This window comes from Emticicia sp. 17c (assembly GCF_037153985.1).
Taxonomy (GTDB): Bacteria; Bacteroidota; Bacteroidia; order Cytophagales; family Spirosomataceae; genus Emticicia.
This window is the reverse complement of sequence record NZ_JBBAYI010000001.1, coordinates 346,030-576,715: the sequence shown is the minus strand read 5'-3', so window position 1 is coordinate 576,715 and position 230,686 is coordinate 346,030. Positions and strand designations below refer to the sequence as shown.

Here is a 230,686-nt window from a genome sequence, read left to right as displayed (position 1 = left end):
GTGCCAAGCATTTATTTGGCAGAAAAAACTGACAGATTGACAGGGAATGAGTAAGAAATAATATACCGATTAAGCGTTTTTGACTTATTTAGACAAATACTTTTTTAGAAGAAGTACATATTGTCAATAAAGGCTAATTGCTACAACCGCCTATTTGTATTTTAAAGACACTACCAGCCTGAACCTGAAAACCCGGCTGTAATGTGACTGACTGCCCTGCCTGATAATTAACCTTTGCCTGATTAGAAATAGCGTTTGAAGCACTAATTGTACTAGATGCCTTAAAACTCAGATTAATCGACGGTAGTTCGTAATTATCTGCCGGATTAGTTAAGGTGTAGGCATTCTGGCAGTCGGGTATTACTTTTACTGAAACAAAAGCAGTGTTACTGGTACAGTCGCCAATAGTACAAGTAGCATTGTAAGTGGTAGTTGTGGTAGGGCTTACGTTTATAGAAATACCTGTCTGGCCTGTACTCCAAAGAACAGTGCCACCCGGGCAATCTGCTTGTAATATAGTGCTTTGCCCTATATTAATGGTATTAGGGGTAGCACCGAGCATTAAGTCGGGCAAGGTAATAATTTCAGCAACATTGCTCAGGGTAGACTCATTGCCTGAATAATCTTTGGCCGAAACCCGTGCGGTATAATAAAAAAGAGGTTCGAGCCCTTTTATCCGGTAGCTTGTTGCAGATGCACTTACGGAGTCTATTTTGATGTCGTTCAGATAAATTATGTATTTTTCAACCTCCATGTTGTCGGTAGAGGCCGACCAGCTTATGGTAGCACAATTCTGGCTTACCAGACTTTCACTTAAATTTTGTGGTTGGGTTGGTTTTTGAGTATCAACACAATGCAGGCGAGCACCGGCCCAGTCTGTGTGGTCATAATTAAAATTATCAGGCCCATAATTGGTGATGAGCTTTAGTTCCTGTACCCCACGCACATCGATATTTAATTTTATTGTAGCACTACTGTTATTTAAAAGTGGGCTTTCGTAACGGAGGGCATTATCGGCGTAAACCCTGAAATAAGCCGACCCATTTACGGGTGGGGCAGGGCCTACTTCATCGTCAAGGCCAATATCTGTAATAAAACGGCCAAAACTACCATTTAATTTGTAAGAAATTTCCGAATTAGCATGGCAGCCTATCCCTTTAGCATACGTTACGCCCTTTAGTTTAATAGGAGCACCATCATTACTTTTGTCGTATTTAATAGCACCTAAGCCGTTAATAGCCGTACACGCACCCATATCGGATAAATAAGTTATTCCGTTACAAGCTATTGCTCCTAAACAACCGCACGTAACAGGTTGAGTAAAAGTGATATTACCGTTAGCATCTTTTAAATAACAACGATACGTGCCACTTACCCTGCTTATTAATCTTGTAGTAGCCTCTTCGGGGTCCTGATAATCGGTATTTCCGGCATCTAATCTTACCCACTTGTATTCGCTATAACCATCAGGAGCTAGTAATTGTGACTCAGAATTTATCTGAGTAACTGTTACAACCGGAAGCGATTTAGCAGGAATAGGCGTAGCAAAATTAAAGAAGGTATCATCAAGCGAACTATTCCAGTAATTAGCTAATTCAATAACTCCCTGACTATTAAAATGTACATCATCAAGTCTGTAACCAGAACCAAGTAAGTCGGTATCAGGGCCAGGGAAAATCTTGTTAGCGTTGTCGCTACCCAAAATTTGTTGGGCAATTCTTATATCTGCCTGTGTATCATCATAATGAAAAAGCGTTGCTTTTGATATTACCCACGGAACGGTACTGCCAAAGTCAGCGCGACTTTTATTGATAACATAGTTGATATTGTTTTGATAAGTGCTTCCCGATAGATTTATGAAATTGTCGGATTCTCCCTGATGCCACAAGACTGCCCTTACACCAAATAAAGAAGCATAATAATTTAATATGATTTTTAGCCCACTGTAAGGTACTCCCACCTGATTACAGAAAGTCAACTGGCTACCATTATAGTGGTTGGGCGTAGGTATATTGTCTGAGCTTTCTTTCCAGTTAACACTTGAGGTTGAAGTAGCTCCCGCATTAAAAAAAGCAACAGGTACATTTAAGCGGCTTGTGAGCAAATCGCCAAGCCTGCCGTAACACCAGCTACTAAAACCTGTTTTTGATATAGGCCCATTAAGTTGCCCTAAAGAAGGATAATTCGGGAATTTTTTATCACATTGCCCTGCTCCACTGTCGTACCATGTAAGTTCGTTGTGTGTAATAACTCTTTCATCTTCAGCACCGTTACCAATATTTTCAAGACCCTGTGCATTTGATTGTCCTGCAATTAAAAACACTTCGCCCACCCCCACACGGTTCAAAGTAGCCGTGCCATTAATACTTCCACCTAAATAACTTCTTAATTCGAGCCTGTACCAGCCACCGGGCACATTTACAAGTGTACCGTTAAAAACACCACCTGTCGGATTGCTCTGAATGGTAGTCCAATCCATCACAACATTTTCATTGGCAGGGTTAATAAGACGTGCCTTAATTAAATCAATACTGATGTTGATGGCATAATTTCCAGCGATTGATAGATTGGCCTGATTATTCTGGTTTCTCTGAAAAACGGCCTTTTCCATAGGAAAAGTAATATTAATCTGTCCGTAGGAATATACAGAAAAAAGCAGAAAAATCAACAGCCAGATGCGAAGTCTCATAGTTATGGTCTTTTATTTTAGCCACTGCTTAAGTACTGAATAACAGCAGCCAGAGCCATAATTCAGACTAGGATAAATTATAATATCAGAATCACTCAATATTTTAATAATCAGGTTTTTAGCCTGATAGAATCACTTAAGCAGTTGTCGTTGTGGTTTATTTTTAAATAACTTATAATTCACTTTTTAGAATGAGGGTGTAAAGGTATTAAAAAACAAAAAGCCAAACCAAAAAAAGCAACCATAATTGATTTTATGGTAAACTTTTTTACGGTTTGGCTCTGAGTATATATAATTAATATTATTTGCCGCCAAATAAGCCGCCAAGCATACCGCCTAAGCCGCCGCCGCCTTGCTTATTGCCACCCATAAGGCCACCTGCAATATTTACAAGGTCGTTCATGTCAAGTTTGCCATCAGCTAAGGCACCAGCCCCCTGACTTAAAATGCTGCTGAAGTCTATACCTGATGTTTTACCACCCGATAATACATCCATTACACTACCTGTATTAACTGAGTCGTCGTCAGGGTCATTAACTTTGCTAATCAGGCTACCTAGTACTGACGGAATCATGCCAGTTACTACACTTGCTGCTGCCGAGTTTGACAAACCAAATTTCTCCATTAAATTGCCGATCACATTCTGAGCAATGCCGCCCACAATAGGATTTGACATCAGACCTTGATTATTACCTGAATTACCTCCAAGTAAGCCTAATAAACTACCAAGCCCGCCTTGTGTATGAGCCTGATTACTTAAGCCACCTAGAAGACCATTCATTACCTCGCTCTTAACATCTTCATTATGCTGATTTGGGACAGCAGGATTATCAACAACAGCACTCTGACCGTATTGCTGAATAAGCCCTTGCAAAACTTCTAACATGTTCTTATTTTTTAATGGTTGTTAATGGGTACAATATTATTATTTTTTTCTTACATTTAAACCAGAATCAGTTTAAATATACGTTATTTAGACCTTTAATTTATAGAAAGTAACAAGATGGACACAAAAAAAAATGTGACTGAGGTAGAATCTTCAAAAGAAGAAGGCATTACTCAAAAATCAGTTGTTGATTTACTTAAAGAAAATGTTGTTGATTTATTGTATCCGAGCGAATCTGATGAAAAATTAAAGGTTATTGACTGGCAGGCTGACCATCCGGCTCCTTTTAGCCCTATTCTTTTCAGAAAGTATATTGGGCTAACTCCCAGCGATAGGGTAGAGTCTTTACCGTGGGAAAAATTCTTTGACGTTGTATTGAACAAACAAGATTGGTGGACAGACTATGAGACTGAAAGAGCTGAGAAATTTGCCAGAATTAAAACTATTATGCAGGAAAATCTGACAGAATTAGAATATTTCAGGGCAGGAAGAGTAGAAATTGAAGCCTACCTGATTGGCAAAGATGCTGAAGGCAAATGGAAAGGGCTTAAAACCCTGATAATTGAAAGCTAGAAGCAGAAAAGGGGTATCAACCTGATTGATACCCCTTTTCATGTAATTGCTATGCTTATTTTACTTTCTCAACTACCGCTCTGAACGCCTCTGGGTGGTTCATTGCTAAGTCGGCCAATACTTTTCTGTTTAATTCAATACCAGCTTTGTTTAGTTTGTCGATTAAAACAGAATATGACAATCCTAACGGACGAACCCCTGCATTAATACGTACAATCCATAAACGGCGATAACTTCTTTTCTTTTGCTTACGACCAGCATAAGCATATACTAAACCTTTTTCAACGGCGTTTTTAGCAACCGTCCAAACGTTCTTACGACGTCCGTAATAGCCTTTGGCTAATTTTAAAACTTTTTTACGTCTTGCTCTTGAGGCAACGTGATTTACACTTCTAGGCATTTTAATTTTTAGTTTTTTGACTTTGGCGGTTTAGTTTATAAACCAAACTCTTTGGTGCCATTCATCGGGTGAAACAACTGAACCAATGTAAGAGTCCTGAGACTACTATTACATATTAAGTAAAGCCTCAATGCGGTTAGCATCAGATGGGCTTACCAACGTAGCCGAAACAAGATTTCTTTTACGTTTATTTGATTTTTTAGTCAGGATATGGCTATGGAAAGCGTGTTTACGCTTGATTTTGCCAGTACCTGTAATTTTGAAGCGTTTTTTAGCTCCAGAATTGGTTTTTTGTTTTGGCATTGTACTGAAACTTTTAGTATTGAATAAAAAGTAAATTGGGGTGCAAAAATACAATTTATTTATTGTTTTTCCAAGTTTGTGTTCAAAATCTTATCTAAACGCACAACAGATTGCACCATCGAACGCACATCATGGTAATTAATTTTCCACGAATGGCTCATGTGTTTCCAGATTGGCTCGCCTTGGCGCGTCATTAAAGGCCACCACTCACCCAATTCATGGTTAATCATTTTGTCGAATACAAACCTGTGTACATTTACATAAGCATTCCAGTATTTTTCATCTTTCAGGTATCTGAAAGCATCCAGCATTCCTATCAGCATTTCGGCTTGTTGCCAGAACTCTTTTTCACGGTCATATACTTCTCCGGCGTGCGAGCCTTCTACATAAACGCCACCATACTCCCAGTCAACACCATATTCAACCGAATGGCTGAACGATTTTTGAATTTGTTCACGATGAGTATCATAAGGCAGACCAAGAATATCAAGGGCGTGCATTAGTAACCACGCAAATTCCGAATTATGGCCGTAACTGGTGTTATCTTCGGCGGCGGCTTTTTGCCCATCTTCTGTAAATCTGTCCCATCCCCATACTATATCAAACTTAATTTGGGGTGCAACGCTCCAGTCAGCCCAGAATTGCGGAATTCCGGTTCCGTATACCGGATGCATAATTTTCTTGGTCAGAAGCTCAATTATTTCGAGCAATTTCCGGCGATGCACCTGTTGGCCTGTGCATTCATAAAGGGTAGTAAAGGCTTCCATCAAGTGCATGTGCGCATCAAGTGTTTTTCTATCGCCCCCGGCAGCCCCCGGCCCTTTTAAGTCCCAGTTTCTTAAAAACATTTCCCAGTAACCGCCGTAATTTGTATCAACAGCATACTTTTGAAGTAAATCAAAAACTTTTTCGGCATATTCTTGTCCGCGGGGGTCACCAGTGGCTAAAGTATATTCGCTTAGGCTATAAATGGCAAAACTATGGCCATAAACTATTTTTTCATCAATAGTTACTTCTCCCTTGCGGTTTACCATCCAGTAAAAGCCACCATGTTCTTTGTCCCACATTTTGTCAAGCAAAAAATCAACACCATGGCGTGCCATTTCAGCAAGTTTACCACCACCATAGCCAGCCCTGTGTGCCGAAGAGTAAGTGAATACAGACCTACTTTGGGCAATTAAAGATTTTTCGTCTTCGCCAGAGTCATTGCCAAACTGGTCGAAATGAGTAATAAACCCACCGTACTGATTATCAACGGTTCGGGTTATCCAGAAAGGAAGCAGGCCAGAGTTCAGGTAATCTTTTATTTCATCCCGAAGTTGAATAGCCGTGTCTTTTGAGTACATAGGTATGATATAATATTTAAGAGTTGAATGTTGCTTGGTAGATATGTAAAATTTCGTCGGGACTAGCTGTTCCGGTCTGGCGGAGTTTCTGCACTGTTACGGCCGCAGCCAGATTAGCAATTTGTAAAGACTGCCTGATAGATGCCCCAGTACCTCTGCTTGCTGAAAAAGCGGCAACAACGGTATCGCCTGCCCCTACGGTGTCAATCTCTTGCCTGATTGGAACCGCTTTTACATTTTGTGTTTCTTCTTTATCGAGATACAGAATCCCATGTTCACCTCTGGTCACTATCAAAGAATCTCCAATTTGTGTTTGCAGATTCTTGCCATGTTCTATGCAGGCATTTTCATCTGCTTCATCTATATTGCTTATGCCTAATAGCCTTGCCATTTCCTCTGTATTGACCTTTAGGATAGTATTTTTTATGCAATATCCATAGGCACGTAAATCAGAAACAAACAAGCAGGCAGATGATTTTGAAATGAGTTGATTCAGTTGTTCGATTCTCTGCGGGTTTAAAAGCGGATTCGGAAATTGCTGATTAATTATCAGTACGTCAAGAGTATCAATAGCGTTCCCCAGCGAATCAAGCAAGTCTCCGAAAACGGTTTCATCAAGCTGGTTATGTGTGCCAAAATCTATTCTGTTAGCTTCGCCTTCGTCCGACATCGGCTTGGTATAGGTACAGGTATCCCAATTGTTGTTCAGAATTTTCAGGTTTTGTGTATTTACCCCAATTTTATGAAAGAGGCTCATCATTTCACGGCCATAAATATCATTACCCACACAGCCAAATACCTGTATTTGCTCAATTCCTAGTGCTTTCAGGTTATTAACAACGTTTCCGGCCGCTCCAAGTGAAGAATGAGGCTTGCTAGCCCAGAAAACCTCTTTGCCGGTTTCTACCGAAAACTCCTGACTTTTATAATGAATATCATAATAGAAATCGACCGCGAAATCACCAATAACTCCAACACGTAAAGTACTTATTTTTCTAAATATCTCTTCAATTTCACTTCTTGTAATAGGCATCAGATAAAGTATTAAATTCTTTCAAAATTTTATTGCAATAATGCAAATAAGATGGACGTGGTAAAATTGCTAAAAAAATGCTAAATGTAAATTAAAAACCAGCAAAACTTCTTTATCGAAAAATCAGCCTCTTTATTAAACTGAAAAAATCATAAAAACGACTACTGATAACCAATCATTTATATCATTATTAAAAAATAATACGTTTTAAGCATGATTTTTTTATTAATTTAGTGGTACAGAAATCTCAGAATATTCAGATATGCAATTTTCGCACTTACATAATCACACGCAATTTTCGTTGCTCGATGGAGCCTCTGATATAAAAAAATTATTTGCAAAAGCACAGGCTGACAATATGCCCGCCATGGCCATTACCGACCACGGTAATATGTTCGGGGTGTTCGATTTCGTAGCTACTGCCAATAAATATAATGTGAAGCCCATTGTTGGCTGTGAGTTTTATGTGGTAGAAGACCACACCCGCAAGCAATTTACCAAAGAACAAAAAGACCAGCGTTTTCATCAACTTTTACTGGCTAAAAATGCAACCGGTTATAAAAACCTCACAAAACTATGTTCCTTAGGGTATATCGAAGGGCTTTACGGTAAATACCCGCGTATTACTAAAGCCCTGATTGAACAATACAAGGAAGGGCTTATTGCCACCACCTGTTGCATAGGGGCAATGGTACCTAAAACGATTCTCAGAAAAGGAGAGGAGGAAGGCGAAAAAGAATTTAAATGGTGGTTGGATAGATTCGGAGAGGATTATTATGTCGAAATACAAAGGCATGATATTCCTGAGCAGATAAAAGCAAACGAGGTGTTGATAAAATTCGCCAAGAAATATGGTGTAAAAATTATTGCTTCCAATGATAGCCATTATGTTGACCAGCAAGACTGGGTAGCCCATGATATTCTGTTATGTGTAAATACCAACGAAAAACTATCGACCCCATCGGCCAAAGAGTTTAATGACGATGATTCCGTTTCGAGAGATACACGTTTTGCATTTTATAACGACCAGTTTTATTTCAAAACTACACAGGAAATGAGTACGCTTTTTAGCGACTTGCCTGCGTCTATTGACAACACAAATGAAATCGTTGATAAGGTAGAAACACTGAAGCTCAAGCGTGACATTATGCTTCCGAATTTCCCGATTCCTGAGGCGTTCAGGATACACTCCGACGATGTAATGAATCAGTGGGAGTACCTGAAACACCTTACTTACGAAGGGGCAAAACAGCGTTATGGTGAAATATCGGTGGAAACACAAGAACGGCTTGATTTTGAGTTGTTTACCATCAAATCAATGGGGTTTGCCGGATATTTCCTTATTGTATCGGACTTCATCAAAGCAGGCCGCGACTTAGGTGTCATGATTGGCCCTGGCCGTGGTAGTGCGGCAGGGAGTGCAGTGGCTTATTGTATAGGTATTACAAACATCGACCCTATTAAATACAACCTGCTATTTGAGCGTTTTCTGAATCCTGACCGTAAGTCGATGCCCGATATTGATACGGATTTTGATGATGAAGGTCGACAGAAAGTAATTGATTATGTGGTAAAAAAATATACAAAGAATCAGGTAGCGCAGATTATCACCTATGGTACTATGGCCACCAAATCGTCGATAAAAGACGTGGCTCGTGTCATGGAACTACCTCTGGCAGATGCTAACTACATTGCGAAACTCATTCCTGATAAACCCACTTATGGAATTGATTTTGAAAAGCTGATTCATTATCCGTTAGATGGGCCAAAGAGTTTGTCTGAAATTGGTTTGCAGCCCGACGAAATCGAGAATGTGAAAAAAGTACGTGCTATGTATAATGGCACCGACCTGACAGCGAAGGTTTTACAACAAGCTGAAAAACTCGAAGGTACAGTCCGAAATACAGGTATTCATGCGGCGGGTATCATTATCGCCCCTGAAGACCTGTACAACATTCTTCCTGTTTCTACCTCAAAAGATTCTGAACTGCTGATAACACAGTATGAAGGAAAAATCATTGAAGATGCAGGGGTAATCAAGATGGACTTTTTGGGACTGCGAAACTTGACTATCATCAAGGATTGTCTGCGTATGGTTAAAGAAAATCATGGGGTAGAGATTGACATCGACAATATTCCGCTCGATGATACAAAAACTTATGAGTTGTTTCAAAGGGGCGAAACCAATGCTGTGTTCCAGTTCGAGTCTGACGGCATGAAGAAGTACATGAAAGACCTCAAACCCGACCGTCTCGATGATTTAATTGCTATGAATGCCCTGTACCGTCCGGGGCCGATTGCATACATCCCTAACTTTATTAACCGGAAGCATGGCCGTGAAGAAGTAACCTACGACTTGCCCGATATGGAGGAATATCTGGGAGAAACCTACGGCATTACGGTGTATCAGGAGCAGGTAATGCTTCTTTCGCAGAAACTGGCAGGTTTTTCAAAGGGTGATGCCGACGTTTTGCGAAAAGCTATGGGGAAAAAAGACCGTAAAACGCTTGATAAACTAAAGCCCCAATTTTTGGAAGGTGCAAAGGCAAAAGGGCATCCTGAGAAAACCCTTGAAAAAATCTGGACAGACTGGGAAGCCTTTGCTTCGTACGCTTTCAATAAGTCACATTCTACCTGCTACGCCTTTGTGGCTTATCAGACAGCCTATTTAAAGGCTCATTATCCATCCGAATATATGGCGGCCGTCTTGACCTCTCAATTAGGCAATATCGATAAAATTACATTCTTCATGGAAGAATGTAAGGCTATTGGTTTACCTGTATTGGGGCCAGATGTGAACGAGTCGCAGAAGCAATTTAGTGTAAACAAAAAAGGCGAAATCCGTTTTGGTATGGGTGGAATTAAAGGCTCTGGCGATGCAGCCGTTGATGCCGTAATTGAAGAACGTGATAAAAATGGGCCTTTCAAAGATATTTTCGACTTTATTACCAGAGTGAACCTTCGTACGGTAAACAAAAAAACGCTTGAGTCGTTTGCCTATGCCGGAGCTTTCGATTGCTTTCCAGATTTGCATAGAGCGCAATATTTTGATGATAGCGACGGAAGCACATTGATTGAGAAACTTATCAGATATGCCAACAAACACCACGAAAATGCGTCGGCAGGGCAGAATTCCTTGTTTGGCTCTCTAGGAGGGAGTGGCTTTGATATTGCCAAGCCAAAAGTGAATCATACCGAGCAATGGGGTGATATTCAGAAACTTAAATTTGAAAAAGAAGTAGTAGGGTTTTACATATCGGGCCACCCGCTTGATGAGTTTTCGTTAGAAATGAAACGGTGCGTACCGCTCGACCAGATTTTTGAGCCGCATAACCAGAACAAAGAAATAAATATCGGTGGAGTGGTGTCGATGGTGCAACACAAGCAGTCGAAGAACGGAAATCCATTCGGTATTCTGAAAATTGAGGACTATAACTCAAGCATGGAAATGATGCTTTTCGGGCAAGATTATGTTAATTTCTCGAAATTTCTGAATATAGGGCTATTTTTGTTTATTCGTGGTAAAGTTCAAACCAGATGGGGCCGTGAGGGTGAATGGGACTTTAAACCTCTTGGAATGGAATTGCTGAGCGAACTGCGCAACAAAATGTTTAAAGAAGTGAAAATTATTATAGGTTTGCAGCAGATAAATGCCCAGTTAATTGAAGAAATTAATACAACTGCAACCCGCTACCCGGGTACATTCGATTTTAAGTTATCGGTACATGATGCAGAAGAAAGGCTTGATGTTTTGCTGCTTTCAAGGAAAGCAAAAGTGGCTTCAACGAACGATTTTGTTAAAGAACTAAAGCAATTAGTAGGAGACGAAAATGTTGTTTTTGCTTGATGGAACTTTTCTTAAATACTGTTTTGTTAGTCATGTAACAAACAAAATAATAACAAAAAAACCTTAATTCCAAAAGAGAAAAAAAGGTACTAAATCATTATAAAATGGATCATAAAGCAATTAAAGTCACGGACGCAAACTTTGCAGAACTGATTATGTCTGACAAACCCGTATTAGTAGATTTTTGGGCAGAATGGTGTGGACCTTGTAAAATGATAGGCCCATTAGTTGAAGAAATGGCTAATGATTATGAAGGTAAAGCAATTATTGGCAAAATGGATGTTGACGCAAATGCACAGGTTCCTATGAACTTCGGTATTCGTTCAATTCCTACGCTAATGATTTTCAAAAATGGTCAGTTAGTTGATAAAATTGTTGGCGCAGTTCCAAAACACGTGCTTACTTCAAAATTAGAAGCGCAATTGAACTAATATATATCAATACGAATTTAAAAAGCCTGATTATGCACGCATAGTCAGGCTTTTTTATGAAATTTAGCTTTGCTATGTTTAGTTGGTAAGGCTCAGGGCTTTTTCAAAATCTACTGCCGAATCGTCGATTTTTACTTCTTTTAACAACTCTCTGACGGGCTTTTCGAGTGCATGGTTATCAGCAATATTTGAAAAATATACCAATAAGAATTTTTGGTGCGGCGCCATGTTTACCACGTTACTAAAACCGCACGTGCTACCAGTATGGTACAGTTCAATATGAGAGGTGTTGTCATAGCCATTAAACCATCCTAAGGCATAGTTAATACCCTTTGTACCTGCAATTGGCTTATTAATTTTTTTAAGCTCAAAGTCGAGATTAAACAATTGGTGTGTAAGTATGGCCTGATACCACTTCTGATAGTCATCCAGCGATGTATAAACACAGCCATCGCCTTTGGTAGCACTAGTAATACTCTGGTCCGAAAAAACAAGTTGCCCTTCTTTGTTTCTGGCATAGCCCATAGCTCTGTTTTTTATGGGTTTTCCTGTTTCATAGATAAGGGTGTTTTTCATACGCAGTGGCTCAAATATATTTGCTTTGATGAAGGCCGAAAAACTTTGCCCTGAAACCTTTTCTACAATTTGTTCTAATAAACAAAATCCTGAGTTACTGTAACGAAACTGGCTACCAACCGCAAAATATGTTTGCTCTTGTGGTTTCAGTAATTCCAGAACATCCGCATCTGAAATTTGCTCTTTCTGATTATCTGAAATTAGTTCTTCATAATCTTTGATGCCTGATGTATGTGTTAGCAAATGTTTGATTTGAATAACTGAACCAACTTGTTTATTAAAATCAGGAAAAAACTTTAGGAGGTTGTCTTCATAACTCAATAACTTACGATTCTCGAGCAAGATAATACAAGCTGCTGTAAATTGTTTTGAAACAGAGGCCATTCTGAAATTAGTTGAAGCCGTAACAGATGTTTTGGTTTCAATATTAGCTAGCCCGAACCCTTTTTTATAAATAGTTTTTCCGTCTTTGATGAGTAACAAGGCTGCACCTGCATTGTCAGGGCTGATATTTGCTCTAAACAGAGAGTCGAGTTTCTGGGTTAAACCCTGTGCAAACGAAAGATGAGCCATTAACAGAAAAATAATGGTTTTTTTCATAAAGCTATTTTGATTGTAAACAGACCTATAACCCTGTTATGCGTACTCCCGAATGAGCAATTGAGCCAACTGTGGTACACCAACCGTGGCGGTTTCGGTTATAAAGCTAATATTATTATGATTAGAAGAGGCTTCAGGAATATAAGGGTCAACAAGAAATTTAGCTGCATGTGAGCCTACATAGTGAATCAATCCGGCAGCAGGGTATACCTGTAATGAAGTGCCTACAACCACAAAAACATCTGCATCAGCAGCTATTTTGGCTGCGGGCTCAATCATGGGTACCATTTCGCCAAACCAGACAATGTGTGGCCGAAGCTGATGTCCATCTTCTCCTAAATCGCCCCAGTAAATAGCATCACCACCAATATCTTTAATTAATTTTTCATTTTTAATACTCCTTACTTTACTTAATTCGCCATGTAAATGCAATACCTGCGTAGAACCTGCTTTTTCATGCAGGTTATCGACATTCTGGGTAATAATATTTACATCGAAATACTTTTCAAGTTCGGCTAAAGCCTGATGCCCTGCATTAGGTTGAGCTTCAAAAGCTTTTGCACGGCGTTCATTATAAAACTGTAAAACCAGTTCAGGATTTTTGTGCCAACCCTCAGGTGTAGCAACATCTTCTATCTTATGGTTTTCCCATAGGCCGTCGCTATCCCTGAAAGTTTTCAGGCCACTTTCTGCACTAATACCAGCACCTGTTAATACAACCAGTTTTTTCATAGAAATAGTATTTCAGGGTTTACCCATTGGCTAGTTTCAGGCAATCTTCTAATGTTAAAGTAGCGGGGTCGGTGCCCTTAGGTATTTTAACATTGCGTTTGCCCACCTTAATATATGGCCCGTATTGCCCGTTTAAAACCTGAACAGTCGGGTTCTCAGGAAACTCTCTGATAATTTTATTGCTTTCAGCGGCTTTTTTAGCCTTAATAATTTCTACGGCTTTGTCAAAGTTTACCTCAGCTGCGTTAGTGCCTTTATCGATATTGTAATATTTGTCGCCGTGTTTTACGTAAAAGCCAAAACGACCTTTCCCGATATTAACAGCCAGACCTTCAAAAATACCCAAGTCTTTTGGTTGTGACAAATCGCCACTATTGCGTTTAGCTTCAATTACTTCAATGGCTCGCTCTGCAGTTATCAGATATGGATCATCGGCTTTGTCGAGATTATAGAACTTTTCGTCATGTTTGATATATGGCCCGAACTTACCAGCCGCAACTAACAGGGGTTTATCTTCATAAAAGCCAACTTCGCGCGGTAGTTTAGGCATATCAAATAAAGCCAGTGCATCTTCTAACGTGATGGTATCAACCAGTTGATTTTTCATCAGACTGGCAAAAACAGGTTTCTCTTCGTCATTGATTTCCCCAATCTGAACATAAGGGCCAAACTTGCCAATTTTTACCGAAACCTTTTTACCAGTTTTTGGGTCAATTCCAAGCTCACGGGCACCTTTAGTTGCTTTTACACCGTCGGCTTGTTCCACTTTTTTATGGAAATCCTTGTAAAAATCGGCAATCATTTTTTGCCATTCTACTTTGCCGTCTGCTACTTTATCAAAATCTTTTTCAACATTGGCTGTGAAACTATAATCGATAATGTCGTCGAAGTTCTCTACCAGAAAATCGTTTACAACCATACCAATATTGGTCGGAAATAACTTGGCTTTTTCAGTACCGTAGGTTTCTTTACCTATTTTCTCGGAGATAATATCACCTTTCAATGAAAACTCCTTGAAATTTCTTTCCTTACCCGGGCGGTCTTCTTTTACAACATAATTTCTTTTAATAATGGTAGAAATTGTTGGCGCATACGTAGAAGGACGGCCAATGCCCATTTCTTCCAGTTTTTTTACCAGACTTGCCTCGGTGTAACGTGGGGCTGGTTTGGTAAAGCGTTCGGTAGCTTTCATTTCAGACAGGTTCAGTTCCTGCCCGATTGCAAGTGGTGGAAGCATACCTTTGTTTTCTTCGTCCTCATCGTCGTTCGACTCAAGATATACTTTCAGGAAACCGTCAAACTTAATTACTTCTCCGGTAGCTATTAATTCTTCGGGTGTGCTCGAAATCCCAATTGTGGCAATGGTTCTTTCGAGTTCTGCATCAGCCATCTGTGATGCTATTGAACGTTTCCAGATTAACTCATAAAGACGTTGTTCGCTTCTGTCGCCATCTATCTTTTCAACGCTAAAATCGGTAGGTCTGATAGCTTCGTGTGCTTCTTGTGCCGACTCACTTTTGGTTTTATACTGTCTGACTTTTACATATTTTTCTCCATAAGCGTTTTCAATCTGGATTTTTGCCTTTTCGATGGCTTCTCCTGAAAGATTGGTTGAGTCGGTACGCATATAAGAAATCTTACCCGATTCGTATAATTTCTGCGCAACAGTCATGGTTTGTAATACCGAAAAACCTAATTTTCTTGAGGCTTCCTGTTGCAAAGTTGAAGTAGTAAAAGGGGCTGCCGGCGATTTTTTGGCAGGTTTTACTTCCAGATTTTTGATGGTAAAAATAGCTCCACGACATTTCTCTAAAAATGTTTTTGCCTGTTGTTCGGTTTCAAAATTTTTAGGGAGTTCGGCATTAAGTATTTTACCTTTATCAACCAGAAACTGTGCTACTACTTTAAACGATGATTTTGAGTTGTGCCCATCAATTTCTCTTTCTCGCTCAACAATGAGCCTCACTGCTACCGATTGTACCCGCCCTGCCGATAAATTAGTGCGCTCACCGGTTCTGATTTTTTGCCAAAGTACTGGCGAAAGCTCAAAACCAACCAGACGGTCAAGAATCCGGCGGGCCTGTTGAGCATTCACAAGGTCCATGTCAATCGTACGTGGATTCTGAATAGCAGTAGTAATGGCCTTTTTTGTGATTTCTCTGAAAACAATACGCGGGGTCGAATCTTTCAGCCCTAATGATTCTTTCAGATGCCATGAGATGGCTTCTCCCTCACGGTCGTCGTCAGTAGCGAGCCATACTGTTTCCGACTCTTTGGCAAGTTTTTTAAGCTCGTTAATAACTTTTGTTTTGTCAGAAGAAACAGCATATTTAGGAGTGAAATTTTTATTAATATCAATTCCCAGTTCCTTGTCAGGTAGGTCTCTTATATGTCCAAAACTAGATTTAACTGTAAAATCTTTCCCAAGATACCCTTCAATGGTTTTTGCTTTTGCTGGTGACTCAACTATAACTAAGTTCTTCGACATTCTTTGGCCTTTATTTGAATTTTTGTGCGATATTAAGATAATAATGCAAAAGACTGCACAAAAGTTTTAGAAAAATTATTAAAAAAATATGAAAACGAAAATATTTGAACAAAAATGCACCGTTTTTGAGTTATTTCATCAGGGGTATATTTCATGAAAATCATGTTTATACGTAATTTAATGCTTATTTTTCGCAATATTTGAAAAATTACTATTCAAAATTTGACGATGTTTTGTAATTTTGGCGCAATCCTTCATCTATCAATCCGGATTTGAGTTTTTAACATTTAAAATTTTCTTTAACAAATGGCAGTTTTTGATTTAGATATGATTAAGAGCGTTTACGCTCGAATGCCCGAAAGAGTAGAGGCCGCTCGCAAATTAGTAGGCAGACCTCTGACTTTGGCGGAAAAAATACTTTATTCTCATTTGTGGGAAGGTGTTCCTGCAAAAACGTATGGTAGAGGAGTGGACTATGTTGATTTTGCCCCTGACCGCGTTGCTATGCAAGATGCAACCGCGCAGATGGCATTGTTACAATTCATGACTACCGGCCGTCCAAAAGTTGCTGTTCCTTCTACTGTTCATTGTGACCACTTGATTCAGGCAAAGGTAGGTGCTGCTGAAGATTTGAAAGTTGCTAACGAAAAAAATAAAGAAGTTTACGATTTCCTTTCATCAGTATCTAATAAATACGGTATAGGTTTCTGGAAAGCAGGAGCGGGTATTATTCACCAAGTAGTTATTGAAAACTATGCTTTTCCGGGTGGAATGATGATAGGTACTGACTCACACACACCTAATGCAGGTGGTTTAGGTATGGTGGCGATTGGTGTAGGTGGTGCTGATGCTTGCGACGTAATGTCGGGCCTTGCATGGGAACTGAAAATGCCTAAACTTATTGGTGTAAAACTATCAGGTAAATTAAAAGGATGGGCTTCTGCAAAAGATGTTATTCTGGAAGTAGCAGGCCGCCTGACAGTAAAAGGAGGAACCGGATACATTGTTGAATATATTGGTAAAGGTGCAGATAGCCTTTCGGCTACCGGTAAAGGTACCATCTGTAATATGGGTGCCGAAATTGGTGCTACTACCTCATTGTTTGGTTATGACCGTAAAATGGCGGCTTACCTTAAAGCAACTGGCCGTGCCAAAGTAGCTTCTTTGGCTAATGGTATCAAAGATTTGCTTCGCCCTGACCAAGAGTGTATCGATAACCCTGAACAATACTACGACCAAGTTATTGAAATTAACCTTTCAAGACTTGAGCCACGTATCAATGGACCATTCACTCCAGATTTGGCATGGCCGCTTTCTAAATTTGCCAAAGCTGTAAAGAAAAACAAATGGCCAGAAAAACTTGATGTAGGTCTGATTGGTTCATGTACTAACTCATCTTACGAAGACATGACACGCGCGGCTTCTGTTGCTGCACAGGCCGCTGCTAAACATATTGTAGCAAAATCGGAGTTTACAATTACTCCGGGGTCTGAACAAGTACGTTATACAGCCGAAAGAGATGGTATTCTGAATACTTTCAGTTCGATAGGGGGTGTAGTACTTGCCAATGCCTGTGGGCCTTGTATTGGGCAATGGGCCAGACATGGTGCCGAAAAAGGGGAGAAAAACTCAATCATTACTTCGTTTAACAGAAACTTTGCTAAACGTGCCGATGGTAACCCTAATACACACGCATTTGTGGCATCGCCTGAAATCGTAACTGCATTTGCCATTGCCGGTAGCCTTACATTTAACCCTGCAAAAGATACTATTACTAACGAAAAAGGCGAACAGGTAAAACTAGACCCACCTCAGGGTGTTGAGTTACCTCCACTTGGCTTCGATGTAAAAGATGCTGGTTATCAAAAACCTAAAAAAGATGGTAGCAAGGTAAAAGTGGCGGTGAGTCCTAAATCGGACCGCTTACAATTGCTTGAGCCATTCAAGGCATGGGAGGGAACAGACCTTACCGGCTTGAAATTGTTGATTAAAGCAAAAGGTAAATGTACAACCGACCATATCTCGATGGCTGGCCCGTGGTTAAAATATCGCGGACACCTTGATAATATCTCAAACAACCTTTTAATTGGTGCAATTAACTTTGCTAATGGTACTGCCAACAAAGTTAAAAACCAAATTACTGGCGAATATGGCGAAGTACCAGCCGTGCAACGTGCTTACAAAGCTGCCGGAATCGGAAGTATAGTGGTAGGTGACGAAAACTATGGTGAGGGTTCATCACGTGAGCACGCAGCTATGGAGCCACGTCATTTAGGTGTTCGTGCCATTGTTGTTCGTTCGTTTGCTCGTATCCACGAAACCAACCTGAAAAAACAAGGTATGTTGGCATTAACGTTTGCTGACCCTGCCGATTATGATAAAATTCAGGAAAACGATACTTTCGATATTTTAGGCTTAACTACCTTTGCGGAAGGAGTACCATTAACATTGGTAGCGCACCACGCAGATGGCTCGAAAGATGAAATCAAATTGAACCATACTTATAATACAAGCCAGATTGGCTGGTTTAAAGCTGGTTCGGCGTTGAATCTGATTGCGGCTGAAGTATAAAAATAGAATCAAACGATTGATTGATAAATGAAAAATCCCGTGGAAACACGGGATTTTTTTATGGAAGTAGCTTATGGCTTTGGAAAATTCTTTGAAGCATCGTCAAGAACAAGAACCCAGTCTTGTCCATAGCCCGAGCGTGGAGGATTAAATTTATGAGTACCATTATTGTTTATTTTCCCTATTTCTTCTACTTTTCCATTTCGGGGGTCATACCAGTAAGCAGTTAATTGTGTTCCCGAAATTTTTCCGGTATTTACCGTAAAAGGTTTACCGGTAGAAGTATAGATAAAAGCGTAGTCGTTGCCTCTGGTAGCTTGAATGCGTTCACTGGCCGGAAGGTTATCTTCTACAATTAAAGATTGGTCAGGAACTCTGTCAAGAAATGGCCTTGATTCGATTAAACGGCGTACAAGTTTCATTTGTTTAGCCCCTGGTAAGTCGAGGGCCTGTTGCCAGTAAAAGTGAGGCCCGTTCACGGCTTCACGGTTAGGAGAATACATTTGCCAGATGTCATGACACCCATACGTATGCCCGAATGCTCCAGCAAATATATCCAGATACGCGTATTTTCGTACATCATAGGCACTAGAAGTTCCTAATTCGTGGGCATTAAAACAAACAGGGTGGTCTTCATAAATAGGTTCGCCATCAATAACAGGCTTAGTAGGGTTTCTGTCATAAGAGCCTTTAATGTTATCATAAATTGGGGTATCGCGGCAATGGCCGTTCTGAAACATATTGAAATCGAACCAATCATCATGATGAAACCATTGGCTTGCACCTTCGCGGTTGGGTTGAGGATGAAAAGTAATAAGGGCGTTGTCGTTTCCGCCAACACCTTCCACAATACCCGCAGCCATGGCTCTCCATACTTCAACATCGTTAGTACCTTCACGTGGGGTTCTGTCACCACCTAAAATCCAGATAATATTCTTTCGGTTTTTATAACGGGTAGCTAGCCATTTGCCATAAATACGCGCATTATTGGTATTAAAAACCTCAGGTCCCTTGCCCCATGTTGATTTATAGAGTTTATCACCCCATGTTGGTAAAAAACCAATTGTTAACCCATATTCAGCCGCTTTGTCAATAATGTAATCTACGTGTTTGAAATACGCCTCATTGGGTTTGGTAGGGTCATTATTAATTAAAGGTAAGTCGCCGTAAGGATTAGGAACATTCAGCCCATCAAATTCGGCAAGTGCTACGGCTTGTATAACTGTATAGTTCTGAGAAGCTCTTTTTTGTAGATAATAATCGGCATCTTCTCTGTCAAGTCGATGAAATAACTCCCACGCAGTATCGCCAAGCCAGAAAAAGGGCTTGCCATCTTTCAGTAAGAAACGTTTATTAGGGCTTACGCTGAAAGTCTGAGCAAAAACACTCAGGCACATTAAAAACAAGAGTAGGGTCGAATAGAATGATTTCGATTGCATATTTTGTTAGGTTAATTGAAAACAATAGTCTCATTCTTCGAAGAAAGCACAACTTCCGCCCACCCAGTCAAAATTTTTATTAAAGTTTACGCCAATCATTTCACCACGGCTCAAACGCGCCAGATTCGTCACTAATGCTGGTCGTTTGGCGTTATCGGCCCACGCAAATAGCATTCTTATTTCTGTCTTGATTAAATCACCTTGTAGGTCTTCAATTATAGGCTCATATTTCACTTTACGCTGAATCAGAAAGTTTTCTTTGTCAGTGATAGCGTCCAAATCATCTTTCGTAAAGTTTAGCTTTACGCCACTTCCAGCAAACGAAAACAAAGGTTTTAATACATAGTTCTCTAAATCGGCAGGATATTCTTTTAATTCCGATAAATAATAACTCTTAGGTACATAAGGGCTGTTGAGTAGCGGAAGCGTAAACTTGCTAATACGAAAAAACCAGTTAGGGTGAGTAACCCATGTTACATCAACATCATCGGTTAATTTAAACTCCGTTTCCAGATTCGGATAATTCTGTAATAAGTCGTCAAAAATCAGTCGGTTGTAAATTCTCTTGATGTCAATTCGCTTGCCATCTTTTTCATAATAGAGTTGCCTGCCGTCTTTTTTTATTTTAGTATAACATACTGGTTCAATACCCCAAAGTTGTTTTGTTATTTCAAAATCAAGCCTTGTTTTTTGTTTTTCGGGATAAATTTCGAGCAATATTACATTTTCGGCTTTTTCTTCTCCAAGAAAAACCTTTTTCATTTCGTCAACATACGAAGCCATACTTAGCCGATTAAAATATTGGCTAAAGTTTTTAGGGCTATAAAAGAACTTTTTATATTTCTGGCCGATATACCATTGATACCCGAACAATGATGGAAAGCCCTGTAATTCAATTAATTGTGGAGTAAGTTCGCCGTTTTCGCCCCGACAAACAGCGAAGTCAATGGCTAAAAAATGTGTATGGCTGTTTTCGTTAGGTACAAACTGATTTACCGGAATAGCTCGTTCAGTTTTAGCTTTAAAATCATCTTTCATCAGGGTATCGATAATGTCGTTACATGCCTGAAGAGTTTTTATTTTGAGTGCCTGTGGCACAAAAACGGGAGTTTCTGCTACACGGAAGTCTAATTGCTTGGGAAAATCCTTTTCAATTTCAGCTATGAGTGCCTCATATTTTTCTTGCGAAAAACTAGCATTAAACTGATGACGTATTTCGGGTATCATAAATTTAATTTATCGGAATGAATACTAATAATGGAAGAAAAAGGTATATCCACTTTTGCAGATATACCTTTAAAAGTCTTAGGCTAATTCTAATATGCTTTCGGCAGCATTTCTTAAAAAAGTCGGAATAATTACCGATTCGGTGAGCATAATTTTGTCTGGGTCATCAAGCCTGTCAATCATTTCCTCGTATTTTTCTGACCCATATTCTTTAATTACAGCCAGCATTTTTTCTTCTTGTTTGAAATAGTGCATCATTCCTTCAGAATCGGCTTCGGGGTGAAACTGCGTACCAAAAACCTCGTCCGAAAACCTTATAGCCATAATGGCTCTTTCTAAAGGCACATGAGGGCGCACTTTTTCCAGACATAAAACTTTGGCTCCAAATTCATTGATTTTTTCCCAGTTTGGTTGAATCAACTGATAATCTCTTGAATCAACTGCATAGAAAACATCAGGAAGTTTTTCAAACAGGGGCTCGTGTTCGCCATCTTCTGTCCGATGAATAGGCATTACTCCAAACGAAGTTGATTTTCTTTTACAAACCTCGCCAAAGCCTAGATGATAGCTTGCTATCTGGAAAGAATGGCAAATCAGAAAAAGATATTTTTTATCTTCATTCTGACTGTTATATTTAAAAATCTGGTCGATAAAATCAAAATATTTTTGTTCCCACAAATGACCTTCTGGTAACGGATTACCCGGCCCACCTGTGGATATAAATATCTGATAATCATTCAATGAAGGAATTTCATTTTTTTGTCGAACATCAAAAACATCATAATGCCCCGCGGTATCTTCCTGTGACAAAAATTGTTCGCACAACATTTTTATACAACGCATACCTTCATTGGGCTTGCCATCGTATAGGTCTAAAATTGCAATATTCATAACATAAAACAAACTCCCGATTGCTGTGAGGGAGGTCTAAATTAGTAAAAAGCAAATACAAACTTAAGCAAAAAACTGTTAAATAGCATTTGCTACGTCTTTATAAAATCCTGCAAGTGTTTTACTTGCAAGGTTTTATCCTAAGAATAGTACAACAAATTTATTTGGCCGATTTGTTCAGCTTACAGACCAATTTTTGTTTCTGATACAATGTAGTCAACTACTTTTTCAAGGCTTTGAGTTTCTTCAAAGACTTTCAACTGGCGGTCGGCACCGCTACCCATTTTCAGTATCTGATGAATATATTCTACTTCTTTTCGGCTGCCCAGTTCATCAAGTACGTCATCAACAAACTCCATTAGTTCTTCAGCAAGATGCGAATAGGGCACTTCTGTTTCCTTGCCGAAATCAATCAGGTTACCTTGAATGCCATATCTGGCGGCTCGCCATTTATTTTCGCTGATTAGCATTCGGTGGTATGTACGGAAGCTCAGATTTTGTTTATGCAACTTATGAATCTTTGCAATGATGGCTTGCATCAATGCCGCTAAGCAGATAGTTTCATCAACACGCATCGGAATATCACAGATTCTGAATTCAACTGTTGGGTAAAAAGGATGTAGGCGGATATCCCACCATATTTTTTTGCCGTTATCAATACAGTTGGTTTTTATCAGCAGATTTACGTAGTTGTCGTATTCAGCCACGCTCGAGAAATAGTCAGGAATACCTGTTCTCGGAAATTTATCGAATACTTTTGAACGATACGATTTAAAACCTGTATTACGCCCACACCAGAATGGCGAATTGGTCGACAACGCATAAATATGGGGCAGAAAATAACGGGCAGTGTTCAGAATCTGCATACCCTCTTCACGGTTAGGAATGCCCACGTGTACGTGTAAACCAAAAATCAGGTTCGAGCGTGCCACGTCGCGCATATCATCAATTAGTTTTTCGTATCTTTCGTTTGGCGTAATGAGTTGCCTTTGCCAGTCAGAAAAAGGGTGCGTGCCAGCAGCAGCAATATGAAGATTCTGCTTGGCGGCTAAATCAAACAGCATACGACGCAAATACGTAACTTCTTCACGGGCTTGTTGTATATTTTCACATACGCTTGAAATCATCTCCACAACGGCCTGGTGCATTTCTTGTTTGATTCGTTCCTGCAAAATTACCTGACCACCTTCAACTATTTTAGACATGTGTGAACGAAGCTCCCTTGTTACGGGGTCGATAGTCTGAAACTCTTCTTCAATACCTAATGTAAATTGTGACATAATTTTCTTAGTTCAGGGTGTTAAAGTGGGAGACGATAAGTATTGCAACCGATAAAGGGCATATTTATCGGTTGCAAAGGCGTGTTATTTTTTCTTGGCAGGAGTAACTTTTTTAGCAGGTTCTGCTTTTGGTGTTGCAGTTGCTTTTTTAGGTGCTTCAGCTTTCGGTGCAACTTCGGCTTTTTTCGGGCTTACCTTTTTCTCGGCGGCTGGTTCCTGTGTGCCAGTTATCAAAAAGTTTTCGCCTTCACCTAAAACCGATGCTTTTGTGAAAGTACCCCATGTACAATTGTTTTTACCATCTTTTTGCTCAATTGCTCTTTCAATGGCCATTTTGGCAGCATTAGCCACAATCCATTCAAAGTTTCCTTGTCCTACCGAGTTCACATCGGCATCAGGGGCCGGATTACAGAAGTCGATAGCATACGGAATACCATCACGCACAGCAAACTCAACAGTATTGAAGTCGTAGCCTAGTGCTTTATTCAGGCGAAGCACGTAGTCTGTAATGGTAGCCATTAGTTTTTTATGCTCTTCGCCTTGAGTTTTAGGCTGCGTGGCATAGCGTAAATGGTGCGGATTACGAGGCTCATAAGGCATAATATGAACATATTTGCCATTTAGGCAGTAACAACGGTAATAATCTGTAAACTGGATTTCTTCCTGTAAAAGCATTACCAATTGGCCGGTTTCTTCGTGTTTTTGCCAAAGGTCGTTCGAGTCATATACCTTGTAGACGCTTTTCCAGCCACCACCAGCATGAGGTTTCATATAGGCCGGAAAACCAATCTGACCAAACATATATTCCCAATCCATCGGGAATTTCAGGTTTCTGAATGATTTCTCTGTGGTATCTGTTGGTCTTTCTTTCGACGGAAGTAATACCGTTTTAGGTACCGGAACCCCTAATTTAACAGCAAGACAGTTGTTAAAAAACTTTTCGTCGGCACTCCACCAGAAAGGGTTATTAATAACGGCTGTTCCACAAAGAGCGGCATTTTTAAGGTAAGCTCTGTAAAAGGGCACATCCTGAGAAATTCTGTCGATAATAACGGCGTAATCAGTAGCTACGCCTTGTTCTACTTTATCAATCGAAACAGGCTCGGCAATAATACCAGCAGGAGCCGTTTTATTTACCTCGTCAATAAATGCCCATGGAAAAGTATCTTCCATTCCGAAAAGAATTCCTATTTTTTTCATAAATGAGTCTAAATTAAATTGTTTGTTTTATTGTTGTTGATAGAGGTTTGTCGAAAATACAATATCTTCAACTTAACTATTAAAATTAAAATTGGTTCTTAATATTATAATTGTCCGTCAAGCATTTTTCCTACATATTCTGGAAACATCATGCGCCAGAGTGGCCAATCGTGCGAAGCCCATTTTTTCTCATCGTACCAGTGGTTAATACCTCTCTCGGCCAGAATCCTCGACATATTCACGTTGTCATCCTTACAAATATCCCAGTCTGAAGTACCCAATACAATTTTCATGTGGTTGTATTTCCATCCGTCCTGATTTTTCATATAATCAACCGGATTATTGAAATAAACATTATCGTCAAAATAGCCTTTCATGAAATTTTTAATATCAAAGGCTCCACTCATACTAAAGCAGTAGTCAACTACATCAGGATATTTAAAAGCAAAGTTAGTGCAATGGTAACCCCCGAAGCTACAACCAGCTACCCCAATTCTGTGTACGCTGCATTCACGTTGTATGGCAGGTACTAATTCTTCTCTGATGAAACGGGTATATAAATTGTAATTGAAAATCTTGACATTCGGAGACATCCCCTGTGCATAAAAACTTTGGAAATCTATGCTGTCGACATTATAGAGTTTTATTTTGCCATCATTAACCAGATTCGCAACAGAGTTGTTCAGCCCGAAGTCTCTGTTTTGCAGGTAATTACCCATAGAGGTCGGAAACATCAGAATTGGGTACCCCCAATGGCCACTAATTAGTAAATCTATGTCTCTGCCCAGAAAATGAGAAAAGAACTTGATGTGTTTTTCATTCATACAGCTTATAGTACTTTAAGGTATTTTTTGATAGCAGTTTATTGAATTTGTAAAAGATTTTTCTGCAAAAATCGCGGAATATTTCTTGGTGTGGAAATTTTTTACCAAATAAAGTTTTGCAAATAAATCTTTTTGAAAAAATGTTCTTTGGTTAAATTTTGTAAAATAACTTACTTGTAAAATAAAATATTGTTTTGTTGTGTTTTGGTGTTTTGGTGTAATGAATTTGTATTTTTGTCGAAATAAAACAATTAATTGAAATATTAGTCGATTTTAATCAATCAAACAAATGATTTTTAAAAATTTTATTGTACTGATACGGCTAATGCTCTTTTTATTGTTGTTTTTACCAACCAAAATTTATTCGCAAGTGCATTCAGTTAACGTTCAGAAAAACTTCATCATTCATTCAACATACCTGAATCGGGACGTCGCTTATGACATCATTCTTCCCCCTGATTTTAGTATTCATGCAAAAAACAATAAAGTCCTGTTCATGAACGACGGCCAGGACCTCGAAGCATTATCAATGCCGGTTATACTTCAAAAACTATACGATACCCATGCAATAAAACCTTTTGTGCTTGTAGCAGTTCATACCAATGAAAGGCGTATTCAGGAGTATGGAACAGCTTCAACACCCGACTATAAAAATCGTGGTAGTCTGGCAGATAAATACACAGGTTTTGTACTGAAAGAATTATTGCCTTGTATTCAGAGTAATTACGGAACCTCTCTGGCAAAAGAGGATAATTTCTTTTGCGGGTTTTCGCTAGGCGGCTTATCAGCCATTGATATAGTATGGGCAAATCCTGACATATTTTCAAAAGTAGGTGTATTCAGTGGGTCTTTCTGGTGGCGAAAAAAAGCTTATGAAGAAGGTTATGACGATGAAAAAGACCGCATTATGCACACTATTGTGAAAGAAGGCAAATACCATGAGGGGCAGAAGTTCTGGTTTGAATGTGGTACTAACGACGAAAAGGACGACCGTAACAATAACGGAATTATAGATTCTATTGAAGATACACTCGATTTAATTACTGAACTCGAAAACCATGGCTACCAGAAAGAAGTTGATATAATTTATTACGAAGTACTTGGAGGCGAGCATAACCCAAAAACATGGAGCGAAGCCATGCCTGTATTTTTAAAATGGCTTGTAGGTAACTAGCAAGCCGCTGGTATTATATAAACCCACATTCGAGACTTTTATGCAAAAACTACTAAGTACCTGTTTTTTATTGTTTTTATATATACAACTATATGCAGGCGGCATAAAGGGAAAAATTACTGATATAAAAGGGGAGAAACTGCCTTTTACTTCGGTAATTATTAAGGGGCAGCATACTGGCACAATGGCCAATGCAGAAGGCGAGTATCTCATGAACCTAAAAGCAGGAACTTATGAAGTGAGTTTTCATTTTTTGGGTTATAAACCAACTACAAAACGAGTTATTGTTGACAAGGATTTTATTGAACTGAACATCAAACTAGAAGAGCAGACAGTTGCCTTAAAAGAAGTGAGTATCAGTTCAAAAGAAGAAGACCCTGCTTATACAATTATGCGAAAGGCCATTGCTAAAAGCAAAATCCACCAAAAACAGGTGGTAAGTTTTGATGCAAAAGCCTATGTGAAAAATTCAATTGTGTTGAATAAAATACCGTTGGTGCTTAGAAAAGACTTGCTGAAACAGAATATTAAGGAAAATATCCCTTTTCTGTCGGAGTCTGTAATGGAAATTAACTACCAGCAGCCTAATAATAAACTTATCAAGATTCTGGGGCAGAAAAGTACATTTGACCAGATTTCCATCGCAGATGGCTTCTACCTGTTCGATTTTTACGCTCCGGGTACTAACCAGATTTCACCATTATCGCCTATCGCCTTTAAATATTATAAATTTGAATATGAAGGTTTTTTTGAAGACAGGGGGCTTATTGTTAACAAAATCAGGATTATACCTAAATCGTATGGCGACGGGGTTTGGCAGGGCAGCATTTATATTATAGACGACTACTGGAATATTCATAGCATAAACGTTGAAACACTTGATAATGGCTTGAGCCTTAAATTAAGCCAATACTACGGCCCAATCGAAAAGGTTTGGGTACCTATTAATCAGAATCTTGATTTTTCTGGAAAACTTTTTGGTTTCGACTTTGAGATAAAAGCCCTTGTCAATGCCGACTATCATACAATAACAACAAATCCGGCATTTGTAGAAGAAATAAAACTCGTGGATGAAACCAAAGAAGGGAAGTTTCAGGATGAACTTTCAAAAAAAGCATTAAAAAACTCGAAAACCGAGCAATTACTGAAAGACCAAAAGGAGTTTTCTGTAAAAAATATGCAGAAAATAATGAAAGAGTATGAGCGAGAAGAAAAAGAAAGACGCAAAGCCAAAGGAGAAGACATTGCAGTTATCAGTAACGATGTAGTAATGATTGACCCCGAAGCCAAAAAACGTGATTCAACTTATTGGAACAATGTTCGGAATATTCCGCTAACCACAGAAGAAAAAAAGAGTTATGACTTTGGTGATAGCATTAAAGTTGCTTTGGTTGTAAAACGCGATAGCTTGGTGAAAGACTCACTAAAAAAAGCATGGCGGTATTTTCTGCTCAACTATGATTTCAAATTAAAGAATAATAATTACCTGCATTTCGAACCACCCTATATGCCTTTTGTAGGTTTAAATTATAACTCTGTCGAAGGGATTGTTTCTGATTTAGGATTAGGTTATAAAAACTATACGCTTTTCAACGCTAACCAGAGGTTTAGGTACAATTTTTTCGGAAACATTCGATACGCTTTTCAGGAAAAGGCTTTACGGGGGCGTATTGGTATAGAGTTAGAGAGAGGTACTTCAAAACTAACTATGGGTGTAGGAAAATATATTGCCCAGTTCGACCCCAATAGCTTTATATTTGAGTGGATGAATACTGCCACTACATTGTTTAATGAACAGAATTTTCTGAAAATATACGACAAAAAATATTTCAATATTGGCTATACTTTTGAGAAGGATGCCCGTTTTTTGTTAACTACAAATATTGAATTGGCTGAACGTTCGCCACTCGAAAACCTCAATAAAATATATGTAATTAAAGATTTTCCAAGAAATGCTTTTTCTCCGAACAACCCTCCGGTAATTGAGCTGGGCAATACCAGTTTTACGCAACATAAAGCCCTTATATGGCAAAGCCAGATAAGGTGGAGCCCGTCAACAAAAGTAATGATACGTAACGGTAAAAAAAGATATTTAACCGGAAACTCACCCGCAATTATGCTCAGCTACAAGAAAGGTATGATGGATGTAGATTTTGATTACCTTAGCCTGAGTGTGAAACAAAATATCAGGATGAGTTATTTAGGAAAACTCGACTATATGTTTGAAGTAGGCGATTTCCTGAACGATAAACGCATATATCTGATGGATATGAAGCACATTAACAATAACTACCTGAATGCATTACAAACAGGTCTTTTTGCTCGTTATCGTTTATTAGATACCCGTACGCCCATTGCAGGAGAAGAAAATGTTTCTTACACGAACCTATACAAATTCAGTACAAAAGGGTTATATTTACAAGCACACGTAATTAATGAGTTTAAAAAGTTGTTATTTTCACAACTAACTCTGGTAAGAATGTATGGCTTAAAAGAGGATATTTTTGTTAATTACCTGAATTCGCCGGTACTAAAAAATTATGTTGAAATAGGGTATGGTATTGATGGTATTTTAAAAGCAGCCCGTATTGAGGTAGTGAGTAGTTTTGAGCAGGGTAAATACCAACGTTGGGGACTTAAATTGGGTGTTACCATGTAAAATAAATTATATAATGAAATTTCTGATTTTAACTTTTCTGTGCTTGATGTCATTTATAAGTCCTCCTGATTTTCTTTCAAAACAACTACAATCGCCAAGAGTAGCGAAAGCAAATCAAGAAAAAGGAAAAAAAGTAGATAAACTGCTGACCTCGAAAAAAATTGACAAAACCCATTTTAACCTTTTTCTGAGAGCGTTCAAAAAAGAGGAAAAACTTGAAGTGTGGGCGAAAAATCTGGATGCGTCAAATTATACCTTAATTAAAACCTATGATTTTTGTACATCATCAGGGAAATTAGGGCCTAAACGTCGCTCCGGTGACTTGCAAATTCCTGAAGGTTTTTACAAGGTAACAACCTTTAATCCGCTAAGTACCTATCATTTATCGTTCAAGATAAACTATCCTAATAAGTCCGATTTACATTTTGCCGATAAGAAAAACCCGGGCAATGATATTTATATTCATGGCGAATGTGTTACTATTGGCTGTATTCCGCTGGGCAATCCAAATATTGAAGAATTGTATTTGCTTGCTATCAGGGCTCATAATACAGGAGGTTCAATAAATGTGCATATTTTTCCGGCTTCTTTAGAAGAAAAATCATATCAGAATTTAAAAGAATCCTTTAAGAACGAACCAGACCTTTTAAAATTCTGGGCAAACCTCAAGCCCGTTTATAACTATTTCGAAAATAAGAAGACTTTACCTGAAATAGGAGTAGATAGCAAAGGGTTTTATACAGTCAAATAAGCCAATAAGGCTTTCAAAATCTATATAAATTCACTAAATACATATTAAAGTAGTGCTTTTCTTACGAACAATACTATTAATCTGTTTGTGTTTTTCATTTCAAATTAGCTGGGCGCAGGTGAACTTTACAAAATTCCCACTTAATAACCAGATTTTGCAACGAGATGAAAGAGATGAAGCCACCATTACCGTACAGGCTAATGTTGAGACATTTGTAAGAGGTAAAATTACGCTCAGAATATGGCAGGAGCAAAGCCTGTTCTGGTCTCAGGATGTAATATTGGAAGGACAAACACATGTGAGTTTTTCTCCAAAAATTAAAGCTGGCGAACATAATTACTATGTAAAGGCATATTTGAATGATAACGAAATCAAAAAAGCTGATAGAGTAGTTGCGGGTGACGTTTATTTGTTCTACGGGCAGTCCAATGCTTTAGGGTACAGTGGTATCAATGAATATGTTCCGCTCAGAAATGTATTTTTGAGGTATTACGTCATGTACCATTATGAAAACAAAGACGGTGAATGGCTGGTGCCTTCTGAATCAATTCAGTGGCCTGGAACTGGCCTTTTTCCACTTGAGTTGGAACGAATGCTATATCAGGAACATCGCTACCCAATAGGAGTTGTAGTGGGTGCAGTTGGCGGAGCCGACATAGCTACCCTCAGTAACCGAAATCCGGCCAATCCTACTGATATACATACCGAATATGGCAAACTGCTAACCATGACCAGCACTAGTGGTTTGAGAGACCAAATAAAATACCTTGTTTTCAGGCATGGAGAAAGCGACGCTACCTTTCAGGGCTTTTCTGAGGCATACCCGCAACAGTTTACAAAACTATTCAACTATATTAAAACCGATTTTCCTGCTTTAAAAAAGGTCTATAATTTTCAGGCAAATTTACTGACGGACTATAATCCGAAGGCGGGTTTTTTAAGAGAGTTTCAGCGAAATGTCAGAAATAATTCGCCTTTAATTACCAATCTCAGTACTGTTGGAACACAAGGCTATGATGGTTTGCATTATAATACAGCGGGGTATCGGCAAACTGCCACCGAATTAGCCAGAGTAATCAGTAAAGAAATTTATGGGGTAGGTACATCGCCTGAAATTTATTCGCCTAATTTAAAAGAAGCCTACTGGGAGCAGAACAAACTTGTACTAGCCTTCGATGATAATATGAAGATGGTGTATCCTAAAGATACAGTTGTACACGATTATCTGTGGCGAATGAAAGATTATATCTACATCAACGGCAAAGCCGGAAGTGTTGACTCAGGCTATGCAGTCGGAAACAAAATATATTTAATTACCAATACCAGAGGTACAAAAGTTTCGTATCTACCTCCTTTTTATAATTCATTTTCTCATTTTGCTTTTTATAATGGTACCCATATTACCAATAGTCTGGGTATGAGGGCCTTTAGCTTTGATAACGTAACTACTAAAAATAACACCATCGAAGTTGATTCTAAAATTGGCCCTGTGGCATTGCGTATTGATACAAACAAAATATGTGTAGGGGCTGAGGTTTCTGTATTTTTTACCAATACTCAAACGGCAACTAGTAACGATTTCCAAGTGCAGTTATCTGACGCCAAAGGTAATTTTGCTTCTGGGCCTATTATTGGAGAGGGAGACGCTTCGCCCATTAATATCAGGCTACCCGATGACATACCAGCAGGGGCAGGTTATAAAATAAGGCTTATTCAGGAAAACAAAACAAATGCTCTTACAACCAATGCGTTTGAGATACAAATAAGACCCACTGCTGTTATATCAACAACCACACCCCGAATTAGCGTTGAAGAGGATGCAGCTATCCACCTTGAATTTGAAGGCTTACCTCCAATCGATTTTATTCTTTCGGATTCATCCAAACATCGGGCTTCAGGAAATAAAATTGATTTACTAGTAAAACCAGAAGATTCGTTTGCTTATACGGTACTAGAAGTAAAAAATGCCTGTGGCATAGGGAAAACCGATGGAACTGCCAACATTGAAGTATTGAAAGGTTTGCTTGCCCATGAGCCCGAGGTCGACACTGCCATATTAGTATACCCCAATCCAGCAACTGAATATGTATATATCAGGAATGCAACAAAATTACCTTTTGAAATAAAACTTTTTGATACCAAAGGAAAGTTAGTTGAACAAAAATATTTTCAGGAGTCTGGAAATTTCTCTACACATCATTTAAGCAAAGGAATATATTTCTACCGTATTAAAAGTGGTAAACTAACCAAATCAGGAAAAATATTAATACAATAGCTTTAATAGTAGTATGAAACGTTAAGTTAACAGCCATATACAAAGTTTGGCACGTTTTTTTCTTATTTCTAAATAAGGTTTATTATTTCTAAATAAGGCTTTTATTAAACTAATGTTGCTAGTGCGTAAGATTACAGTTTTTAATACAATCCCTCGCTTTTTAACTGCATTTCTACCAATATTTTTTGTTTGGTATGCTGCTTCGGCACAAATAGCTTATCAGAAATTTCCGCAGAATAACCAGATTTTTCAGCGGAACGACCAGAATGAAGCCGAAGTTTCAGTAAAAGGATTCCTGAACGAAAATGGTCATTCTTCTATCACTTTAAAAATATTTCAGGACGACAACCTCGTTTACGAAAATACGCTTTCAGTAGCAGGAACGATGCCGTTTGAATTTTCGCCCACTATTAGGGCCGGTAAATACAATTATGCAGTTAAACTATACCTCGACGGAAATGAGGTAAAGTCAGCTTCAAAAGTGGCTGTTGGTGATGTTTTCCTGATTTACGGGCAGTCGAATGCACTTGGTTATGGCGGTATAAACGAATATCGTCCCGCGCGTGACCCTTTCCTGAGGTATTATGTAATGTACGATTTTAATAATGGTAATGGCGAATGGCTAGTGCCTTTTGAAACCTCACAATGGCCCGGTACAGGTTTAATAGCGTTAGAATTGCAACGGATGCTAAGCGAAAAATACAATTATCCGATAGGTGTAATAGTAGGAGCAGTAGGAGGGGCAGCTATTAGAGGTCTTAATGACAGAGACGCACAGAATCCTGCAAACCCGGGTACTAATTACGGCAAGCTAATTACACAAACTAATGCCACAGGCTTGAGAGAACAAATCAAGTACCTGATTTTCAGGCATGGTGAAAGTGACGGGTTTTATTTTGGTGATTCAGAAGCCTACCCTGAACAATTTACCAAACTATATAATTATCTTATTGCAGATTTACCCAATTTACGGCGTTTCTACAACACACAAGCAAATATACTTACAGAAGCCAATCAGAAAGCTGGTTTTTTAAGAGATTTTCAACGGCGGTCAAAATACCTGTATCCTAAAATAAGTACCCTTAGTACCGTAGGTACAAGTGGTTATGATGGTTTGCACTACAACTTTGGCGGATATCAGCAAACCTCTCTTGAGTTGTCGAGAATCATAGGCAGAGAGGTTTACGGAAATTATGAATCTCCAGAAGTTTATTCGCCCGACATTCAGAAAATATTCTGGGAGGGTAATCGCCTTGTATTGGAGTTTGAACAGGGAATGCAAATGACATATCCTCAGGACTTAACGGTTAATGGCGTAGTCAGGAGTATGAAAGATTATATTTATATTGATGGCCGTAACGACGTAGTACAATCAGGGGAAGGAGTAGGCAACAAAATATATTTAACACTGGCTAATATCAGCAACCCAAAATTTGTTTCTTACCTGCCATCGTGGTTTGCCGATAACAGTAGCCCGTTTTATAATGGCGTTCATCTGAAAAACAGCTATGGTATGAGGGCTTTCAGTTTCGACAATGTAGAAATTGGCGGGCAAGCTCCACAAATACCCACAACCCCTGTTATAAATAATCCTGAGCCTAAACCAGATAACCCCGTTGTTTCAGCCAATATCGATTTAACAATAACCGTAACCGATGAAATGATGGTTAAACTTACTTGGAATGGAAACCCTCAAACCAAGTACCGTATTCAGAAAGGGACCGGAACATCAGCCAGTATGTTTGAAGTAGGAACCATCTATGGAGATAATTACTACGATACTCAGGTTGAGCAAAATGCACATTATTTTTATAAGGTTATAGCAGATACCCCACAAGCAGAACAATCAACAATTAAAGATGTTTGGCTGAAATGTCTGGATAGCGTTATGGTAAAAACCTTGACAGCCCTAAATTATATAGGAGCTAATACTTCAATTACAGCAATGGTTGCTTTAAATAGCGCAAAACAACTAACTTTGGAGGCTAATAAATTTATCGACCTGACTCCCGGCTTCGATGCAGTGCATGGAAGTTACTTTTCAGCTCAGATAGGTGGCTGCAAGAACGATTAGTTGTTAATCATTATCCAAATTATGCTTCTTTTTTTTCAACCAGATATTGCTCAGTCTTCTTTTCTTGATGTGGATGACTCTCGTCATTGTATAAAAGTTCTCAGGAAAACAGTAAAAGATGTTATTCACGTGGTTGATGGTCAGGGCGGGTTATTTGCCTGCGAAATAACAAAGGCTAACGACAAAAAATGTGAATTCAAAATCCTGACAGAACAAAGAAATTATCAACAAAAAGACTATTATGTGCATATAGCCATTGCTCCTACAAAAAATTCTGACAGATTAGAATGGTTTATTGAGAAAAGTGTTGAAATAGGAATCGATGAAATTTCGTTAATACAAACAAGGCACTCGGAAAGGAAAAACCAGAAAATCGATAGGCTCGAAAAAATTGCTGTTTCTGCCATGAAACAATCTCTTAAAGCGTATTTGCCTAAAATAAATGAATTGATACCACTTGAGAAATTTTTAACTACGGTAGCACAGGAACAAAAATTTCTGGCACATCTGGCCGACGATGCCAAACCCCTAAGCAGGTGTCTAAAACCTCAAACGTCGTATTGTATTCTGATTGGGCCAGAAGGAGATTTCGCTGAAGAAGAAATTCAACAGGCAAGAGCAGCAAGTTTTGAGGTGGTTACTTTAGGAAATGCCAGACTTAGAACCGAAACAGCAGGCATGGTAGCTTGCACAATTATTAATAATTTTATAGCTTTATAGTTATCACTACCATTGGTTTATGAAAAAAGGTATTCAAATAACAGGTCTGGGTCTGTTTATAAGTTTTTTGTTTGTAATGAGCGTATTGGCTCAACAGCCTACTTTAAAAATTGCAAAATTACGTTACGGCGGTGGTGGAGACTGGTATGCCAATAAAACTTCTTTGCCTAATCTGATTCGGTTTTGTAACCAGAATCTTAAAATGAATTTGTATCCTGAAGAAGACATTGTCGAGGTTGGTAGTGGTGATATTTTTCAGTACCCTTTTGTACACATGACGGGGCACGGAAATGTTGTCTTTACCGATGCCGAAGTTCAGAATTTACGTAAGTATCTGATTTCGGGTGGTTTTTTACATATCGATGATAACTATGGATTAAACAAATTTATCCGCCGAGAAATGAAAAAAGTTTTTCCTGAACTTGAATTCATTGAGCTGCCTTTTTCTCACCCTATTTACCAACAGAAATATAAATTTCCGAATGGTTTGCCTAAAGTGCATGAGCATGATAATATGCCTCCGCAAGGATTTGGTTTAATTTGGCAGGGAAAACTAGTATGTTTTTTTAGCTATGAGTGTGATTTAGGCAATGGCTGGGAAGACCAAAGTGTGTATCATGACCCTGAAGAATTACGCCTGAAAGCCTTGCAAATGGGAGCTAACCTTGTGCAATATGCTTTTACTAACTACTAGCATAATTGTACGATTCTTAGCCAGAAACTTGGATATTTTAAAGAACTTTAGCTTTTTATTTGCAACATAGTAACATTATTCTTTGTTTTATGGTTTAGCCAGTATATTTGTATTTTAATTTTATTTCCAAACACAAAAAATGGTTGCTGCATTATCTTTTTTTTTCGGCCATTGGTATTTATCATTATTTAGCCAAACATTCTTCTTACATCGTTATTCGGCCCACAAAATGTTCACAATGAATAAATTCTGGGAGAGGTTTTTTTATTTTCTTACTTACATTACGCAGGGGTCTTCGTATTTGAATCCGCGCTCGTATGCTATTTTGCATCGTATGCACCATGCTTACAGCGATACTGAGAGAGACCCGCACTCGCCGCATCATACTGAAAACGTATTTACTATGATGTGGAAAACCAAAGAGATTTATAATGCTTTATTGACTTATAAATACAAAATTGAAGAACGTTTTGAAAAAGACTTGCCTGAATGGCATATTATCGATAAAATCGGTGATAACTGGATTTCCAGAATTGCATGGGGGGTAAGTTACATTGTATTTTATGTAGTAGGTTTTTTCTACTTTAACATTCATTGGGGATTCTTCTTTTTATTACCCATTCACTTCCTGATGGGGCCAATCCACGGGGCCATTGTTAACTGGAGTGGGCATAAATACGGTTATCAGAATTTCGATAATAAAGATGAGTCTAAAAATTCATTGTTTTTTGATTTTCTGATGTTAGGCGAATTATTCCAGAATAATCACCACAAACACCCGATGTCAATCAATTTCGGAAAAAGATGGTTTGAAATAGACCCGACTTATCCGATAATTAAATTCCTGACTTGGACCAAGATTATTAAGCCAAAAAGATCCTGAAAAGAGGTATAAATAAAAAAGGTTTGACAACTTCAACAAAACAATGTAGAGGTTGTCAAACCTTTTTTATAGGGGGGTATTATTGAGGATTATTCTTCAATTCTTCTTCCAGATGTCTCTTTAAACTTCTGCAAGTGCTTTCCAGAATTTCAATCATTTTTTTATCTCCGGTAGAATCAGCAACCATTTGAGCCACATTGCCAACAATATCTATGGCAAAGTGTTTCATTTCATCAGAGGGCATATCTTTGGTCCAAAGATTAATACCTAATAGCCCTTTGTGGTAGTGGTCCCAAACGCTGATTGAAATAGCCTTGCTTTCGTTGATGCCTTCGTTAGGGTTTTCAGTAGCATCCCAGAAAATTTTCTCAGGAATTCTGTTGTCGTCAAGTTCGACGGTAAAGTTAATTTCTGATTTCTTCATTCAAATAAATTAGATAAGATAATAGTTTTAAAATTATTTTTTGGCTTAGAAAGTTCAAATTGTCAATAAATTTATCCTTGTGTACCGATAGTTTTTTAGCCCCTGAACCATTAAATGTAATTTTTCGATGAAAAAATTTCATTAACATGAGAGTACAGGAGAGGAAAATTGCGGATAAGCAGTATATTTGATACAATGAAACACACCCCAATAGCCCTAATGCTTCTTAGTCGTTTGGTAAAAGTTTGTTTTTTAATTGTTTATCCTTGTATGGTCTTTGCTCAGAAGATTGACCGTCAGGCTCTAGTAAGCAGGCACAAGGTAGAAGTAAAAAGCATAGATACGTTATCGTCCCTGACAGTCGGAAACGGAAGTTTTGCCTTTACGGTTGATGCCACAGGACTCCAGACTTTTCCTGATTATTATGCCAATGGTATTCCGCTCGGTACCCAATCAGAGTGGGGGTGGCATAGTTTCCCAAACACACAAAAGTATACCATTGAGGAGAGCTTTAAAGAAATTGAAAGCCACGGACGAAAAGTGGTATACACTCCACAACTTGCTGAACCTAAGCGAAAAAAGGATGCTATCAATTTTTTGAGGCAGAATCCGCATCGCCTGCAATTAGGTAACATCGGCTTTGAACTATACAAAAAAGACGGTACAAAAGCTCAACTAAGCGATATTACTGATATTACGCAGACACTCGATGTCTGGACAGGCATCATTAGCAGTCATTTTGTTTTTGATGGGCAAGAAGTAGATGTTAAAACAGTAGGGCATCAGCAGAAAGATATAGTAGCGGTTTCGGTCAAATCATCTCTTTTGAAAAGTAACCAGTTAAATATTCGTATCAGATTGCCATACCCGACCGATAAGTTTATCGATAACGGTAATAACTGGGCAAGTGTTGAAAACCATAACTCAGTAATTACTAAAGTAAATGATAAAAAAATAAGTGTTCGCCACAAAATTGACGACTTGACTTATTACGTTACTTTAAACTCGAATGTTAACGTAAAATCGAGAAGTAACCAACAGCATTACTTTTTGATTCAACCTGTGGCAACTGACACATGGAGCTTTGCTTGTGAGTTTTCAGAAAAAAATACTTCAAATACAAGCGTATTATTTGCAGAAGTAGAACAGAATAGCACTGATACTTGGAGAGATTTCTGGCTGTCTGGCGGGGCAATTGATTTATCTGGTAGTACCGATACCCGTGCATTTGAACTTGAACGACGCATTGTTTTGTCGCAATATCTTACCAAAGTACAAGGCACAACTGCAACCCCTCCGCAAGAAACAGGCCTGACCTATAATAGTTGGTTCGGTAAGCCGCATCTGGAAATGCACTGGTGGCATAGCGTACATTTTGCACTGTGGGGCCGTATTGAACTACTCGAAAAAAGTTTACAGTGGTACGAGAAGGCATTACCAACAGCACAAAAAATAGCCCAAAGGCAGGGCTTCAAAGGAGCAAGATGGCAAAAAATGACAGATAATGTGGGAGGCGAAACGCCTTCTTCGGTAGGAACGTATCTTATCTGGCAACAACCGCATATTATCACTTTTGCCGAGTTGTGTTATCGGGAAAAACCTAACAGACAAACACTTGAAAAATATAAAAAACTTATTTTTGAAACAGCCGATTTTATGGCTTCTTATGCCTACTTCGACACCCAAAAGAATAAATATATATTAGGCAAGGGGCTGATTCCGGCACAGGAAAGATTTAAGCCGGAAGATACCTATAACCCAACTTATGAATTAAACTATTGGTATTGGGCCTTATCTATCGCGCAGGAATGGCGTAAGCGGCTAGGCATGAAACCCGATGAATCGTGGCAGGAAGTAATCGATAAATTATCGCCGTTGCCCGTAAAAGATAGCATTTATCTGGCAACTGAAAGCGCACCTGATTCGTACACAAATCCATATTTATTAACCGACCACCCTTCGGTGCTTGCAACCTTCGGTATGTTGCCTGAAACACCCATGCTTGATAAAGGCATCATGAAAAATACCTTTGAAAAAGTATGGCAAGCATGGAACTGGCAAGATACATGGGGCTGGGATTTCCCGATGGTAGCCATGAGTGCTACCCGTTTGGGAATGCCTGCTTTTGCCGTAGATGGCTTGCTAATGAATATAAGAACTAATACTTATCTGAATAACGGGCATAATTATCAGGACACACGCCTACGGCTATATATGCCCGGTAACGGTGGTTTATTGGCTGCCGCCGCACTGATGTGTGCAGGCTTTGAAGGCAGCACAGACGATACCCCGGGTTTTCCGAAAGATGGAAGCTGGGTTGTAAAATGGGAAGGTTTAAAAAAGTTTTTCTGAAATATAGGTATGCAAAGGGTAGCACTAAAAATGAAATTACATGCTGGGCAGGCAGAAGAATACAAACGACGCCATGATGAACTGTGGCCAGAAATGAAAGCCTTGCTTAAAGGCATTGGTGTGGAAGATTATGCCATCTTTTTAGATGATGAAACAAACATTTTGTTTGCATCGCTTAAAATTGATGACACTAGCCTTTTAGATACGCTGCCTGAGCATCCTGATGTGAAACGCTGGTGGGCTTACATGGCCGACATCATGGATACTAATGCCGACAATTCGCCTGTTTCTATCCCTCTAAAAGAAGTTTTTTACTTACCCTAACTAAATTTAAATATGAATGCAATTCTTGGTATTATTTTCCATTTTATTGGTGGCTTTGCTTCGGGCAGCTTCTACATTCCATATAAAAATATAAAAAAATGGTCGTGGGAAAGCGGCTGGATTGTAGGAGGTGTAGCTTCATGGATTATTGCTCCGTGGTTGTTTGCTTTTATCACAGTCGAAGATTTAATACCAAGTATCAGGTCAGCTAGTATCCAAACCCTCTCTTTAACGGTTATGTTTGGTATTCTGTGGGGCTTTGGGGGGCTAACTTATGGGCTAACCATGCGTTATCTTGGGGTATCGTTAGGGGTAGCTGTTGCTCTTGGTTTTTGTGCGGCATTTGGTACACTTATACCACCCATTTATGAAGGCAAGTTTTTTGAGTTACTGTCAACCCGTTCGGGCTTCGTTACACTCGTAGGTGTATTTCTTTGCGTTGTTGGTATTTTTGTTTGTGGCAAAGCAGGGATGTTAAAAGAAAAAGAACTGGATAGTGCCAGCAAGCAAGAAACAATCAAAGAATTTAACCTGAAAAAAGGTTTATTGGTGGGTACTTTCTGTGGCATTATGAGTGCGTGTTTTGCTTTTGGGCTTGCAGCCGGAAAGCCTATTGCAGCCAATGCCGAAGCAAGTGGTACAAATCCTTTATTTAAGAATAATGCTATCCTGCCTGTGTTGCTCATTGGGGGCTTCGTTACTAACTTCGTCTGGTGTATGATTCTGAACAGCAGAAACAAATCTTTTAGTGATTATACCAATGCAAGTACTCCGCTCAAAAATAACTATATGTGGGCTTTAATGGCTGGTATTACTTGGTATTTTCAGTTCTTCTTTTACGGAATGGGGGAATCAAAATTAGGAGATTCGCTCAACTTTGCCTCATGGACATTGCACATGGCGTTTATTATTCTTGTAGGCACACTCTGGGGCTTATTCTATAAAGAATGGAGAGGAGCTAGCAAGTCAACAATGGGAGTATTGTATTTTGGTCTTTTACTTATTATTCTGTCCTCGGCTTTTATTGGTATGGGGAGCTATTTTGTAAAATAAACTATTTCAGCTATGGTTAAAATTATACAGTTGATTGCATTAAGTTTTGCAATCGGGTGGTCTGGTTATGCCCAACAGCAGGCACCGGCATCAACCTTGCATTCAGATGCCTTGCATACAGCAAAGCCCGATTACCCCACTTTATACGGAACTACTAAACCCGACGACGTCATAAAAGTATTAAATCGGGTAAGAACATACCTTGAAGCAGCAACTCCCTTGAAAGTAGTTGATAAAACCACAAATGCAGTAATTACAGATTATTCTAAGATAAACCCCAATGCTGTTGTTTACAAAGGTGATTTTAGTTTGACAAGCTATGAATGGGGCGTTACTTATGAAGCTATGCTATTGGCAGGAGAAGTAACAGGCGATACCGCCTTTACACATTACACTACCCGCAGGTTTGAATTTCTGGCAGAAACGTTGCCTTATTTTAAAGAAATTTATAAGACTAACCCTCAAACTTCTTTGCGCCAGATAATTGCTCCGCACGCATTAGATGATTGTGGAGCCATGTGCGCAGCCATGATTAGAGCAACCAAAACTGGGAAAACCAATACAAATTTGCGCCCTATAATTGATAACTATATCAATTATATCTTTACTAAAGAGTTTCGGCTGAAAGATGGAACTCTAGCCAGAAACAGACCTCTGCCAAACACATTATGGCTCGACGATTTGTTTATGGGTGTGCCAGCTATGGCTCAGATGGGTAGTTTGACTGGTGATAAAAAATATTTTGATGATGCCGTCAGGCAGGTATCACAGTTTTCAAACCGAATGTTTAATAAGGACTTAGGTTTATATATGCACGGTTGGGTACAAGAAATGGAAACTCACCCTGAATTTCATTGGGCAAGAGCAAATGGGTGGGCATTGCTAACAATGGTTGAACTATTGGAGGTATTGCCAGAAAACTATACAGGTAGAGCCGAAATTCTTCAACAATTTAAGGCACATGCCAAAGGAATAGCTGCTCAGCAATCAGGAACGGGCTTTTGGCACCAGTTACTCGACCGCCACGATTCTTATCTTGAAACTTCGGCTACTGCTATTTATGCACATTGCATAGCCAAAGGAATTAACAGAGGCTGGCTTGATGCTACTACCTATGGGCCAATGGCTTTATTGGCGTGGAATGCGGTAGCATCGAAAGTAAATGAAAAAGGACAAGTGGAAGGTACTTGTGTAGGTACAGGAATGGGATTTGACCCCGCATTTTATTATTATCGGCCTGTAAATGTTTATGCAGCCCACGGCTATGGCCCTGTGATACTGGCAGGTGCAGAAATGATTAAATTATTGAAAAATAAAAAATTCGATTTGAACGATAGCGCGGTTATGTTCAATAAATAAAAAGGCACTTAGGTGCCTTTTTATTTATTGAAGAAGAATATTTTAAATTGAACCAAAAACCTTTTTTAATAAATCGGTAGTTCTGGCCCACGGATTTTCTCTTATTTTCGCCTCTTCGTTCTCAACAAGAATGAACAGTCCATCAATGGCTTTTTGCGTAGCATAACCTTTTAAATCGGGGTTCACCTTTTGAACAAACGGAAGTTTGTTATAAGTAGTGGCAAGGTCGGTATAATATTTTGAAGCCTGTGTTTTTTGAAGAGCCTTTTCAACAATTGGCGAAAAAGCCGCAATTAGCTGTTCAGAGGTAGTTCTTTTCAGATACATCGTTGCCGCATTTTTTTCACCTTTCAGAATACTGATAGCATCTGTAAAGGTCATGCTCATAATAGCTTTAATAAAAATCGGCTTGGCTTCTTTGGCTGCATCTTCTGCACCGCGATTAAGAGCCATTACGAATTTGTCAACTTCAGGTCCTAAACCTATTTTTCTTAAAGATGTTTCCACTCGCTGAACATCAGGAGGAAAAGGAATCTTGATAACAGGATTCAAATAAAAACCGTTGAGTTTCGAAGCACTATCGGCACCCTTATTAATTCCAACCTGAAGAGCTTCTTTAAGGCCGGAAACAATTTCATCGTTGGTTAGGCCACCTTGTGTTTTTTCAACAATTCCACCCAGAACTTTGCCTATGTTTAATTTTTGTCCAGCGCAACTCTGTATGCCCAGAATACCAACAATTAACGAAAGAAGAAGTAATCTTTTCATTTACTAAGAATTAAAATTGTTTTTTTTAGAATTAATAATTGTCTTACTAACGAATGAATACCGAAAATTGTATTTTTGTGCAAATTAAGTTTTAATTCAGACTTTTTGAAATCAGTATAGTCAAACGTATATATAATGAGACCTATTTTAGCTGAAGTAGTAACAATTGGAGACGAAATTTTGTATGGACAAATAACCGACACCAATACGCAATGGATGAGTACCGAGCTTGACAAAATTGGAATTAAGACCGTTCGGAAATCGTCAGTAGGAGATCAGGAAGATAAAATTTTGCAGATTCTGGAGGAAGCCGAAGGCAGAGCCGATATTATTTTGCTAACTGGTGGCTTAGGACCAACCAAAGATGATATAACCAAGAAAACTCTCTGTAAATACTTCGATGATGAACTGATTATTAATGAAGATGCCCTTGCTTTCATTACTGATTTTTTCACGAAAAGAGGCCGCCCTATGACCGAGTTGAACCGTCAGCAGGCTATGGTTCCTAAAAAATGCACCTATCTGGCTAACAAAACAGGAACAGCCCCGGGGATGTGGTTTGAAAAAAATAGCGATGGTAGTAAAGGAAAAATATTTGTTTCGATGCCGGGGGTACCGCATGAAATGAAATACCTGATGGCCAACGAAGTTATACCACGGCTTCAGAAATACTTTGAAACACCAATAATATATCATAAAATGATTCGTACCATTGGTGTAGGGGAGTCTTTTCTGGCTGAAAAAATTGAACAGTGGGAAGATGCCCTGCCATCACATATTAAACTGGCTTATTTACCAAGTTTTGGTCAGGTAAGGCTACGCTTAACCGGAGTCGGAACTGACGAGGAAACTATTAAACGTGAAGTACAACAAGAGGTAGATAAAGTTTTACCGATGATACAGTCGTTTGTTTTTGGCTTTGATAACGACGACCTTGAGGTTGCTTTAGGAAAATTACTCAAAAGCAAAGAAAAAACTGTGTCGGTGGCTGAAAGTTGTACAGGTGGTTTTATTTCACATTTATTTACCAAAGTACCCGGAAGCTCAGCTTATTTTATGGGAAGTGTGGTAAGTTACGATAACTCTGTCAAGATGAATGTTTTAGGTGTAAAACCTGAAACCCTTGAAATACACGGAGCCGTAAGTGAAGAAACCGTAATACAAATGGCTGAAGGTGTAAGGGTACTAATGAAAACCGATTTTGCCATTGCTACAAGCGGTGTAGCTGGCCCTGACGGTGGTACGCCAGAAAAACCAGTGGGAACGCTCTGGATAGCCTGTGCAATGGAAGGCAGAACCATTGCAAGAAAAGTTCAGATGTCTAACCAACGTGACACCAACATTAACTATGGCAGCGTGGTAGCAATGAACCTCCTGAGAAAAATGCTCAACGGCGATTATGAATCTTAAAAATGACATCAACAAAATCTAAAAAATAAATATGGCTCTTGTAGAAATGATAATGCCTAAAATGGGTGAAAGTATCTTTGAATGTACTGTCCTGAACTGGTTGAAAAATGTAGGCGATAGGGTAGAAGTAGACGATATGATTCTGGAAGTAGCTACCGACAAAATTGATACAGAGATAGGCTCATCGCATAGTGGTATTTTAAAAGAAGTACTAGTAACTAAAGGTGAAATAGCTACTATTGGCAAACCAATATGTATTATTGAAACAGACCTTGAAAACGCGGTAGCGGAGAAAAAAACTGAAGCTAAGGCTTTAGAAGAAGACAAAACAGTTGAAGAAACTGCAAATGAACTCGAAAAGCAGTCAGACCTTACATCTTTATTGGTAGACACTTCAGAGCCTAAAGTAAATTCATTGTCAGGTCGTTTTTACTCTCCTTTGGTACAGAATATAGCCAAAGAAGAAAATATTTCGAGTGAAGAACTCGAAAGTATTAAAGGTACCGGCCTTGAAAACCGAGTAACCAAAGATGATATTCTGACTTACGTAAAACTGAAAAAAGAGAAAGATGCCGTGCCTGTAAGCGCGGTTATGCCAACCAGCCAGCCTGTAACTCAGGTAATATCTGGTAGCGACCAGATTATCGAGATGGATAGAATGCGGAAAATGATTGCTGAACGTATGCTTGAGTCAAAACGGATTTCGGCACACGTTACTTCATTTGTCGAAACCGATATGACCGCTATCAGTCTATGGAGAGATAAAATAAAAGGAAAATTTCAGCAAGAAACAGGAGAGAATATCACTTTTACGCCTTTATTGATTGAAGCAGTTGTAAAGGCTATCAAAGATTTTCCGATGATTAATATTCAGGTGGAGGCCGATAAAATTATTCGGAAAGGTAAAATTAATATTGGCATGGCCGTAGCTTTGCCTTCTGGTAACCTCATTGTTCCGGTAGTACATGAGGCCGACTCATACAGTTTAATCGGTCTTACCAAAAAAGTGAATGATTTGGCCAACCGCGCCAGAAATAACAAACTTAAAGCCGACGATTTGGCGGATGGTACCCTGACAGTTTCAAATATTGGTTCATTTGGTAATATAGCCGGTACGCCAATCATTATGCAGCCACAAGTGTCAATTCTGGCTTTTGGAGTTATCCAGAAAAAAGTTTCGGTCATTGAAACACCACAAGGCGATACCATCGGAATTCGTCAGAAAATGATTATCTCTCATTCGTATGACCACAGAGTGGTTGATGGGTCTCTGGGTGGGCAGTTTGTCAAACGGGTTTCCGATTATCTTGAAAACTTCGATATAAACAGAAAATTATTCTAATCATAAAAAAGACCTGACCAACCTCAGGTCTTTTTTATTTTTATTCCAACCTTTTAATGCCTAAATCAGTCTCTTCAAAAATAATCTGCAATGAAAAGACTATTATTATTTTTTTCTCTGATATGCAATGTTGGTTGGGCGCAAGTGTATTCTCCTGACCCGAATTTTTGCTTTTCACCTGTTAGTAAAATATTTGATGGCAACCTTGTTCCAGATGATGATTACCTAGTGCCTCATCAGGACGGCGGTTACATATTTAATGCCAGATTCAATATCATTAACGGGCAAAGAGTCAATGACCTTATTCCTGACCTTAACGTTAAAGAGTATTACAAGTTTGACAAAACCGGAAAACTGGTGCCTGATTATCATTTCCTGATTCCTGATAAATATGTGTCTAAGGGAATTGTTTTGAAGTCAGGTAAAACACTTTGGCAGGAAAGTAATTTTTCTGTAACCACTGCCAGACTCATTCGTCTTAACGAAGATGGCAGTATCGATAAAACATTTAATTATGATGGCTTTGAGAGCTTTATTTATAAAAAATACGTGCTAAGTTCTGGTAAAATCATTGTTTCTACTGATAACGTCCAACATAAAATTATCAATGAAGACGGAAGCAAAGCTAAAGATTTAAAAATAGTTTTTCAAAAAGATACATATCCCATAAGTAACTGCACCGACGGTACTAATGATTATCTGTTGGTTGGTGGGCCGGAGAATATGTGTAAGTTAATGAAAATCAATGCCGATTTTACTTTAAAAGAGATATACAGCAAGAATCTGAATAATACAAGTTGGTTATCATACTCAAAAATATATATAGATAACAAAGGCCGAATTAACCTTCTTTTGTTCAACGATTCTGACTCAAATTATTGTATCATAATACGTTTAAATCAGGATGGTACGCCCGACCGGAACTTCACCACAATAAATGTTCCCCGAAATAAAAGTCTAGACCCACATACCGTTAAACTAAATTTTACAAATGATGGTAAAATTATCTTTAATCGAGTGAGCCAGATTGTAAGGTTTAATGAAAATGGCACTTTAGACTCAACTTTTAACTTTTCTATGTTTGATGAAAACAGGGTAATCTATCATGTTAATGAGCAGGGAGAAGTGCTTTTATATGATAAACAGAATGGACTCAGAAAAGTAGACGTTAACGCTAAAACTATACCTTTCGAGTTGAAACTGGAATTAGACAAACCAATCAGTTTTACAGATATTATCAGTACCAACAAACATAAGTTTTTTGCAATTGGTACCAATTATGTTGGGAGATTTGATGGGAGCGGAAAAGTTGAAGATGAATTGTTTTCTAAAGATACCGTACTGGTTGTAAAACCATACTTTGATAAAAAATTACTTGTACAGCAAGCAGGAAACAAATATCTGTTTTCAGAAAATGAATTAAAAGAAGCCAATGTGCCTGATATTTATTGGAGTGGCTCGATTGATTACAAAAACAGAAAAGTGTATCGTGTTGAAGGGCAAAATATTGCCAGATATACTGAGCAAGGAACAGAAGAATTGAGGTTCGTACATAATGCTTCACTGGTCAGGCAATTATATGTGCTTGCAAACGGGCAATTAATTGCCATTGTAAGGCTCACTAATGAAACTGCATTAACTGTATTACGGTTTAATGTAGATGGAAGTCTCGATAAAACTTTCCAATCGATAAAACTAGGCTCTGAAGGCTATTTTACACCCAATTATGAAGTTATTGAACTAACTAACGGAAACCTGTGTGTGAAAGAGACATATCGTGGTGAAGGATTTAAAGTAAATTTGAAATTATACGATACCCAAGGGAATGAATTAGTCAATGGTCCACCTTCGATGGGTTACTATTTATCATTTTTTGGACCTAAAGCGGGCTATAACGGCACCTATCTGTTTTCAAGTTATGTAAATGACATGAATAAACTGATGTTAAACCGCTGGACCTCACAGGTAATTGCTGATAATTCGTTTTCAATAAATGGTACAGCTACCGTAACAGCTTTTGACGTGGTTGATGAAAATACCATACTGGCCGCTAATAATAATACGATTGTCCGCTTATCATCACAAAACAAGCGTTTTATTACCTTGCAGGTGCCACCTTATATTGATGTCGAAGAAAAGCCGATTGTTATTAAAGCCAAAGCGAGCGATGGTTCTCCAGTTAAAATATCTCTGTCAGGAAACGGAATTCTGAAAGACTCAATTTTAACATGGAATAATATTGGTGTTGGTACCATTAATGCCAAATTCGTTGATAACGACTGTTATGTGGTTTCGCAGAACTTTAATGTGGGTATCAATACACCGTTAATATTTAAAACTATTCCTACACTCACCACTGATAGTGCTTCATTCCCCATTGAGTTTTTGTATCCTGTCGATACCTCTCTGGTAAGTGTTGAAGTTAGTGGTGATGCCTACATTCTTAATAACAGAGTTTACCTGAAAGGGACCCCCGGTACGGTATGTTTAAAAGGAACAAAACGAAATACTTATAACGACTTTATACAAACAACCGTGAAATGCTTTGATGTAATAAAGAAAACCAATCAAAATATTGTTTCTGGTGTTGAAGAACAAAAAAATGTTATTGCTGATTATCTGCCTTTTCCTAATCCGAGTACCGACGGATTTTATTTATTTATAGAGAACACCCAATCTGATACGGCCAATTTATTCAGCCTTTTTAATACTAATGGCACACAAATACCCATTGAGGTATCTCAAACAAATTCACACTTTTTTTATGTGAAACCAATCGAAAAACAACATACAGGTATCTATCTTATCAGGTTTACTATCAAGGGTAAAAGCCATGCCCGTAGGGTTATATTTGAATAAGTCATAAATATTGGTATCAATTTTCGGAATTTATTTTAAAATTTAATATTAAAGCAAGAACTTTGAGGTTCAAACATTGAACACCTTTACTGATGCTCTTTAATTCACTCGAGTTTTTAATATTTTTTCCGATAGTTACACTACTTTATTTTGCTCTGCCGCATAAATACCGTTGGTTCCATTTATTAATAGCGAGTTGTATCTTTTATAGTTTCTTCATTCCGTATTATATTCTGATACTCTTTTTTACAATCATTATCGATTATTTCGCTGGTATCTGGATTGAAAAATCACATGGGAAACATAGAAAATGGGCTTTAATCATGAGTCTGGTGGCTAATATTGGTGTATTAGCTGTTTTTAAATACTACAACTTTTTTATTGACAACTTTAATACTGTTCTATATAAGATTAACCCTGAAAAACTCCTGCCTTATTGGGACATCATCCTTCCTATTGGCTTGTCGTTTCACACATTTCAGGCCATGAGTTATACCATTGAAGTATACAGGGGGAATCAGAAAGCAGAAAGGCACTTCGGAATTTATGCCCTTTATGTAATGTTTTACCCGCAATTAGTGGCAGGCCCTATCGAACGCCCACAAAATGTGCTTTATCAATTCTACGAAAAACATAATTTTGATTATAAGTTAGTTGTAAGCGGTTTACGCCTCATGTTATGGGGAATGTTCAAGAAGGTAGTAATAGCCGACAGGCTAGCGAAGTTTGTTAATATGGTATACAACAACCCAACCGACTATCATGGGCTACCTCTAATAATTGCAACGATTTTCTTTACATTTCAGATATATTGTGATTTCTCGGGCTATTCTGATATTGCTCTAGGGTCGGCACGGGTAATGGGTTTTAAATTAATGAAAAACTTCGACCGCCCTTATCTATCTAAATCTATCTCCGAATTCTGGCGACGCTGGCATATTTCGCTTTCAACATGGTTCCGTGATTATCTGTATATTCCATTGGGTGGAAACAGGGTTTCACGTATTCGTCAGTATTTCAACCGTTTTATTGTTTTTATGGTCAGTGGCCTTTGGCATGGAGCCAACTGGCATTATGTTATTTGGGGCGCACTCCATGGTTTTTACCTCATTATAGGGCAGATAACCGAAAAATTCCAGAAGAAAATTACAGGTATTGGTAATGGCTCGTTAAGTCATGCTAAATTCTGGCAAAAGGTAATACATGGCACCATAACGTTTGTGCTGGTAGCTTTTGCTTGGATATTTTTCAGAGCTAATACCAATGCCGATGCTATTTATATTACACGCAATATTTTTAAACCTGCTTCTCATTCTTTAGACCAGATTATTTACATGATTGGTAAAAATGATTTATATTTAATTATCATTTCATTTATTATCATGGAAGTTGTGCAGTGGCTTCAGAGAGGTAAAAATCTTTCGGCTTGGATTGATGCCAAGCCACGTTGGCAAAGGTGGGGAGCTTACTACCTGATATTATTTTTAATTTTATGTTATGGTGTTTATAACAATTCACAATTTATTTATTTTCAGTTTTAATTTATGAAAAACGCAGGATTCGACCCTAAAGAAATAGCCCAATTAAAAGAAGAGTGTAAACAAGAAGGGCAAAATTATGTATTGTTCGATGATGAAGATGGTATGGGCGATTCTGGCGAGTTTGCTCATTTTCAGTTCGTGGGTAAATACAATGGCAATGAGGTTATCTATGATGCCATTATGAGTACCCTTCGCCTGACACACAGTAGTCTTGTGTTTGAAGAGGCCGAAAAGCGTATGAAAAAATCGTACCCTAACTATGTTGAGGTTGAAAAACGTAAACCTAACTACAAAGTAGATGAGGATATGGAATTAATGATGGAAGAAATTATTGAAGAACTGGAAGAGGAAGAAATGATTCAGGTAGCTGAATATATCGAAATTGATGAAGATTTTGAGTATGGTATCGGACTTGACGTTGCCCTGAACGTAGAAGAAATTGAGGATGAAATTATTACAAAGTTCGTTAATGATTTTAATGCAGGTACGCTTCAGCTTGACAAAACCCTTTACAGTTTTACGAGCGAAGAAGAATAAACAATGAACTTTGGTTATGGCAGGAAATTTTGATAATAATAATAGCTTTTCTGGAACGTCGGCTTATGTAGCTACGCGTGAATTGCAAACGGCTGTAAATGCTGCTATTGCCCTTCAAAGACCTTTGCTAATTAAAGGCGAACCCGGTACCGGTAAAACTTTGCTCGCTTTTGAAGTAGCAAGAGCTTTAGGTAAAGAGCTTTTTACATGGCACATAAAATCAACCACAACAGCCCAACAAGGTTTGTATGAGTATGATGCCGTTTCTCGCTTGCGTGATTCACAGTTAGGCGACGATAAAGTAAACCAGATTGAAAACTATATTAAGAAAGGGAAAATCTGGGAAGCTTTTGAAACCGACACACAAAGCGTTTTGCTGATAGATGAAATTGATAAAGCTGATATTGAATTTCCGAACGATTTATTGCAGGAACTCGATAGAATGGAATTCTACTGCTATGAGCTTAAACGAACCATTAAAGCAAAAAATCGACCTATTATCATTATTACATCAAACAACGAAAAAGAGTTGCCTGATGCCTTCTTGCGGCGTTGTTTCTTCCATTTTATCCGATTCCCTGACAAAGATACGATGCAACAGATAGTTGATGTGCATTATCCAAACCTTGAAGAGAACCTTCTGGCTAATGCCCTAAAGACTTTTTTTGGTATCAGAGATATTAAAAATCTGAAAAAACGACCCTCAACCAGTGAACTAATTGACTGGCTCAAATTATTGCTTGTCGGAAAAGTATCGGCCGAAGATTTAGCTGATTTAAGTAAATTAAACGAAGTTCCTCCGTTTTTAGGAGCTTTGCTAAAAAACGAATCAGATTATGATTTGTTCAAGGCCCTGCGCGAAAAAGGAATAAAATAACAATATAGCTTAGTTTAATATTTTCGGAGTGTGCTATTATCATTCTTCTATCATTTAAAGAGCAATCAATTGCCTGTTTCATTAAGAGAGCATCTGACTCTGTTAGAAGCCCTCGATAAAGAAGTTATCGCTTATAATGTAGAAGATTTTTATTTTCTGAGTAGAGCAATTTTTGTTAAGCACGAACAAAACCTTGATTTATTTGATAAACTTTTCGGGCAGTTTTTTGGTAATATTGAAAGCATTCCTGTCGAGAAAATACTAGCTGATATTGATGAAAACTGGCTTAAAACGAATCTTGTCCGTAAACTGACAGACGAAGAAAAATCAGCCATTGAAGCAATAGGTGGGCTGGAAAAACTACTGGAACGATTCCGCAATTTGTTAGATGAGCAAAAAGAAAGACACGAAGGCGGCAGTAAATGGATTGGAACAGGAGGAACATCGCCTTTAGGAAATTCAGGACATAACCCTGCTGGAGTCAGAATCGGAGGGAAGGGAGGGGGGCGAAATGCTGTAAAAGTCTGGGATAAGCGTGAATTTAAAAATTACGATGATAACCTCGAGTTAAATACACGTAATACAAAAATGGCTTTAAGAAGGCTCAGGATTCTGACCAGAGAAGGTGCAGCAAATGAGTTAAATCTGGATGAAACAATTGATAAAACCTGCCAGAATGCCGGTATGCTTGATATACAAATGCAGGCTTCTAAGCAGAATAGGGTCAAGGTGTTATTATTGTTAGATGTTGGTGGCTCAATGGATGATTTCATTGAAGAATGCTCAATGTTGTTTTCGTCTGCAAAATACCAGTTTAAACATCTCGAATACTATTATTTTCATAACTGTGTATATGAAACCCTATGGAAAGATAATGCTCGCCGTTATGAGGATAAAATAGCCACTTGGGAGGTACTCAATAAATACAATAAAGATTATAAAGTAATATTCGTTGGCGATGCCTCAATGTCTCCGTGGGAATTAACAGAAGCGCGAGGTAGTGTTGAACATTATAATGAAGAATCGGGCTTAACGTGGCTACGCAGATTCAGTGAAAAATTCCCGAATATGGTTTGGTTAAACCCGATTAATGATGGTTATTGGCAATATACCAATTCTATTAAGCTCATAAGAGATTGGGCAGATGAACGTATGTTTCCACTTACTATTAGCGGAATCGAAAAAGCCATGAAGTGCCTCAAAAACCGTAAACTTAAATACTCTTCAGAAACCCGATAGTATTAACTCCATCGGCAAAGTCGTTTAAACGTGGCGATTGCGCTTCTCCAAAGTCAAAACTATTGGCCTGCTTATGGTTTTTAGAAACAACGCACTGTATTTTATCGGTATTTGTTTCAAATAATGTTTGTAGATGCTCCTCATTTGTATAGTATTCAAAATGGCATACTGAAATGGCCGATACAAGGGCCGTATCTTCTTTCAGTAATAAAAAGCCATTGTCAAAATGAGGCGTTTTATTAACCAGTAGCACCGACTTATTGTAATCATAATTATTATTATATTTATGATGCAGCCTGATGGTACTCCAATATTCGATAGATTCAAAGAACTTATCGAAATTGTAATTTTCAGGCACAAATAACTTTGATACATTGCGGCATCCTAAGCCAAAATACAGAAAAATATCATTTCCCAGATTCGCTAAATCAGTTCTGGACTCTTGACCGTCTATTACAGCTACCGATGTGCGGTTCTTACGAATAATATGCGGAATTTTAGAAAAATAATATTCAAAATGCTTTGCCGTGTTATCGCTTCCTGTTGCAATCATTGCTTCTGCTGCATTGAGTTTATCAGCAATTTGAATGAATTCTTTAATAGCCGGATTAAGCTCAAAAAGTTTATGTATAAGAAAACGCATCAGCACAGAATCACTCGAGCTCAATTTCACTAAAGCGATGTTGCCTGTTAAAACAACACACAGCAAGTCGTGGAAACCGACAACAGGGATATTGCCAGCCATAACAATACCAACTTTTTTTGGATTAATATTTGCCTGTATATCATTAGCTTGTGCAAATTCTTCTAGTGCTTGTTTATTGAGGTAATAACGGGCTGTATTTTGCAGTGCAAGCCTAACGTTGTCTTCTGTAAACCAGGCGTTTTCGTTGCGAGCCACAGCAGACCAGTGTTTGAGGGTATCAGTGTTATTTTCGTCCTGTATAAAATCACCAAGTTGCGAAAATGTAAGAATAAAGTCTTTTAATTGCATTATTTTTAGAAAAAATGATTTATTATTTAAAATCATGCAAAAATACGACTAAATTGAAACTTTGAAGGCGTATATTTGTTGAATATTTTGAAAACTACTAAAAATATAGAGAGAGTATGGCAATAATGATTACAGACGAATGTATCAATTGTGGTGCATGCGAACCAGAGTGCCCTAATACGGCAATCTATGAAGGTGGAGTTGAATGGACTTGGGGAGGAGGAACAAAATTAACACAAGTAGAATTAGGAGATGGAACCATTATAGGAGGTAAAGACCCTATGGCGCCAATATCTGATGAGTTTTATTATATAGTAACAGATAAATGTACCGAATGCCATGGTTTTCATGAGGAACCACAATGTGCAGCTGTTTGTCCTGTTGATTGTTGTGTGCCAGACCCCGATAACGTAGAAGATGACGAAACGCTTGAAGCCAAAAAAGTATGGCTTCATGCTGAAGCATAAAACTAAGGTAGTTATTCATTTAACTCTCCATATTCTGAGCCTGCCAGTTTTTCTGGCAGGCTTTTTTTTTGTTTAAATCTTCTAATTGTACATATTTAAGAAATAATTGTACTTCGGAATAATATATTGTGATTGTTGGAAAAATCAGTATAAAATTTGTTTGATATATAAATTGTATTTTTTCTATATTTAATTTATATTAACATATATAAATCCTAAAAAAATAATTTTTTTCAGAAAAAATCATTTTTTTTAAACTTAAAATTTGGAATTAAAATAATTTTACCAAACATTTGTACTGAAATTTAATTTCAATCAATTGCCACTTAAACCAAAGATTATTATGAAAAAATTGATTTTTACAGTATTATCGTTGCTTTCAGTCGCAACGCTAAAAGCACAAGAAAGTACAACAACCACAGAAGAGAAAAAGAACCCACTCACATTTTCAGGCTACGTTGATACTTACTTCTTCGGCAATCTAAATAATCCAAAATCAAGGTCAAATCTAGGTGTTTCAGGTTTTGAACGCATTTTTGACCAAAAACCAGGGCAGTTTCAAGTAGGGCTTGCTCAAACGAAACTATCTTACTCTACTGATAAGGTTGATGCTGTTATTGACCTTGTATTCGGAAACCACGCTGACCTCGGAAACTACGCAAACATTATTAGTCCGGTAGCAGGAGCAACCAGCACAGCATTAGCTATCAAACAAGCTTATGTTACATGGAAAGTATCCGATAAATTCTCAATTACTGGAGGCCAGTTCGGTACACACATCGGCTACGAAGTAATTGATGCTCCAGTAAACTTTAACTACTCACTTTCAAACCTTTTTGGTAATGGTCCTTTCTACCACACTGGTTTAAAAGCAACTGTTGCCACTTCTTCAAAATCGTCATTAATGTTCGGTCTTGTTAATGGTATTGACAGTAAAGATGATAACAACGATAAATTAGGTATTATCGGACAGTTCTATGTTTCACCTGCTGAAGGCTGGAATTTATACCTGAACTGGATTGGTAGTGATGAAGGTGTTGATAAAAAATCATATTATTCATTATTTGATATCACAACTTCATACCAAATCACTGATAAATTCTTATTAGGCTTAAATGCTGCTTACGGTACACAAGAGAAAAAATCATGGGGTGGTGCAGCTTTATATGCGCAAGTAGCCTTTACAGATAAGTTTGCTCTTGGAGCTCGTTATGAGTATTTCGATAACACAAGCGGTATTCGTGGTTTGAAAAACCCTTCAAGACCTAACGAAGGAACAACCGTTAATTCATTCACTTTAACAGGAAACGTTACTATTTCTGAAAACCTTTTATTCAAACCTGAGTTCCGCCTTGATAGCTATGCTAAAGGAGCTGCTGGTATGCAACAATTTGAAGATAGCGATGGTAACTTCACCAAAAGTTCACAATCTACCATTGGTGGTGCTTTAATCTTCAAATTCTAATATTTAACCTTCGTCAATAAACTAAACTAAATAATACTTGATTTTGTACAACACTTAAACCCCAAACACATTATGCGTAAAAATCCTCTCCCTCTGATTATCTTGCTTGCCATAGCAATAGCAGGAGTATTTATGCCCGCTGTGCCTTCAACAATTGTAAGCGAAGGTATCAATGGTGCTGACACTGCATGGATGCTTGTAAGTACAGCTTTGGTTCTCATCATGACCCCGGGATTAGCTTATTTCTACGGCGGTATGGTGAACACGAAAAACGTTATTTCTACCATGTTGCAAAGTTTTATTGCCATGGGGGTAATCTCAATACTTTGGGTTACAGTTGGTTTTAGCCTTGCATTCGGAGATTCAATTGGTGGTTTCGTTGGAGACCCTAGAACGTTCTTCATGTTCAAAGGTGTTTTAGAAAGCAAACCATGGTCATTAGCACCAACTATTCCTTTAGTAGTATTTGCTTTCTTCCAATTAAAATTTGCCGTTATTACTCCAGCACTAGTTACAGGTTCATTAGCAGAACGTATCAATTTCAAATCGTACGTACTATTTATTATCCTTTTCAGTTTGTTTATCTATGCTCCTTTAGCACACTGGACATGGCATCCACAAGGTTTCTTGTTTAACCTAGGTGTTCTTGACTTTGCTGGTGGTACTGTTGTACACATGTCGGCAGGTTGGGCAGCATTAGCTGGTGCTATTTATTTGAGACGCCGCCGTGCACACGTAGATGGTAGTTTCTTGCCTCCGGCCAATATTCCTTACGTATTATTAGGCACAGGTTTACTTTGGTTCGGTTGGTTCGGTTTTAATGCTGGTTCAGCATTAAGCGCAGGAACGTTAGCGGCTTCTGCTTTTGCAACTACTAATACTGCTGCTGCTGCTGCTGGTTTAGCATGGGTATTGTTCGATGCTGCTCGTGGTAAAAAAGTATCTGCTCTAGGTTTCTGTATTGGTGTAGTAGTAGGTTTGGTAGCTATTACTCCTGCCGCTGGTTTTGTTACTATCCCTCATTCGATTTTCATTGGTGCCATTGCCTCAATTATTTCGAACTACTTAGCTCACTTAAAAACCAAAACAGCTTTGGACGATACACTTGATGTATTCCCTTGCCATGGTGTAGGTGGTATGGTTGGTATGGTAATGACTGGTATTTTTGCTAGCAAAGGTGTTAACTCTGCCGTAGTTGACGAAGGGTTATTCTTTGGTGTATCGAAATTATTCGTGAACCATATGATAGCTTTAGTTGTTGTTTCGGTGTTCGCATTTGCTATGTCGTTTGTTCTTTTGAAAATTACTGACTTAATTCTTCCACTACGTGTTAGCGCAGCTGACGAAAAAGCTGGTCTTGATATTAGCCAACACGATGAGTCACTGGTTGAAGCCGGTGCAGTTGAGGAGTTAGCATAAAAGATATTCTCTATGTAACAAAATCACAATTGCGGGTTAAACCGTACTTTTATTGTGGTTTTGTTGTACTCCATAAGTTAAAATGCCTGCTACTTTAGCGGGCATTTTCTTGTTTATGGCTATCAGCAAATTAAACCAAATCAATTCAGAATGAAATTAGGCTTCTTTTATGCTCATCATAAAAAACGGTTGTGTGTACAAAGCCACACAACCGTTTTTATATATTTTACTTTACAAGCAAACTATTTACAATAATTTAATAAATCATTTCTTTTTTCTGGCATATTTACTTCTGGGGCCAATATCACATGCTTCAATAACTAAAGTATCTGCTTCTAATCTGTTAATTTGCCACGTTGTGCAATTGGCACAACGCACTTGGGGGCAACTCTTGAATTCTGTAAAGAAAATAGTATTATCAGAAACTGTAAAGCGATTACCCGCATAGCAACAATCGGCTCCTTCTTTGCCTTCTCTTAAAAATCTTCCATCGGCTGTAAACTCAATAGAGGGCAATGCTGCAAATGTACTAATGGTTGTCCAGGGGCCCCAAGTACCGTCGGTTGTTCTCTCCTGAATCTGGTATGTAGGATTCCATTCGCCAATCAACTTAGCAGGTACGATAGCTTTAGGTTGGCAGGCCGTCAAAAACAGACTTCCGGCCAGAATAAAAAGTATTAATCTCATAAAAATAGTTTTTATCTTAATGATACATTCTATGTCTGAAAAGTTGGAACATAAAAATAATTTTGGCAAGAGAGAAATTTATGATTACAAAAAAGGCGTAGTGCACCACTACGCCTGACATTATAATTTGATTTTATTCTCCGGCGTTTCTTAAGCCAACTCTCGGTAATACCGGAAGACTTTCATTACCCTCTTCACTGACCGCCTGAACAGCAAAGAAGTAATTATCTTTCGAGTAGGGGAGTGTAATTTTCAGGTCAGTCGTAAAAAATTTCTTTTGCCAATATGGCATGGCAGTTTCACGCATCAATATATAGTAGCCTTTTACTTTTCCACTTTTAGAGGCTTTCCAGCGAAGACTGGTCGAGTTGCCCAAGCCCCTTACATCAAGAATAACATCTTCAGGCATTGACGGAGATTTAGCCAGATTCGCTAAGGTTGCCAGATTGATGCAAGTATTTTTTCGTAAGTATTCAAAATCCATAAACTTGGCATAATCGCCATATTCCACACCTTTTTCAATGCGTAAGTCCTGATGTTGGTGCAAGAAGTTCTCGTTCATTTCTGATAACCTGACAGCCGCAAAACCTTTATTCACGAAAGGGGTATGGTCTCCGCCACGTAAGAAACGGTCATTTCTGTAAATCATTACTACTTCCAGATTATCGACGTAGCGTTCACCAACCTCTTTTAGATAACGTGCAAGCTGGCGCGCTTTCCCATCATTTTCAACACCATATTGTCGGATGGCACTCACTTTTTTATCCATTTCAAAAGCAGGTAAGCCCTCGCTGAATACCCTTAAACGGGTATTGTCAATAATATTGGTTTCATTGCTATGGTTAGAGCCAACTATGTCATTATTTAGCATAGCTTCAAGATTCCAGTTTTCTGTTGCAGCTTTATCTGCCAGATGATTCGCTCCTAATAAACCTTGTTCTTCGCCACTTACTGTTACAAAAATAACCGTAGCCGGAAATTTAGATTTTGACATAACTCTAGCCAACTCAATTACCGCTACCGTACCGCTGCCATCGTCATTAGCTCCGGGGGCATCGGCCTCTCTGTTCATTACATCTGTTACGCGGCTATCAATATGCCCACTAACCAAGAATATACGGTTGTCGTTAGGGTCAGTACCTTTTAGAGTTGCCATTACGTTGGCAATTTCAATGGTTTTATCAACACGTTTACCGTCTGGTTGGAGTGTCCATGTATCCAGATAAGCAGTCATTCTACCTTCTGATTGTTTAGCAAACTCCTGAAATTTACTTAAAACCCATTGACGTGCAGCACCAATCCCTTTTTTGCTATCGGTTGTGGTAGAAAGCGTGCTTCTTGTACCAAAGCTCACCAGTTTGTCGATATATGCTCTTAGGCTATCGCTTGATACCTGATTAATAAGGGCTTCAATTTGGGGGTCACGATTGATAATTTTTTGTGCCGGAGCAGCTAAAGAAATGCTGATAAAGCTAAAAAAAAGTATGGTTTTTCTCATGGATGAAGATTTAGATAGATGTTTTAACAAAAATACAAAACAATTTCAAGAAGGGCATACAGCCCAACTGATATTTACTAACAAATGAGACGGTTTTAGCCTTATTTAATAACACTAAGACTTATGTGTAGATGAATTGAATCAATACCAGAATTGTATCAATAAATTGTGCTTGGTGGTTAGGAAATAATATAACTGTCTAGAATAGTTGTGTAGAGGCTAAAGACAAAGAATAAATAGTATCAGGATAGTTTTCAGTTATCCTGATACATAATTAATGATAAGCAAAAGCAGGCTCAGCCTCATGAGCTTCATCAACTTCAACTAACATATTTTCGTTAATCGAGATGAGGCTTACTTTTTTTGTTTCATTAATAAGTAATGGGTCATATTTGGCTACTACCCTTACATAGTTTTCGGTAAAACCTTGCATAAGTCCATCTTCGACATCTTCTTCAAACAACACGGAGAAGTTTTTACCTAGTTGCTGTTCATAGAAAAAACGTCTTTTTTTATCAGATAAGATGTGTAACATTTTAGAACGTTCGTTGCGTTTATTTGCAGGCACAACAGGTTTAATGCTAAGTGCGTGCGTATTAGCACGCTCAGAGTATGTAAACACGTGTAAATAGCTTATATCAAGCTCATTCAGGAAATTATATGTTTCCAGAAATTCTTCATCCGTTTCGCCCGGATGCCCCACTATTACATCAACACCGATACAACAATCGGGCATCAGTTTTTTAATTTGTGCTACGCGGTCAGTGTATAGTTCTCGTTTATAGCGGCGGCGCATCAGGCCAAGCACTTTATTAGAGCCAGATTGTAACGGAATATGAAAATGTGGCACAAAACGCTTTGAACTAGCCACAAAAGCGATAATCTCGTCTGTTAATAGATTTGGCTCAATACTTGAGATTCTGAAACGCTCAATACCTTCTACTTCGTCAAGCGCTTTAATGAGTTCAAAAAAGGTTTCTTTGCGTTCGTCATTCTGCAAACCAAAATCGCCAATATTTACGCCTGTCAATACAATTTCTTTAACACCACTTTCTGCAATTTTGTAGGCTGCATTTACAACGTTTTCAATGGTATCAGAGCGGCTTTTGCCTCTGGCCAACGGAATGGTACAATAAGAACAGGGGTAGTCGCAGCCATCCTGAACTTTCAGAAAGGTACGTGTACGGTCGTTTAAGGAATAGGATGTATGGTACTCGACGGCTTCTTCAATTCCTGAATTAAAAACTTTGGCACTTGTTTTAATTTCTTTAGGCTCTTTTACAAAATCGCCCAGAATATCAACCAGCCTGAATTTCTCGGCAGCTCCTAATACTGCATCAACTCCTTCAATTTCGGCTATTTCTTTTGGTTTTAGCTGAGCATAGCAACCAATAATGGCAACGTATCCATCAGGATTTATCTTGTTTGCTTCTTTCACAATTTTTTTGCATTTTTTGTCTGCATTTTCTGTGACCGAACAAGTATTTATAATGAAAATATCAGGTTGCTGATTAAATTCAACTTTCTTGTATCCACGTTCCTCAAACATACGGCCTATGGTCGAGGTTTCGGAGTAATTGAGTTTGCAACCCAACGTATAAAAGGCAACTTTTTTCATAAGACAAATTTCAAGGCACAAATTTAACTAAAATTGGTAGATTTACCGCTCTTAAAGCTAAACAAACACCTATTTCACTATTTAATAAATAAAATATGATACTGAAAAGTTCAAGATTAACGCTGTCAAAAATAAAAGAATCATCAATTCATAAATTTGATGAGGTTAATTTCAGTTACAATGTAATGAAATACATCACAGGGCATGCACTTACTAAAGAAGAGGCCATTGAACGCTACCTGAGATTCACTCATGAGCCTTATTATGGAAATTATTTTGTGCAAGACACCGAAACTCGCGAAATAGTTGGATTAGCCAAATTAACGCAAGAGGGGGAGGGTATTGTTGAAATAGGGTATAGCTTGTTTGAGAAACATTGGGGTAAAGGTTATGCCACAGAAATAGCCCAGACACTCATTGATTTTGCCATAACGGCTCTAAAGCCTAATAAAATTATGGGCATTGTTGATAGCCGAAATCCGGCATCGATACACGTTTTGGAAAAAGTTGGCCTCCAAAAAGAAGGCGAAGCAACAGAGGAAACAGGTGTTAGGGTTTATATGTTTGCCAGATATGTAGTTTATTAAAAACAAAAACCTCATAACATTGTCATGAGGCTTTGTAAACAAAATATTATTCGAAAAAATTTTAAACCTGAGCTGTTTTTACGGTTTTGATGATACGTGCAGCTACTTTGTATGGGTCTGCCGCAGAGTTTGGACGACGGTCTTCTAACCAACCTTTCCAACCTTTCTGAACCGCTGCAATCGGAATACGAATTGATGCACCACGGTCAGAAACACCGTAAGAGAATTTGTCGATTGATTGTGTTTCGTGCTTACCAGTTAAACGTAAGTGGTTGTCAGCACCGTAAACAGCAATGTGTTCTTTCACGAATGGCGCAAATGCCTGACAGATAATATCGTAAGTTTCTTTTTTACCTGCAGTTCTCAAAATAGTGTTCGAGAAGTTTGCGTGCATACCTGAACCATTCCAGTCGGTATCGCCTAGCGGTTTGCAATGCCAGTTGATAGCAACATTATATTTTTCACCTAATCTTTCCAATAAATAACGAGCAATCCAAGTTTCGTCACCTGCTTGTTTAGCTCCTTTAGCAAATACTTGGAACTCCCATTGGCCAGCAGCAACCTCAGCGTTGATACCTTCAACGTTCAAACCAGCTTGTAAGCATAGTTCAAGGTGCTCTTCAATAATTTCACGACCAAACGCATTGTTTGCACCTACCGAGCAATAATACTGTCCTTGTGGAGCAGGATACCCGTTAGCAGGGAAACCAAGTGGTTTGTTTGTTTCAGGATTCCATAAGAAATATTCTTGTTCAAAACCAAACCAGAAATCATTGTCATCATCTTCGATAGTTGCACGGCCGTTTGATTCATGTGGAGTACCATCTGCATTTAATACCTCACACATTACTAAATAGCCAGTGCCTAAACGAGCAGGGTCAGGACAAATGAAAACAGGCTTAAGCAAGCAGTCAGAAGAACCACCCGGCGCTTGTTGAGTAGACGAGCCATCGAATGACCACATATCACAATCTTCCAGTTTGCCGCTGAAATTTTTTTCTATTTTGGTTTTGCTGCGAAGGCTTTGTGTTGGTTTGTAACCATCAAGCCAAATGTACTCTAATTTAGCTACTGCCATTGTTGTAATTTTTTAAGATGTTTCGGTTATTAATCAAAGAATATGATACAAATATATATGCAAAAAACAATATAAGATTCTTTGATAAGCAAAAATTTTAGTTAAAAATTTTATTTTCTTTAAAAAATGCAATTAATTATAGAAATATTAAGATAAGCCCTCAATTTGTACATTATCCTCAATCCTATTTTGATATAAAACTACAAAAAAAATATAGTTTGCTTGCTTTTTAAAACATGTTTTTTTGAAAAAATGAAAAAATACTACTCAATTGATAGAAAATTGCACTTATAATTACAAGAATTGTATTTTATTATGATTTGATTTTTCTAAGAAGTTCTAACCATTACTCAAATACATCTTTTGAGTAATAATACTTAAATAAATTCGGCATTAATGAACTCATTCGTGTTGGTAAATTTGAACGGCTAGCTCACAATGTATTATAATTTGTAGGGCTAAAAATATTTTTGGCATTGATGAAATGCCGGAGCATCTATGTAGCAGTTTCAGGACTACCAGCCCTATATATTGTTATAATTAACTTATCAATTTATAAAGAGATAAGAAAATGCCCAATTGAGTATGTTATATAGGCTTTACTATTTAGACCTGTTCCAAATAATGTTGTTTTTAATTTGGATTTATTCTAAACAAGCTATACTTTTGTAGTGTCAATAAATTACAAGAGGTTAATTAAAATGCAGAATACGATTGGAATAACACCTTCAATGGTTGAATTATATAAAACAAGCAAAGGGTTGGTTTATCAATGTAATCTGACAAACAGGGTTTTTCTTGAGTTCGGAGGTATTGTAACATCATTTAAAGTTCATAATTTCATTAACTTTAAAAGATTAATTGACAGCATTAATATTATTGATAAACTCTACGACTTATCTGACGAAGCCGATTTCGATATCGTCAAAGCTCCTAATTCTAATCAGGTTTTTACACTGCATCTTTGTGAGGTTATCCATTTAAGAGAACTTTTGTCAGGCGCAAGATTCGCGCTTTATGTAAACTCATTCCTTAACGAAGTATTGGGCGAATACGAAGTTATTTAACGGAACTTAATATTTAGAATTTCTCTAAATTTGGCTACAAAAGCATATATAACGAACAATTTGCGTTGATAGGTTGTAATATTAGTATACATTTGAAAAAAATAATAATACTATATGAAAGACCTAGTTAGACTTCGCACCTCTTTAAAAGAAGAAATAGAAACGGCTTTAAATTCGCAAATAAAAATGGAAGCGGAGGCTTCGGCCAAATACCTTGCAATGGCATCATGGTGTGAACGCAATGGCTATCTGAAAAGTGCTGAATATCTGTACAAACAATCAGATGAAGAACGTGGCCACATGCTAAAAATATTTCACTATGTTGCATCAGTTGGAGGTACAGCCGTTAGCCCAGAAGTACCCTCACCACAGCTAGAATGGGGAACTTTCCAGAGTGTATTTGAAACTGCTTTGCAAAGTGAAATTAACGTAACCCATGCCATTAACAAATTGGTTACCAAATGCCGCAATGCAGAAGATTATGCCACTGAAAATTTCTTGCAATGGTTTGTAAAAGAACAAATCGAAGAAGAAGCCAATGCACGCAGAGCTTTAGAGCTATTTGATGTAATTGGAGAAGACGGAACTGGCCGCTTCACTATTGATAAAGAAATCGGGAAAATAGGAAGTACTGAAGAATAAAATAATGGTTTACAACCATTGCGCTATGATTAATAAACTTAGTCAAAAATTATGAATCAGGCATAAAATATCAGCAAATTGGGCTACATTCATGGCTGAAATAATGGGCAGGTAAATATTTTATCTGCCCATTATTCTTCTAAAATATACTTATCAAAAAACTTCTCAGCTTTTTTTTCGGTCATTTCGCCATGCCAGACGTTTTCAGGTTGAAAACTCACCACAGGGGCATAATCGCAATTGTCTGAGCAATCCATTTTTACTAACAATACCTCATCTTTTAAGCCATTTTCTTTAATTTTTGCCTTAAATACCTTCCTGATTTCCTTGCTATATTTGCCACATTTACTGCCGTCACACACAAAAATGGTGTGAGCAGGCGCATCTATTTTGCTCATAGGCTATTTGTCTAAATAATCCTGAAACATCCGTTGCATGAGTGCTTTGCCTAAGTCAACATCATGCGAGCCGAACGACCCATTTAATTGAATCATTTTTTTACCAACATTATCAAACACAATTTCTTTTTTGGGTTGAATAAACCCAAAACCATTGTTAAAAGCAAAAAAAGCCCATTGTTTTGTTTTGGGGTCAAAAATATTTTTACTCCAGTTGTAGGAATAGGCATTTAAGCCAATTTGCCTTAACAATGTTGCCGAAATATCAATCTGTGAAACAATGTTGTTTATTTCAATACCTGTTTTGATTAAAGCACCACCAAGCCATAGCATCGGAATTTTAAAATCATCAACCTTTTTTCCGGTTTCAGGAATCCGATGTCCATGGTCTGCAACAATAACTACCAGTGTATTTTGCCACCACGGTTGTTGCTTAGCCGACTCAATAAAATTACCTAAAGACTGGTCGGCATAGTACATGGCATTCATAAATTTCGACTCTTCGTCGTCGCCCGTAAACTTTGTCTGCATAGGTACCTCAAATGGTTCATGACTGCTCAAGGTAAGAATGGTAGAAAAGAAAGGTTGGTTAACCGCCGAATGGTCTGTCAGAAATTTTTGAAAAACAATTTCATCATGAGCACCCCACTTTGAATTCCAGTATTTGGAGTCAAAATCCTGTTTGCTCACAATTTTCTGAAAATCAGCCGAATACAGATAAGATTTAATATTGGCAAATTCTATTTCACCTCCATAATAAAAATCAGTTGAGTAGCCAATACCTTCAAAATCTTTGCTTAGTACCGGTAGTTTGGCTGATTTATTTGGCTCCGTAATAATTGAGGTAGTCGGTTGCGCCGGATAACCACTTAAAATAGCCGGAATACCCTTATCAGTTCTATCTCCGCTGGCATACATATTTGAGAAATAAACACCATCTTTTTTTAATTGATTAAAACGTGGAGTTACTTCTGCATTATTAATAATAGTTTGTGTAGCTTTTTTGGTAAAGCTCTCCCAAATAATAATTAATACATTTGGTTTTTTAAGGTCACTTCTGATAAACGGTGTGGTGGTATTTGAATTGGTGTATAATTCACTGATATTATTACTTAGTTCTTCCTTAGGTAAATAAGTGTAAGGGTTAACTTTATCGTAAGAGCCATTTACCAAAGAACTGAAAAAATTCCATGTAGGATTTACGGCAGCAATGTTTGCAAAATTATTAGTTGAAAAATAAACCGTACTCTGATTCATTGGAGAAATGCCGAGGCTTCCCCTGATTGGAATAATTAAAGCAATCGTTAGCAAGAGCGAAACCGGAATAAAAGGCAGATTGTCAATATAATTCCAGTTGTCAATATTCTTGGTAATAATTCTATACACAATATAAGAAGCAAGAATCAGTAAAAGTAAAAAACTGATAAATAACTGAATTAAAGGCGAAGAACTAACAGAAGCCCATGCTTCACGAGGAGTTTTGAGGTATCGTAGAGGGGTGGCATCAAGATGATACCCCCAAGTATTAAATACCTGTAAATCAATAACAATAATGAGGTTAATAATTAGCACCATCAGAAAAGTATAGCTGAAAATCCAGTTTTCGAGCCTGCTTTTCTTAATAAAATTCGATAAAGAAACCAGTAAAAAAGGAATGACAGAAAGATACCCCGCCATCGAAAAGTCCATACGTATGCCATTCCAGAAAATACCCCATATAGTCTGGAGCGTCAGTAATTTAGTATCTTCAATGTGATACCCCAGAAAAATAACTCGGGCTACCAGAAAAAAAATTACCCAAAAGCCATAATAAATTAACAAAAATTGTAAGCGTTCTTTCATTGAATCAGTTTTGTAAAAGTGTCAGTTCAGGTTAAGCCGTCAGTACTTTCATAAAGTTGCATGAGCTTCCGGTTTTATTCTGGCAATGTGCCATTTTATTATTTATCTAAAGCCCTAAATGTTTTTTTTATCAAGGTTCTTTCTCTATTTTTAACCCCAAATATAGGACATCTCAACAAAACTACTAATAAAAAATGGCAAGATTAAGATTTAAGGCGGTAGATGAAGCTCAAACCCGCCGGACAGTTAAAGTTGATATCCCTTCAGGTAAAGTAACAGAATATTACGGTGCAAATATTTTTAATGATGACGTAATGCGTGCTATGCTTTCTCCTGAGGCGTATATGAAAGTAACAACGGCTATTAAAAGCGGTGAGAAAATTGACCGCGAAATTGCTGACGAGGTTGCCTCAGCTATGAAATCATGGGCCGTATCAAAAGGAGCTACGCACTACACGCACTGGTTCCAGCCTTTAACCGGAGGTTCAGCCGAAAAACATGATGCTTTTTTCGACATAACCATTGATGGTAAAGCCCTTGAGAAATTCAAAGGAAGCTCGTTAGTGCAACAAGAGCCTGATGCCTCTTCGTTTCCAAGTGGTGGTATCAGAGCTACTTTTGAAGCACGCGGATACACCGCATGGGACCCAACCTCACCTGCGTTTATTATTTATAATGAAGCAGGTACAGGCACACTTTGCGTACCATCCATCTTTGTTTCTTACACAGGCGAATTGCTAGACTCAAAATCGCCGTTGCTGAAGTCTTTACATGCGTTAGATAAAGCGGCAACTGAAGTTGCAATAATTTTTGACCGCCATGTTGAAAAAGTATCGGCTACACTCGGAGCAGAGCAAGAGTATTTTCTGGTCGACAAAGCCTTGTTTAATGCACGCCCTGACCTGATGATGGCTGGCAGAACAGTTTTTGGGCATCCTCCAGCTAAAGGGCAACAACTCGAAGACCATTATTTTGGCACAATTGCACCGCGTGTAAACGCTTTTATGGTCGATTTCGAGTTTGAATGTCTTAAATTGGGTATTCCTGTCAGAACCCGCCATAACGAAGTTGCACCTGCGCAGTTTGAAGTGGCTCCAACTTTTGAAGAGGTAAACCTTGCTTGCGACCATAACATTCTGTTGATGGATGTTATGCGCAAAGTAGCCAAAAAGCATGACTTTGAAGTGTTGTTTCATGAAAAACCATTTGCAGGTATTAATGGTAGTGGTAAGCACAATAACTGGTCGATGGGTACTGATACCGGTGTAAACCTGCTAGGCCCAAGCACAAAGCCCAAAGAAAGCCTGCGTTTTGTAACTTTTCTTGTGAATGTTATCAAGGCAGTACATGATAACGCCGATTTACTAAGAGCAAGTATTGCTACCGCAGGTAACGAACACCGTTTAGGTGCAAACGAAGCTCCACCAGCTATTGTATCAATCTTCTTGGGGTCTCAGATGATTAAAGTACTTGAAGACATCGAAAACAAGGAAATTGTATCAATCGAAAAAGGTGAAAATGCCTATATCAAACTAGGCTTAAACAGAATACCGTCTATTTTGTTAGATAATACCGACCGTAACCGTACTTCACCTTTTGCCTTTACAGGCAATAAGTTTGAGTATCGTGCCGTAGGTAGTTCGGCTAACTCAGCACAGCCTATGATGGTACTTAATACCATTGTAGCAAATCAGCTTATTAAATTCAGAGCCGATTTTGATGCCGAAATGACCGAACACGAAGGCAAAAAAGAAGAAGTAATTGTGAAAATTCTGAAAGGTTACATCAAAGAATCTAAAAAGATTTTATTTGAAGGAAATGGCTATTCAGATGAATGGAAAGAAGAAGCGGCCAAAAGAGGGCTTTCAAATATTGCAAGCGCACCTGAGGCTTTAAAAGCGTATCTTCGCCCAGAATTTATTGAGGTATTTGAGAAACTAGGTGTACTGACCGAGCGCGAAATTCATGCCCGTTATGAAATTGAGCTCGAAAACTATATCAAGAAAATCCAGATAGAGTCGCGTCTGATTGGAGACCTTGCCATGAACCATGTAGTGTCAACGGCTATTAACTATCAGGCAAAATTAGTACAAACAGCCAAGTCGCTCAAAGACATGGATATGCATCAGGAAGCCGAACCAGTTTTGAATATTATAAGAGAAATATCGGCGCGGGTGTCAGAAATTTCAAGAAAAGTTGAAGCCATGACAGAAGCACGTAAGCATGCCAATGCCGTTGAAGACCTTGAATTGAGAGCAAAACTTTACGGAAATGACATCAAGAATTTCTTTGATGAAATCAGATATCCTGTTGATAAGCTGGAGTTACTGATAGATGACGAAGATTGGCCACTTGTAAAATATAGAGAATTGTTGTACATTCGTTAAATATTAGGTGATACAATATTTAATGAATAATCAGACTTTTTACATAATCAGACAAAGGTTTGCCCAAGTTTTTGTAACTGGGCAAACCTTTTTGCTTTTCATCGTTTTTTTTCTTTTTATTGCCAATGCTGCTATGGCGCAAGCGGTTATCTTTGATGAATTTCCGATTACTGCGCAAATCTATCAGCGAGATAAACTTAACAGAGGATTGGTGACCATCAAGGGTCGTCTTTACACAGAAGGCTACACAGATGTTTCTATTCTGGTAAAGAAAGACCAGAAAAACTTTTACTGGAAGAAGCAAAAACTTGCTTTTCAGTCAGGCGAACTCCTCAATGCCCCCTTTTCATTTCAGCCATTTATTACTGCCGGTCTTGTTGAATATGATATTTACTTTTATGCTTTCAGAGGTGCCGATTCGGTTTTGGTGAAAGAGGCTACGCAAGTATTGTGCGGGGATAATATTGTTATATATGGGCAATCAAATGCGGAAGCAAATGATTCTAACGAGTTGGCAAAGTTTAAAGATGAATTTAAATACGGGCGGACTACCTTTGCCAATTTTCAGACCAACGATTATTCGTGGTTTCCTACCATGAAATGGAATTACTATATGTCTGGTTTAGTTGGCCTTGAAATTCAAAGGCAACTAATTGATAAATACAAAGTACCCATTGGTATTATTAATGGAGCCGTAGGAAACAAAAGTATTGATGATTTAATGAAACGTGATGAAAAAAATCATGAAAATCTTGATTTCTACTATGGGCAACTTGTTAAAAAAGCAAATAAGGTAGGCTTGAGCAAAACAGCAAAGATATTTATATGGCGACAAGGCGAAAGTGAAGCCTTTGATTCGACAAGAATAGATGCTTATCCAGCCAAATTTGACCAATTAAGAAAACAAATTCTTGAAGACTTCCCTGCTATCGAAAAAATTTATGTTTATCAGAATAATATTTATTGGGTTGAAAATAAAAAAGCAGGCGATTTAAGAGAGTTCCAACGTAAATTAAGTCAGTTATATCCTGACTGTGAAAGTATATCAACCGTTGGTACTCCGGGTTTTGATGGTGTTCATTACAATATTCAAGGGTATCAAGCCAATGGTCTTGAGGTATCAAGGCTCATAGCCAAAAATTTTTACCTAAGTGCTGATACCCTCGGAATCCATACTCCAAATATTACAAAAGCCTATTTTAATGCACGCCGCGATAGCCTAACCCTTGAATTTGATAAAAATCAGCAAATGAAATACCCCGATTATTCAATAAATAAAAATTTCGGAGGCTTAGCTTTTATAAAGGATTACTTTTATCTGGATGGCCTAGCTGGCCAAGTTTCAGGCGGTAAAGCAGAGGGTAACAAAATAATTTTATTTTTAAAGGCTCCCTCTGATGCAAAAAAAATTACTTATTGTCCTGATTATTTTAATCTTTCTTCTGAATCAACAGAAGGTATACCTTATCTGACTAACACCAGAGGTATGAGGGCTTTTACTTTTAAAAACTTTGCTATTACATCGCGTATTAAAATAAATAAGCCAGTTCTGACGGCTAAGCTAGGTTCGGGCCTTGTAAAAAGAGTAACGCTCGACTGGACCTTGCAAACTTCTTTAACCTATTCAGTTGAAAAATCGGTAGGTACACCCGACAATTTTACCAAAGTAGTTACCCTAACACAAAATCAGTTTGTTGATACAAAACTTAAAAAGGGCGTAAAATATTATTACAGAATTAATGTAGAAGACGAAGTATATAGCAATATTGTCGAGGTCACTATTCCGTTGGAAACACTTGGTTTGGAAACCGACGCTGAATTATTGGTTTACCCGAATCCTGTCCAGCAAGGTGCTGAGCTGAGAATTAATCTGAATGGCTTAGCCAGCGAACTTGTTTTAACTAATACTCAGGGAACAATAATTGAAAGAATTCAATTTAAAGATAAGAGCGCAAGTATTCAGACACAGAAATTGAATCCGGGAGTGTATTTTCTTGAAGCTATTCATCAGGACAATAGTAAATGGATAAAAAAAGTTATAGTAAATTAATAAGGTTTGATTTTTAAATTTTGAGTGTTAATGTTTGGTCGTTTTTTAAAGAAGTTACTTGTTTTTTTATCACCTGTAATTTTATTAGGTATCGGGTATTTTATTTTTGACCCATTCCATATTTTACACGTCTACGAGTCATACCCCGATAATTATGCCAAGAGCTTAAACCGTGACAGAGTAAGTACACAGGTGTTTTTGAATAACAATAACAAGTACGATTACAAATCATTTATTTTTGGTAGTTCGCGTTCGAGCGTATTTTATGCTAGAGATTGGGGAAAATATATTCATGACGAAACCCCATATCATTTCGATGCCTCTTGCGAGACAATATCGGGTATTGCATCAAAACTAGAATTTATTGAGACAAATAAAAATAAAATTGATAATGTACTTTTTGTTTGGGACCGAAGCATTTTTGAATACGAACAAGATACACTAGGTTGTGTTTTTATACAAGATTATCGTGTTAGCAAGTTGCCTTGGCTAAAATATCATACAATTTTTCTAAATTCATACTTCTCACAAGGTTTCTTTACGGCATTCTATGACTACATGATTTTCAAGAAATTCCGTAATTATATGAAAACCTATCTCGAATATCGTAAAATCAATTATACACCAGTAGTGAATGATTTTATTTTTACGAGTTATATAGAAGAAATTAAACGAGACTCAGTAAAGTATTATACGCAGCCTAATTTTTTCTACGAACGAAACCCCGAAAAACAGTTACCTGCTAAAGTGATTAAGCCTTATCAGTTGCAATATTTAAAACATATAAAAGAGATTTTGCAACGTAACAATACCAAATTCAAAATTGTATTAGGGCCTACTTATGACCAGAAATATTTTAATAAAGAAGACCTGAATGTGCTTGAATCTTATTTTGGTAAAGACAATATCTACGATTTTTCAGGGCAAAACGAATATACCAACAATAAAACCAATTACTACGAGATATATCACTACAAGCCTAATGTAGCTAGAGACATTATGCGCCGGATATACCAATAAAATTACAACGATATTTCAGCAGAGAACTTGACCCCAAATTTTCTTATATCTGGTTTTTCAAGATAAGTAAGCCTGTGCATAGCTTCAACCCGGAGGAATTTAAAGATATTACTAATACCGTAGCCGAGTTCAATGTATGGTCTTTTGTCAAGCCCCGAAAAATTTCTGAAATTATTTTCGGTTCTTTCTGGTGTTATATCATAATTTTTGTCGGTTAAAGTACCAACCAGAAACTTACCTGTGGTAAAGGTTCGCCACTTGAGTTTTTTTATCAGAGGGAAACGATTAAAAAGCAGCCCTTCAAAATCGTGTGTGTATCTAAAAGAAAAATATCTGTCGCTAATAAACTCGAAGTTATTCATTAAATTGAATGAATTGCCGATAATAAAGATGGTTTCATTGCCCAGATGGCTTTTTAGAAGCGGATATGGAACGGTGCCTAAAATTGCACCTGCTTCGGCCCTATAATAGGTTTTACCAAAGTACCCTAAATTAAGTGTGTGGCTATATTTAGCCATAAGGTTATGGTAGGTGAAATCGCTATTTAAGAGGTTTTTAGCCCCTAAAATATATCTAAATGTTATGGTTGGTGATTTTATAGTGCCAAAACTTAATCGCTCATTGTCATTGATTACGGCAAGTTCGTCACGAGCTAACGTAATTTCGGATAAAAACTCAGAAGTCTGAAAACGAGTTGTTAGCGGAGACGATTCGCCCAGAGCAGGTTGCAGGCGGTATTCGAACGGATAAAGAGGGTCGAAACTTCTGGTTCTGAAACCGAATGAAGTAAAAACACCTTTTGATACTTCTCGTTGAAACTGAATTTTATTTTCATTCTCATAATAAGGACGCATTAATGTGAAAAAGCGCATATATGCCGAATAAATAGCCCCTAAACCGAGGTCTTCTTTCCGTAAACCTACCTGTTCAATATCGTGCGTTAGTTTCAGACTGAGAGTTGTCCAAGGCTTGCGCGAAAATATTTTAGTAATCTCTGCTCCCCATTTAACTTCATCATCTTTCGTTCCGTAAGCCAGATACCCTTCCAAAACCCATTTTTTACTGAACTCATAGTTTGTTCTAAGTCCTAGCCTCATTCGTACCCCTTCAATATTATTATATGCTCCTGAATATACGAGTGGGCCTAATTCAATTCCGGTAAATAATCTTGTATAACCACTCGACAATATCTTGGCTATTTCTGTATAAGTTTTAATTGTGGGAATATTCTTAATGGTATCAATCATGGTATAAGCCATTTGCTCACTTTCTGTAAAGGGTTCAGGTCGTACCGATTGCCAATATTTCTTGTCGTTTTCACGATAGTCGAGGGCAATTTCTATGCCTCGGTCATAGAATTTCACATCCTTAGGCTTATTGATAACAATATCCTCATTATAGTTGGTAAATTTCAGAAGCATTCCTGCCGACCCCTTAGTTATTTCGGCTACATCGACCAGAATTCGGTTTTTAACCGGAATCCATATTTTGTCAACAGGCTCTGCTTCCTGCTGAATTTTTATACGCTCAACAAAGTTAAGATTAGCATCTTTTGTTATAGCGGCATCAATCTGGGCAATAGCCCATGAGTCCTTTGTAATCCAGATTGAACCTGCAAAGGCTAAATCTTGTTTGCGTTTGGGCGTAAACTCAATTTTGTAGCAAAAATCATCTCCAAAAAAGGTACTATCTGCCAGATAATAGTCATAGATAAGCCGCCAGTCATCGGCAATAGGAGACGCAAAATTTTTGCTGAGAACCTCTACCTGATTCACATAAAAATTGTATTGCTGAAACGTTGAGCCTATTAGCTGTGCCGTCAGGCTTCCGTCGGTTACACCAATTCCTTTAATATTGGTTTTTTCAATGATTTCTTTTGAAAGACGAGGGTCGTTACGGAAATAGTAATGAGAAACTGATTCTGAGATAAAAGTTGGCACAAGGGCTTTGCCTTCTTCGTCGGTTAAAGTGCCTATTTTTTCAATTGCTTTATCAACCTTCTGGGCTATTTTCCTTTTTCGGAGTTTGTCGGTAATGTTATTAATATCAACTTCAATTTTATTGTAGCTTTTATAATCGAACGCGCTTATTTTTTTATAATTGTTCTCGGATTTTGCCGCTACTGCTTTTCTGATAATAGCCCAAGCCGGATTTTCACCTGCATATACTTTTACTTCGTGCAGCAGTATTTCTGACGGTTTTAGCTGTACGTTTATAGTTTGGGTAAGCGAATCTCTCCTGATAAAAACTGTTTTATTGGTATAACCCATGCAGGAAATTAGCAACGAGTCAGAAGCGAGGCTTGATAGTTGAAGAATGAAGTTACCCTCAAAATCGGTGTTTTTGCCGAGTGTTGTATTTTTTAGGCTCACTGCCGCAAACGGAATAGGGTCATGTGTTACGGCGTCGGTTACTTTTCCTTTAATGGTAAAAGTATTTTGAGCAAAAATAATGGTGGATGATAGATAAAAAATCAGAAAGTATATGTACTTCATTTTACATTGTGCAATTCATTAGTCGATACTGATAAAACGTTTACGACCCTATAATGGTTGCTTCTTTTCTTGAAATACGTAGTATTTTACTACTTATTGTTTATAAAATACAAAAAAATAGTTGGCAGTATATACTGTCAACTTGATACTTTGAGAGCAAGAAAATAAACAGAAGACTGAAACTAACAAATATGCTTATTTATGATACTCATTAATGAAGTCACCTTTAGGCATAAATTCAAGGTCTTCAACCGATTGATTGAAATAATAAACCCAAGCTGTATAAGTTTGTCCGTCGTTTTTAAGAATTACTTGTGCTTGTTTACGCACATATTCAGAATGGGCGGGGTCCATTGGGTTATATTCTTCATACTTATCAAGCATAGAAAATAATTTGTCAGGTTCTTTTAATTTATATAACTCACCTTTGACAAAGTATTTTTCACCTGAGGGGCATGGTACAATACCTGGGTAATAATCGACCATGTACATTTTGCCTTCCATCATAGCTTTCCCTATAAATTCTGCATACTTGTTTATCCAGTCGTGCGATTCAATGTCGCCATATTCACTCAAAAGAGTACCATAGACGAACAGATACTGATTCTCATTCATTGTGTAAGTTAACTTGATGCCTTTTGTATATTACTATAAAAAAGGGTTTGTAATAAAATATTTGACTGATTATCTCCGAGGCTTGCGGCTATTCTGAAACGTTGTTTTGCACTTTCAAAGTTAGCATTTCTGAATTCAAGTTTACCAATAAGTCTTAAAATTTCAGGGTTTTTATCCTGATACATCTCCGAAGCACGTTTGAGTTCAACAAGGGCTACATGATATTCTTCGAGATGATAATGGCAAAGTCCTCTCCAATAGACTGGTTCTGCCAGAGAGCTATCTAGCATAACTGATGTATGGAAATCGCCTAAGGCTGCTTCCCAGTTTTCAAAATGATAATGGCATTTGCCTCGATACAGATAAGCTACCGATGATTTAGGATATTCTTTGATTTCTCTATCGAAATACCGGAATGCTTTTACAAAGTCATGAGCATTATAATACTTAATGCCTTCTTTAAAAACAATTTCTTCATATTCCTGAGGCGAAATATCACTACCTAGCCTGATTCTCAGATAAAAATACACTAAAAATGGTATGCTAATCAGTAAAGCCTCCATAGTTTTATAGTTTATTGAGTTCTTCTCGTAGTTTTTTTGTCAAACTTTTTACAACTAATTCGTACGACTCACTAATCCATTCTTTCAGTATTACATCTTTCACAGTGCCATTAATAAAAACAGTGTTCCAGTGTTGTTTATTCAGGTGATAACCGCCAACAACACAACTGTATTCTGCTCTTAATTCTTCATTTTTTTCAGGAAGATTTTTCAGACTGATACTCAGAGGTTCGTCGAAACCTGTAAGGGCAAACATTTTGCCCATTACTTTATACACTAAGGTGTCAGGTCCAAAGGGTAATTCCTCGGTAACACCTTTCTTGGATAAACAAAATTCTCTGAACGACTCTAAATTCATAACGAGGACTTATCTGGTAGCACAGCGAGTAACCATAATAATAACACAAATCAAAAACATGATAATCGAAATTTTATTGATTCCGTGCATCATTTTCAGGTTAAAACTATGCGGATATTTACCTTCTTTATCTTTGCGGAATACCCTCACAAAATAAGCAAAAACAGGACCTATTGCTAAATAATGTTTGATTTTTTCTAACATATTACAAATGCTTTATTAGTCATTGAGTAGCTCCATCTCCAAAACTTCTGGTTCTAGCCAACGACCATCTTCTTTGATTAATTCGATTAACTCATTCACTGCGTTGTCGGCATGAACCGACTTCTTTACTACATTCTGCCCACGATAAAGGGCAATTTTATCTTTTCCAATACCCACATAGCCGTAGTCGGCATCGGCCATTTCGCCAGGGCCATTCACAATACAGCCCATAATACCAATTTTTACACCTTTCAGGTGGTCGGTGTGTTTCCGAATCATGGCTGTGGTTTCCTGTAAATCAAACAAGGTTCTGCCGCAGGAAGGGCAACTGATATATTCAGTTTTGCTCATTCTGGTACGTGCAGCCTGTAAAATTCCGAACGAAGTACTATTTGCTATGGCATGATTTTCAAAGGCTAGCATAAGCCCGTCGCCAAAGCCATCTACCAGCAAGCCTCCACAATCAGTAGCAGCATATAACTGTCCGTTGTTCTCTGAAACATCTTTGTAGCTTCTTCTAAGCACAACAGGGTTTTTGATGCCATAATTTAGTAAATCGAAGTATAATTTTCTTAGCTCCGGCATGGCAGCTTCGTTTGTAGTGCTTGCAATTAAAACTATGTTTTTAACTGCTTTAAGTGTTTCAATAAACAACGGAGTTAAGTCATCAATAGTAATGCTAACAAAGTTGATTGAAGGATGCAACTTATTTTGTTTATTGGCTACCAGAAAACTTTCGGCTGTGAAGAATGGGAATTTATTGACTTTGTCGGTTTGAGATTGCCACGCATTACTGTCAAGAATTTCTTTCAGGCCATTAGGTAGCATAAAAGGTATAGGGTTACTACCGCTATAAACGTAGTCGGCTCCTATATCATTCATGCGCCATTTATCAGGCAAAGGCAGGTAAAAATGACCTATTGGTTTTAAATCCTCGTGTTTGTCAACCGTAATGTCAGAAAAATCTGCAATGACACGTGGTACATTTACCCCACCAAAATTTTCAACTTCAGTTGTTTCTCGTCGGGTATATTGATAAGGGTTAATCAGAATAACACCAATCGGGCTGATATAAGTTGCTTTTTCTTTCCGGTGTGTGTATCTGTCAACCAATGCTTTGGCTACCGGAGCTTCAAATTCAGGGTCTTCGGTCAGGCTTACTCTAACAGTATCACCCAGCCCATCTTCCAGTAGTGTTCCTATACCCATTGATGATTTTATTCTGCCATCTTCTCCTTCTCCTGCTTCTGTTACACCCAGATGTAGCGGATAAGGTTTTAGGTTTTCGGCTGCCAGCCGCTGTACCAGAAGGCGATAGGCTTCAACCATTACCTGTGGGTTTGACGATTTCATGGAAATAACTATATTAAAATAGTTTTCGTCTTCACAGATTCTTAAAAACTCCAATGCCGACTCAACCATTCCTAAAGGAGTATCGCCGTAGCGGCTCAAGATTCTGTCTGACAAAGAGCCATGATTGGTACCAATGCGCATAGCTGTACCATATTCTTTACAGATTTTTACGAGTGGTAGAAACCGTTCTCTGATTCGCTCGAGTTCGGCCTGATAATTAGCATCAGTATAATCAATAATTTCGAATCGTTTTTTATCGGCATAATTGCCCGGGTTTATTCTGACTTTCTCAACGATTCGAGCTGCCAATTCAGCGGCATTAGGGGTGAAATGTATATCAGCTACCAGCGGAGTAGAGTAACCTCTCTGGCGCAATTCTTTTTTGATACTTTCGAGGTTTTGCGCTTCTTTTACGCTAGGGGCAGTAATTCTTATTATCTCACAACCGCTTTCAATCATTCTGATTGACTGCTCGACCGAGCCAATGGTATCCATTGTGTCGATGGTGGTCATGGATTGGATTCTAATCGGATAGTCTGAACCTAACCAGACATCGCCTACCTTGACCTGAACAGTTTTTCTGCGTGAATATTCGGTTAATGACTCACAATATTTTTTCTCGGATTCAGACATTAATTTACTGATAGTTTATTTCATGCAAATCTAAACATGAATATAACGAGTTTTATAAAAGAAAGGTTGAAAAATTTATGATAAATTCATCAATGATAATTTTCGTTACAAGAAATTGATGGATATAGCTAAATACTCCCATTGATGATTTTTTGCCAAACCCTGAAATAAGTACTGGAATATTGGTAATTTTGCAGAAAAATTAAAATTAAATGACAAGTGAAGTAGTAAAACTGCCTGTTATGGAAGCATTTTATACCCTTCAAGGAGAGGGGTATCATGCAGGGAAGGCGGCTTATTTTATCAGATTAGGTGGTTGTGATGTTGGGTGTGTCTGGTGTGATGTGAAGGAATCATGGGATGCTTCGTTGCATCCACAGTTTTCTATTGAGGAAATAGTAAAAGAAGCTCAAAAATATGCAGGGCGCATGGCAGTAATTACAGGTGGTGAGCCATTAATGTATAATTTGCAAGCACTGACCCAAGCACTTAAGCAAGCGGGTTTTCAGACTAATATTGAAACTTCGGGTGTTTATGAGATGTCAGGAGAATGGGATTGGGTTTGTTTTTCACCAAAAAAATTCAAAGAGCCTCACCCAAGTATTTACGCCCAAGCAAATGAACTGAAAGTGATTATTTACAACAAATCAGATTTTGCTTTTGCCGAGAAATACGCTAAGGTAGTTAATGAAAATTGTATGCTACTCTTACAACCTGAGTGGGGTAAACAAAGCCAAATGTTACCACTAATGATTGATTACGTAAAAGAGAACCCTAAATGGAAAGTTAGTTTACAAACTCATAAGTTTATGGATATTCCATAAACTTATGCCTACGAGTTATTTAAGTGGGCCTTTGTTTAATAATTTACCATTCTTCCAGACTTCTTCTATCAGGCGAGTAGCTTTAATGTTGTCAGCAGGATTTGCTTGCAAAATAATAAAATCGGCCTTCTTGCCAGCTTCGAGTGTGCCTCTGTCCTTATTAATGCCTAAAACCTTTGCTCCATTTTGCGTACCAACAGTAATTGCCTGCAAAGGTGTTAAACCTGCGTCGGTGAGTAATTCTAACTCCAGATGTTCTGAAAAGCCTTGAGTCCTGATAGGTTGCGCACCAGAATCAGTGCCTAGTGCTATCAGGATACCCGCATCAAATAGCTTTTTGACGTTTTTCATGGCATTCTGAAAAGCCTTTACATTTCTTTGGTAAGAAGGCGAGTTCAACGTTTTCTGGCGATATTCTTCGTTATTAATCATGGCTAATACGCCAGGTTCTAACGATACTCTAAAGAAATCATCGTTTATCCAAGTAGGTGTCTCGGCATAGGCATAAGCATATTTATCAAGCGAAAGCGTAGGTATGTATATAGTGCCTTTGTTTTTCATGGAAGCAATTAAATCGGCATCTATTTCTGTATCTCTTACGCTATGAGCAAATACATCAACCCCTGCTTTAACTAATGCTTTAGCATCTTCCAGATAATAAAGGTGTGAAGCCACACGTATATGGTGTAAATGGGCTTCATTGATAATTGCCTGATACACTTCGGGTTTTATTTTTTCGGCATCACTACCAAAATTATCAACCCAGATTTTAATCATATCAGGCTTTAGACGAGCCAGTGTTTTTACATTTATTCTTGCTTCTTCTGGGCTTGTCGGACGAAAAAAGAGGTCTTTGCCACCTTCCGTTGTAGGGCCACCACCTTTAGTTGTAAACCCATAACCTGCTGTAAACAAGTAAGCACCCGAAAGTTTGCCAGCTTTTGAAGAATCTCTTAAACCAAAAATAATCTCACGGTCAGTACCTAAGCTCATCATTGTTCCTACACCAAATTTTTCGTATTTCTCGAGTTGCGAAACGATATTCTCTTTGGTATAATTAAGGGCAGATGTTTTAGTACCTTTCAACAAACCTATATGCCCATGCGTATTAATCAGCATGGGCATAACAGTTTTCCCTGTGAGGTCAATAATCAGGTGGTTTTCAGGATATATTTTTCTGGTTGGGGTAATTGCTGCAATGTTGCTGCCTTTTATAAATAAATCCATGTTTTCTCGAGGCAAGTTACCAGTGCCGTCAATAACTGTAACATTTTTTATTACAGTTATCTGGGCGTGTACTTGTTGCCACACGACAAGGTTAAAAACGCAAATACACCAATAGAAAAACTTTTTCATGATTACACGCGAACAAGTAAAAGAATATTAACGTTGGCCATACATCACAATAGATGCCTTAGCTAAAGCATTTGCATTAAGATTAAAGCCTACCATAGCAGGACTTGCATTTTTGTCTAAATCTAATTTGGTTTTTAAAGCATACACGGTTATCAGGTATTCGTGTGGAGCTCCCGGAGGAGGGCATGGGCCACCGTAACCGGTTGTTCCGAAATCGGTAATACTCTGAATACATTCTTTAGGGGCAATTCCTTTTGTAACATCTCCTGCACCTGCTTTTAGCTCAGTAATATTAGCCGGAATATTAAATACAACCCAATGCCACCAGCCGCTACCCGTAGGAGCATCTTTGTCATAAATAGTAATAGCGAAACTTTGGGTTCCTGCTGGCGCACCTGTCCAAGATAATTGAGGCGAAATGTTTTGGCCTGTGCAGCCAAAGCTGTTAAAAAACTCTTTGTCGGTAGCTTGGCCGCCCAAGCTGTTGCTTTTTAGGGTAAAATTCTGAGCAAAAGAAAAACTGCTCATGAAAAGAAGTGTAACTAAAAACGCGTTTGTTTTTTTCATGATGTTAAAGTTAAAATTAATTAGAATTGTAGTACTTTGCCATGGGTACTTCTGATAATCAAAGGCATGAGTACGGGTACATGGTTTAGAAAATTAACAGCCATTTCGGAGGTTTTTTCCTTGCCGAAAAGTTTTTGTAGTTGCCTACCTCTCCATAACTGATTTTTAAAATTATGGTTCCACACCGACACATAATTTTTTTCTAACTGATTCCGGCTGATATGCGCATATAAAAAATCGGCAATTAATTTGGCTGCCAAAAAACCTGACCTGATGGCAATAGACATACCATTACCTGCCAATGGCGTAATTAAACCTGCGGTGTCACCAACCATAATCATGTGGTCGTGTACACGGCTTTTGGTAACGAAAACCACCTCATTAATTACCTCAGGTTTCTTAAATAAAAAGGCTGCGGTAGTAAATATCTGTTTCAGAAAAGGATTTCGGAACAAAATATCCTCTTCCATTTCTTTGATACCATTTTTAGCTTTAAGATTAGCGGTTTCAGTTAAGTAGCATAAGCAGTAACAATTATTTTCAATGGCTGAAATACCACAGTAGCCGCCTTTGAAATTGTGTAAAGCAATTAAATCTTTCGGAAAATCAATTGAAATATGATATTTTACACCCATGTAAGTGGTGGCTTGTTTCGGAATTTGCCTTTTTATAATTCTATCTACTTTAGCACGTTTGCCATAAGACCCAATAACGATTCTTGCCTGAAAAGTTTTGTTGGTATTGGTATCTACAAAGAAAGTGTCATTAATTTGTTGGGTGCTTTCAATACTTGTATTGAGTTCAAAATCTACCTTTAAGGCAAGGGCAATTTTATATAATTCATAATCAAGCGTATAACGGCTAATACCAAAGCCTCCCATATTTAATGGAGCGTTTAGTACAGTTCCTGCTGTTGAGGTAAGCTGAAAACGGCTGATTCTGGCAGCACCTAATCCATCAATATCAAGTCCGATATTTTCCAGATAGGGTCTTACTTCGTTTGATATGTATTCACCACAGACTTTATGAAATGGGTATACGTGTTTTTCTATCACAATAACTTTAAAACCATTTCTGGCCAGTTCGATAGCCGCAGTTAATCCTCCGAGTCCACCACCAATAACAATGACATCATACATATTAAGAATCGATTTCAAAACTCATTTTTTGTAATGTAAATTTAGCGCGTTCTTGCCAACAATTTTTCCTACTTCTTCGCCACTTTGTATTCCATCTCTGAAATGAATGCCACCATATACCCTCGAAATACTACACTCTTTGGCAGCCGCCCAGAATGAGTTAAAAACCTTAGGAGGCCCAACAAAGTATTTTGAGTAATCGGTATAGCTAACGTTATCGCCTATTTTGTCGGTCAGGATAGTGGCCATTGCGGCCGACTGTGCCGAGTGTCCCGACGGAAATTCAGGAAAGGGTGGCGTTAATAAAGCAGCTTCCCATTGGCTGTCAATGTAGCGTTTGATATAAGCAATCGGTCTGATAAAATTCTGCTCGTATTTTATTTTCCATGTAACAATAAAAGTATCATTCAACCCAATGGTCAGGTTACTATATAACTCAGTAGCCTCATCAAGGGTTTTAGGATTTTGCTTTAAAACCTGTGTCAGAATAGAAACCGAATGGCCTGGGGCCGAATAAGTAAAAGAAGCGGCATCGTCCCAGAAATTAGCAATTTGCAGTTTTTCGCTGTTAGGCTTTACATCTTTTGAAATATTATAGACCTCCATAGCCATTTTATAGAAAGGCGAGTTCGGATAAATCGAAAACTCTACTTTAGGCTTTATATCTATTCCGTTTTGATTTTCTTTAAGAAAAGTTCGGTTTTTTCCCCAATACGGATGCAAAGGGCCTGTATTTTCGAGGTCTGCTACACGATTAATTTCAAAGCATGATTTACATACAGGCATTTTATAGTTCATATCATAAGTTCTCAGAAAAGTATTATGCCCGCCATCGGTCATTGAATATTGGTAAATCCAGTCGGCAACTTTCACTCCATACTGTTTTGATTTTTCCAGACATTCTTTCGTAAGCCTCGAAGTATAATACTGATTGATGGAATCGTTTAAGGCATAAACCTTTTCCATCCAGATAAACGGAGATGAAACAAAAAGCCTGTCAACCATAGTGAAAATGGCACTTGATACGGCAACCGAAGCATTAAATTCAGTATTATCTGCAAATAAGCTATCGGGGCGTTTAAGGTCTTGTAATTGTCCTGACAAAGAAAAATTATCAGGGTAAGCAGGAAGCATTGCTTCATAAGCAGCAATATTGATGTAGGCCATATTCCTTGCCGACACATTAGGGCTGTAACCTTGTGTTTGCTCTACTAAATCAAAAATCAACTCATGCCACCTTACTACCAAATCAGACGAATCATAGTTGTATTTTCTTTCTGGTTCTACTTTTATAAAAGTAGGCAAACCCACTTGGGGGTCTGGCTGGGTGTCAGTTTCTTCAATATTGTTTTCTTCTTGTGATTTTACCCGAGGTTGAGTTACCTTTGCAGAACTTTTGGGTGGAGACACTTTTTGTGTTGGCGCATTAATCTTAGGCTTCGTTGCTGGTTTTGGAGGCGTTTTTTGTTGAGCCAATGCACTAAAGTAAACTATGATTAAAAGAAAGACAAAAAAAGATTTCTTCATAGTTGAGAGATTTTTGATAAAAAAACGAATATTTGAAGCCAGATACTACATTTTGATTAGCTTTATAGGTACTCAAAACAAAAATCAGATATACTAAACGATTTTGCAACATTTATATATATAAATTATCCAATGCCCGATAAAAAACTATTCCTTCTTGATGCCATGGCTCTTATTTACAGGGCGCATTTTGCATTTCTGAAAGCACCAAGAATCACTTCTAAAGGCTTAAACACCAGTTGTGTATTTGGTTTTGCTAATGCTTTACTGGAGGTTATCCAGAAAGAAAAACCTACGCATCTGGGTGTTGCTTTTGACCTCCCTGGGGGAACATTCAGAAATACCATGTTTCCTGAATATAAAGCTAACAGACAGGAACAACCCGAAGATATTACGATAGCCATTCCGTATGTGAAGAAACTGGTTGAAGCAATGGATATCCCACTTCTGATGTTGCCCGGCTATGAAGCCGATGATGTTATTGGGACGTTGGCAAAAAAAGCAGCAAAAGAAGGATTTGAGGTATTTATGATGACCCCTGATAAGGATTACGGCCAGTTAGTTGAAGAGCACGTGTACCTTTACAAACCAGCCATAGGTGGCAAAGAAGTAGAGGTGATGGGCGTAAACGAGGTATGTAGCCGATGGGGTATAAAACGTGTTGAACAAGTGGTAGACTTGCTGGGCTTAATGGGCGATGCCGTTGATAACATACCGGGCTTGCCGGGTGTGGGTGAAAAAACCGCAGCGAAACTGATTGCTGAATATGATTCGGTTGAAAACCTTTTGGCTAATAGTGATAAACTCACAGGCAAATTGGGTGAAACTGTCCGAAATAATAAGGAAAAAGCACTGTTATCGAAAGAGTTGGCTAAGATTGAGCTAAACGTGCCTATTGAGTTTGAAGCCGACCGACTGAAAATAATGCCCCCTCATGTTGATTTACTTTCAGCACTGTTAGATGAACTTGAGTTCAGAACTCTGAGGAAAAGACTTTTACCGGCCGAATTGGTCACAAGTGAAACACAAACAACCAAAACACCTCAGGAAGGTGTTGTGGCTGCGCCTGCCCGAAAGTCAGCTATTGGAGCCAAAGCAGGACAACAAATATCAATGTTTGAGGCAGATACTACTTCAAATACTAATCTTTCTGTCGAAATGGAAGATGAGGAAAGGCTAGGCGGGTATTTTACTTCTTCAAAAGATACCATTGATTCGTATGTTCATGAGTACCATCTTATCAATACGCCCGAACTAAGAAAAAGCCTTATCTATTACTTATCACAACAGGATGAGTTCTGCTTCGATACCGAAACTACCTCTGTTGATGCCATCGATGCCGAAATTGTGGGTATGTCGTTTGCTTATCACAAAGGAGAAGCCTATTATGTGCCCTTCCCCGAAAATCAGCAGGAGGCGCAGGCAATCATTGATGAATTTAAAGAGGTTTTTGAAAATGAATCAATCATGAAAATAGGGCAGAATATAAAGTATGACCTCATGATTCTTCAGAATTACGGTATCGAAGTAAAAGGTAAACTCTATGATACCATGCTGGCGCATTATATTATTGAGCCGGAGCAACGCCATGGGATGGATTATCTGGCAAATGTGTATCTGAACTACGAGCCTGTTTCTATTGAGACCCTCATTGGTAAAAAAGGGAAGTCTCAGCTTACCATGCGTGAAGTGACTGTCGAGAAAGTTAAAGAATATGCCGCAGAAGATGCAGACATAACTTTTCAGCTTAAAACTGTTTTGCAACCTAAACTTACGTCTGTTAGCCAGCAGGAAAAGCTGTTCAGAGAGGTCGAAATGCCATTAGTAAACGTACTGGCCGATATGGAAATGGCAGGAGTGAAGGTTAGTACAAATACACTGCACGAGATGTCGAGCGTACTCGATAATGATATACAAGAGATTCAGCGGAATATCTTTACACTAGCAGGCGGAGAGTTTAATGTTTCGTCGCCCAAGCAACTTGGAGAAATCCTGTTTGAAAGACTAAAACTTGATAAAAACGCAAAAAAAACAAAAACAGGCCAGTATGCCACAGGTGAAGATGTATTGTCAAAACTTGAAAGCGAACACGAGATTGTAAGAAAAATACTAGATTTCAGAGAACTGGTAAAATTAAAAAGCACATACGTTGATGCCTTGCCAGCCTTGATTTCACCACGTACGGGTCGGATTCATACTTCCTATAATCAGGCAGTGGCAGCAACCGGAAGGTTGAGTTCAACAAATCCGAATTTACAGAATATTCCTATCCGTACCGCTCGTGGACGCGAAATCCGAAAAGCGTTTATTCCAAGAGATGAGAATTTCGTTATTTTATCGGCCGACTACTCTCAGATTGAACTCAGAATTATGGCTGCTTTTAGCGAAGACGAAAGTATGCTAAATGCCTTTAATCAAGGTATTGATATTCACTCAACCACTGCTTCAAAGGTTTTCAAGGTTTCACTCGATCAGGTTACCTCAGACATGAGACGCAAAGCTAAAATGGTAAATTTCGGTATTATCTACGGTATTTCAGCTTTTGGTCTTGCCCAAAGGCTTAGTATTCCTCGTGGAGAAGCAAAAGAAATCATTGATGCTTATTGGGTAGAGTTTCCTCGGATAAAGACTTTCATGGATTCGGCTATTAACAAAGCGCGCGAACTGAAATATGTTGAAACTATTCTGGGTCGTAGACGCTATTTAAGAGACATTAACTCACAAAATATGGTTGATAGAGGCTTTGCTGAACGTAACGCAATTAATGCGCCTATTCAGGGTTCCGCTGCTGACATGATTAAAGTGGCCATGATTAACATTCATGATTTTCTGAAGAAAGAAAAACTACAATCGAAAATGATATTACAAGTGCATGATGAGTTGGTGTTTGATGCTCACCATAGCGAAGTTGAGTATCTTAAACAAAAGGTTGATGAACTTATGTGTACGGCTATACCGTTACCAGTTAAGATGGAAACAGGAATGGGCGTAGGTAATAACTGGCTGGAAGCACATTAATGTAGAGTATTAGTTTTTTATTGATTTAGCCGTTTAAAGTGTAAACTGAGCATTGGTCGTGTATGAAGGTAAGTATAATTATTTTGGCAGCAGGTGAAGCCTCCCGAATGGGAGTACCGAAGCAATTATTGCATATTGAGGGTAAATCGTTAATCAAGCGCATGGCCGAAATGGCAATGGATACCCCTTGCTATCCGATTGTGGTGGTATTGGGAGCTAACAGGTCAATAATAAGAAAAGAACTTGACCGAATGCCGGTTACTGTTATCGACAACACAATGTGGGAAAAAGGGATGTCGAGTTCCATTAAAATGGGTTTAGTAGGGGCTTACATGACCCTGAAAGAAGTGGAGGCGGCTATTTTTCTGACAGTTGATATGCCCATGGTTTCAGTTGATTTGATACAACAAATGATACAGAAAGCTGAAGAAACAAAAGAAGGCGAAGAAGCTCCTTTAATTGTTGCATGTAAGTACGAAAATCAGTTAGGTATTCCGGTGCTTTTTAAAAGAGAACTCTTTAATGAATTGCTTGAACTAACAGGCGACAATGGCGCAAAAAAAGTATTGAAGGCTCATCCTGACAAAACGGCTGTTATTGATTTTCCTCAAGGAAAAATAGACCTAGACACGATGGATGAGTTTAGAAAATTTATTTCAAATTATAATCTGAATTGATGAAAGCTGTTGGATATTATCTTTCATTACCTTTTTTGTACTTTATTTCGATTTTGCCGTTACCGGTTCTTTATGCGCTATCTGATTTTCTGTACGTTATAATATACTACGTAATTGGCTACCGCAAAGCTGTGGTACGGCTAAATATTAAAAATAGTTTTCCTGAAAAAACTCAAGAAGAACGACTAAAAATTGAAAGGGATTTTTATAAATATATTGTCGATTTTTTTCTCGAAATGTTTAAATGCCTGACAATTCCTAAAGAAAAACTGCTTGAAAGAATATCGTTAGGTAACAAGGAAATTATTGAGGAGTTATACAAAAAAGGCGAAAACATTATTATTACCACAGGTCATTACGGAAACCATGAATGGGTGAATCAGGTGTTGCCTTATCTGTTGCCTTATAAAATTAAAACCATATACCGCACCCAGCATAACCCTTTTTTCGACCGTTTGTTTATGGGTTTCCGTTCAAAATATGGAACCGAAATGATTGCCATGAACGATAGCTATAAAGAAATGAGGAAAAAAGATGCCGACCCTTTTGTACTGATTGTGGCTAACGACCAGTCGGCTGTGCCTGATAAAGCCTTCTGGACTACTTTTCTAAATCAGGAAACTTCATTCTTTACTGGTACTGAAGTCTTTGCCCATAAGTTTAATATTCCGGTTGTTTTTGTTTGTATTACCAGACCAAGCCGAGGGAGGTATCATGCTATTTTTGAAATGATAACCGAACATCCTCAGGAATTTCCGAAAGGAAAAATTCTAGAGATGCACGCACAAAAACTAGAGAAGTATATCCGTCAGGACCCTGCTCCGTGGATGTGGTCACATAAACGCTGGAAATACAAAAAAATTAACGGTAAATATGTTGATGTAAATTACAAGCATGAAAACTAAGTTCCTGATTCTACGTTTTTCGTCAATCGGCGATATTATCCTTACTACTCCAGTTGTAAGGTGTCTGAAATTACAATATCCAGAAGCCGAAGTGCATTTTGCAACAAAAAAACAGTTCAGGGTAATACTTGAAAATAACCCGTATATCGATAAAGTTCATCTTCTGGAGGGTACACTAAGCCAGTTTATTCATACTTTGCAGGCCGAAAACTTTACTTATGTAATTGATTTGCACCATAACCTCAGGACCTCAATAATTAAACTAAGGCTTGGTAAAAAAGCATATAGTTTTGATAAACTGAATTTTAAAAAATGGCTGCTGGTAAACCTCAAAATCAATCGTTTACCTGCCATTCATATAGTTGACCGCAACTTGAAAACCGTTGAATTGCTTGGGGTAGTGAACGATGGCAAGGGGCTTGATTATTTTATTCCTACTAAAGACGAACTCTCACTTGACAACATTCTGGCACCTAACCAGCCTTATGTTGCTTATGCTATCGGTGGGCAACATTTTACTAAAAAATTACCTGTCAGCAGAATTATTGAGCTATGTAAGAAAATCGATAAAAAAATTATTCTACTCGGCGGAAAAGAAGACGAAGAAACTGGTAACACAGTACTGAAAGCTCTTGGTGATAAAATTTATAACGCCTGTGGTAGATATAATCTTAATCAGTCGGCTTCTATTTTAAAACAAGCAGAATATGTCATAAGCCATGATACGGGCCTTATGCATATTGCTGCTGCCTTAAAAAAGAAAGTTATTTCAATTTGGGGAAATACTGTGCCCGAATTTGGCATGTATCCATACATGACCGAGTATAAAGTTATTGAAAATAAAAATCTTTCCTGTCGGCCATGTTCAAAAATCGGTTATGATAAATGTCCTAAGGGGCATTTCAAATGTATGAACGATTTAGTACTTGATGATATTAAGTTCTGACCTAACCTCAATAGCTTATTAACTGGTTAATTTGTGCATATTGCAGTAGCATAATTGTTTTGCCGTCTTTTATTTCGCCATTATTTATCATCTCTAATGTTTGGGCAAAGTCAAGCTCTAGCACTTCAATATCTTCTTCGTCGGCTACGCCGCCACCATCAGTTATTTTTTGTTCTCTTGTATATTCAGCAACAAAAAAATAGAGTATTTCCGTAACAGACCCCGGCGACATATAGGCTTCATACACCTTTTTAACATCATTTATTTTATAACCGGTTTCTTCTTCAGTTTCTCTTCTGATACAATTTTCGGCATCATCTTTATCAAGTAGTCCGGCACAAGCCTCAATAAGCATACCTGTTTTGTTGCCGTTAAGATACGTAGGCATACGAAACTGCCTTGTGAGAATAACTTTTCTGGTTTCTTTGTTATAAAGCAATATTACGGCCCCATTGCCACGGTCGTATGCTTCTCTGCTTTGTTTTTGCCATTCTCCGTTTTTCTTTTGCCATTCAAAACTAACTTTGCGTAATACATACCAATTATCAGACAAGATTTCTGTATTCACATTTTTAACCCGCGTATTCATTTTGATTGTTTTTGAATTATTTTGATTATTTTTGAACAAAATTATAAAATTATCATGAACTTCCAAGCCAGAAAAAAAATAATACTTGAAAAAATTGAAACCAATGGAACAGTTGATGTAAAAGAACTGGCAGTTTTATTAAATACATCGGAAATTACTGTCAGGAGAGATTTGGCAAACATGGCCGAAAAAGGACTGTTGTTTCGAACGCATGGCGGTGCTATGAAACTAAGTTTAAGCTATGACCCTGTTGATTTCGTCAATAAATCGGCTATCAGAGGCGAACAGAAAGACTATATATGCCAGATGGCAGCTTCGTTTATTAAAGAGGGTGATGTTGTTTTTCTTGATTGCGGAAGTACTGTTTTCAGAATATGCCCATTTATCAGAAATATGCGTATTAAAGTTGTTACTAATTCAATTCCAATTGTGAATGCTTTACTAAACTCTTCGGTCAGCCTGAATTTTGCTGGTGGAGAAATTGATATGGACAGGCAGGCAAGTCATGGAACAATTGCTGTTGAACATTTTATGCGTTATAGAGCCAACAAAGCCTTTTTAGGAGTAGATGGTATTTCACTGGCAAATGGTCTGAGTGCTTCAAGTGAAAAAGAAGCAGAGATTTCGACAGTATTGGCAAAATATGCCCAAGAAACTTTTCTACTTTGTGATTCCAGTAAATTTGAGAAAGATAAATATTTCCCTTTTGCCTCTATCAATATGGCTGATTATCTCATAACAGATAAAGAGGCAGATTTGGTTTTACTTGAAAAGTACGAATCTTGTGGCATAAAAATAATAAAATAGCCTCAAGGAAATTGTATTTTTCTCTTAAGGCTATCAGAAATTTTACAAATTCTATTATATATATCTTAGCAATCTATTTTCGCGGTGGGCTGCTTTGTAGCGACTATACCAGACACATAGAGGGTAAAGTGAAAGAACTACCACAAGCCATATTAAATAAACTACGGGTAATTCGAAACCATTAGGTGTTAGGGGTCTGCCAAGTTGAAAAATCCCGAAAACAAAGTCTTTCGTCGTAAATCCTTGAGCAAATAATAAAAGAAACATCAAGGAGTGAAGAATATACCAGTGAAGTAGGTAATAAAACAAAGGTACTTTTCCATAAACCGAGAAAAAACTAATGAACTTATTCTGAGCACCATCAACGAGCCTAAGTATAATAAAACTAACCCCTAAAGTAGCCAAAGTATATAGCAATGAAGGTGGATACTTGGTTACATTCATAAACGATAGAAAAGTATACATACTATTCTTTTGTGCCGACCACGGAATGGGGTCGCCATAGATATTGATAAAGCGTATAACGACAAATAGTGCAAGTGCCGACAGCCCAAGTGTAAGAAAAACGCTTTTACGTTTTTCAGGGGCTGAGGTGAAAATATCTCCTAAACCATAGCCAAGTAGCATAATCCCAAGCCACGGTATAGGCGGATAACCTATAACAAAGGCATTAGTAGGGGTAATCTGGAAAAAAGCAAAACTGAATAAAGGAGCAAAATAGCTATAAGGGGGTGTATTAAACGGTAACAAGGCCAAGAGGTTATGTCCAAATATAATAACTAGACCAATAGCCAGAATTACTCGGTTAGGAAGTTTTATGAGTAAAGCAAGAATGATAAAGCTGAATCCAATTGCGGCTATAACCTGAAAGAAAAGTGTTCGGAATTTCAGGTCGAACCATAGGGCAAAGGTAATAATGGTAAATTCGAGTAGAACAAGCCAGATACCACGGCTTAATAAGAAATTTCTGTTTTCTTTGACAGAGCTATTTCTGCCTGATAGATAAGCCGATACACCTGACAAAAAAACAAAAGTAGGAGCGCATAAATGGGTTATCCATCGTGTAAAAAAAAGAATAGGGGTTGTGGTAGCCAAATTAGCGGGGTCTTGACCCTGAGAGGCAATATGAAACATATCGCGGGTGTGGTCAAGTGCCATAATAACCATAACTAGGCCACGTACAAAATCAACGGAGTTAATTCGTTTCATTAGGTTTATAGAAGAAAAGTAGTAGCTAATAATATTTTTTCAATTTCGTAAGTAAATCATTATAAATCAAGTATTTATAGTTTTTTTGTTCTTAATAAACAAAATCTTCCTGAAAGTTTGAGAAAAACATTCAGGAGGATTAGTAATGAGAATACCTCTTTATTTTACTACCGGAAAAGCTACTACTCTGAGTTTGCTGCATCCATAAGGAATTAAAGTAATAGGCACTTCTTTACTATCTACTTCGCCCAGATAAATGCCGTCACGTGGGGTAACAGGCTGGCGAGCAACGCCTTCAATTAATTGCCAGCTTGGAATTTTCTTGCCTACTGTTTTTATTTCAATAGGTGCGTTTGTACTGTTCCACACAAATGCCTCTGACTTGGGCTTTATAACTACCGAAGTATTTTGTAAGGGTTTTTGTATAACTGAACGAGGTAAGCCATAATTCCAGTCACTTTTTGGCTGAATATCATAGTAAATTCCCTCTTCCTTTATTTCTTTTTTTGTCCATTCTTCATCAATTTTCAAGGCATATACTAAGGGGCCGCGTTCGATAGCTCTTGAGTTTTTCGCCCAGTTCGATGTAGTTACTTCCATCGGTAATTGTAGGGTAAGTTTATCTCCATTGTGCCAGATTCTTTTCATGCTAAGTATTGTTCCTGCTTTGCAACTCTGGAACTTCTGCCCATTTAATAACACTGTAGCTTCCTTGCACCATGCCGGAATACGTATTTCAAAGGGGAAATCAACACTTTTAGGGGTAGAAATAGTAAAATTAATCTGGTCTTCAAACGGGTAATTTGTTTCTTCCTGAATTGTTACTTCTGTACCAGAGCCTACTTTAGCTGTTACGGTGCTTGGTGCAAGTAGTAAGGCGGCTAGCCCCTTTTCAGGTGTAGCGTACCACGTGTGCGTAGCAAATTTCGTCCAACCCTGATGCATATTTGCTGTGCAACAGGTGTATCCGGCATAAGGGCCAAAGACATTGCACATACCACGTTGAAAAGGGAGTGAGAAATCAAATACTCCCCGACTTACCTGCACCTGATTGGCTATCTGAAAATATTGTCTTGAATTGTAATCATCGGTTGTTTGTGTAGGTAAAGCATTGTACGTAATACGTTCCAGCGCGTCCATATAAGTCTGGTCACCAGTAATGCTTATCATTTGTTCTAACGAAAACATGGTTTCAACAATCGAACAAAGTTCAATTCCTTGAGTCGGGTCATTGCCGTGGAGGTCTTCATCGCCCGAGAACATACCATGCGGCAAACCATGCAGCGTCATCAGGTCAGTCCAGCCTGTTTTCAAGCTACCGATTAATGCGGGGTTTTTCTTGAACTGATAATAAATGGCCGGAAGTTTGATACCCATGCCCACATTTACGGCATGGCGTTCCATCCATTTTTCGGCAGTCTGATTAGCCGCCGACTGCATAACCCAGTTTCTTTTGCCGAGAAGGTCAGTCCACGGCGTGGTTTGCTTATAAATAGTTTCCCCTAAGTCTAATAAAAACTTATCGCCCGTAATGTTGTATAACCAATATACCGACATGAGATTATCACCGCCGCGGGCTTCTGCCCATTCTGTCCACTTAACAAGTGGGCAATTTTTAAGATTCTGATATTGATATTTAAAGTAATTAGTTAGACATTTAATTACCCGAGGGTCTTTAGAGGCAGTGTAGTATTGTTGAAGAACCTTTATCATAACCATTTTAGGCCACCAGTCATCTCCTTGTGAACAATCAGATAAAACCTTTCCTTCTCTTTCGGCTTTAGTAATGCCACCTATATAGCCGTTAGGTCTTTGGTTGTCAATGACCCAGTTAACATATTTCAGAACTTTGGTTTTTAATGTGGCATCATCGAGCAGATAAGCCAACGGTACTGCACCATCTAGCCAGTAGGGTGTTTCTTCCCATGCGTCACCCTTGCCACCTAACCAGCCATTATCATTCTGTATTTTTGGGTAGTACTCATCAAGGTGTCCGGTAGTTCCATCGCGCATGATGCTTAATTGTTTATGAAGCCAGCCAGTTGGTTTAATACTTCCTAAAGGAAGTTCAATGTATTGAAGTGGAGCAAGAGGAGCTTTATTAGAAATATAATAAGAATTTTGTGCTAAAACCTGCTGGCAGCAAAAACAAGCCACTAGCAGGATAAAAGTTCTTTTTATCATGACAGGTATAATTATAGGATTGAATAAGGTAAAATTAATAGATTTTCTCTATTGAGTTATTCTTTTAACTTTAGAAAAATCGAGATATTTATATTTACCTACGATACTTCTTTGTAAAGTTAACTCATAAATACCACCATTGTAAGGTGCTTTGGTCTTAATGGTTTCAATCTTTACAGATGGAATAGATTTTTGAGCTTTTTCTTGAAACAATTCGTGCAACACACGGCCATTCATTGAAGCCGGAATCGGTAATTGATGCAAGTAAAGTACAGTAGGGGAAATGTCTACATTTGAAGTGGGTAAGTTACTTTCGCTGGATTTTTTAAAACTTGGCCCTGAGGCAAGTAAAGCAATATGAACTTCATAAGGGCTCAGGCTTCCATGTCCGGCCACACCTTTATTAAAACTAGTACCAGCATAGCCTTTGTCATTCGGTTGGTCGTCCCAATTATAATCAACCAGAATATCGGCTGTTCTTGTGGCATGGTTCCAATGGATGGCGTCAAACGAAATTGTACCATTAATAAAGCCAGTATTGTCACCGGCTTTAGCTGCTTTGGTGTAGATACCTCCAACCCATTCCTGTGATTGAAGTTTGCTCACAATCTGTTGAATTTTGGCTTTATCATGATTCTGCACATAAATGGCTCCTTCGGCTACTACAACATCTTCACTTTCTTTATTTTGCTTCAATCCTTCCTGAATCAGAAATTCGGTTACATTTGTTTTTCCTACAAAAGTAGCAAATCCATGGTCGGCCGATATAATAATATTAAAGTTATGAGTCAAATTTTTTTGTGTAATATCAGCCAGAATCCGTCCGAATTGTTCATCAACTATTCTGATTGATTCCATGGCTATATCAGACCCGATACCAAATGTATGGGCTGCGCCGTCGGGGTCAGAAAACCAGATAGCACTAACCAGAGGGCCATCCATCGTGATACCATATTTTAATAAAGCATCTGTAATCCATTTGTGTTGTAAACCATTGGGTCGTGGTTTGGTGCTTGCCGGAATAGGGCCAATTTCTTTCAGAACCTTTTCTTTCAGCGTTTCAGGCAAAATCATACTGGTATTGATAATGGCTCCCGAACCTACTTTATGATTCTGCAATAGTGCCTGACCAGAAGAGCCAGAACTAAAAACCATCATTTTTTTTCCTGCTTTCTCCAGTACTTCTCCGAGTGAAGTTGTTGTTAGTAAATGCCCGCCTTCTGAGGCATCAATTTTGATTAATTCTTCAGCTTCGCCAGTGTTTAAGCCCTTTTTCTTATCAACTTTAGGGAAATAAACTGTATTACCCATTAATCCATGTGTTTTAGGATAACTGCCCGTTGAATAAGATGATGAGTTGACTCTTGTAACAGTAGGGAATACACTGTGGTGTTGTTTGCCGTAAATTCCTGTTTTGCTAAAGGCATAAAGGTTAGGCATATTTTCGGGAGTGATATAATCTGGGCGGAGACCATCAAAAAAGACAATCAGAGTTCTTAAATCAGTTGTTTTCTGGGCATTTCCGGCAGTACATAATAAGGCAAACAAGCAAATAATAAGGTACTTTGGTAGGGTAGGTTTCATAGAATAGATGTATTTTGCAAATTAGGTCGAAATTTTAGGAAACTTACAATATTTCTATTGAAAAGACTTAATAACTTATTATAATCTTCAATACGGCTTTGATAAACGTACTGACTACTGATTATACATTAATTATTTGCTACCTTATTTCTTCAAAATCTCCAAGCCCCTCTCTGATTACTTCAAAATCATCATCAATAGCCAGTACAACCGTAGAGGGAGTAATTCCGCACCAGCCCCCATCAATAATAATATCAGCTTTATCTTTATTTTGTTCGTAAATAACCTCAATCTCATTTGGATATTCTACAATGTCGCCTATATCATCTTTTACCGACGTAGTAATAATCGGATTTCCCAATGCTTCTATGATTCTCTGAGGAATTTCATGGTCAGGCACTCTTATTCCAATCGTTTTACGGTTGGTTTGTAATATTTTGGGTAAGTCTGCCGTAGCTGGTAAAATAAAGGTAAATGGCCCAGGCAAAGCTCTTTTTAACAAACGAAAAGCCGTGTTTGATACTTTTGCATAAGTAGATATATTGCTCAGGTCATGGCATACAATCGAAAAATTATTCTGCTGCGGCTTTATTCCTTTAATTTTGCATAACTTTTCAACAGCTTTAGTGTTGTAGATGTCACACCCCATCGAATATACGGTATCGGTAGGGTAAATAATAATTCCGCCTTCTTTGAGACAATCTACAATACGATGAATTTTTCTTTCATCAGGGCTACTCGGAAATATTTCTATGACTTCAGCAGACATTTTCTTTGGTAATTGAATGGAAAATTTATTACTAACTCTTGATGAAACAAAAAGGTTCAAAGTAAAGTTTACTTTGAACCTTTTACAAAACCTGATTTACGACAGGTTATTTGCTTTTTTTATCTTTTTTCACTTTGGAGGCTTGTGCATCAAGAGGTTTGGTAGTGTTCATTTCGAAGTAGTCGACTGTTAAACCTGCCAACGATTTCATACCAAGCGTAAAACCTGACTCATCTATATAAAAATCAGGAGTATGGTGCGGAGCGGGGTCGGTTTTCCCTTTAGGTTTTCCACCTAAAAAGAAAAATAAACCCGGTACTTTTTGTTGGAAAAAGCTAAAGTCTTCAGCACCTGTTTGAAGTGGCTGAATAACAACGTTGCCCTTTCCTGCAATGGTTTCAAGTGTTCCTATCATTTTCTCGGTCAGGGTAGGGTCATTGTAGGTAACAGGATACCCCGTATCGATGGTAACTTCGGCCGAAGCACCTGCACTTTCAGCAATATTTTTTGCCACTTCATTAATACGGCGGTGAACTAATTCACGTTGTTTGGTCTCGAACGTGCGAATGGTTCCAATCATTTCGAGCGACTCTGGTATGATATTCTGACGAATACCTCCATGAATAGCACCTACTGTAACAATTGCAGGGTTTTCGGTTATGTTTACGTTGCGGCTCACAATGGTTTGTAAACCAAGTACAATTTGTGAAGCCGTTACGATAGGGTCAATGCCTGACCACGGATTAGCTCCATGGGTTTGTTTACCTTTTATTTTAATACCCAACTGGTCAACAGCAGCCATTGTTGGGCCTGAGCGGTACCCAATTTTACCTACTTCTGTAACAGAACTGATATGTAAACCAAAAATAGCATCTACTTTCGGGTTTTCCATTACGCCTTCCATTACCATTAATTCGGCTCCTGATTTACCATTCTTTAGTAATTTTGGGTCATAAACACCTTCTTCGGCAGGCTGAAAAATAAATTTTACAGTGCCGGCAAGGTCGTTTTTCATGGAAGCGAGAATTTCAGCCACCCCCATCAGCATTGCCACGTGCGAGTCGTGTCCGCAAGCGTGCATAACCCCCGTCTTTTGTCCGTTGTATTCGGTTGTAACTTTCGATTTAAAAGGTACATCTACGCGTTCCGTTACAGGCAAACCATCCATATCGGCACGTAATGCAACTACTGGTCCGGGTTTTCCACCCTTTAAAATACCAACAACACCTGTTACACCAACTTTTTCCTGCACTTCAATACCTAAAGACCTGAGGTGGTCTGCTACAATTTTAGAAGTACGAAATTCAAGATTCCCTAATTCAGGATGTTCATGAAAATCACGTCGCCATGAAATTACTTTTTGTTCCAGACCATCAGCAGCACTGTTAATTTTAGGCTTTAAAGCTGACTGGCCTATGGCAAAACCAGAAGATACTGATAGTAAAATGGTTAATAGTTTGCGCATTGGTGAAATTAATTTAGGAATAGTTTTAAATGCAATAATGAGTAAATGAATAGTCAATAATACTAAGTTACCGACATAAATTTAATTATACAAGCTATTTTATGGCATTGTAGGCATCAATCATTCTATCTGTTGACAGAATATCAGCCCCATTATTGACAAAATCTTTATAAAGGTTATCGCCTTTAGCGGCAGCCATTTTATCAAGGTTACCTAATGTACCCAGAATAGTACAGATACCCTTTTGATGTAAAAAATCGCAGAACTCTTTATTTGGCTCACGTGTACCAATGAAAGCTACCATATTTTTGTCAGGTATTCCGGCATGATGGTGTCTGTCATATTCTTTCAGGTCTCTGATGGTAACCGAAATCATCAACGTTGGGTCAAGTTCATATACTTTTTTTGCCTGATTTACATCATATGTAATAATTACGCAATAGTCTTCGGCATGAAGTTTTTTTACCATTGCCACCACTTTTTCATAAGGCGTATTACGTTTTACATCTAGCGTATAGATTACTTTATTTTTTCCCCATTTGATTACTTCTTCTAATGTTGGAATTCTGAATGTTGTTAAAGTGCCAGCATTATCTTTCAGTCTTACATCTTTGAAATCGTTCCAGTTCTGGCTTATAATTTTGCCTTTTCCGGTAGTAGTACGGTCTAAGGTGTTATCGTGCATCATCATTAGCACACTGTCTTTGGTAATTTCAATATCACATTCAATGATAGTTGGTATTTTGCTGGCTAAATATTGAAAAGACTCAATACAGTTTTCTGGATACCCCGGTATATCTCCACCACCTCTGTGTGAAGATATCATAGGTTTAAAACCAGAATGATACGTCAAGAACTTAGCTAAACCCTGTTTGGGCACTGGAATATAAGTACTTGATGGAACTGGCCTGCAAGCTACTACTAAAACCAGTAGAACTGAATAAATAATTTTCATTGGTATAGATTGATAAAGTAATTGTTTCACATAAACAGGACAAGAGACGTCTGTTTGGTTTTTTGCTGATACAGATTCATGATTTCTTTGGCAGCAACGAGCCCTTTTTCCCCATAAACCATAATACATACCGTTCCACCACTACCTCCACCTGTAATCTTGGCTCCGTAAACGCTCGATTTAGTCCCTAAACTATGCGCTAGGTCAACAATCATGTCGGTATGTTCATTACCCAGACCACAATCGCTGTAACTCTGGTGCGACTGGTACATGAGTTCACCCATAAGGGGCAATACTTCTTCATGATTGGCCGGTGTAAGCATTTTTAACATTTCAGTAAAAAGCCTGACCCGATAGTTCTCATAAATAGGGTGTTGCGTACTTGATTTTATATTGTAATACGTGCCAGCTTTAACATTAGCTAAGGGGTCGATAACAATGCCATAATCGTTAAGGAAATCTTTTCCATACATTGACCTAAGGCTTTGTGCATATTTTGACTCATACTGTGAAGGCGAAATATTACTCAAAAAACCAGAAAAGGGAAGTAAATGTGGCTCATTAAGCGCAAGGTCTTTTCTTGATACGCCTTGTTTCTGGGCAATAATTGAGAAGCCCATCGAAGCGGCTGTCCGTACTTCTCCATACGAAGCACCACTAACAGCGTGCCTTATGCCGCTATCAATACCAATAAAATAAAGATTATCTGGTATTTTTATACCTGAAAAAATTTTGTCAGGTTGACACAAAATAGGGAGTAAATAATTGGGCTTCCCGAAATACGAGGCCAATTGGTCCATCAAGCCACATGGCGCACCAACTACCAGATTTTCGGCTTTTTGTGCCAAAGTAGGAAGAAGTGTACCTGTAAATTCAATAGAAAACAATTCAGCAAGAGCTTTTAGCGTAGCTACTTCAATTGCAGCAGAAGACGAAACGCCTTTTCCAGCAGGTACTTCTGAACTTATCAAGATGTCAAGCCCGCTGGCCTTAATGCTTTTTTCGTTAAGCAGTACTAAAAAACAGCCGATAATGTAAGAGGCCCAGTCACCACCCTGCAACTGTTTTATATAAGTATTGGCATCATTATAATTACGTGGCAAGTCGGCCAAATCAATAAATAATTCATTATTAGTCTGAATATCAAGACTTTTAATGTGTAATTGATTATAGCCTCTATGCCCAATGGTTACGGTTGCTTTTTCTTTGATAGGCATTTGTAAAACCAGTGAGCCTGAATAATCTGCAATTCCTCCCATTACATCTAATCTTCCGGTTGCACTTGCCTGTATTAAGGTTTGATTGTCACCAAAGAAATTTCGAAGTAGGGGGGAACTATTAGAATTGATTTGCATAGAAGAAAACAAAAATAAAGAGATGCAATATACTCACATCTCTTTGATACTATTGCTAATTTATAATTTTTCAATAATAATTGCACTGGCACCACCGCCACCATTACAAATGGCTGCCAGCCCTAAACGTGCATTTTTTTTATGGAGAACATTAATTAATGTTGTAACGATTCTGGCCCCAGAGCAACCAAGCGGATGCCCAAGTGAAACAGCTCCTCCAAAAATATTTACCTGCTCAAAAGATATTCCTAGCTCTTTGCAGAAAACCATCGGAACCACCGAAAAAGCCTCATTAACTTCAAAATAATCAATGTCTGTAACAGTCAAGCCTGCACGTTTTAATGCTTTTTGTGCGGCATAAACCGGAGCTGTGGTAAACCATTCCGGTTCGTGTTCGGCATCGGCATAAGCAAGAATTCTGGCTATTGGTTTTAATCCTAGTTTTTGGCTGGCTTCGGCAGAACTTAAAACCAAAGCTGCTGCTCCATCGTTTATGGTAGAAGCATTGGCTGCTGTAACGGTCCCTTCTTTTGAAAAAACTGGTTTCAAAGTCGGGATTTTCTCGAAGTTAACATTTTTGAACTCTTCATCCTGAGCAATTATCTTGCTGTTGCCTTTTTTGTCAACTACCTCAACACCAACTACTTCTGAATCGAAAAAGCCATTTTCCCATGCCTCAGCCGATCTTTTATATGAGCGTATAGCATATTCATCCTGTTCTTGTCTGCTTATTCCATATTTGGTTGCAGTTGCATCACCAAAACAGCCCATTGCCATTGGCTGGTAGGCATCTGTAAGGCCGTCTTTGGCCAAACCATCAATCAGAACGCTATTGCCATATCCATAGCCATATCGTGCCTTTTCCAGATAAAACGGAATCATCGACATATTCTCCATGCCTCCGGCTACAACAACCTCATTTTCGCCTAATTCAATTGACTGGCTGCCGAAAATAATTGATTTCATGCCCGAAGCACACACTTTATTTATGGTTGTGGTGTTGGTTTTAACAGATAAGCCACCATAGAGTGCCGCTTGTCTTGCCGGAGCCTGCCCGATATTTGCCTGACAAACATTGCCAAAAAATAATTCATCAACGGCATCAGAACTGATATTTGCTCTTTCGACTGCTGCTTTGATAGCTGTGGCTCCAAGTTTTGGAGCTGCAATTGTTGACAACGCACCACCGAAACTTCCGATTGGCGTTCTTACAGCAGAAATGATATAAGCCTTTTCCATGATTGTGAATTTAATAAAACTGTTATAGGGTTTGTATAACAGTTAAACAATAAATTAAGCCAGTTAATTTCACCAGCTTTTCTTTTTATGACCAATAGTGGCATAATAAAGAATAAACAAGTAAAGTGGTATTAAAATAGCATAAGCTATTTGCGGCCCCATGTATTTTTTATCAGGGTCTTTGAAGGCATCTGCCAAAGCTCCGTAAGCTAGAGGTATAATTGCTCCACCGGCAATCATCATTACTAATAATGCAGATGCAATCTTTGTGTGTTTTCCCAAGTTATCGATGGCAAGAGGCCATATAGCAGGCCACATAATGGCATTTGCCAGCCCTAAAACAGCAATACAAATAACAGAATAGATGCCCGGAGTAACTAAGGCCAAAATAGATACGATAATGCCTAATATTGCCGATAATTTAAGCCATGTTTGTTGTGAAACAAATTTAGGAATCAGAAAAATACCCAGAATATACCCCAGCATCATTGCCCATAAAGTATAAGTTCCAAAATCTTTTGCGTTTTCAAAACCTAGTGAGCTACCATAATTAATAATAGTATCACCAGCAACTACCTCAACGCCTACATAGCAAAACAAGGCTATTAAACCTAAAACAAGATGCGGAAAGGCAAACACGCTTTCCTCTTTATTTTTTGTATTTACTTCAGAACCTTCTTGTTCTTCGCTTACCTCTGGTAAGCCTTTTGTTAACTGTATTAATACGGCTAGGATTATCAGCACACCTGTAAGAATAAGGTAAGGTACCACTACTTTATCAAGTTGATGTGCCGTTGGTGTGGCTGCAACTGCGGCACTTCCGCCAGCTAATAAAATACCTCCGAATACCTTTTGGCTGATAATACCGGCTGTTTTATTGGCAATACCCATAAAACTAATTCTTTGTGCAGCACTTTCTCTTGGGCCAAGTATAGTTGCGTAAGGATTTGAGGCCGTTTGCAGGAGTGTAAGGCCAATACCAATTGTAAAAAGACCTGCAAGAAACAAAGGATATGATTCCATTTTTGCAGCCGGTACAAAAATTAAGGTTCCAATGGCCATTATTCCTAAACCTAACGACATCCCTTTTTTGAAGCCAACCTTTTTTAGAACAAAAGATGAAGGAATTGCCATAATTGTATAGGAAATAAAAAAGGCAAATGTAACCAGATAAGAACTCGTATCACTTAGATTGAAAGCCTTCTTAAAAAAAGAGATGAGGGTTCCGTTTACCCATGTTACAAATCCGAATACAAAAAACAGGATTCCAATCAGAAAAAGTGGCCCCATGTAATTCTTATTATTTTGCTCCATAATGTTAGGTATTAAAAAAGTATGATGTATTGTTTAGGTTATTATTTAGTGTTAATATTCGTCATTTAAAGCAAACACTCGCTTGTTTGTACGCCATTTTCCGCGGGTAAAATCAGGAATTTCAACAGGTGAACTTCCTCTGGCAATTGAGAGTTCAGACAATGGGCTGATAGCACTCCATGCTGCGGCATCATATACATCAATAGGTGGTGCCACTTTAGCTTTAATCGACTCAATAAAGGCTCTTATAACAAAGAAATCCATACCACCATGGCCTGCATTTACTGCATCTTGCTCAAATCTTTTCCAGAGCGGATGGTCATATTCTTTCTGATAATCGGCAAATGGCTCCCAAGTATCATGTTTTTTCGATGTACCTTCGATATATATCTGATTTCCATCGTTCATCCAGATGCCATTGGTTCCTTGCGCCCTGAAACCCAGCGAGTAAGGGCGTGGGCTGCTTGTATCATGAATAATCACAATATTTTCACCATTAGCGCACTGAATAGTAGTAGTAACAATATCGCCTAATTTAAATTTTACTTTTGCATTCGGGTGGTTTTCACCTCCGTTGGCCACAATATAGTTGTGTAACCCGCGCGATTTCGTAGCCATTGAAGTCAGGTATAAAAACTGATTTCCGCGGTTAATATCCATCCAATGAGCAACGGGCCCTAAACCATGTGTCGGGTATAAATCGCCGTTTCTGTCAACAGAGTGTTGAGTACGCCAACGTGCTTCGCTGAAACCCTTTTCGCCAAATTCAACTCCTTTGCCATAAGCGGCCTTACCATCGTTCAGTTTTACAAATCTTAAATCATGCTGATACCCACAATGGCCGTAAGTCATTTCTCCGAACATTCCTTTGCGAACCATATTCAGCACAGCCATTATATCACGTCTGTAACAAACATTTTCCAGAATCATACAATGCGAACCTGTTTGCTCATAAGTATTAACCAAATCCCATGATTCCTGCAACGTAACCGTAGCAGAAACCTCAACACCTGCATATTTACCGGCTTTCATGGCCGCAATGGCCATAGGTACGTGCCATTCCCACGGAGTAGCTATAACAATGCCGTCGAGGTCATCTCTTTTTACCATATTTTCAAAATCGCGTTCGCCTTTGGTATAAGCAACCGGATTGGCCTTGCCAAATTTCTGGAAAATCTTGTTAGCTTCAGCTATTGAGTTTGAATCGATGTCACAAATAGCAGGAACTTCCACGTCAGGTCTGTACATAACTTGCTGTAAGTGTGTTCTGCCTCTTAATCCGACCCCGATGAAACCCAGTCTTACCTTTTTATCGTCTTTAGGGTTACTTTTTGCAATAAATGGAATACTTGTAGTGGCCAAGCTGGTTGAAATAAAGTCGCGTCTGTTCATAGTATGGTTAAGAAGATTAGTTTGCAAAAAAATAGACTAATTATGCAATTTCAAAAGTTTAGGATATAAATATTATTTTATTAGCCATACAATCGTTTATTTTTGTATAGAAATCATAGCAGGGAATTTGATGAGTGACCAAAATAAAAAACCAGACTACAAAAAGTTTAGTATAGAAGAAATAGGTGAAAACCATTTTTCTTCTAATCCTGAAACTCCCATACGTAATGATGCCTTTGAACTAGACGATGAAACAAAAATTGAACAGATTGAAGCGCATTTCAGAGAAATTATGCACATACTTGGCCTTGACCTTCAGGATGAAAGCCTGAGAGGAACACCCCACAGGGTAGCAAAAATGTATGTGAAAGAAACATTTTCAGGGCTTAATCCTGAAAATAAACCTACTATGACGCTCTTTACTAACGACTACCACTATAATGAAATGCTCGTTGAGAAGAATATCCAGTTCTACTCTAATTGTGAGCATCATTTTGTACCTATTGTTGGAAAAGCCCACGTAGCGTATATTTCGAGTGGTAAAGTAATAGGGCTCTCGAAGTTGCATCGGATAGTGAATTACTATGCCCGCCGCCCTCAAGTTCAGGAAAGAATGACCATGCAGATTGGAAATGCACTTAAATCGGCATTATTGACCGAAGATGTAGCAGTAATTATTGATGCCGACCACCAATGTGTATCATCGAGGGGCGTAAGCGACCAAACCAGTTCGACCATTACGGCTTTTTATGGTGGCGTATTTAAAGAGGAAGAAAAGAAAAATGAATTTTTGAAAATGCTGAGCATTTAACTCCTTGATTTCGTAGTATCATAGCCGTTCAATAAATAAGTGATTTTTGAATTGTAGCTTACAAATGCATTATGTAATTTGCTAACAATTCACAATATATTTATTATCAGTTACTTACCTACTATTGAATCATGAAAAAACTCTACAAAACAGTGGGCTATGTAGTCCTGTTTATTATCGTTGCTGTGGGAATTTTACTACTATACGTAAAGTTAGCCTTGCCTGCCATTGATGTACCGAAAGACCTCCATGTAGAAGCTACCCCTACACGTATCGAACGCGGAAGGTATCTTGCTTATCATGTAACTGTTTGTATGGATTGCCACAGTGCCAGAGACTATAATTTATTTTCGGCCCCACTTGTTGAAGGTACCGACGGAAAAGGCGGTGAGGTGTTCGACCAGAAATTTGGTTTTCCGGGTAAATTTGTTGCCAGAAATATTACTCCTTTTAATCTGAAAAACTGGTCGGACGGCGAAATTTATCGTGCCATTACCTCTGGTGTTAAAAAAGATGGTAGCCCTATTTTTCCGGTTATGCCTTATGCTTATTACGGACAAATGGACAATGAGGATATTTACTCAATTATTGCTTTTTTACGCACATTAAAGCCTATCGACAGTACACCTGAAGACTCAAAAGCAGACTTTCCGATGAATTTCATCTTGCATACCATTCCGCAGAAACCTGCACCAACCCAAATGCCTGATGCCAGCAATGAAGTAGAATATGGTAAATACCTTACCTTTAGTGCAGGCTGTTTTGAATGCCACACGAAGGCTGACGATAAAGGGAAAAAACTTGCGGGGATGGATTTTGCCGGAGGTTGGGCATTTAATATAGGAGGCGGCAAAACTGTTACTGCGGCCAATATTACACCTGATAAAGAAACAGGTATTGGTAATTTTACAAGAGAGGCATTCATAGGGCGTTTTAAGGCTTATGCCGATAGCTCTTATAAAGCTCACACTGTTGGGAAAAATGAATTTAACACCATAATGCCATGGATGATGTATGCAGGTATGTCAGAAAAAGATTTAGGTGCAATATATGCGTACCTCAAAACAGTTAAACCAATTAAAAATTCTGTTGAAAAGTTTATTTATAAACCAGTAGCAAGTTTATAAGACCAGCTATTGTTAATTACATCAGAGTAGTTGCCAGGCAGCTACTCTTTTTTTTGTTTGATAAATGTTAAAGAAGGAAGAAACAATCAATTAGTAGAAAAAATGGTCCTTATAATTCAATAAAAACTTAATGTTTTTATACCATTTGTCAATAAAAATTTTTAGGTTTCCGCCAGTAAAATACCTTTACGCATATTTTAACTAAACCTTTAATAAAATGAATGCAATTATTTTTATTGTTGTAATTATTGTTGTCTTATACCTCTCAGTAGTAATAGTGCAACAAGGCAACGTGGCTGTCATCACTGTTTTTGGTAAGTATCAAAGAATCATGACTCCTGGGCTTAACTTCAAAATTCCGTTCATAGAGTATGTTTTCCGAACTATTTCGATTCAGAACCGCTCGGCAGAATTACAATTTCAGGCCATCACCAACGACCAAGCCAATGTTTATTTTAAGGCCATGCTTTTATATACTGTTACTGACCAGCAGGAAGAGTCAATCAAAAATGTGGCTTTTAAGTTTATTGACCAAGCTAACTTTATGCAAGCGTTGGTTCGCTCAATTGAAGGCTCAATCAGAAGTTTTGTGGCAACAAAAAAACAAGCTGAAATCCTGAGCCTGCGTACTGAAATTGTTTCGGATGTTAAAGAAAACCTTGACCATATTTTGTTGGGCTGGGGGTATCATCTGATAGACCTTCAAATCAATGATATTACATTTGACGATGAAATTGTTCGCTCAATGGCAAAAGTTGTGGCTTCAAATAACTCAAAAGCTGCTGCCGAAAACGAAGGGCAAGCCTTGTTAATTACCAAAACAAAAGCTGCGGAAGCAGAAGGTAATTATATCAGGATTCAGGCAGAAGCAGAACGTGAGGCATCTCGCTTAAGAGGGCAAGGGCTGGCGCAGTTCAGAGAAGAAGTAGCCAAAGGGATGGCCGTAGCTGCTAAAGAAATGGAAAAAGCTAATCTTGATTCTTCGTTAATTTTATTCTCACTCTGGACAGAATCTTTGAAACACTTTGCCGAACAAGGAAAAGGAAATGTTATTTTTCTAGATGGCTCAGTGGAAGGTATGGAACGAACCATTAAACAAATGCAGGCTCTACACCAGAAAGAGGCTAACGACAAAGCTAATATCAAATAAAATATATTTAAAAAGGCTGGATTCACACCACTTCATTCGCGTATCCGGCCTTTTTAATTAGAAAATATCATAAACCAGTTTCATTCCAATTCCAATAAAAACAATCCCGGACACATATTTTATTCGCTGAATAGTAAGGTTATTAAGTCGGTTTTTGATTTTATCTGAAAAAATGGCAAAGGCTGATTCCAATACAAAAATTACGACTATGCAAGTTGTAAAAAAAGCAATTTCATCATAAATATCATACTTATATCCTTTTAAGGTAGCCGAAACGAGCATCCATGAAATAAAATTAACAGGATTAATAACATTCAGAAGAAAGCCTTTTCCGAAAAAATAAAAGAAACGTGCTAACTTAAACTCCTTAATAGTTGAAGGTGGCTTAATGTTACGGAATTGAGCGATTCCTAGCCCCATTAAAAGCAGGGAGCCAAAAATGCGCGAGATAGTGGCAAAATGTGGGATTTCCGGTAAAAAGGCTGTACCTAAAAAAGCAATAGAAACCATTATAATATCGCCGAAAACAACCCCAAGCGATATTTTTACGCCTGCCATGTATCCGTATTCAATACTACTTTGGATTAATGCAAAAAAGACACTACCAAATCCGAAACTTAGCACCACACCTGTAAATAATCCTAGGGATATCGCTTCAAGCATATTAGTGTTAATATAGTTTTAGATTGTCACATTAGTTCTGGAAACCTCAGAATTACAGTTTTCAAAATTCCTGCAACACTCATTGAGTCAGTAATTTTGTCTTCTACAACCATTTGGTAGGCTTCACGTAAAGGTATTTTTTTTACTAGTAATTGTTCTGTTTCTTCGGGTTGGCTTTCGGCTTGCGTTAATTCTTCTGCCAGAAATATATAAGCCACCTCATTGCAAACAGAGTTTGATGTATGTAGTTTCGAAATCATGGTCCAACGCTCAGCAAGAAGGCCCGTTTCTTCCCTTAACTCTCTTTTGGCTGTTTCATAAATATCTTCTCCTTCGGGGCTACCACCTTCTGGAATCTCCCATGAGTATTCGTTAATAGGAAACCTATATTGCCCTACTAGCCAAGTATTACCCTCTTTATCAACTGGAACAATGCCAATCGCAATATTTTTGAAATGCACCGAGCCATAGATGCCTTTGCCACCATTCGGATTCAGAACATTCTGGTGTAATACTTTTATCCAGTTATTCTCATATTTTACCTCAGTATCGAGGACCGTCCACGGGTTTTCATTTTCATTCATAGCTGCGAAATTATAATTTTTTAATCAAGGTTGAAAAATAACATTAGAAAATTGCTCTGAAAATGCTGAACTTTGGCACTTATTTCAGCAAATATTTTGATTGATATATAAAGTAGGATTAAAAATTCTCTCTGAATCTGTTTACGAAATTGAAATATATTGCATTACAGCAAAGTTAAATAAGAGAGTTAGTTATCAAGAAAATTATATAAGTACAAGAAGTGTCATGAGTAAATCCAGCAAACATATTAATCAACGTGCTATATTATTGTCATTTGTTGTAAGTTTTCTGCTTACGATTGTTAAATTTCTGGCTTATTATCAAACTACATCCTATGCTATTCTGACAGATGCCGTAGAGTCAATTGTAAACGTTATAGCCAGTGGATTTGCCTTATATAGCATTTCACTAACCAAACAACCCAAAGACCATAACCACCCTTATGGCCATGGTAAAATAGAGTTTTTCTCGGCTGGTTTTGAAGGCGCACTTATTATGATAGCTGGTCTGGCAACACTGATTCCAGCCATTATTTCCTTTATTAAACCTCATGAGGTGAGTTCGTTAGGTAACGGTATTGCATTGCTTGCAATTACTATTCTTGTTAACGGAGGTTTAGGTTGGTATTTGCAGCAACTTGGTAAAAAAAATAATTCTATTACACTTGTAGCCGATGGCAAACACCTGATGTCAGACAGTATTAGTAGTGCTTTTCTGATTGCCGGCTTGTTTATAGTTAAACTTACAGATATACAAATTATTGATAGCTTTTTATCACTCATTTTGTCTGTATTTCTGATGAAAAACGGATACGAATTAGTAAGGAAGTCGATAGGAGGGTTGATGGATGAGACCGACTACCAGATTATTGAAGAAATTACCATTACTCTTAACAAGGAACGTAAGAAAAAATGGATTGATGTACATAACCTCAGAGCGCAACGATACGGCGCTGATTTACATATTGATTGCCATTTAACATTACCTTATTATATAAGTTTGCAGGAGTCACACGATGAAGTAATTGCCTTTGAAAATACCCTTAAGGCCAGCACAAGAAATGAAGTAGAGATTTTTATTCATACGGACCCCTGTTTGCCACAATGCTGCCATTATTGTATGGTTGATGATTGCCCTGTCAGACAACACGTTTTTGACGGAAAAATTGAATGGACACCCGCCAAGCTAGGTCTTAACGCCAAACACTTTCATACAGAGGCTTAACCTTTTTTTAAATATAATTTTTTTGTTAAGATTTTTCAATTTCAAACGTTTGCATAAGTTTTTGTGCAACTTTCTTCATTTCTCTATTTTTATATTTAATCTTAATATAATACTATTGTATTGTTTTTAATACTCCGGTCAAACTTAAAGCAATTTCCTACTTCTTTTCAGCAAATGAACAGTGTAGAGGTTGATACTTTTTTTAGAAAATATTGTTCTGATATTGTAAATAAAAAAAGTAAAATTTTATATTTGAATCGTAATATTATTACACTGTTTTATTAACCTAATTTTATATTTTTTCATGAAACAATCCTACTCTATTCCAATTAGGGCGAGAGCTCTAATCCTGCTATTCTTTACTCTCAGTGCGGCTGCCTTTGCCCAAAGAAAAGTTACAGGAAAGGTAATTGATGGCGAAGCCCAGATTGGTCTTCCAGGAGTTACAGTTATGCTTAAAGGAGGTACCAAAGGTACTTCTACCGACGCTAATGGAGCGTTTTCTATTGATGTTCCTCAAAATGGTGGTACACTTGTTTTTTCTTCGATTGGTTACGAGTCAGCCGAAGAAGTTATTGGTAATCGCTCAGAGGTGAATGTTTCTTTGAATCCTGATACAAAATCCTTGAACGAGGTAGTTGTAACGGGTTATGCCTCACAACGTAAAAAAGATATTACTGGTGCTGTAACAGTAGTAAATGCCAAAGAACTTACCGCAACGCCAACTGCCAGCGTAACACAAATGTTACAAGGTAGAGCTTCAGGGGTTACAGTAGGTAACGATAACTCGCCGGGTGGTGGTACAATGGTGCGTATCCGTGGTTTTGGTTCAGTTAACAACAATAGCCCGCTATTTGTGATTGACGGTGTGCCAACACAAGGTACACTTAACCAGATTAACCCTAATGACATCGAGTCGATGCAGGTTTTGAAAGATGCGTCAGCAGCTTCAATCTATGGTGCTCGTGCAGCTAACGGGGTTGTGATTATTACTACTAAAAAAGGAAAACCTGGTGAACCTAGCATTTCATTCGATTTTTATACAGGTACACAAAGACCCGGTAAAATGCTTGATTTGTTAAATACAAAAGAACTAGGCGAATACCTTTACCGTGCCGATTTAGGTGCTGGTAAAAACCCTTCAGCTACGTCTCCATCTGTACAGTATAGATTCGGTCCTAATGGCGAGCAAACCATTGCCGATTACATCTATCCTAACGTATATGGTACATTGCCTTCAAACTACACTTATACAAATGATATTGCTGATCCAAATCTTGGTAAAACAGCATTTAACATTACTAAGGCTAACAAAGAAGGTACTAACTGGCAAGATGTTATTTTCGACCCAGCTCCAATTGCAAATTATCAGATTGGCGCAACTGGCGGTTCAAACAATGCTAAATACTCAATTTCTGCCAACTACTTCAAACAAGATGGTATCTTGCGTTATACGCAATATGACAGATATTCGGTAAGAGCCAACACAGAATTCAAAAAAGGTAGATTCACGATTGGCGAAAACATGGCAGTTTCTTATGACGAACGTCAGGGTATTACTAACAACGACGAGTCGAACCCTATCATGTTTGCTATTCGTGTACACCCTATCATTCCGGTATTTGATATAACTGGCGGCCCGGTTGCACTTGGTGGTACTAATAGTTCTCCATACAATGGTTTTGCTGGTAGTAAAGGGGTTAACTTAGGTAATGCTCCGAACCCACTAGCCAGATTATATCGTGAGAAAGACAATATCACTAAAGGTACGCACATCTTCGGAAACGTATTTGCAGAGCTAGATATCATCAAAGGCTTGAAAGCAAGAACCAGCTTTGGTGTTGAATATAACCAATATAACAGATCGGAGTATTTCCACCGTGACATTGAAGCAGCTGAAGCAAGAAACGCAAACAGCTTGAACGTTATCAACAACTACGACCGCTCACTAACATGGTATAACACCTTAAATTATAACAAAGAGTTTGGTGCACATAACCTGAATGTATTGGTTGGTACAGAGGCCGTTACTACTTATGCTGTTGGTTTCCAAGCTAACAGAAGCGGTTTCGCATTCGATGATTTAGAATACAGATACCTTGATGCTGGTTCGGCTTCTGGTTTGAATAACTCAGGTGCTGGTGCAACTATCAGTGCGTTGTTCTCGCAGTTTGGTAAAGTTAACTACTCATACAAAGATATGTATCTGGCTGACTTTACACTTCGTCGTGATGGTTCTTCGCGTTTCTCACAAGCAAACAGATTTGGTATTTTCCCAGCGTTCTCGGTAGGGGTACGTTTATCTGAATACGCTTTCATGAAAGACCTGAGATTTATTAACGACATGAAATTGCGTTTCGGTTGGGGTAAAACTGGTAACCAGTTAATTCCTAATGTATACAACGCTTATACCCTTTATGCATCTGACCCATTAAACAATGCTTATGACATTAATGGTACAGGTTCATCAATTGTAGGTGGCTTTGACCTTGTACAGTTTGGTAACCCTAATGGTAAATGGGAAACTACTACTTCAACAAATATTGGTTTAGATGCGGTAGTATTAAATAGCAAACTAGAAGTTATCATCGACTTATATAACCGTGTTACTTCTAATATGTTAACACAGATAGCTATTCCAAGAACAGCAGGTACGGGTACAATTCCTTTCACTAACATTGGTGAAGTACAAAATAAAGGTATTGATGTTGGTCTGAATTACAGAGATAAAATCGGTAATTTCCGTTATCAGGTAGGTCTTAATATTTCACATTACAAAAACAAAGTTGTTAAACTTAACAACGACCCTAACTCTACTATATTTGGGTTTACTACGCGTCTTCCAGCTATTTCAGCTACAAAGGCAGGTTTACCAATTGCTAGTTATTATGGTTATATTGTTGATGGTGTAATTAAAGATGAAGCCGAAGCCGCTGCTGCTCCTAAATTTGGTACTTATACAAGAGAAGGAACTTTCAAATTCAGAGATGTTAATGGTGATGGTATCATTACAGCTGCTGACAGAACCATCATTGGAAACCCACATCCTGATTTTACTTATGGTATCAACCTGAACTTGGGTTACAAAAACTGGGATTTAACAGTATTCGGGCAAGGTGTACAAGGCAACCAGATATTCAACTATGTTAGATACTGGACCGACTTCAACACATTCCAAGGTAACAGATCAAAAGATATGTTATATAATTCATGGCAAAAATCTGGCGACGTTGCTAAACTTCCACGTTTGAATTCAAGTGATGCTACCAGCCAACAAGTTTCTTCTTATTTCCTTGAAGATGGTTCATACTTACGTCTGAAAAATATCCAGTTAACTTACTCAATTCCAAATGCTTGGGTTAAGAAAATTGGTTTAGGTTCTGCACAAGTATACGTTCAAGGACAAAACTTGCTTACTATTACTAAATACACTGGTCTGGACCCAGATATTAACCTAAGAAGATCAGGTAACGATAACCAAGATATCCACATGGGTATCGATGAAGGTGCTTACCCTGTTGCAAAATCATACTTAGTTGGTTTGCGTTTCGGATTCTAATATTTTAAAAACACAAAAGAAGAATGAAAAAATTAATTATCATAGCATTACTAGTCACTACAAACTTTGCTTGTTCTGATGAGTTTTTCGATATAAAACCTCAGGGACGTGCTTCTCAAGCGCAGTTGACTAACAAAAATGGGGTAGCCGCACTTTTAATTGGTGTGTACTCTGAACTTGACGGAGTTGGCTCAGGTAATACTGGCCGTACTTCAACTGTATCAAACTACGTGTTTGGTGGAATTGCTTCTGATGATGCCGTAAAAGGTACTGATGCCGGTGACCAGCCAGAGCAATCATTTATTGAGCAATATAACTGGTTATCAGATAACACTTATTTCTTAGGAAAATGGTGGCATTCGTATGATGGTGTGGCTCGTGCCAATGAAGTAATTCAGATCGTACAAAGCCCAGATATCAAAGATATGACAGATGCTGAAAAAACACAGGTTTTGGCTGAAGCTCGTTTCTTGAGAGCTTACTATCACTTTGAAGCGAAAAAAATGTGGAACAAAATTCCTTACATCGATGATAAAGTGTATGTAGCTGCTGACCCGAACTCAACTAAAATACCTAATACAGAAGACGTATGGCCTAAAATTGAAGCTGACTTCGATTTTGCAGCTAAAAACCTTCCGGCTATTCAGGCACAAAAAGGTAGAGCTACGCAATGGGCCGCTAAAGCATTTTTAGCTAAAGCCTATTTATTTCAGAAAAAATGGGCTCCTGCAAAAGCATTGTTGGATGACATCGTGAAAAACTCAGGTAAAACGCTTGTAGCTAACTACCATGATAATTACAGAACAGTTACTAACAATAATTCAGAATCTATTTTTGAAGTTCAGTTCTCAGTAAATGATGGTACTAACGGTAACAACGGTAATGCAGGTGATAACCTTAACTGGCCTTATTCAGCAAGTGCGCCGGGTAGAGGATGTTGTGGTTTCTACCAACCATCACACAATCTTGTAAACGCTTTCAAAACTGATGCGAATGGCTTACCAATGATTGGAGACGCTGCGGATGGCTCATTAGATTCTTATAATAAGGTAGACTTACCGAACGATCAGGGTATTAGCGCAGGTACAGCTTTCACGTTAGATAAATCAATTCCGGTTGACCCTAGATTAGACTGGACAGTAGGACGTAGAGGTGTTAACTTCCTTGACTGGGGTCCGATGCCAGGCTCTACATGGATTAGAGACCAAGTATATGCTGGGCCATTTACAGGAAAAAAATGGATGTATTACCTTGCAGAAGAAAATAGTTCTACGCACTCAACTAGCAGACGTAACGTAAACAATAACTTCAGAATTATTAAATTATCGACAGTAATTTTGTGGTTGGCTGAGTGCGAAGTCGAACTTGGAAACTTATCGGTAGCTCAGGATTTAGTAAACAGAATCCGTAACCGTGCTAAAACTGGTTCTGTACAAGACCCAACAGTTACTTATAAAGTTGAACCTTACCCTGCCGGAATGTTTGCTAGCAGAGGTGCCGACTTTGCAAGAAATGCTGTACGTATGGAAAGCCGTTTGGAGTTTGCAATGGAAGGTCATCGTTTCTTCGACCTTGTTCGTTGGGGTATTGCTGAAAAAGTATTGAACAAATATGCTCAAGAAGAGGCAGTACCTGGAACAGAGCCATCAGGCAGAAAATTCGGTAAACGTATTTATATGGCTGGTAAAACTTTTACCTCTAAAAATAATTACTATCCACTTCCGCAAGATGAAATCCTGAATAGCCAGAAGGATGGTAAACCAGTTCTGGTTCAAAATCCCGGATATTAATTCATAGTTTTTGTTAATGCCAGAATAGCCAAAGTCAATGACTTTGGCTATTTCATTTTAGTATTATTGTTATTAACTTTGTTTGTATAAACCTTAAATTCAACCTTAAAATTTTTCTTAATGTTTTTCCTAGCCGTAACGGAATGGGCTTCTTTCTTTGGGCGTTTTCATCCACTATTAGTCCACTTACCAATTGGTTTTTTAATAATTGTCGGAATTTTCGAAGTTCTAAAACTATCAGGTAAATTAACTGTCAGTCCAGACATCATTCGTGTTATATTACTTGTTTCTGCATTCAGTGCAACATTTGCTTGTCTGGCTGGTTATTTTCTTTCTCTCGAAGGCGGATATAATGAAGAAATACTCGAAGAACACAAACTGCAAGGTATTTGGTTGGCTGTATTTTGCTGGATAGCGTGGTTGGCCAAAAACCAATGGTTAACCAATAAAATAGGAATTAATAAGATTTTGTACGCACCAGCTTTAATTATTTCTCTTTTGTTAATGATGATTGCAGGGCATCATGGAGGGAATCTTACACACGGTGAAACCTATCTTACAGATAACTTACCTCAGCCTTTCAGGGCATGGGCCGGAATGCCTGAAAAAGAGCAACGAGAGTCAAAAGAACTTGCAGATAAACCAAAGATTCAGAATATTAATGAGGCGTTGATTTATCAGGACGTAATTAAACCCATCTTTAAGCAAAAGTGCGAGCAGTGCCATAATGCCACTAAAATGAAAGGTGATTTGCGGATGGATGAGGTAGCTTTTCTAAAAAAAGGAGGGAAGCACGGAGAAATTTTTATAGCAGGCGATGTTGAAAAAAGTGAATTTATCAAACGGATTTTACTACCTGAGTCAGAAGACGACCACATGCCACCGAAAGGTAAAACACAGATTTCGGAACAAGAACTGACGCTCCTTAAATGGTGGATTGAACAAGGGGCTTCTTTTGATAAAAAAGTATCACAAATGCAGGTAAGTGACGCCGTAAAACCAGTACTTGCCGGCTTAGGAAATTTGGTTTCTGGAAATGTGCCGAGTTCGGGTATTCAGCAAGATAAATTTGAGATTGAAGAGAAGTTCTTAAGCCAAAGTATTGAAGGTATCGACGAAAAAACATTGAATGAAATAAAATCAACTGGTGGTTTGGTTTTGCCTTTTGCTCAGAATAATAACTTTTTAGAGATAAGCTATATCAATAATACTAAGCTGACCGATGACCAGACGGCCGTAATTGCAAAAGCACCTGAGCAAACATTATGGCTAAGACTCAGTAACACCCTGATAACAGATAAAGCTTTAACTGAAGTAGCTAAACTCAAAAATCTTACAAGGTTGCATCTGGAAGGTACAAAAATAAGTGACAATGGATTGGCCCAGCTTGTCACTTTACAAAATCTGGAATATCTGAACCTGATTGGAACAAATATTACAGATAAGGCTATCAGAACATTAAGTAATTTGAAGAATCTGAAAAAAATTTATTTGTGGAAAACGGCTATCTCTCCTAAAGGTGTAGAAGAACTAAAGAAAAACCTGCCTAAAGCAAATATTGATTCGGGTATGACAGAGCAGCAGATAGCTGACTTCTTAAAAGCAAAACCTAACGAAGGCAGCGACGACTTATATAAAAAGAAATAAAGTTGGGGTTTAAACCCCAACTTTATCATAATTTTGTTTCACAAATTCTTCCCACTCTTCCACGAGTTTGCCTTTTAAAACCCTCGGGAATTTATGTTGGCCTCCTTCTTTCCCTTTTGACTTCATCCATTCATAAAATGCTTTGGTAGGTAAAGCTCTAAGGAAAACATTTTTCAAAGCATGGCCTCTTTCAACGGCGTAGTCGTCGTTGAGTTCAAATAATTTTTTATCAATCAATTCGCATAAGACTTTTTCATCTACTTTATCGTCAGTAGCTACATACCATTGATGGGCAAATAAAGGAGGGTGTTTGATACCTATCACGGTAAATTCGCGGATATCAATGCCAAGTTCTTTTGAAACCAGTTCTATGGCATTATTCATATTATCGACCGATAAGTGTTCCCCGCAAAGGCTAAGGAAATGTTTGGTGCGGCCAGTAATTTTTATCTCTGCCCGATTTTTATTGGTAAATCTTACAGTATCGCCTATCAGATAACGCCAAGCGCCTGCACAAGTCGAAATAAGCAGAGCATAATCAATATCTTCTTTTACCTGATGTATCATTAATGTTTCGGGGTTCTCAACCAGATTCCCATCAACATCAAAATTGTTCTCATTGAATGGAATAAATTCAAAGAAAATACCCTGATTCAATACAAGTCTTAAATTGCCGTCGGGTCTATCCTGATAGGCCAGAAATCCCTCCGAAGCCATATAAGTTTCGATATAGATAACTGGTTTACCAAAAAGACGCTCCAGCCCTTGCTTATAGGGTTCAAGCGAAACACCTCCCCAAGCAAAAGCCGTAAGGTTTGGCCAAAGTTCATGAATATTTTTGAGTTGGTACCGCTCAATGATTTTCTCAAGTAATATAGTGTGCCATGCCGGAACACCTGCCAAAAAGCCAATATCCCAATATTTAGCATTTTCGGTAATCTCTTCCAGTTTGTTTGCCCAGTTACGTTCGGCAGCAATTTTTTGGCCAGGTTTATAAAAATTCTGAAACCAGAATGGTAAAGTTCCGGTGGTTATGCCGCTTAAGTCACCTTCATAATGAGAGTTAACTTCGTTCAGGTCAGTACTACCACCCAACATCAGGTACCCTTTCTCATAAATATTTGAAGGTAACTCGCTATAATGGCCCAACGAAATAATCTGATTAATACTGGTTCGTTGGATAGCCTTTATCATTTCCTTAGTAACCGGAATCGCTTTAGAGGCCGATTCTGAGGTACCCGAACTTAGGGCAAAATATTTGATTCTTCCGGGCCAGCAAACATTTTTTTCACCGTTACGTGCTTTGTACCACCATTCATTATAAATTTTATTATAATCATAAATCGGAACAGATTTTTGAAATATTTTATAAAATTCAGTACCTTTTTCAAAAATGGCTGTACTCAGAATCTCATCAAAATTATATTTTTCTCCGAATTGGGTATAACGCGCTTTTGCAATAAGCTTGGTTAAAGCCTTTTTTTGCCATTTCAGCGGTTTTACTTTTCTTATTTTTTGTATAGTGCTAGTAAACTTTATACTTCCTTTTAATAAACTTCCTAAAACTGCCATGTTAATATATATAAATATGTAGGTGAAGTGTAAACAATTGTTAGTGTGCAATAGAAAGATTATACGCTAAAATTGTCAAATAAAACAGACAAATCCTACGATTGAATATTTATAGTTTCCATTTTTTTAAAACTTTTATCTCAGGATATGCCGTTCTGTCGTAATGAACGGGAACAATAGCTACATAATTGTTTTCCATAGCCCAAATATCGGTATCCTGACTTTCTGGTTCACGATTCACAAAATCACCGCCCATCCAGAAGTAAGGTCTGCCGTATAAGTCAGTTCGGGCGTCGAACTCTTCGCGCCAGTAGCCATTGGTTTGGCGGCAAATTTTTATGCCTTTAATGGGTTCTTCTGATTTTGCAGGGAAATTAACATTAAGGGCAGTGTGTGGTGGTATGCCATTCTGCAACGATTTTTCGACGATTTTTTTCAGATAGCGTTTTACGTGTCTGAAATCGGCATCATATCTGAAATCGTTCAGTGAAAAACCGATAGCCGGAATTCCTTCAATGGAGGCTTCTACCGCTGCCGACATAGTGCCTGAATAAAGCACTGAAACAGAGGCATTCATGCCATGGTTAATGCCACTTACAACTAAGTCAATTTTTCTGCCTTTTAAAAAATGATGTTTGGCTAGCTTCACGCAGTCGGCAGGAGTACCAGAACACTCGTAGGCTTCAATATCTTTAAAAAGTTTCGATTTTTTTATGTGAATTGTACTATCAACAGTAATGGCGTGGCCCATTCCCGAATTAGGGCTATCGGGCGCAACAACGAAAACATCGCCAAGTGTTTTTACAACATCAATTAGAACAGAAATACCTTTTGAGGTAATGCCATCGTCGTTAGTAACTAAAATAAGTGGTTTCATATCAATCATTAAGTGAATATCTACTTTATGCAAAAGTGTGCAGATGCGCTAAGAGACAGATGAATTTTTATGCAAATTAACAAAATGTTACGGATGCAGACTTTATATTTGCAAAGAAAATTCTATTGTACATGAACCTGAACTATCGACTTGCTACTATTGAGGATATAGACACTATTCGTGAAATTGCCCAAAAGACATGGTTTACAACTTATGAACCCATATTAGGTAAAGAGCAACCACAGTTTATGTTTGACCTGATTTATAGTCATGAAGCATTGGCAGAGCAAATGAATGCCGGGCAAACGTTTATTATTCAATATATAGTAGAAGAAGAGCAGGCCGTTGCTTTTGCTTCTTATTCTGTTAAGGATGCAACAGACGGAATTTATAAGTTAAATAAAATATACCTGAACCCTTCTTTTCAAGGAGGGGGGCTTGGGAAAAAGTTGCTAACAGAAGTTGAGCAGCAAGTTAAAAAGCTAGGTGGAAATTGGCTCGATTTAAACGTTAACAGGTATAATAAAGCCAGATTTTTTTATGAAAAAGTAGGCTTTGTAATAATTGCCGAAGAAGATATTCCTATTGGTGATTATTTTATGAATGATTATGTAATGAGAAAAAAACTTTAGAATTGGTTATTAAAGCCGTTTATTATCTTCGCACGCTTGAATGAGTTTTCCGAATCTGGATAATTGGGTTGCTTGTTGTTTGGCACTCATTACCCAGTTTGTAATGGTGCGTTTGTAAAAAGGTGCTTGTTTCTGGAAAAAATCCCATGCTACTTGATGAGCTTTAAAAGCCTCTTCTAATTCTTCTGAAAATTTAACTTCAGCTTTTTCGTAGGTATAGATTTTTGATTTATGGTCTTGTTTTCGGGCATAGGCGCGCAGGCCCATTTCCTGCATTAAGCCTTGTTGAGTTAGTTCTTCTACTTTTTTAATATTTACCGCGCTCCAGATACTATTGGGTTTTCTGGGTGTAAACCTTATTGAATAACTTTCGTGGTCGATTGACTTCCTGATGCCATCAATCCAGCCAAAGCATAAGGCTTCGTCAACCGACTGTGACCACGTTAAGGAAGGTTTACCAGTATTCAATTTATAAAAACCCACCAGAATTTCTGTTGCTGTGAGGTGGTTTTCTGCAAGCCATTTACGAAATTCAGACTGATGTGCAAAAAAAACAGGATTCATTATCACTAATGTGTATTTGTATGAATATTTCAATAAATAACCCCAAACGCTGATAAATGTTTGCAAATATCAGTGTTTGGGGTAAATGATTACTAGCTTTTATTGCAAGCCTAAATCTTCAACTATGTGTAAATGTTTGGTGTTTTTTCTTGTTCTGAACGCTATTTCAGGTTTGTAGCCTTCAATAGTTTTTGCATAATAACCAGTGCCATCATACGGGCGTTTTCTTGGGTTTTCTTTACAGGTAACCGAGCAAGCACCTTCTAATTCCCAACCACATTTTTCACAGATAGGTACGTGCTCGTTGCAATCGGGGTTGGCACAGTTAACCATTCTGTCGCAGGTAGTGCCGCATACATGGCATTTTGAAATTACTTCAGGGTTAGTGGTATTTACATCAGTGGTAAGGCGGTTATCAAAGACGTAACATTTGCCGTCAAAATCTTCGCCTCCTTCTTCCAATCCATATTTTATAATACCTCCATGTAATTGATACACATCTGTAAAACCTTGCGAAAGCAAATAAGCACTTGCTTTTTCACACTTAATTCCGCCCGTGCAGTATGTAATAACCTTTTTATCTTTTAAATGCTCAATTTCCTGAATATGTGATGGTAAGTCACGGAGGTTTTCCATATCAAAAGTAATAGCCCCTTTGAATTTACCTATCGAATGCTCATAGTTTGAGCGCATATCAACCAACACTACGTTTGGGTCATTCTTGATTATTTCTTTAAATTCTTTAGGCTCAAGATGTTTACCCGTACGTTCAAGCGGATTCACCGGAAGTTCTGAATGAACAATCTCTTTCTTTATTCTAACATAAAGTTTCGTGAAGGCATGGGTGTGATGATTCTCTACTTTAAAATCAATATTGGCAAAGCGCGGGTCAGACTTTACCCATGCCATATACTTTTCACAATCTTCAACAAGTCCTGAAACGGTTCCGTTAAGGCCCTCAGGCGATACAATAATGCGCCCAAGAATATGGTTGTCGATGCAGTATTGATGATGTAAGTCGCGGTATTCGACTACATTTTCAATAGGGGAGTATATATAATAGAGTAATACAGAGTAAGGGCCTTTGCCCATTGCTTCTTGTGCGCCTGAGGTAGTTTGTTTTGCTGCTATTTGTTCTGTCTTCATAATTAAATTCAATATTTCAAGGTGCAAACTTGATTTGAAACACTGCAAAATTACAAAAGTTATTTTTGATGTTCTATGATTTTAGTCATTTTAGCATTTAATTTGAAAAATTATCTACAAAAAAACTTATTTGAGTAAATGCACATTGCGATTACAGGAAATATTGGAGCGGGGAAAACAACATTAGCAACAAAATTAGCAGAACACTATGGTTGGGAAGTACTTTATGAAGCAGTAGATGGAAATCCATACTTGCCACCATTCTATGAAGATATGGAGAAGTGGGCGTTCCACTTACAGATTTTTTTTCTGAATAGCCGTTTTGAACAGGTTTTAAAAATAAAAAAACTATCTGAAGATAAAACTATTATTCAAGATAGGTCTATCTATGAAGATGCTTATATTTTTGCGCGTAATTTGTATGAAACCGGCAAGTTGAATGAGGTTGATTACCAAACTTACCGAAGTATGTTTAATACGATTACGCAGGCTATTTCGCACCCTGATTTAATGATTTATTTAAGGGCTGATTTGCCTAAGCTTCAAAGACAGATTAATAAACGTAACCGGGATTTTGAGCGGAATATTGACCCCGAATATCTCCTGAACCTAAATGCTCTTTACGAAGATTTTGTTAATTTATATACACACGGGAAACTTCTTATCATTGATGTAAATAATCTGGACTATGCCGAAAATGAAAGAGATTTTTTGAACATAGTCGACACAATTGATAAAAATATCAGTATAGGAACACAGCTTGAAATTGACCCTTTATAAGAAGGGTATAGTTTCAAGCTGTCTGAATTGTTTTAGGTTTTCTGATTTTGGTTTTCCAATAAGTCTTAAGTTTATCAAAATACACATCATAGATGTCTGAATCAAATAAGCGGGCATCGTTAGTGGCTTTGTAAAGAAAGTATATTCCGAAACCCAATAGGACAACATCGGGCATCCAGACCCCAAGTTTTACGTTCCAGACACCTTCTTTGGCATATTTATCACCCAATTGCATCAGCACGTACATCAGAATAAAAAATGTAATAGATAATACAACTGGCCAGCCGAATCCGCCTTTTTTAATAATTGAGCCCAAAGACGAGCCAATCAGAAACATAACAAAGCAGGCAAAAGCCATTGTAAATTTGTGCCATTTTTCTACTTCGGCCCTGTTAGCATCTTTAAGTTTACTGTTTTGTACGTCAACATTAACGGTAAAATGGTCGAGGGTACTTTTGGCCTGAGAAAAAGCCGTTTCAAATGACTCCATTATTTTTGATTCCTCATGAAGAGGCTTCATTCGTTCATCTATCCATTTTCCGGGTAGAATCACTCTTTTGTTAGCAGTATCTTTAATAATTTTCTTTAAATGGAACGTATAGAACTGTCCCATAGAAACTATTTCAGACTTTTTAGACATTTTTATTTCCCGATGAATAGAATCGATTTGTCTGTTAAGGGCTGAAACGTCTTTCATGTATTCATGATACTTAAACTGTGATTCATCGGTTCGTTTCATGCCGAAAGATTCCAACGGAAAAACTAGCTTATGTTTCTTGAAAGTATTTTTAACGAATCGTGTATCGTCATAATTACCACCTGAGGTATTTTTATACTCAATATAATTACCACCGTTATATAATTCAAACACCAGATAATTATTGTTAAGCATGGTATACATACGCCCCGAGTCGGCCAGCGTAACATTTACATTTCCGTCATTGTTACTATGGTTATAGATAGTTACACCTTTAAGGCTTTTGCCATCAGAATACTTTTGCGATACCTTGATTTTATAACCGGGAATTTCATTATAAAAAATTCCTTCCTTAATATTTAAAGTTACTTTAGTAGTTTTAACATCATACAACAGACTATAACCTTTCAGGTTGGCCCACGGGCTTACACTATTATTGAACCAGAAAGAGAAAACGCTAATACCAAAAGCAAAAACAGCAGTAGGTAGCAACACCCGCCAGATAGGAATACCAGAGGCTTTTATGGCAGTTAGTTCTGAGTGTTCGCCCAGATTCCCAAAGCACATCAAAGAGGCTAACAAAACAGCCAATGGAAGCGAAATAGGAACAGTAATTAAAGAAAAATAAATAAAAAGTTTTGCAAAAACGTCATAGCCTAAGTCTTTACCAACAAAATCGTCGAAGTAAAGCATCAGGAAACGCATTAAAAAAATAAAAACTACCACGCAGGTAGTTAATATAAAAGGTCCTATAAAAGACTTTATAACCAGAAAATCAATTCTCTTCATCAAATGACATCAATAATTGTCTGCAACAAAATTCTTAAATGAATTTCGTTTACACAAATTTATTAAGCATATTTAACAAATTAGCCTCCAACAATTTCGCGTAGCTTATCAACCATACCATCCCACAAATCCTCTAATTCCGAAACATCGTTATTATCAGAATTATCAATTACTTTAAAGAAAGTTGCATTGGTTAGTTCACTTTGTTCTAGTCTGAATTCGACATAGTTTCCTTTTTGTTCTTCATTGAGGAAGTCGAAGCGTGTAGCTTTGTTCATTCTCTGCGAGCTGAGTCGTGCAAGGTGGCTTTCGTTGTCCCAAACGAAATCAAAGTTACCATCATTAACATACTTCACTTTTGATGCAAACCATTGTTGCAAGCCCGAAGGAGTGCTGATATACTGGAATAAGACTTTAGGTGATGCCTTAAATTCGTACTCCCGTGTAAACTTAAATTTTCCCATATCAAAAAGTTTTAGGAATCATTCATACCCGAGATCATTTAGTATGAATGAATGATTATTTCAAGAATTTATATAATTTTTCCATAAAATCTGTTTTGATAGATTTTATTTTTTGCAATGTATGAAAACTTTCCCTAATTTTGCAACATAATATTAAAGAGCAGGGCTTAATAAAGCTTTTTTTTAATATTATTTCTACGGCGGGGTAGCTCAGATGGTTAGAGCGTAGGATTCATAACCCTAAGGTCGGCAGTTCGATCCTGCTCCCCGCTACTGAGTTCAAAAAGCCTTGATAATCAAGGCTTTTTGAATTTTGATACAGCACAACTGATGCTGGCTACAAAAATGCTCGCTGTGCATGACAATAAACAATGTTCCCCTAGCATCTATTTATACCTCTTATAATGGCATTATGCGGGGCTTTTTCAGCAAGAGAAACATTAAACAGTTTTGAAGTTCGCACCTAGCCCAATCAACTAACAAATCATACTTGCTAAGAATTATTTGACCCGTTCTTGCAATTTTTCGCTCACCTCTTGTAAGAATTTCGCTTTTCTTCCTGAAATTCTCTTACTTAATTCAGAGGCTTTCGTGTTCTCATAATATTTGATAGACCAATCGGCAAGTTCAACCAAAATTGGGAGCAAATCTGCTCCTTTTTGCGTAAGGCTATACACAAATTTCGACTTATTGGTAGGTGATACTTCTTTGACTAATATCTTTTCATTCTCCAAAGTACTTAGCCTGTTAGCCAGAATATTGGTGGCTATTTTTTCATCTGAAGTTAAAAATTCTCCATAAGAAACTTTTCCTTTCATCATTACATCTCTGATTATCAATAATGACCATTTGTCTCCAAAAATATCCAGCGAGCAACTCACCGGACAGTCCGAACGATTCTTATCCATAAAAATTTTTTAAAAGTACTTGCATTTTGCAATTTCTTTTTAAATTTGCACTTGCATTTTGCAACTACAAATTTAAACATTTTAAAATAGAGATTATGATTTTAACTTCAAAAAAAGTGAATGAAAACTATTTAAAGGTTTTTATTAACAACCCGCCGATAAATATGTTTGATCCGGCGTTTTCTTTAGAACTCAGAACATTGATGGACGAACTCGAAAACGATGAAAATCTGAAGGTAGTAGTTTTTGAAAGCGAAAATCCTGATTTTTTTATAGCACACCTAGAGCTATTACATGCCAATGACTTTCCGAAAGGAACAGGAAAAACCGGACTTTCACTTTCATGGCCAGATGTAGCCAAAAGATTACAGTTAGCTCCATTCGTGAGTATTGCTTCTGTAAGGGGTAGAGCTAGAGGTTTCGGAAGTGAATTTGCACAGGCAATGGATATGCGATTTGCCAGTAAAGAAAAAGCTCTTTTTGCACAGGTAGAAATAGGCATCGGTTCATTTCCGGGTGGTGGTGGAATGGAAAGATTACATTTGCTTACAGGCAAGTCAAGGGCGTTGGAAATTATATTGAGTGGCAACGATTTTGATGCTGATACGGCAGCTGCATACGGATGGATAAACAGAGCGGTTCCTGACGCTGAACTGGACGACTTTGTTGATAATCTAGCAAGACGCATTGCTGGGTTTGACAAAAATGCAATTGCAAGAATTAAAGAAATTCTCAACGAAAGAGCAGTAAGCCCGACAAATGAACAAATTCTGGATACACAAACAAAATTCTTTGAGTCTTTGCAATGGCCTGAAGCAACCAATCGAATAAAAGCCTTGTTTCAAAAAGGATTACAACAAAATGGTGAGGTAGAACTGAACTTACCTAAATATTTGTAAATATAAGATAAGGAACAATCTTAAAGTGGTAGTATATAAAGAAGCAGTTATAGGCTATACTATAACTGCTTTGCTTTTTATGATAAATATAATTATTGAGCTTTGCCAAATAAACTATGCCAGATAACCTCATAAACATCGGTTGCTGCTATTTCATCAGCTAGTTGTTGATTACTTATTAAAACTGGGTAAAACTCCTTCCCAACGTTTAAAGTCCCGTGTGAACCTTTAATCAAATCGGCTTTTAGAGGTATAACATCCATCCTATACCTGAATCCTAAAAGTTTGCGGCCTAATTTGTAAGCTGCTCTTAACTTAATAAAGGGGTTGTCGGGGTTCATGAACATTTCAACGGGGTCATAACCGGGTTTGTTATGAATATCAACGCTACGTGCATAATCAGGAGCTACTTTATCATCAAACCAATAGTAATAAGTGAACCAGCTATCTGCATCGGCCATCAAGACTAAATCTCCGGCTCTATCGTGGTTAATATGGTGTTTGCGCTTTTCTTCTTCATCCATAATCAAGGCAATTCCTTTAACTTTAGATAGTATTTCCTTGATTCTGGTCTTTTGGCTCAAATCATTGATGTATATGTGAGCAATCTGGTGGTCAGAAGCAGCAAATGCCTTTGATGCACCGCAATCCAGTAATTCCAGCCCGCTTTCAACCCTGACTGAAATCAAACCGTTTTCGCGTAAGATACGATTAATATGAATAGGGTTACTCACATTGTTAATGCCATATTCTGACAGCAGAATAACACGGGCATTCTTCTTTTCATAATAATTAACCAGTTCTTCAACTAGCGAATCTATTTCTTGTAAATCTTTTGCAATTTTACTGAAATCAACACCAAACTTCTGCAAGCAGTAATCAAGATGAGGAAGATAAATTAATGTTAATGTAGGGTCATGGTCTTTATCTACTTCCATGGATGCGTCGGCAATCCATTTTGAACAATCAATACTTGTATTAGGCCCCCAGAATTTGAACAAAGGGAATGTGCCAAACTTTGCCTGTAACTTATCTCTTAAATCGGCTGGATACGTATAACAGTCAGGAACTTTTACGCCGTCCGAGTGGTATTGAGGGCGTGGTGTTGCTGAAAAATCGGCCGATGAATACATATTGTACCACCAGAACATTTTTGATACCGTAAAATCTGGATTTTTACGACGGGCAGCTTCCCAGATTTTCTCTGCATGTACTAATTTGTTTGACTGTTTCCAGAATTTCATTTCACAGGCTTCTCTATCATACCAGCCATTTCCTACGATTCCGTGTTCATCAGGATTTTTACCTGTAACATAACAACTCTGTGACGTGGTTGTAACAGCCGGAAACGCCGGTTTTATATGAGTGAGACTGTTTCTGGCGATAAATTTTTGCAAAAATGGGGTGTGTTCACCAATCACACTTGTACTAAGCCCAACAATATCAATAACTACCGTTTTTTGCATGGTATTGAGTGATAAATCTATTTTAAAATGCCTTTTACCCATTTAATCTCACGAACGATAGAGTCGTTCAATGGTGCTTGAAACTCTTTTGGTAATACGCCCCAAGTATATGTTTCTACTTCCATGTGTTGTGTAAATGGTTTGTTTTTATGCACATTGAGCGTGTTTACAATATCGGCTTGTGTTGAGCCTATTAAACCATATTGCTCCAGAAAGAGAGGCACATGAAAATGTACTCGCCATGAGCTTATATCAGTGTTAAATCCGGCGATAGCTTCATTTAAATCAGGATACTTAACAAAGCTGCCGTCATGCTTTTGTGCTACTACCTGATGTAAATAAACAGGCTCATTGTATTGGGCTATAACTGAAAGTTTTTCTTCGGCCTGACTTGAGAAGTCAACTTTGAGGGCTGAGCTTATCTGAATTTTACCTACTTTCAGTTGTTCAGCATCCAGTTTGGCAATTACATTTTCGGGCGATTCAAAGCCAACAGCAAAATGACAAACATCATAGCATAACTGGATATGCGTTTTAATAGCTTCTGTGGCTTGTTCTGCACTCAAGCCTTTGTTTTGTAAATGCTTGATACCTAATGGCAGTAAGTAATCTTTGTACCAGTTTATATATTCTTCCGAATTTTCCAGAATCCCGTCTGGTTCGGGTTCTATATCCAGATGAAGTATTTTACCACTACTAGCCTTCAATTCCATAAGCACTTCAACCACTGTAATCATGTTTTGGGTTGCTATTCTTGTAGCTTCTTCAAGAGATTCAGGCGTTTCCCACCAAAAACGGTAGGAGAGAGGCGAGGTCGAAATACCACCTTCACTTAAGTTATCAGGTAAAAGTCTGGCAAGCAAACGAAACATCCTGATGGTGTAATCAACTCTTTCCTGTGTGGTCCAGTCGGGTGCATGGACTTTATCCTTAACAACAGTATGATGAAAGTTCCCGAATGGGAAACCGTTCATTGTAAAAACATAGCATTCGTTCGTTGTCAACCATTGCTGAAAGGTTTCAAAATTCTGAGGCTCTGATAAATCAATACTAGCCTGATTGGCCAGCCGTAACCCAATGCCCATTGGTGCGTTAGGGCATACCTGAGCCTTAATTTCAGGAATACTTTTTTGCAGAACCGCAAAATGTTCTTTCCAGTCTTCACCCGGATGTATATTACTACAATAACTTAGGTGTCCGTAGGGCGTATTCATAGTTTAATCAAGAGTTAGCTTTAATTGGTCTACGGCAAGTTTCATCAGATTAAAATCAACTTCATGAATCTCTTTACCTTGCCCTAGTTTTTCTAATATAGTTATGGTTAATCTTCCACCCAGATGTTCTCTGAATTCGTTAAGCCCTTCCCAGAGGTTTAATTTATCATTTTCCGCCAGCGACTCATGATAAAGCGTAAAGCCTAAAGTTTTCAGTAGTTTCAGAATCCGTGTGGTATCTTCTTCTGAAATGAGACCAAGTAACTTTGAATAAACTGAATCCAGCGCAATACCAATTGCTACGGCCTCACCATGGCGTATCCCAAAATTACTTAAATATTCTAACTTATGTGCAGCCCAATGACCAAAATCCAAAGGTCGTGCTGAACCCATTTCAAAAGGGTCTCCACTAGAAATATGATTCGTATGTAGCGCAGCAGAACGGAAAATCTGTTCATTCATTGGCTTCATTTCCCGATTGGCCATTGCTTGTGCATTGGCTTCGAGCCATTCAAAAAAAGCTAAATCTTTAATGAGTGCAACCTTTACAGCCTCTGAAATTCCTGAACGCCAGTCGCGGTCTGACAATGTTGTAAGGAAATCGGAGTCATTAAATACGGCTATCGGTGGCGAGAATGTGCCTAAAAAGTTCTTTTTGCCAAGAAAATTGACTCCATTTTTCACCCCCACACCCGAATCATTCTGTGATAGAACCGTTGTTGGAATACGAATATGCTTTACCCCACGATGCGCAATTGTTGAAGCATACCCGACCATGTCAAGAAAAGCTCCACCGCCGATTGCCGCTACAAACGAGTGTCGGTCAATTCCGTACTTATTAATGGCCAGTAGTGCTTTTTCAAGGTACTGAGGGTCGTTTTTTACTAGTTCGCCTCCGGGTAAAATTATGATTTCATCGGCCAGAATTAACTGATTCTGCCCTTTGAAATAAGCGTTGATATTTTCGGTCAGGGCTTTATGTTTTTCTGCTACACCTGAATCAACTAAAAATAAAATCTTTTTCTGAAAACTGGTATCTCCGTAGTTTGATAAAAAACTGATAAAATCTTTGTTTTCAGGCGAAAAAAGACTTTGGGTGAAAATTATATTGAACGAGTAAGGAACCTGAAAAGACTGCTGAATGACACTCATCTAAATCTGAAATAAAATTAATAAAATTACTGGCCGCTTTGCTAGGTTACTGCAAACAGCCTTGCCAGCCTAATAGAGATTGGTAATAAGCATAAAACTGCCAGTGCAAAAATAATATTGCCCGAAACACTTACCCATGCGGTGTTCATCACAATGAGTGACAGCACACCAGCTTTTACAGCCTTTCCGATGTTGGCTCCAATCGGATTACCTATTGCAGTAATTAAAGGCTTGAAAATCAGGTAAATATGTAAAGCTACAAAAGGCGCAGCCAATAAAAGATTACCAAGTATAAACGAAATATATAACTGAGCTATACTAACCAGTACATAAAGTATTGCGGCAAAGTACAGGGTATTTTTGTTGCCACCGTGTACTTCTCCACGGCTAATCATGGTTATGGCTGCTATGTAGCATACAGGTAGAATTCCAATAAGCCACCAATTTGTTACCGAACTTTCGATGATACTCATTCCTAAAACAAGGTTTCCACCTCTACAAAGCCCCATGTTGATAGGGCCTAAAAAAGAATGATGTTTACCGTATTTGTCATAAATCAAAGCGCAAAGAGCTACCGATAATGCTATGCCGGCACTAACAGGACTATTTAACCAAGCGGCTATTACGCCTATGGTTAGTAGCAAAACACCAAAAATAGTTGCATTAGCCTTTGTAACTTTTCCGCTTGGAATTACCCTTTCAGGACGTTCCACTTTGTCAAGCTCTAAATCAAAAATATCGTTAAAAACAATACCTCCGGCATACAGCCCTATGGTTGAAATACATAAGAAGATGGCTTTAGGAATATGAATATCATAAAGCGGAGATGAAAAAGAGGCTATGGCAACTCCCGCCAGAATATCGGAAATGGCTGTAATGACATTGGCAGGGCGCGTAAGTTGTAAATAGGGTTTTATCTTCAAGGTTTTGGAATTTGTTCAGGTATTTTCTTGCTTATTAATGGGCTTAAGACCATTAAGTTATGGTAACCGTTAGCTATTTAACTGATAATAATTGAGTTTTTATCAACTCTTGGTATTTGTCCACCGCGTAAAACGGTATTACCATTATATTTAAGGCTCTGGTCAATGACCATTGGTGTTTCAAAATCTGTTATGTCAATTTGTCCGCTTTGAGCGAAGGCATCAATAGCATTCTGATAAGTAACACGTCTGATATCTTCATCAGAAATGCCTTTTATTTTCATTAGAGCGGCAGTTTTGGGTACTGCTAGTGGGTCGCTGATACCCCAATCAGCAGCTGAATTAACCATTATGCGTTCAGAGCCATATTTTTTTACAATTTCTACCATGCGCTCGTTACCCATTTTGGTAAACGGATAAATAGTAAAAGCAGCCCAGAATCCTTTTTCTAATACACTCTCAACGGTTTCTTCGTTGTTATGGTCGATAATTACCATGCTTGGGTCAATGCCATGTTCGAGTGCAATAGACATACTTAGTTCGGTTCCTTTCTTTTTATCTCTGTGGGGGGTATGTACCTGTACAGGTAAATTAGCCTCTTTTGAAAGTTCAAGTTGAAGTCGATAGTATTTTTCTTCAGCGGCAGTCTGGTCATCAAATCCAATTTCACCCACACCAACTACTCCTTCTTTATAAAGAAAAATAGGCAATATTTCCATAACTTGTTCGGCTAATGCTTCATTGTTAGCCTCGCGGGAATTGAGACCAATGGTGCAATAATGTTTGATGCCGAACTGTGATGACCTGAACCTTTCCCAACCTACAAGGCTACTAAAATAATCTTTGAACGAGGCCAAACCCGTTCGCGGCTGCCCTAGCCAGAAGGCTGGTTCAATGATGGCTACTACACCTGCATCAATCAAAGCCGTGTAATCATCAGTAGTACGAGAGGTCATGTGAATATGTGGGTCGAAAAACTTCATTCCCTTAATATAATCGGTGTAGTTGGCCTGTATATTTTTAGAGGTTTCGAGTTCTTCGGCACTTCCTTCAAAATGCGAAGGATTTTGTGATATTTCTTCGTGTTTCTGACACATCTTTTTAATAGTAAATTTGTAATACCCCTTTAGTTTTCTAGTGTTTTCCAGCTTAAAACACCATCTGTAACCTGTTGTGATAATTCCTGATGATGAGCTAAGGCTGCTTTAGCCGCCGCATAATTAGTTTCTTTAGAAACCAAAACCGCAGCTAGGTGGTCTGACTGGGCTGTAGACTGGAATAGATGTTCGATGTCGGGCCATATTGTTTCATTCATAAACCCACTTACCAAACGCCATGCTTGTGATGGAATAGTACGGCCTGCCGACCAACGCTCATGTGCAAGATAAGAAATAGAGTTTGCTAATTCCTGATTAGCGCGTTCATCTAAGCCTTCAATCAGGTGTATAGGTTTATCATTAAAAATACATTTTAGTACCAACTGGTTCCAGGCAAGCTCAGAAAAATGTTTTTTAGGAAAAGGATTCTGAAAAGCAATTGCATCGAAAACAGGGCCTATGTTTGACCTTACGGCATTGGTTGCGCGAAGCATCCAGTTCTCAGGGTAGGCTAAAAATGGAAGAGCTGAGATTAGAGCCACCGCCTCGTTATTTTCGGCGGTGTCGAAGAGTGTGTCGAGGGTGTTTGTATATACATCTTTATCGGAACTGTCGAGTTTTGTAAGAAAATAGGCTCTTACTAATTTGTCGAGTGTCCAGTTCTGAAAAGACACACCATCGATGCCATCAGTAGACTGAATAATATTTTTGCTAATAAACCTTGGGGTAGCAACGAATGCTGTTTGCAAGGTCTGTAAACTTCCGCTGGCTTTCGTCTCAATCCAACTTATCTCTTTGGCCGATGCTTGAGATTTTATTATATCAAGCAACAAAGCAGAATAATTCATTTGGTTAGGCACTTTGTATTAATTTCAAGCAAATCTAAAGAAGAATTTTGAGCTTCGTGTAGTATTTATGCAAAAAATTAAGATTAAAATCGACTAATTAGCCAATTTCGTAGGGCGAACTAACACAAAACAAAGAAACAAAAGAAAGCGATATAATCAGATATGATAATATCGTTGAGTTCTTTGTCAATGTATATTGATTAAAAATTTACCTTCAAGGGTGCGTTGTTGGATTCCATTGAAATGATTTTCAAGTACTACCCGAAAACTGCCACCCACTTGTGTAGCATTAACGTTTGAAATTTCAATAAAACCGCTATCCAAACGGGAAGGTGTAAAATCAGCACCATCGTTAAAATAAATATTGTTTATACTCAGGTCTGTAAAACGGCCTTCAACTGTAATAGGAGATAAATCAAGATGAAAATGCTCATTCTTGTACCCAAAGGCTTCCAAATGAGCTTTTTCATTTTCCCAACTGCCTTCAATTCTTTCCAGCATTATATAATCCTCATCTTCAATGAATTTTATATTCAGGTACGAATATGGCTTTATTATATTATCTGTCTGGCAGGCTATACAACATAAACAGAGCCATAACATTCCAAGCAATTTATTCATGGCCATGTAAAGGTATCCTAGTTCTGTTTCTTAATTATTCCTGAGTAGTTTCTTTTATTTCTTCACTGGCGTTGGTGATAACCGTATCGCCCGGTTTTAAATCTCCATAAATTTCAATCTTATCAGGTGTATAATTTCCTGTACTTACATCAACCTTTCTGATTTTCCCATTGTCAGATAGCAAAACATATTTTCGTTCGGTAGAAGTTATAATCGAAGATTTAGGAACGATTAGTGCATTTTTATTACCTTTTGAATAAATCACAACATCGGCATACATACCCGATGCAAGAAGCCCATCTTTATTTATTACATCTACCTCAATTCTTTCGCTACGGTACTGTGCGTTTATGCTTCTTGATTTCCTACTGATTTTCCCTCTTAGTTTTTTTCCTTGAAGCGCACTTACATAAAAAGAAAGTGTATCGTTTTGATGAAGGTTAACGGCAAGGTGTTCTGGCACATCAATCTGTAAGCGTAGGTGTTCAATCTGTTTTAATTCAAGCATAGGTTTGTCTTTAGCCATGGCACTTACCAAAGCTCCAGGATGAATATTACGCTCGGTAATTACACCACTGAAAGGCGCAACTACTTTCAGGTAGTTTGTCATTGTTTTTTGCATATCCCAGTTAGCTTTTTCGGCGTTTACAACGGCGGTATCGGCATTCATTTTTGCTTTAATAGTCGATAAATCCATTGGAGATACCGCTCCCTTTGTTTTAGAGGCCTCAAGCAAACGCTGATAATGTTCTTTATCTACCGAAAAATCTGCATTTGCCTTAACAAATTTTTCTTTGGCTAGTAATACAGCCTGTTCCAGTTCTGGTGCTTCTAACTCCATAAGTAAACTGCCTTTATTAACGTGCGAGCCAATATCGACCCACACATTTTTTACATAACCGTTTACTTTTGGGAAGATACTGACTTCCTGATAGGCATTTAACTGTGCAGGAAGGCGCAAGGTAGATGCTACACCACCACTTTCAACCTTAGCAAACTGATATGACTGTGGTTGAGTTTTAGGCCCCTCTTTTTTCTTTTCTTCGGCTCTGTTTTCAGTACAGGAGCTAAGTAATATATTAGCCAATAATACTATCAGGCAATATTTCATATAGGTATTAAAGATTTGTGTTTTCATTTTCAGGTAATAGAGAAACTGATTTAAAAGATGCTTTTTGCTGAATCCATGCATATACTAATGGAACTATGAGAAGTGAGGCAAACGTAGAGAAAATTAGCCCCCCAATAACAGCGCGGCCTAGTGGTGCTGACTGGTCGCCCGCCTCGCCGAGGCCACTTGCCATCGGAACCATTCCGGCAATCATGGCAAGGCTCGTCATGAGAATAGGACGGAAACGAATACTTGCGGCCATTACTGCGGCTTTAAAAGGGTTTTGATAACTAATTCTTAAAGACTCTGCATTGGTAACAATTAGAATAGCATTCGCAACTGATACCCCAATACTCATGATAATGCCCATGTAAGACTGTAAATTAAGTGTAGAGCCTGTTGCCAGAAGTAACAGGAGAGACCCCAACAAAACGGCTGGGACTGTCGATAAAACAGACAAGGCTACACCGAACGACTGATAATTTGCTGCCAACAATAGAAGAACCACAACAATAGCAACACCCAGACCCGTCTGAAGTGAATCGAGCGTTTCGGTTAATAGTGATGACATACCCTTTACTTCTACCAACATTCCTTTGGGTGGTGTTCCTAAGCGGTCAATAACTTTATGAACATCGCTACTAGCTTTTCCCAAGTCTTTTTTATAAATATTTGCACTTACGGTCAGGAATCGTCGTGGCCCTGTTCTATCATATTGCCCGGGTAGGGTGTCAACTGTCATTTGCGCTATATCAGAAAGTACAGGCCGTGCTTTGCCTTTCACCAATGAGATAGATTGAAGTTGTTCCATGGAGTTCATAATATATTCTGGAACTTGTACCTGTACCTGATATGTATATGAAACTTTCTGGTCGAGCCATTGTACTTTTTCTGTGAAACGACTTGACGACGTAGCATCTGTGATACTACGGGCAACTTCGTTCAGATTAAGACCCATTTGTGCCAGTCTGAATCGGTCAATATTTATTTTTATTGTAGGAAATTTAAGCGGCTGCGCTATTTGTACATCCCTTAAGTAACTTATCTGGCGGAGGCTGTCAACCAATCGGCGTGAATAATATTTAATATCCTCGAAGTTTTTACCAATTACCCTCACTTCAATTGGGGTGGCAGCACCTTGCGCCATTATCTTTTCGGTAAGTTCGATAGGTTCAAAAGAAATACGGATATTCGGGTATACTTTCTTGATATTCTCGCGAAGTTTGTCTTTTAGTTCATCCAGATTCCCTTTAAAATGTTCGCCAATATTAGCTTGCATGATGGCCTCGTGCGTACCACTATTAAAAACATACAGGTTACTTGACCCATAGCTACTAGGAATAATACCTACATAAACGGAGGTCATGTCTACACCACCTGCAACAGTCGAATCCATAATGGCTAGAATACCCTTTACATCCCGTTCTGTTTTTTCAAGTCTTGTACCATCCGGCCCTTTAATACGTAATTGTAATTGCCCGTTGTTCGTTTTAGGAAGCAGGTCTTTCCCAATAATGTAAAAACAAAAACCGGTAGCAACAAGTGTTAAGAACAGATAAGAAATAACAATAAGTCTTCTCGACGAAATACCTTTTTCAACAAAAGCAGCCAGCTTTATCTTCATTCTTTGAAAAAAAGAATTGTCATCTTCATGTTTTTTATCTTGTTTGGTGTGTTCTTCCACTTCGTTGATTTCGCCCTTATCTAACGCAAGGCCTGCATGGGCATGAAATTCGTTATGATGATACTGAAACATTTCCTGTTTCAATAACCAGTTTGAAATAACAGGTACAAGTGTTTGTGCCGCAATAAATGACACTATCATAGCAAACCCAATCGATAGCGATAGGGGCAAAAACATGGCTCTTGGAACGCCCGTCATAACGAAAGAGGGGGCAAAAACAGCCAGAATACAAAGTAGGATTAGCAATAGAGGAAATGATATTTCCTGACAGGCATCAAGAATGGCTTGTTTTTTTGTTTTCCCCATTTCCAGATGTTGGTGTATGTTTTCGATACTTACCGTAGCTTGGTCAACCAATACACCAATGGCAAGAGCCAAGCCACTAAGAGTCATAATATTAATGGTTTGGCCTGCCATTTTAAGGAATAATATACCAATTAATATTGATACCGGAATGGTAATAATTACAACAAGACTACTGCGCCAGTCTTTCAGGAACAGCAGAACCATAAGCCCTGTAAGAATGGCCCCAAGAATCCCTTCTGTCATAAGGCTTTTTACGGCATTAATCACAAATACCGACTGGTCGAACTCATAGCTTACGTCTACGTCGTCAGGCAATAGACTTTTCATTTCAGGTAGCTTGGCTTTTAACCCTTGCACAACCGACCACGTTGAAGCATCGGCTGTTTTAACAATAGGAATGTAAACCGACCTTTTGCCATTTACAAGGGCGTAGTCAACGGTTACATCTGAAGCATCTGATACAGTAGCAATGTCATGAATGAATATAGTTGCAGACCCGTTGGTAATTAGAGGAATATCTTCAAAATGCTGAACTTTCTCTTCTAAAGAGTTAACACTCGTAACATACATTAAATCGTTTACGCGTAAATTGCCTGAAGGGGTCATGGAGTTATTTTTTGAAATTGCTTCCACAACCTGATCGGGTGATAGATTATAGCGTCTAAGTTTTTCAGGGTCTACATTCACAACGATTGAGCGTGAGTTTGCACCCAAGGCATGAGGGGCTGTAAGCCCCGGTACAGTAGCAAACATCGGGCGGATATAAGTAGAGGCTAAATCGTATAATTCTTTGAGCGATTTAGTTTTACTATCAAAAACTAATTGCCCGACTGGCATTGAAGAGGCATCAAAACGAATTACTTGTGGGGGTAAAGCACCGGGTGGGAAAAACTTGGATGCACGGTTTACCTGTAATGCTACCTGAGCCGAGGCCTCGGCCATGTCAGTATCTTCATAAAATGACAACTTGATAAATGTAAGCCCTTGTATATTTTTGCTTTCAATGTTTTTAATACCATTTACATATAAAAACTGCTCTTGCAAGCGTGTAGCAAAAAAACCTTCCATTTGCTGTGGAGACATACCACCGTAAGACTCAATTACGTAAATGGTGGGTAAATTAAGCTGAGGAAAAATATCAATAGGAATTTTACGGATTGCCATTGCTCCAAACAAAATCAATCCGGTAAACAGCACTACTATTGTAATGGGTCTTTTTAAAGCGAATCGTACCATAGATTTAATAGTTAGCTTATATAGCTAGTGGTTGTATATTTATAGGAAAGGGTTGCTTAGTTGCTATTTACCTGACTGAGAAATATAGATAAATTCCCGATTGATGCAGCCTTTAATAATAAAGCGCGCCAAACGTTATTTGTAGCAATCGACTGGTCAACTTCGGCTCTGTTTAGCAATAAAAAGGCTTGCGAAACCTCTAGTAATGTAGCCAGACCTGAATCATAACGTGCAGTGGCCTGCTGATAAGCCCCCTGTGCAGCCATTGTTTGTATTGGTGCTTCACGAGCCTGTTGGATTGCCAGTTCAATCTGAATATTGGCATTGGCATTCTGGCTACTTAAGCGTAGTTCTTGCTGATTAAGAAGTTGTTGAAATTGCTCAGCCCTTTGTAATTCTGCTGAAACTTCATGCCTGATGCGGTAAATCGGAGTTAAGTTCCAGCTAATGCCTACACCTAACAGGTAATTTCCTACTTGATAGCCCAGCCCGTCGGTGATTTTTGAACTGTAAGAATCTTTGGCGTTATTGACTCCAGAGCCACGTCCCCAAACTGAGGCGTTAAGGATAATACTCGGATAATATGATTTTCTGATTGCGATGGAACGGGCTTTTGAAAAATCAATCTGAGCATTAAAAACTTTCAGGATCGGGTTTTGAAAAACATCTGCTTTTTCTTGGGAGATGAGGGGCAATTTTTGAAAAAACTGCATTGAATCTGCCTGAAAATTGCCATTACTAACGCCCATCAGTTCATTTAGCCTAATCCGTTGGGTGCGTTCGTTTTGCTGGCTTTGTAGCAATAATAATTTTGCCTTCGAAACCTCAGCACTTGCAAATGAACTGTCGATGCCGGCGCGTAAGCCTGAAATTACTTTGGCATTGGTTACATCTCTGAAAGTAATTGCCCGTTGGAGGTTAACTTCCTGAATACGTACTGTTTTCTGAAAAACTAACAAAGAAAGGTAGGCATCAGCTACTTTAACCTGATGTTGAAATAACTCATTCTCGTAATCATACTCCTGCCGGATGAGTGCTTTCTGGGCTACATCAATATTGGCTTTAACTTTTCCGAAGGTAAATGCCTGCCAGTTTACTTGTATGTCGGTAAGGCTGCCCCACACTGGCTGATAAATATTGTTACTGCGAATACCCCCCGAAACAGCCGGAAAAGCCCCTTGCATAGGAAATGTTGCACCTGCAAGGCTATTATTTGTTGCAAACTGGTATTGGTCTTGTATGATTACATCGGGTATACGCCCCTCGGTCTGGGCTGCCTTTAATGCAAATTCCGAAGCTGTTCTTTCGGCTTTTTTGGCTTTTATACTTGGGTAGTTCTTAATTGCCGAATCAATTGCTTCCGATAAAGTTATTCTGTGTGGCTCAGAAACAACATCCTGACAAAAAGCGATTCTACTAATCAAAAAACAGCTTACTAACAAATACTTTTTTCTCATCTAAACAAGGATAATTAAGGCAAGTGGTTAAGACTAAAAGCAAAAGTCATGGCACTACCTTAGAAAGTCCTTAGTGTAAAATTAAAATTTTCTTAAATTGTTAAATGAGGTAAGTATACAGTGAAAGTTGAACCTTTCATTAATTCACTATGAATGGTAATTCGCCCGCCATGCAGATGAACAATTTTCTGGCAGATAGATAAACCTACGCCAAAGCCTTGTACTTCGATTACGTTTTCGCCTCGGTAAAATGGCTCAAAGATATTAGATAGCTCCTCGGTCGGAATACCCATACCTGTATCGGTTATTTTAACAATACAATCTTTATCGTCAAAATCAATATACACATCTACGGGTTGGTTATTGCTATATTTCAGGGCGTTATCGAGCAGGTTCAGAAAGGCATTCTGGAGTAGGGCTTCATTCCCTCTGACTATTGTGAGGTGTTCGTCAGAAGGTATCCTGATAAAATTTGTTCTTATAATTACATCAGGTTTATTACTTTTAATAGTATTCCTGACTGTAAGGAGTAATTCTTCGATACGGATATTTTCGATTCTTGAATTGTTGATGCCATCAAGTGGGCGGGCCAATTGTAATAAACTGTTCGATAGCAATATCAGCTTGTCGGTATCTTCCAGAATATTATGTAATATTTTTTCATACTCGGCTAAACTTAATTTTTCTTCCAACCCCAACTGAACTTCTGACTTTATGGCGGCCAGTGGGGTTCTTAGTTCATGCGAAGCGTGTGATACAAAACTTCTTTGCTGTTCAAAGCCTAACTCTAATCGGTTCAGCATCAGATTAAAGTTGCGTGCTAACTCCGCTATTTCATCATGACTTTTGCCTTCGTCTACGCGCTTCCTGAGGTTTTGTGCAGTAATCTGGTCAATCTGATGGTTAATAATCTTGATAGGTTGCAGTGCCTGACCCGCGTAGAACATCCCACTTATGATAACAACTAAAATAATTAATAGAAAACTGATTAATAAGGTTTGGCTAAGGCTTTTAAGGTTATTTTGTCCTTCAACGTCAATTCCTGATTCTATTACTATGAAATTATCGTATTTGCCTTGAAATAATATACCTAGGCTTTCTCTTTCTTTAATTTTGAATTCTACCAGTTTTTGTTGTTTAATCTGGTTAAGAAGTTCCAGATTAATATCTTTTTCTTTCTTTTCAGGATTTGAATAAATAAGTTCATTGCGGGTGTTAAAAACCTGTACTTCTTCACCAATGAGTCTGTTTACAGACGTTTTGTCCATAATTCGGAGTAACTCCGGCGAAAAACCCTTAACATCTGCCAAGAGCCTTGCAGTAGTAATGGCCCTTTTGCTAAGCCGGCCACGAAACGTATCTCGGCGTTTCTGGTCTTCGCGGTAATAAATAAATCCTGAAAAAATTAATAGATTAAAGGCAACTATTAAGGAAAACTGTAAAACTATTTTGTATCTGATTTTCATTTTTCTCTTAAAATGTATCCTAGCCCTAGTTTTGTGTGAATCAATTTAGGCTCAAAATCTTTATCAATTTTTTTGCGCAGATAATTAATATAAACCTCAATAATATTAGTACCCGAATCGAAATTTAAGTCCCATACGTTCTCTGCAATATCCATTTTTGAGAGGACCCTGCCTCTGTTTCTTACCAGATACTCAAGTAAAGTAAATTCACGGGCAGTTAAGTCAATAATTTTACCAGAACGAACCGCAATTTTTTTATCCAGATGTATTTCGAGGTCGGCCACGCGTAATACTTCTTTTATAGGTTGTATGGGTGTTCTTGAGGCCCGCCTGAGCAGGGCATTAATGCGGGCAAATAATTCTCTGAAATCGAAGGGTTTTACAATGTAATCGTCTGCACCGTTATCTAGCCCTTCAACTTTATCTTCAACTTCACCCATGGCAGTAAGCATCAGAATAGGTATGCTTGGTTTATAGCCACGCACAGCAAAACATACATCGAAGCCATTCATCTGAGGAAGATTGATGTCAAGAATAATTAAATCGAATGGAAGAGATAGTGCTTTTTTTAGCCCGTTGTGTCCATCAAATGCTACATCCGATAAAAAACCTTTTTTTGATAATCCTTTTACCAGATTATCCGAAATACGACGGTCGTCTTCTATGACAAGTATATTTTTCTTTTCCACGGCCTCTAAATGATAGTAACTAGTATAAACCGCAAATATGCTGTGGTAACTTAGAAACAGATTAACATGAAATTAAAAAAAACTTAAAATCCAGAAGCAAATGCAAGTCCTTTGTAAATGAGTGTTAGAAAGTAAAGATAAAGCTCAAAAAGCTTTTTATTTAATGAAGGATTTCAAAAACGAGCCTTTTTAAAATATCTCCCTCTTTTTCATCTCCCGAATCAACACCTTTAGATTTCAAATCTGCTATTTTCAATGAATGAATTATTGCCATTACTTTAGGTAAAGAATAATTACGCGACGCATTGAGGTAATCTTTGGCAAAAAAACTGTTTACTTTTAATAAACTGGCAATGCTACTCTCTGACTTATCGGCTGAAGCATGCACCAGTAATACTTTGCTGAAAAAATTATATAATATAATAAGTATGGGTTGAATAGGGTTATCTTTCGGATTATTTTCAAAATAAATGATTATCTGATTAGCCTTTACTACGTCTCTCAGGATAAGTGCTTTTTGTAGTTCAAATACATTATACTCTTTGCTGATGCCTACAAATTTCTGGATGGTATCGGCATCGATACCTTCGCCGAGTTTTACGTTTAATATAACCTTATCTACTTCGCCTGTGAGTCTTTTTAAATCATTGCCAATGTGTTCTATCAGTAATTGAATGGCTTTCATACTGATTTTTACACCTTTTGAGTGACAATAATCAGCCATAAACTCTGGCAACTGGTTATCATAAAACTTTTTTGAATTGTAAAGAACTCCGTTTTTATTAAATGCTTTAATCCAGCTTTTACGTTCGTCCTGTGCATTACCAAAAGCCAATATCAGAATTGTGGATGGAAGCGGCTGTAAGGCATAGTCTTCAATTAATTTCTGATTCTCTTTCTGCTCAATTCCTTGTATCTGGTGTGCATCTTTTACAATAATTAATTGTTTTTCAGCCATCATCGGAAATCTTCGGGCATAATTGAGTAATGAACCTACGTTGAGGTCTTTACCAAAAAGAACGAATTCATTAAAGCCCTTTTCATGAACAGGAATAGCCAGACTTTGTATTTTATCAATAATCTGTTCAATATGGTAAGGTTCTTCCCCATGAAGCAGATACAAGGGTTTAATATTATCTCTTTTGATTGATTTTAATAACTCTGACATCTCCTCTAGCTTTTATTTGATACAATAATATGTTGATGGGTGTAGTTTTTATCAGTCAGGAAATCAGTACAAACACGAATAATTTCTGGGAAAAAGATTTTAAAATTTTCGTCAAAAAAATCATAATGTGCCTTCATATCCTCAACAGCATTTTCCATGTTTGATTTAAACGCCGTTCTCTTGGCAATGCCTGCTAACGACCTTTCAATGCCCCATAGTTCACCATAATTTTTTAGCCAATCGTGTTTAATCATTGACTCAATCATGGGTTTCATCTTTTCAGGTAAAATGGTCCAATGCTTGATAAATGCCTCATGGACCCGCTTCCTGAAACTGTCGAAAGGTTCAGTTGAATAACTATACCAGTGTTTTGATAAATAATGGTCAAAATAAATGTCTATGACAACTGCTGCGTATTTATGGTAATTCTGATAGAGTACAGTTTTGCAGGTACTTACTGTTGAATGTGTGTCAGTAAAACTATCAATGAGCCTGTGTAATAGAATACCATTCTTGATGTTTTCTGAAAAATGTTGGTTGCGTGGATGTTCAATTCTACCTACCACAAAATCTTCTAACAGATTTCCAACTAAAATTTCTTCATTATCGCCTGATAGAAATAAATGTGCTAAAAAATTCATTTATAAAAGATAGAATTTGTACGTTTGCGACAAAGTTATAAAATAAGAATAATCAAATATTCAAAATTACATACATTTATCCCTAAAGTTTAAATACTATGAAAGTTGAAGCAAGAAAAGTAGTTACAGCAGTCTACGAATTATCGGTTGGTGAAGGTGATGAGCGTGAAATAATAGAGGTGTCTGACGAAAACGACCCAATTGTGTTTATTCATGGGATGAGTGGATTACCAGAAGCCTTTGAAAGAAATCTGCTAGGATTAAGTATTGGTGATACTTTTGACTTTTCGATAAGTTCAGATGAAGGTTATGGTGATGTTGACATTGAAGCAATTGTGGATTTTCCGATAGAAAACTTTAAAATTGAAGAAGGAAAAGTGCCGGAAGGAATGCTCGAAATCGGAAATTACATTCCGTTTTCTAATGAAGAAGGACACCGTATGAATGGAAGGGTGGTAGAAGTTACGCTAGAGTATGTAACACTTGATTTTAATCACCCGCTAGCTGGTGAAACTTTGCATTTTAACGGCAAAGTTCTTGCTATCAGAAATGCAAATCCTGATGAAATAGCGCACGGTCATGTGCATGGTCATGGGGGTGTAATTCATTAATTACACCCAAATTCAACTACTTCAATTCCGAATTTCTTTAAGAACTCGACGCCTTCGTCGGTAGGTATGCCTTTGTATTTAGCGTAAGATTCTAAATAGACTACCTTTTTAATTTTCATTGTAAAAATAACCCTGGCACAAGCAATGCAAGGCGAAAGAGTTACATACAGCGTTGAACCTTCAAGATTAGCTCCGTTTTTTGAGGCATACAAAATTGCATTTTGCTCGGCATGTAATGCCAGAGAACAGCTTCCTTTTGAATCTCGCGGGCAGCCCTCATTCGGAAAATCTTCATCACAGTTCTGTGTGCCAGATGGCGGGCCATTATAACCAATAGAAATGATTCTTGTATCTTTTGCCAGAACTGCTCCAACCTGTGCTTTTACACAATGTGAACGTTGAGCCAGATTCTTGGCCAAGTCCATAAATATTTCATCAAAATTTGGCTTGCTATTAACAAGTTTTTCCATTTTAGCTTTTTTTGAATGCCTTTTTAGGGTGTTAGTAATGTTAAGAACGAACAGGCAAAGCTAATTCTAAAATACGAGAACCTATTTATGGTAAGATGTTTTTTTGATTGATATGTTGCTATAAGACGGCTATCCGCTTAACAACTCGCTCTTGTTTTGAAACAACGTTCATGAGATAGTTGCCAGGGGGGAGGTCATAAGTTTTTAGGGTTACAATTGTGCTTGGATAATCAGCAAATGATTCTTTGTAGATGCTCCTGCCAAGCATATCAGTTAGTGTAATTGTAAAATCCTGAAAGTCGGGTAATAAAACTCTCACCTGAATGTTGTCTTTGGTTGTTGGATTAGGTAAAACACTTACATTAAGTGTTTGAGATGGGGGAAGCTGAAATTTAGCATAGTTAACTACCCTTTTTCTGCGCTGGCTTAATTCAAGAACAGCCCTCATGCGTTGTTTTTGGCCTTCGGTAAAAATATTCATACATGAGTCAGGCGAATAATCCATGTAATCTTCAATCAGGTTTCTTGTGCGTGTTCCAAAACAGGTTGAAAAAATATCTTTACAAAATGCAGTGCTATTTGAACCAGCAGCAGGGGGAGTGTCTTCCACGTAGTCGGTTCCGCAACGTTCGTCACCCCAAGTATGAATCAAGCCAAGCCAATGACCCACTTCATGTGTAGTTGTACGCCCAAAACTATATAGCCCATCCTTGTTTGTGCCACTTTTCTTTCCAAAAACACGATAATCAATAAAAGCACCATCAAGGCTTTCACCCGTATCGTCACTTAATCCATCAATAGTTTCAGCATAAGGAAATTCAGCATAGCCGATATAAGGCGTTCTGAAAGTTGCAACCCAGATATTGAGGTATTTGTTGCTATCCCAGTATGATAAGTTTGAAAGCCTTTGCCTATCGGCATCGTTTACTAAATTGTAGTCAGTTGTTGCACTATAATTGCGCGTAATTCCGTTTGTTGGGTCTCCTTTAGGGTCAATGGTAGCCAGAAAAAACTCAATTTGGGTATCAGCACCAATTGGGCTGTTATTATACCCCATTGTTCCATCTTTTCGTCGGTAATCTTCATTCATTACTTTTATCTGAGAGAATATCTGTTCATCAGGAATATTATTACCCTTAATAGCATTATCTTGCTGGTTATGAATAATGTGGACAACCACAGGAATCCTGATAACTTCATCAAGGGCCGCTGCTCGTCCGCGATTATTTTCTGCTGCAAGATAATTCTGCATCATTTCTTCAAATTTCATTTTTCTGACTGCACGAGCAGGCGACTCCAGTAATTTGATGGAATCTCTGGCAGCATTGGCACAAAAATGTTTTTTTTGTGCCAATACCTGAAGGCAAATCAAGACCAGAAGCGGAGTAAAATATAAACTTTTTTTCATACCAACAAGACGAATTACGACTGACGTATGGTTGCAACGTTTTTTAATTTAAGTATACTATTTACTCTCTGCTTTTTCGTAGGCATTAAGAATATCTCTTACCAGTCTATGACGAACTACATCACGCCCGTCTAGTTCCACAAAGCCAATACCGCTAATATTTTTAAGAATTTCAAGGGCATCAGCCAAACCTGATTTCTGGTTTTTGGGTAAGTCTATCTGTGTTTTATCGCCAGTAATGATTGTTTTTGAAAGAGGCCCCATACGTGTCAGAAACATTTTTATTTGCATGGGTGTGGTATTTTGTGCCTCATCGAGCAAAATAAATGCGTTGTTGAGGGTTCTACCTCTCATGTAGGCTAATGGCGCAATTTCAATGGTACGATTCTCGATATAAAACTTTAGTTTTTCTGCTTGAATCATATCATCAAGTGCGTCATAGATGGGCCTTAAATAAGGGTCAATTTTTTCTTTTAAATCTCCCGGTAAAAAACCCAGATTCTCGCCTGCTTCAACGGCTGGGCGAGTAATAATTATTTTTTTTACCTCTTTATCTTTAAGGGCTTTAACCGCCAAAGCTACCGCTGTGTAAGTTTTTCCTGTACCTGCTGGCCCTGTGGCAAAAACGATGTCATGATTTCTGGCAGCTTCAATCATTTTTTTCTGATTAGCTGTTTTTGCTCTTACTACTACACCTTTGGTGCCATAGAGAATTACGTCGTCGTCAACGGCTTCATGATTAGCCGATTCGATGTCTTGCTGGATATAGTTTTTAACTTGTTCGTTGCTCAAACGACCGTATTTCTGGTAGTGTTCAAGCAATGACTCAAGAATATCTGAAATTTTGTTTATTTCTGTATTATTCCCTTTAATTAATATCTGGTTTCCCCTCGAAATAATCTTGCTCTCTGGAAAGGCCGCTGCTACTGCTTTGATATTACTATTTTCTACTCCGAGAAAATCAATCAATGAGATTTCGTCTAATGTGAAAACTTTTTCTGTCAAAATACTTAATGAATTTGGTTAATGTGTATTGAATAAATATGTATATTACATAACAATTCAGACTAAGATTTAGTTTTTTAGTCTATATCCTGAATGTGCTTTATTTACTTCTCTAAAACTATAACAAGTGGTACTTGAAAACTTTTTAATGCAAACCAAACTTATACTTTTAATTCTTATCCAAAAATCAAAAATTATTCACAATATCTAATGTTTTTTCCACAAAAAATTAACGATAACAAAGGTTTTCATTGATAATCAACCGTTTAGGCTTTAACAGATTCATGCTAAAATTAAGGCTTTGTTTTATGTAAAAGTATTTTTTCTTAACATTGCATTAATATTATGGAACAAATGTACCCAAATAATCAATTAAACCGAAACGCAAACCAAAGAGGATTTGGTAAAAATCTTTTTCTTGAAACTGTGCGTAGTGAATCAGGTAAATTACCGCCTCAGGCTATTGAGCTGGAGGAGGCCGTGTTGGGTGCTTTAATGATTGAAAAAGATGCGCTCACAACAGTTGTAGATATTCTGCAACCTGCTAGTTTTTACAAAGAGGCGCATCAGCGTATTTATAATGCAATTCTTCAGCTTTTTGGCAAATCTGAACCGATCGACTTGCTAACTGTTACAGCACAGTTAAGGTCGATGGGTGAATTAGAATTTATAGGTGGGGCTCAGTATCTGGCACGCCTTACTAGTAAAGTCAATTCAGCATCGAATATCGAATGGCATGCCCGTATCATTTCGCAGGCTGCTATTAAACGGGATATGATTCGGGTAGCGGGTGATATTCTACGCGATGCTTTTGAAGAAACTACCGATGTATTTAATCTTTTAGATAGAACTGAGCAAACTTTTTTTGAGATTTCGGAACGAAATATCAGGAAAAGCTATGCCGATGCAAGCGCAATTATGCGTGCTACCATCGAAGAACTTGAGAAAAAGAAAAATAATAAAGATGGCTTAACAGGTGTTGCCAGTGGTTTTACGGAGCTTGACCGAATTACCAGCGGCTGGCAAAATACTGAATTAGTTATTATTGCTGCGCGGCCTGCCATGGGGAAAACCGCTTTTGTGGTGTCTGCCATGCGTAACGCTGCCGTTGAGTGGAATACCCCTGTTGCTATTTTTTCATTAGAGATGTCATCAACGCAGCTAATGCTACGGATGATTTCAGCAGAAGCTGAAATTGATAGTGAAAAACTTAGAAAAGGAACCCTCGAAAATCATGAATGGCAGCAACTGCACCACAGAATTGACCGTTTATCAAAAGCACCTATTTATATAGATGATACTCCGGCTTTATCTGTGCTTGAATTAAGAGCTAAATGCCGCCGTTTAAAGGCTCAGTTTGATATTGGGCTGGTTATTATTGATTACCTCCAACTTATGACAGCCGAAGTAGGCGGCGGTAAAAGTGGTAACCGTGAGCAGGAAATTGCTACTATTTCACGTTCGTTGAAAAATCTTGCCAAAGAAATAAATGTACCCGTGATAGCTCTTTCTCAGTTAAGTCGTGCCGTAGAAACCCGTGGAGGTGACAAACGCCCGCAGTTGTCTGACTTGCGCGAGTCTGGGTCTATTGAGCAAGATGCCGACATGGTAATGTTTTTGTATCGTCCTGAATACTATAAGATTACACAGGATGAAAACGGAAACCCAACCACTGGTGTTGGTGAGGTAATTATTGCAAAAAACCGTAGTGGTACTGTTGATACAGTTCGATTAAGATTTATAGGTAAATATACAAAATTCACTGACCTAGATGGGTTCTATACACCAATTCAAGAAGGATTCAGTGATTTTAATGCTCCTAAGCCATTTCCGACAACCAATGCCTTAGATAGTTTTGAACAGGGTGGGGGAAGCCCTAATGCTGGTGCAGGTGGTGCTATAACCTTTGGTAGTAAAGCTAATCAGCCTCGTAATCTCGACGATGAGAAAGAATTTCCTTTCTGATTTGTATTTATTTTATTGTTTCTGCCTTTTCGAGTCTAGCTTAAGTCTTTAGATAAATATTGGTGTAAATCGTTTATAAACGATTTACACCAATATTTATATTAGGCTTCTCTCAATTCCAGCTTTGCTACATTTTCAACATGGTGCGTATGCGGAAACATATCAACTGGCTGAACCTGTAAAATCTGGTATTTCTGGCTTAATATAGCCAAGTCTCTGGCTTGAGTGGCCGGATTACAACTCACATAAACAATTCTTTTAGGGGCTACTTCCAGAATGGTTTTGGTTACAGGTTCATCCATACCCGCACGCGGTGGGTCTGTTATAATAACATCTGGTTTCCCTTTCATGGCAATAAAATCTTGAGTCAGGAATTTCCTCATATCACCAGCAAAGAACTCCGTATTTGTTATGTTGTTTACCTGCGAGTTAATTTTTGCGTCTTCCACAGCATCTTCTACGTACTCAATACCAATTACCTTACTGGCTTGTTTGGCTACGAAATTCGCTATGGTACCTGTGCCTGTATATAAATCATATACAAACTCATTGCCAGTTAAATCGGCATAATCTCTTGTAATTTTATACAACTCGTATGCTTGTTCTGAATTGGTTTGATAGAAAGATTTTGGCCTGATTCGGAATACTAAATCCTCCATTTTTTCTTCTATGTAAGGTTTTCCGTAAAAGGTATTGACTTCTAAATCAAAAAAGGTATCATTTCTTTTTTGGTTCAATACATAGTTTAAAGAACTAATTTCCGGAAAATTATTTTTCAGGTGTGTCAATACAGCTTTAATTTCATCTGGTTTGTCTTGTGCAAACTGTACCATTACCATCAAATCTCCCGTAGAAGATGTTCTAATCATGATATTTCTTAAAAAGCCCTGATGTGCAATATGGTCATAATAAGAATACCCGTTCTGATTCGCGAAGTCTCTCAAAGCCAATCGAATCTGATTAGAAGGGTCTTTCTGTAAATAACATTTTTCAATAGGCAATACTTTCTCAAATCGTTTAGGCACATGGAAACCCAACGCATTTTTGTTGGTGTCTGTTATATCGTTTACTTCTTCTCGGGTAAACCATCGGCTATTCGAAAAAGTAAACTCTAGTTTATTTCTATAAAACTGTGTATGCTCAGAACCGAGTATCGGAGAAATAACCGGTAAGTCTAGTTTTCCGATTCTATGTAGTTGGTCGCTCACTTGCTGCCATTTTAATTGTAGCTGTTCTGAATAAGGAATGTGCTGCCATTTACAACCTCCGCAAACGCCAAAGTGTTGGCAAAACGGAGCTATTCTGTTAGGCGAAGGCTCTAGTAATTCGAGTACATTAGCTTCGGCATAATTTTTCTTTCTGTTATTTACCCAAAGTTTTACTTTATCACCCGGCGAAACATTGCTTCCTTCAATGAAAATTATCTGGCCGTTGTATCTTGCAAAACATTTACCTTCTGCTGCAAAATTTTCTACCTCTATGCTTTCTATTATGAATGTTTTGTTTTTGGTCATTGTATTTTATTGAATTTAAGCCTGTTTTTTTTTGCAAAAATATTTAACTTAGCTTTAACTTCAAAACCCAACCTTTTTTTCTCATTTTCCGTCATAGCAATAGCCATACCCTGAACTAGCTAAACACTCTGCCTTTTATGAAAAAATACCTTTACTTCATTCCTTTTTTATTTTTCTCTTATGAAGTGCTTGCAACACATATTGTTGGTGGTGAAATAGAACTTACCCCAATTAAAACGCCTACCGGAACAGCTACTCATGTATTAACGCTTAATTTATATTTTGATGCAATTAATGGAAGACCAGCTGCAGAGGATATTAGCATCACATTGTCTTTTATCAGAAAAAAGGATTTAGTGAAAGTAGGCGAAGCCATTTGTCAGCGTGTTTATCGGGAGAATATCAAGTATATTGACCCCGCCTGTGCCAAAGGCGATTTGCAAACCCTGCTTATAAAATATAGTGCAAATGTAAATCTTGCTGATGCAAATTTTAGCGACCCAGGCGGCTATGCTATTGTTTGGGAAAGATGTTGTAGGAACGCAACCATAACCAATATTAAAAATCCAAGCGAAGTAGGAATGGTATTTTATACGGAGTTCCCTTCGGTTAAAATTAAAAACTCAACGCCACACTTTAAGGAAGTTGTAGCTGATTACCTATGTATTAACCAGAATTTCGAAATGGATTTTAGTGCCTCTGATGATGACGCCGATAGCCTTGCTTATGAACTCATCACACCTTGGATTGGGTATTCTACTTCTCGTTTTCCAAGCCCTGAAAGTTTTGGTTCGAGCAAATATCCTGAGGCTAGTTGGGAAGAGGGTATATCATTACAAAATGTTATACCCGGAGAAGTTCCTCTCAGAATTGACCCACGAACAGGCGTGCTTTATGCCAAGCCTAGTAAGCTAGGCCTGTATGTTTTCTCGGTAATGGTAAACGAATACAGGCAAGGAGTGTTGATTGGAAGAGTAAAACGTGATTTTCAGTTAAAAGTAGTTGACTGTAAGATAAATTACCCACCACAAGTGATGATTCGAAGCCAAGACACAAAGGCTTTTTTTAAAGATGGAGAAACTATCCAATTAAAGAAAGGAGATAAACGATGCTTTGACCTTTTATATACCGACCCTGATATTAATCAAAAAGTAACAATTACAGCTAAAGGAGTTAATTTTGATACTAAAAAAATAAATATTCCTGCTGTAACCAATGTGCTTATTCAGAATAAAGATACCCTGAAAACTTCTTTTTGTCTGGATGACTGTATTATCATTAAAAATAATCAGGCTGCTGAATTTCTGATTGGAATTATTGACAATGGTTGCCCTGTTCCTCAGAATAAAAGTTTCAGAATGAAAATTTTATTTGAAGATATCGATAATAACAATCCGTTTATTACAACTTCTCTTGTTGAGACACCCTCGGTTATGTATGGTGATACGCTTGAGTTTGAGGTTTTTGGTAATGATATTGACCGCGATACCCTGTTGCTTTCGGGAACAGGTAGAAATTTTGCCTTAGGGAGTCTGGGGTTTACTTTTCCTAGTCAACGGGGAGTAGGTAGTGTAAGTTCTATTTTGAAATTTATTCCTAATTGTGAAGCTATTAAACAAAAACAGGTTTTCCTCGATTTTGTAGCCAAAGATTTTCGCTGTGGTGTAAGTAATCAATCGACCTATACAGTACCGGTACGCATCGAAGCCAAGCAAAACAATGCCCCAGTTATTAGTACAAGCCTGAGTAGCAATGTGTTAGAAATTACATTATTGCCAAATGAGCCTACGGAAGTAAAAATTAATATTGATGCGCTTGATATCGATAAAGAAATGCTCAATCTTACAGCCACACCTGTGGGTTTTGAGTTTAAGAATTTTTTTATGAAGTTTGATGATAAAGAAGGCATAGGTAAAGTAAACAGTATTTTTACGTGGAACCCGACTTGCTATTTGCTTGCAGGTAAAGACTCCAGAGAGTTTATTGTAAACTTTAAATCTGTCGATAAAAGCTGTGAACAGAAACAAGATACATTAGCTTTGAAGCTAGTTTTAAAAAATAATGTATCTTCTGAAAAGCTCTTGGAACCCTACAATACCTTTACGCCTAACGGTGATGGGATAAACGATTTCTTTAGCCTGACAATTCCTGAGGACAATTGTAACCGCCAGTTTATAAAATTTGAAATATATAACCGCTACGGAAAATCAATCTTTTTAAGCTCTGAGAGAGATTTTAAATGGTTTGGTGATAAAGAGCCCTCAGGTGAGTATTTATACGCCTTATACTTCACTGATAACACCTATAAGGGCATTATACATCTTGTTCGTTAATGAATCAGCAGAACATCGCTTTGTTTGAGGTAGCAAAATTTTCCATCCCATAGCACCTGATACCAGATGTCCTCTGAGTTTATTACGCTTAGCCTATGGCCTTCGCTGATACTGCCAATAATATGAGAGCCAGCCGATGGGTAATCTCTTAAGTAAACTTGTTCGTTTTTGATTATTACTGTACGGTAATTATTTGGCAGATTAATAAAAACAGCCAGAAATATCAGATAAATAATAAATATTACCTTATGGTGGGTTGGTGTAAACTGCTGATTATTTTTCTTGATAATAAATACCACAAAAACATATATACCGATTAGTAAAAAAACAATCCACACATAATTTGAGTACTGTCTGAAGTAATATAAAAAATAATTCAGGTCATTTTTTTCGTAGCCTTTGTATCCGTTCTCAGTTGCGATTGTATAAATTTTTTCAAATACTCTTTCGTCGGCATATCTGAAAGAATACAGATTCAGGTAATATAATTCCTTTACAAAGTCTCCTTTATTTTCATAAATATTGGCTAGCTTCAAATAAATTTTCGGATTAATTGTAGCCGACGAAGAAGCAATTTTTTCATAAATGCTTGCAGCCTCATCAAATTTTTTTTGTTTGAACAAAGAATCTGCCGATAAATATAATTTTCTTTGTGCCTGAGTATCAGGTGCTTGCGTGAAAATGATAAAAATTATAAAAATTTTTTTTAGAAATTTTAAAAGGGATGTTTGCTTCATAATGTCAAAAAGTGTAGTTTTGCACCGCAATTCAGGAAAAGGGGGACAAAACTTCCGGTGTTTGAGAAAGCAAAAGTAATGAAAAATTATGTTTCTTAATCTAAGCACTCCGTAATTGTTAAGTAAAAGATTCCGTAGCTCAGCTGGTAGAGCAATACACTTTTAATGTATGGGTCCTGGGTTCGAGTCCCAGCGGGATCACAAAAACGTAGCAAAACCTTTTATTATTCTTAGTGAGTAGATAAAAAATCTTTAGGAAAGATTCCGTAGCTCAGCTGGTAGAGCAATACACTTTTAATGTATGGGTCCTGGGTTCGAGTCCCAGCGGGATCACAAAAACGTAGCAAAACCTTTTATTATTCTTAGTGAGTAGATAAAAAATCTTTAGGAAAGATTCCGTAGCTCAGCTGGTAGAGCAATACACTTTTAATGTATGGGTCCTGGGTTCGAGTCCCAGCGGGATCACAAAACTAAAAACCAAAAAGCCTGCAAAATTTTGCAGGCTTTTGTATTATACAGCGGAGTGGTTTTGTATAAGTACGCATAAATGGGGCCGCTCATAAAATAACTAAATTAAGCAAAGCATAATTCAATAGCTGACATATTTCATAAGCCATATTTGCTGAAAAAATAGTCTATTATTTGGAATAATCTTTTCGCTTGCGTAGTTTTGCAAACATAAATGGCGATGTGGTGGAATTGGTAGACACGCTACTTTGAGGGGGTAGTGGGCGTTAGCCCATGCGAGTTCGAGTCTCGCCATCGTCACGTTTAAGAATTAAGTTTAAGTTGAACATTTGTTATTCGAAAAGCCTTTCCGTATTGAGAGAGGCTTTTTTCGTATTTGCTCATTTATTTTTTGCATTTTCACTTTTTTTTGAAAATAAAATATTATCTTTGCGATTGTTTTAATAAATTATCAATCTAAGTTAACATCAAATGTATTTAACTACGGAGAAAAAGGAAGAAATCTTTGCAGGTAAAGGCTTCCAGAAAAAAGCAACTGATACAGGTTCAGCAGAATCTCAGATTGCATTATTTACTTATCGTATCGCTCATCTTACAGAGCATCTTAAATCTCACAAACACGATTATTCTACCAGAGCAGGTTTATTGAAACTTGTAGGTAAACGTCGTCGTTTGCTTGATTATTTGTATAAGAAAGATATTGCCCGTTACAGAGCAATCATCGCTGACTTAGGCATTCGTAAGTAATTTTTATCAGGTTATCAGAAAATATTTGTGTTTTCTGATAACCTTTTGCTGCTAACTAACGTATTATACATAGATTCAGGGCTTTGCCAATTATTTTAGACAAAGTCATTGAGGTATCCCCGCCGAATTCGGATAGAAAATTACCACGTCAAAAGCGGAAACGTGGTTTAACACTTAAACTAAAAATGTTTAACATTCACTCCAAGACCATCGAAATGCCTGATGGCAAAGTGATTACCCTTGAAACAGGAAAATTAGCAAGACAAGCCGACGGTTCGGTTGTAGTAAGAGCAGGTAATGCTATGTTATTGGCCACCGTTGTTGCAGCTCATGAACACAAAGAGGGCACTGACTTCTTACCCCTTTCTGTTGACTATCAAGAAAAATTTGGTTCTGCCGGTAAAATCCCCGGAAGTTTTCAACGTAGAGAAGGCCGTTTATCAGACAACGAAATTCTAATAAGCCGTTTAATTGACCGCGCCTTAAGACCTATTTTCCCTGAGAATTACCATGCCGAAGTACAAGTTAATGTAATTTTGATTTCTGCTGACCCTCAGGTTCAACCGGATGCTTTAGCTGCACTTGCTGCGTCAAGTGCTTTAGCCGTTTCTGATATTCCCTTTAACGGGCCTATCTCAGAAGTACGTGTTGCAAAAATCGATGGTAAATATGTAATTAACCCTACATCTGCCGAGATTCAGAAAGCCAGCATGGACTTAATTGTGGCCGCTACCTATGATAACATCATTATGGTGGAAGGTGAAGCAGAACAATGTACTGAAGAAGAAATGATTGAGGCTTTGAAAGAAGCTCACGCTGCTATAAAAATTCAGGTGGCAGCTTTAAAAGAGCTTGAAGCCGAACTTGGTAAAACTCAAAAAAGAGAGTATAACCATGAAGTACATGACGAAGAACTAAGAGAACGTATGTACAAAGAGTTATATGACAAAGTTTACGCAGTTTGCCGTGAAGGAAATAACCAGAAAGAAGTAAGAAAAGAAAAATTCGGAGTTATTCTGGATGAATTCTTGGCTTCTATGTCTGAAGAAGAGCTAGCCGAGAAAAAAGGCTTGGCTAAAACTTATTACGGTGATATTCAGTATTATGCTTCGAGAAATCTGGTTCTAGATGAACGAACAAGACTAGACGGACGTAAACTTGATGAAATCAGACCTATCGAATGTGAAGTTGACTATTTGCCTTCTGCACATGGAGCCGCACTTTTCACGCGTGGCGAAACACAATCATTAACTACGGCTACTTTAGGTACTAAGCTTGATGAAATGATTGTGGATCAGGTAATGATGTCAGGATATAGCAAGTTTTTCTTACATTATAACTTCCCTGGTTTTTCAACAGGCGAGGTAAAACCTAACAGAGGCCCAGGAAGACGTGAAATTGGTCACGGAAACTTAGCCATGCGTTCATTGAAGAAAGTTCTTCCACCTGATACTGAAAACCCATACACAATTCGTGTGGTTTCTGATATTCTGGAATCGAACGGTTCTTCTTCAATGGCAACTGTTTGTGCAGGCTGCTTGGCGTTGATGGATGCCGGTGTACCTATCAAAGCTCCAATCTCAGGTATCGCTATGGGTTTAATTACCAATAATGAAACTGGTAAATGGGCTGTATTGTCTGATATTCTAGGTGATGAAGACCACTTGGGTGATATGGACTTCAAAGTGACTGGTACAGAAGATGGCATTACTGCTTGCCAGATGGATATTAAAATCGGAGGTTTATCCTTTGAAATTCTGGAACAAGCATTGCAACAGGCTAAACAAGGGCGTATTCATATTTTACAAAAAATGAAAGCAACGCTTGCACAGCCAAGACCAGACTTGAAACCGCATACTCCAAGAGCTTTCACTATTGTAATTGAGAAAGAATTTATAGGTGCAGTTATCGGACCTGGCGGAAAAGTAGTTCAGGAAATCCAAAGAGAATCAGGTGCTACCATTACAATTGAAGAAAAAGAAGGAAAAGGATATGTTTCCATTTTCTCTTCAAATGGTGAGAGCATGGAAAAAGCCAAGAAAAGAGTTTACGGTATTGTAGCTCAACCAGAAGTTGGACAGGTTTACGATGCCAAAGTAAAATCAATTCAACCATTTGGTGCTTTTGTTGAATTCCTACCGGGTAAAGAAGGGTTACTACATATTTCTGAGATTTCATGGGAACGTTTACCAAGCATGGATGGCGTTTTGGAAATTGGAGAAGAACTGCAAGTAAAACTTCTTGAAATTGACCCTAAAACTGGTAAGTTCAGACTTTCGAGAAAAGTGCTTTTGCCTAAACCACAAAAGCAATAAGCCTGATATTGGATGAACAGTTAAATCTTTGAAAGGTACCGAACCGTTAACAAAATTTAATTGTTCATCATTAAAAGAATAAAACAGAATTTTTACGTTAATAAAGAAATAGGTTTTCGGAGTTTTATTAACTACCTTTAAGCAAAGTTACTATTAAAGCTCTTCAACAAAACTGTTCACTGACTTAATATGCGCCAGCTAAAAATTAGTAAGCAAATTACCAATCGGGAGAGTCAGTCTCTTGATAAATATTTACAAGAAATTGGAAAGGTTGATTTGCTGACTCCTGATGAGGAAGTAATACTCGCTCAAAAAATCCGTGACGGAGACCAACTTTCGTTGGAACGCTTAACCAAAGCAAACTTACGTTTTGTGGTTTCTGTTGCAAAACAATACCAGAATCAGGGTTTATCATTAGGTGATTTAATTAATGAAGGAAACCTTGGTTTAATTAAAGCTGCCCAAAGATTTGACGAAACCCGCGGTTTTAAATTCATATCTTATGCTGTTTGGTGGATTCGCCAATCGATTTTGCAGGCTTTAGCCGAGCAATCACGTATTGTCCGTCTACCACTTAACCGTGTAGGTTCATTAAACAAAATTTCCAAAACTTTTTCAGACCTTGAGCAAAAGTTTGAAAGAGAGCCTTCACCTGAAGAATTAGCTGAGGTTTTGGAAATTACTGCTGCTGAAGTAATTGATACACTTAAAATTTCTGGCCGCCACGTATCTGTTGATGCACCTTTCGTACAAGGTGAAGAAAATAGTTTGCTTGACGTTTTAGAGAATGATAGTGAAGAAAAACCTGATCAAGGTTTAATTAATGACTCCCTTCGTAGAGAAGTAATGAGAGCATTATCAACACTTACGCAACGCGAAGCAGAAGTAATAACTTATTATTTCGGACTAAACGGAGAACAAGCCATGACCCTTGAAGAGATTGGCGAGAAATTTAACCTGACTCGTGAGCGTGTGCGTCAGATTAAAGAAAAAGCAATTCGCCGTTTGCGTCAGACCTCAAGAAGTAAAGCTCTTAAGGCTTATTTAGGATAAAATATATTACTGAATAAAATATATTAACAAAAGGTGCGATTTTCGTACCTTTTTTTGTAGAATAAAATGGCTATTTTACCTCCAATCCATAATATTGCTGAAATTTGTGCAAAGAAAAATGTAAAAACCGCAATCCTTTGCCCTGGTTCAAGAAGTGCTGCACTCACCATTTCAATGGTTCGCCATCCTGATATTCGTACGTATAGTATAAGCGATGAACGCTCGGCAGGTTTTATAGGTTTAGGTATTGCACAAGCTACTGGTGAATGTGTCTCTTTAGTATGTACCTCCGGTACTGCTGTTTATAACTTTGCACCTGCTGTGGCTGAAGCATATTTTCAGGAAATTCCGCTGTTAGTACTCACTGCAGACAGACCAGCGGAATGGATTCATCAATATGATGGGCAGACAATTTATCAGGATAATATTTTTGGTAAAAATATTAAAAAAAGTTTTAATCTTCCATCTGATTTTTCTCACCCTGATGCTGTATGGCAAATAGAGCGTATTATAAATGAAGCCATTAATCTATCACAAGCTCAGCCTAAAGGCCCTGTTCATGTGAATGTGCCGATAAGAGAACCATTTTACCCAACCGAGACAGAAGTTGTACAATTTAATCAGCATGTTAGAATTATTGAGAATGTAATTTTTGAAAAAAAGGTTTCACCCAATTTTTTTGAAAATTTCTATGAGGTATGGCATAATAGTAGCAAGAAACTCATTATTGTAGGCCAGCATAAAAGTAGTAAATTAAATGAATTGCTCAAGAGTATATCTGATGAGTTTTCAATTCCAGTTTTGAGTGACATTATTTCAAATGTTCATTTTGAGAATGTTATTACGGCTCATGATATTTTTCTTTCATCAAAAGACGAAAATTTATTGTCAGCACTTGCACCTGACCTAATTATTACCTGTGGAATGTCTGTTATTTCAAAAAACTTGAAGCAGTTTATCCGTAGGTACCAACCACGTTATCATTACCATATACAAGAAAATCCAGAATTAATTGACCCGTTCCAGACCTTAACTCATAAAATTGAAGTTTCGGATGAATATTTCTTTGAAACTTTATTGACCGATTTAGATATAATTCATTTTAAGGAAGGTGACTTTGAAGAAGATGATAATGCATATTTTAACCTTTGGCAGACCACTAATAATGAATATAAGGTTAAATTACGCCATTTTTTAAAAATTCAACCTTTTTGTGAGTTTAAAACAGTAGAAAATATACTTGACAAACTGCCTGAGAATTCGATATTTCACCTTGGAAACAGTATGCCCGTCAGATATTCAAATCTCATTGGATTCTCAGCGCATAAAAATATTGAAGTTTTTGCCAATAGAGGTACAAGTGGCATTGATGGCATCTTAAGTTCGGCTGTTGGCAATGCTTTAGCAACAAATAAAATTGTTACGTGCCTTATTGGAGATGTTTCCTTTTTTTATGATAGAAATGCTTTGTGGAACAGGTACTTACCTGCTAACCTTAGGATTATTCTGTTAAATAATCAAGGCGGTAATATTTTTAGAATTATCGATGGACCAAATAAACAACCAGAACTAAACGATTATTTTGTTACATCTCAGACTTATACTGCAAGAAATATTTGTCAGGATGCAGGGGTAGAATATTTTGAGATAAAGAATGAAGTTGATCTTGTGGAAGCACTAGCTGCCTTTTTTGAAGATAGTAGTACTCCCAAACTTTTAGAAATTATACTTGATGGAGAATTAAGTACTCAAGTTTTCAGAGATTATAAAAAACTATTTACAAATCTCAGTTAATTTTTTTGCAGACTTCTCTTCATTTAATTTTTGCCCGATTCTCCAATGTTCACAAGCCTTGATTGCATTTCCAGAATTATAATAGCTTAGTCCTAAATAATAGTTGAGGAGTTCAACTGTTGGGTCTAGCTGGTCTGCTTTAGTCAGGTTTTCAAGTGCTTTGGGAAAGTTTTTATTTAATAATTCGTATACACCCATATTTCTTAAAGCCCAGGCATTGTTAGGATTTTTTTCTAAAAGCTTTAAAATGATATCCTTACCATTTGCAAGCTCATTTGTGTTTAGTAAATAGTAAGCCTTATTGTTTTCGTATAAAGGGCTTTTCTTTAATGCAAGTGCTTGGTCAACAAGTTCAAGAGCTTTATTGTAATTATCTTCCTGTGCGTAAACCATACTCAGATTATTAAGGGCATAATCTTGTTTAGGGTTTAGGGTAATTGCTTTTTCAAAATACATTTTAGCTTCTTTAAAGTTTTGCTCCTGATATTTTACAACACCAAGATTCGTTAAAGCCTTATCATTATTTTTATCAAGAACTAATGCTTTCTGTAAAGCCTGCGTTGCTTCTGGAAATTTATTTTTTAAAATAAGAATATTACTAAGCGTTACAAAATAGAAAGATGAATCCTTGTAGTTTTTCTGAATCGTGTTAAGTAAGCTAAATGATTCATCTAGCCTATCGGTATTTGAAAGTATTTCGGCCAAGTTATATTTTGCCAGTATAAAATCTGAGTCTAGAGAAATAGCTTTTTCAAAATCAGCAATTGCACCGTCTGTATCTTCCAGAGCTAATCGAGCAGTACCTCTATTATTATAAGCATCTGCAAATTCAGGTGTTTTTTCTATCGCTTCTGTAAAATATTCAATTGCTTTATTGTAGTCTCCTTTTTTATATGCAACATTCCCTTGAATAAAAAAAAGTTCACTGTCTTTCTTATTCCTAGAACATGAGCTAGCACTTACAATAAAAGTTAAAAAAGTAAATATTTTAATTAAAGTATTAAAAGTATTATTATTTTTATACATACTTTATTTTTGTTATGTAGTTAACGATTTTTTTAAAATTATTTCCTCAATACACAAATCTTATGTAAAATTGTATCATAAATCATATACTTCATAGACAACAATGAAATTTATTAAAGAAATTCCGAATAATTTTTGTAAAGCCTCTCTTTATGCTTGGAATAATAAGTATATTATAAAGTTTGAAGCAGGGTTGTATGAACAAACATACAAAGTTAATGAATATGATATTTCAGGTGAAGATGAAATTGAAGAGATGCTTGGAGACGCCTTTATGGAGAAAGTAATAAAGCGTTTTAAAGAAATGGCAGAAGATTTTGAGTTAATTCTTGATTCAGTAGATTAATATGAAGGGCCAGTAAATATAATTTACTGGCCCTTCATTAATTGTACTTTTTTAATATAAGTAAAAATATTTATTTTATAAAAAGCCATTTTTTGTACAACTCTTCTTGTTCGGTAGTTGGGTTCTGAACTCTTTCAAGTTTTATCCTTACTGATGGGTTTGCAGTAAGCTTAACATCGTAAGAAAACTCACGACCAAATCTTTTAACTTTTACTTTAATAATATCACCAACTTGTTTTTCGGTGATATAGCTGCTACTAACAGGGTATTTCATCCCATCAATTTCCAGAATTTCGTCATTTACATTTAATCCACTATTATAAGCAGATGCACCTTTTAAAACAGATGTTATCTTGTTATTATAGATTGTAGCACCTAAAAACGGAGTTTTTGTGTCATACTCCTTTACTGTTTTAACGCCAACATAACTAAAGAAAGCATCATAGTCAATGGCTTCAGTATTCCAGATATATTTCTGAAAAAATGAATCCATGCTTTTTCCAGCAATTTTTTCACAAGCAGCCTGAAACTCCTCATCTTTATATCCCCGCCCTTGTTTTTTATAATACTCATTCCATAGAAGTTTAAAAACATCATCCAGATTCTTCTTTCCTTTTGTTTCACCAATAATAAACAGATTTAATAAGCCACCAATTACACCTCCTTTATTGTAATAAGAAATTGTACTATTCTGAGAGTTCTCATTCGGACGATAATACTTTATCCAGGCATCCCAGCTCGACTCTGCTACTGATTGTACTTTCTGTCCGGGCTGATTTTCTATCCCACTTATAGAAGCTGCAACTTTATTCTGATATTCTTCGGGGCTTAAAATACCTGCTCTGAGTAAAATATTTTCCTGATAAAATGATGTAAAACCCTCGGCAACCCACAGCATGTGAGTATAATTCTCGGTGTCATAATCGAAAGGTCCTAACGCAATAGGTCTGATTCTTTTTACATTCCAAAGATGAAAATATTCATGAGCTATAAGTCCAAAAAAGCCTTTTAAGCTACCATCTGTCATGTATGCACCCGGAGAAGTCTGGCAAGTTGTAGAGTTAAGATGCTCAAGCCCTCCACCAATACCGGGTAAATGATGTATGATAAACGTATAGTCTTTGCAGGGATGCTCACCTACAACACTTGCAGCCGCTTCTGTAACTTTTTTGTAGGCATCAATCACTTTATCTTCATTATATTCGAGCGGACCATTGCTATACATGGCCACCGAATGCGGAATATTCTGTATCTGGAAGTTTAAAACTTTATGGGTTCCAATCTCAATCGGGCTATCAACCAGAATATCATAATCAGTGGCTAGATAAGTATTTTCAGCATCAGTAACTTTTTTTAATCCAGTTGATATTGAAGTCCAACCTTTGTATGGATTAATACTTACTCTAGAAGGAAACTTTTTCAGTTGAGGCACATACATAAACATACTTGCCCCGTTCAGGTACCCGTGTGTGTCATCTAAAAAACTAGTTCTAACACTAAGCTCATAAGCATATACTTTGTATCTTATGGTTACATCATTAGCACCATTGGAATATACACGCCATGTATTTTTATTGATTTTATCAGCCTTTACTTTCTTTGCACCGGCTGTTGCTTCGAAGCCTTCAACGTTTTTGGCATATTCTCTGACAAGATAAGAGCCGGGTGTCCAAACTGGCATTTTAAAATCAATAAATTCCTTTTGAGTGAGTTCTTTGGTTTTGAGAATATTACTCACAGTCATTGAAACCTCGAAGTAGTGTGTCCACGGTTCACTCATCGACAGTCCATAGTTAATGCTGGTTGTTTGAGCCTTAAGGCTTACAAACGAAAATGATAAAAGTAGAAAATAGTAGATAAAGACTTTTTTTTTCATTTTGCCGTTGGTTAAATGATTTGCTGATGTATTGAAACAATTTTTTTTTGAGAAAAACGTTTTTTGCTTGAAATTACCTCATTTTTTCTTCTTTACCAAAAATGGCATTCTGTTTGATTTAAACTTTTATCTTTTAGATTGTTTATTTTTATAATCAATAGCTACCTTTGATTCAAAGTGGCTTAAGTGCTTTTATACTCAATATTACTAACCCCAAATATTGACCCCCTTTAAAAAAAATTCCCCTTGGGGTTGGGGATTTCAGACCCTATGAAAAAGACGATATTTATCTCCACCGTCTGTAGCTTACTAAATATGGGCTATGAGTCTTTGGCCCAGAACACAATTGCGTATACTGACCCTGAATCTTACTACCACAAGGGTATAGAGTTATTTCAGAAAAAAGTTTATGCTCCTTCGCGCGAAGAATTTCGGCACTACATTCAACTCAACCAGAAGTCGTTAAATTCTAATGAATTTAACCTCACGAATGCTGAGTATTATTCAGCTTTGGCAGGTTTGTATTCAAAAGCTTATGATGCGGATATTGAGATAGAGCGGTTTGTAGTTAATCATTCAGACCATCCTAAAGCAAAAGTCATTTATGGAGATTTAGGTAAATACTTTTATGATGAAGGAGATTACAAAAGAGCCATTCAGTATCTCGAGAAAGCTGTCAATATGAACTCAGCTTCATTACAGGCACTAGAGTTTAAATATATGCTAGCAATTGCATATTATCAGACCAATGATTTTGCAAAGGCTTTGCCTCTTTTTAATGAAGTGAAAAGCGTAGCGTCTGATTTCTCGATTCATGCCTACTATTATGCGGGTGTAATCAATTACAAGAATGAAAACTATGATGCGGCATTGCTAGATCTAAAAAAGGTTGAAAATGTTAACCCATATAAAGTTGAAATCCCTAACTGGATTGCGAATATCTTATATGTTCAGAAAAAATATGCCGAATTGTTGGCTTATACTGAGCCAATTATTGAAAAACCTAATGGCCGAAAAATAGATGATATGTGTCTGGTAACGGCAGAAGTATGTTTCTTTCGGGATGATTTTGCTAAAGCAGCAAAATATTACGATAAATTCCGAACCTTTAAAAGAGGAACAGTTTCAAATCAGGTTACTTTCAGGCACGCATATAGTTTATATAAAACCGGCAATTATGAAAAAGCGATTGAAAATTTTAAAAAAATTGCTGGTCAGAACAACGAACTAGGCCAACAGGCTGCTTATTATTTAGGTATATCTTCCTTGAAAGCCAATGATTTAAATGCGGCATTAGCTGCATTTGAAAATGCAAAAAATTACAGCTTTGATAAAATTATTCAGGAAGAAGCACAGTTTAATTATGCTAAAGTAGCAATTGATATGGGTAACAGCCAGCAAGGAATTACTGAACTGCAAAATTATCTGAAAGCCTACCCGGGGGGTAAATACGAAGATGAAGCCAGCGAAGTCATGAGCGATGTAATGTTTGAAGCCAATAATTATGCTCAGGCAATCAGCTATATAGAAGGGCTAAAAAAACGTACGCCAACCATTAATGCAGCCTATCAGAAATTGTCTTATAATCAAGGTGTTTTAGATTTTAATGCCGAGCGTTATACACGCGCAATACAGTATTTCGATAAGTCTTTGACGCAGCCTATTGATAATGACCTGAAACAGAATGCCATTTTTTGGAAGGCTGAAGCAGCGTATGCTACCAAAATGCCCGAAGCGGCCCAATATTACAGAGATATTATTAATAGCAACAGTAGCGAAACACTCAAGCAAAAAAGTAAATATGCTTTGGGGTATTTGAATTATAATAACAAAGACTACAAACAGGCATCAAATTATTTTAAGGAGTTCATTAAAGCTAAAAAAGATGAAGCTAACCGCCAGAACTATGAAGATGCAATTGTAAGGATAGGAGACTGTAATTTGGCGTTAAAGAACTATGATGAAGCCTTGAAGTATTATGACCTTGCAATTAAAGATAATCGCACTGAGAAAGATTATGCCATGTATCAGAAAGGGCTTACGTTAACTTTTCTAGGTAAAAATCAGGAGGCTCTACAAGTCTTCGATAGATTATCAGCACAGTATCCAACATCAAGGCTTGTTGATGATGCTTGGTTCCAGAACGCTTCTCTTGAACTCGACAAAGGTAATTATCAGAATGCCGTAAATCTTCTAAGCAAGATGGTTAGGGAGCGTCCTAAAAGCGGTTTAATACCGCAAGCATTATTGAAAAGAGCATTGGCTTATAGTAACCTGAAAAACTACGAAGCTGCGCTAAATGATTACAAAGTAATTGTAATACGATATGGAAAAACAGATATTGCTGAGGATGCCTTACTTGGTTTGCAAGAAACCCTGAATACACTTGGCCGACCTGAGGAGTTTTCTTCAATAGTTGAGGAGTACAAAAAAAGCAATCCTGAAAATGGGTCAGTTGAAACGCTTGAATACGAAACTGCAAAGAATTTATACCTAAACGAAAAGTATGATAAAGCAGTAACTGCACTTCAAAAGTTTATTAGTAATTATCCGAAAAGCTCTAATATGTTTGAAGCTAAATATTACCTTGCTGACTCTTATTATATCCTGAATGATAAAGCTAATGCCTTGAAATATTATAATCAGGTTATTAGTGATAACAGAACCAACTTTGTCACAAAGTCGGCATTACGGGCAGCAAGCATTGAAGCAGCTACAAGGAATTACAAAAATGCCATTACACATTACCGCACAGTTGTTGTTTCATCAGCGAACAAACGTGACATTGTTACAGCATGGCAAGGGCTGGTTGATTCTTATTATTTTGTTGGTAATCAGGATTCTGTCATCGTTTATGCGCGTGAGATACTTAATAATGGCGGAAACATCGTAATGGGTGCAGCCAACAAAGCGCAATTATATATTGGAAAAGCGTATCTGGCTAAAAACGAATATGCCAGAGCAGAAGAGGAGTTCAAGAAAACAATAGAGTTAGCTAAAGATAATAATGGTGCTGAAGCCAAGTATTTTATTGGTGAGATGCTATATCGCCAGAAAAAATACAAAGAGTCAATAAAAGTAATGCAAGAATTAGCACAGGAGTTTTCAGAGTTCCTGTATTGGTACGAGAAAGGATTCATCCTGATAGCGGATAACTATGTTGGAATGAATGATTACTTCATGGCCCGTGCAACATTGAAATCAATTATTGATAACTCAGAAACACCTGAAACAGTTGATTTAGCTAAGAAAAAAATGAAAGAAATTGAGAACAAGGAGTAAGATAACTCTTTAGGCTCTTCAATTATCTAGTTATTTTTTTAAAAACTTTTTAAAATATTTCTCTATGAAATTCTTGATTCAAATTAATTATAAAAAACATATATCTAAGTTTTTATTTGTTGTTGGTCTTAACTTGATTATTCTGCCAACATTTGCACAAATAGATGATGATATTATTATTACCAAAGACCGTAAAGTTGAGCTACCACCTGCAAATAGGGTATTTGAAAAGATTCCACCGGTAAAATCCAATAGTGAAGATAAGCAAATGAAATATACCTTTTTCGACCGTAAACCTAAGGGAATCGAGGAGGTAAAATTCAATCCTAACGTTGTTCAACCGAATGGTGGCAAAAAGCAGGAAGATGCCGAAAGTTATAATAATTATGTAACCCTTGGTGCCGGAAATTACGGGCGTATACTAGGTGAGGTTTTTCTGAATACCAATCAGGAAAACAATATGGTGATAGGCGTACACGCGTATCATAACTCAACAGTAAGAGGGCCTATTGATGATAAAAATTCGGCCAATATGTATGATAAAGCCGAAATAACAGGTAAATACCTAGCTCAAAAGTTTCAGGTAAATGCAGGCTTTAATTATAACCGCGACCAGTATTATTTTTATGGTTATCGTAGGCCAAGAGAAGAGTTCGACAGAAAGGAAATAAGACAAGTCTTAAACACTGTGCAATTTAATGTTGGCTTTGAAAATACGGCTCCTGACCCACGTGTAGATTATTCATTAAAAACAAATTTAAGGTCACTTAAAAATATTTACGGTGCCCAGGAGACAGACTGGGCCTCTAGTTTTAATGTATATTTTCCTATCATCAAGGATAAATTTATAGCCATTGTTGATGCAGATGCTTTCGTAACACAACGTAGTGATGCTGAAGTAGATAAACGTAATTTGTTTAGAGTTAAACCATCCTTTAAAATAAATCTGAATAGCTTTGGTGCTAGTATCGGATATAAAGCCGTGAATGAGTTTGATGAAGTAAAAAAAATAAATCAGACAAAGGGTTTCCCTACCATAGAATTGACTTATAAAGCACCGGGTTTGTTTTATTTATTTGCTGGTATGGATGGCGATATTGTGAGAAATACACTTGGAAGTTTACTTAGCGAAAATCCATATTTGAAGTCTCAGGTTAAACTTCTGAATACCGAAAAAAGTCAAGAATATTACATAGGTACAAAAGGAGATATCGGTTCTGGCCTTAGTTTTAACGTAAGAGGGGCAATGGGTTATTATAAAAATCTGTATTATTTTAATAATTATACACCTGATTTTGGTGAAGCCCTTGGTGATACCGCCAAATTTACAATTATGTATGATAGCCTTAGAACCCAGTATTTTAATTTGGTCTTGCAACTTAACTATCAGCCTGTTGAAATGTGGAGAACTTATCTGAGAACAGACATAAACCACTATCAAAGAAGGAGCTTTGAAAAACCGTTCCACAGACCATTATTTACTGCTAAATGGGGAAACACCATTATTGTATCGGACCGTTTTTTGGCTAATATAGATTTATATTACTATGGAAAAACATTTGCCAGAAATCCAAGCACACAAGAGTTAGTAACCAACAAGGCTTTTTATGATTTGAATGCTGAGTTTGATTATCTTTTCAGTAAACAGTTTACTGCTTTTGTTAAATTAAATAATATTTTAGGGCAGAAGTACGAAAGATTTCTCTATTACCAGCAACAAGGTTTAAATTTTCTTGTAGGTGTCAATTTTTCATTTTAATTTAGCATAAAGATTGCTCCCAAATATATCCAATAACCTATGAAGCCTGTTGCAGAATATATTAGAACACTTCTCTATGAACATGATTATGTAACAGTTCCGAATTTCGGAGCTTTTATTGCTAATTACTTGCCTTCAAGTTATAACGATATTAGTGGTTCATTAATGCCTCCGCAAAAAAGAATTGCTTTTAACGAGATTTTGAAGCAAGATGATGGCCTTTTAGCCACTTACATTTCAAGGAGAGAGAGTGTCACAATCGACGAAGCAAAAAGAATAATTCAGGGATTCGTAACTGAAATTAAATTTTCATTATCAAACGAGAAGTCTTTTCATTTTGAACGAATCGGTGATTTTTCGTTGAACGAAGAGAATAATCTTGTTTTTGACCCCGACCGTCGGAATAACTTTTTTAGTGAAAGTTTTGGTTTTGATAGCATTTTTCCGAGAAAAATTGAGAAACAAAGCTATACGATTAGCCATACATTTGCCTCAGACAATGAAGATTTAATTCTGGATAAAGGAGCTTATTCAGGTACAGGTAAGCATTCAAAATGGACTTATGTTCTTTATTCGTTACCAGTATTGATATTAACGTCAGGGCTTTTTCTTGTTCTTTTCTCTAATCCTAAAAGTGGTGATAATCCTGCCAAGAGTAGTTTTAATCCTTTAGATTATATCCCTACAAGAGAGGAAACAACAAAGAAGAATGATTCTCAGCAAATAATAAAACAAGACTCAAGCGAAGCCATCATCAAACCGGTTTTTGAAAAGAAAGAAGTTAAAGAAGAAGTATTAACTGATAACAAGCCATCGGTTGCTAATGAAATTCCAAAGAATGATGAGAGTACTGTAAAAGCAGAAAAAGCTAAGGAAATTATTACTCCTACTACGCCTACTACTGCAATAAATACTACTACTAAACGTTATTTGATTGTTTCAGGTATTTTCAAAAGCAAAGAAAATGTTGAAAAATTAAGTAACACTTTACAAAAGAATGGTTTTACACCTAAAGTTGTAGAGTTTGGTAATTTAATGAAGGTTATTGCAGGTGAAGCTGATTCGTACGAAGAAGCACTACTACTAGCTGAGAAACACCAAAACCTACTTGGCGAAAAACCAGCAATCGTAAAGAATAAATAGTAGTCAATTCAGAATATTTCAAACCTGTAAGTAACACTTACAGGTTTTTTTATAATCCTAATTTCTAAATTCTCTATCTAATGCAAAGTGCAACCATAAGCGAAGATAACAAGAAAAACCAGAGCCTTGCGTTTGTTATAAGTCTGGCTATATATGGAGTATTTCTAACGCTGCTGTTTTTTTTGAAATTAATGTATACACCTATCGAGGAACCCGAAGGCGTTGAACTTAATTATGGTATTGATTTGGTTGGTACAGGCGATATCCAAACAACTAATAAGGCCAACTCTTCTCCTAATAATTATGATGTTAAACCCGCAGCAGGCGAGGAAGAGGCCAAACCAGTTAAAATTAAACCAGTAGCTACACCACCACCTGTTACGGAAAAGGTTGTAAAAGAGAAAATAAAAGATACTCCTGTCAAACCTGTCATAACATCCAGTAATGAAAGCCCAGTTGTGGCAAAGGAAACTGATAAGCCAGCAAAAAAAGTAGATAGCAAGCCAACACCACCTGTTGAGTCTAAAACAAAAACAGAAACACCCAAGGCTGAGCCTCCTAAACCAGTAGAACCCAAGAGAACAGTCGACGGTGAATCATTGTACAAAAAGGGGAGTAAGGGTTCAACCGGAAATAATGGAGGGGCTTCCAATTCTAATGGTACAACAGGTAACAGAGATGGTATAGGTGGAAACAATAATGGTGATGGTAAGAAAGGCGAGGTAGGAGACAAAGGAGACCCAAGAGGAACACCAGATGGAAATAGCCTCTATGGAAAACCAGGAAAAGGAGGTGGGAGTGGAGCATCAATTGGAGGCTTAAGTGGTTGGAACAAAAAGAAATTATCTTTACCAAATGATGGTTCAAGCGAAACAGGTAAAATAGTTTTTCAAGTAACAGTGGATGATACCGGAGATGTAGTTGGAATAAAAGTACTTGAAGCAACAGTAAGCCCATCAGTACAGAATTTCTATAAAAATTACATTCAGAATAAATTAAGTTCTGTACTAACCCCAGCAGGTACACCTCCACCACGTGCAAGTGGTACTATCACAATTAATATTCAGTCAGGTAATTAATTCTGATATACTATATTTAGTAATCTTTATTAATTTTGCATAAACTAGAAGGTGATTTTTCAATCACCTTTTTTTATTTTTATTCATCAATGAATTATAAAGAGACAATTGATTATCTGTATGCAATGCTTCCTGTTTTTCATCGGATAGGTGCAAAAGCATTTAAGCCTAATTTAGCTAATACCTCAAAGCTCTGTGAATACTTGGGGAATCCTCAGGATAAATTTAAAAGTATTCATATAGCAGGTACTAATGGCAAGGGGAGTACTTCCCATTATATGGCTTCAATTCTGCAATGTGCTGGCTACAAGACGGGTCTGTATACATCTCCTCATTTAAAAGATTATACAGAAAGATTCAGAATAAATGGTATATCAATTGATAAAGCGAAGGTTTCTGCATTTGTAGAAAAACATAAAACATATATTGAAGAGCTTCGACCTTCGTTTTTTGAATTAAGCGTTGCTTTGGCATTTGATTTTTTTGCTTCAGAAAATGTGGATATTGCTGTTATCGAAGTAGGTCTTGGAGGTAGAATAGACTCAACAAATATTATCCATCCTGAATTAAGTATCATAACTAATATTGGTTTCGACCACATGGATGTTTTGGGTGATACATTGCCTAAGATTGCTTTTGAAAAAGCGGGTATCATTAAGCCTAATACACCAATAGTTATCTCAGAACGAAATGGACAGACAAGTCCTGTTTTTCTTGAGAAAGCACAACAAGAAAATGCACCTATTTATTTTGCTGAAGATAACTATATGGTTAAAGAAGTTAATAGCCCAGCTATAAATACTTTAAAGCTTGTGGTAGATGTGATAGATAAAAATAGTAATAAGATATATGAGAATTTAACGTCAGAATTAATTGGGCCATATCAATTGAAAAACCTTGGAGGTGTAATACAGTCAGTTGAGGTACTCCGGGAGTTGGGCTTCAATATTCCTGACGAAGCTTTGAGAAATGGTATTGCTCAGGTTTGTACTCTTACAGGTTTAAAAGGGCGTTGGCAGATACTTGATTATAAGCCATTGACTATCTGTGACACAGGGCATAATGAGCATGGTTTAAATATTGTGTTAAATCAAATTTCTAAGCTCTCTGAAACTGGTGTAATCAAAGGCGATAAGTATTTTATATTGGGTTTTGTTAAAGATAAAGACGTAGAGAAAATACTACAACTTTTTCCTAAAGAGGCTAAATACTACTTTTGCCAAGCAGATTCGCCCCGTTCTATGCCGCCTGAGAATTTGATAAAAATTGCTGAGTCGATAGGTATTACAGGATATTCAATTCTCAGCGTTAACGATGCGCTTAAAAAAGTCCGTGAAAATGCGTCATCTAATGATTTTATATACATTGGAGGTAGTACATTTGTTGTTGCTGAATTAGATGAGTTATAAGTATAATATTTATAAAAAGTATTATACTTATATATATTTATTATATTATTTAAACTTTTAAAAAATAGGAGAGTGGCCAGACAAAAATTACCCCGTTTTATACATAATGCTCAAGCAGAAAATGTTATTGAGAGAGGAAAAGAACTTTACACGACAATAAAAGGTCAATGGCGTGAAAAATATTTTCTAAATAATAATCCTATTGTATTGGAATTAGCCTGTGGTAAAGGTGAGTACACAGTAGGTTTAGCCAATCAATTTAAAGAAAAAAATTTTATAGGGATAGATATAAAAGGGGATAGAATTGCCAGAGGTAGCAAAAGAGCTATTGATATGAAACTTACTAATGTAGCATTTTTACGGACACCTATGATTTATCTGGAAGAGTTTTTTGATGAAAATGAAGTTGATGAAATCTGGCTTATTCACCCAGACCCACAGCCCAGAGATAAAGAAGAAAAAAAGAGATTAACAAACATCCAATATCTTAATTTATACCGAAAGATTCTAAAACCTAATGGTGATTTTTTCTTTAAAACTGATAATAGTGGTTTATTTGAGTATAGTTTAGGTACATTGGATGAGGCAAATTATAGAATATTAAAGAAAACTACTGACCTCTATAATTCTGATTTTCTCGATGAACACTTCGGTATTACAACACATTATGAGAAATTATTTGTTGAAAAAGGCTTCAAAATCAATTACTTAGCAGCAAAGGTTTTATAAACTAAAAAGCCACATTTCTGGAATAAATTATCCCAAAATGTGGCTTTTTTAGGTATTAGATTACTATATTAAAGTAGCAAAATATTTTACTGTTCTAACTAATTGGCTAACATAGCTCATTTCGTTATCATACCAGCTAACTGTTTTAACCAGTTGTTGGTCTCCAACTGTTACAACTTTAGTTTGAGTTGCATCAAATAAGCTACCATAGTTTATACCGATGATATCACTACTTACGATTTCGTCTTCAGTATAACCGAAGCTTTCATTACTAGCGGCTTTCATTGCTGCATTAATTTCTTGAACTGTTACAGGTTTCGACAGAACGGTTGTTAATTCTGTCAAACTGCCAGTAATGGTAGGTACACGTTGAGCACCACCATCAAGTTTGCCTTTCAGCTCAGGTAGTACTAAGCCAATAGCTTTTGCAGCACCAGTACTGTTCGGAACTATGTTTGCAGCCGCAGCTCTTGCTCTGCGTAAATCACCTTTAGGATGAGGAGCATCTAATGTATTTTGGTCGTTCGTATAAGCATGAACTGTTGTCATACTTCCTAGTACAATACCAAATTTATCATTTAAAGTTTTAGCCATTGGAGCTAAACAGTTGGTAGTACAACTTGCACAGCTGATAATGGTTTCGCTTCCATCAAGGGTTTGATGATTTACGTTAAATACAATAGTTTTAAGGTCACCAGTTGCCGGTGCGCTAATGATTACTCTCTTTGCTCCAGCTGTAATATGCGCGGCAGCTTTATCTTTGTCTGTAAAGAAACCTGTACATTCTAATACAACATCTACGCCATGAGTTCCCCAAGGAATTTCTGCTGGGTTTCTTTGAGCGTAAATTTTAATTTCTTCACCATTAACAACAATACTATTTTCAGTTGATTTTACGTCAGCATCGAATCTCCCTTGAGCACTATCATATTTCAATAAATGAGCTAGAACTGATGGGCTCGTTAAATCATTTATTGCTACAACATCAATTCCTTCCATGTTATAAATTTGACGATAGGCAAGGCGGCCTATGCGGCCAAATCCATTAATAGCTACTTTAATTTGTGCCATTTTTAATAATTTGGTTTAAGTGGTACGATTCTGCAATTTAAGAAGTTTTTTTTAATAAATAAAATAATGCTAATAGGAGGTATGTATTTTAGCATTAATATAATAAAGCTAATGCACTTCTAGTAAGCAAATTAGTTATAATACAAAAAATGATTACTAATTATTTTAGTAATACTAACTAAATAACTTACTAAATATTAGTAAAAAAGACTAAAATTATTAGTTATATAATATCCTGTAAACTTAGTAATTATTAATATCTGTCTACATATAGGTGGCATCATTTAAATGGTTAATATTTGTATGAGTTATTGTTGGTTAAATATATTTCATTGCTGCATGACTCATACACCATTGGTATTTTTAGTTAAGTAGGGGAGGTATTAACTTGAAGTTTTAATTTAAAGGTCTTACATTTGTGTTATTATGATTAAAATCTAATTCTAAAATACTTAAAATAATCTTAAAATATTAATATAAGTAGTTCATTATCAGTGTTTTAGCAAGTATTAATTAACATAAAAATCTAAATATAATAATGCAACAAAAAACTATTATTGAATCAGCTTGGGAAGACCGATCTTTACTTAATTCGTCAGAAGTAAAAGCAGCAATTGAAGATATTATTGAAAAATTAGATTCAGGTGACCTCCGTGTTGCTAGTCCGAATGAAGATGGCAGTTGGATTACTAACGATTGGGTAAAGAAGGCAATCATTCTTTATTTTCCTCTTCAACAAATGAGTATTCAGGAAGTTGGAATTTTTGAATATCATGATAAAATGAAATTAAAGAAAGGCTATGATACCATGGGTGTAAGAGTGGTACCTCCGGCTGTGGCAAGATATGGCTCTTTTTTAGCTAAAGGAGTTATTATGATGCCATCTTATGTTAATATAGGAGCATACGTAGATTCTGGTACAATGGTGGATACTTGGGCCACAGTAGGCAGTTGCGCACAAATTGGAAAAGACGTACACTTAAGTGGTGGTGTTGGCATTGGGGGAGTTTTAGAACCTGCACAGGCCTCTCCAGTAATTATTGAAGATGGAGCATTTATTGGTTCAAGATGTATTGTAGTGGAAGGTGCAAGAATTGGCAAGAGAGCCGTACTTGGTGCTGGAGTAACGATAACCAGTAGCTCTAAAATAATAGATGTAAATACTGGCCAAGAATATATAGGCTATGTTCCTGATAATTCAGTTGTGATACCCGGTATGTTACCAAAGAAATATCCAGCAGGTGATTATGGTGTACCTTGTGCGTTAATAATAGGCCAACGTAAAGCGAGCACTGACCTAAAAACCTCACTCAATGAAGCATTAAGAGAAAATAACGTATCCGTATAATATAAAGAAGCATTATAGTATTGTTATATAAACACAATGGGCAATAGATTATCTATTGCCCATTGTGTTTATTACTCATTATTTCCCAATCTAACTGTTTTACCTCTCTTCTTCTTCATTGTGACAATCTGGCACAATGAGACTAAACAACTCCTAAAAATAACCTGAATATTAATCCTGCTGTATGGTATATCTTTAATACATGCTTTATTTGCTGTTTTAATAGGCCTACAAGGCCTATTGATATATTCTCAATAGTTTTATCAGATTATCAGAATAATGGCCCTCAAAGCCTTAATTTTCATTAAATTCTTTTTATATAGTTATTGAATCTTTTATACCATTTAAAATTATTTATTCTTTAGCCATTATATAGACATTGAACTGTACTAGGCATCACGACTAACGAAGTTTCCTACATGATAAGGATATGATGCTGATAGAATTTTTTTAGTAGTAGACATAAAAAAAAGCCCAATCTAAAATAAGATAGGACTTTCTGACGATTGAATCCCAAATTGTTGGCATTTCTACCTACAAATTAAACCTTTACTTAAAATTTATCTTAAATGAATTATATTGAAAGCACGTAAGTATGAGGCAAAACTAATTTACAAGAATTAATCTACAAAAAACTTTTGTAAATATTTTCATACATATTTCTTGACATTAGTAAATATGGGTTATTTTTCTCCTGATAACCTTTTTTTATACTATTATTTAATACGTCCTGCTCTACTGTACCAAAAGAAATTTGTTTGCTCAGCCACTAAAACTTTCAACTATAAACACAATCTAATATAAATTATTGATTATCAGACTATTAAGAAATGTAAACTATTTACATTGACAGCCTGTTTACAATTTAAAGAAATAATTTACAAAAGTATTTGGTTTTCATTTCGAAACTGTTTATGTTTGTAAAAAGATATTAACAGATGTTAATTAACATTTATATCTAGTTATTTACATTTGTTTAGTTTAATTATTTACATATATAATTGTAAACTATTTATGAAATTAAATGAAAAGATACGCCGCTTTATTAGCGAACGGGATTTGACCTCTACAAAGTTTGCGGATGAGATTGGAGTGCCTCGCCCTAGCATTTCTCACATTTTATCTGACAGAAATAAGCCTAGTTTGGAGATTGTACAGAAAATTTACAAAAGATACCCAGAATTGGGCTTTGATTGGTTTTTAGAAGACGAAGAAAGCGAAGCAACTATTCAAACTCAAAACACTGTAAATCAATCAGTTACAACGCAAAAGAGGGCTATTTTCTCACCACGAGAATCGAATGAAAGAAAAATACCTGAGCTTAGCCCTTCACAGCAAAATCTCAGCAATACTATTTTACCGAATTTTAGCCATAGTGGCCATGGAAATGTTGCTCGTATCATTGTTGTCTATACAGACGGTAATACACAAGTTTTTGAATCTAGCAATACCTGACAATATGTCATGGTGAAGTAAAACCCAAAGAAGCCACGAAAAAATTAACTTCTTTTTTACTTTACAAAAGCGGTTGAGTCCCAAAATTATAATTAATTACAAAGTACGCTCTTTCACTTATTGGAATTAGAAAAAAATATCCTCTTTGGAGTATCGTTCATTGCTCGGGTATACTAGCCTCCTTGATTTATACAAACCCAAATTGAATCAGATTATAATAGCCAGCAGACAGGTGATAATTTGGATGTTCCGGGAGCAGACCTTGATGAGCATATTTCAAAGGCTATTTAATATTTAACACACCCATTGCAAAAACTGGCTGTTTTCAATTTAAAGAAATAATTTATAGTTAATAGAAATCATTCGGCACCAAAACTAACGTGTTTTTAAATGACTTGTTTAAGTTGGGTTCCAAATACAATTGCCTGAGTAGCGTTCAAACCCATTGTGCAACAAACTGAACAACTTGGTAATTTCTTTTTAAATTCATAAAATTATATTAGTTGCGTAGAGCCGTGATTTTAACATTCAACTGTTAGATTCTATATAATTATGTTATTGCTATTTATAATGAATTATACAAATAATGTGTAATGAAATTTTACAGATTAAGTCAGAATCAAAAGCTACTATATCTTTCTTTAGATTTATGAGCCTTCATACATTGATAATTATTCAACAAACTTTTTAGACATACGCTTTTAATAATAATGATATATTAGCCTCTATGATTGAAAGTAATGTATGCCTCTACAACTTGAGCTTACTTAATAATACTATAAAGCAATGGAACACAAATTTAAAATACATGATTAAGCACACTCGCTAAATAAGGGATAAAACTTGCTAATGCCTTATCAGTATACAAGCCATTATTTAATCATAAATTATTGTTTCAATATAATATTAAAATTCCATCACAGAGTTATTGATTATACACACTAAGCTGTTACTTGAAATATTTGTTGATTCAAAAAACATTCAATACTATATCTATCTGGTGTAATATAATCATTAACGATTAACAGCATAGCACTGAATGAGCAGATGACTTGCGTTGTATGAACTCATTCATGCTAAACAGAATTTAGTTTTATTACTTATTAGTCTTTATCTAAAGAGACCTATTTCTAATTTTCACTAAATTTCAATTGCTCTTTTACAGTATGCCCTCGTACATAAATAATTTCTTAGCTCATTATTTTGAGTTATTTTAAAGTTCCAAAATTACGCTACAACTGGCTTTTCTGATTTCCAATCTGACACATCCAAAATCATCAATTCGAGAGTCAATATTTTTCACTCGAAAACACAAAAAATAGCACCTATTTTAAGCCTCCAAATAACACGTCTAAGCGCACTTTCACACATAAGTAGGGTAGTAGCCCATTTACACCTTAAAATACCGCTTAAAGCCTGTTTCAAAAGATTTTCATTTTTAATTATTCTTTATATACTCATTATAATTAAAATTCATTTTATTATTATCTTTATTAATGTAAGTATTTTTATTATAAAACTATAAATACTTTTTATTATATAAATTACTTATAATACATATTATGTATTTAAACTTTATAATACTATTATATTTATTTAAAAATTACTAATACATATAAAAGTATTAGTAATATATTTTTAACAATATGTATTAATAATAAAATTATTATTGTTATTATATTATATATTGTTTATTAAATTTGTAATATAATATTTATACTTACATTTATTTTTAATTAATTAAATTATTATTATATATACAATAAGTTTATTTTAATATAATATATATTTAAAGTTTAAAATAATATAACAATATAGATATAATAATTAGTTATTATATTATTTATTTGGCATATACTTATCGTAAAGTTATTATTATTTATAAAATATATTATTACAGTATTGTTACTACGGTTGATTTGTTCTATATTGCCGGACAATATTATTCTTATTATAACAATGATTATTAGTGTAGTAAACAACAAAGGGGGAGTAGGTAAAACTACATCTACCCAAAATCTTGGTGCTGCCTTCCAGAAATTTGCAAACGCACGTGTGCTGTTTATTGACCTGGACGGACAGGCAAGTCTTACACGATGCTTTGGAGTTCAGGAAACTCAAGTTGGAAAAAATCATGTAGGCAATTACCTGAGTGGTGAATTGCCGTTTGACACTGTTGTGATTCACACTCCAATAGGGGATTTACTACCCAGTGCAGCTGAGCTTAATTCAAAAGAAGATTCAATAAAGGCTTCTCCTGTATTTCCGTTCAACTTGAAATTATTGCTAGAGAAAGTAAAAAAGAATTATGATTATATCATGATTGATTGCCCGCCCACACTTTCCGGCATGACAAGAATTGCGCTGATTGCTTGTGATATTTACTTAGTACCACTACAAGCTGAGTTTCTGAGCTACGAAGGTTTAAGAAACTTTCTGATGTATTCATCAGAATTGCAATTAATTAGTCCTCAAACAAAACTTGGCGGCGTATTTGCAACCCGTTACAACCCAAGAATTAATAAAAAACTAAGTAACGATATTATTGAAGCTACCAAACAACAATTAGGGAGCGCGTTTTTTGCTACAACCATCAGAGATAATATTGCTATCTCTGAAGCACAAGCTAACGGACAAGATATATTTTCATATTCTCCTGAAAGTAATGGTGCTATGGACTATTATCAATTAACTAAAGAGATTCTCGGAAGTTTTAATGACAACTAAACTATTACTGAGAAAGCTCTGAATTAAAAATTTTCTAAAAAAATGGCAAAGAATAAAAATTTCACCTTTGAAAGTCTGGTTCCAACTAACAAAAGCGCGGAACAGTCTGGTGCTGCAACAACTCAACCAACTATTGCAGCATATCAAGAAAGTGGCCCATCTACTAAAGTTACATTTGATTGCCCGAATGAGCTTGTTGAAACAATGAAAGATTATGGCTACTGGGAAGGAATGTCACAAAAAGATATTATTATAGAGGCACTGAATGTATTTTTTGAAGATAAAAAAATAAAAGAACGGCCTGAGAAAGTTAAAATGCGTAAAAAAGTAGGTCGTAAACCAAAAACATTAAAAGCATTTTTAAACTAACTGTTGATTAATTCAACATATTATCAACAAATGTTCCACGTGGATTTTTTCATTTTCCACATATTATACAGTTATAACAGACAAATATTTAAGTTATATAATTTATATTATGTTAAATAGAATTTTCTATTTACTCCCATCAATAGCTAATTCGTATGCTTTAGATAATAAAAAAACTCTGAGATTGCTCTCAGAGTTTTTTTATTATTACTACTAAAGTTAAATATTTTTTATTTACGCTTTGCACATTGCTCGAGTACCGAGGTCAAGCTAGTAAGGTTATCCATAAGGTCTTGCTCTTGTGGTTTTCCTTCTTTTTCTCTGGTTGCTTTACAAGTATCGAAATGTGGCTTAGCTTCTGCAAATTTAGCACATGCTTTATCTTCTACTGCTTTACCATTCTTTTGATACTCTTTCATATCCATTTTGTCAACCTCTTTCTTAATTTCTACCGCTTGATTGAAATAATATACACCTAAGTTAAAATTACAATCATAGTTTGATGGGTCAATTGCCAGAACTTTTTTATAATATACAAGTGCTTCCTCTTTAGTATTGTTATCATTCTGCAACAAAATAGCCAGATTAAGCAAATTGTTGATATTATTCGGGTCTGTTTCAATCAGCTTCTTAAGTTCATTTACTGCCTCCTGAGAGTTACCGCTTGATAGCTGAACATTTACTAATGAGCCTTTCAAATCTTTATCACCCGGGTTGGCTGTAATACCTTTTCTTAAAACTTCTACTGCTTTATTATGGTCTTTTTCTGATTTGTATATTTCTGACAAGCTGTAAAATACTGCTGGGTCTTTACCTCCCTCGTCAATAAATTTGTTAAAGTATAGTTTTGCAGATTCATTATCTTTAGCTAACTGAGCCACAATACCTGCATAAAGCGTTGCAATGGTATCTTTAGGGCTTGTTTCAGAAGCTAACTTGAATAATTTAAGTGCATTGGGGAAATTCTTTGAATTGTAATATCCTGCACCTTGTTGCATTAAGATAGAATAAAGCTTCTGACTCTTTAAAGCAGTTTCAATATCTTTAGCTCCTTTTCCTCCAGCTTCAACTTCAAGTGCTTTCTTATATGAATTATACGCTTTTTCTGATGCCATTGAATCTTTGCCACAATTTACGGCCATATCTTCATAGGCAGTTGCCAACTTTACCCAAGTAGATGATTTTGCACCTTTTTTAGCATCCTGGCTTGCTTTTTCACCTTTTGCTATTTCATCAGCAGCTGATTTACATTGTGCGTCTCTAACCTGTGAGTCAAGTGCTGATTGCGCAAATACGCCTGCCGAAAACATAGATAAGACAGACAAAAAAATTGTTTTTTTCATGTTTTAGTTGATTTTTTTAAAAATGTTAAACGTTTAGGGTTAGACATTATTATTTCCCGAAAAATATAAATTTTCGGGAAATTAACAAAGTATTAACATAAAAAGTCGACGTCCCCCCTACTCTATTGAGACTTAATTCTCTTCCGAGGCTACTACGTCCCCTCCTGTTTCAGATGCTTCTTCTTCTTCATCTTCACGTATGATTCGGGTAACTGAAGCAATATCGTCTGTTTCATTTAAGCGGATTAATCTTACCCCTTGCGTATTACGCCCCATTACTCTGAGGTCAGAAACTTTAATACGAATAGCAATTCCGTTTTTGGTAATTATCATCAGGTCATCATCATCTGTAACTTCCTTGATTGCAACCAAAGTACCGGTTTTATCTGTTATATTAAGTGTTTTAACACCTTTGGCTCCACGCGAAGTAATACGGTAATCTTCAATATCTGAACGTTTACCATAGCCTTTTTCAGACACAACCAAAAGCTGTGTATCTGCTCTGGAAACACAAACCATGCCTATTACGCGGTCGCCATCTTCAAGGCTAATGCCTCTTACACCTGTGGCTGTACGCCCCATAGGCCGTGTTCCTGACTCGTGAAAACGTACTACTTTACCATTTTTGGCAGCTATCACAATGTTATTATTACCATTGGTAAGGGCAACATCTAATAAATTATCACCTTCGTTGATATTAATGGCTATGATACCTCCCTGACGTGGACGTGAATATGCTTCAAGTAATGTCTTTTTAACAGTACCTTCTTCTGTACACATAACTATATAGTTATTATTAATATAGTCTTCGTCTGTAAGTGTAGTAACATTCAGTACTGCCTGAACTTTGTCGTCCGATTCAATATTTATCAGGTTCTGAATTGCACGACCTTTTGAAGTTTTTGCACCTTCTGGCACTTCAAAAACCCTTAGCCAATATAACTTCCCTTTCTTTGTAAAGAAAAGAAGATAGTTATGATTGGTAGCTGCAAACAGGTGTTCTGTGTAATCTTCATCTTTTGTTTTTACTCCTCTCGAACCAGTACCACCTCTACCTTGTGTACGGTATTCTTGCAATGGAGTACGTTTGATATAGCCTTGATGAGAAATAGTTACTAACATTTCATCGTCAGGAATCATATCTTCTATACTGAATTCACCGGCAGCCATTTCAATTTTAGAACGTCTGGCATCACCATAGCGTGCTTTTAATTCAGCTAGCTCATCTTTAATAATTGTACGTTTTCTTTCTTCAGAAGAAAGAATATCACGCAAGTCATCAATAAGCGTTCTAAGGTCTTCAAATTCTGCATTTATTTTGTCTCTTTCAAGGCCAACTAAACGCTGTAAGCGCATATCCAGAATGGCCTTGGCTTGTAACTCGCTTAAAATGCTTCCCTCTGCTACTGCTTGCGTACTGAGTGTATCAACTATCTGCAAACGTTTTAGCCCTACCGTAAGGAATTCTTCTTTTTCTTTGGCTGTCATGAAATCTCCCTGCATTAAAGCTGCTTTTGCTTCATCTGCATCTCTCGACCTGCGAATAAGGGTAATAACAGCATCAATATAATCTAAGGCAATTAAAAGACCTGTCAGGATATGAGCCCTTTTCTCAGCTTCTTTTAAATCATATATCGTACGTCTTGTGATAATTTCCAAGCGATGATCAACATAATAGCGTATCATATCTTTTAGGTTCAAAGTCACCGGACGACCTTTCACCAATGCTACGTTGTTGATACTGAACGAGGATTGTAGCTGTGTATATTTGTAAAGGTTATTGAGTACTACGTTAGGTACGGCATCTTTACGTAAATCATATACTACACGAATACCGTCTTTATCTGACTCATCACGAATATCTGAAATGCCCTCTATTTTTTTCTCATTAATGAGCTGAGCCGTTTTCTCAATCATCATGGCTTTGTTAACCATGTATGGAATTTCGGTTACTACAATCTGGTCTTTGCCGGTTTTCGATACTTCAAAATTAGCAACCGAACGTAAAACAATACGTCCTCTACCGGTTTCAAAAGCAGACTTCACGCCACTATAGCCGTATATAACTGCGCCTGTCGGAAAATCAGGAGCTTTAATATACTGCATAAGTTCTTCAATAGTAATTTCGTTATTGTCAATATAGGCTACAATTCCATCCACTACCTCTGAAAGGTTATGTGGAGCCATATTAGTAGCCATACCAACTGCAATACCTGCCGAACCATTCAATAGCAAATTAGGGATTTTCCCAGGCAATACAGATGGTTCTTCAAGGGAGTCATCAAAGTTAGGCTGGAAATCAACAGTTTCTTTATTAATGTCAGATAGTAATTCTTCAGCAATACGTTTGAGACGTGCCTCGGTATAACGCATAGCAGCCGGAGAATCACCGTCAATAGACCCGTAGTTACCTTGCCCGTCTACTAAGGTATATCTTAACGACCAGTCCTGAGCCATACGAACCATTGTGTCATAAACAGATGCGTCGCCATGTGGGTGATATTTACCTAGCACCTCTCCTACTATACGTGCTGATTTCTTATAAGGTCGATTGTGATACACGCCCAACTCTGCCATACCATACAACACACGACGATGAACGGGCTTCAAACCATCCCGAACATCGGGTAAAGCACGTGAAATAATAACAGACATTGAGTAATCAATGTATGCTCCACGCATTTCGTCCTCGATGTTAATTGGAATAATTGTACCGTTGTTAGAAGATTCTGGGATTAGATTTTCTGTTTCCTCAGCCATTAGCCTTTAAATTTACTTTAATTGGTAGAATTAATATAATTATTTACACATATTATTGTACTATTTATAAAAATAGTTATACAAATTTAATGAATTTCCAAAAGATTAACAAAGGTTTTAGGATTTAATACACAGAAAAAAGGCTATACTTATAATACTAAATTTATTATATATACATATTATTTTTTATATATGTATTATTTGTTTAAGCCATTATAAATGTAAGCACTACTTTAAACCAAAAAAGACCAGAGAAAACTCTGGTCTTTTTTGGTTTTTATCTTCTCCAATGCCCTCGCCTATACACATATCCTTTGGGTGTTCTCTGATAATGGCCCTCTACCCATACTCTTCTCCCTCTGGGTGGTACTGTGTAGTAGCCATTTCGCCAGACGTATGTGCCACCTCTTGCTACATAATGCCCTGGCACCCATACGTGTCTCGGAGTAATAGGTGCTGGAATTGTTTCTACCACCGCAGTAGGTGGCGGCGTAGTTACAATCTCACCTGAACATCCTGCTAGCCCTATTAAAGCAAAACTGCTAAGTAGGACTATATTATTGATAATTTTCATGGCTTATGCTATTTAAATCTAAGTAAGGCAACTGAAACTAGGTGTTTAGTCTTTGTCTGACACCAAATCATCGTTAGTTTCTTCTAAGTCTTCATGATTGTCGCCCCCTAAACTGTAATAATTATTTTCTTCATCTTCAAGCCCGATATTTTCTGAATCATCATCAAGGTCTGCTCCCGGAACATCCAAATCATCACCTGTCTGCTGGGTATTATAATCTGATTCATTCCAGTCGTCTGGCTGTATATCAGCAGGGTCTTTTAATTGTGTGGTATCATCAGGATTAATATTATCCTCTTTTATCCCTCTACTATAAATATCTTCTGAAGACGGATATAAAGGATACCCAGGAAAGTCTGTCTGAGATTCTTCAGGTTTCGTTTTTGGTTTTTGTTCAGCTTCCATAACTACACGTGTAAAGTAATTTGGTATTACAATAAAAGAATCAGCAGTAAAATAACTATAAGCGCACCAGCAGAGATATACACTCCTCCTCCGATTTGCGCCATCTTTGTACGAAGCGTTTTTACTTCTTTACGTAGTTGTCTTTTTTCTTTGGAAGTCATTTGAGACTTATCCATTGCTTTAATTTCTTCTAACCTTGCCAGAATGGCTTTAGCCTCGGCAGATTCTATTTTTTCTGCGTTCTTAGCAGGGTCTTCTGTTTTTACAACTGGTGTTGCTGCACCTGCACCGATATAAGAAAGAAATACCAAAGAGAAGATGGCGATAAAAGAACAAAGATTCTTTTTCATGGCTTTAATTGATTTAAGTGATTTAAAGTTTTGCTTATAATTGCAAAAAAACTAAGCCATATATTTGAAAAGCAACTTTGCTACTTTTATAGCCAATAATGTAGAAAATTTTACTCAGTTGTGTGTACAAGTAGAGGGTTTTACTTTAGTAAGTCAGGGCGTCTTTCTTTTGTACGCTTAATAGATTGTTCCAAACGCCATTCGTTAATTTTTTTCTCATGACCCGATAATAATACATCTGGCACTTTGAGCCCTTCAAATTCGGCCGGCCTTGTATATACTGGTGGGGCAAGTAAGTTATCCTGAAAAGAATCTGTCAGCGCAGATGTTTCGTCGTTTAATACCCCCGGAATAAGCCTTATTATAGCATCAGATACGACTGCCGCTGGTAATTCGCCTCCAGAAAGTACGTAATCACCTATGGAAATTTCTTTTGTAATAAAATGGGTTCTGACACGCTCATCAATACCTTTATAATGCCCACAAAGAATTATCAGGTTTTTGTTCATAGAAAGCCTATTGGCGGTCTTTTGCTCAAATAATTCCCCGTCGGGGGTCATATAGATAATTTCATCATACACTCGGTTGGTTTGTAAATGACGAATACAACGAGCAATGGGTTCAATACCCAAAACCATCCCTGCGCCACCACCAAAAGCGTAGTCGTCAACCTGACGATGTTTGTTCTCGGAATAATCTCGCAGGTCATGAATGACGACCTCAGCAAGCCCTGCATCTTTGGCTCTTTTCAGAATTGAATGGTCAAAGTAGCTATCTAATAATCGAGGAACACATGAAATTATATCAATGTGAATACCATTATCTATTAAAGACTGATTAACTGATTCCATAGTATTTTACTCATCGTCTGGTTCCTGTGTATTATTATCAAGGTATATTTCTAATAAGCCCTCAGGAAGTTCCGTATAAAGTTCTTTTTTATCTCTGTCTATTGTTTTAACAATTTCGTCGCTCACAGGAATCAGTACTTCTGTATTCTCATACTGCATAGCTATGAGGTCTTGTATCTCAGATGTATACACGGCCTTTACCTTACCAAGTTTTCCTTTGTTTTCATCCACAACATCGTAGCCAATAATTTCATGATAATAAAACTGATCATCCTCTTCCAGTTCTGGCAAATTATCGTCTGGAAGATATATATCACAATTTACTATTTTTTTTGCGTCTTCAATGGTATCAATATCTTCAAACTTAACAATTGACTTCCCTGGTCTGATTTGTATTTCTTCAATAAAATACGGCACTAACTCTCCTTTTACTTCTAAAAGTACAGAATCTAATTCTTCATAATCTTCCGGAAAATCTACATCTAACCATATAGCTAATTCACCTTTCAGCCCATGAGTTTTTGTGATTTTTCCTAATAAGTAGCAATCCTCTTTAGTCATTGTCTTATATTTTATTTATTTCAATGTAAAAATCCCCGCTTTGGGCGGGGATTTTTTTCAATTAAGAGCAATATTCTCAATAACGAGTCAGAATTACGCTTCTGCTGGTGCTTCTGTGCTTTCAGCTTCTGGAGCTTCTTCAGCAGGAGTTGCAGCAGCTTCTGCCTCAGCAGCGGCTTTTTGTTGAGCAGCTTCCATATCAGCACGTTTTTTACGTTCAGCTTCAATAGCAGCTTTTTTCAATGTTTCTTTGCCTTCTGTAAGTTTAGCAATTCTTGCATCGCGTTTGTCTTGTTTGTCTTTTGCCCATGCTTCAAAACGAGCATCTGCTACGTCCTGAGTGATAGCGCCTTTATCAACACCTACTTGTAAATGTTTTTTAAAGAGTACGCCTTTTACTGACAAAATTTTACGAGTGGTATCTGTTGGTTCTGCACCAACCATTAACCAATATAAAGCTCTGTCATCTTTCAATGTGATACCCGCTGGGGTTGATTGAGGATTATACTGACCCAATTTTTCAATAAACTTACCATCACGTGGTGAGCGAGAATCAGCTACCACTATATCATATAATGGTGCTTTTTTACGTCCTCTTCTTGCTAATCTGATTTTAACTGCCATTTTTTTGTTTTTTTAATGGGGAGCCCGTCCCCTTTTGCATTTTGGGACTGCAAAATTACAAAAAAACCTTACAAAATAAAAATTTCGCAAGGTTTTTTTAGGAAATACAAATTAGATTCTTATATAAAAAAAGCAAGCCTATAAGCCGAATTCTGTCTTTCCTGATTTCTCAGGAAGGTCTTATCATTTATCTGGAACAACAGTCGCCTGTTGTTTCTATCAACCTACCCTCCGACTCAGACGAGCAGCCCTTTATACAAAAACATGTATACGTCGGTTTATTTGGTCTTTCAGTTCATGAGGTTTACCGTGCCTTGTGTGTCACCACACAAGCGGTAGGCCCTTACCCTACCTTTTCACCCTTACCTTTGCAGGCGGTATATTTTCTGTGGCACTAGCTGGCGGCAACTCATCGCTGGGTTACCTCCTACCCGTTAGGTAGCATGATGCTCTTCACTGTTCGGACTTTCCTCTGCTTTATAGAAAGCAGCGATAAGACGACTTGCTTTTTCTTTGATACAAAGGTAACTTTATCTATGACAATTACCAAAACGCTGTAAAATCAATCGCTTGCTATCTTTCAATAGGGTATCTTATTATCAAACGGCAGCATTTTTAAATATCGCAAAATTATTAATATTTAAGTAAAAAGCGATAAATTACAAACCATCTACTTTTAACTCAACCTTACCCTTTGCCAATACCACTGCAACAATACTTGAGGGGGTAAGATATACTTTATCAGGAAGCACACTCTCAATTTTCCCACTAAGTTTTACTCCTTTTTTGTATTCACTATTCATAGCCGACTCGACGTTCTGCTTGGCATAAGTAATCAGTTCATCAACTGGCATTCCGTATTCATCTTCTATCATCTTAACCATTTTACCCTCTAATAACCATGCTGCGGCTTTAGCTAGAATATTTCTTGTTTTTATATCAAACTGCGTATTTGTCAAGACAATGCTTTTTTTAACAGGGCTATACACGGGTATTCCTTTAATATAAACAGTACCTTTCAGGCTTCCTTTGATATCGGTTTTGATAACCAGAAACTCATTGCTACCATAAATATCTAGGTCGGTTATTTCGATTTTATATTTACCATCTTTAAAATCATAGGTTTTACCAATAAACATTTTCTTTGCTACTAGCGCCGCTTCGGAAAACGGCACATCGCTCATTAAACCTACCTGAAAGTCGTTTGGTATATTACTTACCAGTTTAAGGTTAGGTATATTATTAACCGGCAAGGGGTTGTTTGGATGCTCGCCCATGATGGTTTCGGTATAGGCTTTAAGCCCTAATGCCGAACGAACATTTCGCCCTGCTGTTATCAGGGGAGTCATGTAAATTTCGAGGGGTGTAATTTTAACCCATGTCCGGTATTCTTCCGAAACCTGATATGGCTGTGAAGCGGCATTCCACGCTTGTATCACATAAGGCTTAATAGTAAGATTTTTGGCAACGGCATCATCAATTGACTTGGCAAATTTAGAATGGTTGTTGTCAATAATTTTTCCTACTATAAAATCGATAGGCACATCGAAGCCAATGTTTATTTTAGGTTTGGTTACCCATTCATAACCATTAGGCGTAGTAAAGGTCTGTACTGCCCAGTCTGGACGGATAGTAAAGCGGGTCGAGAATTTCAGATTCATCTCAAATTCAATCGGAATATATTTCATCAAACCGAAAGCTCCGATACCTTTTTCTGCCCATACCTTAATAGGTACTGTAAAATCGAACACATCGTTTGTACCGGCTGTTATAAGAATGTTTGACCTCTTCCATACTTTGCATTTGAAATTATCATTCCCGTCATCGGTATAACTGTTATCTTCGTAGATAAGGCCAGTGAGGGTACCATTGATTTGTTTCTCGATGTCGTTCATCGAAATATCAAATGGAATGCTAATATTTGAAAAGATTTTTTGCACGCGTACTGAATCTTGTAAATATTGCTCTACGGGAGCTTCGGGGTTAGCCTTCTGGGCTTTTGTATACGTAACAGCACTAAAAAATACTGTAACTAATAACCAAACAGGGGTTTTCAGCTTATTCATTATTTATTAAAATTGGAACTCTTGTGCAAAACGGATAAACAAGAAAAAAATTATTTCCCTTTGTACCCTCAGATTTACTTTATTTTAATACGTGTAGCTCCATAACCAAATTTCTCTTTCTGTGCATCTTCAAACCATGCTACATTTTTATGTTTTGATAACCTTCGTTGTATCTCCTGCCTTAATATGCCATTTCCTACGCCATGAATAAAAGTGATTTCATCCATCCCACTAGCAATTGCCTGTTCAAAATTATTTTCAAACGTACTCATTTGCATTTCAAGTATCTGGGCATTGTTCATTGCAAGAAAGTTTTTAGTTAATTGCTCAATATGCAAGTCGACTACTTGTGTTGGTTTTGTGTAAGTCTTAGCTATTTCGTCTACCGCCTTTTTTTCGAGCATTCCCTCTTTTAACTTATTTACATCTATTACTAATGGTTTTGTTTCAGTTTTCACTACTGTTTCTTTTGTATCGTCCGAATCAAGCTGATACAAGAATGCTTCTTTATCTAACAAAGGAGCTTTTGTTTTATAGTTAGCAAAGGTTTCTTCTCTTACCCTCATTTTTTTTAGAAGCGGCGCGCGTTCATCAAAAGGCCCTGACTGGTAATAAAATGCCTGAAAACTAAAACTACCCCATTCTTCCATTTCTTTTAGTGATAGCTCAAGAGGTGATTTCTGAAAACTTTTAGCTTTTAATATTCCTCCTAATAGTCCGGTGTGGATTCTGGTATTATTCAGGGTCAGAGTAAAAGGCAAATCCCAATCTGTATTGTTAACAAGATATACCGGTGTTTCTTTTGCATTGGCCGGAAGAAACGCCAGAAAAATTCCTTTGTCGGCACGTACCTGATTTTTCACTTCTTTAGGCTTTGTCTCTTTCTCACTAGCAGGCTGAGGCTTAAAAAACTGTTTCTCACTCCCCGAAACCACAGCTAACTCTCTTCTCAAAACAGGGAGTCTGAACCCTGTTTCAATTTCAACTTCTATTAAGTTATCTTTTAAAAACTTTGTAATGATACCTTCTTCCTTTGAGTGTACCAAACGCACTCTATCTCCAATATTCATTTGTTATAATATGTATTATTCTTATAAATCTGTTTCTAAATAACACTACGGATATAAAAATAATTTCGTTCATTTAGTATTGTAGGTTTTAGCGTTTTTGCTAAAAAAAATACAATTTCCAAAAATATTAAGATTTTATTAAAGAGCTTCTATGTAAGGCAAAAAATAATAGTGTGGCTAGTAAAACTTTTTCCTTGTTATGTAAGTATTAAAACAAGAGTCGTTATTCAAACCCTCGCATTAAAATATTATTGTAAATAAAAAGAGAAACTAAGAGATTAGTTTTAGATTAGCCTATTTATTCCTACTGCCTTAACAAACATTCATTTTACAGCAATTTTATGTTAGATGCAATATTTATGAAGGAAACCCAAATATGTCTACAAAAAATACAATTTAATTTTATCTGATTTTAACAAAAAAAATACCTGCTTTAAATTCTTAATAAAGCAGGTATTTAGTCTATATAAAAGATTCTCTAATAGCTTCCCAAGTATTTTCTTGTTACCCATTCAACCGAAGCAAGCGTGAGTAAAACAAAGAATATCCATTTCAGATTGATAAATTCGTTCATTTCTTCAATGCTTGTCACTTTATCTGGACTTTGGTTAGATGAAAGATATTCTTTTAATTTCTCTAGCTGGCTAGCAACAAAAAACTTTCCATTATTTTGCTGGGCAAGGGTACGCAACATATTAAAATCGGCTGTATTAGTTAAACTTTCTAGGTCAGTATTCTTGATAATGAACTGGCCATCTACAACCTCACTTTTGCCCAGTACTTGTGTAGAAGCTTTATAACGATAGACACCTTCTGATAAGCCTGTTATTTCAAAACGGGTATTTTCTTTACTAATAGTGTAATTATATGTCTTCGTACTTCCTTTTTCGTCTGTTATATCGAGTTTGATTGTCTGGTTATAAATGCGCTCATAGATATCATTATAGGCTTCGTTTTCAAAAATCACTTTTTCATCAATCGAAAATTCAGGAGCAATCGGATAAACCCTTAGTTTTCGTTTATCATCTTTTACTGAAATTAATTGCAGGGTTTTCATCAGAACCTCGTCTACAATTTCCTGTTTATCGGTCAGAGCAAACTCTTCTAAGCGCCATTGCCAAATACCTTCCCCTGCTAGTACTGCCGATTTACGAGCATTAGCTGTATTGGCTATTAACAAGGGTTTAGGCGTTACTAGCGACCCTACACGCTGATAAAGGATAATTTCGCTACCAGTGGCTGGCTTATAATCTCCGAAAGGGGCTAAAACAGGAGGTAATTTTTCCAGAATATTGAGTTTATCTCCATCCAGATTAAATAAATTAAAAGAGGCATTAAACTTTGCAGTTACCTTATCAGCCCTTCCTCGTTGCGAAATAATACTTAATGTTTGCTGTAAGCCATTGAAACTTGCTATATTAGTTTGGCTTCCCAAAACAAATAAAGTAGGCTTTTGTAGGGCTAATAAACGGCTTACAACGCTTCCTCCGGCACCGTATAAATCAGGCAATTGATGAAGAATAAGAACATCAAACGGTTGTGTGCCTATTTCGTTAAGGTTATCACTCTGAATAATCTTAACGTTTAGTTCATATAACTCGTTTTTTTCGATAATTGCTTTTATTGCCTTAATATCAGGATGTGGTGCTAGTGCTACAAGCAGAATTTTTTCTTTACCATCAACTACATCAATATACACATCTCTGAGATTATTCTTTGATAAGAACTCTCCTGTCAGGCCAGCTACTTCAATACTATAACGCTGCATACCTTTTTGGTCGGCAGAAGTATAGAAAGTTACTTGTTTTAAATCCATTGCCTTATCGAAGCTTATTATCTGTTTGTCTAAGACCTTTCCACCTTGTTTTAGCAAAACGGTTGTTGATTTACCCTGATACCCATAACTTGAGATTTCGGCTTGTATCGGAAATTTATTTCCCAGATAAGCAATTCTATTGGCATTAATGGTATTTATTTTAATATCTTTCTTTTGAGTGGTATCGCCCAAGCCAATTGTATGAATATTAAAGTTATATTTACCATAAGTGGGTGAAATACCAGCATTAGCGATTCCGTCAGACACCAGAATAACATCAGTCAGGTTTCGGCCCTCGTAATTATTTTTAATATTTGCCAATAAACCCGACAAATCGGTAGTTTTTTCTCCGAATTTAATAGTATTGATTTCTGTGTTATCCGCTTCTTCCTGTAATGTTTTTATTTCAACATTAATATTCTTAGCTTCAATACCTTCCTTAAGCTTTTGAAGATTTTCTTTCAATTGCACCAGTTTTTCCTGACCGCCTTGCGCCATTGAAGAAGAATTATCAATGGCTAAAACTACTGCAGGCTTCTCAATAGTTGTTTTGTTGCTTCTTAACAAGGGGTTTACCAGCAAAAAAGCCAGTAATGCAACTAATAACCCTCGCACACAAGCAAGTAGCCTGTTCTGAATAGTAGAAAAGTTATTCTTTCTTTGATAAAGTACAAAAGCATAAATACCACCAGCGAGCAAACAAAGCAGAATGAACCACGGTGAAGATTGAAATATCAATTCGGATTTCATAAACCCCTCATCCCGTTTTCTAACGGGGAATTTTTATTTAGAAATATACTATTAAAACAACACCTTAATTGAACAAATATTTTGCCAAGATACAAAAAAATATCGTCAAGGCTTACGATAAATCTACCTTGACGATACAAACTATTGATAATTACTGTAAATATATACGAATCTACTACATGAGCATTCCACCATCGACCTGCAAAACTTGTCCTGTTACGTATCTCGACATATCTGAACCTAAAAATACGCACGCATTTGCTACGTCTTCTCCCTGCCCTGCACGCTTTAAAGGTATATTTTTCAACCATTCTTCCAAAGCCTTTTCGTTAAGCTCTCCGGTCATTTCTGTTTCAATAAAGCCAGGAGCTAACGCATTAGAACGAATATTTCTTGACCCCAACTCTTTAGCAACAGATTTTGTAAAGCCAATTATACCTGCTTTTGAAGCCGCGTAGTTGGCTTGCCCGGCATTACCCATTAGCCCCACAACTGAGGTAACATTAATAATAGAACCTTGTTTGGCGCGCATCATAGGCTTGGTAGCCGCTTTTGTAAGGTTAAAAACCGATTTTAGGTTTACACGCATTACTTCGTCCCATTGTTCTTCCGACATTCTCATCAAAAGTGTATCACGTGTAATTCCGGCATTATTCACTAAAATATCAATGGTTCCAAAGTCGGCTACCACATCTGTAATTAGTTGTTCGGCTGCTGCGTAATCAGAAGCATCTGAACGGTATCCTTTAGCTTTAACACCATAGGCTGCTAACTCAGCTTCAAGAGCTTGGCCTTTTTCAACACTAGAAAGATAAGTAAAGGCAATATTAGCACCTTGTTCAGCGAACTTTTTGGCGATTTCTCTCCCGATTCCGCGTGAAGCACCGGTCACTAAAGCGATTTTATTCTCAAGTAATTTCATGAATAAGTTAAATAATTAATGTAAAATAGTTTATTATGCTACACTTTCAGCTTCTTTTTTTTCGTTTTTGAGGTCTTCTCTCAAGCCTCGGCTTGTTTTTGTACTGCCATCATGCGACCACCCCGGAGGCATAAACACATATTTTATCTTGGTCAAAAGTCCCACTGGCTTTTTTAAGTCTTTCACAAGTTTCACCCACTCATGAAACACAATATTAACTGGATTTTTGTTTTCGACAGGAGAAACCAAGCCATATTTAATTGGTAGATTATCAATTTCTTCCTGAAAAGTTCCAAACATTCTGTCCCAGATCGTGAGGCACATACCCATATTTTTATCCAGATATTCTACATTAGAGGCATGATGTACTCTATGCTGCGAAGGAGTTACAATTACGTATTCCAATAATTTTAAAGGCATTTTACGAAACTTTGGAATATAACTTGTATGCACAAGTATACCGTATATCTGTGTAATCGAATACATTACGGCTATGTCTTCAGCCCTAAAGCCCAGCAACGATAAAGGGATAAAATAGATGAATCGGTACAGGGGTTGAAATACCGAAGAACGAAAGCCAACGGTCAGGTTAAACTGCTCAGAAGAATGATGCGTAACATGAGATGCCCAGAAAAAACGTGAGTAGTGGTCTACCACATGTAATACATAAAACACAAAATCTTCTGCAATAAACAGAATACCCCAATAAAGAATAGGATTTTCGATCTGGAAAAAACGATACTGGAAAAACCATGCTAGAATACCCCATGTAATACCTCTCGATAATAAATCGATACCACCATTAAGTAACATCAGATAAACATTTGTGATAGTATCTTTGATGGTGTAAAAATGCCTTTCCTGTATATTACTCAATATAATTTCTCCGAGTATCAAAAAAGCATAAAGCGGAGTAGAAAATATAATAACAAGTTGCTCTACGGTATAATTTTTAAGTACTTCAAACATAAAATCTGTTAATTAAAACAACATAAACTACTGATATTCAAATATTTTCATGATTTTCCTTCAACCACAATTACTATCTCTCCTTTAATACTTCTATTGGCAAAATTAGTAATAATTTCAGATAAAGTTCCGCGTACATTTTCTTCAAACATCTTTGTTATTTCTCTTGATACACAGGCTTGACGGTCAGCTCCAAATATTTCGACAAAATTTTCGAGAGTTTTTAGTAATCTGAACGGAGACTCATAAAAAATCATGGTTCTTTCTTCCTCAATAAGAGATTTTAATCGCGTTTGTCGGCCTTTTTTTACTGGCAGAAAGCCTTCAAAGGTAAACCTGTCACAAGGTAAGCCAGAATTTACCAAAGCGGGTACAAAAGCCGTAGGGCCCGGCAAGCATTCTACTTCTACCCCATTCCTAAGGCACTCTCTTACAAGTAAAAAACCAGGGTCTGAGATAGCAGGTGTGCCTGCATCGGATACCAAAACGATTTTTTCGCCCTTTTTAAGCCTTTCTACGACCTTTCCAACAGTTTGATGCTCATTAAAGGCATGATGGCTTTGTAAAGGTTTAGAAATGTCCAGATGCTTCAGAAGAAAGCCTGTATTGCGGGTATCTTCAGATAATATTAAATCAGCTTCTTTCAAGACATTAATAGCACGTAGGGTAATGTCTTCCAAATTGCCTATTGGTGTTGGAACAAGTACAAGTTTCACTGTATTTTTTTTCGACAAAATTACGAATTAAAGCGTTCAACTAGTAAAATGTATCTAATTAAAAGATAATAAATCTACTTTTTTTAACTAAAAAACTTCGAAAACTACCGCTCAATAAATATTTAATATTCATTTGTTATTTTACTTTCAAAAATTTCTGAAAATACTTGACAAAATAAATTATAATATATACTTTTGGCAAACAATAAACCTAATAAAGCCATGTTATTAGCAGCCATAGCCCTCGCGATTGGTGGTCTGATGATGACCAAAGTACGCGAAAAAGAAGAAATGTATGCCCCTAAAGGGTACATGACGAGTTTACAGGCTCGTCCTCGTAATGTATATTATTACTAAACTAAAGTTTCTCCCCCCTCTTAATTCAAAAATCTGTATCACAGCTTAAAAGATAATTTCAATACAATTTTTGAATGTTTTTACTTTTTTTGACTAAAATTATATAAGAATTGTCATATTTTAGGAAAAAAAAATCTAACAATTGGCTTATATTTTTTTTAGTTATTGTATAATTGGAAGTATTTTAAGAAAATTGTACAGTTAAACGTGCTTAAACTATGTTACTACTTACTATCGCATCACTCGCTTTTGGAGGTCTGTTAATGACCCGTATGAATGAAGAAAAAGAATTATATGCACCAAAAGGATATTTGGTTCGCTTACAATCTCGTCCTCGTTCAGTTTACGCCTGGTAATATACCTGTTTTTAAGGTAAATACTGCTTTAATACACTAAATTATGTATTAAATGGCATTGCTTTGCTCTTTTTTTGACTATGAGATAAAGCCAAAACTTATAAAATAGCCAAGTTTTTCTCAAGTTTTCTAATAATATAGTCCGCATCTTCTAATGCCGATATAGTATCGGATAATATTTGCTTGTGGGTCTGTATCATTTACCAATGCACATTTGGGCATAAAGGAAATCTCGTGTCTTTTTCCAAAAAATTACATCAAGAAAAATCTGTTAATTTCCAGAGTTTCTTAATGTAGGTAGCTCTTTTGTCCTAACTGATGCAGCAAAATACTCATTTGCATTTTAATTTACTTTTTAACTAGCTTAATTTGAAGATTATTTTTCTTCAAACAAGTCGTGTTTTATCAATTTTGCAAATTTCTCAAGAAAATCAATGATTTAATTGTGCATTCTGAGGATTGATAACGTATAAGTTAGCTAAGAAGCATCCATTTTTATTGAGACAGCATATCTCCAAAGTGTTCTTTATTCTGAAAGTTTGGGTCATACTTCTTTTATGCCGCATATTAATTCGGCATCGGCATTATTATGCCTTTACTATTCTTCGCCTCAACATAATTAGATTTATTTATGATAGTATTGCTGCTACCTTATCAACATTGAGATGTTGTAAATAACAAGAATATTAATTATTGAGTAAGGCTTGCTGGGTCAGCAAAGTAGAAACAAAGAATATGAGTGTTAAAATATATCGTAGATAACAACCTGAATAGTTAAAATCTAGGTTTAGATTATAATTGTCTCCAAAGCTATAACAAACATAGCGTATAGTTAATCATCAGTAAGCAAAGAAATATCTATAAAGCAAGTTCAAAACTTGAAATTAACGATAAATTACTCCTATTTTCTTAAAAACTGAGACAAATTGAATAAATTACTTGTCATATCAATAACTATTATAAGTCTACCTTAAGCATTTTGCCAGTAAAATCCAGCAAAATAATTCCTGAAGCTTCTCTTCAATACTATATGCAGGTAATTAACATATCAATAGCTCCAGCATATACAAGTCTAGCGTATATCCTAAAGTATTTCAATACCCTAACCGCAGCATATAGATACTTATAAGCGTATGAATGTACGACGATAGAATAGTCTTGTGGCTAAGCTACATACTCATTTATCTAGATTAGCCAAGAATCGGCAAGATTTAGTTATATCAAAATACTGTGAAACCCCATTTTTCAGATTTTTTTATACAATTATACGGCTTTTATTATGGCTGAGATTTCAATATACTGCATAATATATCAGATATAAATAAAATATTCAATTCTCAGCCATAATAAATACCTCTAAATAGAGGTATTTATGGCACTTTTGTATAAAAAAATCTGATTATATGATGTTTAGGCATGTCCTTAAGAAGAACCACACTACGTAAAATACTGATTATCAACACATTACACACACCTGTTGATAATTAAAATTTTGAAATTATTTTAATAAATCATCAATTTCCCTAGCTAGTTTTTTGTCTTTTTCAGTAACGGTATTACCGGCATCATGAGTAGATAAATCAATATGAACTTTATTCCAAGTATTTGACCAATCAGGATGATGGCCATGTACCTCTGCTAGCAAAGCCACACGGGTCATAAAGGCAAATGCTTCTGAAAAATCTTTAAAAATAAAAGTTCTACTTAGTTTGTTGTTGTTTTCGTTCCACATAAATATGGTCTTATTTAAATGAGTGTATGAATATTGTACAATATACAACAAAAAAAAGCCGAATCAAATGATTCGGCTTTAGCAGAGAGAGAGGGATTCGAACCCCCGGACCTGTGACAGTCAACGGTTTTCAAGACCGCCGCATTCGACCACTCTGCCATCTCTCTGTGAATGTTTTGCAAAGGTACGGCTTTCTTATATATATGTCAATACCTAGCTAAAAAATTTTTATGTTTTTTTTTCCTTTCAGAAGCCCTCGAAAAAATGTAAATTTGTAAAAATTTTACGAATACTTCTTTTTTGTGGAAACAATCGAACAACTTCCAACGTTAGAAACAGCCAAAAAGCTTGGCTTATTACCCGAAGAATTTGAGAAAATCAAACAAATCTTAGGACGAACTCCCAACTTTACTGAGTTATCTATTTTCTCGGTAATGTGGTCAGAGCATTGCTCATACAAAAATTCTATTGTATGGCTAAAAACTTTACCGCGTGATTCAGACCGTATGCTTGCAAAAGCTGGGGAAGAAAACGCAGGTCTGGTTGATATTGGTGATGGCCTTGCTTGCAGTTTCAAGATTGAGTCTCATAACCACCCTTCTGCCCTTGAGCCATATCAAGGAGCTGCCACTGGTGTTGGGGGTATCAACCGTGATATTTTCACAATGGGTGCTCGCCCGATTGCTCAGTTAAACTCACTTCGTTTTGGTAACATTCAACTGGCTAAAACACAACGCTTACTTAAAGGTGTTGTAAAAGGAATTGGCGACTACGGTAATGCCTTTGGAATACCAACCGTGGGAGGAGAAATATATTTTGACGAATGCTATAATACAAATCCACTTGTAAATGCTTTTTCGGCTGGCATCGTGGAAGTAGGTAAACAAGCATCGGCCACTTCTTATGGTGTGGGTAATCCGGTATTTATTGTAGGTTCGGCAACTGGTAAAGATGGTATACATGGAGCAACCTTTGCTTCGGAAGATATCACAGAGAAATCTACTGAGAAACTTCCAGCTGTTCAGGTAGGTGACCCATTCATGGAAAAACTTCTGCTTGAAGCTACTCTTGAAATTATCAATACTGGTTATGTAATTGGTATTCAGGATATGGGAGCCGCTGGTATCATCTGCTCGACATCTGAAATGAGTGCCAAAGGTGAGCATGGGATGATTATAGACCTTGATAAAGTACCAACACGCCAAGCAAATATGCATGGATGGGAAATTTTACTTTCTGAATCTCAGGAAAGAATGTTAGTGGTTGTTGAGAAAGGTAAAGAAGATTTAATTAAAAGCATATTTGATAAGTGGGATTTGCACTGTGCGCAAATTGGTGAAGTAACCGATACACAACGTTTACACTTCTACCAACATGGTACACTGATTGCTGATGTTCCGGCGGAAGACCTTGTTTTAGGTGGAGGTGCTCCTCAATATCACCGTGAGTATCGCGAACCCGCATATTTTCAGGAGTTCAAAAAGTTTGATATAAATACAGTACCTGATATTCAGGATAGTGCTGAACTGAAAAAAGTAGCAGAACATCTGCTATCTCACCCGAATATCTGTTCAAGAAAATGGATCACTGAACAATATGATTCAACAGTAGGCACAGCCAATCGAAGCACGAATCGCCCTTCTGATGCAGCGGTAGTCCGTTTGAGAAATCCAGAAAAAGGAGATTTAAATAAAGGAATTGTAATTACAGTTGATTGTAATGGACGTTATGTGAACGCTGACCCTGAGACTGGTTGCCAGATTGCCGTTGCAGAAGCTGCACGGAATATTGTTTGTACAGGAGGTGACCCTTTAGCCATTACCAATAACCTGAACTTCGGAAATCCATATAACCCAGAGGTGTACTGGCAATTTGTTGGAGCTATCAAAGGGATGAGCAAGGCCTGCACTAAATTTGGTACGCCAGTAACTGGTGGAAACGTAAGTTTCTATAACCAAAGCTCTGACGATGGCCCTGTATTTCCAACACCAACTATCGGGATGCTTGGTTTGTTAGAAAATATGGATAACCAGACTACACTCAATTTTAAAAATGCTGGTGATTTGATTTATCTGATCGGAGCTTCAAAAGATGATATTGCTTCTTCTGAATATTTGTATTCTTATCGTGGTATTAAAGCATCTCCGGCTCCTGATTTTAATTTAGATGAAGAGTATAACGTTCAACAAGCAGTAAAAGAATTAATTCAAAATAAGTTAGTTGAATCGGTTCATGATATTTCTGATGGAGGATTATTTGTTACATTAGCTGAGTCGTCTTTCACTAATACATTAGGCTTTAATATACAAACAGATGCCAAGCTAAGAACTGACGCCTTTTTATTTGGTGAAGCACAAAGCAGGGTGGTTGTATCGGTAAAACCTTCGCAAAAAAATCAGATAGAAGATTTATTACGTAAAAATAATATAGCTTTTGCCCAACTAGGCGAAGTAAATGACGGTAGTTTTATTATCGACAGCGAAGTAATTATTACCTGCCAAACGGCTAAAAATATTTATGATAATGTTATAAGCAATATCATGAACTAAAAAATGAAGGCCGCTTAATAGCGGCCTTCATTTTTTTACCATTACCAAAAACAAAGAACTTCCGAAACCTCCATTTTTCAACACTCGTTCTTCTATCTTCACAATTCTGTAAAAAAAATTATTAAGCCAATTACTAGGCACGCTTACATCAGACTTTATTTTTGACTTATCAATAAGATTTAGTTTTAACTCTAATTGTTGCCATAAGCGCACCACCAGAATAAGGGGAGATAAAAACAAACTCCAATAAGCATAGTTAGCAATTTTTAATGAAGTTTGCTTTAGATATTTCTCAAAGTCTGTTTTCGTAAATCTTTGTACGCCTCCTACGGCAATATCATGTGTACCATAAAAAATATCGAAGGCATTATTGTTTGAAATTAGTATTCCATCAGGCTTCAACTTTCTATCCATATTGCTGATAGCTCTTACGATAAGTTCATCTTCAAACTGATATAAAACGTCATTATTGATAATGACATCAAACGAATTATTTATAAATTCAGAATCAAAACTAGCTATATCAATTTGTTTAACTTTCAAGTTTCGTTCAAGACAGAAACTCACGGCATCAGACGAAAAATCAAAGCCTTCTATATTTTTGTATCCGTGATGTAGCAGAAAACTCATAAGCCCTCCGGTACCACAACCAGCATCCAGAATAGTGATATCTTTATTTTCACCAAATCGATTTGTAATTTCATGCAAGATTTTTTCATGCAAGATTTTATACCACCAAAGTTTTTCTTCGGACTCAAACATTGCCTGATATTCTTCTCTACTACTTAGCATGAATTGAATTATATTTTTCTACAAATTGAGGTGTAGCATTCTGACTTAAAAAAAGTTTCCCTACATATTCGCCAATAATACCAAGCGACGTTAATTGTATACCACCAAAGAAAATAAACATAGCTATTCCCCAACCTGGCAAGTATTTTATCAGATATAAGAATGTAAGAATTAAGGATAAAAAAATCAGCAATAGCCCCATTCCTAAAACTAGTCGTATCGGCATAAGTGAATAGCCAAACAAAATAATCATGAAAAGTCTAATTAATTTTTTAACTGTATAATTAGACTGTCCCTCCATACGGTCGTTATGTTGTACTTGCTGCCGACCTACATTTGTGGTCACTCTAAAGATTAGTGCATCAATATAAGGATACGGCCCTTTATACTTTACAATTTCTTCAACTACTTCTTTTTTTATCAGTTTAAAACTTGACAAATATAAATTACTTGGTTTATTAATGAGTACCGTAGTAATTCGATTCACAAGCCAGCTTCCGAGGTTTCTAAAAAAATGGTGTTTTTTTTCAGAGTAGTAACTATATACTACATCATAATCATTGGTCTCGGCTTTTTGAAGTAATTTTAAAATTTCAGCAGGTGGATTCTGAAAATCGTCGTCGATAATTACAGTGTACTTTCCACTTGCATAATTAAGCCCGCACATGACAGCATTAAACTCACCAAAATTTTTACGTAAAGAAATGAACTGTACGTTATCATATTTTTTACATAAGGCCATACATACTTTTTCAGAATTATCTGGGCTACCATCGTTTACAAGAATTACTTCATAACTCAATGCAGATAATTCATCATGTAATTTTTCAATCAGTTTAGTAATTGTTCTTTCTCCCTTATAAACCGGTATGACTACTGACAAGAGCATGGTTACTAATCAATATAAATTTATGATATCGATAATATAATTTATTTGTACCTCCGACAATGCTATATTCAAAGGAAGGCTAACTATTTCATTATGGATTTTTTCTGAAATCGGAAAAGAGTGGTTATTCCATTCATGGTAAGCCTTTTGTTTATGAGGGGGTACTGGATAATGCACATCTGTACCGATTTTATAACTTGTCAGATACTCACGAAACTTTTGTCTATCTTCAACCCTAACCACAAACAGATGCCAGGCATCCATCTCTACCATTTCGGTAGAAGGTAAAATAACTTTAGAATTTTTTATGTTCTCTAAATATTTTCTGGCTAGTTTCTGACGAGCTTCATTTTCCTTATCCAGATTTGGCAACTTGATACTTAATATAGCAGCCTGCATTTCATCAAGTCTACTGTTAAGCCCTTGCTCGTCAAAAATATATTTTTCACCCGATCCATAATTTCTGAGCGCACGTATTTTATTGGCAAGCTCATCGTTATTAGTGGTGACGGCGCCGGCATCTCCCATTGCTCCTAAATTTTTTGTAGGGTAAAAACTAAACCCAGCACCATCAGATAAATTTCCAGCCTTTTTACTTTTATATATTGCCCCATGAGATTGGGCCGCATCTTCAAAAACTTTCAGATTATTTTTTTGTGCAATTCTCAGAATCTCCTCCATCTCACAACACTTGCCATACAGATGCACAACAAGTATACCTTTTGTATTTGCATTTATTTTTTCCTCAATATTTTTGGGGTCAATTAAATATGTATGTAGGTCTGGTTCAACTAATACGGGTTTTAACCCAGCCAATGAGATAGCCAAAATACTAGCTATGTAGGTATTTGAAGGAACCAGAATTTCAGATCCCACTGGAAACTCAGAGGCTTTGAGTAAAAGTATCAAAGCATCAAGCCCGTTGGCTACTCCGATACAATGCTTAGTTCCACAATAATTGGCAAACGATTGCTCAAACTTTTTAACTTCTTCCCCTAAAATATACCAACCTGATGCTACTTTTCGAGCTAGGGTTTCATTGATAGAGTCTTCGTATTCCTGATTAATCGCTTTTAAATCTAAAAATGGGATATTGCTGTTATTAATATTCAACTTATTTGTTCGGGGTTAGTACTACTTATCTTCCACAAATTCCTTTAAAATCGCATCTTTCACAAATTTTCAGGTCATTTGTTTGTATAAATGGTATTTCAGGATTGAGCATTTCTGTTACTAAATCAGATAATATCTGCTCTGATTTTTCTATAAAACCAAAGATACTCGGGTTATCGTTAAAACTCAAATTTACCTCCAGATTTTCTTTCATATTCCTAAATGAATAAATTTTAGCTTTTACGTCATGAGTATCGAGCCTTTCACCACCCAGAAAAAAATCTTTATTTTCAAGAATGCTCTTTAACATCAAGTATTGATATAGCCACAACTGACGCAACTTTTCTTTATCTGGGTCAATGAGTGCTTCTTCAAGAATTTGTTCTTTCGATTTTTCAAGTTCTTTCTTACTAACCTTTCCAGTTTTGTAATCAATTACTTTGATGATTTTACCATCGCGTTCAATTCTATCAACCCTACCTGCTATTTTCACCTTTTGTACTTTTCCAAGAATAGGTTTATCAAAAGAAACCTCAATCTTTTTCTCGGTTTCTAATACATCGAACGGAAAGTTCTGGCTTTCTTTCTGGTGACTAAAGAAATCGGCTAATAATTGCTCGGCCACTTGTTTAAGCAGATAGTTCATACCTGACTCTATGACGTATCCTCCGAACTGTTCCTGATAAGCAAAGTCTAATCGTTCAGGAATTTCTTTTACTATCGAATCAATTAATTCTCTTGTCATTTTCGGCCCATGGTCTTTATCTATTTTTTCAAGCGTATTATGTAACCATGTTCCAAAAATATCTGCTCCAAAATTTTCATCAACCTCTTCACGTTTTGATATACTGGCAATTTTATCAAAATAAAATTTCATTGTACAATGCAGGTACTCATTTAAATAAGTAGGATAAATTCCTTTATCTGCAATCAAGCGGCTGATATTTTGTAGTATATCAGGGGTTTTAAAAATCTCTATTTTATTAACTATCTCATTATCAGTGTTTTTAAAATAGTTTATTTTCGGATACGAGATTTTTATCCTTTTATTTTCCTTAGCTAGTTCGTTTTCAATCTGCAAAATAAATCTACTCTTTTCAGTGCTATTCCCTCCTACTCCTTCACCTGTTGGTATTACATATAGCACATCAATATCTTTAGCTCTTTGCATAAGCCTAAAAAAATGATACGACATAATGGCGTTCTGGTCTGACTGAATAGGTAAACCAAACTCAACTGAAGCATCAAATGGAATCAAGGAGTTTTGATGCTTGCTAGAAGGAATAACCCCCTCATTGACTGAAAGAAAAATTACTCTCTCAAAATCAAGGCAGCGTGTTTCGAGCATTCCCATAATTTGCAGGTTTGCAATAGGCTCACCGCTAAACGGAATTCTCTCTTGCCGAATTAACTCATAAAGGAAATGTTTAAAACTTTTAAGATTTATATTTCTATTATTAAATAGTATTTTTTCAAGACGGTTTAAAATAGTCAGAAACAAATACAGGTATTCAGTTTCAATAGCATCTTTAGATTCTCGATAAACACTTCTTAGTTCATCTATCAAATCATAGAATGATTGAAGTGCTTTTTGAGAGTCATTGTCCCAACGTGTAAAAATAATTTTAAAAAGTCTATCTCCCTTGCCAAAGTCCAGCATTTCATCCTGACTCAGATAGACAATATTACCCTGTACTATTTTCCTTAGGGTTTCTCTAAAAATATTGAGTGTCTTGGCTTCTTCCTGATTAAGGTAGTTTATCTGTTCATATTTCCGGCAAAATGGATGGTTGAGAATTTTGAAAACATGCCTATGGCTAAACTTTGGAACTTTAATGGTCTCCCCTGTTTTAGTCTTAAATTCAGCAATGTTTTGCTGTAATTCAAAAATTGCATCAATGAGTGTAAACAACATTGACCCTCTCAACGACAAACCCATTGTTATATTAAAATCCGAAACAACGGTGTCAAGCGAATACATTAGTGGGTGTAACAGATTTTCATCACACAAAACTATGGCTGTTGGTACGTTCGGATTTTGGGCTAATACTTCTGCATAAATTGTTCCGGCCACTTTTGCTTGAAGCGTGGCATTTTCAACACCAATTATTCTAATATTTTTCTCTTCTGTCAGTAACAGATTGGTTTGCCAGTTCCATTCACCAAATTTCCCCCCACTCTTATATTTTCTTAGAAGAGTTCCACCCTTATGATTAAACTTTGAACTCATAAAATATGAGTCAGCGTCCCATAGAACTTCAGCTTTGTTTATCTTCACTAGCTTTTCAACAACTTTTTCTTCTGAGGTACTAAACGCATTAAAGCCAATAAAATAAAACTTATCAAAAACAATATTTTCTAGTAAGAGTGTCTCGACCTCCTCTGCCAGAAGCCTATATGACATACCTCGATAAGCGAAACCCTTCATTCGGAGTTCGCTATGCAAATCATTATAAACATTATAGATGTTTTCAAATAGTTTAAAGTATTTGTCTGTTGTTTCAGTTTTTTCTATTTCTGGTTTACCCAATTCCTGCAATTCAAGATTCCACCTTGCAATGGTTTTTGCCTCGCTTATATAATCGAATAATGATTTCGGATTTCCTATTAGATACTGGTCGATAATATCGAAGTCTTTCAACAAAGTTGGAGCCCATGAAATAAATCGGTCGAAATCAACATTAGGGTCATATTTTCTGAAAGTCTCGTAAAGTTCATACAACAAACTTACGGGGTCTATCGGGTTGAATCCTGCCATTTTAATAACAAAATCATCGATAGCAAAAACTTCAGGAGCAAGAAAAGGGACAGAAGAAAGCCGCGCCAGATAACGCTTAAAATAAAAAACAGCCCGTCGGTTGGGTAAAATAACACAGACATTTTTTAGTTGGGCTAACGAATGTCTATCAAAAATATGCCGAGCTGCTTGTTCTAAAAATACCATTGAGATTCTGATTGTTATAAATAATGCACGAGGGTATTTATTTATTGTTTAGCTAAAATAAATATCCTCATTGTTTATTTATAAGCCTACTGCAAGGTACAGATTTTTATCAAATTTATCAATTCACACTTTTATTGGATACCTTATCAAACAACTTAAAAGGCAAAAAATTTGATTGTACTTTTTCAATACACCCTCAACAAACTTGCAATTAATTATTAAATAAAACAACAGTTCAACAAGCACAAAAGCCTGAGGAAATAATATTTTCTCAGGCTTTTGTGAATAAAATATTACTAACAAAGAAAAATTCAAAAAAATATGCCTCTTTGTATGTAGATACAAAAAATAAAACTATTTCAAGAATACGCTATTTTTTCTCTAAAGCCTGTTTATATGCTTTTAGGACCCTCTCTCTGGCAAAGGTATGCTCTACAATTGGTGTTGGGTATGCAAAAGTGTTTAATTCAGGAATCCATTTTTTTATGTATTTATGTTCAGGGTCAAATTTTTGAGTTTGAGCCGTAGGATTAAAAATTCTGAAATACGGCACAGCATCGCAACCGCTACTTGCAGCCCACTGCCATCCACCATTATTAGCGGCAAAATCAAAGTCGAGTAATTTTTCAGCAAAGTAGGCTTCTCCCCAACGCCAATCAATCAGTAAGTGTTTTATTAAAAAACTAGCTGTAATCATTCTAACCCTATTGTGCATAAATCCTGTCGTATTTAACTCTCTCATTCCGGCATCAACTATCGGATACCCCGTTTTTCCGTTACACCATCTTTCAAATTCATTTTCATTGTTGCGCCACTCAATGGCATCATATTCTTTCTTAAAAGATTGGCCATCACTAACAGCAGGAAAATGATAAAGAATATTCATATAAAAATCTCGCCAGATTAGCTCGTTAAGCCATGTCTGATTAAGATGTATAGCCTGTTGTACCATTTTTCTGACACTTATTGTACCAAAACGTAAGTGTACACTAAGCCGGCTAGTACCTTTTATGGATGGAATATCTCTTGATTTATCATAATTTTTAATGAGATTTTCCTGAATATGTTTTTCAGGAATGGAAATGTGGGTTTCCTGAAATCCGATTTCAGCTAATGTAGGAATAGCCTCGGCCGTTATTTTAAGAAAATTATTAAAGTATTTTTCAGTAGGATACGATTTAATATAAAAATCGTTCAAGGTCTCTCTCCATTTACGACTATACGGTGTAAAAACAGTATAAGGCGTTTTACTACCACTTAGCACTTCATTTTTTTCAAAAATAACTTGGTCTTTATGTGTATAAAAACCGATACCTTTTGCATTTAATAATTTTCCTATTTGTGTATCACGTGCTATTGCATACTTTTCATAATCATGATTAGTATATACCTCGGCTATCTCGAAGGCTTCGGTTAAAGATTTCCATACTTCAAAAGGGTTGCCATATTTTACCACAATGGCTGATCCCATTGCAGCTAACTGCTTATTTAAGTCTTCTAAAGTTTTATGAATAAAATCTACCCGTGCATCATGTTTGTTGCCGAGTTTATCCAGAATTTCTGTATCAAATATAAAAATGGGTAGTACCGGAAAACCACTTTTTAAAGCATAATAAAGCCCTGCGTTATCATCTAATCTTAAATCTCTCCTGAACCAAAATATACTGATTTTTTCTTTCATCTCCATTTATTAAACTTTTATCGTCGCTATTATTTTTTTAATCTATACAATGAAATAAAAACTTTACTTTTGGGTTAATTGTTTGTCTAAATCAAAATCAATTTCTAATAAAATTAAATATCACAATGAAGAGAATAATTGTTAGCCTTTTCTCATGTATTGCCTTTAGCAGTTTTGCCCAAAACACCCCAACCGCCGATGCCATTATTGAAAAGTATATTACGGCTATTGGAGGAAAAGAAGCTATTGCCAAAATTCAAGACATGACTATTAATAGTACCAGCGAAAGCCAAAGAGGAACCTCTGAAACTGAAATAAAGTATAAGTTCCCTGATAAATATACGATGACCGTCTATTTTAATGGTAATCAGGGAATGACAACCGTCTACGATGGCAAGAATATTAAAACAAGTGGTGGTTTTGGCGGACGAGGTGGCAATGGCGCGGGTGGTAACCGCCCTCCGATAGAAGGAAAAGAGGCAAAAATTCAAGCTATGCGCTCGAGTCCTTTTTTTGAATTGCTATACGACGAACTTGGTATTACACGCACAGTTTTAGGAACCGAAAAAGTGGGCGATAAAGATGCCTATAAAGTTGAAATTACAACACCCGATGGAAAAAAATGGGTAGATTATTTTGATACAACCTCTGGTTTAAAAGTAAAAAACTTTTCTTCAAACGAGACTCCACGAGGTAAGTTTGAAAGCACGGTATCTTACGAGAATTATAAAAAATTCAAAGGCACAGAAATTCTGATTCCGTCTGTAACTAAAAGAAGTGCTGGTCAGATGGGCGAAATTGTTTCGGAGGTACAATCAGTAAAAGTAAATAAAGGTTTGAAAGATTCAGATTTTGAGATAAAAGAGTAACTTTCTTTACCTGACCTCCTTCATTCAGAGTTTATCCCTCCTTTCTTAACACAAAGGAGGGATTTTTCATAAAATCAGTTTTTACACAATCCAATTAATAAAGTTCTGTTTAGGTAATAAAAATATCGTTCATTTTATCAAAAAAGTCTGCACATTTTCGTTTATTCGCAAATATCTTTAGGCATTGTCTATCAATAAAATCATGAAAAAACCTTTTTTATTATTTTTCCTTTCTATTCCGCTTATACTTTCAGGTTTATTAATTATCTACAAAAATGAGCCTGCTAGTACTACACATACATCTTTTTATCGTAAAGAGCTAATTACAGGTGCCGAACAGATTTCTTCTTATTTACCTTTACTAAAAGGCAAAAGAATTGGCATGGTTGTAAATCAAACATCAATTATTGGTAAAAAACCGAGTGTAGACAGCCTTTTAGCATTAGGAGTAAATATTGTAAAGGTTTTTGGACCTGAGCATGGTTTTAGAGGTAATGCCAGTAATGGCGCAAAAGTTGATGATAATGTTGATACTAAAACCGGAATTCCGATTATTTCGCTCTATGGAAAAAACAAAAAGCCATCAAAAGAGCATCTGGCAGATATTGACCTGATGGTATTTGATATTCAGGATGTAGGTGCACGTTTTTATACTTATATAAATACGTTGAACCACGTAATGGAAGCCTGTGCTGAACATAATAAAGAATTAATCATATTAGACAGACCTAACCCTAATGGTTTCTATGTTGATGGCCCCGTTTTAGAAGATCATCTCCATTCCGGCATTGGAATGCACCGTATTCCTATTACACATGGAATGACTATGGCCGAATTTGCACAGATGATAAATGGGGAGGGCTGGATTCCGAATAACATGAAATGCAAACTACATATTATTAAAGTGGCCAACTATACTCATGATACGCCTTACGAGTTGCCGGTTTTCCCTTCTCCCAATCTGAACACACAACAAGCTATTTTACTCTACCCAAGTTTGTGTTTATTTGAAGGAACCATTCTTAGTCAGGGCAGAGGTACTTATATGCCTTTTACAGTTTTGGGTGCTCCGGCATTAAAAGGGAAATACGATTTTAGTTTTCGGCCTGTAAGTATTCAGGGTATGAGCGAAACCCCATTGCACCAGAATGAAGATTGCTACGGATTAGACCTGCGTAAATATGATACCAATGAATTTCGGAAAACCAAGCGTTTAAACCTTAAATGGCTTATGGAATTATATAAGGCATATCCTTACAAAGACAAGTTCTTTGATATGACCCAAAGCAAACAAATGGGAAATTTTAATAAACTGGCCGGTACCGAAAATCTGAAACAACAAATAATAGATGGAAAGTCAGAGGAAGAAATTCGTAAAAGCTGGGAACCAGGCTTAAGCACTTACAAAAACATACGTAAAAAATATTTACTGTACCCATAATTGACTGTTCAATATTTTGAAAGAAATTCTGGATTTGTTCGGAATAACAGGTAATAGTGTTAAGCACACCGGAGATCCTTACTACTCATTACGGATTCAATAGCATGGCATCAGGCTAAAACAGAATGTTTACAGTTTACAAGCTATAATGCCAGCTTAGTGAAACAACTTGCACTCAGGCTATTGTTTTCAGGCTATGTGTAGTAGTATATTTCAACCTGAAAATTTTCAGTTACTTGCGCAGGAATTTAAAAACTTTATTCCTATCCTAAACGCTCTGAATGTGCTATACTAACAAATAATTAATTCATAAGTTAAATAATATATGACCGTATATGCCGTTCAAACCAAAGAATAATTTTAGCCAAACTTTTAATTAAACACCTATTATGAGAAAAACAATAATAATCTTGAGCGTGCTGGCCTGTTGCACCTTGTCATGTGTAAGTACACAAACTACTACTTCGTCAGGTCAGAAAACAACAGATCCTATGCTAGCACCCATGAAACTAAATGGTAGCTGGCAACTCGAAGAAATACCGGGAGCAAGGGTGGCTTATACCGACAAAAAACCAATGATTAGTTTTGATGTGAGTAACAACAAATTTGCAGGTAACACTAGTTGCAATAATTTTAGTGGCTTGCTGGTTGTATATGGTAGTAGAATCAATTTTAATAAATCGATGGCCATGACCAAAATGGCATGCCTGGGAGATGGGGAGTCAACCTTTGTTGAATCTCTCAAAAAGGTTGACTCGTATACTGTAAATGCCGACAACTCATTGACTTTAAGTGCTGGCGACACCGTGGTGATGCGTTTGGTAAAGATTATCAAACAATAACTAATCTGAAATATTAGTCAGTACATTATCCTTGTTAAACTTATAGTCTTTACTAAATAATAGTACTACTTTAGAACGGTTAGCATTATCTATAATAATGCTTGCTTTTTCTCTGCCATCAATATAGCCGGCACCTAACTGCTTTTGCCCATTAGCTAGCTCTTGGGTAGTAAATTTATTTGAATAAACAATATTACCTTTTACGTCAATATAATAAAGATTCTCTTTTTGTCTTACAGCAGCTAGCCCCTCTTCGAAAGCACTTACTTTATCGAACATTGCCGGAATAAATTCTTTACCATTGCTATTCATAAAACCATATTTCCCATTTATTTTAAATGCCGCAATGTTATCTTTAAAATCATCGAGTAAATCATAACGGGCCGGAACAATCTCCTGCCCATCTTTATTAATAACTCCATATTTATCTCCTTTCATTACAACAGCAACTCCATTCTCAAAGGGGCCAACATTCTGATACATCGGGCTAATGAGCATACTATCCTTCTGATTAATTACCCCTGAAAGTTCTCCTATTTTAACAGTGGCTAATCCTTCATGGTACGAACTGGCAATATCGTATTTACATTCAATCACTTCATTACCGTTTTGGTCGATATACCCGAATTTACCATTTTTCATAACAACAGCGTAGTTCTCGGCAAAAGGCAACGAAAATTCATATTTATAATCAATAACTAGTTCGCCGATTGTATTGATATAACCATTTTTACCATTTTTAATTACCATTGCTTTTCCGTTGGTGAAACCCATTCCAAAATCATATTGTGGGTTTATAACCATTTTTCCTTCTTTATCTATGAAACCATATTTTCCATGAATACTTACTAGCGCATAGCCTTCAGAAAAAGGTTCACAACTGTCAAAAACCAACGAAGATAGTAAAGTACCATTTTTGCGGATAAAACTATATTTATCTTTTTGTCTTACAATGGCAAGTCCATCTTCAAAATTCAATGCCATATCATATTGGCAAGGAATTTGCAAAAAGCCTTTACGGTCAATAAAACCATACTTCCCTCCTATGTTCACCCTTGCCATATCATCAAAGAAATAAAGGCCAATGGTTTCACTTGAAAAAATGTAAGGAGATTTTTTTGTTTCCTGAGCGTAAGAATGTAATAAAAGTAAGGATAAAATACTGAATACAATTGTAGTAGTTTTGTTAGGCTTCATATTTATGGCATATTTATACGTATAAATCAACCAAACATTATGCCAAAGAACGAGAGTTGAGTTCTATTAACAATCAAAAACTTTATTGGTGACTCCATTAAATAGGACAATTGATATATTTTTCACAGCCAGATACATTATTTATATAAATTAAGGCCAAAAAAACACATCCAAATCGGACGAACCTTGCAGATACTATCATTTCTTAACGTATCTTTGCAAAAAAATATCATTAGTGCGATTCGACAACAGAAAAAAACTTGGTATAATTGGTGGTGGGCAATTAGGTAGAATGCTCATTCAAGCAGCCATCGATTTTGACTTGACTATCAAAACCCTTGACCCTGATAGTGACGCTCCCTGCAAATTTATTTCTCACGAGTTTGTAAACGGCTCTCTGAAAGACTTCGATACAGTTATGGCTTTCGGTCAAGACTGCGATATTATTACTATTGAAATTGAGAACGTCAGTATCGAAGCCTTGGAAGCTCTTGAAAAACAAGGTAAGGCTGTGTTTCCTCAACCATCTGTTCTGCGTATTATTCAGGATAAACGCGTACAAAAACAGTTTTACAAAGAAAAAAACCTCCCTACTGCTGACTTTATTCTTACTGATAATCAGGCAGATACAAGTACTCACTCCGATTTTTTGCCCGCTGTACATAAACTTGGCAAAGGCGGGTATGACGGCAAGGGTGTACAAATTTTAAATACTGCCGCCGATTTTCCAAAGGCATTCGACCAGCCCGGTGTACTCGAGAAAAAGATTGATTTTGAAAAAGAATTAGCTGTAATTGTTGCCAGAAACGAAACTGGTGAAACCCAAACCTTTCCGGTCGTAGAAATGGTATTTCACCCAGAAGCTAACCTTGTCGAATACCTTTTTGCTCCTGCTAATATAAGCAACGAAATTGCAAAAAATGCAGAAGAAATAGCTATACAAACAGCCAATGCTTTAGGTATTGTGGGTTTATTGGCAGTTGAAATGTTTTTAACTAAAGACCAACAGATTTTAATTAATGAAGTAGCACCGAGGCCACACAATAGTGGGCATCAGACTATCCGTGCTAACGATGTTTCGCAGTTTGAGCAACATTTGCGTGCAATACTAAACTTACCTTTGGGTAGCACTCGAGCGCATTCAAAAGCGGCAATGGTTAATTTGCTAGGAGAAGAAGGTTACGCTGGCGAAGTCATCTATCAGGGTATGGATGAGGTACTTGCAATTGAGGGGGTACATCCGTTTCTTTATGGAAAACGAATAACCAAACCATTCAGGAAAATGGGGCATATCACGATTATTGATCAGGATTTTGAAAAATTAAAAGAAAAAGTCATTTTTGTAAAAGATAAATTAAAAGTTATAGCTAAAAACGCATAAGCATTATTATTACTTGTATGCACGCTATACTTATAAGAAGATAAAATTAAAGGCAATGGTTGGAATTATCATGGGCAGTTTCTCTGACTGGAAAGTTATGGCAGGAGTTGCAGAAATTTTAGACGAATTAGAAATCCCTTACGAAAAAGAAGTTGTATCGGCTCACCGTACACCACAAAAAATGTTTGACTATGCACTTTCGGCACGTCGGCGTGGGTTAAAAGTAATTGTGGCAGGTGCAGGTGGCGCGGCTCACTTACCGGGTATGGTGGCTTCAAGTACCACTCTTCCTGTTGTTGGAATTCCGATTAAGTCAAGTAATTCTATCGACGGCTGGGACTCTATCCTGTCTATCCTCCAGATGCCTTCTGGTGTTCCGGTAGCAACTGTTGCATTAAATGGTGCCAAAAATGCTGGCATTCTTGCGGCTCAGATATTAGGTGTAGGAGATGAAGAAGTAGCCAAAAGATTACGGAATTACCGTGAAGGTTTGAAAGACTTGGTAGAGGAAATGAACGAAGAATTGAAAAAAAGTATTTAAGTATATACAATTAAGTATGGTTTCATTTTGTTATTACATACAAAATGATTGTATATTTATGGTAAATATATCATCTATTTAATTGTATCTGGCCAAAAAACTTGTTTTCCTATATATTAGATTAACTAAATTTCCTAATACCATGCAGTTCGAAGACCGCGAACAACGTAATGAACGTCCCAAAGAAGCCTCACGAAATTTACCAATGGCCGTGCTGTTGGTTCTGGTGGGAATTATCTGTGCCTTGCTTTATATCGGTTGGAAATATATGTCTGACGACACATCGGCCGCCGATAATCTGACTTCTGTGCCTGCTGATTCAGCAGCGAATGCTATTAATAAACAACCAATCACCGACGAAACAACTGCGTCTAACGAATCAGAAGAAAGTTCTTCTGAAAACTTACCAGATATTTCAGTGCCTAAAGTAGGTGACAAAAAGAACGATGCTGGCTCTAAACCAGAAGAGGCCAAGCCTAAGGAAGAAAAACCGAAGGAGGAAAAACCTAAAGAAGAAAAACCAAAAGTTGATATTCCGACAGGTGGAGAAACCTATACTCATGTTGTAGGTGACGGCGAAACATTTTTTGGTATTGCCAATCGTTTCAATGTAAAGAAAGAAACCCTGAAAGCCATGAATCCTAACATAGAAGAAAGTGGCATTAAAGTAGGAGTTACCAAACTAAAGGTTCGAATCAAAGCAATTCATACGGTTGGCCCTGGTGATATATTAAGAGTTGTTGGCAAAAAATATGATGTCCCAGTAGACCTGATTATGAAAGCTAATAAAAAGACAAAGAATTTTGCTGAAAGGGGAGAAAAATTAGTAATCCCGTATGCAAAGAAAGAATAAATCTGGAGGGCCGAAAAGCCCTCTTTTTTTATAAACTATTGTAGTAATCAAAAATTTTCAGAAGGTCTGAGTGGCTTTTTGTATTTAAATTATTTTCCTTAATAAATTTTTCAATTGCTGGCTTTTGGTCTCCCATTGCAACGTACAAATCTTTTTTGCTATTCAAAATTATAACTTCTTTTCCTCTAGCAAAATACAACAGCTTTTCTTTAATGATTTTAGTATCTTTATTACTAGCTACGTGAAAGCCGCTAGGATTATCAGATTTATTGATAATTATTCTGGTATATTCAAGGAGTTTTAGTTTTCCATTAGCCAAAATCTCAAAAAAACCTGATTTAAGTTTTTCGGTTTCATCAAGAAATTCAAATACACTAATGTAATTTTTTATGGGCTGGTTAGCTTTCTGTGCTGAAAATTGCTGAATTAAAGAACCAGACAACACTTTTATACCTTCGGAAGTTTTAAATTCTACATCATTACCTTGTAGCACTACCCGCATCTGAATATCATCAAGGCTGTCGAGTTTTACTGTTCCCTTTAAAGTACCTATAATTCTGGGATAAAACTTAACTTTAGCCAATGCCCACTCGGTATCCAGATAACTGGCATCGGGCAATTCTGCGGTTTGTGTTTCAAAACCAGATAATATCTTCGGACCAGTAAGGGGTGTATTTCTCGAGTTTCCAGTTATACCCTGTTGAGCAAGAACATGGTAATTGAAGAAAATAGTACTAATAATAAGCCAATAATTAAGTGTTTTCATAAATAATAGCTTTAATTAAGAAAATGAAATACTGTATGAACCCATTTAACGGCGTTGTAGCCTGTCAGGAAATTATTTTCTTCTTCTAAATTATTTATGAACGCCTCAATAATTTCTTGACTATACCATAAAGTTCACAATAAGAAGCACAATAGTCAGAACTATTAAAACCCATGACTGAATAAGATCTGTTTTTCTTTTTCTTGTCGGGTCTACAACACTCAGGTTAAGAAACTGACACACTAAACAAATCAAGCCTAGTGAAATAAGTATCGTATTTCTAAATGTTGGTGAAGGCATCAGCCCGGGTAAAACAATAATTCCTAAAAAAGATAGAACAATAATCCATCTATAACTTTGCTTCGATAAAAGTGCCATAATATTTTTATAAATTTTAACAGTAATTATAATGATTCTTCTTTTGAATCTTTGTCTGTTTTATCATTAGCTATTGCTTCAATGCTCTCATTAGTATTTGAAACGGTTGGCAATTCATCTTCTTTTAATGACGTATTTTCTTCGCCAAACGCTTTTTCTTCTCCTTCAATTTCCTGATTGTCTATACTACTACTTGTTTTTTCTTCGTGCATAAAGAAACTTTTCTGGAAAATCAGGATACTTACAACGCCACAAAAAATACAAGCATCGGCAAAGTTGAATATAGGAGTAGTATTATATTGCCCACCTATAAACGGAATCCAGTCTGGATAATTCCCATCTAGCCCATAAGCATAAAACATATCAATTACCTGCCCATGAAACCACGGTGAAGGGGCATCAAGTGGTGCATTTTTTAAAAGTACACCATAGAAAGTACTATCTATTACATTGCCAATTGCACCACCTAATACGGCCGCAATTGACCACAATAAACCATTGTGCGCATTTCGGCGGGCCAGATGAACCAGATACCAGCAAATACCTACCATTGCACCAAGCCGGAAAAGAGTAAGAATAAGTTTTCCGTAAATTCCTCCCAGTTCCATTCCGAAGGCCATCCCTTTATTTTCAACATAATGTAACTTGAAAAAACCGGGAATTAAATCTATTTCGCCATAATAGTTCGGAATTACATCATAAAACATCCAGAGTTTAATGACTTGATCCGTCACTATCAACAAAAATGTAAGAAGTAGAAATTTAAACGGAGACTTCCCCTCCAACGAGCCACTATAGGTAGTCATTTATTAAAGTGTTTAATGCAAAACCTCTGATAAGGTATTATACCTCAAAATTTATTATTCATTTGCCATCTACAAAACGATGACCTTTATTATTTTATTAAATATTTCTTTAACTTATGCGTTGCTTTTCCTGCGGCTTCTTTCTTTTTTTATCAGAAGAAATTCACGACTGCTTTGTCCGGCAATTGAAGTATTTTCTTCGGCACGACGGAAAAGATAAGGCATCACGGCCTCAACAGGGCCATAAGGCACGTATTTGGCTACGTTATACCCTGCATTAGCCAGATTAAATGATATGTTATCGCTCATACCCAGCAATTGAGCAAACCATATTCTTTCGTCGCTGATTGCTACTCCTTTATCTTTCATTAAATCAGCACATAATAGGCAGCTTTCTTCATTGTGAGTTCCCAAACAAATTGACAAAACGTCAAGATTTTCAATCGAAAAATGAATAGCTTTATTAAAATCAGTATCAGTATCTGCTTTTTTGGCATGAATAGGGTCCTTATATTCTAGTTCAGCCGCTCTGCGACGCTCTTTTTCTATATAAGCTCCCCGCACTAATTTAGCTCCTATTTTGTATCCTTCCTGACGTGCAATGTCACAAGCCGTTGTGAGGTGTTCTAAGCTCTCCCAACGATAAAGCTGAAACGTATTGTATACAATTGTTTTATCTTTAACATTATACTTCCGCATCATTTCATAGCTCAAGTCATCAATTACATCCTGAATCCATGACTCTTCAGCATCCAGAAAAATTCTTACATTCTGTTCAGCCGCATGTCTACACAATTTATCTACCCGATTGCGCAGGCGGTCAAATGCTTCTTTCTCTGTATCGCTCAAAGTATTCGGAAACTCTTGTACTTTTTCAAGAAGATCTACCGAGCCTATACCTGACACTTTAAAAACCGAAAAAGGGATATCTTCACGCTGAATAGCAGCCCTGTCAATAGTTTTCAGTACCTCATTTGTGGTTGCTTCAAAGTCCTTTTCGTTGTCTTCACCCTCTACCGAATAGTCCAGAATAGTACCAATTTTGCTTTTTGCCAAGCTCTCGATAGTCTTTTGGCAAGTGGCAATGCTTTCTCCTCCGCAAAATTGGGCAAATATGGTATTTTTAATCAACAATTTTATAGGTAATCCTAATTTTATTGCGAGTTTTATAAAAAATGTTCCTATCTTTACAACCCAGTTTTGATTCATCAACGCAAAAATCAAATAAGTTTTACGCAGCTTACTGTTTGACTGATGAGCAAAAGCAATTGAAGTATCATCGAAATTTAACGAGCGGTTTTGTATAGCCGTTTTCATTATTTCAAATATTGGTTTCTTTTAATTTTTTCAGTTCTGATGATGAATTGTACTATTTTAAGAAACATTATTATTAATAACAGTCTATTTCTTAAAATTGTTTGCAAATATACGCCAAAGAATAGACATTTAATGAAACAATATTAATAATTCGGTAATACCTTGCAGTGCCAATGCTCATTGATGGTAGCTATTGTAAATACATTTGATAAAATTTATAAGCATTGAAAAAATTGACAAAACAAATTTTAAGAAAGAAATGAAAGCAAATTTAGATGTACTTCCTCTTAATAGTTGGATAGATACAAATGGAAAACCCTTAATTATTGCAGGTCCGTGTAGTGCCGAAACTGAAGAACAAGTAACTGAAACCGTAACTCGTATTGCCAAAGAAGGTTATGCCCATGTAATACGTGCCGGTGTTTGGAAACCACGTACGCGTCCGGGTAGTTTTGAGGGTATGGGCGAAGCAGCATTACCATGGTTAGCTGCTGTAAAAAAAGAAACAGGTCTACCAATTGCAGTGGAAGTAGCAACACCTCAACACATCGAATTGGCTTTAAAATATGGTATTGATATTCTTTGGATTGGTGCAAGAACCACAGTTAACCCATTCAACGTGCAGGATTTAGCCGATGCGCTGAAAGGTGTTGATGTACCTGTGCTTATCAAAAACCCTGTTAACCCAGACCTTGCTCTTTGGGTTGGTGCATTTGAGCGTATTGCAGGTGCAGGTATCAAAAAAATGGCCGCTATCCACCGCGGGTTTTCTAATGCGCAAGAAACCAAATACCGCAACTCGCCTATGTGGCAACTTGCAGTTGAGCTAAAAACTTTATTCCCTCAATTACCTATTATTGGCGACCCAAGCCACATGGCCGGTAAAAGAGCTTACTTATATGAATTAGCACAACGTGCGTTAGACCTTAACTACGATGGCTTAATTATTGAGTCACATCGTAATCCTGACGATGCGTGGTCTGATGCTTCACAACAATTAACTCCTGAGGCTTTAGGCGAAATGCTACGCGAACTGGAAGTACGTAAGGCATCTTACGGGGAAGATTTCCAAAGCGAACTTGACAGATTACGTCAGAAAATTGACAATATCGACCGCGAACTAATGGAGGTTTTAGCTGCTCGTATGGCCGTAGTTGAAAAGCTTGGAGAATATAAAAGAGATAATAACGTAGCTGTTCTTCAACTTGACCGTTGGAAACAAGTTCATAGCAGCCGTGCTGAATTAGGCAAAAAGCTCAACCTTTATCCTGAAATGATTGAAGAGTTGTTCAAACTGATTCACATGGAATCTATTCGCAAACAAACAGAAGTAATGAATCAACAAACTGCTTAAGCAGATTGAAGAATATTAACGAAATGAAGAATAAAAAGCGTCAGGTCTTAAATCTGACGCTTTTTTATTCTCTGAAATAACGCCACATTTTCATTTTGAAGAATAATATCTTAGTTCGGTTTTTGGTTTTTTCTAGGTCAATATCATAGAGAAAACGCTTACTTGTATAAGTAAGGGGTAAACCCAGGGTATTATAGGCAAAGATATTTTCTCCGCTGGGTTTTCTCTTAGATATATATTGCGAAAAAAGAGGCGAGTTCTTCAAAAATATGGTATCTCGCTTATCAGAAAATACTATTTGATTGCTTCTGAAACCAGCATTTTTTTTAAAAGAAGCAAATAAGTAAGGGTTATACACACGCTTGATGCCAATCTGTGCGTTTGTGTTTACAACAATCAACAGCAGTACACCAAACAATAAACTTGTTTTCATGCCTTCAGAATGGTTTAGATAATAAAATAACGCTTGGTAGAATAGAAAATTTTATAAACTAAGGCTATCATTTTATAAAGGCGTAAATTTCCCGTAACTTTGTAAAAATAACCTAAAAGTTATTGAACCTCATTAAATATTGATTAAAATAGTAGAAATCAATCACTTTATTTGCTTGGTTTCAGATACTAGCAGCGCTTATGAGCAAATACGCAACAACCGAAATTACAAGTGCCGAAATTCCGTCGGATAACCCCGTACATCAACGACTATACTTTCCATATACCGAAGCCGCTAAAATTATTCATGGCAATGTGTTAGAACTAGGCTGCGGCTGGGGCCGTGGTGTTGAAACACTTATTGAAAAATGTGACCACTATACTGGCCTTGATAAAAATGAACCGCTGATTGCGCAATTACAGGCCCGATACCCGAAACATACTTTCAGCATTGCGGATTTACCTCATCTGACTGCATTTAAAGATAATACTTTCGATTTTATTATTACTTTTCAGGTAATTGAACATATTCAGGATGACCACAAGTTTTTGTCAGAAGCAGCCCGTGTACTGAAACCCAATGGTAAAATTCTTCTGACTACGGTAAACAGACCTTATTCGCTCAGCCGGAATCCGTGGCATATACGTGAATATGACACAAATGAGCTTCGTAGCCTTATGCAAAAATACTTTTCTAAAGTAGAAACAATGGGTGTAGGTGGTAACCAGAAAGTCTGGGATTATTACGAACAGAATAAACAATCTGTTCGTCGGATTATGCGTTTCGATATTTTCGATTTACAACACCGCCTGCCTGCATGGATGCTCCGTGTTCCTTATGAAATTCTAAACAGGTTTAACCGCAATAAGTTGATGGATAAAACCGATGGTCTAGCAGCTGAGATTCGCTGGGATGACCATTACCTGTCGAATGAACCAGAAAAATGTATTGACTTCTTTTTTGTAGGTACAAAATAATTTATTGGGCGATTTACCAATCGCCTGATTATTTCTTTTAGTGCATTTATATCTTCATATACCATTCTGCCGTAGAGCTTGCCATTACTGCGACTTTCACTTCAGTACCAACCTTACCATGAAAAGTACGGTGGTGGAAGCAATTTGTAGAGAAATTGAGTTACAGGCCAATTACCTCACAGATAAACGCCTACAAACTATTTATTTTGGAGGGGGAACTCCTTCCCTACTCAACATCAACGAATTGTACGATATTTTTGAAACAATTAAAAAGTATTATACTTTTTCAGACGATATTGAAATCACACTTGAAGCCAACCCCGACGATATAACTAAAGAACGTTTAGCTATTTTACAAAGGTTCGATTTTAATCGGCTAAGCATTGGTATTCAGTCATTTAATAATGACCATTTAAAAAAATTAAACCGTATTCATGATGCCCAAGAGGCTGAATCGTGTGTGAAGCTAGCACAGGATATGGGCTTTCAGAATATAACCATTGACCTGATTTATGCCATTCCTTATGAAAACCATCATATTTGGGAGCAAGATTTACAAAAAGCCCTGTCGCTAAACGTACCGCATATTTCGTCGTATTGCCTCACGATAGAAGAAAAAACTGTTTTCGGGAAATGGCTACAAATCAATAAAATTCCACCTATTAATGAAGATTTTGCCTCTGAACAGTTTAAAATTTTAGTAGATACCCTCGAAGGGGCAGGTTATGAACAATACGAAATTTCAAATTTCTGCCGTAATAACCAATACTCCCGTCATAATTCTTCATACTGGCAACGGCACGAATATCTGGGAGTAGGCCCATCTGCCCATTCTTATAATGGTTTTTCTCGTCAATACAATGTTGCCAATAATCCGGCTTACATCAAATCTATACTTTTAGGCCAGATACCTGCCGACTATGAGATGCTGAGTAATGAAGAAAAACTCAATGATTATATCCTGACGGGGCTTCGCACTAAATGGGGATGCAACCTGACCGAAATCGAAAAATTAGTAGGAGCAAAATGGCATATATCTAACAAGGATATATTGAAACGCTACCTTTCTCAAGGTTTCTTACAAATTCACAACGAAACCCTTCTGTTAAGCAAAAAAGGAAAACTATTTGCCGACCGCATAGCCAGCGATTTATTTCTCATATAGGCAAAAGTAAGAAACTACCCTAAAATCAGTCTATTAGTTGTTATTATTCCTTATTTTTTTAACTTTGTTTAAAGATATACTAACCCTAGCTTAAGTTAAGACAGATAAAATATCTACACTTGTAGATAAAACTTTTCTATATTAATCTGTGTTCCTTAATTAATACCCTTTACAAAATGCATCATAATTTATTACTCGTTTTATCGCTACTTTTTGTCGTTTTCATGCTTGTCATGCTTGGGCAGAAGTTCAAGATTTCCTCACCTATCTTTCTGGTATTGGCGGGGTTGTTTATCAGCTTCGTGCCTAGCATACCTAATATAGAAATTGACCCTGAACTCATATTCCTTATTTTTTTACCACCACTGCTTTATGAAGCTGCTTGGTATACCTCTTGGAACGACTTCTGGAAATGGAAACGCCCTATTGCTCTGCTGGCATTTGGTCTGGTTATATGTACCTCTGTTATTGTAGCCTATGCCTCAAAAGCTATGATACCGGGTTTTACACTGGCATTAGGCTTTCTATTAGGAGGCATCATTTCTCCGCCCGATGCTGTGGCGGCCTCATCAGTTTTAAAAGGCATCAAGGTACCTAAACGTGTAACTACAATACTCGAAGGAGAAAGCCTGATTAACGATGCTTCCAGTTTAATAGTATTTCGTTTTGCATTAGCAGCACTTGTAACAGGCCAGTTTTCAATGGAACAAGCTGTAAGCGATTTCTTTATTGTTACTGTTATGGGTATTGTTGTGGGGCTTATTATTGCGCACATAGCTTATGTTATTCATCGGTTTTTACCAACTACCCCAAGTATTGACGCAGCCCTCACGCTTCTGACACCTTATTTTATGTATATAATTGCCGAGCATTTCCATTTTTCGGGAGTTATGGCAGTTGTAAGTGGTGGTTTGTTTTTATCATACCGCTCGCATGAAATCCTGACACATGGCTCTACCCGCTTACAAACAATAGGTGTTTGGAATACCCTCGTTTTTGTGTTAAATGGCTTGGTGTTTATCCTTATTGGGCTGGAACTTCCAACCATTATCGGAGGCTTAGAAGGGTATGCTATTCTGGATGCCATCAAGTATGCACTCGTTATTAGTATTATTACTATTGTTATTCGTGTTTTATGGGTTTACCCTAATGCTTTTGTACCAAGATGGCTTTTCAAAAGTATCCGAACCAATGAACCAAACCCCGGGTGGAAGAATCCACTTATTATCAGTTGGGCAGGTATGCGTGGAGTTATTTCGCTGGCATCGGCGTTATCAATTCCTCTGTACTTAAATAACGGGCAGCCATTTCCACACAGAAACCTTATTTTATTTATCACTTTTGTTGTAATTCTGGTCACATTGGTATTTCAAGGGCTAACTTTACCCCTAATTGTTAAATGGCTAAAGGTAGAAGAAATTGACCATGCTGCCTCAGAAGAAGAACAGGAAGCAGGCATAAAACTCCGTATCATGAATGCCGCTTTACAGCAATTGAATCAGAAGTATGCAAGCGAAATAGAAAATAACGAGCTACTGAATTTTCTGAAACATGAAATAGAAAGTGATATTTCAATTACCCACCAACGCCTGAATTCTATGGAATGTCAGGTTTGTCAGAGAAAGGAAATCGAACAATATAATGCTGTTTTACGTGAACTTTATGCTACTCAAAGAAGAGAATTATATGCTATAAGGAAAGAATTTGCCTTTAGCGACGAGGAAATTCGTAAACAGGAATTACAACTGGACTTTGACGAAGCTAAAATTACTTGGAACGGTCATTCGTAGTTTTTGATTCTGAACATTTTTCAATATAGTACTTTATGGTATTTCGGCTCCTGACAACCCGTTTCCTGACTTTTACTTATATTCTATTCATAAATACTTCTACTCTGGCACAAAAAATAACAGAGCAGAAATCTGAAAACTGGCACGGATTTGAGAAAATCAGTTTCCTGCTAGATGGTACTCCGGCTTATTATGTAAAGCCACCAAAAGCACTAGCGGGAAATCCGTGGGTGTGGCGTGCCCATTTCCCTGACTGGCACACAACTATGGACAGCCTTTTGCTACAAAAAGGCTTTTACGTGGCCTATATTAATACCAACGACCGTTTCGGTGACTCACAGGCAATGCTAAAATGGGATGACTTCTACCATTATCTGACTCAAGATTTATCTTTTGCTCCTAAGCTAGCATTAGAAGGCGTAAGCCGTGGTGGATTATATGTATATGGGTGGGCTAAACGAAACCCTGAAAAGGTAAGTTGCATTTATACAGAGGCAGCCGTATGTGATTTTAAAAGCTGGCCGGGTGGTAAAGGAAAAAGTAAAAGAGACGAAAAGGCATGGAAACAGCTTTTAGACGTGTATGGGTTTTCTGAAGAACAAGCCATTGCCTATGACAATAACCCCATTGACCACCTTGAAGGCTTAGCAGCTTACAAAGTTCCTTTGCTGCACGTTATTAGTTTAAATGATAAACTTGTACCGCCTGACGAAAACACTTTTCCACTTGTTGAAAAATATCAGCAACTTGGTGGCCCTGCTTATGTGTATACCATGAGCCGAGGAGCGCAAACTTTGGAAGGACACCACTTTCCTATTGAACACCCTGAATGGTGGGCAAACTTTGTTTTACAGGCAAGCGTTCCAGTCAGTAAACCAATTGCAAAAACTAACTTTGTGCAACTCAGAGGTGGCTTAAATCATTTTTACAAGGCTATTCAGCAACAAGATACCATTATTGTTGCTTTTTTAGGTGGTTCTATTACACATAATACAGGTTGGCGTAACAAAACAAGTGACTATTTACAAGAGCTTTTTCCACATAAAAAATTTATATTTATTAAAGCTGGTATTCCTTCTTTAGGCAGCCTCCCACATGCTTTCCGTTTTGAGAAAGATGTTTTAGGTAAAGGAACGCCCGATTTATTATTTGTTGAAGCCGCTGTAAATGACCACACAAACGAGACCGATAGCCTTACTCAGATAAAAGCCTTAGAAGGTATTGTGAGGCATGGCAAAAAAGTTAATCCTGCTATGGACATCGTTCTTATGTCGTTTGCCGACCCTGACAAAACATCTGACTACAAACAAGGCAAAATTCCTCTCGAAATCAGTAATCATGAAAAGGTTGCAGCGCATTATGGTCTGCCATCTATTAACTTAGCTAAAGAAGTAGCCGACCGCCTAAGTGCAAAAGAATTTAGCTGGGAACACGATTTTAAAGATTTACATCCCTCTCCGTACGGGCAAGAACTTTACTACCAAAGTATTAAGTTGTTGCTGAATGAAACTTATAAGAACTTTTTATCAAAGTCAAAATTTGTTTCAGCAGAACAACTACCTAAGTCATTAGATGCCAAAAGTTTTGAAGCTGGTCGGTATATTTCAATCAAGGAGGCAAAACTGCAAAATGGCTGGCAAATGGTTGAACAATGGAAGCCTACCGACGGCATTGGCACACGTGAAGGCTTTGTTAATTGCCCTGTACTTGAGGCCACCATGCCTAATTCAACTTTATCGTTAGATTTTACTGGTACAGCTATTGGTGTAGGTATTATTTCAGGGCCGGATACTGGAGAAATTCTGTATAGTATCGACAAAGGGCCTTATCAGAAAATGGATTTATATACACAATGGAGCCATTTTTTATACCTGCCTTGGTATAAACTTTTTGCAAGTGACCTGACAGCTAAAAAACATACGATTACTTTAAAAATAAGTGCCAGTAAAAATCTGAAAAGCAAGGGCAATGCTTGTCGGATTGTCTATTTTCTTGCCAATAATAGCGTTAATTTAAAATAACATATAATTAAATACCCAATATCTTGTTTATAGTATAAGTTTAATTAATTTGAGAAATGAAAAATTTTAACTTAAAATCATATCATGTTAGAGCCATGAATGCTTCGTCAGAAGCTGAAAAAGCTGCTATTAATCTGGAACTTAAAGACCTGTATGCATCTTTGTCAGAAGAAGATAAAAAAGATTTTAACGAACAACTTCAAACATTTCTGATAAAAGAAGTAGCCAGTATAAAATCTTTCTATCAGGCAGCGCAGGAGGAAAATCAGAATTAGCATTATTCAATAAATTCAGCATGCGTATTAACCATTAACTATTATCACGTGAAAATAACATCCATCACACTCTTTTATATTTGCTGTTCATTTTTATGTTTAGCTCAGGAACCCAAACCGAGCGTTTTAAAGGTAAATCTTTCAGCTCTAGCCCTAGGAGCATACTCAGTTCAGTACGAGAAAGTATTAGGCAAAAGAGTAAGCTTTGCTTTAGGTGTGGGTTATCGGCCTGTAAAAGTTGTCCCCTTCGCTAAAGAGATTGAAAAATATATCGATGCGGCTGACAAACGCATCGATTACATTAGTCTGGCTAACGTAAAAAAAGCAGAGTCAACCATTGGCTTATTTCATGTAACACCTGAACTAAGATTTTATTTTGGCAAAAACAAGGCTGCACCCATAGGTACTTATCTGGCTCTTTTTGGAAAGTATAACAATTATTTCGGACAAGCTCCCGTATTTGTAGATATGGAATATAAAGGAGCTTCTGCCAGAGTTGAGCTTCCTGTTGATACACAAGTTAAAATTTATTCCGGTGGATTAATGCTTGGTCGACAATTTCGCTTAGGGAATCGTTTTACTTTTGACTGGTTCATTATTGGTGGTCATTATGGAAAAGTAACTGTTCATGGTGAGTCTAATCAAAATCTTGAAGGCTATGATGACGAATTTATTAGTCGGTTAAAAGGGAAAATTATTGATACTTTTAAAATTAACGAGCAATATTTGTCTTTAGAAGTTGACAAACAAGGAGTAAGGATTGATAATGCCCAAAATCTTAAATATCTTAACTTACGTGGATTTGGCTTTAATATCGGTTATAAGTTTTAATAAAAATGGCCTTGTAAATTACAAGGCCATTTTTATTATCGGCTGCAAATTCTGATACCTCCCTGATACCCCCACCAAGCTGATAGCAAGGCACGTTCTCCAAAGTATCTGCCCTGATGTTCGTAAAACCTGAATTTACTTAATTTCCCCAGATTCATTTCTGTCTCTTGCGTTGCATGAAAATTAACAGTTGGTGCTACAAATAAAGCAATTCTTGGCGAAAGATGCACTTCCAGCCCTAAACTACCTCTGGTTAACTGATTAAGCTCCCATGTGTTTACATCATTCTGTAAATGATGGCTAACCACATCAAAATTTAGCCAGAATGTACGGTTTAGCCTCCAAGCAGTACCCAAACCATAGCCAAAACTAAATAGTGGTTTGTTAACAGGATTATAATTAAAGCCTGCCGTGAAAACATTATAAAATCTTTTAACTCCGGTTTTAAACGTTAGGTTGGCACTATTTACTTCATCTGTACTAAGTTCCAAACGTTTATATCCACCTTTTCTGACAAAACTAGCTACCCCGATAGGAATAGCATTCGACCTATCAGCAAAGTTAAGAACACCTATTTGCAAACCCTTATTAACATTATCAGCAATATTTATCACTCCTGCCTGCACACCAGTAAAATCTTCACCCACATAATTTAAGAATCCAGAAGCCTGAATCCCACGAAAATCTTTACCAACCAAATTTACAAATCCTGTTGCCTGAATCCCGCTTCCGTTATTCAGTATTAAATTACCAAATCCAGAAGCCTGCACAATATATTTGGAACTATGCAAAACAGCATTGGCAAAGCCCGAAGCCTGTATGCCAGTAAAATTACCGAAAACCAAGTTACCGAAGCCAGAGGCTTGTATTCCGTAAGTATTCTTCCCAACCACGTTAACAAAACCAGCCCCTTGAACACCCCTCACGTGCTCCCCTACCAAATTGGCAAAACCGGCAGCCTGAATACCCGATACATTTCCTCTCACAATGTTCATGAATCCACCCACTTCTAATTTTCTTACCCCTAAAGAGTACCCTGCAAGAATGTTAACCGAATAGTCGTTAATAACATTGCCACTCAGGTAATGATTTGTACCGACAAAAGGCGTAAGCGAAATTTGAAAAGGCCGATAAAGCGTATCTTCAATATTATTTAGATGTATTTTCTGTCTGGTATTAATAAACCAGTCAGTTATTTGTCGATGTGTATCCAGTAGAATCTCTTTTGTTTCATCCCAATAATTCTGATAATCAAGTTTTTTCTTGGTAACAGATACGGTATCTTTTGCTATTTCTATCGGTTTATTCTGAAATGGCGGAATGCTATCCAGTTTTTTTGCAGGAAGAGTATCTGTTTTGATGGCAATAGGAGTTAACGTTTTGTTTGAAATCTGTAAAGGTTTTACTGGAATAATGGTAAGATTCAGAGTTATATTCTGTTTGCCCTTTACAAGTGCTTCGGTTGAATGGTAGTTTTGTTTTCTTACCTGAATATTAACATTTGAAAGCGTTGTAGGAATTTTTAACCGATAGTAACCATACTGATTTGTGACGGCCGAGGCAAGCGTAACAGGCTCATATACGCTGGCCTTTTCAATTTTTAAGCCCGTTTCCCCGTCTGAAACGTAGCCCATCACGAAAAAATCTTTTTTCTGTTCTTCATCATTCTTTTTCAGAATAACATAATTTCCCCTACTTTTAAAGGTAACTGTATTTCCGAAAATGATGGTTAGAGCCTCTCTTACTGGCTGATTTTGTAAGCTAACAGACACTTTCTTATTAATATCTATGTCGTCGGGGTTATACGAAAAACTAAAGCTACCTGAATTGCCAATTGCTTTAAGTGCATTGTCGAGCCTTTCATTGGTGATTTTTATAGAAATAATTCTTTCTAATGGTGGCGTATTCTGAGCAAATAATTGGGAGAATTGTAATAAAAAAATAAATGCTAATAGCTTCTTCATAAATCTTTTTTTGTAGCTATGACATCCAAGCGCACCGCCCCCCCTATTCAATTGATGATTTTTTATATTTTAATTTTGCGGCTTACCTGAACAGATACTAGTATTTTATTTGCAACCTTCACCATCTAAAATATATTTTTCTCCTTTGGCAGTTACTGTCAGGTTCAGGGTTTCTGCAATAATATTCAGGGCATTAGGAAGCGTTTCATTGTCAAACCTTGTTGTTAGCCTACAAGATTTAATCTGGCTGTTGTTTAACGATATATCAGCGTGGTATCCGTCTGCCAAGACTTTTGCGATATGTTCAAGACTTGAATTTTCAAAAACAAAAACTTTTGTTTTGTAAGCAAAAGCATTTTTATCAACTACCTGCATTTTCTTGATGGTGTCGGTTTCTGCTTCAAATTCGGCTTGTTCACCTTTCGTTAAAATGGCCTGTTTGGTAGCCTTACTAAATTGTACTTTTCCGCTTTCGACACTTACCTGTACGTTTTTATTATAAGCCTTTACATTAAATGAAGTACCTAGTACTTGTATATCAGACCCATTAGCATGAATAACGAAGGGCTTAGCTTCGTTGCGATGCACATCAAAGAATGCTTCTCCTGTCAAATTTATTTCTCTGGTATCACCTTCAAAATCAACAGGATATGTTAAAGTAGTATTAGTATTAAGAAACACTACCGAGCCATCAGGCAATGTTTTTTGTAAGGTAGTCTGACCTGTTTTGAGCGAAATAATTTCGGGTTCTTTGTGTCTCAAGAAATATGTAAGAAAACCAATAGCCAGCAAAACAGTTACACTAGCTGCAATACTTATGGGGGTAAATATACTTCGTCGGGCAGGAACAAGCCTTACAACCTTTGCTTCTGTTGCACCACTCATTTTACTTTTTACTTTCTCCCACGCGGCATCTACATTTACAGTTTGTGAATTTTGCTGTTCAATATTCCCTACCTGATTCCAGATAAAAGTATAATCATCCAGTTCTTTCTGGTTATTTTTATCTTCAGTCAACCATTTTTCAACCAAAGCATTTTCTTGCGCATTGGTTTCTTGCGCCAGATATTTGCCTAGAAGGTCTTCGTTATTATCTGAATGGTTTGTATTCAAGTTATATAAACAGTTTCGGCTTGTTTTTAAATGTAGTAGTATGTAATATTAAAACGTAAGTAAGAATCAACCAATAAAAGTAAAACAGGTAAATATTCGGCCAGCTCAACTCGTAAAAATTTTAGTGCTTTTCCTATCTGATTTTCAACAGTTTTAGGCGATAACCCTAACTGTTCGGCAATTTCATGATACTTTAGTTCTTCCCAGCGGCTTAACTTAAAAATTAACCGGCATTGCTCAGGTAATTTTTCGATAGCTTCTTCTATTTTGCGCTCCAATTCGTTTTTTATAACCGACTGGCTAACCGACTCATAAGCATTGTCGTAGTACACAGTTGCATATTGCTGATGTTCCTCTCTGACTTTCAGGTGCTTAATCCGATTCAGACAATGGTTATGAACTGCTCTGTACAAGTAAGATTTCAACGATATAGTAATTTCAAAATCATTTCTTTTCTCCCAAATTCCCAGAAAAAGGTTTTGCACTATTTCTTCGGCTTCGTCTATTTCTTTAAGCATCGAATTGGCATAGGTGCATAGGCTCTGATAGTATTTCCGAAAAACCATTTCAAAAATACGTTCATTACCTTGTCTGATTGCACTAGCTATGTCCTGCTCCGATAATTGCACTAAATAAAATATGAATGTTTATGCAAACATAGTTTATTCTCTTTAAAATACTATGATTATATATGATAAACGGGTTTTTAATAGGACAATCGACCCAGGCTTTTCCCCTAAGCATTATAAAAATAATTTTTACATATTGTTTCTAAAATCTTCTAGAAATCAGAAAAATTCCTGAATCGGCTATGGGGGTATTGTTGATTTTATTTGTCAGGAGAATAAATACAAAAATTTTTAATTATGAAAAAACTAAAATTTACTGTCTTACTGACAGTTTCGCTTCTTGCAATGGGTTTAAGCTCGTGTGAGATTTTACAACAAAGCGTTGAACCAAGAAACCCCGATGAGAAAAACTTTGACATAAAGAATTTCGACAAGCTGGAAATGGGCAATGCCTTTCATGTAACGGTTAAACATGGGTCTGATTTCAAGGTAGAAGCCAAAGGCGAAAGCCGCGATATCAACGATTTAATTGTAAGAAAAGAAAATGGTGAGCTTAAAATCTATTATTCGAAATGGCGGCTGAGACGTTACCGAATGGAAATTGAGATTGAAATGCCTACCCTTAAAGAGGTAGATTTTTCAGGAGCTTCTACGGCTACTATTGATGGTTTCAATAATCTTGATGAACTAGAAGTTGAC

At 37.1% G+C, this 230,686-nt stretch carries 186 protein-coding genes, 6 tRNA genes and 1 other RNA gene (1 of these 193 cut by a window edge); 87 read left to right on the top strand and 106 right to left on the bottom strand.

Annotated features, from left to right (window positions below; genetic code table 11):
• Positions 1–133 precede the first annotated feature (133 nt).
• Entirely contained in the window at positions 134–2,689 is a 2,556-nt protein-coding gene (locus tag WAA15_RS02445) for an NPCBM/NEW2 domain-containing protein (RefSeq protein ID WP_337040806.1), read from the bottom strand.
• Between the two features lie 301 nt (positions 2,690–2,990).
• Positions 2,991–3,575 carry a hypothetical protein gene (locus WAA15_RS02440; protein WP_337040805.1) on the bottom strand — a complete coding sequence of 195 codons (585 nt, stop codon included), beginning with the start codon at positions 3,573–3,575 and terminating at the stop codon, positions 2,991–2,993.
• 117 nt (positions 3,576–3,692) lie between these two features.
• Between WAA15_RS02440 and WAA15_RS02435 the strand changes: the two genes are divergently transcribed.
• Positions 3,693–4,148 carry a nuclease A inhibitor family protein gene (locus WAA15_RS02435; protein WP_337040803.1) on the top strand — a complete coding sequence of 152 codons (456 nt, stop codon included), beginning with the start codon at positions 3,693–3,695 and terminating at the stop codon, positions 4,146–4,148.
• 55 nt (positions 4,149–4,203) lie between these two features.
• Here WAA15_RS02435 and rplT read toward each other — a convergent pair whose 3' ends face one another.
• From rplT to WAA15_RS02415, 4 genes are all read right to left on the bottom strand, one after another.
• On the bottom strand, positions 4,204–4,548 hold the full coding sequence (gene rplT / locus WAA15_RS02430; RefSeq protein WP_337040802.1) for a 50S ribosomal protein L20: 345 nt from the start codon (positions 4,546–4,548) through the stop codon (positions 4,204–4,206).
• Positions 4,549–4,656: 108 nt separating this feature from the next.
• Positions 4,657–4,851 (bottom strand): 50S ribosomal protein L35, encoded by a 195-nt coding sequence (gene rpmI / locus WAA15_RS02425; protein WP_337040801.1) that lies wholly within the window; start codon positions 4,849–4,851, stop codon positions 4,657–4,659.
• Between the two features lie 59 nt (positions 4,852–4,910).
• Entirely contained in the window at positions 4,911–6,197 is a 1,287-nt protein-coding gene (locus tag WAA15_RS02420) for an AGE family epimerase/isomerase (RefSeq protein WP_337040800.1), read from the bottom strand.
• A 16-nt stretch (positions 6,198–6,213) separates the two neighbouring features.
• The gene (locus WAA15_RS02415; protein WP_337040799.1) at positions 6,214–7,230 is read right to left on the bottom strand and encodes a bifunctional heptose 7-phosphate kinase/heptose 1-phosphate adenyltransferase; all 1,017 of its coding nucleotides are present in this window, start codon (positions 7,228–7,230) and stop codon (positions 6,214–6,216) included.
• 262 nt (positions 7,231–7,492) lie between these two features.
• Between WAA15_RS02415 and dnaE the strand changes: the two genes are divergently transcribed.
• Together dnaE and trxA are read left to right on the top strand one after the other, a co-directional pair.
• Positions 7,493–11,077 (top strand): DNA polymerase III subunit alpha, encoded by a 3,585-nt coding sequence (gene dnaE, locus WAA15_RS02410; protein ID WP_337040798.1) that lies wholly within the window; start codon positions 7,493–7,495, stop codon positions 11,075–11,077.
• 104 nt (positions 11,078–11,181) lie between these two features.
• Positions 11,182–11,508 carry a thioredoxin gene (gene trxA / locus WAA15_RS02405; protein WP_337040796.1) on the top strand — a complete coding sequence of 109 codons (327 nt, stop codon included), beginning with the start codon at positions 11,182–11,184 and terminating at the stop codon, positions 11,506–11,508.
• A 78-nt stretch (positions 11,509–11,586) separates the two neighbouring features.
• Here trxA and WAA15_RS02400 read toward each other — a convergent pair whose 3' ends face one another.
• The 3 genes from WAA15_RS02400 to topA are packed head-to-tail and all read right to left on the bottom strand — an operon-like array spanning position 11,587 to position 15,904.
• Positions 11,587–12,684: a serine hydrolase domain-containing protein gene (locus WAA15_RS02400; RefSeq protein WP_337040795.1), complete on the bottom strand. Its 1,098-nt coding sequence runs from the start codon at positions 12,682–12,684 to the stop codon at positions 11,587–11,589.
• Positions 12,685–12,720: 36 nt separating this feature from the next.
• Positions 12,721–13,416 carry an SIR2 family NAD-dependent protein deacylase gene (locus tag WAA15_RS02395; protein WP_337040794.1) on the bottom strand — a complete coding sequence of 232 codons (696 nt, stop codon included), beginning with the start codon at positions 13,414–13,416 and terminating at the stop codon, positions 12,721–12,723.
• Positions 13,417–13,435: 19 nt separating this feature from the next.
• Entirely contained in the window at positions 13,436–15,904 is a 2,469-nt protein-coding gene (topA, locus tag WAA15_RS02390; protein WP_337040792.1) for a type I DNA topoisomerase, read from the bottom strand.
• 306 nt (positions 15,905–16,210) lie between these two features.
• On the opposite strand from topA, the gene WAA15_RS02385 reads away from it, so the two are divergent.
• Entirely contained in the window at positions 16,211–18,475 is a 2,265-nt protein-coding gene (locus WAA15_RS02385) for an aconitate hydratase (RefSeq protein WP_337040790.1), read from the top strand.
• A gap of 71 nt (positions 18,476–18,546) precedes the next feature.
• On the opposite strand, the gene WAA15_RS02380 is transcribed toward WAA15_RS02385, so the two are convergent.
• The 6 genes from WAA15_RS02380 to WAA15_RS02355 form a co-directional block, all read right to left on the bottom strand.
• Positions 18,547–19,914, bottom strand: a complete 1,368-nt coding sequence (locus WAA15_RS02380; protein ID WP_442892743.1) for a glycoside hydrolase family 140 protein — start codon at positions 19,912–19,914, stop codon at positions 18,547–18,549.
• Between the two features lie 30 nt (positions 19,915–19,944).
• Positions 19,945–21,141: a hypothetical protein gene (locus tag WAA15_RS02375; protein ID WP_337040789.1), complete on the bottom strand. Its 1,197-nt coding sequence runs from the start codon at positions 21,139–21,141 to the stop codon at positions 19,945–19,947.
• Between the two features lie 78 nt (positions 21,142–21,219).
• Positions 21,220–22,032: a type 1 glutamine amidotransferase gene (locus WAA15_RS02370; protein WP_337040788.1), complete on the bottom strand. Its 813-nt coding sequence runs from the start codon at positions 22,030–22,032 to the stop codon at positions 21,220–21,222.
• 182 nt (positions 22,033–22,214) lie between these two features.
• Positions 22,215–23,312 (bottom strand): carboxylate-amine ligase, encoded by a 1,098-nt coding sequence (locus tag WAA15_RS02365; RefSeq protein WP_337040787.1) that lies wholly within the window; start codon positions 23,310–23,312, stop codon positions 22,215–22,217.
• An 84-nt stretch (positions 23,313–23,396) separates the two neighbouring features.
• Positions 23,397–24,512: an ATP-grasp domain-containing protein gene (locus WAA15_RS02360; RefSeq protein ID WP_337040786.1), complete on the bottom strand. Its 1,116-nt coding sequence runs from the start codon at positions 24,510–24,512 to the stop codon at positions 23,397–23,399.
• 104 nt (positions 24,513–24,616) lie between these two features.
• Positions 24,617–25,336, bottom strand: a complete 720-nt coding sequence (locus WAA15_RS02355) for an alpha/beta hydrolase-fold protein (protein WP_337040785.1) — start codon at positions 25,334–25,336, stop codon at positions 24,617–24,619.
• Between the two features lie 289 nt (positions 25,337–25,625).
• On the opposite strand from WAA15_RS02355, the gene WAA15_RS02350 reads away from it, so the two are divergent.
• The 8 genes from WAA15_RS02350 to WAA15_RS02315 all read left to right on the top strand — a co-directional run bounded on the left by WAA15_RS02350 (position 25,626) and on the right by WAA15_RS02315 (position 36,566).
• Entirely contained in the window at positions 25,626–26,510 is an 885-nt protein-coding gene (locus WAA15_RS02350) for an alpha/beta hydrolase (RefSeq protein WP_337040784.1), read from the top strand.
• A 40-nt stretch (positions 26,511–26,550) separates the two neighbouring features.
• The gene (locus WAA15_RS02345; RefSeq protein WP_337040783.1) at positions 26,551–29,169 is read left to right on the top strand and encodes a DUF5686 and carboxypeptidase regulatory-like domain-containing protein; all 2,619 of its coding nucleotides are present in this window, start codon (positions 26,551–26,553) and stop codon (positions 29,167–29,169) included.
• A 13-nt stretch (positions 29,170–29,182) separates the two neighbouring features.
• On the top strand, positions 29,183–29,920 hold the full coding sequence (locus tag WAA15_RS02340; protein ID WP_337040782.1) for a L,D-transpeptidase family protein: 738 nt from the start codon (positions 29,183–29,185) through the stop codon (positions 29,918–29,920).
• 118 nt (positions 29,921–30,038) lie between these two features.
• Positions 30,039–32,195: a T9SS type A sorting domain-containing protein gene (locus WAA15_RS02335; RefSeq protein ID WP_337040780.1), complete on the top strand. Its 2,157-nt coding sequence runs from the start codon at positions 30,039–30,041 to the stop codon at positions 32,193–32,195.
• Between the two features lie 121 nt (positions 32,196–32,316).
• Positions 32,317–34,269 (top strand): sialate O-acetylesterase, encoded by a 1,953-nt coding sequence (locus tag WAA15_RS02330; RefSeq protein WP_337040778.1) that lies wholly within the window; start codon positions 32,317–32,319, stop codon positions 34,267–34,269.
• Between the two features lie 21 nt (positions 34,270–34,290).
• Positions 34,291–34,989, top strand: a complete 699-nt coding sequence (locus tag WAA15_RS02325; RefSeq protein ID WP_337040776.1) for a 16S rRNA (uracil(1498)-N(3))-methyltransferase — start codon at positions 34,291–34,293, stop codon at positions 34,987–34,989.
• Positions 34,990–35,065: 76 nt separating this feature from the next.
• A complete protein-coding gene (locus tag WAA15_RS02320; RefSeq protein ID WP_337041316.1) occupies positions 35,066–35,683 on the top strand; it encodes a DUF4159 domain-containing protein in 618 nt (205 codons plus the stop codon).
• Positions 35,684–35,822: 139 nt separating this feature from the next.
• Positions 35,823–36,566: an acyl-CoA desaturase gene (locus tag WAA15_RS02315; RefSeq protein WP_337040775.1), complete on the top strand. Its 744-nt coding sequence runs from the start codon at positions 35,823–35,825 to the stop codon at positions 36,564–36,566.
• Positions 36,567–36,645: 79 nt separating this feature from the next.
• Here the strand turns inward: WAA15_RS02315 and gldC are convergent, their stop codons facing one another.
• On the bottom strand, positions 36,646–36,990 hold the full coding sequence (gene gldC / locus WAA15_RS02310; protein ID WP_337040774.1) for a gliding motility protein GldC: 345 nt from the start codon (positions 36,988–36,990) through the stop codon (positions 36,646–36,648).
• Between the two features lie 195 nt (positions 36,991–37,185).
• On the opposite strand from gldC, the gene WAA15_RS02305 reads away from it, so the two are divergent.
• Genes WAA15_RS02305 through WAA15_RS02290 form a run of 4 tightly spaced genes read left to right on the top strand, consistent with a single transcriptional unit; the run spans position 37,186 to position 42,078 of the window.
• Positions 37,186–39,342 carry a hypothetical protein gene (locus tag WAA15_RS02305; protein ID WP_337040773.1) on the top strand — a complete coding sequence of 719 codons (2,157 nt, stop codon included), beginning with the start codon at positions 37,186–37,188 and terminating at the stop codon, positions 39,340–39,342.
• Between the two features lie 9 nt (positions 39,343–39,351).
• Positions 39,352–39,666, top strand: a complete 315-nt coding sequence (gene rhaM / locus WAA15_RS02300; RefSeq protein WP_337040772.1) for an L-rhamnose mutarotase — start codon at positions 39,352–39,354, stop codon at positions 39,664–39,666.
• Between the two features lie 12 nt (positions 39,667–39,678).
• Complete coding sequence (rhaT, locus tag WAA15_RS02295; RefSeq protein WP_337040771.1) at positions 39,679–40,719, top strand: L-rhamnose/proton symporter RhaT; 1,041 nt, start codon at positions 39,679–39,681, stop codon at positions 40,717–40,719.
• Positions 40,720–40,731: 12 nt separating this feature from the next.
• The gene (locus tag WAA15_RS02290; RefSeq protein ID WP_337040770.1) at positions 40,732–42,078 is read left to right on the top strand and encodes a glycoside hydrolase family 88/105 protein; all 1,347 of its coding nucleotides are present in this window, start codon (positions 40,732–40,734) and stop codon (positions 42,076–42,078) included.
• A gap of 42 nt (positions 42,079–42,120) precedes the next feature.
• Here the strand turns inward: WAA15_RS02290 and WAA15_RS02285 are convergent, their stop codons facing one another.
• Positions 42,121–42,846 carry a DUF4197 domain-containing protein gene (locus tag WAA15_RS02285; RefSeq protein ID WP_337040768.1) on the bottom strand — a complete coding sequence of 242 codons (726 nt, stop codon included), beginning with the start codon at positions 42,844–42,846 and terminating at the stop codon, positions 42,121–42,123.
• A gap of 135 nt (positions 42,847–42,981) precedes the next feature.
• Between WAA15_RS02285 and WAA15_RS02280 the strand changes: the two genes are divergently transcribed.
• The 7 genes from WAA15_RS02280 to WAA15_RS02250 all read left to right on the top strand — a co-directional run bounded on the left by WAA15_RS02280 (position 42,982) and on the right by WAA15_RS02250 (position 52,651).
• Positions 42,982–44,256 carry a competence/damage-inducible protein A gene (locus WAA15_RS02280; RefSeq protein ID WP_337040767.1) on the top strand — a complete coding sequence of 425 codons (1,275 nt, stop codon included), beginning with the start codon at positions 42,982–42,984 and terminating at the stop codon, positions 44,254–44,256.
• A gap of 31 nt (positions 44,257–44,287) precedes the next feature.
• The gene (locus tag WAA15_RS02275; RefSeq protein WP_337040766.1) at positions 44,288–45,598 is read left to right on the top strand and encodes a dihydrolipoamide acetyltransferase family protein; all 1,311 of its coding nucleotides are present in this window, start codon (positions 44,288–44,290) and stop codon (positions 45,596–45,598) included.
• 90 nt (positions 45,599–45,688) lie between these two features.
• The gene (locus WAA15_RS02270) at positions 45,689–48,457 is read left to right on the top strand and encodes a T9SS type A sorting domain-containing protein (RefSeq protein ID WP_337040765.1); all 2,769 of its coding nucleotides are present in this window, start codon (positions 45,689–45,691) and stop codon (positions 48,455–48,457) included.
• Between the two features lie 92 nt (positions 48,458–48,549).
• The gene (locus WAA15_RS02265) at positions 48,550–49,998 is read left to right on the top strand and encodes an MBOAT family O-acyltransferase (protein ID WP_337040764.1); all 1,449 of its coding nucleotides are present in this window, start codon (positions 48,550–48,552) and stop codon (positions 49,996–49,998) included.
• A 3-nt stretch (positions 49,999–50,001) separates the two neighbouring features.
• Positions 50,002–50,535: a hypothetical protein gene (locus tag WAA15_RS02260; protein ID WP_337040762.1), complete on the top strand. Its 534-nt coding sequence runs from the start codon at positions 50,002–50,004 to the stop codon at positions 50,533–50,535.
• Between the two features lie 16 nt (positions 50,536–50,551).
• On the top strand, positions 50,552–51,412 hold the full coding sequence (locus WAA15_RS02255) for an AAA family ATPase (protein WP_337040761.1): 861 nt from the start codon (positions 50,552–50,554) through the stop codon (positions 51,410–51,412).
• A gap of 69 nt (positions 51,413–51,481) precedes the next feature.
• The gene (locus WAA15_RS02250; protein WP_337040760.1) at positions 51,482–52,651 is read left to right on the top strand and encodes a vWA domain-containing protein; all 1,170 of its coding nucleotides are present in this window, start codon (positions 51,482–51,484) and stop codon (positions 52,649–52,651) included.
• Here the strand turns inward: WAA15_RS02250 and WAA15_RS02245 are convergent.
• On the bottom strand, positions 52,626–53,645 hold the full coding sequence (locus tag WAA15_RS02245; RefSeq protein ID WP_337040759.1) for an acyl-CoA reductase: 1,020 nt from the start codon (positions 53,643–53,645) through the stop codon (positions 52,626–52,628). The genes WAA15_RS02250 and WAA15_RS02245 overlap by 26 nt on opposite strands.
• 116 nt (positions 53,646–53,761) lie before the next feature.
• Here WAA15_RS02245 and WAA15_RS02240 point away from each other — a divergent pair, with 116 nt between their 5' ends.
• The 3 genes from WAA15_RS02240 to WAA15_RS02230 all read left to right on the top strand — a co-directional run bounded on the left by WAA15_RS02240 (position 53,762) and on the right by WAA15_RS02230 (position 56,996).
• On the top strand, positions 53,762–54,112 hold the full coding sequence (locus tag WAA15_RS02240; RefSeq protein WP_337040758.1) for a 4Fe-4S dicluster domain-containing protein: 351 nt from the start codon (positions 53,762–53,764) through the stop codon (positions 54,110–54,112).
• A gap of 343 nt (positions 54,113–54,455) precedes the next feature.
• Positions 54,456–55,577 carry a porin gene (locus WAA15_RS02235; protein WP_337040756.1) on the top strand — a complete coding sequence of 374 codons (1,122 nt, stop codon included), beginning with the start codon at positions 54,456–54,458 and terminating at the stop codon, positions 55,575–55,577.
• Positions 55,578–55,649: 72 nt separating this feature from the next.
• Positions 55,650–56,996 carry an ammonium transporter gene (locus tag WAA15_RS02230; RefSeq protein ID WP_442892740.1) on the top strand — a complete coding sequence of 449 codons (1,347 nt, stop codon included), beginning with the start codon at positions 55,650–55,652 and terminating at the stop codon, positions 56,994–56,996.
• 264 nt (positions 56,997–57,260) lie between these two features.
• On the opposite strand, the gene WAA15_RS02225 is transcribed toward WAA15_RS02230, so the two are convergent.
• From WAA15_RS02225 to mtaB, 3 genes are all read right to left on the bottom strand, one after another.
• Positions 57,261–57,683 carry a hypothetical protein gene (locus tag WAA15_RS02225; protein WP_337040755.1) on the bottom strand — a complete coding sequence of 141 codons (423 nt, stop codon included), beginning with the start codon at positions 57,681–57,683 and terminating at the stop codon, positions 57,261–57,263.
• A 133-nt stretch (positions 57,684–57,816) separates the two neighbouring features.
• Positions 57,817–59,181: a M28 family metallopeptidase gene (locus WAA15_RS02220; RefSeq protein ID WP_337040754.1), complete on the bottom strand. Its 1,365-nt coding sequence runs from the start codon at positions 59,179–59,181 to the stop codon at positions 57,817–57,819.
• Positions 59,182–59,455: 274 nt separating this feature from the next.
• On the bottom strand, positions 59,456–60,799 hold the full coding sequence (gene mtaB / locus WAA15_RS02215; protein ID WP_337040753.1) for a tRNA (N(6)-L-threonylcarbamoyladenosine(37)-C(2))-methylthiotransferase MtaB: 1,344 nt from the start codon (positions 60,797–60,799) through the stop codon (positions 59,456–59,458).
• Positions 60,800–60,894: 95 nt separating this feature from the next.
• Here mtaB and WAA15_RS02210 point away from each other — a divergent pair, with 95 nt between their 5' ends.
• Positions 60,895–61,386 carry a GNAT family N-acetyltransferase gene (locus WAA15_RS02210; RefSeq protein ID WP_337040751.1) on the top strand — a complete coding sequence of 164 codons (492 nt, stop codon included), beginning with the start codon at positions 60,895–60,897 and terminating at the stop codon, positions 61,384–61,386.
• 61 nt (positions 61,387–61,447) lie between these two features.
• Here WAA15_RS02210 and WAA15_RS02205 read toward each other — a convergent pair whose 3' ends face one another.
• Positions 61,448–62,464, bottom strand: coding sequence for a glutamine synthetase beta-grasp domain-containing protein (locus tag WAA15_RS02205; protein ID WP_337040749.1), 1,017 nt, complete (start codon positions 62,462–62,464; stop codon positions 61,448–61,450).
• Between the two features lie 701 nt (positions 62,465–63,165).
• Between WAA15_RS02205 and WAA15_RS02200 the strand changes: the two genes are divergently transcribed.
• Positions 63,166–63,531 carry a hypothetical protein gene (locus tag WAA15_RS02200; protein ID WP_337040748.1) on the top strand — a complete coding sequence of 122 codons (366 nt, stop codon included), beginning with the start codon at positions 63,166–63,168 and terminating at the stop codon, positions 63,529–63,531.
• A 114-nt stretch (positions 63,532–63,645) separates the two neighbouring features.
• Positions 63,646–64,173, top strand: a complete 528-nt coding sequence (locus WAA15_RS02195) for a ferritin (RefSeq protein ID WP_337040746.1) — start codon at positions 63,646–63,648, stop codon at positions 64,171–64,173.
• A 131-nt stretch (positions 64,174–64,304) separates the two neighbouring features.
• Here the strand turns inward: WAA15_RS02195 and WAA15_RS02190 are convergent, their stop codons facing one another.
• Positions 64,305–64,571, bottom strand: a complete 267-nt coding sequence (locus WAA15_RS02190) for a (2Fe-2S) ferredoxin domain-containing protein (protein ID WP_337040745.1) — start codon at positions 64,569–64,571, stop codon at positions 64,305–64,307.
• Between the two features lie 3 nt (positions 64,572–64,574).
• Positions 64,575–66,413: an LTA synthase family protein gene (locus tag WAA15_RS02185; RefSeq protein WP_337040744.1), complete on the bottom strand. Its 1,839-nt coding sequence runs from the start codon at positions 66,411–66,413 to the stop codon at positions 64,575–64,577.
• A gap of 194 nt (positions 66,414–66,607) precedes the next feature.
• Between WAA15_RS02185 and WAA15_RS02180 the strand changes: the two genes are divergently transcribed.
• From WAA15_RS02180 to WAA15_RS02170, 3 genes are all read left to right on the top strand, one after another.
• Positions 66,608–68,800, top strand: a complete 2,193-nt coding sequence (locus WAA15_RS02180) for a glutamine synthetase III family protein (RefSeq protein WP_337040743.1) — start codon at positions 66,608–66,610, stop codon at positions 68,798–68,800.
• Positions 68,801–68,891: 91 nt separating this feature from the next.
• Positions 68,892–70,850: a sialate O-acetylesterase gene (locus tag WAA15_RS02175; protein ID WP_337040742.1), complete on the top strand. Its 1,959-nt coding sequence runs from the start codon at positions 68,892–68,894 to the stop codon at positions 70,848–70,850.
• 30 nt (positions 70,851–70,880) lie between these two features.
• Positions 70,881–71,870 carry a hypothetical protein gene (locus tag WAA15_RS02170; protein WP_337040741.1) on the top strand — a complete coding sequence of 330 codons (990 nt, stop codon included), beginning with the start codon at positions 70,881–70,883 and terminating at the stop codon, positions 71,868–71,870.
• Between the two features lie 2 nt (positions 71,871–71,872).
• Here WAA15_RS02170 and WAA15_RS02165 read toward each other — a convergent pair whose 3' ends face one another.
• From WAA15_RS02165 to ispG, 6 genes are all read right to left on the bottom strand, one after another.
• Positions 71,873–74,365, bottom strand: coding sequence for a DUF5686 and carboxypeptidase-like regulatory domain-containing protein (locus WAA15_RS02165; protein ID WP_337040740.1), 2,493 nt, complete (start codon positions 74,363–74,365; stop codon positions 71,873–71,875).
• A gap of 195 nt (positions 74,366–74,560) precedes the next feature.
• Positions 74,561–74,980 (bottom strand): gamma-glutamylcyclotransferase family protein, encoded by a 420-nt coding sequence (locus tag WAA15_RS02160; RefSeq protein ID WP_337040739.1) that lies wholly within the window; start codon positions 74,978–74,980, stop codon positions 74,561–74,563.
• Between the two features lie 8 nt (positions 74,981–74,988).
• A complete protein-coding gene (locus tag WAA15_RS02155; RefSeq protein WP_337040738.1) occupies positions 74,989–75,543 on the bottom strand; it encodes a tetratricopeptide repeat protein in 555 nt (184 codons plus the stop codon).
• A 4-nt stretch (positions 75,544–75,547) separates the two neighbouring features.
• Entirely contained in the window at positions 75,548–75,901 is a 354-nt protein-coding gene (locus tag WAA15_RS02150; protein ID WP_337040737.1) for an MmcQ/YjbR family DNA-binding protein, read from the bottom strand.
• A gap of 9 nt (positions 75,902–75,910) precedes the next feature.
• Positions 75,911–76,105, bottom strand: coding sequence for a DUF6728 family protein (locus WAA15_RS02145; protein ID WP_337040736.1), 195 nt, complete (start codon positions 76,103–76,105; stop codon positions 75,911–75,913).
• A gap of 15 nt (positions 76,106–76,120) precedes the next feature.
• Positions 76,121–78,091, bottom strand: a complete 1,971-nt coding sequence (gene ispG / locus WAA15_RS02140) for a (E)-4-hydroxy-3-methylbut-2-enyl-diphosphate synthase (protein ID WP_337040735.1) — start codon at positions 78,089–78,091, stop codon at positions 76,121–76,123.
• Positions 78,092–78,303: 212 nt separating this feature from the next.
• Between ispG and WAA15_RS02135 the strand changes: the two genes are divergently transcribed.
• A complete protein-coding gene (locus tag WAA15_RS02135) occupies positions 78,304–78,915 on the top strand; it encodes a 7-carboxy-7-deazaguanine synthase QueE (RefSeq protein ID WP_337040734.1) in 612 nt (203 codons plus the stop codon).
• Between the two features lie 15 nt (positions 78,916–78,930).
• Here WAA15_RS02135 and WAA15_RS02130 read toward each other — a convergent pair whose 3' ends face one another.
• From WAA15_RS02130 to WAA15_RS02115, 4 genes are read right to left on the bottom strand one after another with little or no spacing between them, the layout of a single operon-like run.
• Positions 78,931–80,271 (bottom strand): amidohydrolase family protein, encoded by a 1,341-nt coding sequence (locus tag WAA15_RS02130; protein WP_337040733.1) that lies wholly within the window; start codon positions 80,269–80,271, stop codon positions 78,931–78,933.
• Positions 80,272–80,298: 27 nt separating this feature from the next.
• Entirely contained in the window at positions 80,299–80,838 is a 540-nt protein-coding gene (locus WAA15_RS02125) for a YbhB/YbcL family Raf kinase inhibitor-like protein (protein ID WP_337040731.1), read from the bottom strand.
• A gap of 20 nt (positions 80,839–80,858) precedes the next feature.
• Positions 80,859–81,995 (bottom strand): NAD(P)/FAD-dependent oxidoreductase, encoded by a 1,137-nt coding sequence (locus WAA15_RS02120; RefSeq protein WP_337040730.1) that lies wholly within the window; start codon positions 81,993–81,995, stop codon positions 80,859–80,861.
• Positions 81,996–81,998: 3 nt separating this feature from the next.
• Positions 81,999–83,504: a vanadium-dependent haloperoxidase gene (locus WAA15_RS02115; RefSeq protein WP_337040729.1), complete on the bottom strand. Its 1,506-nt coding sequence runs from the start codon at positions 83,502–83,504 to the stop codon at positions 81,999–82,001.
• Positions 83,505–83,636: 132 nt separating this feature from the next.
• Here WAA15_RS02115 and polA point away from each other — a divergent pair, with 132 nt between their 5' ends.
• The 4 genes from polA (at position 83,637) to WAA15_RS02095 (ending at position 89,050) form a co-directional block, all read left to right on the top strand.
• Positions 83,637–86,522 (top strand): DNA polymerase I, encoded by a 2,886-nt coding sequence (gene polA, locus WAA15_RS02110; protein WP_337040728.1) that lies wholly within the window; start codon positions 83,637–83,639, stop codon positions 86,520–86,522.
• Between the two features lie 62 nt (positions 86,523–86,584).
• Complete coding sequence (locus WAA15_RS02105; protein ID WP_337040727.1) at positions 86,585–87,199, top strand: nucleotidyltransferase family protein; 615 nt, start codon at positions 86,585–86,587, stop codon at positions 87,197–87,199.
• On the top strand, positions 87,199–88,104 hold the full coding sequence (locus WAA15_RS02100) for a lysophospholipid acyltransferase family protein (protein ID WP_337040726.1): 906 nt from the start codon (positions 87,199–87,201) through the stop codon (positions 88,102–88,104). Before WAA15_RS02105 ends, WAA15_RS02100 begins: the two co-directional genes overlap by 1 nt.
• Positions 88,094–89,050, top strand: coding sequence for a glycosyltransferase family 9 protein (locus WAA15_RS02095; protein ID WP_337040725.1), 957 nt, complete (start codon positions 88,094–88,096; stop codon positions 89,048–89,050). Before WAA15_RS02100 ends, WAA15_RS02095 begins: the two co-directional genes overlap by 11 nt.
• A gap of 7 nt (positions 89,051–89,057) precedes the next feature.
• Here the strand turns inward: WAA15_RS02095 and nudK are convergent, their stop codons facing one another.
• Entirely contained in the window at positions 89,058–89,639 is a 582-nt protein-coding gene (gene nudK / locus WAA15_RS02090) for a GDP-mannose pyrophosphatase NudK (RefSeq protein WP_337040724.1), read from the bottom strand.
• Positions 89,640–89,693: 54 nt separating this feature from the next.
• Here nudK and WAA15_RS02085 point away from each other — a divergent pair, with 54 nt between their 5' ends.
• Positions 89,694–90,446 carry a DeoR/GlpR family DNA-binding transcription regulator gene (locus WAA15_RS02085; RefSeq protein WP_337040723.1) on the top strand — a complete coding sequence of 251 codons (753 nt, stop codon included), beginning with the start codon at positions 89,694–89,696 and terminating at the stop codon, positions 90,444–90,446.
• A 54-nt stretch (positions 90,447–90,500) separates the two neighbouring features.
• On the opposite strand, the gene WAA15_RS02080 is transcribed toward WAA15_RS02085, so the two are convergent.
• The 10 genes from WAA15_RS02080 to WAA15_RS02035 form a co-directional block, all read right to left on the bottom strand.
• The gene (locus tag WAA15_RS02080) at positions 90,501–91,655 is read right to left on the bottom strand and encodes a DUF1624 domain-containing protein (RefSeq protein ID WP_337040722.1); all 1,155 of its coding nucleotides are present in this window, start codon (positions 91,653–91,655) and stop codon (positions 90,501–90,503) included.
• A 159-nt stretch (positions 91,656–91,814) separates the two neighbouring features.
• A complete protein-coding gene (locus WAA15_RS02075) occupies positions 91,815–93,839 on the bottom strand; it encodes a beta-L-arabinofuranosidase domain-containing protein (protein ID WP_337040721.1) in 2,025 nt (674 codons plus the stop codon).
• A gap of 48 nt (positions 93,840–93,887) precedes the next feature.
• Positions 93,888–95,423: an alkaline phosphatase family protein gene (locus WAA15_RS02070; RefSeq protein WP_337040720.1), complete on the bottom strand. Its 1,536-nt coding sequence runs from the start codon at positions 95,421–95,423 to the stop codon at positions 93,888–93,890.
• A 139-nt stretch (positions 95,424–95,562) separates the two neighbouring features.
• Positions 95,563–96,192, bottom strand: a complete 630-nt coding sequence (locus tag WAA15_RS02065; protein WP_337040718.1) for an L-threonylcarbamoyladenylate synthase — start codon at positions 96,190–96,192, stop codon at positions 95,563–95,565.
• Positions 96,193–96,298: 106 nt separating this feature from the next.
• On the bottom strand, positions 96,299–97,657 hold the full coding sequence (locus WAA15_RS02060) for an amidohydrolase (RefSeq protein ID WP_337040716.1): 1,359 nt from the start codon (positions 97,655–97,657) through the stop codon (positions 96,299–96,301).
• Between the two features lie 94 nt (positions 97,658–97,751).
• Positions 97,752–98,483 (bottom strand): glycerophosphodiester phosphodiesterase family protein, encoded by a 732-nt coding sequence (locus tag WAA15_RS02055; protein WP_337040715.1) that lies wholly within the window; start codon positions 98,481–98,483, stop codon positions 97,752–97,754.
• A gap of 155 nt (positions 98,484–98,638) precedes the next feature.
• Positions 98,639–99,967: a galactokinase gene (locus WAA15_RS02050; RefSeq protein WP_337040714.1), complete on the bottom strand. Its 1,329-nt coding sequence runs from the start codon at positions 99,965–99,967 to the stop codon at positions 98,639–98,641.
• A 60-nt stretch (positions 99,968–100,027) separates the two neighbouring features.
• Positions 100,028–101,206: a thiolase family protein gene (locus WAA15_RS02045; RefSeq protein WP_337040713.1), complete on the bottom strand. Its 1,179-nt coding sequence runs from the start codon at positions 101,204–101,206 to the stop codon at positions 100,028–100,030.
• Positions 101,207–101,275: 69 nt separating this feature from the next.
• A complete protein-coding gene (locus tag WAA15_RS02040) occupies positions 101,276–102,520 on the bottom strand; it encodes a sugar MFS transporter (protein WP_337040712.1) in 1,245 nt (414 codons plus the stop codon).
• 51 nt (positions 102,521–102,571) lie between these two features.
• A complete protein-coding gene (locus tag WAA15_RS02035) occupies positions 102,572–103,912 on the bottom strand; it encodes a Gfo/Idh/MocA family protein (protein WP_337040711.1) in 1,341 nt (446 codons plus the stop codon).
• Positions 103,913–104,042: 130 nt separating this feature from the next.
• On the opposite strand from WAA15_RS02035, the gene folE reads away from it, so the two are divergent.
• The 3 genes from folE to WAA15_RS02020 all read left to right on the top strand — a co-directional run bounded on the left by folE (position 104,043) and on the right by WAA15_RS02020 (position 107,000).
• Positions 104,043–104,723 (top strand): GTP cyclohydrolase I FolE, encoded by a 681-nt coding sequence (gene folE / locus WAA15_RS02030; protein ID WP_337040710.1) that lies wholly within the window; start codon positions 104,043–104,045, stop codon positions 104,721–104,723.
• Between the two features lie 131 nt (positions 104,724–104,854).
• Positions 104,855–105,850, top strand: a complete 996-nt coding sequence (locus WAA15_RS02025; protein ID WP_337040709.1) for a c-type cytochrome — start codon at positions 104,855–104,857, stop codon at positions 105,848–105,850.
• A 217-nt stretch (positions 105,851–106,067) separates the two neighbouring features.
• Positions 106,068–107,000: an SPFH domain-containing protein gene (locus WAA15_RS02020; protein WP_337040707.1), complete on the top strand. Its 933-nt coding sequence runs from the start codon at positions 106,068–106,070 to the stop codon at positions 106,998–107,000.
• A 57-nt stretch (positions 107,001–107,057) separates the two neighbouring features.
• On the opposite strand, the gene WAA15_RS02015 is transcribed toward WAA15_RS02020, so the two are convergent.
• Positions 107,058–107,663 (bottom strand): LysE family translocator, encoded by a 606-nt coding sequence (locus tag WAA15_RS02015; protein ID WP_337040705.1) that lies wholly within the window; start codon positions 107,661–107,663, stop codon positions 107,058–107,060.
• Positions 107,664–107,689: 26 nt separating this feature from the next.
• The gene (locus WAA15_RS02010; protein ID WP_337040704.1) at positions 107,690–108,247 is read right to left on the bottom strand and encodes an NUDIX hydrolase; all 558 of its coding nucleotides are present in this window, start codon (positions 108,245–108,247) and stop codon (positions 107,690–107,692) included.
• A 226-nt stretch (positions 108,248–108,473) separates the two neighbouring features.
• On the opposite strand from WAA15_RS02010, the gene WAA15_RS02005 reads away from it, so the two are divergent.
• From WAA15_RS02005 to WAA15_RS01990, 4 genes are all read left to right on the top strand, one after another.
• Positions 108,474–109,472 (top strand): cation diffusion facilitator family transporter, encoded by a 999-nt coding sequence (locus tag WAA15_RS02005; RefSeq protein WP_337040702.1) that lies wholly within the window; start codon positions 108,474–108,476, stop codon positions 109,470–109,472.
• Positions 109,473–109,776: 304 nt separating this feature from the next.
• Entirely contained in the window at positions 109,777–113,031 is a 3,255-nt protein-coding gene (locus WAA15_RS02000; RefSeq protein ID WP_337040701.1) for a SusC/RagA family TonB-linked outer membrane protein, read from the top strand.
• Positions 113,032–113,054: 23 nt separating this feature from the next.
• A complete protein-coding gene (locus tag WAA15_RS01995) occupies positions 113,055–114,821 on the top strand; it encodes a RagB/SusD family nutrient uptake outer membrane protein (RefSeq protein ID WP_337040700.1) in 1,767 nt (588 codons plus the stop codon).
• A 120-nt stretch (positions 114,822–114,941) separates the two neighbouring features.
• Positions 114,942–116,468 carry a c-type cytochrome domain-containing protein gene (locus tag WAA15_RS01990; RefSeq protein ID WP_337040699.1) on the top strand — a complete coding sequence of 509 codons (1,527 nt, stop codon included), beginning with the start codon at positions 114,942–114,944 and terminating at the stop codon, positions 116,466–116,468.
• 9 nt (positions 116,469–116,477) lie between these two features.
• Here WAA15_RS01990 and WAA15_RS01985 read toward each other — a convergent pair whose 3' ends face one another.
• Positions 116,478–118,040 (bottom strand): GH3 family domain-containing protein, encoded by a 1,563-nt coding sequence (locus WAA15_RS01985; RefSeq protein ID WP_337040698.1) that lies wholly within the window; start codon positions 118,038–118,040, stop codon positions 116,478–116,480.
• Between the two features lie 109 nt (positions 118,041–118,149).
• Positions 118,150–118,926, bottom strand: a complete 777-nt coding sequence (gene surE, locus WAA15_RS01980) for a 5'/3'-nucleotidase SurE (protein WP_337041313.1) — start codon at positions 118,924–118,926, stop codon at positions 118,150–118,152.
• 122 nt (positions 118,927–119,048) lie between these two features.
• Here surE and WAA15_RS01975 point away from each other — a divergent pair, with 122 nt between their 5' ends.
• Positions 119,049–119,549 (top strand): GNAT family N-acetyltransferase, encoded by a 501-nt coding sequence (locus tag WAA15_RS01975; protein ID WP_337040697.1) that lies wholly within the window; start codon positions 119,049–119,051, stop codon positions 119,547–119,549.
• A gap of 9 nt (positions 119,550–119,558) precedes the next feature.
• Here WAA15_RS01975 and WAA15_RS01970 read toward each other — a convergent pair whose 3' ends face one another.
• On the bottom strand, positions 119,559–120,113 hold the full coding sequence (locus WAA15_RS01970; protein ID WP_337040696.1) for a YdeI/OmpD-associated family protein: 555 nt from the start codon (positions 120,111–120,113) through the stop codon (positions 119,559–119,561).
• Positions 120,114–120,212: 99 nt separating this feature from the next.
• The gene (gene trhO / locus WAA15_RS01965) at positions 120,213–121,205 is read right to left on the bottom strand and encodes an oxygen-dependent tRNA uridine(34) hydroxylase TrhO (RefSeq protein ID WP_337041311.1); all 993 of its coding nucleotides are present in this window, start codon (positions 121,203–121,205) and stop codon (positions 120,213–120,215) included.
• A 192-nt stretch (positions 121,206–121,397) separates the two neighbouring features.
• Here trhO and WAA15_RS01960 point away from each other — a divergent pair, with 192 nt between their 5' ends.
• Positions 121,398–122,039 carry a deoxynucleoside kinase gene (locus tag WAA15_RS01960; protein ID WP_337040694.1) on the top strand — a complete coding sequence of 214 codons (642 nt, stop codon included), beginning with the start codon at positions 121,398–121,400 and terminating at the stop codon, positions 122,037–122,039.
• 13 nt (positions 122,040–122,052) lie between these two features.
• Here WAA15_RS01960 and WAA15_RS01955 read toward each other — a convergent pair whose 3' ends face one another.
• Entirely contained in the window at positions 122,053–123,525 is a 1,473-nt protein-coding gene (locus WAA15_RS01955; protein WP_337040692.1) for an LptF/LptG family permease, read from the bottom strand.
• A gap of 80 nt (positions 123,526–123,605) precedes the next feature.
• Positions 123,606–123,989, bottom strand: coding sequence for an START-like domain-containing protein (locus WAA15_RS01950; protein ID WP_337040691.1), 384 nt, complete (start codon positions 123,987–123,989; stop codon positions 123,606–123,608).
• 199 nt (positions 123,990–124,188) lie between these two features.
• On the opposite strand from WAA15_RS01950, the gene WAA15_RS01945 reads away from it, so the two are divergent.
• Positions 124,189–124,262, top strand: a tRNA-Met gene (locus WAA15_RS01945).
• 227 nt (positions 124,263–124,489) lie between these two features.
• Here the strand turns inward: WAA15_RS01945 and WAA15_RS01940 are convergent.
• Complete coding sequence (locus tag WAA15_RS01940) at positions 124,490–124,897, bottom strand: winged helix-turn-helix transcriptional regulator (RefSeq protein ID WP_337040690.1); 408 nt, start codon at positions 124,895–124,897, stop codon at positions 124,490–124,492.
• Positions 124,898–124,992: 95 nt separating this feature from the next.
• Between WAA15_RS01940 and WAA15_RS01935 the strand changes: the two genes are divergently transcribed.
• Positions 124,993–125,796, top strand: coding sequence for an enoyl-CoA hydratase/isomerase family protein (locus tag WAA15_RS01935; RefSeq protein WP_337040689.1), 804 nt, complete (start codon positions 124,993–124,995; stop codon positions 125,794–125,796).
• 92 nt (positions 125,797–125,888) lie between these two features.
• Here the strand turns inward: WAA15_RS01935 and WAA15_RS01930 are convergent, their stop codons facing one another.
• The 14 genes from WAA15_RS01930 to WAA15_RS01865 all read right to left on the bottom strand — a co-directional run bounded on the left by WAA15_RS01930 (position 125,889) and on the right by WAA15_RS01865 (position 142,875).
• On the bottom strand, positions 125,889–127,262 hold the full coding sequence (locus tag WAA15_RS01930; protein ID WP_337040687.1) for an alkaline phosphatase family protein: 1,374 nt from the start codon (positions 127,260–127,262) through the stop codon (positions 125,889–125,891).
• Positions 127,263–127,279: 17 nt separating this feature from the next.
• Positions 127,280–128,476, bottom strand: coding sequence for a metabolite traffic protein EboE (gene eboE / locus WAA15_RS01925; protein ID WP_337040686.1), 1,197 nt, complete (start codon positions 128,474–128,476; stop codon positions 127,280–127,282).
• 3 nt (positions 128,477–128,479) lie between these two features.
• A complete protein-coding gene (locus WAA15_RS01920) occupies positions 128,480–129,628 on the bottom strand; it encodes a 3-dehydroquinate synthase (RefSeq protein ID WP_337040685.1) in 1,149 nt (382 codons plus the stop codon).
• A 41-nt stretch (positions 129,629–129,669) separates the two neighbouring features.
• Positions 129,670–130,551: a UbiA-like protein EboC gene (gene eboC / locus WAA15_RS01915; RefSeq protein WP_337040684.1), complete on the bottom strand. Its 882-nt coding sequence runs from the start codon at positions 130,549–130,551 to the stop codon at positions 129,670–129,672.
• A gap of 77 nt (positions 130,552–130,628) precedes the next feature.
• On the bottom strand, positions 130,629–131,648 hold the full coding sequence (locus WAA15_RS01910; protein WP_337040683.1) for a TatD family hydrolase: 1,020 nt from the start codon (positions 131,646–131,648) through the stop codon (positions 130,629–130,631).
• Between the two features lie 29 nt (positions 131,649–131,677).
• Positions 131,678–132,496, bottom strand: a complete 819-nt coding sequence (locus WAA15_RS01905; protein WP_337040682.1) for an EboA domain-containing protein — start codon at positions 132,494–132,496, stop codon at positions 131,678–131,680.
• A gap of 186 nt (positions 132,497–132,682) precedes the next feature.
• Entirely contained in the window at positions 132,683–133,117 is a 435-nt protein-coding gene (locus tag WAA15_RS01900) for a hypothetical protein (RefSeq protein ID WP_337040681.1), read from the bottom strand.
• A 34-nt stretch (positions 133,118–133,151) separates the two neighbouring features.
• Complete coding sequence (locus tag WAA15_RS01895) at positions 133,152–134,255, bottom strand: efflux RND transporter periplasmic adaptor subunit (RefSeq protein WP_337040679.1); 1,104 nt, start codon at positions 134,253–134,255, stop codon at positions 133,152–133,154.
• Positions 134,236–137,454: an efflux RND transporter permease subunit gene (locus WAA15_RS01890; RefSeq protein WP_337040678.1), complete on the bottom strand. Its 3,219-nt coding sequence runs from the start codon at positions 137,452–137,454 to the stop codon at positions 134,236–134,238. The genes WAA15_RS01895 and WAA15_RS01890 overlap by 20 nt, the downstream gene beginning before the upstream one ends.
• A gap of 56 nt (positions 137,455–137,510) precedes the next feature.
• Positions 137,511–138,911: a TolC family protein gene (locus WAA15_RS01885; RefSeq protein WP_337040677.1), complete on the bottom strand. Its 1,401-nt coding sequence runs from the start codon at positions 138,909–138,911 to the stop codon at positions 137,511–137,513.
• Between the two features lie 92 nt (positions 138,912–139,003).
• Positions 139,004–140,377 (bottom strand): HAMP domain-containing sensor histidine kinase, encoded by a 1,374-nt coding sequence (locus tag WAA15_RS01880; RefSeq protein WP_337040676.1) that lies wholly within the window; start codon positions 140,375–140,377, stop codon positions 139,004–139,006.
• On the bottom strand, positions 140,374–141,066 hold the full coding sequence (locus WAA15_RS01875) for a response regulator transcription factor (protein ID WP_337040675.1): 693 nt from the start codon (positions 141,064–141,066) through the stop codon (positions 140,374–140,376). Before WAA15_RS01875 ends, WAA15_RS01880 begins: the two co-directional genes overlap by 4 nt.
• Before the next feature lie 160 nt (positions 141,067–141,226).
• On the bottom strand, positions 141,227–142,234 hold the full coding sequence (gene holA / locus WAA15_RS01870; protein WP_337040674.1) for a DNA polymerase III subunit delta: 1,008 nt from the start codon (positions 142,232–142,234) through the stop codon (positions 141,227–141,229).
• A 5-nt stretch (positions 142,235–142,239) separates the two neighbouring features.
• Positions 142,240–142,875, bottom strand: coding sequence for an acyl carrier protein phosphodiesterase (locus tag WAA15_RS01865; RefSeq protein WP_337040673.1), 636 nt, complete (start codon positions 142,873–142,875; stop codon positions 142,240–142,242).
• Between the two features lie 98 nt (positions 142,876–142,973).
• Between WAA15_RS01865 and WAA15_RS01860 the strand changes: the two genes are divergently transcribed.
• Positions 142,974–143,486: an FKBP-type peptidyl-prolyl cis-trans isomerase gene (locus WAA15_RS01860; RefSeq protein ID WP_337040672.1), complete on the top strand. Its 513-nt coding sequence runs from the start codon at positions 142,974–142,976 to the stop codon at positions 143,484–143,486.
• Here WAA15_RS01860 and WAA15_RS01855 read toward each other — a convergent pair.
• The 3 genes from WAA15_RS01855 to WAA15_RS01845 form a co-directional block, all read right to left on the bottom strand.
• Positions 143,483–143,956 (bottom strand): deoxycytidylate deaminase, encoded by a 474-nt coding sequence (locus WAA15_RS01855; protein WP_337040670.1) that lies wholly within the window; start codon positions 143,954–143,956, stop codon positions 143,483–143,485. The two genes, WAA15_RS01860 and WAA15_RS01855, sit on opposite strands and share 4 nt — an antisense overlap.
• 118 nt (positions 143,957–144,074) lie before the next feature.
• Positions 144,075–145,364, bottom strand: coding sequence for a M43 family zinc metalloprotease (locus tag WAA15_RS01850; protein ID WP_337040668.1), 1,290 nt, complete (start codon positions 145,362–145,364; stop codon positions 144,075–144,077).
• Positions 145,365–145,421: 57 nt separating this feature from the next.
• Entirely contained in the window at positions 145,422–146,369 is a 948-nt protein-coding gene (locus tag WAA15_RS01845; RefSeq protein ID WP_337040667.1) for a PhoH family protein, read from the bottom strand.
• A 345-nt stretch (positions 146,370–146,714) separates the two neighbouring features.
• Between WAA15_RS01845 and dnaB the strand changes: the two genes are divergently transcribed.
• Positions 146,715–148,334 carry a replicative DNA helicase gene (gene dnaB / locus WAA15_RS01840; RefSeq protein ID WP_442892737.1) on the top strand — a complete coding sequence of 540 codons (1,620 nt, stop codon included), beginning with the start codon at positions 146,715–146,717 and terminating at the stop codon, positions 148,332–148,334.
• Positions 148,335–148,435: 101 nt separating this feature from the next.
• Here the strand turns inward: dnaB and rlmD are convergent, their stop codons facing one another.
• Positions 148,436–149,848 (bottom strand): 23S rRNA (uracil(1939)-C(5))-methyltransferase RlmD, encoded by a 1,413-nt coding sequence (rlmD, locus tag WAA15_RS01835; protein WP_337040665.1) that lies wholly within the window; start codon positions 149,846–149,848, stop codon positions 148,436–148,438.
• A gap of 137 nt (positions 149,849–149,985) precedes the next feature.
• On the opposite strand from rlmD, the gene WAA15_RS01830 reads away from it, so the two are divergent.
• Complete coding sequence (locus WAA15_RS01830; protein ID WP_337040664.1) at positions 149,986–152,181, top strand: gliding motility-associated C-terminal domain-containing protein; 2,196 nt, start codon at positions 149,986–149,988, stop codon at positions 152,179–152,181.
• Here WAA15_RS01830 and WAA15_RS01825 read toward each other — a convergent pair.
• Positions 152,178–152,804 (bottom strand): SH3 domain-containing protein, encoded by a 627-nt coding sequence (locus tag WAA15_RS01825; protein ID WP_337040663.1) that lies wholly within the window; start codon positions 152,802–152,804, stop codon positions 152,178–152,180. The genes WAA15_RS01830 and WAA15_RS01825 overlap by 4 nt on opposite strands.
• 242 nt (positions 152,805–153,046) lie before the next feature.
• Here WAA15_RS01825 and WAA15_RS01820 point away from each other — a divergent pair.
• From WAA15_RS01820 to menD, 8 genes are all read left to right on the top strand, one after another.
• Positions 153,047–153,119, top strand: a tRNA-Lys gene (locus WAA15_RS01820).
• 59 nt (positions 153,120–153,178) lie between these two features.
• Positions 153,179–153,251, top strand: a tRNA-Lys gene (locus WAA15_RS01815).
• Between the two features lie 59 nt (positions 153,252–153,310).
• Positions 153,311–153,383: transfer RNA gene (locus tag WAA15_RS01810), tRNA-Lys, on the top strand.
• A gap of 219 nt (positions 153,384–153,602) precedes the next feature.
• Positions 153,603–153,686 (top strand) — tRNA-Leu (locus WAA15_RS01805).
• A gap of 171 nt (positions 153,687–153,857) precedes the next feature.
• Positions 153,858–154,133, top strand: a complete 276-nt coding sequence (rpsO, locus tag WAA15_RS01800) for a 30S ribosomal protein S15 (RefSeq protein ID WP_337040662.1) — start codon at positions 153,858–153,860, stop codon at positions 154,131–154,133.
• Between the two features lie 185 nt (positions 154,134–154,318).
• Positions 154,319–156,448: a polyribonucleotide nucleotidyltransferase gene (gene pnp, locus WAA15_RS01795; protein WP_337040661.1), complete on the top strand. Its 2,130-nt coding sequence runs from the start codon at positions 154,319–154,321 to the stop codon at positions 156,446–156,448.
• Between the two features lie 189 nt (positions 156,449–156,637).
• Positions 156,638–157,501: a sigma-70 family RNA polymerase sigma factor gene (locus WAA15_RS01790; protein ID WP_101725972.1), complete on the top strand. Its 864-nt coding sequence runs from the start codon at positions 156,638–156,640 to the stop codon at positions 157,499–157,501.
• A 66-nt stretch (positions 157,502–157,567) separates the two neighbouring features.
• Positions 157,568–159,295, top strand: a complete 1,728-nt coding sequence (gene menD / locus WAA15_RS01785; RefSeq protein ID WP_337040658.1) for a 2-succinyl-5-enolpyruvyl-6-hydroxy-3-cyclohexene-1-carboxylic-acid synthase — start codon at positions 157,568–157,570, stop codon at positions 159,293–159,295.
• Here the strand turns inward: menD and WAA15_RS01780 are convergent.
• A complete protein-coding gene (locus WAA15_RS01780; protein ID WP_337040657.1) occupies positions 159,275–160,321 on the bottom strand; it encodes a tetratricopeptide repeat protein in 1,047 nt (348 codons plus the stop codon). The genes menD and WAA15_RS01780 overlap by 21 nt on opposite strands.
• A 103-nt stretch (positions 160,322–160,424) precedes the next feature.
• On the opposite strand from WAA15_RS01780, the gene WAA15_RS01775 reads away from it, so the two are divergent.
• Positions 160,425–160,667 carry a hypothetical protein gene (locus WAA15_RS01775; protein WP_337040656.1) on the top strand — a complete coding sequence of 81 codons (243 nt, stop codon included), beginning with the start codon at positions 160,425–160,427 and terminating at the stop codon, positions 160,665–160,667.
• 70 nt (positions 160,668–160,737) lie between these two features.
• Here WAA15_RS01775 and WAA15_RS01770 read toward each other — a convergent pair whose 3' ends face one another.
• Positions 160,738–162,543, bottom strand: a complete 1,806-nt coding sequence (locus WAA15_RS01770; RefSeq protein ID WP_337040655.1) for a M61 family metallopeptidase — start codon at positions 162,541–162,543, stop codon at positions 160,738–160,740.
• Positions 162,544–162,813: 270 nt separating this feature from the next.
• Between WAA15_RS01770 and WAA15_RS01765 the strand changes: the two genes are divergently transcribed.
• The 6 genes from WAA15_RS01765 (at position 162,814) to trmB (ending at position 171,944) form a co-directional block, all read left to right on the top strand.
• Positions 162,814–165,825 (top strand): tetratricopeptide repeat protein, encoded by a 3,012-nt coding sequence (locus tag WAA15_RS01765; RefSeq protein ID WP_337040654.1) that lies wholly within the window; start codon positions 162,814–162,816, stop codon positions 165,823–165,825.
• Between the two features lie 64 nt (positions 165,826–165,889).
• Positions 165,890–167,584 (top strand): TonB-dependent receptor, encoded by a 1,695-nt coding sequence (locus WAA15_RS01760; protein WP_337040653.1) that lies wholly within the window; start codon positions 165,890–165,892, stop codon positions 167,582–167,584.
• 39 nt (positions 167,585–167,623) lie between these two features.
• Positions 167,624–168,727: an SPOR domain-containing protein gene (locus WAA15_RS01755; protein ID WP_337040652.1), complete on the top strand. Its 1,104-nt coding sequence runs from the start codon at positions 167,624–167,626 to the stop codon at positions 168,725–168,727.
• 80 nt (positions 168,728–168,807) lie between these two features.
• Positions 168,808–169,806 carry a hypothetical protein gene (locus WAA15_RS01750; RefSeq protein WP_337040650.1) on the top strand — a complete coding sequence of 333 codons (999 nt, stop codon included), beginning with the start codon at positions 168,808–168,810 and terminating at the stop codon, positions 169,804–169,806.
• A gap of 35 nt (positions 169,807–169,841) precedes the next feature.
• Positions 169,842–171,215, top strand: a complete 1,374-nt coding sequence (locus tag WAA15_RS01745) for a bifunctional folylpolyglutamate synthase/dihydrofolate synthase (protein ID WP_337040649.1) — start codon at positions 169,842–169,844, stop codon at positions 171,213–171,215.
• 72 nt (positions 171,216–171,287) lie between these two features.
• Positions 171,288–171,944 carry a tRNA (guanosine(46)-N7)-methyltransferase TrmB gene (gene trmB / locus WAA15_RS01740; protein WP_337040648.1) on the top strand — a complete coding sequence of 219 codons (657 nt, stop codon included), beginning with the start codon at positions 171,288–171,290 and terminating at the stop codon, positions 171,942–171,944.
• Positions 171,945–172,007: 63 nt separating this feature from the next.
• Here trmB and gap read toward each other — a convergent pair whose 3' ends face one another.
• Entirely contained in the window at positions 172,008–173,015 is a 1,008-nt protein-coding gene (gap, locus tag WAA15_RS01735; RefSeq protein ID WP_337040647.1) for a type I glyceraldehyde-3-phosphate dehydrogenase, read from the bottom strand.
• Positions 173,016–173,553: 538 nt separating this feature from the next.
• Between gap and WAA15_RS01730 the strand changes: the two genes are divergently transcribed.
• The 4 genes from WAA15_RS01730 to WAA15_RS01715 all read left to right on the top strand — a co-directional run bounded on the left by WAA15_RS01730 (position 173,554) and on the right by WAA15_RS01715 (position 178,914).
• Positions 173,554–174,363 carry a 2,3,4,5-tetrahydropyridine-2,6-dicarboxylate N-succinyltransferase gene (locus WAA15_RS01730; protein WP_337040645.1) on the top strand — a complete coding sequence of 270 codons (810 nt, stop codon included), beginning with the start codon at positions 173,554–173,556 and terminating at the stop codon, positions 174,361–174,363.
• Positions 174,364–175,377: 1,014 nt separating this feature from the next.
• Positions 175,378–175,818, top strand: coding sequence for a helix-turn-helix transcriptional regulator (locus tag WAA15_RS01725; protein WP_337040644.1), 441 nt, complete (start codon positions 175,378–175,380; stop codon positions 175,816–175,818).
• Positions 175,819–177,777: 1,959 nt separating this feature from the next.
• Positions 177,778–178,545 (top strand): ParA family protein, encoded by a 768-nt coding sequence (locus WAA15_RS01720; RefSeq protein ID WP_337040643.1) that lies wholly within the window; start codon positions 177,778–177,780, stop codon positions 178,543–178,545.
• A 42-nt stretch (positions 178,546–178,587) separates the two neighbouring features.
• Positions 178,588–178,914: a hypothetical protein gene (locus WAA15_RS01715; protein WP_337040642.1), complete on the top strand. Its 327-nt coding sequence runs from the start codon at positions 178,588–178,590 to the stop codon at positions 178,912–178,914.
• 230 nt (positions 178,915–179,144) lie between these two features.
• On the opposite strand, the gene WAA15_RS01710 is transcribed toward WAA15_RS01715, so the two are convergent.
• The 15 genes from WAA15_RS01710 to rsmI form a co-directional block, all read right to left on the bottom strand.
• A complete protein-coding gene (locus WAA15_RS01710) occupies positions 179,145–180,257 on the bottom strand; it encodes a tetratricopeptide repeat protein (RefSeq protein ID WP_337040641.1) in 1,113 nt (370 codons plus the stop codon).
• A 132-nt stretch (positions 180,258–180,389) separates the two neighbouring features.
• The gene (gene gyrA, locus WAA15_RS01705) at positions 180,390–183,017 is read right to left on the bottom strand and encodes a DNA gyrase subunit A (RefSeq protein WP_337040640.1); all 2,628 of its coding nucleotides are present in this window, start codon (positions 183,015–183,017) and stop codon (positions 180,390–180,392) included.
• A gap of 277 nt (positions 183,018–183,294) precedes the next feature.
• Positions 183,295–183,591, bottom strand: a complete 297-nt coding sequence (locus WAA15_RS01700) for a hypothetical protein (RefSeq protein WP_337040639.1) — start codon at positions 183,589–183,591, stop codon at positions 183,295–183,297.
• A 45-nt stretch (positions 183,592–183,636) separates the two neighbouring features.
• On the bottom strand, positions 183,637–183,996 hold the full coding sequence (locus tag WAA15_RS01695; RefSeq protein WP_337040638.1) for a hypothetical protein: 360 nt from the start codon (positions 183,994–183,996) through the stop codon (positions 183,637–183,639).
• A gap of 26 nt (positions 183,997–184,022) precedes the next feature.
• Positions 184,023–184,346 (bottom strand): hypothetical protein, encoded by a 324-nt coding sequence (locus WAA15_RS01690; protein ID WP_337040637.1) that lies wholly within the window; start codon positions 184,344–184,346, stop codon positions 184,023–184,025.
• Positions 184,347–184,486: 140 nt separating this feature from the next.
• Entirely contained in the window at positions 184,487–185,161 is a 675-nt protein-coding gene (trmD, locus tag WAA15_RS01685) for a tRNA (guanosine(37)-N1)-methyltransferase TrmD (RefSeq protein WP_337041308.1), read from the bottom strand.
• 42 nt (positions 185,162–185,203) lie between these two features.
• Positions 185,204–185,758 (bottom strand): ribosome maturation factor RimM, encoded by a 555-nt coding sequence (gene rimM, locus WAA15_RS01680; protein ID WP_337040636.1) that lies wholly within the window; start codon positions 185,756–185,758, stop codon positions 185,204–185,206.
• 93 nt (positions 185,759–185,851) lie between these two features.
• Positions 185,852–186,382, bottom strand: a complete 531-nt coding sequence (locus WAA15_RS01675; RefSeq protein ID WP_337040635.1) for a 30S ribosomal protein S16 — start codon at positions 186,380–186,382, stop codon at positions 185,852–185,854.
• A 125-nt stretch (positions 186,383–186,507) separates the two neighbouring features.
• An RNA gene (rnpB, locus tag WAA15_RS01670) (RNase P RNA component class A) lies at positions 186,508–186,891 on the bottom strand.
• 150 nt (positions 186,892–187,041) lie between these two features.
• Positions 187,042–188,448 (bottom strand): DUF4403 family protein, encoded by a 1,407-nt coding sequence (locus tag WAA15_RS01665; protein WP_337040634.1) that lies wholly within the window; start codon positions 188,446–188,448, stop codon positions 187,042–187,044.
• Positions 188,449–188,522: 74 nt separating this feature from the next.
• Complete coding sequence (locus WAA15_RS01660; RefSeq protein ID WP_337040633.1) at positions 188,523–189,518, bottom strand: Smr/MutS family protein; 996 nt, start codon at positions 189,516–189,518, stop codon at positions 188,523–188,525.
• Positions 189,519–189,996: 478 nt separating this feature from the next.
• The gene (locus WAA15_RS01655) at positions 189,997–192,084 is read right to left on the bottom strand and encodes a vWA domain-containing protein (RefSeq protein WP_337040632.1); all 2,088 of its coding nucleotides are present in this window, start codon (positions 192,082–192,084) and stop codon (positions 189,997–189,999) included.
• A gap of 175 nt (positions 192,085–192,259) precedes the next feature.
• Positions 192,260–193,006 (bottom strand): 3-oxoacyl-[acyl-carrier-protein] reductase, encoded by a 747-nt coding sequence (fabG, locus tag WAA15_RS01650; protein WP_337040631.1) that lies wholly within the window; start codon positions 193,004–193,006, stop codon positions 192,260–192,262.
• Between the two features lie 33 nt (positions 193,007–193,039).
• Complete coding sequence (locus WAA15_RS01645; RefSeq protein WP_337040630.1) at positions 193,040–193,975, bottom strand: sterol desaturase family protein; 936 nt, start codon at positions 193,973–193,975, stop codon at positions 193,040–193,042.
• Between the two features lie 47 nt (positions 193,976–194,022).
• Positions 194,023–194,691 (bottom strand): 16S rRNA (cytidine(1402)-2'-O)-methyltransferase, encoded by a 669-nt coding sequence (gene rsmI, locus WAA15_RS01640; protein ID WP_337040628.1) that lies wholly within the window; start codon positions 194,689–194,691, stop codon positions 194,023–194,025.
• Positions 194,692–194,886: 195 nt separating this feature from the next.
• Here rsmI and WAA15_RS01635 point away from each other — a divergent pair, with 195 nt between their 5' ends.
• A complete protein-coding gene (locus tag WAA15_RS01635; protein WP_337040627.1) occupies positions 194,887–195,048 on the top strand; it encodes a hypothetical protein in 162 nt (53 codons plus the stop codon).
• Positions 195,049–196,902: 1,854 nt separating this feature from the next.
• Here WAA15_RS01635 and WAA15_RS01630 read toward each other — a convergent pair.
• Positions 196,903–197,136: a 4a-hydroxytetrahydrobiopterin dehydratase gene (locus WAA15_RS01630; RefSeq protein WP_337040625.1), complete on the bottom strand. Its 234-nt coding sequence runs from the start codon at positions 197,134–197,136 to the stop codon at positions 196,903–196,905.
• Positions 197,137–197,218: 82 nt separating this feature from the next.
• Positions 197,219–197,303 (bottom strand) — tRNA-Ser (locus tag WAA15_RS01625).
• A 135-nt stretch (positions 197,304–197,438) separates the two neighbouring features.
• Between WAA15_RS01625 and purL the strand changes: the two genes are divergently transcribed.
• Entirely contained in the window at positions 197,439–199,685 is a 2,247-nt protein-coding gene (purL, locus tag WAA15_RS01620; RefSeq protein ID WP_337040624.1) for a phosphoribosylformylglycinamidine synthase subunit PurL, read from the top strand.
• Between the two features lie 27 nt (positions 199,686–199,712).
• On the opposite strand, the gene WAA15_RS01615 is transcribed toward purL, so the two are convergent.
• The 5 genes from WAA15_RS01615 to WAA15_RS01595 form a co-directional block, all read right to left on the bottom strand.
• On the bottom strand, positions 199,713–200,477 hold the full coding sequence (locus tag WAA15_RS01615) for a class I SAM-dependent methyltransferase (protein ID WP_337040623.1): 765 nt from the start codon (positions 200,475–200,477) through the stop codon (positions 199,713–199,715).
• A complete protein-coding gene (locus tag WAA15_RS01610; protein ID WP_337040622.1) occupies positions 200,467–201,366 on the bottom strand; it encodes a glycosyltransferase family 2 protein in 900 nt (299 codons plus the stop codon). Before WAA15_RS01610 ends, WAA15_RS01615 begins: the two co-directional genes overlap by 11 nt.
• 9 nt (positions 201,367–201,375) lie before the next feature.
• Positions 201,376–202,479, bottom strand: a complete 1,104-nt coding sequence (locus tag WAA15_RS01605; RefSeq protein ID WP_337040621.1) for a DegT/DnrJ/EryC1/StrS family aminotransferase — start codon at positions 202,477–202,479, stop codon at positions 201,376–201,378.
• Between the two features lie 25 nt (positions 202,480–202,504).
• Positions 202,505–205,423: a PD-(D/E)XK nuclease family protein gene (locus WAA15_RS01600; protein ID WP_337040620.1), complete on the bottom strand. Its 2,919-nt coding sequence runs from the start codon at positions 205,421–205,423 to the stop codon at positions 202,505–202,507.
• Between the two features lie 370 nt (positions 205,424–205,793).
• Entirely contained in the window at positions 205,794–207,104 is a 1,311-nt protein-coding gene (locus WAA15_RS01595) for a cryptochrome/photolyase family protein (protein ID WP_337041306.1), read from the bottom strand.
• A gap of 125 nt (positions 207,105–207,229) precedes the next feature.
• On the opposite strand from WAA15_RS01595, the gene WAA15_RS01590 reads away from it, so the two are divergent.
• From WAA15_RS01590 to WAA15_RS01580, 3 genes are all read left to right on the top strand, one after another.
• Entirely contained in the window at positions 207,230–207,973 is a 744-nt protein-coding gene (locus WAA15_RS01590; protein ID WP_337040619.1) for a hypothetical protein, read from the top strand.
• 202 nt (positions 207,974–208,175) lie between these two features.
• The gene (locus tag WAA15_RS01585) at positions 208,176–209,414 is read left to right on the top strand and encodes an exo-beta-N-acetylmuramidase NamZ family protein (RefSeq protein WP_337040618.1); all 1,239 of its coding nucleotides are present in this window, start codon (positions 208,176–208,178) and stop codon (positions 209,412–209,414) included.
• A gap of 389 nt (positions 209,415–209,803) precedes the next feature.
• Positions 209,804–210,256, top strand: a complete 453-nt coding sequence (locus tag WAA15_RS01580) for an META domain-containing protein (protein ID WP_337040617.1) — start codon at positions 209,804–209,806, stop codon at positions 210,254–210,256.
• On the opposite strand, the gene WAA15_RS01575 is transcribed toward WAA15_RS01580, so the two are convergent.
• Positions 210,257–211,453, bottom strand: a complete 1,197-nt coding sequence (locus WAA15_RS01575) for a WG repeat-containing protein (protein WP_337040615.1) — start codon at positions 211,451–211,453, stop codon at positions 210,257–210,259. It abuts the gene before it with no gap.
• A gap of 235 nt (positions 211,454–211,688) precedes the next feature.
• On the opposite strand from WAA15_RS01575, the gene WAA15_RS01570 reads away from it, so the two are divergent.
• The 3 genes from WAA15_RS01570 to WAA15_RS01560 all read left to right on the top strand — a co-directional run bounded on the left by WAA15_RS01570 (position 211,689) and on the right by WAA15_RS01560 (position 214,228).
• On the top strand, positions 211,689–212,834 hold the full coding sequence (locus tag WAA15_RS01570; RefSeq protein WP_337040614.1) for a 5-(carboxyamino)imidazole ribonucleotide synthase: 1,146 nt from the start codon (positions 211,689–211,691) through the stop codon (positions 212,832–212,834).
• Positions 212,835–212,889: 55 nt separating this feature from the next.
• Positions 212,890–213,375 (top strand): 5-(carboxyamino)imidazole ribonucleotide mutase, encoded by a 486-nt coding sequence (gene purE, locus WAA15_RS01565; RefSeq protein WP_337040613.1) that lies wholly within the window; start codon positions 212,890–212,892, stop codon positions 213,373–213,375.
• 142 nt (positions 213,376–213,517) lie between these two features.
• Entirely contained in the window at positions 213,518–214,228 is a 711-nt protein-coding gene (locus tag WAA15_RS01560; RefSeq protein WP_337040612.1) for a LysM peptidoglycan-binding domain-containing protein, read from the top strand.
• A gap of 28 nt (positions 214,229–214,256) precedes the next feature.
• On the opposite strand, the gene WAA15_RS01555 is transcribed toward WAA15_RS01560, so the two are convergent.
• The 3 genes from WAA15_RS01555 to WAA15_RS01545 all read right to left on the bottom strand — a co-directional run bounded on the left by WAA15_RS01555 (position 214,257) and on the right by WAA15_RS01545 (position 217,495).
• Entirely contained in the window at positions 214,257–214,994 is a 738-nt protein-coding gene (locus WAA15_RS01555; RefSeq protein ID WP_337040610.1) for a hypothetical protein, read from the bottom strand.
• A 404-nt stretch (positions 214,995–215,398) separates the two neighbouring features.
• The gene (locus WAA15_RS01550; RefSeq protein WP_337040609.1) at positions 215,399–216,178 is read right to left on the bottom strand and encodes a lipoprotein signal peptidase; all 780 of its coding nucleotides are present in this window, start codon (positions 216,176–216,178) and stop codon (positions 215,399–215,401) included.
• Positions 216,179–216,292: 114 nt separating this feature from the next.
• Positions 216,293–217,495, bottom strand: coding sequence for a proline dehydrogenase family protein (locus WAA15_RS01545; RefSeq protein ID WP_337040608.1), 1,203 nt, complete (start codon positions 217,493–217,495; stop codon positions 216,293–216,295).
• Positions 217,496–217,754: 259 nt separating this feature from the next.
• Here WAA15_RS01545 and WAA15_RS01540 point away from each other — a divergent pair, with 259 nt between their 5' ends.
• On the top strand, positions 217,755–218,849 hold the full coding sequence (locus tag WAA15_RS01540) for a chorismate mutase (protein WP_337040607.1): 1,095 nt from the start codon (positions 217,755–217,757) through the stop codon (positions 218,847–218,849).
• Positions 218,850–218,913: 64 nt separating this feature from the next.
• Here the strand turns inward: WAA15_RS01540 and WAA15_RS01535 are convergent, their stop codons facing one another.
• Positions 218,914–219,282 (bottom strand): hypothetical protein, encoded by a 369-nt coding sequence (locus tag WAA15_RS01535; protein WP_337040606.1) that lies wholly within the window; start codon positions 219,280–219,282, stop codon positions 218,914–218,916.
• Between the two features lie 200 nt (positions 219,283–219,482).
• Between WAA15_RS01535 and WAA15_RS01530 the strand changes: the two genes are divergently transcribed.
• The 6 genes from WAA15_RS01530 (at position 219,483) to WAA15_RS01505 (ending at position 226,341) form a co-directional block, all read left to right on the top strand.
• Positions 219,483–220,259 (top strand): class I SAM-dependent methyltransferase, encoded by a 777-nt coding sequence (locus WAA15_RS01530; RefSeq protein WP_337040605.1) that lies wholly within the window; start codon positions 219,483–219,485, stop codon positions 220,257–220,259.
• Positions 220,260–220,299: 40 nt separating this feature from the next.
• Positions 220,300–221,424: a radical SAM family heme chaperone HemW gene (gene hemW / locus WAA15_RS01525; protein ID WP_337040604.1), complete on the top strand. Its 1,125-nt coding sequence runs from the start codon at positions 220,300–220,302 to the stop codon at positions 221,422–221,424.
• 176 nt (positions 221,425–221,600) lie between these two features.
• The gene (locus tag WAA15_RS01520) at positions 221,601–223,214 is read left to right on the top strand and encodes a Na+/H+ antiporter (protein WP_337040602.1); all 1,614 of its coding nucleotides are present in this window, start codon (positions 221,601–221,603) and stop codon (positions 223,212–223,214) included.
• Positions 223,215–223,249: 35 nt separating this feature from the next.
• Positions 223,250–225,235 carry an SGNH/GDSL hydrolase family protein gene (locus tag WAA15_RS01515; RefSeq protein ID WP_337040601.1) on the top strand — a complete coding sequence of 662 codons (1,986 nt, stop codon included), beginning with the start codon at positions 223,250–223,252 and terminating at the stop codon, positions 225,233–225,235.
• 56 nt (positions 225,236–225,291) lie between these two features.
• Positions 225,292–225,510, top strand: a complete 219-nt coding sequence (locus tag WAA15_RS01510; protein WP_337040600.1) for a hypothetical protein — start codon at positions 225,292–225,294, stop codon at positions 225,508–225,510.
• 48 nt (positions 225,511–225,558) lie between these two features.
• A complete protein-coding gene (locus tag WAA15_RS01505; protein WP_337040599.1) occupies positions 225,559–226,341 on the top strand; it encodes a DUF3575 domain-containing protein in 783 nt (260 codons plus the stop codon).
• 35 nt (positions 226,342–226,376) lie between these two features.
• Here the strand turns inward: WAA15_RS01505 and WAA15_RS01500 are convergent, their stop codons facing one another.
• The 3 genes from WAA15_RS01500 to WAA15_RS01490 all read right to left on the bottom strand — a co-directional run bounded on the left by WAA15_RS01500 (position 226,377) and on the right by WAA15_RS01490 (position 230,047).
• Complete coding sequence (locus WAA15_RS01500) at positions 226,377–228,305, bottom strand: STN and carboxypeptidase regulatory-like domain-containing protein (protein WP_337040598.1); 1,929 nt, start codon at positions 228,303–228,305, stop codon at positions 226,377–226,379.
• Between the two features lie 105 nt (positions 228,306–228,410).
• Positions 228,411–229,418, bottom strand: coding sequence for a FecR family protein (locus tag WAA15_RS01495; protein ID WP_337040597.1), 1,008 nt, complete (start codon positions 229,416–229,418; stop codon positions 228,411–228,413).
• A 26-nt stretch (positions 229,419–229,444) separates the two neighbouring features.
• On the bottom strand, positions 229,445–230,047 hold the full coding sequence (locus WAA15_RS01490; protein ID WP_337040596.1) for an RNA polymerase sigma-70 factor: 603 nt from the start codon (positions 230,045–230,047) through the stop codon (positions 229,445–229,447).
• A gap of 237 nt (positions 230,048–230,284) precedes the next feature.
• Here WAA15_RS01490 and WAA15_RS01485 point away from each other — a divergent pair, with 237 nt between their 5' ends.
• Positions 230,285–230,686, top strand: partial view of a head GIN domain-containing protein gene (locus WAA15_RS01485; protein ID WP_337040595.1) — the 5' portion only. It continues 315 nt past the right edge of the window; only the first 402 of its 717 coding nucleotides appear in the window; the start codon lies at positions 230,285–230,287; its stop codon lies off the right edge, out of view.

What these genes read in the sequence shown, in the direction of transcription:
- WAA15_RS01610 (WP_337040622.1), bottom strand. Translation starts at nt 201,366, where the DNA reads ATGCTCTTGTCAGTAGTCATACCGGTTTATAAGGGAGAAAGAACAATT.
- surE (WP_337041313.1), bottom strand. Translation starts at nt 118,926, where the DNA reads ATGATTGATATGAAACCACTTATTTTAGTTACTAACGACGATGGCATT.
- WAA15_RS02025 (WP_337040709.1), top strand. Translation starts at nt 104,855, where the DNA reads ATGAAAAAACTCTACAAAACAGTGGGCTATGTAGTCCTGTTTATTATC.
- WAA15_RS01720 (WP_337040643.1), top strand. Translation starts at nt 177,778, where the DNA reads ATGATTATTAGTGTAGTAAACAACAAAGGGGGAGTAGGTAAAACTACA.
- WAA15_RS02115 (WP_337040729.1), bottom strand. Translation starts at nt 83,504, where the DNA reads ATGAAGAAATCTTTTTTTGTCTTTCTTTTAATCATAGTTTACTTTAGT.
- WAA15_RS02085 (WP_337040723.1), top strand. Translation starts at nt 89,694, where the DNA reads ATGAACTTCCAAGCCAGAAAAAAAATAATACTTGAAAAAATTGAAACC.
- WAA15_RS02170 (WP_337040741.1), top strand. Translation starts at nt 70,881, where the DNA reads ATGTTTGGTCGTTTTTTAAAGAAGTTACTTGTTTTTTTATCACCTGTA.
- WAA15_RS02065 (WP_337040718.1), bottom strand. Translation starts at nt 96,192, where the DNA reads ATGTCTGCTGAAGTCATAGAAATATTTCCGAGTAGCCCTGATGAAAGA.
- WAA15_RS01630 (WP_337040625.1), bottom strand. Translation starts at nt 197,136, where the DNA reads ATGTGGAACGAAAACAACAACAAACTAAGTAGAACTTTTATTTTTAAA.
- WAA15_RS02190 (WP_337040745.1), bottom strand. Translation starts at nt 64,571, where the DNA reads ATGAGCAAAATAGATGCGCCTGCTCACACCATTTTTGTGTGTGACGGC.
- WAA15_RS02000 (WP_337040701.1), top strand. Translation starts at nt 109,777, where the DNA reads ATGAAACAATCCTACTCTATTCCAATTAGGGCGAGAGCTCTAATCCTG.
- WAA15_RS01690 (WP_337040637.1), bottom strand. Translation starts at nt 184,346, where the DNA reads ATGAAAAAGAATCTTTGTTCTTTTATCGCCATCTTCTCTTTGGTATTT.
- WAA15_RS01960 (WP_337040694.1), top strand. Translation starts at nt 121,398, where the DNA reads ATGCACATTGCGATTACAGGAAATATTGGAGCGGGGAAAACAACATTA.
- WAA15_RS02100 (WP_337040726.1), top strand. Translation starts at nt 87,199, where the DNA reads ATGAAAGCTGTTGGATATTATCTTTCATTACCTTTTTTGTACTTTATT.
- WAA15_RS01765 (WP_337040654.1), top strand. Translation starts at nt 162,814, where the DNA reads ATGAAAAAGACGATATTTATCTCCACCGTCTGTAGCTTACTAAATATG.
- WAA15_RS01550 (WP_337040609.1), bottom strand. Translation starts at nt 216,178, where the DNA reads ATGACTACCTATAGTGGCTCGTTGGAGGGGAAGTCTCCGTTTAAATTT.
- WAA15_RS02395 (WP_337040794.1), bottom strand. Translation starts at nt 13,416, where the DNA reads ATGAAAAAACTGGTTGTATTAACAGGTGCTGGTATTAGTGCAGAAAGT.
- WAA15_RS02055 (WP_337040715.1), bottom strand. Translation starts at nt 98,483, where the DNA reads ATGATATCTTCACACAGAGGTGGTGGAGATATACCGGGGTATCCAGAA.
- WAA15_RS01885 (WP_337040677.1), bottom strand. Translation starts at nt 138,911, where the DNA reads ATGAGAAAAAAGTATTTGTTAGTAAGCTGTTTTTTGATTAGTAGAATC.
- WAA15_RS01645 (WP_337040630.1), bottom strand. Translation starts at nt 193,975, where the DNA reads ATGTTTGAAGTACTTAAAAATTATACCGTAGAGCAACTTGTTATTATA.
- WAA15_RS02165 (WP_337040740.1), bottom strand. Translation starts at nt 74,365, where the DNA reads ATGAAGTACATATACTTTCTGATTTTTTATCTATCATCCACCATTATT.
- WAA15_RS01995 (WP_337040700.1), top strand. Translation starts at nt 113,055, where the DNA reads ATGAAAAAATTAATTATCATAGCATTACTAGTCACTACAAACTTTGCT.
- WAA15_RS01865 (WP_337040673.1), bottom strand. Translation starts at nt 142,875, where the DNA reads ATGAATTTTTTAGCACATTTATTTCTATCAGGCGATAATGAAGAAATT.
- WAA15_RS01615 (WP_337040623.1), bottom strand. Translation starts at nt 200,477, where the DNA reads ATGCTAAGTAGTAGAGAAGAATATCAGGCAATGTTTGAGTCCGAAGAA.
- nudK (WP_337040724.1), bottom strand. Translation starts at nt 89,639, where the DNA reads ATGAATACGCGGGTTAAAAATGTGAATACAGAAATCTTGTCTGATAAT.
- WAA15_RS02385 (WP_337040790.1), top strand. Translation starts at nt 16,211, where the DNA reads ATGGCAGTTTTTGATTTAGATATGATTAAGAGCGTTTACGCTCGAATG.
- WAA15_RS02150 (WP_337040737.1), bottom strand. Translation starts at nt 75,901, where the DNA reads ATGAATTTAGAGTCGTTCAGAGAATTTTGTTTATCCAAGAAAGGTGTT.
- WAA15_RS01970 (WP_337040696.1), bottom strand. Translation starts at nt 120,113, where the DNA reads ATGAATCCTGTTTTTTTTGCACATCAGTCTGAATTTCGTAAATGGCTT.
- rhaM (WP_337040772.1), top strand. Translation starts at nt 39,352, where the DNA reads ATGCAAAGGGTAGCACTAAAAATGAAATTACATGCTGGGCAGGCAGAA.
- WAA15_RS02275 (WP_337040766.1), top strand. Translation starts at nt 44,288, where the DNA reads ATGGCTCTTGTAGAAATGATAATGCCTAAAATGGGTGAAAGTATCTTT.
- rhaT (WP_337040771.1), top strand. Translation starts at nt 39,679, where the DNA reads ATGAATGCAATTCTTGGTATTATTTTCCATTTTATTGGTGGCTTTGCT.
- WAA15_RS01590 (WP_337040619.1), top strand. Translation starts at nt 207,230, where the DNA reads ATGAAGAGAATAATTGTTAGCCTTTTCTCATGTATTGCCTTTAGCAGT.
- WAA15_RS01830 (WP_337040664.1), top strand. Translation starts at nt 149,986, where the DNA reads ATGAAAAAATACCTTTACTTCATTCCTTTTTTATTTTTCTCTTATGAA.
- WAA15_RS02210 (WP_337040751.1), top strand. Translation starts at nt 60,895, where the DNA reads ATGATACTGAAAAGTTCAAGATTAACGCTGTCAAAAATAAAAGAATCA.
- WAA15_RS01850 (WP_337040668.1), bottom strand. Translation starts at nt 145,364, where the DNA reads ATGAAAAAAAGTTTATATTTTACTCCGCTTCTGGTCTTGATTTGCCTT.
- WAA15_RS02010 (WP_337040704.1), bottom strand. Translation starts at nt 108,247, where the DNA reads ATGAATGAAAATGAAAACCCGTGGACGGTCCTCGATACTGAGGTAAAA.
- WAA15_RS02340 (WP_337040782.1), top strand. Translation starts at nt 29,183, where the DNA reads ATGAAATTTCTGATTTTAACTTTTCTGTGCTTGATGTCATTTATAAGT.
- WAA15_RS01510 (WP_337040600.1), top strand. Translation starts at nt 225,292, where the DNA reads ATGAAAAATTTTAACTTAAAATCATATCATGTTAGAGCCATGAATGCT.
- WAA15_RS01700 (WP_337040639.1), bottom strand. Translation starts at nt 183,591, where the DNA reads ATGAAAATTATCAATAATATAGTCCTACTTAGCAGTTTTGCTTTAATA.
- WAA15_RS02130 (WP_337040733.1), bottom strand. Translation starts at nt 80,271, where the DNA reads ATGAAAAAGTTTTTCTATTGGTGTATTTGCGTTTTTAACCTTGTCGTG.
- WAA15_RS01985 (WP_337040698.1), bottom strand. Translation starts at nt 118,040, where the DNA reads ATGGCAGTTTTAGGAAGTTTATTAAAAGGAAGTATAAAGTTTACTAGC.
- WAA15_RS01515 (WP_337040601.1), top strand. Translation starts at nt 223,250, where the DNA reads ATGGTATTTCGGCTCCTGACAACCCGTTTCCTGACTTTTACTTATATT.
- WAA15_RS01575 (WP_337040615.1), bottom strand. Translation starts at nt 211,453, where the DNA reads ATGAAGCCTAACAAAACTACTACAATTGTATTCAGTATTTTATCCTTA.
- WAA15_RS02420 (WP_337040800.1), bottom strand. Translation starts at nt 6,197, where the DNA reads ATGTACTCAAAAGACACGGCTATTCAACTTCGGGATGAAATAAAAGAT.
- ispG (WP_337040735.1), bottom strand. Translation starts at nt 78,091, where the DNA reads ATGTCTGAATCCGAGAAAAAATATTGTGAGTCATTAACCGAATATTCA.
- dnaE (WP_337040798.1), top strand. Translation starts at nt 7,493, where the DNA reads ATGCAATTTTCGCACTTACATAATCACACGCAATTTTCGTTGCTCGAT.
- WAA15_RS02235 (WP_337040756.1), top strand. Translation starts at nt 54,456, where the DNA reads ATGAAAAAATTGATTTTTACAGTATTATCGTTGCTTTCAGTCGCAACG.
- WAA15_RS02320 (WP_337041316.1), top strand. Translation starts at nt 35,066, where the DNA reads ATGAGCGTATTGGCTCAACAGCCTACTTTAAAAATTGCAAAATTACGT.
- WAA15_RS01990 (WP_337040699.1), top strand. Translation starts at nt 114,942, where the DNA reads ATGTTTTTCCTAGCCGTAACGGAATGGGCTTCTTTCTTTGGGCGTTTT.
- trxA (WP_337040796.1), top strand. Translation starts at nt 11,182, where the DNA reads ATGGATCATAAAGCAATTAAAGTCACGGACGCAAACTTTGCAGAACTG.
- WAA15_RS02440 (WP_337040805.1), bottom strand. Translation starts at nt 3,575, where the DNA reads ATGTTAGAAGTTTTGCAAGGGCTTATTCAGCAATACGGTCAGAGTGCT.
- WAA15_RS02355 (WP_337040785.1), bottom strand. Translation starts at nt 25,336, where the DNA reads ATGAATGAAAAACACATCAAGTTCTTTTCTCATTTTCTGGGCAGAGAC.
- WAA15_RS02400 (WP_337040795.1), bottom strand. Translation starts at nt 12,684, where the DNA reads ATGAAAAAAACCATTATTTTTCTGTTAATGGCTCATCTTTCGTTTGCA.
- WAA15_RS01500 (WP_337040598.1), bottom strand. Translation starts at nt 228,305, where the DNA reads ATGAAGAAGCTATTAGCATTTATTTTTTTATTACAATTCTCCCAATTA.
- WAA15_RS02070 (WP_337040720.1), bottom strand. Translation starts at nt 95,423, where the DNA reads ATGAAACCTACCCTACCAAAGTACCTTATTATTTGCTTGTTTGCCTTA.
- WAA15_RS01560 (WP_337040612.1), top strand. Translation starts at nt 213,518, where the DNA reads ATGCAGTTCGAAGACCGCGAACAACGTAATGAACGTCCCAAAGAAGCC.
- WAA15_RS01910 (WP_337040683.1), bottom strand. Translation starts at nt 131,648, where the DNA reads ATGTGTCAGAAACACGAAGAAATATCACAAAATCCTTCGCATTTTGAA.
- WAA15_RS01600 (WP_337040620.1), bottom strand. Translation starts at nt 205,423, where the DNA reads ATGGTATTTTTAGAACAAGCAGCTCGGCATATTTTTGATAGACATTCG.
- WAA15_RS02125 (WP_337040731.1), bottom strand. Translation starts at nt 80,838, where the DNA reads ATGAAAAAAACAAACGCGTTTTTAGTTACACTTCTTTTCATGAGCAGT.
- WAA15_RS01860 (WP_337040672.1), top strand. Translation starts at nt 142,974, where the DNA reads ATGAAAGTTGAAGCAAGAAAAGTAGTTACAGCAGTCTACGAATTATCG.
- WAA15_RS01955 (WP_337040692.1), bottom strand. Translation starts at nt 123,525, where the DNA reads ATGAAGAGAATTGATTTTCTGGTTATAAAGTCTTTTATAGGACCTTTT.
- fabG (WP_337040631.1), bottom strand. Translation starts at nt 193,006, where the DNA reads ATGAAATTACTTGAGAATAAAATCGCTTTAGTGACCGGTGCTTCACGC.
- WAA15_RS01890 (WP_337040678.1), bottom strand. Translation starts at nt 137,454, where the DNA reads ATGGTACGATTCGCTTTAAAAAGACCCATTACAATAGTAGTGCTGTTT.
- menD (WP_337040658.1), top strand. Translation starts at nt 157,568, where the DNA reads ATGGCTATTTTACCTCCAATCCATAATATTGCTGAAATTTGTGCAAAG.
- WAA15_RS02020 (WP_337040707.1), top strand. Translation starts at nt 106,068, where the DNA reads ATGAATGCAATTATTTTTATTGTTGTAATTATTGTTGTCTTATACCTC.
- WAA15_RS02080 (WP_337040722.1), bottom strand. Translation starts at nt 91,655, where the DNA reads ATGAAACGAATTAACTCCGTTGATTTTGTACGTGGCCTAGTTATGGTT.
- WAA15_RS01580 (WP_337040617.1), top strand. Translation starts at nt 209,804, where the DNA reads ATGAGAAAAACAATAATAATCTTGAGCGTGCTGGCCTGTTGCACCTTG.
- WAA15_RS01655 (WP_337040632.1), bottom strand. Translation starts at nt 192,084, where the DNA reads ATGAAATCCGAATTGATATTTCAATCTTCACCGTGGTTCATTCTGCTT.
- WAA15_RS01950 (WP_337040691.1), bottom strand. Translation starts at nt 123,989, where the DNA reads ATGGGAAAATTTAAGTTTACACGGGAGTACGAATTTAAGGCATCACCT.
- WAA15_RS01545 (WP_337040608.1), bottom strand. Translation starts at nt 217,495, where the DNA reads ATGAAAACGGCTATACAAAACCGCTCGTTAAATTTCGATGATACTTCA.
- polA (WP_337040728.1), top strand. Translation starts at nt 83,637, where the DNA reads ATGCCCGATAAAAAACTATTCCTTCTTGATGCCATGGCTCTTATTTAC.
- WAA15_RS02325 (WP_337040776.1), top strand. Translation starts at nt 34,291, where the DNA reads ATGCTTCTTTTTTTTCAACCAGATATTGCTCAGTCTTCTTTTCTTGAT.
- WAA15_RS01595 (WP_337041306.1), bottom strand. Translation starts at nt 207,104, where the DNA reads ATGAAAGAAAAAATCAGTATATTTTGGTTCAGGAGAGATTTAAGATTA.
- WAA15_RS02005 (WP_337040702.1), top strand. Translation starts at nt 108,474, where the DNA reads ATGAGTAAATCCAGCAAACATATTAATCAACGTGCTATATTATTGTCA.
- WAA15_RS01940 (WP_337040690.1), bottom strand. Translation starts at nt 124,897, where the DNA reads ATGGATAAGAATCGTTCGGACTGTCCGGTGAGTTGCTCGCTGGATATT.
- WAA15_RS02050 (WP_337040714.1), bottom strand. Translation starts at nt 99,967, where the DNA reads ATGCAAATCAATTCTAATAGTTCCCCCCTACTTCGAAATTTCTTTGGT.
- WAA15_RS02435 (WP_337040803.1), top strand. Translation starts at nt 3,693, where the DNA reads ATGGACACAAAAAAAAATGTGACTGAGGTAGAATCTTCAAAAGAAGAA.
- WAA15_RS02370 (WP_337040788.1), bottom strand. Translation starts at nt 22,032, where the DNA reads ATGAATATTGCAATTTTAGACCTATACGATGGCAAGCCCAATGAAGGT.
- WAA15_RS02350 (WP_337040784.1), top strand. Translation starts at nt 25,626, where the DNA reads ATGATTTTTAAAAATTTTATTGTACTGATACGGCTAATGCTCTTTTTA.
- WAA15_RS02280 (WP_337040767.1), top strand. Translation starts at nt 42,982, where the DNA reads ATGAGACCTATTTTAGCTGAAGTAGTAACAATTGGAGACGAAATTTTG.
- WAA15_RS01665 (WP_337040634.1), bottom strand. Translation starts at nt 188,448, where the DNA reads ATGAATAAGCTGAAAACCCCTGTTTGGTTATTAGTTACAGTATTTTTT.
- WAA15_RS01790 (WP_101725972.1), top strand. Translation starts at nt 156,638, where the DNA reads ATGCGCCAGCTAAAAATTAGTAAGCAAATTACCAATCGGGAGAGTCAG.
- WAA15_RS01530 (WP_337040605.1), top strand. Translation starts at nt 219,483, where the DNA reads ATGAGCAAATACGCAACAACCGAAATTACAAGTGCCGAAATTCCGTCG.
- WAA15_RS01920 (WP_337040685.1), bottom strand. Translation starts at nt 129,628, where the DNA reads ATGAGTGTCATTCAGCAGTCTTTTCAGGTTCCTTACTCGTTCAATATA.
- WAA15_RS02380 (WP_442892743.1), bottom strand. Translation starts at nt 19,914, where the DNA reads ATGCAATCGAAATCATTCTATTCGACCCTACTCTTGTTTTTAATGTGC.
- mtaB (WP_337040753.1), bottom strand. Translation starts at nt 60,799, where the DNA reads ATGAAAAAAGTTGCCTTTTATACGTTGGGTTGCAAACTCAATTACTCC.
- WAA15_RS02260 (WP_337040762.1), top strand. Translation starts at nt 50,002, where the DNA reads ATGAAAAACGCAGGATTCGACCCTAAAGAAATAGCCCAATTAAAAGAA.
- folE (WP_337040710.1), top strand. Translation starts at nt 104,043, where the DNA reads ATGAGTGACCAAAATAAAAAACCAGACTACAAAAAGTTTAGTATAGAA.
- WAA15_RS01880 (WP_337040676.1), bottom strand. Translation starts at nt 140,377, where the DNA reads ATGAAAATCAGATACAAAATAGTTTTACAGTTTTCCTTAATAGTTGCC.
- WAA15_RS02445 (WP_337040806.1), bottom strand. Translation starts at nt 2,689, where the DNA reads ATGAGACTTCGCATCTGGCTGTTGATTTTTCTGCTTTTTTCTGTATAT.
- WAA15_RS01755 (WP_337040652.1), top strand. Translation starts at nt 167,624, where the DNA reads ATGAAGCCTGTTGCAGAATATATTAGAACACTTCTCTATGAACATGAT.
- rpsO (WP_337040662.1), top strand. Translation starts at nt 153,858, where the DNA reads ATGTATTTAACTACGGAGAAAAAGGAAGAAATCTTTGCAGGTAAAGGC.
- WAA15_RS01725 (WP_337040644.1), top strand. Translation starts at nt 175,378, where the DNA reads ATGAAATTAAATGAAAAGATACGCCGCTTTATTAGCGAACGGGATTTG.
- WAA15_RS01930 (WP_337040687.1), bottom strand. Translation starts at nt 127,262, where the DNA reads ATGCAAAAAACGGTAGTTATTGATATTGTTGGGCTTAGTACAAGTGTG.
- WAA15_RS01710 (WP_337040641.1), bottom strand. Translation starts at nt 180,257, where the DNA reads ATGAAAAAAACAATTTTTTTGTCTGTCTTATCTATGTTTTCGGCAGGC.
- WAA15_RS02035 (WP_337040711.1), bottom strand. Translation starts at nt 103,912, where the DNA reads ATGAACAGACGCGACTTTATTTCAACCAGCTTGGCCACTACAAGTATT.
- WAA15_RS02345 (WP_337040783.1), top strand. Translation starts at nt 26,551, where the DNA reads ATGCAAAAACTACTAAGTACCTGTTTTTTATTGTTTTTATATATACAA.
- WAA15_RS01775 (WP_337040656.1), top strand. Translation starts at nt 160,425, where the DNA reads ATGAAATTTATTAAAGAAATTCCGAATAATTTTTGTAAAGCCTCTCTT.
- rpmI (WP_337040801.1), bottom strand. Translation starts at nt 4,851, where the DNA reads ATGCCAAAACAAAAAACCAATTCTGGAGCTAAAAAACGCTTCAAAATT.
- WAA15_RS02285 (WP_337040768.1), bottom strand. Translation starts at nt 42,846, where the DNA reads ATGAAAAGATTACTTCTTCTTTCGTTAATTGTTGGTATTCTGGGCATA.
- rlmD (WP_337040665.1), bottom strand. Translation starts at nt 149,848, where the DNA reads ATGACCAAAAACAAAACATTCATAATAGAAAGCATAGAGGTAGAAAAT.
- WAA15_RS01520 (WP_337040602.1), top strand. Translation starts at nt 221,601, where the DNA reads ATGCATCATAATTTATTACTCGTTTTATCGCTACTTTTTGTCGTTTTC.
- WAA15_RS02105 (WP_337040727.1), top strand. Translation starts at nt 86,585, where the DNA reads ATGAAGGTAAGTATAATTATTTTGGCAGCAGGTGAAGCCTCCCGAATG.
- WAA15_RS02135 (WP_337040734.1), top strand. Translation starts at nt 78,304, where the DNA reads ATGACAAGTGAAGTAGTAAAACTGCCTGTTATGGAAGCATTTTATACC.
- WAA15_RS02225 (WP_337040755.1), bottom strand. Translation starts at nt 57,683, where the DNA reads ATGAGATTAATACTTTTTATTCTGGCCGGAAGTCTGTTTTTGACGGCC.
- WAA15_RS01540 (WP_337040607.1), top strand. Translation starts at nt 217,755, where the DNA reads ATGAAAGCAAATTTAGATGTACTTCCTCTTAATAGTTGGATAGATACA.
- WAA15_RS02220 (WP_337040754.1), bottom strand. Translation starts at nt 59,181, where the DNA reads ATGAGAAAAACCATACTTTTTTTTAGCTTTATCAGCATTTCTTTAGCT.
- WAA15_RS02185 (WP_337040744.1), bottom strand. Translation starts at nt 66,413, where the DNA reads ATGAAAGAACGCTTACAATTTTTGTTAATTTATTATGGCTTTTGGGTA.
- WAA15_RS02195 (WP_337040746.1), top strand. Translation starts at nt 63,646, where the DNA reads ATGAAAGACCTAGTTAGACTTCGCACCTCTTTAAAAGAAGAAATAGAA.
- dnaB (WP_442892737.1), top strand. Translation starts at nt 146,715, where the DNA reads ATGGAACAAATGTACCCAAATAATCAATTAAACCGAAACGCAAACCAA.
- WAA15_RS02245 (WP_337040759.1), bottom strand. Translation starts at nt 53,645, where the DNA reads ATGCAATTAAAAGACTTTATTCTTACATTTTCGCAACTTGGTGATTTT.
- WAA15_RS02315 (WP_337040775.1), top strand. Translation starts at nt 35,823, where the DNA reads ATGGTTGCTGCATTATCTTTTTTTTTCGGCCATTGGTATTTATCATTA.
- WAA15_RS01975 (WP_337040697.1), top strand. Translation starts at nt 119,049, where the DNA reads ATGAACCTGAACTATCGACTTGCTACTATTGAGGATATAGACACTATT.
- WAA15_RS01760 (WP_337040653.1), top strand. Translation starts at nt 165,890, where the DNA reads ATGAAATTCTTGATTCAAATTAATTATAAAAAACATATATCTAAGTTT.
- WAA15_RS02265 (WP_337040764.1), top strand. Translation starts at nt 48,550, where the DNA reads ATGCTCTTTAATTCACTCGAGTTTTTAATATTTTTTCCGATAGTTACA.
- gap (WP_337040647.1), bottom strand. Translation starts at nt 173,015, where the DNA reads ATGGCACAAATTAAAGTAGCTATTAATGGATTTGGCCGCATAGGCCGC.
- WAA15_RS01675 (WP_337040635.1), bottom strand. Translation starts at nt 186,382, where the DNA reads ATGGCAGTTAAAATCAGATTAGCAAGAAGAGGACGTAAAAAAGCACCA.
- WAA15_RS01780 (WP_337040657.1), bottom strand. Translation starts at nt 160,321, where the DNA reads ATGTATAAAAATAATAATACTTTTAATACTTTAATTAAAATATTTACT.
- WAA15_RS02075 (WP_337040721.1), bottom strand. Translation starts at nt 93,839, where the DNA reads ATGATAAAAAGAACTTTTATCCTGCTAGTGGCTTGTTTTTGCTGCCAG.
- WAA15_RS01855 (WP_337040670.1), bottom strand. Translation starts at nt 143,956, where the DNA reads ATGGAAAAACTTGTTAATAGCAAGCCAAATTTTGATGAAATATTTATG.
- WAA15_RS02200 (WP_337040748.1), top strand. Translation starts at nt 63,166, where the DNA reads ATGCAGAATACGATTGGAATAACACCTTCAATGGTTGAATTATATAAA.
- WAA15_RS02375 (WP_337040789.1), bottom strand. Translation starts at nt 21,141, where the DNA reads ATGATACCCGAAATACGTCATCAGTTTAATGCTAGTTTTTCGCAAGAA.
- WAA15_RS02155 (WP_337040738.1), bottom strand. Translation starts at nt 75,543, where the DNA reads ATGGAGGCTTTACTGATTAGCATACCATTTTTAGTGTATTTTTATCTG.
- WAA15_RS02290 (WP_337040770.1), top strand. Translation starts at nt 40,732, where the DNA reads ATGGTTAAAATTATACAGTTGATTGCATTAAGTTTTGCAATCGGGTGG.
- WAA15_RS02305 (WP_337040773.1), top strand. Translation starts at nt 37,186, where the DNA reads ATGAAACACACCCCAATAGCCCTAATGCTTCTTAGTCGTTTGGTAAAA.
- WAA15_RS02255 (WP_337040761.1), top strand. Translation starts at nt 50,552, where the DNA reads ATGGCAGGAAATTTTGATAATAATAATAGCTTTTCTGGAACGTCGGCT.
- eboE (WP_337040686.1), bottom strand. Translation starts at nt 128,476, where the DNA reads ATGAATACGCCCTACGGACACCTAAGTTATTGTAGTAATATACATCCG.
- rplT (WP_337040802.1), bottom strand. Translation starts at nt 4,548, where the DNA reads ATGCCTAGAAGTGTAAATCACGTTGCCTCAAGAGCAAGACGTAAAAAA.
- WAA15_RS02045 (WP_337040713.1), bottom strand. Translation starts at nt 101,206, where the DNA reads ATGGAAAAGGCTTATATCATTTCTGCTGTAAGAACGCCAATCGGAAGT.
- WAA15_RS01935 (WP_337040689.1), top strand. Translation starts at nt 124,993, where the DNA reads ATGATTTTAACTTCAAAAAAAGTGAATGAAAACTATTTAAAGGTTTTT.
- rimM (WP_337040636.1), bottom strand. Translation starts at nt 185,758, where the DNA reads ATGACTAAAGAGGATTGCTACTTATTAGGAAAAATCACAAAAACTCAT.
- WAA15_RS02365 (WP_337040787.1), bottom strand. Translation starts at nt 23,312, where the DNA reads ATGTCACAATTTACATTAGGTATTGAAGAAGAGTTTCAGACTATCGAC.
- WAA15_RS02360 (WP_337040786.1), bottom strand. Translation starts at nt 24,512, where the DNA reads ATGAAAAAAATAGGAATTCTTTTCGGAATGGAAGATACTTTTCCATGG.
- WAA15_RS02060 (WP_337040716.1), bottom strand. Translation starts at nt 97,657, where the DNA reads ATGCGCAAACTATTAACCATTTTACTATCAGTATCTTCTGGTTTTGCC.
- WAA15_RS02415 (WP_337040799.1), bottom strand. Translation starts at nt 7,230, where the DNA reads ATGCCTATTACAAGAAGTGAAATTGAAGAGATATTTAGAAAAATAAGT.
- trhO (WP_337041311.1), bottom strand. Translation starts at nt 121,205, where the DNA reads ATGGGCAAAGGCCCTTACTCTGTATTACTCTATTATATATACTCCCCT.
- WAA15_RS02145 (WP_337040736.1), bottom strand. Translation starts at nt 76,105, where the DNA reads ATGTTAGAAAAAATCAAACATTATTTAGCAATAGGTCCTGTTTTTGCT.
- WAA15_RS01900 (WP_337040681.1), bottom strand. Translation starts at nt 133,117, where the DNA reads ATGAATAAATTGCTTGGAATGTTATGGCTCTGTTTATGTTGTATAGCC.
- WAA15_RS02230 (WP_442892740.1), top strand. Translation starts at nt 55,650, where the DNA reads ATGCGTAAAAATCCTCTCCCTCTGATTATCTTGCTTGCCATAGCAATA.
- WAA15_RS01555 (WP_337040610.1), bottom strand. Translation starts at nt 214,994, where the DNA reads ATGAAAACACTTAATTATTGGCTTATTATTAGTACTATTTTCTTCAAT.
- holA (WP_337040674.1), bottom strand. Translation starts at nt 142,234, where the DNA reads ATGTCAGAGTTATTAAAATCAATCAAAAGAGATAATATTAAACCCTTG.
- WAA15_RS01895 (WP_337040679.1), bottom strand. Translation starts at nt 134,255, where the DNA reads ATGAAAACACAAATCTTTAATACCTATATGAAATATTGCCTGATAGTA.
- WAA15_RS01585 (WP_337040618.1), top strand. Translation starts at nt 208,176, where the DNA reads ATGAAAAAACCTTTTTTATTATTTTTCCTTTCTATTCCGCTTATACTT.
- purE (WP_337040613.1), top strand. Translation starts at nt 212,890, where the DNA reads ATGGTTGGAATTATCATGGGCAGTTTCTCTGACTGGAAAGTTATGGCA.
- gyrA (WP_337040640.1), bottom strand. Translation starts at nt 183,017, where the DNA reads ATGGCTGAGGAAACAGAAAATCTAATCCCAGAATCTTCTAACAACGGT.
- gldC (WP_337040774.1), bottom strand. Translation starts at nt 36,990, where the DNA reads ATGAAGAAATCAGAAATTAACTTTACCGTCGAACTTGACGACAACAGA.
- WAA15_RS02015 (WP_337040705.1), bottom strand. Translation starts at nt 107,663, where the DNA reads ATGCTTGAAGCGATATCCCTAGGATTATTTACAGGTGTGGTGCTAAGT.
- WAA15_RS02040 (WP_337040712.1), bottom strand. Translation starts at nt 102,520, where the DNA reads ATGGAGCAAAATAATAAGAATTACATGGGGCCACTTTTTCTGATTGGA.
- WAA15_RS01695 (WP_337040638.1), bottom strand. Translation starts at nt 183,996, where the DNA reads ATGGAAGCTGAACAAAAACCAAAAACGAAACCTGAAGAATCTCAGACA.
- WAA15_RS02180 (WP_337040743.1), top strand. Translation starts at nt 66,608, where the DNA reads ATGGCAAGATTAAGATTTAAGGCGGTAGATGAAGCTCAAACCCGCCGG.
- WAA15_RS01715 (WP_337040642.1), top strand. Translation starts at nt 178,588, where the DNA reads ATGGCAAAGAATAAAAATTTCACCTTTGAAAGTCTGGTTCCAACTAAC.
- WAA15_RS01660 (WP_337040633.1), bottom strand. Translation starts at nt 189,518, where the DNA reads ATGAATATTGGAGATAGAGTGCGTTTGGTACACTCAAAGGAAGAAGGT.
- WAA15_RS01770 (WP_337040655.1), bottom strand. Translation starts at nt 162,543, where the DNA reads ATGAAAAAAAAAGTCTTTATCTACTATTTTCTACTTTTATCATTTTCG.
- WAA15_RS01905 (WP_337040682.1), bottom strand. Translation starts at nt 132,496, where the DNA reads ATGAATTATTCTGCTTTGTTGCTTGATATAATAAAATCTCAAGCATCG.
- WAA15_RS02205 (WP_337040749.1), bottom strand. Translation starts at nt 62,464, where the DNA reads ATGGCAGTAGCTAAATTAGAGTACATTTGGCTTGATGGTTACAAACCA.
- WAA15_RS01730 (WP_337040645.1), top strand. Translation starts at nt 173,554, where the DNA reads ATGCAACAAAAAACTATTATTGAATCAGCTTGGGAAGACCGATCTTTA.
- WAA15_RS02270 (WP_337040765.1), top strand. Translation starts at nt 45,689, where the DNA reads ATGAAAAGACTATTATTATTTTTTTCTCTGATATGCAATGTTGGTTGG.
- WAA15_RS01535 (WP_337040606.1), bottom strand. Translation starts at nt 219,282, where the DNA reads ATGAAAACAAGTTTATTGTTTGGTGTACTGCTGTTGATTGTTGTAAAC.
- topA (WP_337040792.1), bottom strand. Translation starts at nt 15,904, where the DNA reads ATGTCGAAGAACTTAGTTATAGTTGAGTCACCAGCAAAAGCAAAAACC.
- WAA15_RS01750 (WP_337040650.1), top strand. Translation starts at nt 168,808, where the DNA reads ATGCAAAGTGCAACCATAAGCGAAGATAACAAGAAAAACCAGAGCCTT.
- WAA15_RS02160 (WP_337040739.1), bottom strand. Translation starts at nt 74,980, where the DNA reads ATGAATGAGAATCAGTATCTGTTCGTCTATGGTACTCTTTTGAGTGAA.
- WAA15_RS02095 (WP_337040725.1), top strand. Translation starts at nt 88,094, where the DNA reads ATGAAAACTAAGTTCCTGATTCTACGTTTTTCGTCAATCGGCGATATT.
- pnp (WP_337040661.1), top strand. Translation starts at nt 154,319, where the DNA reads ATGTTTAACATTCACTCCAAGACCATCGAAATGCCTGATGGCAAAGTG.
- WAA15_RS02240 (WP_337040758.1), top strand. Translation starts at nt 53,762, where the DNA reads ATGGCAATAATGATTACAGACGAATGTATCAATTGTGGTGCATGCGAA.